We start from the raw sequence: 228,618 nt of genomic DNA on the forward strand, positions 1-228,618 counted from the left end.
TCTTGTCGGTACCGAGCACCGCCGCCGCCATGGCGCGGGGATCCTCGAGCCTGACGCAGCCATGGCTGTATGCGCGGGTATCGCGTCCGAACAGATCCTTGGCCGGTGTGTCGTGCATGTAGATTGCATGCTCGTTGGGGAACATGATCTTCAATTCGCCCAGCGCATTGGTCGAGCCGGGGGGCTGGCGGACATTGTAGGGCACGTTGGCGCCGACGCCGTACCAGTTGATCGAACTCGAGGCGACCTGCGTCCCGCCCTGCGTCGTCACCTCATAACCGATGCGATCGAGATAGCCGGGGTCCTGGCGCAGCTTCGGCAGCATCTCGTTGACGATGATCGACCGCGGAACGCCCCAATAGGGATTGAGTTCGACGGTCTGGATGACATCCTGGAAGAAATAGGTCTGGTTGGCCTTGGTGCCGACGACAGCGCGCATCTCCAGCGCTTCCTTGCCGTCTTCCACATAGCTGACCTTGAACGCCGGAGCGTTGATCAGAACATGGCGCTCGCCGAGATCGCGATTGAGCCACCGCAGCCGCTCCATCGAAAGCTGAACAGTCTCGATCTTGCGCGCATTGCTGATGCCGGTCAGTTTCACGATCGTGTTGCGGCCGATGATCCCATCGGCCATCAGGCCGGATTCTTCTTGGAAATCCTTGACGAGATCGACGAGCGCGGTGTCGTAGACGGGGCTGCCCTGGTAGTCGGCGAAGGAGAGCGAATGCGTGGTCTTCAACGCGTCAGAACCCTGCTCCCGGATGGCCGCGATGATCTTTGTCAGCTCAGGATTACTGCTGCCCGGCCGCACCAGTGTGCCTTCGGCAATCTCGACGCGGTCGACCTCGGCATCCTCGGCGATCAGCCGATCATATTCCGCCTGTAGGGCCTGGAATTTCGCATGTGTCGGGCTGCGACGCTCCAGATAGGTGGCGATATCGATGGTACGAGCAGCCACCGTAAGGGCCGCAACGAGATCGACCTCTTTCCGCTCGAAATCGTGGTAGCCCGAAATCCGGTTCGGCGCGATCCGCCCACGCGTTGCGTCGAGCATGTAGGATGCGACTGCGGCTGCCATGTCCATTTCGAACTGGAGCCGTGCCCTGTCGGGGTTCGGTACGGCGGCCTGATTTGTGGCAACCTGAGTTGGACCGACTTGAGTTGCAGCAGCGTTGCTTGGGGCGTCGGACGGCCATTCTACGAGATAGTCGGCCGGTGAAAGGCCGACACGGTCGGCCTTCGCAAAGACGGAGAGCGCCGCCTCGGCACGCGCATTCGGGCCATTCTCGTCTGTCCAGACGAAGCCGCCATTGTCGCCGTAAAACGCAGTCACAGCTTCGCCGACTTCGGCCAGCGCCCGCACCTGGATGTCGGACAAGTGGCGGCTCGCTTGAGCGAAGGCGTCGACGGTGTGCTGATCGCCGCTATCGGAGATCGAGCCGGTCACGACCGGATCGGCGAGCTTCGAAAAATCGATGCGAACCAGTTCGTCCGCCTTGTAGGTGTAATATTTGGGGCCGACCACGACGGGCTCGGGCTCGGCCTGGCGCTGGGATGCCTCCCATGCACGCAATTGATCGACGCTGGATGGCTGCGCGCCCTGCCCGGCATCAAGCGGCGAACCGCGACGTTCGGCGTTGCGCTGCACCGCGCCGGGGCCGCCCATGATGAAGTCGAGCAACGTCTGAGCGGACGCAGGGCCTTGAGGCACCGCAATCGTTCCGGCTGCGAGAAGCCACGCCATCGCCGCGACGGTCCCTGTCCTTTTGGAAAGCATACCAGCTCCGTTTTTTCGATGTCCTTTTGCCAACCCGAAACGGGACAGCATGAACTTGGGACCCTAAGCCCCTCATGGCAAACAAATGGTAACCAACGTGCACGATGACGGGTAGCAGCGATGCCTAATGTTCGCCGCCGCTAGGTTGATTTTTCCGGCGACAGTGACGGTTTTGCACAGTCTGCGGTGCACGATTTGCTGGCCCGGCGACTGATTGCATTGCGTATGGACGCGGGCTAAACGGGCTCCGGGCACTGCTAAGCCCATCCCTCCGTCAATTTCTCTGGATGACGAATCATGGCCGACGATCTCTTTCCGCTGGGCGCCGACGAAACGCCCTATCGCAAGCTCAGCGACCAGCACGTCTCCATAGAAACGTTCCGGGGCCAGGAAGTTTTGCTGGTCGAGCCGGAAGGATTGCGGCTCCTCTCGGAGCAAGCCTTCGCCGACATCAACCATCTGCTGCGGCCGAGCCATCTGGCACAGCTGGCCAAGATCCTCGACGACCCTGAAGCAACGGACAACGACCGCTTCGTTGCCTACGATCTCATGAAGAACGCCAACATCGCGGCCGGCGGCATTCTGCCGATGTGTCAGGACACGGGCACGGCGATCGTCATGGCCAAGAAGGGCCGTCGCGTCTGGACCGAAGGCGGCGATTATTCTGCCATCGCACGCGGCGTTCTCGATGCCTACGAGAAGAAGAACCTGCGGTACTCGCAGCTCGCTCCGCTGGGCATGTTCGAAGAAAAGAACACCAAGACCAACCTGCCCGCGCAAATCGATATCTACGAGGAAGGCGACGACGGCTACGAGTTCCTGTTCGTCGCAAAAGGTGGCGGCTCAGCCAACAAGACCTTTCTGTATCAGGGCACGCCCGCGCTTTTGACGCATGACCGGATGATCGAGTTCCTCAAGGAAAAGATCCTGACGCTCGGCACGGCCGCCTGCCCGCCCTACCACCTCGCGATCGTCATCGGCGGCACCTCGGCCGAAATGACGCTGAAGACGGTGAAGCTCGCCTCGACGCGCTATCTCGACGCACTCCCCACCTCGGGCTCGGAAAGCGGACATGCCTTCCGCGATATCGAAATGGAGCAGGAAATTCATAAGCTGACGCAAAGCCTCGGGGTCGGAGCGCAGTTCGGCGGAAAATATTTCTGCCACGATGTGCGCGTCATCCGCCTGCCCCGCCACGGCGCGTCCCTTCCGATCGGCCTCGGCGTCTCCTGCTCGGCAGACCGGCAGGCCAAGGGCAAGATCACGAAGGACGGCATCTTCATCGAAGCGCTCGAGGCCAATCCGGCACGCTTCATGCCCGATATCGACGAGGAGCGCCTGTCGGGCGATGTGGTCAGGATCGACCTGCATCAGCCGATGAGCGAGATTCTGGCCCAGCTCTCGGCCCATCCCGTCAAGACGCGGCTGTCGCTGAATGGCACGATTATCGTCGCACGCGATCTTGCCCATTCGAAGATCCGCGAGCGCCTGGAAGCCGGCGAACCCATGCCGGACTACATGAAGAACCACCCGATCTATTACGCCGGTCCGGCAAAGACCCCGGAAGGCTACGCCTCGGGATCGTTCGGTCCAACGACGGCCGGCCGCATGGATGCCTATGTCGACCAGTTCCAATCTTTTGGCGGATCCATGGTGATGCTGGCCAAGGGCAATCGCTCGCGCGCTGTCCGCGACGCCTGCGAGCGCCATGGCGGCTTCTATCTCGGCTCGATCGGCGGCCCGGCCGCCCGGCTGGCCCAGGACTGCATACGCAGCGTCGAGGTCGTGGAGTACGCCGAGCTCGGCATGGAAGCCGTGTGGAAAATCGAGGTCGAGGACTTCCCTGCCTTCATCGTCATCGACGACAAGGGCAACGACTTCTTCAAGGAGCTCAACCTCTCCTGATCCGCTTCGGTGCCCCGTCAGACGGAACGTTTTCCCACAAGTGTATGCTGCGCAGCTAAAGTGTTAATCAATCTCAAACCTTTCATACTTAGATTCTGCGGGATCGACACGGCATCTAAACTTGGGAAACGGGCATGAACCAGACAGCAAAGCGTCCCGCGCCCAGTGACATTGCGAGCCGCATCGCCGTATCGATGCGCCGGCTCAATATTCCCGGTCTGCCTCGCAATTACGAACTTGTCTACGAGGCTTTCTCCGGTGCGGACCCCGCGCTGACCCACGCCTTCGTCGCGCTAGGCACCAACCCGACCCAGGCCGATCTCGACGCACTCGGGCGGCAGTTCCTCGTGCACCACCACGGCCAGGGCATCGTCGCCGATGCGCAGGAGACGATCTCGCGCAACATCGAGGAATGCCTGCAGCTTCTGCGGCGCGAACAGTCCAAGCTCGAAAATTACGGTCGCACGCTTGGCCGCGCGAATGCCGAGATGGTCGACCCCGAATCCCTGCGTGTCGACATCATCCGCAACTTCATCACCATCCTGACGACGGCAACCGACAGCACGATCAGCGACTCGCGCACGGTCATCAACGGCATGGTCGGACATGCCAGCGAAATCACCCGTGTCCGTAGCGAGTTGGACGAATACAAGCGCATGGCCCACACGGACGTCATGACGCAGCTGTCCAATCGCCGGGCCTTCGACGACATGATGGCGCAGGTCTATAGCGACCAGAAGTCGGCGATGTATTTCGCCCTCGTGATTGCCGACATCGACAAGTTCAAGCGCATCAACGACACGTTCGGTCACCCCGTCGGCGACAAGGTCATCAAGCTGATTGGCAGCCTGTTCCGTGCCGCACTGCGCAAGGACGTCTTCATCGCCCGTACCGGCGGCGAGGAATTCGCCTTCATCCTCGCCGGCACGACGGCGGCCGAGACGATGAGCATCGCCAACCGCATCCGCATGACCGTGGAGCAGACCCCGTTCATTAACCAGCGCACCGGCACCGACTACGGCCCGGTCACCCTCTCGATGGGTGTCTGCATGGCTGCGGATGCCGAGAACGAGAGCGAACTCTATCGCAAGGCAGACGCCGCACTTTACGCGTCGAAGAACGCCGGTCGCAACCGCGTCACGATGCACGTTCCCGACGCCGAAGGCGAACTGTCCGACGCGCGCGCCATGTACCGAAAGATCTCCGCCTGATCCACGGCTCGAACCTGTCGGGCCTGCCTAATTGCGCCTGACCGGACGCACCGGATCGCGCGATAGCCCCTTGGTGTCGAGATCGGCCAGATAGTCGGCCCATCGTGTGTCCCGCTCGCGCCCCAATTCGCGCAGGAACGACCAGGAGAAAATGCCGGAATTGTGCATGTCGTCAAAGGTGATCCGGATCGCATAGTGACCGACCGGATCGATCGTCATGATGCCGACTTCGCGCTTTCCGTAGACCGTGATGGCCTGTCCGGGACCATGGCCCTGCACTTCCGCCGAAGGCGAGCAGACACGAAGCAATTCCGCCTCGAGCGTATAGGCCTCAGAATCACCGAAGCGCACGGTCAGCAACTTCCGATCCTTCGACACGCGCAATTCTTGCGGGGCGTCCTGGCCTTGCTCGGTGGCGCTCATCGTCTTCGTCCTTTCGTCCATATCGGCTTTCCCTTAGTGGGTTTCGCCGGCTAAAGCCAAGTTTCCATGAGCGGATAGGCAGAACCTTGGTCGCGCCTTGACGCGGCGCCTTATCGTCGCAACATAGGGCGCAGGGAGAAATGCATTGAACCACTTCGAAAATTCCACGGCAGGCACGCACCCGCTCACCGTAACTGAACCGCCGATGATCGATCCGTTCGGTCGCTCCATCACCTATCTCCGCGTTTCGGTGACGGATCGTTGCGACTTCCGCTGCACCTATTGCATGGCGGAGAACATGACGTTTCTCCCGAAGAAAGACCTGCTTTCGCTCGAGGAACTCGACCGCCTTTGCACGGTGTTCATCGAAAAGGGTGTGCGCAGGCTGCGGCTCACCGGCGGGGAGCCGCTGGTGCGCAAGAATATCATGCATCTCATCCGCGATCTCTCGAGACACCTGAAATCCGGCGCCCTTGAGGAACTGACCCTCACCACCAACGGCTCGCAGCTCTCGCGCTTTGCGGCAGAACTCGCTGAATGCGGTGTGCGCCGTATCAACGTGTCGCTCGACACGCTCGATCCCGACAAGTTTCGCCAGATCACCCGCTGGGGCGAGCTTTCGCGCGTTCTGGAGGGCATCGAAGCGGCCCAGGCCGCAGGCATTCACGTCAAGATCAACGCCGTTGCGCTCAAGGGCTTCAACGACGCCGAAATCCCCGAGATGATCCGCTGGTGCCACGCCAAGGGCATGGACATGACCGTCATCGAAACGATGCCCATGGGCGAGATCGACGAGGACCGGACCGACCACTATCTGCCGCTCTCGCTGCTTCGCGCCGACTTGGCTCGGCAGTTCACGATGATCGACATTTCCTACAAGACCGGCGGACCGGCCCGATACGTCGAAATCGCGGAAACAGGCGGACGCCTGGGCTTCATTACGCCGATGACCCACAATTTCTGCGAAAGCTGCAACCGCGTACGCTTGACCTGTACGGGAACGTTGTTCATGTGCCTCGGCCAGGAAGATGCCGCAGACCTTCGTGCCGCATTGCGGGCCTCCGAAGGCAATGCCCTCGTCTCCGATGCCATCGACGAAGCGATCGGCCGCAAGCCCAAGGGCCACGACTTCATCATCGACCGGCGCAACAATCGCCCGGCCGTTTCCCGCCATATGAGCGTCACGGGCGGCTAACGAAACCATCTCTGTTCTGGAGCGATCATGGCGCGAGTGGGAAAGGCGATGCGACGGCTGCTTCTCCTGCTTGCGGCGGTAATCTTCGTTCTATTCGTGCTATGGACGCTCGGGCCAAGGCCTGATGCCGACACCACCGTGAGCTTCGAGGGTGCGTCGCTCGACGCGGATCTGGACGCTTATCTGGAGCGCACGGAGGCCGTCTTCGGCGACATCCGGCCGAACCAGAGCAAGCAGATCGTTTGGGCCGATCCTATCGCGAAGCAACAGACATCGATTTCACTTGTCTACGTCCATGGCTTCTCGGCATCTCCGACGGAAGTGCGTCCGCTGCCGGATCTGGTGGCCCAGTCTCTCGGCGCCAACCTGTTCTTCACGCGATTGGCCGGCCATGGCCGAACCGGCGATGCCATGGCAGAGGCCACGGTGAATCAATGGGTGAACGATATCGCGGAAGCCATTGAGATTGGACGCCGTTTGGGCGACCGAGTCGTCCTGATGGGCACATCTACCGGCGCTACCCTTGTGACCTGGGCGATGACCCGGCGGGACCTATCCGACGACGTCTCGGCCGCCGTGATGATCTCGCCGAACTTTGGTCTCGCCGCATCCGGCTCCGGCATCCTGACGATGCCATGGGGTGGCTCGCTGGCGGAACTGCTGATCGGGAGCTCGCGCAGCTTCACGCCCAGAAATGCGGCGCATGAAGCGAACTGGACCACCACCTACCCGACGGCTGCACTCTTGCCGATGGCCGCGCTGGTGGATCTGGCGGCGCAAGCGCCCATCGAATCGATCGAGGTCCCCACGCTCTTCGTCTATTCCGAGGGAGATACCATCGTTCGTCCGGACAAGACGGCTGCGATCTCGGCCCGTTGGGGCGCCCCGACGCAGACCGTGCTGGTGACTGAGAGCGACGATCCGCAGGATCATCTCGTCGCCGGCGACATCATATCACCGTCGACTACCGAGCCGCTTGCGGCCTCGATCGTGGACTATCTGGCGACGCTGGAACTGACCCGCTCGCCGGGCCTTGCATCGCGCGAGAATATGTAGATCGACAGTCCGACGGCGAGCAGCAGCGCATAGAACCCGAAGAGCGTCGAATAGGCCGATGCCGGATCGCCGGCATCATAGGCGGATCCGAAAACCGGGCCTGTCGCAAACTGGATGAGCCCTGCGCCACCGATCGAGAAGAAGTTCATGAGCGTCACGCCACGGCCAGTCAGATGCGGCGGGAAGAACGCCCGCGCATGCGCCATCAACACGCCATAGCTCGTGCCGAACAGTCCGATAGCGACGAGCGCCGCAGCGGCGAACGCGAAGGGTGGCATGGGCACGAGGACTAGTGCGACGAGAATGGAGAAACTCGCCGCATTTCCGCCGAACGCGACCCATTTGCGCGTGCGCAGCAGCGTGTCGAGCGGACCGTAGGCGAAGCTGCCGATGACCATGGCGATCGCCATGGCAAGCGCCACATTGCCGATCAGCAGAGACCCGGCGCCATAGACCTGATCCAGATAGGGACCAGCCCACAAACCGCGGATCGTTGCAGCCGGCGCGTAGTTGACGGCGGTGAGCGGGATGATCGCCCACAACACCGGAATTTTCAGAAGGTCGATATAGCCCCTGAGACCGCTCGACTGGCCATCGGTTTCGATTTTGTCGGGATCGCGCACAAGCACGAAGATCGCGACCGCGACCATCAGGCTGATCGCTCCGAGCGCAGCCATCGATGTTCGCCAGCCGAAGAATTCTACCGCAGCAGCGAGTGGCGCCGCGCCCAGTACATTGCCGGCATTGCCGAACGCGATGAACCAGGAGGCGAAGACGGCGAAGCGCAGCGGTGAATAAAGACGCGCGAAGATGAACAGAGACGCCATGAGGAGCGGCGAACATCCGATTCCGATGAGCGCCATCGCCAGAATGATCATGCCCGGCGTCTGGGCCGTGGCGAAAATCATCGCGCCACCCGCGCCGCCAAGGGCCAGAAGCATCGACGCCGTCCGTCGCGGGCCATACCGGTCGAGCCATGTGCCGACCGCAAACTGCATGAGCGCGAAAGTGACGAACCAGATCCCCGAAGCCAGAGACAATTGTGCGTTGGTCATCCCGAGATCGGCCGAGAGCGTCGGTGTCAGTACTGCCAGGAACGACCGAAAGAACTGGGACAGGATGTAGGAGAGCGAAAGCGCAATCAGTCCGGCCATGGATCAGGCATCCGATGCAAGGGAAGGTGGCACGACGACCACGATTCACCAGTGCTCGCGGCTCCGGACTGTCTGTGTCACCAATTCGCCATCATGGCAACTTTTGGGCACTTGCCCAAAAGTTGATCAACCGATTTTCGGCCCCCCTGGTGCGGGCGGCGGGACTCGAACCCGCACGACCCAGGGTCTCGGGATTTTAAGTCCCGTGTGTCTACCATTCCACCACGCCCGCACGCGGGTCGATTCAATAGCTTGGCCGACTGCGCGACGAAAGTCCCCGACCGCGATTTCAGGCTGATCGCCGCGTTCTTCCCCTGTTTCGCTCGGATGACAGTGCCGAGTTGATGAAGATGCCCACGGTCTGGAAAACGCAATCTTAAGATGTGCCGATGCAATTGGCGGGTGAAATAGAAGGTACCCCGTCCATGAGCATGATGCTGAGACGGGTCGTGCGCATGATGCGCGACCGAAATGGCTCATTTGCCATCCAACTGGCGTTGTTCCTGCCGCTGCTTCTTGCGGTGGCATCGCTGGCTGTCGACTACACGCGGGCGCTGTCGTTCCGCAGCCATGCAGCGAACGCCGCCGATGCGGCGACGCTTGCGGCGGCTTCAAAGCTCGCACTCGGCGATTTCAGCGAAGACGACGCCCGCGAGCTCGCCGAAGTCTTCTTCTTGTCGCAGATAGGCCAGAGCGGTTCGGTGAAGGCAGCGGAGCTCGCCTCGCTTGATCCGCAGATCGTCGCTGAACTGGATGAAAGCCGCGGCGGACGAACGGCGGAGGTTCGCCTGTCTGTCGAAGGCTCGCTCGAAATGCTGTTTCCCATGTGGCTGATGCAGCGCGACAGCCTGACGTTCCAAACCGAAAGCATATCGGTGAGTTCCAGCGAGACCCATAGTGCCTTCTCGATGATGCTCGTACTCGACCAGTCGGGATCGATGATCGAATGCCGGATTGGCCAATTTTCGCTTCAGAATCAGTCATGGTGCGATGCCTTGGGCCAAACGACCCGCCTCACCTCGCTCCAACGCGCCGTCGCCAACCTCAGTCAGCAGCTGACGGTCGCCGATCCGGAGACGAACTACGTGCGCATGGGCGCCACCACATATGCGGAAAGCATGAAGGCTGAGCGCCTTCCGGTTTGGGGCACCGCCAGCACGTCACAGTTCGTCCAGACGATCAGGGCCGGCGGTAACACCGATTCCTCGGACGCGTTCGACGCTGCCTACAAGGCGGTTACGCGCGATCGGGAGCGCATCGAGCACAAGAACCGCAACGGTCAGGAGCAGCCGGCTCGGATCATCCTTTTCATGACCGACGGCGAAAACAACAGTTCGTCGGATACGCGCTACACCCTCAATCGCTGCGAAGATGCCAAGAAGGCGGACGTCATCATCTACTCCGTGGCGTTCGAAGCGACGCGTGGTGGCCAAAGCATGCTGAAGGACTGCGCTTCCAGTGCGGATCATTATTTCGAAGCTGCCAGTGCCGATCAGCTGATGGCGGCCTTTGAACGCATCGGCGCCGAAGCTGCCAATCTTTTGGTGCGGGTCGCTCGCTGACCTTCCCAGACGCAAATGGGGCCGCCCTACTCAGGACGACCCCATTGTCTTGCACGCTGAGATTGATCTCAGGCGAGCTTGGCCGCGATCTTGGCGACGTGTTCGCCCTGGTAGCGGGCACCCTCGAGTTCGATGGCCGAAGGCTGACGTGAACCGTCGCCCGCTGCGATCGTCGTGGCACCATAGGGCGAGCCGCCCTTGACTTCTTCCACGCCCATCTGGCCCTGGAACGCGTAGGGCAGGCCGACGATGACCATGCCGTGGTGCAACAGCACCGAGTGGAAGCTGGTCAGCGTCGTTTCCTGGCCGCCATGCTGGGTGGCCGACGAGGTGAAGGCCGAGCCAACCTTGCCGACGAGCTTGCCTTCAGCCCAGAGCGCACCGGTCTGGTCGATGAAGTTCTTCATCTGCGAGGCCATGTTGCCGTAACGCGTGGGCGTTCCGAAAATGATCGCGTCGTAATCAGCAAGCTCGTTTGGAGAAGCGATAGGCGCTTCCTGCTCCAGCTTGTAGTGCGAAGCCTTGGCGACATCTTCCGGCACAAGTTCCGGCACGCGCTTCACGGTCACTTCGGCGCCGCCCTTGCGTGCACCTTCCGCGACGGCATGCGCCATCTGCTCGATGTGTCCCCAGGTCGAGTAATAGAGTACGAGCACCTTGGCCATTGTGTCAGCTCCTTGTAGTGAGATTGAAAAGCCCGGCCACGGCCGGTTCGGATGGTCGGCGGCACGATAGTCAAACGATCGTTCAGCGGAAGCCATCAGGTCATCAACGGATTGTTCACAATTAGGTTCAATCGGCTGCGCGATCCAAAGCGTATCAAGCTATCCGTCCAGACAGCTTCACGAATACAAGCAGGGTAAACAGGCGACCATGAGCGAAAAGTCGAACGACGCCGCCGATAAGGACACGATCACCGCAGCCATGCTGGCCATCGGCGACGAACTCCTGTCCGGGCGCACGAAGGACCGCAACATCGGCCATCTCGCGGACATGATGACGGCTGCCGGGATCGACCTTGAGGAAGTGCGCATCGTCTCCGATGACCACGACGCGATCGTCGAGGCCGTGCAGGCTTTGTCGAAGCGCTATACCTATCTCTTCACCTCCGGCGGGATCGGCCCCACCCATGACGACATCACAGCCGATGCGATTGCCGATGCCGTCGGTCGCGAATGCACGCATGATCCTTCGGCAATGGCGCTTCTGGCCGACCATTATGCCGGCCGCGGTCTTGACTTCACCGAAGCCCGGCAGCGGATGGCGCGCATGCCCGTCGGCGCCACCCATATCGAAAACCCCGTTTCCAAGGCGCCGGGCTTCATCGTCGACAACATCCACGTCATGGCCGGCGTCCCATCGGTCTTCCAGGCGATGCTCGACAACGTCATGCCCAAATTGAAGACCGGCGCGAAGATCCACTCCTTGTCGGTCGCCTGCCCCTATGGCGAAGGCGATATCGGCGGCCCGCTCGCGGCGATCCAAAAGGCACACCCGGACGTGGTGATCGGCTCCTACCCCCGCTACGACGGCAAGCGCTTCTCGACCGAGATCGTCGCCCGCTCGCGCGATCTTCAAGCCGCGCAAGCCGCGCAGGATGCCATCGCTGCGATGATCGATGCCATAGCGCCGAACGACTGACCGCCCCCGCGCTTGCGCGAAACAGGCGTTCCCGCTATTGGCCTCGCTACCTCAAACGCCGGAGCCTTCCTTCATGTCGTTGCCAGACAAGGCCTTCCCCGTCTCCTGGGACCAGTTCCACCGCGATGCGCGTGCCCTCGCCTGGCGTCTGTCCGGCAACGGAACGCAGTGGAAAGCGATCGTCTGCATCACGCGCGGCGGCCTCGTGCCGGCTGCCATCATCGCACGCGAGCTCGGCATCCGCATGATCGAGACCGTCTGCGTCGCGTCTTATCACGACTATGCCAATCAGGGCGAAATGCAGGTTCTGAAGCGCATCAATGACGACATGTTGGAAAATGACGGCGAAGACATCCTCATCGTCGATGACCTGACGGATACGGGCAAGACCGCCGCCATCGTGCGCGCAATGCTGCCCAAGGCCCATTTCGCCACCGTCTATGCGAAGCCGAAAGGCCGCCCGCTGGTGGACAGCTTCGTCACCGAAGTAAGCCAGGACACCTGGATCTATTTCCCCTGGGATCTCGGCTTCTCCTATGTCGAGCCGATCGCCAAGGATCACAAGGGCTGACAAGGCGGCGGCCGATACTCGACCGCCAATACCTCAGGCAAAAGCCCGGTCGTCGCTGGGCGCCACGCCGAAATGGCGGCTGTATTCCCGGCTGAACTGCGACGCACTTTCGTAGCCGACCGCAAATGCGGCCCGGGTGACGGAATGCGATCCTCCGAACATCAGGCGCCTTGCCTCGATCAGTCTCAGCCGCTTTTGAAACTGCAGAGGCGTCGTGCGCGTCACCGCCTTGAAGTGCTCGTGAAAGGCCGACGTGCTCATGCCGGCCGTGCTCGCGAGTTCCTCCACCTTCAGCGGTTCGTCGTAGCGATCCTTGATCGTCGCAAGCACGTTCGCGATGCGGCTGACATGGCTGTCGGCACGGGCCAGCATACGAAGCACGCCCGCATGCCCGGCGCTCAGCACCCGGTAATGGATCTCCCGGATGACGAGCGGTGCCAAGATCAGCGCCTCGGGCTGGTCGACGAGTGCAAACAGCCGCGCCATGGCATCGACGAGCGCCGCATCCGGCACGCCCACCTGCAGCGTCTGGCAGTTTTCCGCCTCCTCCGATCCGTCGGACTTGGTCCTGAGCCCGGACTGGGCCGCGAGTTCGCGCATCATCGCCACGTCGAGCCCGACGGCGATCGCGAGATAGGGCCGATCCTCGCTGGCCAGAACCACCCGGCTCTCGGCCGGCAGGTCGAGACCAACGATGAGAGACTGACCTTCGGCGAAGCGCACACGCATGTCGCCGACGACCGACTCCTTCGCCCCCTGCAGCACGAAGCAGAGAAGCGGCTGGTAGACCATCGGCTCGATGTCGGTCGCCTGCCGGCTTCGCACGATGCTCAGACCCGGTATGGATGTCATGAGCGGCTGCTCGCCAGCGCCGTTTGAATCGGCATAGGCGATCACGGCCGGGCGGAGTTTCGCGATGTCGTTTTCTATCGTCATGCACGGAATATAAAGCTGCGGCGGGACGTTTGAAAATACGTGGCTTTGCGGTTCTGGAGGAATAGGCAAGAGGTTGCGACGATCGGTCAAGCCGGTCGACCGACCCGCGGTTAGAACGGGCTCTCACCAATTCGAAGGGAGTTCGTCATGACCAGCACGACCAAAATCGCCCTGATTACCGGCGGCAGCCGTGGCCTCGGCCGCAATACGGCGCTGCATCTCGCCAAGAAGGACGTCGACATCGTCGTCACCTACAATAACAGCCGCGAGGATGCCGATAGCGTCGTTGCCGAGGCGCAGCAGTCCGGTGTCCGCGCCGCAGCGCTCAAGCTCGATACGACGCGCACGGATACATTCGCCGCGTTCACCGATGAGCTGCGCTCGCTGCTGCGGCAGACATTCGATCGCGAAACGATCAGCTTTCTCGTCAACAATGCCGGCACCGGCATACACAAGCCGTTCGTCGAGACCACCGAAGAGGATTTCGATCACCTCGTCGCCATCCACCTCAAAGGCGTCTTCTTCCTGACCCAGCGTCTTCTTCCGATGATCGAGGATGGCGGTCGGATCGTGAACGTGTCGAGTGGATTGGCGCGGTTCACCCTGCCCGGCTATTCCGCCTACGCCACGATGAAGGGCGGCATCGAGGTGCTGACACGCTATCTCGCAAAGGAACTCGGCGAACGCAGGATTGTCGTCAACGCCATTGCGCCAGGCGCCATCGAGACCGACTTCAGCGGCGGTGTCGTGCGCGACAACGCCCATGTCAACGAGATGGTCGCGGCGACGACGGCCATGGGGCGGGTCGGCCTGCCCGACGATATCGGCGGCGCGCTGTCGAGCCTGCTCGTTGGAGAGTTCGGTTGGATGACCGGCCAGCGCATCGAGGTGTCGGGCGGTCAGAACATCTGAACGCGAACCGACGCGGTGACGACGAAAAGGCCGGGCAGAAGCCCGGCCTTTTCGCTTTTTTTTCAAGCGGATCGCTCACATGTCCGACAGGGCGCCAATCGACCAGAAGAAGGTCTCACCGGAAGAATCGTCCACGCCGTCATTGTCGGTGACGACGAAAGCTTCACCGTTTGCATCGACAGCAAAGCCTTCGACTTTGTCGACGATGTAGCCGTTATAGGCAGCAAGATCCGGGATGAAGTCGCGGACTTCTTCCTTGGTGACCACAGGCAGCTCGCCACCGAGTTCCGCGCCTTCGAGCTCGGCAACCGGCACGCGATAGAGTTTCTTCAGCGCAGCCGCGGCGCCGATCTGGTTGTCGCGCTCGATGATATACACATAGTCACCGTGAAGCGTGATTTCGGAAAGACCGACCCAGCCTTCGCCCTTTGCCTCGAGCGGATAATGAACGGCAGCCCATTCGCCGGACGCCGGGGTATAGGAAACGAGCTTCACCATGCCTTCCGGATCGTTGCCCCATTCGCGCTGGATGGCGATCCAGAGCGTCCCGTCGATCATCGTCACGCCTTCCGCGCCCGATGCCGTCGCGCCTTCGAGAAGCGCTTCAGGGAAGAGCACCTCTTCCTGGATCGCGCCTTCTGCATCGACGCGGTAGAGCGCATGCGGGATGCCGTCTTCGGCATCGCCTTCATTGGCCAGCCAGAACCCACCCTCGCCATCGGCAACGATGCCTTCGAGGTCCATGTTCTCGGCAGTCACGCCATCACGGGTTAAGGTGAACGCATTCGTGATCTGCGCCGGCTCAGCAGTGGCATCGATGACGAACATGCGCGGCTGGGCAGCGAAGACGGAATCGCTCACCGCATAAAGGCGCCCGGCTTCGGACGGATCGGCAGCGAGGCCCGAAAGCGCACCGAATGAAATCGGCAGGTCGTTCTCGTCGCGGGTGGAAACGATTGTCGGATACTGGGCAGGTCCCTCGCTACGCTCGAAGATCATGACATGGGCGCGCACGCCGCCGTCTTCGATGAGGTCGACTTCGTTGGCGACCGCGAAGAGGTTGCGCTCGGGGATCGCGATGATGCCTTCCGGCGAAATACCCGATGGCACGATCTGAAGAAGCTCGGGCTCCGCATCGGCGCCGTTGTCGCGATAGACGCCGACGACCGAACCGCGCTCCGACAGCGGCAGGATGAGCGTTTCGTCACCGAAGCGCGCGACTTCCATGCCTTCCGGCTCGATGCCCTTGGCGTCGGATCGGCCGTCGGGGTAATGGCCGATGAGAGCCACTTCATGCTCGAAGGCGCTGCCGCTCTCAAAAAGCACCTCACCCGCCTTGTTCATGATGGTGAAGCCGCGCGAACCGCCCTCGTAGTCGCCTTCATTGGCGATGGCGAGACGATCATTGTCCAGCCACTGGACGGCATCTGGCTCGCGCTTGACGGCTGTTGCCGAACCCGAGAAATCGAAGGCGCCGTCATCTTCCGTGTCGATGCCGGTCAGGTCCACAGAACCGGCGGAGAAATGCGCGGTCACGGTGCCGTCGGCAGCATTGATGATCGCAATGTGGTTGTTTTCCTGAAGCGTCACGGCCAGTTCGTTCGCTTCGTTGAAGTCGACGAATTCGGGCTCTGGATCCTCCGGTGCGATCTCGGCGATGCCGGTCAGGTCGACCGTGATCATCGCATCGCAATCCGGCACGCCATCGGTCAGCGGAAAAATCTTCACGTCGCCGGCGGGCATCTGCGGAATGACGCCGTCATTCAACTCCTCGTCGCGCTGGTTCTCGATGGCCACCGTAGCAAACGTGCCGTCGGGCGACACGGCCGTGGAATCGGGCTGACCGCCGAGGTCGCATTGCGCCTCGACTTCGCGGCTTTCGATATCGACTACGGCCAGGAAGCCCGAAGGCTGCGTCAGGTCTTCCGTCGTGTTGACGCCGACCAGGACCTTGGAGCCGGAAACGGAAACGGCCGTTGGCTCACCGCCGTCCATGGCGAGGAAACCGCCGGCAACCGGGGCTGCCGCGTCGGTGATGTCGATGAAGCCAATGCCGCCGGCCGGGCTATCGGAATAGATCAGCGTCATGCCGTCTCCGGTCGCCGTGATGATCTCGGCGGAAGACGGAGAGTTGACGTCGGCGCCTTCCGGCTTGTTGTCCACAACGGGGAAGGACGCGATGCGGTTGAAGTTGGCAGCGTCCTGCGCCCACGTGCCGGTCGTGGTCAACAGAGTGCCTGCAAGCAAGGTCATTGCAAAATGTCTGGTGGTCGTCATGAGCCCCTCCAATCGGACATCGCGCGTGTCTCGCGCAGAGCTTGCTCATGCAATGTGTCGATGACAGTGGAATGACAGTGCCGGCCATCGGCCAAAGCATGTCTCGGCGATTGTTCCCGTAGGAACGGCAGCGGCAAATAAAGTCGTTGATCCGGCCGCTAGGGGTGCCCGCCCCCGCATTCAGATGCTATGCGCCCCGCACTGTCATAAAACTGTCATGAACGGGCGAGCATGGCCAAGAGCGCACTCGACAAGGACCTGAACAAGGTCGTCAACCTGGAAACGGCAACCGGAAACCTCTCAAGGAGCCTGGCATTCCCCGGCATTGCCCTCGTCTTCCTGCTCGGCGCCACGGTCATCGCCGCGTTCTACGCCGTTGAAGGCCCGCTCAGTTATCTCGTCATCATCGGCTCGGTCATCGCCGGCTACATGGCGCTCAACATCGGCGCGAATGATGTCGCCAACAATATGGGTCCGGCGGTCGGTAGCCGAGCGCTGACCATGGCCGGTGCGATTGCCATCGCCGTCGTCTGCGAAAGCGCCGGCGCGCTGCTTGCGGGCGGTGATGTGGTTGAAACCATATCGAGCGAATTGCTGGTCCCGGGAGTCCATCTCGAAACCGTCGACTTCATCGTCGTGATGACGGCCGCCCTGCTCTCCTCCGCTCTCTGGATCAACCTCGCCACCTATCTCGGCGCCCCTGTCTCGACGACCCATTCCGTGGTCGGCGGCGTGATCGGCGCCGGCATTGCCGCTGCCGGCTTCGGCGTCGTCGCATGGCCGGTCTTGACCACGATCGTCGCGAGTTGGGTCATCTCTCCGGTGCTCGGCGGCGTCATGGCCGCCGGCGTGCTGGCTGTCGCCAACGCCACCATCCTGGAGCGGGAGGACAAAATCGCCGCGGTCCGCATCTGGGTCCCGGTCCTGATTTCCGGAATGGCTGGCGTTTTCGCCATGTACCTAACCATCAAGGGGCTGAGCCAGATCTGGGAGGCGAGCCCGCTGCAGGTACTGCTGCTTGGGGCCGTCTTCGGCGTCATCGGCTGGATGCTGGCACGCCCCTGGGTGATGCGCCGCTCGATCGGGCTCGAGAACCGATCCAAAAGCATCAACGGTCTCTTCCGTCTGCCATTGATCTTCGCTGCGGCACTTCTGTCCTTCGCCCATGGCGCCAACGATGTCGCCAACGCCGTCGGGCCATTGGCCGCGATCGTTGCGGCCGCAGGCAGCGGCTCGACAGATGTTGCCGCCGTCGCCCTGCCGCTCTGGGTGCTGGCGATCGGCGCAGTGGGCATCGCGCTCGGTCTTGCCCTGTTCGGCCCGCGGCTCATTCGCCTGGTCGGTGAAAAGATCACCAAGATGAACGAGATCCGCGCCTATTGCGTCGCCTTTGCCGCGGCGACGACTGTGCTGATCGCCTCCTGGCTCGGACTTCCCGTTTCATCGACGCATATCGCGATCGGCGCCGTCTTCGGAGTCGGCTTTCTGCGCGAGACCACGTCGAACCGCGGCGTGCGCAATCCGGGCGTCCAGCCCTATTCGCTGTTCCTAAACACCGATCGTCTCAACAAAACGCCGGAAGAAGCGCTCGCCAATTTTCAGAAGCGCGAACGCCGCCGCCTGGTGCGCCGACAGCATGGCCTGCAGATCGCCGCTGCCTGGGTCATCACCGTGCCGGCCGCAGGTCTTCTGTCCGCCCTGCTCTACTGGCTGATCGGCGCGCTCATCGGCGCTTGATCAGCGCGGCGAAGCGCGGCTGGCGACCAGCCTTTCGACCGCTTCGGCCATGGCGATGGCGCCGCGGTCGGAGAGCAGGCGCTTGGCTTCCTTCAGCATGACCCAGTGCCGGTAGCGCTGCCCGATCTCGGGCCACTCTTCGAGCTGCCGCTCCACCTTCAGCGGGAAAACCTCCACATTGAGGATCGTGCGACGCAGAAGTTGCTTCACCGTCCGGTAGCTGCCGACGGACTGCGGATGCACATAGCCTTCGACGCCTGCTTCTTCGAACGCCTCGCGCGCCGCCGTTTCCTGCGGCGTCAGCCCCTCGATCGGCGAGCCTTTCGGGAATATCCACCGGCCCGTGCGCCGCGAGGTGATGAGAAGGAAGGCGCAGCGTCCCTCGATCATCTGGTAGGGCACCGCCCCATACTGGATCTTCGACGCCCTGCGCGATGAGCCGACTGCAAGGCGATCGGCGAGCGTGAGTGAGGTCATGTGGGAAGATCCGTCATCAACAGGTTCAATTTGAACAGGGCATCATGCCGCGTGCGGCCTACCCCTAATTTTTTATGTCACTTTTAGCAATTGCAGCGTTTGGCAAGTCCAGAGTTTCAAGCGGTTCAGCTTTCCCCAGTTTCCACCCTTCCAGCGCACAACATCTGGTATTCACACCTCAGGGCCTACCCAGCTCTTGACCCATTCTGCGAGTCGCAGTCTATTGGTTATCACGCTGTGAACAACAGCCCGCCGGCATGAAGCAGCCGGCAACAAATCAAGACAGTAAGCGTTGGCGAGCCCAGTCGGACGATCCGTTGTGGATCCTTCCTCGGGTTGCTTTTCCATTGCGTATCGGGGGTTGCCGCAGGCGGCGGCAGGGGTAGCGGAAACGGTGGATTTACACTATATTTAGTGTTGCCAGCCACTATCAACACAACATACGGTCTGGGTCATTCGATTCCATCACAAGACCGGATTTCGAGGGCTGGCAGCGCCATGATGAGCGCAGCCGGATGATGACAAATTGCGCCCGCCACGAAGAATGTCGGCAGGCACACCACGACGAGGACGAGGGACTATGCGCATCGAGCGGCGGTTTACTGAAGCGGGACAATCGGCCTACGCGGCCATCGAGTTCCGCAAGGCCATCAGCGAGATCAAGAATCCGGACGGCTCCGTCGTCTTCCGGCTCGCTGACATCGACGTGCCTGCACAGTTCTCCCAGGTGGCATCGGACATCCTGGCGCAAAAATATTTCCGCAAGGCCGGTGTGCCCGCGCGCCTGAAGAAGGTCGAGGAGAACGACGTCCCGTCTTTCCTGTGGCGTTCGGTCGCCGACGAGGCTGCCCTGGCCGATCTGCCCGAGGACGAGCGCTACGGTTCCGAAACTGATGCGCGTCAGGTCTTCACGCGCCTTGCCGGCACCTGGACATACTGGGGCTGGAAAGGCGGCTATTTCAATTCCGAAGAAGACGCCTCCGCCTTCATGGACGAGCTTGCCTATATGCTCGCCACGCAGCGCGTCGCGCCGAACTCCCCGCAATGGTTCAACACAGGCCTTCACTGGGCCTACGGCATCGACGGTCCCGGCCAGGGCCATTACTATGTCGATCCCTTCACCAAGAAGCTCGTCCAGTCGCAGTCGGCCTATGAGCACCCGCAGCCGCATGCCTGCTTCATCCAGTCGGTCGAAGACGACCTCGTCAATGAAAGCGGCATCATGGACCTTTGGGTCCGCGAGGCGCGCCTCTTCAAGTACGGCTCGGGCACCGGCTCCAACTTCTCCTACCTGCGCGGCGAAGGCGAAAAGCTTTCCGGCGGCGGCAAGTCGTCGGGCCTGATGTCCTTCCTCAAGATCGGCGACCGGGCTGCGGGTGCCATCAAGTCGGGCGGCACCACGCGCCGCGCCGCCAAGATGGTCGTCGTCGACATCGATCACCCCGATATCGAAGCCTATATCGACTGGAAGGTGAAGGAAGAGCAGAAGGTCGCCGCTCTCGTCACCGGCTCCAAGATCGTCGCCAAGCACCTCAAGACCATCATGAAGGCCTGCCTCAACTGCGAGGCCGACAATGGCGAGTGCTTCGACCCCAAGCTGAACTCGGCGCTCAAGCGCGCCATCAAGGACGCCAAGCGTGACGCGGTTCCTGAAAACTACGTCAAGCGCGTCATCCAGTTCGCCAAGCAGGGCTACACCGATCTCGACTTCAAGACCTACGACACCGATTGGGATTCCGAGGCCTATCTGACGGTTTCGGGCCAGAACTCCAACAACTCCGTCTCCATCAAGGACGACTTCCTGCGCGCCGTCGAGAACGACGGCGACTGGAGCCTGACCGCCCGCAAGGACGGCCGCGTGATGAAGACGCTGAAGGCGCGCGATCTCTGGGAAAAGATCGGCGAAGCCGCCTGGGCGTCTGCCGATCCGGGCCTGCACTTCAACACGACCATGAACGATTGGCACACCTGCGTGGCGGCCGGCGCGATCCGCGCCTCCAACCCGTGCTCGGAATACATGTTCCTGGACGACACGGCCTGCAACCTCGCCTCGCTGAACCTGCTGCAGTTCAAGGACGCGAAGACCAAGAACATCGACATCGAAGCCTATGAGCACGCCGTGCGGCTCTGGACGATGGTGCTCGAAATCTCGGTCATGATGGCGCAGTTCCCGTCGCGCCAGATCGCCGAACTCTCCTACAAGTATCGCACGCTCGGCCTCGGCTACGCCAATATCGGCGGCCTGCTGATGACCTCGGGCATTCCTTACGACTCCAAGGAAGGCCGCGCGATCTGCGGTGCGCTGACCGCCATCATGACCGGCGTCGCCTATGCGACATCGGCCGAGATGGCCGGCGAGCTTGGCCCGTTCCCCGGCTACAAGCCCAACCGCGAGCACATGCTGCGCGTCATGCGCAACCATCGCCGTGCGGCCCGTGGCGAGAGCACCGGCTATGAGCAGCTGTCGGTCAACCCGGTCGCGCTCATCCACGACGATTGCCCGGACAAGACCCTGGTCGAACACGCCATCGCCGCCTGGGACAAGGCCGTCGCGCTCGGCGAGAAGAACGGCTACCGCAATGCCCAGTCGACCGTGATCGCGCCCACCGGCACGATCGGTCTCGTCATGGATTGCGACACCACCGGCATCGAGCCCGACTTTGCGCTGGTGAAGTTCAAGAAGCTCGCCGGCGGCGGCTACTTCAAGATCATCAACCGCGCCGTGCCGGAAGCGCTCCGCACGCTCGGCTACACCGAAAGCCAGATCGCCGAGATCGAGGCCTATGCGGTCGGCCACGGCAATCTCAACCAGGCGCCTGCCGTCAACCCCGGCTCGCTCAAAGCCAAGGGATTCTCCGACGAGCAGGTCGAAGCGCTGAACGTTGCGCTGAAGAGCGCCTTCGACATCAAGTTCGCCTTCAACCAGTGGACGCTTGGCGCTGATTTCCTGACGGAAACGCTCGGCGTGACGAGCGAGCAGATGAACGATTTCGAGTTCTCGCTGCTCGCCCATCTCGGTTACACCAAGAAGGAAATCGAAGCCGCGAACATCCATGTCTGCGGTGCCATGACGCTCGAAGGCGCGCCGTTCCTGAAAGACGAGCACCTGCCCGTCTTCGATTGCGCCAACCCCTGCGGCAAGATCGGCAAGCGCTATCTGTCGGTGGAAAGCCACATCCACATGATGGCAGCGGCCCAGCCCTTCATCTCGGGCGCCATCTCCAAGACGATCAACATGCCGAACGAGGCGACCGTCGAGGACTGCAAGAACGCCTACATGCTGTCCTGGAAGCTCGCGCTGAAGGCCAACGCGCTCTACCGCGACGGCTCGAAGCTCTCCCAGCCGCTCAACGCCTCGCTGATCGAGGACGATGCGGACGAGGACGCCGATGATGCCGTCGAGGCCCTGATCGCCCAGCCTGCCGCCGCGCAGGCCGTCACGATCACCGAAAAGGTCGTCGAGCGCGTCGTCGAGCGCCTCTACCGCGACCGCGACAAACTGCCGAACCGCCGCAAGGGCTACACCCAGAAAGCCGTCGTCGGCGGCCACAAGGTGTATCTGCGCACCGGCGAGTTCGACGATGGCCGCCTCGGCGAGATCTTCATCGACATGCACAAGGAAGGCGCCGCCTTCCGTGCGATGATGAACAACTTCGCCATCTCCATCTCGCTCGGCCTGCAGTATGGCGTGCCGCTCGAGGAATATGTGGAGGCCTTCACCTTCACCAAGTTCGAGCCGGCCGGCATGGTCCAGGGCAACGACGCGATCAAGAACGCGACGTCGATCCTCGACTACGTCTTCCGCGAACTCGCCGTCTCCTACCTGTCGCGCCACGATCTGGCCCATGTGGACACGTCCGATTTCGGCAACACCGCACTCGGCAGGGGCGTGAAGGAAGGCAAGGCACAGGCGATCTCGTCCGGCCTCACCCGCGGCCACAAGCTCACCATCGTGCAGCCGGAAACGCTGCGTCCAGCCGGTGAGCCGAAAGGCGAAGCCGCAGGCGCAGCCCCTGCCCGAGCGCTTGCACCGACGGCGTCGATCTCCAACGTCACGGCTTTCGCAGGCTCCAAGCAGCCGGCTCCGCTCGCCGTTGCCCGCTCGACCGTGACGATGGCCTCAGGCGGCAACGCAGCAACCGCCTTCAAGCGGGACTTCGAGGAAGCCCCGGACGATCTCAATGCCGGCGTCATCGACAACGATGCCGCAACCGAGCTCTTCTCCGACAAAGCCGCCGAAGAAGCCGCCCGCGCGAAGGCCGACGCCAAGAAGGTCGAAGCCGACCGCCGCGCTAAATCGCTGATGCAAGGCTACACGGGCAACTCCTGCCCCGAATGCCAGAACTTCACGATGGTGCGGAATGGCACCTGCGAGAAATGCGACACGTGTGGGGCCACGAGCGGCTGCAGCTGATTGGACACTGTGAGAAAGCCAGATCGGATACAAACGTTAGCCCGGCCGAAAGGTCGGGCTAACGTGCATCTGGGCGAGCCTCATCATAAAGATATGCGTATTTCTTTATTTGAAGATCAGAAACACCAAAGCCGACCCCTAGGGGCCGGCTCTGATTACCGCAATTCAACATGGTCGATTGCGGGGCGACGAGAATGGAAGCTCTCATCCTTTGGCGAGGTCACTCTGAGGGATTCTGTTTTCCGAGTCGAGATCGACATTGCGTCTATCCAAAGCGCCGAGCGCTGAAAGGAACAGCAATGCGAAAGAAACCCTTTATCTCCTGTCATAAGCTGGTTGAGTACTGTTATGCGTCCTCAACTAAGCGAAATACGATTATTGAGAACCTATTAAAACCCAAGGTTTATCTCTTCGACACGTGCTATCCGGCTATAGAAGCAGCGACGCTCGATATGCTCCAGAGCGACCCAAGAAGCGACCAGCGACTGCTTGAACTCGATGCGTCGCTGATGTTGCGTCGCCCGAGTACGGATCATGAAGAGGCCAGGATTTTAGGTGCGCATGATGCTATCGAGTTTGCGAGGTTAATGAAGTGGCCAGCGCTGTCCGATACTTCACTCGCTCGTTTGGATAGTACTATTCGTGAAGTAAGCATTGCCGGTCTTATGGTGAGAATGGGGGCTTACAGCGTCCTGACTCGTAGTCGGCACGGCCAAAGCGGTAATCAGATCGGTATCTTGAAGCCCTATATCGGCAAAACATTCAGCCTGTTTCACACAGGTGATACAAACCGAGCAGCACTCTACGCTGCTTTGCTACACCTGATTGCAGAACGGCATTTGAATCACTTAGGCACAGCAGCGCTGGATCTGTGCTGGGTCGGCGATATTTTTAGCCAACGCAGCCTTTCTGCGCCAAAAAGCTTCCTCCAAAGAAGAAAACTCTTGGAGGCGGCGGCTCTTGAAATAGTCGATAGATGGCCGTCCGTGGCCGCGCGCTTAAGCAAGAGTGCGAGAGAAGCTGCCTGAACTAAGTAGTAAAAAGTGGGTCTTGGGCTTTTGACCTAGGCCCACTTTGACCGGCTCATGCGGCAACTTATGTAAACATCTCGCAGGGGGAAGCCGTGGGTCGTCATGCCCATTCCCTTCCTCGCCGCCACCCCAACCTTGCCCTAAATCCCTGCCAAAGCGACATCCACCCCCCACCCAAAAAGGCCCCACATGAGCAAACGCATTGTCTTCACCGGCGGAAGCGGCAAGGCCGGGCGCCATGCGGTCGCCTATCTCAAGGCGCAGGGCCACGCGATCCTCAATCTCGATCTGAAGCCGATCGACATCGAGGGCGTCAACTCGCTGACAACCGATCTTACGGACAGCGGCCAGGTCTTCAATGCGCTTTCGATGCATTTCGGGTTTGAGGGCTTCGAGACCGGCAAGGGGCCGGCACCTGTCGATGCCGTCGTGCATTTCGCGGCCATTCCCCGGGTGCTGCTCCAGCCGGACAACGAGACGTTCAAGGCGAACGTCACCTCGACCTACAATGTCATCGAGGCGGCGACCAAGCTCGGCATTCGCAAGATCATTGTCGCGTCCAGCGAGACCACCTATGGCGTCTGCTTTGCAGAGGGCGACAAGGATTATAAGCGGTTTCCGCTCGAAGAAGACTACGACATCGACCCCATGGACAGCTACGGCCTATCCAAGCTGGTCAATGAAAAGACAGGAAAAGCCTTCGCCGAACGCACGGGCGCAGACATCTATGCCCTGCGCATCGGCAATGTGATCGAACCGGAAGACTACGCCCGCTTCCCGGCATTCCTCGCCAATCCGCCGTCGCGCAAGCGCAATGCCTGGAGCTACATCGACGCGCGCGATCTCGGCCAGATCGTCGATCTCTGTATCGGCAAGGATGGTCTCGGCTTCCAGGTGTTCAACGCCGTCAACGACGAGATCACAGCCAACGAACCGAGCGCGGAATTCCTCGCCAAATGGGCGCCGAACACGCCCATCACGCGGTCCATGGATGCATTCGAAGCGCCCATTTCAAACCGCAAAATCCGGGAGGTTCTCGGGTTCAAAGAACAGCACAACTGGCGTCAATATGTGCCTGGTGCCGAGCGCAAAACACAGTAAATCCGCTCCGAGATTACCGCAGATCGCAGATGGAAGCCGGGCTGCGGTTCCACCTGCGATCCATCGGGCCGAACGACGCGAAGGCCTGAACGGCCTTACGGCCGCATCACCACCTTCACGCAACCGTCCGTCTTGTCCCGGAACGCCTTGTACATGTCCGGGCCTTCTTCCAGCGATGCGTGGTGGGTGATGACGAAGCTCGGGTCGATCTCGCCGTCCACCACCTTCTGCAGGAGCGGCTCGAGATAGCGGTGCGTGTGGGTCTGGCCCATCTTGAAGGTCAACGCCTTGTTCATCGCCGCGCCGAAGGGCAGATGGTCGATCATTCCGACATACACACCGGGAACCGAGATCGTGCCGCCTTTGCGGCATGAATAGATCGCCTCACGCAGCACATGCGGCCGGTCAGTGCCGAGCATCAGCGCGGCCTTGGCCTTGTCCAGCATGGAATCGGCGCTGGCACCCGCGTCCGCTTCGGTCCCGACGCAATCGATGCATCGATCGGGTCCGCGCCCGCCGGTCATTTCCATCAGCGCGTCGTAGATATTCACATCCTTGAAGTCGAGCGTTTCGGCCCGTCCGTGGCTGCGCGCCATCTCCAGGCGTTCCGGCACCGTGTCGATCGCGATGACCCGCCCGGCGCCCAGCATCCACGCACTCTGGATGGCGAACTGGCCGACAGGGCCGCAGCCCCAGATGGCGACCGTGTCGCCCTCCTCGATCTCGGCATTCTCGGCGGCCATGTAGCCGGTCGGGAAAATGTCGGAGAGGAACAGCACCTGGTCGTCCGGCAGGCCGTCCGGCACCTTGATCGGTCCGACATCGGCATAGGGCACGCGCAGATATTCCGCCTGCCCGCCGGAGTAGCCGCCGAGCATGTGCGAGTAGCCGAAGAGACCTGAGGGCGAATGGCCCATGGCCTTGATCGCCATCTCTGCATTGCGGTTGGATCGATCACAGAGCGAGAACAGCTGCTTCTTGCAAAAATCACATTGCCCGCAGGCCATGTTGAAAGGCACGACGACCCGATCGCCCACCTGGAACTTCTTGACCGACCGGCCGACCTCGATCACCTCGCCCATGGTCTCGTGGCCCAGCACGTCGCCTGATTCCATGGTCGGCATGTAGCCGTCCATCAGGTGCAGGTCCGATCCACAGATCGCGCAGGACGTCACCTTGATGATGATGTCGCCATCGTCTTCGATCGTCGGATCGTCAACCGAATCGCAGCGAATGTCGCCCTTTCCGTGCCAGCACAGTGCCTTCATCTGAACGTCCCTTCCTATCCATTGCTGGGCTCCGAACAGGGCGATGCGGGCGATGTTCCATCCCCTCGACGGTCGGCGGGGATGCGGGATCGTCCATCCCCCGAAAGATCCCTGCGTTGCGGGGCTCTCCACGCATTTTCATTGAGCCGTTAATCCCCGGGCAAGCGCGGCGGGCGACACTCGCATCCTTCCATTGCTTGGCGAGGTGCGACATGGCGCGGCAAACATTCGGCAAAAGACGCAGGTCCGTGAAGCGATCGCTCGGAGGCCAGATTCTCGCCAGGCTCCGCCAGAGCATGCAGCTCGCCATTGTTGCGCTCGCCGTCGTCGGCGGCCATCATTTGCTGTCCAGCGAGACCGGCGAGCAGATCGTCGACACGGGCGAGCGTCTTGTCACCGAACTCGTGACGAAACCGGCCAGCGAGATCATCGAAGATGTCGCAGGCTTCAGTAGGTCTGGGCCAACGCCGCCGATGCCTATCCCTTCGGTCGACCGGCAGGCGACGACCGCGGCCATCGACAGGGACGGCGTTCGTCCCCCTGCCCCAATTGCAGCGCCGGTTCGCCTCGCCATGTGCGGTTCGGGCGCCCGCATCAATTGCGTGGTCGATGGCGACACGATCTGGCTTGCCGGCGAGAACATCCGCATCGCGGATATCGACACGCCGGAAATCTTCAGCCCGCAATGCGCCGCCGAGCGCGAACGTGGCGAGCGCGCCGCCCGGCGCCTGCACCAGCTCGTCAATGCCGGCCCGATCGAGTTGCGCAGAGGACTTCGCGACGAGGATCGCTACGGCCGCAAGCTGCGTACGCTGCATCGCGACGGCCGTTCGCTGGGCGATATCCTCGTCGCCGAAAGTCTAGCCCGCAAATGGGATGGCGCGCGGCGCGGCTGGTGCGCCTGACCAGCGCCTGAATCAAACCTGACTGCAGTTGCTCAAAGAAAAACCCCGCCCTTCGATGAAGGACGGGGTTCTTGATAGTCCGGATAACGGAAGCGGCGTGATTACGCGGCTTCTGCTTCCTTCTCTTCAGCTTCGACGCGGGCGCGGTCTGCTGCGCCCTTTGCGTTGACGTCGCGTTCTACGAACTCGATGACGGCGAGCGGTGCGTTGTCACCGGCGCGGAAGCCAGCCTTCATGATGCGCAGGTAGCCGCCGTGACGGTCTGCGTAACGCGAAGCGATCGCATCGAACAGCTTGCGCACCGCATCCTGGTCTCTGATCTGCGAGAGCGCCTGACGGCGCGCATGCAGGTCACCGCGCTTGCCGAGCGTAACGAGCTTCTCGACGATCGGGCGGATTTCCTTGGCCTTGGGCAGAGTGGTAACGATCTGCTCATGGACGATCAGGGACACGGCCATGTTGGCGAACATCGCCTTGCGGTGGCTTGCGGTCCGGTTGAGCTTGCGGCCTGCATTGCGATGGCGCATGAGCCTTCTCCTTCAGGGGCGGATGGCACATGGGCTCATCCGCAGTCTAGGGGTTAATACTGGTCTTCGTAGCGCTTGGCGAGATCGTCGATATTTTCCGGCGGCCAGGCGGGCACTTCCATGCCGAGATGCAAGCCCATGGAGGCCAGCACTTCCTTGATCTCGTTCAGCGACTTGCGGCCGAAGTTCGGCGTACGGAGCATCTCCGCCTCGGTCTTCTGGATGAGATCGCCGATATAGACGATGTTGTCGTTCTTCAGGCAGTTCGCCGAACGGACCGAAAGCTCCAATTCGTCGACCTTCTTGAGGAGCGCCGGGTTGAAGGCCAGTTCGGTGACTGCTTCTTCCTCGGTTTCCTTCTGCGGCTCGTCGAAATTGACGAAGACGCCAAGCTGGTCCTGAATGATGCGAGCGGCGAAAGCCACTGCGTCTTCACCCGTGACCGAACCGTCGGTTTCGATGGTCATGGTCAGCTTGTCGTAGTCGAGAACCTGGCCCTCACGGGTGTTTTCGACCTTGTACGAAACCTTCTTGACCGGCGAATAGAGGCTGTCGACCGGGATGAGGCCGATCGGCGCGTCTTCGGCGCGATTGCGGTCGGCAGGCACGTAGCCCTTGCCGTTCGCGACCGTGAACTCCATGCGGATCTCGGCGCCCTCGTCGAGGGTGCAGATGACATGCTCGGGGTTCAGGATTTCGACGTCGCCGACGGTCTGGATGTCACCAGCCTTTACGACACCTGGGCCCTGCTTGCGCACGACCATACGCTTGGTCTCGTCGCCATCCATCTTGATGGCGATTTCCTTGATGTTCAGGACGATGTCGGTGACATCTTCGCGAACGCCCGGGATCGAGGAGAATTCATGCAGCACGCCGTCGATCTGGACGGCCGTGACGGCAGCGCCGCGCAGCGACGACAGAAGCACGCGGCGAAGCGCGTTGCCGAGGGTGAGACCGAAGCCACGCTCGAGCGGCTCGGCGACCAGCGTCGCCTTGGTGCGGCCCGAGGAGGAGAACTCCACCTTGTTCGGCTTGATCAGTTCCTGCCAGTTTTTCTGGATCATGGTTTTTCCTTTCGCATCCCGCCACCATCCAATCGTGACGGGCAAGACGAAGAGCCGCAGAGGACCCGGGCCATCCCGGATCATGCGGCATCGAAGAAGAGATGCTTAGACGCGGCGCTTCTTGCGCGGGCGGCAGCCATTGTGCGGGATCGGCGTCACGTCGCGGATCGACGTGATCGTGAAACCGGCAGCCTGCAGCGCGCGCAGCGCCGACTCACGACCCGAACCAGGGCCGCAGACTTCGACTTCCAGCGAACGCATGCCGTGCTCCTGCGCCTTCTTGGCGCAATCTTCCGCAGCCATCTGGGCGGCGAACGGCGTCGACTTGCGCGAGCCCTTGAAGCCTTTCGCACCGGCGGACGACCAGGCAATCGCATTGCCCTGCGCGTCGGTGATGGTGATCATGGTGTTATTGAACGTCGAGTTCACGTGGGCGACGCCCGACGAGATATTCTTGCGTTCGCGACGGCGAACGCGTCCGGCTTCCTTGGCCATGGTATTCCTTTCAGTCGATCTCTACGCCGCCGTAATACCAGCGGCTCCACCTTGGGGACGGGTAACGATCCGGAAAGAGAGAGACGGCACGCCGCCTCCCCGACCCGGACGCAAAGCCCGAAACTTACTTCTTCTTGCCGGCAATCGCCTTAGCCGGACCCTTGCGGGTGCGGGCATTGGTGTGCGTGCGCTGGCCGCGGACCGGAAGGCCACGACGGTGACGCAGACCGCGGTAGCAACCGAGGTCCATGAGACGCTTGATGTTCATCGAGGTCTCGCGGCGCAGGTCACCTTCGACCTGGTAGTCGCGGTCGATCGCTTCGCGGATCGCGAGAACTTCAGCGTCAGAAAGCTGGTTCACGCGGCGCTCTGCCGGAATGTTGTTCTTGGACACGATCTCGGCAGCCAGCTTCGGGCCAATGCCGTGAATGTACTGAAGCGCGATGATCACGCGCTTGTTCGTCGGAATGTTTACGCCTGCAATGCGGGCCATACCCAATTCTCCATGTTGTCCGGAGTGCTCCGGTGCCGGGTAAACCAGCTGTAACGTTTATCCGCGTCCGGTGGAGGCCGGCCCATGCGGATCATGAACTTGTCTTCAAAAGGTCAAACGCTCGTCCATCCGGACGAGAGAATCCGACAATCGTGAAGGGATGCGGTGCCGTAGTCGAAAACCGCGCCGCCGTCAACAGCCCGGCCCGATTCTAGTTTGCAAGAACCGGACCGCGCGCAATGTGTTCTGGATCAGAGGTTAGCGATGATCGCGTCAATCTGCCCGGTCACGTCGTCCATCGGCGCCATGCCATCCAGGGACTTCAGCTTCCCCTTGCAATGGTAGTAGCCGATCAGCGGCGAAGTTTCCTTGTAGTAGGCTTGGAGGCGAGTCTGCACCGTTTCGGCCTTGTCGTCGGGTCGACGCTTGAACTCCGTCGAGCCACACTTGTCGCAGACGCCTTCAGCTTTCGGCTGATGGTTGGTGTCGTGGTAGCCCGCGCCGCATTTGGCGCAGGTGTAACGGCCCGCTATGCGGTCGACCAGCAGTTCGTCTTCGACCCGCATCTCGATCACGACCGAGAGTTCCAGCCCTTTTGCCGCCAGCATCTGCTCGACAGCGTCGGCTTGCACCAGGGTGCGCGGATAGCCGTCGAGGATGAAGCCCTTGCGGCAATCGTCCTGATCGATCCGGTCCGAGACGATCGCATTCACGATGTCGTCCGATACGAGCTTGCCCGCATCCATCACCGCTTTGGCACGCTTGCCGACGTCAGTCTGTGCGGTGACCGCTGCACGCAGCATGTCACCAGTGGAAAGTTGGGGAATGCCGTACTTCTCGACCAGCCGTTGAGCTTGTGTCCCCTTGCCCGCACCCGGCGGTCCTAGAAGTATTAATCTCATCTTTTGCGCTTGCCTCCCCGCAGCTTGGACTTCTTGATGAGCCCCTCATATTGCTGCGCGATGAGATGCCCCTGAACTTGCGCTACCGTGTCGAGCGTCACATTGACGACGATCAGCAGCGATGTACCCCCGAGATAGAACGGAACGCCCGTCCGCGCGATTAGAAATTCGGGTAAGAGACAGACGACCACAAGATAGATAGCACCGATGACCGTAATGCGCGTGAGCACGTAGTCGATGTAGTCGGCGGTGCGTTCACCGGGACGAATCCCCGGAATGAAGCCGCCGTGCTTCTTCAGGTTGTCGGCCGTGTCCTTCGGATTGAAGACGACAGCCGTGTAGAAGAAGGCGAAGAACACGATCATTGCGGCGTAGAGCAGCATGTAAAGCGGCTGGCCGTGGCCGAGCGTCGCCAAAATCGTCGTCGCCCAGGGCGGCATCGTCGTCGTGTCGGAGAAGCCCGCAACGGTCGCCGGCAGCAGAAGCAGCGACGATGCAAAGATCGGCGGGATGACGCCGGCCGTGTTGAGCTTCAGCGGCAGGTGCGACGTATCGCCCTGGAACATCCGGTTACCGACTTGGCGCTTCGGATACTGGATCAGAAGACGGCGCTGAGCACGCTCGACGAAGACGATGAGCGCGATGCAGGCGATGGCGATCAGGATGACTGCGATAATGATGCCCGTCGACAGGGCGCCCGTGCGGCCGAGTTCCAGCGTACCGGCGATCGCCGTCGGCATTGCGGCGACGATGCCCGCGAAAATGATCAGCGAAATGCCGTTGCCGATGCCACGTGCCGTGATCTGCTCACCGAGCCACATCAGGAACATCGTACCGCCGACCAGCGTGATGACGGTCGAAATGCGGAAGAACCAGCCCGGATCCACGACGATCCCGGCCCCGGATTCAAGGCCGACGGCGATGCCGTAGGCTTGCAGGGTGCCGAGCAACACGGTGCCGTAGCGCGTGTACTGGTTGATGACCTTGCGGCCCTGCTCGCCTTCCTTCTTCAGCTGTTCGAGCGACGGTACGACCGACGTCATGAGCTGCATGATGATGGAGGCGGAAATATACGGCATGATGCCGAGTGCGAAGATCGCCATGCGTTCGACAGCACCGCCGGCGAACATGTTGAACAGCCCGAGCACGCCGCCCGCCTGCTGCTGGAACGCCTGCGCAAAAGCGTCGGGATCCAGACCAGGCAGCGGAATGAACGTGCCGAGCCGATAGACGAGAAGCGCACCAAGCGTGAACCAGATGCGCTTCTTCAAATCCTCGGCCTTGGCAAAGGCTGCGAAATTGAGATTGGAGGCGAGTTGTTCGGCTGCAGATGCCATGCAAATCTCCGCATGGTCGGCTTCTTTGAAGACCGCGCCGTAGTGCCGGCTGCGGAAAGCACGACCGTTCCACTTGATCGAAAGACCCGTTCAAAGACGTTGCCGGTGCCTCGGGAAGGCTGGCGTTCAGAACCGTCAAGGTCTCCGAGCGTCCCATTTGCCGCATGGCGCGAGAGCGCTAGTGGCGGTCGTCATATGGGATGATGGCCGCCCGATTGTAAGAACCGGGCGGCCAATCAAATCACTTGGTGTCGGCGTCGTTTTCAGCAGCGGCGCTCAGGAGCTTCACCGAACCACCAGCCTTTTCGATCTTCTCGATCGCAGACTTGGAGGCACCGGCGACTTCGAGCGTCAGCTTGGCCTTGAGGTCGCCATCGGACAGGACGCGAACGCCGTCCTTGGAGCGACGGATGATGCCGGCAGCCTTCAGAGCGTCGACATCGACAGTCTTGCCGGCGTCGAGCTTCTTGGCATCGACTGCGGCCTGGATACGGCCGAGCGAGACGACATTAAAGTCTTTGGCGAAGATGTTCGTGAAGCCGCGCTTCGGCAGGCGACGATAGATCGGCATCTGGCCGCCTTCGAAGCCGTTGATGGCGACGCCCGAACGGGACTTCTGACCCTTGACACCACGGCCAGCGGTCTTGCCGCTGCCCGAGCCGATGCCGCGACCGACGCGCTTGCGCGGCTTGGTGGCGCCATCGACGTCATGCAATTCATTCAGTTTCATGATCTTCCTGCTCCCCGTCTCAGTTTTCTTCGACGACGCGAACGAGGTGAGAGACCGTCCGGATCATGCCACGTACCGACGGAGTGTCGACGAGCGTGCGGCGGCGGTGCATCTTGTTCAGGCCCAGGCCGATCAGCGTTGCACGCTGCTCTGCCGGACGGCGAATGGGGCTGCCGATCTGTTCGACGGTGATCGTCTTGCCCTGCTTGGTCTCAGCCATGATGATGGCTCCCTTCAAAGATGGCCGGACGCTTCCAGGAGCGTCGACGGCTCAACCCAACTTATTCCTCGACGGCAGCGGTGCTGCCCGAAGCTTCGGCGCGGCGCGCCTGAAGCGTCGCGAACTTGATGCCACGCTGTGCAGCGATGTCCTTGGGGTGCATCTGCTTCTTCAGCGCGTCGAAGGTGGCGCGAACCATGTTGTATGGGTTCGACGAACCGGTCGACTTGGCGACGACGTCGTGCATTCCGAGCGTTTCGAAAACGGCGCGCATCGGACCACCGGCGATGATGCCCGTACCCGGCTTTGCTGCACGCAGCAGAACCTTGCCGGCGCCGTGGCGACCATGAACGTCATGGTGCAGGGTACGGCCCGAACGCAGCGGTACGAAGATAAGATCGCGCTTGGCGCTTTCGGTTGCCTTGCGGATGGCTTCCGGCACTTCGCGCGCCTTGCCATGCCCGAAGCCTACACGGCCCTTCTGGTCGCCGACGACGACGAGGGCTGCGAAACCGAAGCGACGGCCGCCCTTGACGACCTTGGCGACGCGGTTGATGTGGACGAGCTTGTCGACGAATTCGCTATCGCGCTCTTCATCGCGACCGCGGTTTTCGCGGCGTGCTTCTCTTGCCATTGTCCTTGTCCTTATTTTTTTGCGGGTTCAATCGGCAGATTGAGTTAAGTTTAGAAGCTGAGACCGCCTTCGCGGGCAGCTTCGGCGAGAGCCTTGATGCGGCCGTGGTAAATGAACGAACCACGGTCGAACACGACTTCGGTGACGCCGGCCTTGGTGGCGCGCTCTGCGAGGAGCTTGCCCACAGCGGCAGCAGCCGCCGTATCCGCACCCGTTTTCAGCGAAGTACGCAAATCCGTGTCCAGCGTCGAAGCCGATGCGAGGGTGTGACCCTTCGAATCGTCGATCAGCTGGGCATAGATGTTCTTCGACGAACGGTGAACCGACAGCCGCGGGCGGCCGCTGGAAACCTTCTTCAGCTGACGGCGAACGCGTGAGGCACGACGCGTAAGGGTATCTTTCTTGGTAGCCATCTTGGCAGTTCCTTACTTCTTCTTGCCTTCCTTGCGGACGATGCGCTCTTCCGCGTACTTCACGCCCTTGCCCTTGTAGGGCTCCGGCGAGCGGAATTCACGGATCTCCGCGGCGACTTGACCGACGCGTTGCTTGTCGATGCCGCTGATGATGATTTCCGTCGGCTTCGGGCAGGCGATCGAGATGCCTTCGGGCGTCTGATAGATGACGTCATGGCTGTAGCCAAGCGCCAACTGCAGATTTTTGCCCTGCATGGTGGCGCGGTAACCGACGCCGTTGATCTCGAGCTTGCGCTCGTAGCCCTTGGAGACGCCCAGCATGATGTTTTCAACCATCGTGCGGGACATGCCCCACTTGGAACGGGCATTCTTGCTGTCGTCAGTCGGAGTGACGACGACGGCGCCGTCTTCCATCTTCACCAGCACTTCGTCGTTGGCAACGAAGCTCAGTTCGCCCTTGGGGCCTTTGGCCTTGACCGTCTGGCCATCCACCGAGGCAGTGACGCCCGAGGGAACCTGAACGGGTTTCTTACCGATACGAGACATTGTTCAACCTGTCTTTCTCGTGTGGGGAACCTGGCGGCGTCTTAGAAGACGCTGCACAGGACCTCGCCACCGACGTTCTGTTCGCGTGCCTGATGGTCCGCCATCACGCCCTTCGGGGTCGAAAGAATGGTGATGCCGAGGCCGTTGGCGACCTGCGGGATCGACTTGACCGACACGTAGACGCGACGGCCAGGCTTCGAGACGCGACCGATCTCGCGAATGACGGAACCGCCTTCGTGATACTTCAGCTCGATCGTGATTTCAGACTTGCCGTTGCCGAAGTCGGTCTCGGTATAGCCACGGATGTAGCCTTCCGACTCAAGGACGTCGAGCACGCGTGCGCGCAGCTTCGAAGCCGGCGTGGAAACGCTGGTCTTCTTGCGGCTAGCGCCGTTGCGGATACGGGTGAGCATATCGCCCAGGGGATCTGTCATGGCCATGTGCTCGTCTCCTTACCAGCTCGACTTCACAATGCCCGGCACCTTGCCGAGATTGCCGAGCTCGCGCAGCGCGATACGCGACATGCCGAGCTTGCGATAAAAGGCGCGCGGGCGACCCGAAACTTCGCACCGGTTACGAATGCGTGTCTTGGAACCGTTACGCGGCAGTTCGGCGAGCTTGAGGGTCGCACGGAAGCGGTCCTCGATCGGCAGTTCCTGGTTCTTCACGATCGCCTTGAGGGCCGCACGCTTCTTGGCGTCCCGGGCCACCAGCTGACGCCGGCGCTTGTTCTTTTCGACTGCGCTGACTTTCGCCATTTCGCTTATCCTTCTTTACGCTTGCCGTTACGGACTACTGGCGGAACGGGAAGTTGAACTCTTTGAGAAGAGCCCGTGCTTCGTCGTCGTTCTTTGCCGTCGTGCAAACGATGATATCCATGCCCCACATCTGATCGACCTTGTCGTAGTTGATCTCGGGGAACACGATGTGTTCCTTGATGCCCATGGCGAAGTTGCCACGGCCGTCAAAGCTCTTCGGGTTCAGGCCGCGAAAGTCGCGAACGCGCGGCAGGGCCACGGTCACGAGGCGGTCCAGAAACTCATACATGCGGGTACCGCGCAGCGTCACCTTGGCGCCGATCGGCATGCCTTCGCGGACCTTGAAGCCGGCGATGGACGTGCGGGCGCGGGTGATGACCGGCTTCTGGCCGGCAATCGCTGCGAGGTCGGCAGCGGCAACGGAAGGCTTCTTGGAATCGCCCGTCGCTTCGCCGACACCCATATTGATGACGATCTTGTCCATACGCGGGATCATCATGTCGTTCGCGTAGGAGAACTGCTCGCGCATCGCTTTGCGAATGCGCTCGTTGTAGTCGGTCTTGAGCCGCGGCTCGTACTTTGCCTCAGCCATTGATCGTATCTCCGGAACGCTTGGCGACACGAAGCTTCTTGTCGCCGTCAATCTTGAAACCAACACGGGTCGCCTTGCCGTCCTTCGGATCGGCAAGTGCCAGGTTCGACAGGTGGATGGAGGCTTCCTTGGTGATGATGCCTGCTTCCTGCGTCTGGGTCTGGCGCTGGTGGCGCTTCACCATGTTGATGCCGCGCACGATTGCGCGATCGTCTTTCGGCATCACCTGGAGGACTTCGCCGGTACGGCCCTTGTCCTTGCCGGTGATCACAACGACGCTGTCGCCTTTACGGATCTTTTGCATCGTGTCTCTCCTTACAGCACTTCTGGCGCCAGCGAGATGATCTTCATGTGGCTCTTCGCGCGCAGCTCGCGCGGTACGGGGCCGAAGATACGCGTGCCGATCGGCTCTTTCTTGTTGTCGATAAGAACTGCTGCGTTCTTGTCGAAGCGGATGACGGACCCGTCCGAACGACGGATATCCTTGGCCGTGCGAACCACGACCGCCTTCATGACATCGCCTTTCTTGACGCGCCCGCGCGGAATTGCTTCTTTTACCGAGACGACGATGATGTCGCCGATAGAAGCATACTTCCGCTTCGAGCCGCCCAGCACCTTGATGCACATGACACGACGAGCGCCGGAATTATCGGCGACGTCGAGGTTTGTTTGCATCTGAATCATGTCAGACCGCCTTTTCCTTCAATTGGCGAGGAGGCCACGCCACCCTCGCCTTCTGGCATTGTTATTATTCGTGCTGGCGCGCTTCTGACGCGCCGCGCGGCAATCGTCAAGCGGACGGTTTCTCGTCGCTGCTTGAAACGACCGTCCAGCGCTTGTCCTTGGAGATCGGCGCACACTCCTCGATGGAGACGAAATCGCCGGTCTTGAACTGGTTGGTCTCGTCATGCGCCTTGTACTTTTTGGACCGGCGAACGGTCTTCTGAAGCAAGGGATGCGCAAAACGACGCTCGACGAGGACCACGACGGTCTTCTCGTTCTTGTCGCTGACGACGGTGCCCTGCAGAATGCGTTTCGGCATTGTTCTTGGTCCTTTAGGCCTTGGCTTCTGCCGCCAGCTTCTGGCGGGCGATTGTCTTGATGCGTGCGATGTCGCGACGGATCTCGCGAACCCGCGAGGTCTTTTCAAGCTGGCCGGTAGCCCGCTGGAAGCGCAGGTTGAACTGCTCCTTTTTCAGCTTGGCAAGTTCGTCGTTCAACTGGTCGGCGCTCAGCGCACGGACGTCTGTCGATTTCATAGTCCGTCTCCTTAATCGGCGATGCGCTGTACGAAGCGCGTCTTGACCGACAGCTTGGCGGCGCCGAGACGCAGTGCCTCACGCGCGATTTCTTCCGAAACGCCGTCGATCTCGAACATGATACGGCCTGGCTTGACCTTGCAGGCCCAGTAGTCGACCGATCCCTTACCCTTACCCATGCGGACTTCCGTGGGCTTGGAGGTGACCGGAACGTCCGGGAATACCCGGATCCAGACGCGACCAGCACGCTTCATGTGACGGGTGATCGCGCGGCGGGCCGCTTCGATCTGACGCGCATTGACGCGGTCCGGCTCTTGCGCCTTCAGGCCGAAAGAACCGAAATTCAGGTCAGAGCCGCCCTTGGCCACGCCCTTGATGCGGCCCTTGAACTGCTTGCGGTACTTCGTACGCTTTGGCTGCAACATAGTCTTATTCTCCGAATTCTCGAACCGCGCTTATGATCACGCGTTCTCGCGGCGGCGCTGGCCACCCTGATTATCGCCTTCCAACGCGCGACGCTCCGAAGCCATCGGGTCATGCTCGAGGATCTCGCCCTTGAAGATCCAGACCTTGATGCCGCAGATGCCGTAAGCCGTGTGCGCCTCGGCCGTGCCGTAGTCGATGTCGGCACGCAGCGTGTGCAACGGCACGCGACCTTCGCGGTACCACTCGGTGCGCGCGATTTCCGCGCCGCCAAGACGACCGGCCGACGTGATGCGGATGCCTTCTGCGCCGAGACGCATGGCGGACTGAACGGCACGCTTCATGGCGCGACGGAATGCCACACGACGCTCGAGCTGCTGAGCGATCGACTGCGCAACCAGCGTGGCATCGGTCTCAGGCTTGCGCACTTCGACGATGTTGAGGTGCGTTTCCGAGTTGGTCATCAGCGACAGCCGCTTGCGCAGCTTCTCGATGTCCGCACCCTTCTTGCCGATGATCAGGCCAGGACGGGCAGCGTGGATCGTGACGCGGCACTTCTTGTGCGGACGCTCGATAACGACCTTGGAGATCGCAGCCTGCTTCAGCTCTTCCATGATGAACTTGCGGATGCGCAGGTCTTCATGAAGCAGCTTGGAATATTCGGCGTTGTCGGCGAACCAACGGCTGTCCCAGGTACGGTTGATGCCGAGGCGGAAGCCGATCGGATTGATTTTCTGACCCATGCTTAAGCAGCCTTCCCGGTTTCTTCGACTTCCCGCACCACGATGGTCAGGTGCGAGAACGGCTTCTCGATGCGGCTCGCGCGGCCACGGCCACGGGCATGGAAGCGCTTCATCGTGATCGACTTGCCAACATGCGCCTCTGCGACGATCAGCTGGTCGACGTCGAGGTCGTGGTTGTTTTCAGCGTTTGCAATTGCAGACTGAAGCGTCTTGCGGACGGTTTCAGCGATGCGCTTACGCGAAAACTCGAGATCGGCCAGAGCCCGCTCAACCTTCTTGCCGCGGATCATTGCCGCAACGAGATTGAGCTTCTGGGGACTGACGCGGATCGTGCGCGCAACTGCCTGCGCCTCGTTATCCTTGAGCCGGCGTTCGGCTTTGGCCTTGCCCATTGTTACTTCCTCTTCGCCTTCTTGTCCGCGCCGTGACCGTAATAGGTCCGCGTCGGAGCGAATTCGCCGAACTTGTGTCCGACCATGTCTTCCGAAACTGATACCGGAATGTGCTTTGCGCCATTATAGACGCCGAAGGTCAGACCGACGAACTGAGGCAGGATCGTAGAGCGACGGCTCCAGATCTTGACCACTTCATTGCGTCCGCCTTCGCGCACCTTCTCAGCCTTCTTGAGAAGATAGCCGTCAACAAACGGACCTTTCCAAACTGAACGAGCCAATTGAGACTTCCTCTCTTACTTCTTGCGCTGGTGACGCGAGCGCATGATGAACTTGTCGGTCGACTTGTTCGACCGCGTACGCTTGCCCTTGGTCGGCTTGCCCCAAGGCGAAACCGGGTGACGACCACCCGAGGTCCGGCCTTCACCACCACCATGCGGGTGGTCGACGGGATTCATGACGACGCCGCGGACATGCGGACGCTTGCCGCGCCAGCGGGTGCGACCAGCCTTGCCATCGTTGATGTTGCCGTGATCCGGGTTCGAAACCGCACCGACGGTGCCGAGGCACAGGCCCGACACGAGACGCTGCTCGCCAGAGTTCAGGCGAAGGATCGCCATGCCCTGGTCGCGGCCCACGAGCTGGACGTAGGTGCCTGCCGAACGGGCGATCTGGCCACCCTTCTCCGGCTTCATCTCCACGTTGTGGACGATGGTGCCGACCGGCATGTTCTGAAGCGGCATGGTGTTGCCGGGCTTCACATCGACAGCCTTGTTCGACGCGATGACCTTGTCGCCGACGGCCAGGCGCTGCGGAGCCAGGATGTAGCTCAGCTCGCCGTCATCGTACTTGATCAGCGCGATGAATGCCGTGCGGTTCGGATCGTATTCGAGACGCTCGACCGTTGCCGACACGTCGAACTTGCGACGCTTGAAATCGACCATGCGGTACGAACGCTTGTGACCACCACCCTGGTAGCGCGCAGTGATACGGCCGGCGTTGTTACGGCCGCCCTTCTGCGAAAGGCCTTCCGTCAGCGTCTTGACCGGCTTGCCCTTGTAGAGGGCGGAGCGATCCACGATGACGAGCTGGCGCGTGCTCGGCGTGATCGGATTGAAACTCTTCAATGCCATTTTCTTGTTCCCTTACGGTTCCGGTCGCCTAAGCGCCTCAGAGGCCCGTCGATACGTCGAGGGTCTGACCCTCGGCGAGCGTGACGATTGCCTTCTTGACGTCGCTCTGGCGTCCTTTGATTCCACGGAACCGCTTGACCTTGCCCTTGCGAAGCAGCGTGTTCACCGCCTTGACCTTGACGCCAAACAGCGCCTCGATCGCAGCCTTGATCTCCGGCTTGGTAGCCTTCTTTGCGACATTGAACACGACCTGGTTGTGATCCGAGGCCATCGTTGCCTTTTCGGTGATCGCCGGTGAAACGATCACGTCGTAGTGACGAAGATCAGTCATTTGAACCGCTCCTCAAGCGCTTCGACAGCCGACTTGGACAAGACGAGCTTGCCGCGACGAAGGATGTCGTAAACATTGATGCCCTGTACCGGCAGAATATCCACGTTCGGGATGTTCTTGGCCGCAAGGCGGAAATTGCTGTCCAGGTCGGCACCGCCGATCAGGAGTGCGTTCGTCAGGCCGAGCTTGCCGAAGGACTCCAGGAGACCCTTCGTCTTTGCTTCCTTCGCGACGAAATCGTCGATGACGATCAGGTCTTCCGAGCGAAGCTTGGCCGACAGCGCATGCTTCAGACCAAGAGCACGAACCTTCTTGGGCAGTTCATGGCCGTGGCTGCGCGTGACCGGACCGTGAGCCTTGCCGCCGCCGCGGAACTGCGGAGCGCGTGCCGAGTGGTGACGTGCGCGGCCGGTGCCCTTCTGGCGGTACATCTTGGCGCCGGTGCGGGAGACTTCCGAACGGCCGAGCGCCTTGTGGGTGCCGGACTGCTTCTTGGCGAGCTGCCAACGAACGACGCGCTGCAGGATGTCGGCGCGGGGCTCCAGGCCGAAAACGGCATCCGAGAGCGAAACCGTGCCGGCCGAGCTGCCGTCAAGAGTGGTGACGTTGAGATCCATTACTCGGCTCCCTCATTCGTAGCTTCGGCAGTCGCACCATTCGACGCCGAACGCAGTGCTGCCGGACGCGGAGCCGCTTCCGGGATCGGCGACTTGATGGCATCGCGAACGAGGATCCAGGCACCCTTGGAGCCGGGAACGGCGCCCTTGATGAGGATCAGGCCGCGGTCGACATCGGTCGAAACGACTTCGAGGTTCTGGGTCGTGACGCGCGTCTGGCCCATGTGACCAGCCATGCGCTTGCCCTTCCACACGCGGCCCGGATCCTGGTTGGAACCCGTGGAGCCGTGCGAACGGTGCGAGACCGAAACGCCGTGAGTTGCACGCAGACCGCCGAAGTTGTGGCGCTTCATGGCGCCGGCGAAGCCTTTACCGATCGTGGTACCGGTCACATCGACCAGCTGGCCGGCAACGAAGTGCTCGGCGGTCAACTCGGCGCCGATATCGATCAGATTGTCTTCACTGACGCGAAACTCGGCCAGCTTTGCCTTCGGCTCGACATTTGCAGCGGCGAAATGGCCGCGCAGTGCCTTCGTCGTGTTTTTGACCTTCTTGAGGCCGACGCCGAGCTGGACGGCTGCATAGCCGTTCTTCTCGACGGTCCGCTGAGCCACGACCTGACAATTGTCGAGCTTGAGGACTGTTACCGGGATGTGGTCGCCGGCGTCGTTGTAGACCCGGGTCATCCCTACCTTTTGTGCAATCACACCTGAACGCATCGGTTCATTCCTTTTAGAGGAGTCGTTCGTTCATCCGGCGCTCTAAGGCGCCTTGGATGGTCCAGACCGACTCTTAAAGCTTGATTTCGACGTCGACGCCGGCAGCCAGGTCGAGCTTCATCAGCGCATCGACCGTCTGGGGGGTCGGATCGACGATGTCGAGAAGACGCTTGTGGGTACGCATCTCGAATTGCTCGCGGCTCTTCTTGTCGATGTGCGGCGACCGGTTGACCGTGAACTTCTCGATCCGCGTCGGAAGCGGAACGGGACCACGGACATTGGCACCCGTGCGCTTGGCGGTCGAAACGATCTCACGCGTGGAGGCATCGAGAATCCGATGATCGAACGCCTTGAGGCGGATACGGATATTCTGGCCGTTCATTCGAATTCATCCTTGTTTGAAGTAGAGGCGCGCCGCCCGAAGCCGGCGCGCCAAAGGGTCAGACCAGTTCTTATTCCGTGATCGCGGCGACGATGCCGGCGCCGACGGTACGGCCGCCTTCGCGGATAGCGAAGCGCAGGCGCTCTTCCATCGCGATCGGCACGATCAGCTCGACGTCGACCGTCACGTTGTCGCCGGGCATCACCATTTCCGTGCCTTCCGGCAGCGTCACGATGCCCGTCACGTCCGTCGTGCGGAAGTAGAACTGCGGACGGTAGTTCGTGAAGAACGGCGTGTGGCGACCGCCCTCTTCCTTTGTCAGGATGTAGGCTTCGGCCTTGAACTTCTTGTGCGGCTTAACCGAACCCGGCTTGCACAGAACCTGACCACGCTCGACGCCTTCACGGTCGACACCGCGAAGCAGCGCGCCGATGTTGTCGCCGGCCTGGCCCTGATCGAGCAGCTTGCGGAACATTTCAACGCCCGTGCAGGTCGTCTTCTTGGTGTCGCGGATACCGACGATCTCGATTTCCTCGCCAACCTTGACGACGCCACGCTCGACGCGGCCGGTCACGACCGTGCCACGGCCCGAGATCGAGAACACGTCTTCGATCGGCATAAGGAACGGCATGTTGATCGGACGCTCAGGCGTCGGGATGTACTTGTCGACTTCGGCCAGCAGCGCGCGCACGGCATTCTCGCCGATTTCCTTGTTGCTGTCTTCGATGGCGGCAAGTGCCGAACCCTTGACGATCGGAATGTCGTCGCCCGGATAGTCGTACGAGGAGAGCAGCTCGCGCACTTCAAGCTCGACGAGCTCGAGAAGCTCTTCGTCATCGACCTGGTCGACCTTGTTCAGGAACACGACGATCGCCGGAACGCCGACCTGGCGGGCGAGCAGGATGTGCTCGCGCGTCTGCGGCATCGGGCCGTCGGCAGCCGAAACGACGAGGATCGCGCCGTCCATCTGGGCAGCACCGGTGATCATGTTCTTCACGTAGTCGGCGTGGCCGGGGCAATCGACGTGGGCGTAGTGACGGGCTTCCGTCTCGTATTCCACGTGTGCCGTCGAGATCGTGATCCCGCGAGCCTTTTCTTCCGGCGCGCCGTCGATCTGGTCATACGCCTTGTACTCGCCGAAGAACTTCGTGATCGCAGCCGTCAAAGACGTCTTGCCGTGGTCGACGTGACCGATCGTGCCGATGTTCACATGCGGCTTGTTACGTTCAAACTTGCCTTTAGCCATTGGAGGCTCTCCATTCTACTGTCGTCCCGCGGGACGGAATTAGTCTCTTGGGAAGTGCGCGACTTACGCGAACTTCGCCTGGATTTCCTGAGCGACGTTCGAAGGAACCGGCGCGTAGTGATCGAACAGCATCGTGTACTGTGCGCGGCCCTGGCTCATGGAGCGCAGGTTGTCGACGTACTTGAACATGTTCGCGAGCGGCACATGCGCGTTGATGACGATGGCAACGCCGCGCTGTTCCTGACCTTGGATCTGGCCACGACGCGAGTTCAGATCGCCGATCACGTCACCGACGTAATCTTCCGGCGTCACGACTTCGACCTTCATGATCGGCTCGAGCAGCTGGGCACCAGCCTTCTGCGCACCTTCGCGGAATGCACCGCGGGCTGCGATTTCGAAGGCGAGAACCGAGGAGTCGACGTCGTGGAAGGCGCCGTCGATGAGCGTTGCCTTTACCGAAAGCATCGGGAAACCGGCAAGCGGACCAGCCGACATGACGCTCTGGATGCCCTTCTGAACGCCCGGGATGTATTCCTTCGGAACGGCACCACCGACGATCTTGGATTCGAAGACGAAATCTTCCGAGTCCGGGTTCGGTTCGAACACCAGCTTGACGCGAGCAAACTGGCCCGTACCGCCCGACTGCTTCTTGTGCGTGTAATCGACTTCTGCGGTCTTCGTGATGGTTTCACGATAAGCGACCTGCGGAGCGCCGACGTTGGCTTCGACCTTGAACTCGCGCTTCATGCGGTCGACGATGATGTCGAGGTGAAGCTCGCCCATGCCGGCAATGATCGTCTGGCCGGACTCTTCGTCGGTCTTTACGCGGAAGGAAGGATCCTCGGCAGCCAGGCGGTTGAGCGCGAGGCCCATCTTTTCCTGGTCGGCCTTGGTCTTCGGCTCGATCGCGATCTGGATGACCGGATCCGGGAACTCCATGCGCTCCAGGACGACCGGAGCCAGCGGATCGCAAAGCGTGTCGCCGGTGGTCGTTTCCTTGAGGCCTGCGAGAGCGACGATGTCACCAGCATAGGCAACGTCGACGTCTTCACGCGAGTTGGAGTGCATCTGCAGCATGCGGCCGATGCGCTCGCGCTTTTCCTTGACCGTGTTCAAAAGCGACGTGCCCTTCTCGAGCTTGCCCGAGTAGAGACGGCAGAAGGTCAGCGAACCGACGAACGGATCGTTCATGATCTTGAAGGCGAGCAGAGCGACCGGCTCGTCGTCCGAGGCCTTGCGCTTCGTAGCTTCATCCGTCTTGACGTCGATGCCCTTGATGGCAGGAATGTCGATCGGGGACGGAAGGAAGTCGACGACGGCGTCGAGCAGCGGCTGAACACCCTTGTTCTTGAAGGCCGAGCCACAGAACATCGGGAAGAACTTCACGTCGATCGTGCCACGACGGATCAGCGCACGGATCTTATCGTTGTCGGGCATTTCGCCTTCGAGATAGGCTTCCATGGCAGCTTCGTCGATCTCGACGATCGTTTCGATCATCTTCTCGCGGAACTCTTCGGCACGCTCTTTGAGATCGTCCGGGATCTCGACGACGTCCCACTGGGCGCCGAGCGACTCGTCGCGCCATACCAGAGCGTTCATCTCGATCAGATCGACAACGCCCTTGAACTCGTTCTCGGCGCCGATAGGCAACTGAACGACGACCGGGATCGCGCCGAGACGCGACTTGACCATCTCAACCGAGCGGTAGAAGTCCGCGCCGATCTTGTCCATCTTGTTGCAGAAGATCATCCGCGGGACTTCGTACTTGTCGGCCTGGCGCCAGACAGTCTCGGTCTGCGGCTCTACACCGGCGTTGGCGTCGAGCAGAGCGATCGCACCGTCAAGAACGCGAAGCGAACGCTCGACTTCGATCGTGAAGTCGACGTGACCGGGGGTGTCGATGATGTTGAAGCGACGTGCCTTGCCGTCACGGCCTTTCCAGAACGTGGTGGTGGCAGCAGACGTGATCGTGATGCCACGCTCCTGCTCCTGCTCCATCCAGTCCATGGTTGCAGCACCGTCGTGGACTTCGCCGATCTTATGCGAACGACCCGTGTAGTACAGGACGCGCTCAGTCGTCGTCGTCTTACCGGCGTCGATGTGCGCCATGATGCCGAAATTGCGGTAGTCTTCGATTGCGTATTCGCGGGCCATTTGGGCAGCCTTTCAATGCGAAGGCACCGCTTTCGCGGCGCCACTTCCGATTTCAGTTACCAGCGATAGTGCGAGAACGCGCGGTTGGCGTCAGCCATCTTGTGCGTGTCTTCGCGCTTCTTGACAGCGCTGCCACGACCGTTCGCCGCGTCCATGAGTTCGCCCGAAAGGCGCTCGACCATGGTCGTTTCGTTACGGTTGCGGGCAGCTGCAATCAGCCAGCGGATAGCCAGGGCCTGACGACGCTCAGGACGAACATCGACCGGAACCTGGTAGGTAGCACCACCAACGCGGCGCGAACGGACTTCCACATGCGGCGCGACGTTGTCGAGTGCCTGATGGAAAATGCCGACTGGCTCCTGGCGGGTCTTCTGCTCGACCACGTCGAATGCGCCATAGACGATCGACTCGGCGGCAGACTTCTTGCCGTGGTACATGATGGCATTCATGAACTTCGTGATGACCAGATCGCCGAACTTCGGATCCGGGTTGATTTCACGCTTCTCTGCCTTATGACGTCGCGACATATTTCTCGTCTCTCACTGATTGCACGTGACCCTGGCGATGACTGCCTCGGGCCAGCGACAGAATGATCTTACTTCGGACGCTTCGCGCCATACTTCGAGCGGCGCTGCTTGCGGTTCTTGACGCCCTGCGTATCGAGAACGCCGCGAATGACGTGGTAGCGAACGCCTGGAAGGTCCTTCACGCGGCCGCCGCGGATCATGACCACGGAGTGCTCCTGAAGGTTGTGACCTTCGCCAGGAATGTAGCCGATGACTTCAAAGCCATTGGTCAGGCGGATCTTGGCGACCTTACGAAGGGCCGAGTTCGGCTTCTTCGGGGTCGTGGTGTAGACGCGGGTGCAAACGCCGCGCTTCTGCGGGTTCTGCTCCAGAGCCGGAACTTTGTTGCGCTTAACGGGCGCCTGACGCGGCTTGCGGATCAGCTGGTTTACGGTAGGCATTCAACCATCCCTTGAAAAATCTATCTCAAAGCCCGTTTCACGAGGCCCTCACGCCGCAGTATTCGAACATGCGCGAAACGAGCCGTCCCCGATTGCACGGTGGATGGCTCATCAAATGCAGAGGAAACGGTCGCCCGTCTCGTGCCAACAGCATTGTCGTCGTCTGCGGTATAAAGCCTTGTTTGAGGCGAATTCCAGGACGCGTCGTCCCGAAGATGCCAGCCTCACATCGGCTTTGGTGGCCGGGTGATACTGGCATAAGCCCATTCCGTCAAGGCCTGGCCTTAAGATTTGTCCCTGCCCGCCACCCACCTGACGGGATGCCGATCGACAGCGTAACAATCTTGCCGGAGCGCGCGTTTCGAGCGCGTATTCTTGCGTCGTTCCAAAACAACGGTCGAACGTCGAGCATGGAGCGCGTTGACCTTAGCGATTCCACGTCCCATGAAATCCGTCAACGACCGTCGCCAAGCAGGCGCTCTGACCAAAACGACTCGCATCAGGAATCACTTGGATGATCGACACCCCCGCCAATGAGAATGAACCGGAGACGCCGATGATCTTCATCATCGTCGGGCGCGCATGGCGTGACAAGGGTGGCGATCCCACCGAGCTGCATATCTTCCTGCAGGCTCCGGACGACGACAGTGCCGTGCGCGCGACACTCAACGCGCTGGCCGATGAAGGTTATGAAGAAGCCGATCTCGACCAGATCGGGATCTTGCACGAGGCGCCGGACGAAGAGCCACATGCCTCCGCCTATCAGGGCGCACTCGAAGGCGAAGTGGCGATCGTCACGCTGAAATAACGCTGCGCCTGGCCGCCGGCCGTCAACGACACGTCTTTCAAATGAAAAAGCCGCCCCGGTTTCCCGGGGCGGCTTTTGTCATTGATGTAAGCGCGGATTATTCCGCGGCGGTCGAAGCGGCCCGCTCGCGTGCCGTCATGTCGGCCAGCATCGGATCGGCCGTTTCGGCACCCGACGACTTGCGACGGGCATCGAGGATCAGGTCGTCGCGCGACGTAGCGATGCGACGGATCTGGCTCATCTGGCCGCCGGTACCGGCGGGGATGAGACGACCCACGATCACGTTCTCCTTCAGACCCTGCAGCGTGTCGGTCTTGCCGGCAACGGCTGCTTCGGTCAGCACCTTCGTCGTCTCCTGGAAGGAGGCGGCGGAGATGAAGGACGGCGTCTGGAGCGAGGCCTTGGTGATGCCGAGCAGAACGGCTTCGCCGCTGGCCGGCTTCTTGCCCTCTTCTTCCAGGCGCGCATTGACCTGATTGAGCTCGATCACGTCGACGATGTCGCCGGCGATGTAGCTCGAGTCACCCTGTTCGCTGATCTCGACCTTCTGCAGCATCTGGCGAACGATCACCTCGATGTGCTTGTCGTTGATCAAAACGCCCTGCAGTCGGTAAACTTCCTGGATCTCGTTGACGAGATAGGAAGCCAACGCCTCGACGCCCTTGATGGCAAGGATGTCGTGCGGAGCGGGATTGCCATCGAGAATGTAGTCGCCCTTCTCGATGAAATCTCCATCCTGCAAGTGGAAGGGCTTGCCCTTCGGGATCAGGTACTCGACCGGCTCGACACCGTCTTCCGCCGGCTCGATCTGGATGCGACGCTTGTTCTTGTAGTCGCGTCCAAAGCGGATCGTGCCGTCGATTTCGGCGATGATGGCGTGATCCTTCGGACGGCGTGCTTCGAAGAGTTCGGCCACACGCGGCAGACCGCCGGTAATGTCCTTCGTCTTCGCGCTTTCCATCGGAATACGCGCAAGCACGTCACCCTGGCTGACCTTGCGGCCCGGTTCGACCGAAAGGATCGCGTCCACCGAGAGCAGGAAGCGGGCATCGCCGCCACGCGAAAGCTTGGCGATCTCCCCGTTCTTGTCCTTGATGACGATCGAGGGCTTCAGATCCGAACCGCGAGGGGTCGAACGCCAGTCGATGACCATACGCTTGGTGATGCCTGTCGCTTCGTCGGTCGTTTCCGTGACGGATAGACCGTCGACCAGATCCTCGAACTGCACGGTACCGGCAACTTCCGTCATCATCGGACGGGTGTAAGGATCCCACTCGGCGAGACGCTGGCCACGACGAACGGCGTCGCCGTCGTCCACATGGAGCTTCGAGCCGTATGCGACGCGCTGCGAGGACCGCTCGTTGCCCTTTGGATCCAGGATCTGGATGGCCATGTTGCGGCCCATGGCGACGAGTTCGTTCTCCGAGTTGCGGAGCACGTTGCGGTTCTTGATCAGCACCTTGCCTTCGTAGGACGCTTCCAGGAACGACTGGTCCACCACAGTCGCCGTGCCACCCAAGTGGAACGTACGCATGGTGAGCTGAGTGCCCGGCTCGCCGATCGACTGTGCCGCGATGACGCCGACGGCCTCGCCCTGGTTGACGGGAGTACCGCGCGCCAGGTCACGTCCGTAGCAGACGCCGCAGATGCCGGTCTGAACTTCGCAGGTCAGAGCCGAACGAATGCGGATCGACTGGATGCTGGCCGCTTCGATTGCGATGACGTCGTTCTCATCGATCAACGTACCGGCCTTGACGATCAGATCGCCCGAAACCGGATGGTTGATGTCGTCGAGCGACGTACGACCGAGAACGCGCTGACCGAGCGATGCAACCACCTGGCCGGCATCGACGATCGCCGTCATGGTCAGGCCCTTGTCGGTGCCGCAATCCGTCTGGGTGACGATGCAGTCCTGTGCGACGTCCACGAGACGACGGGTCAGGTAACCCGAGTTCGCCGTCTTCAGAGCCGTATCAGCCAGACCCTTACGAGCGCCGTGCGTCGAGTTGAAGTACTCGTTCACGGTCAGGCCTTCTTTGAAGTTCGAGATGATCGGCGTTTCGATGATCTCGCCCGAAGGCTTGGCCATCAGGCCGCGCATGCCGCCCAGCTGACGCATCTGGTTCGGCGAACCACGCGCACCGGAGTGGCTCATCATGTAGATCGAGTTCATCGGCTTCTGCCGGCCCGTTGCCGGGTCGAACTCGACAGCCTTAATGCGGGCCATCATCTCGTCGGCGACCTTCTCGGTGGCCTTGCCCCAAGCGTCGACGACCTTGTTGTACTTCTCGCCCTGCGTGATCAGGCCATCATTGTACTGCTGCTCGTATTCCTTCACGAGCGTTTCAGTATCGCCGACGATCTTCGCCTTCGTGTCCGGAATGACCATGTCGTCCTTGCCGAACGAAATGCCGGCACGGCAGGCGTGGCCGAAGCCCAGCTGCATGATGCGGTCGCAGAAGATGACCGTCTCTTTCTGACCGCAGTGGCGGTAGACGGTGTCGATCATCTTGGAGATGTTCTTCTTGGTCATCTCCTGGTTGCAGGTGTCGAACGGCACGTTGACGTTCTTCGGCAGCAGTTCGCCGATGATCATGCGGCCAGGGGTCGTTTCATGGATCTGCGAGACCGGCTTGCCGTTCTCGTCGACCGTCTTGAAGCGGCCTTTGATCTTGGTGTGCAGCGTCACGACCTTGTTTTCAAGCGCGTGATGCAGCTCGCCCATGTCGGCGAACACCATGCCCTCGCCCGGCTCGTTCTCGTTCTTGATCGAGAGATAGTAGAGGCCGAGAACCATGTCCTGCGACGGCACGATGATCGGTGCGCCGGATGCAGGGTGCAGGATGTTGTTGGTCGACATCATCAGAACACGCGCTTCCAGCTGCGCTTCGAGCGACAGCGGAACGTGAACGGCCATCTGGTCGCCGTCGAAGTCGGCGTTGAACGCCGTGCAGACGAGCGGGTGAAGCTGGATGGCCTTGCCTTCGACGAGGATCGGCTCGAATGCCTGGATGCCGAGACGGTGCAGCGTCGGCGCACGGTTCAGGAGAACCGGGTGCTCGCGGATAACCTCGTCCAGGATATCCCAGACTTCCGGCTTTTCCTTTTCAACCAGCTTCTTGGCCTGCTTGACGGTCGAGGAGTAGCCCTTCGCGTCGAGGCGGGCATAGATGAACGGCTTGAACAGCTCGAGCGCCATTTTCTTCGGCAGGCCGCACTGGTGCAGCTTCAGCTCGGGACCCGTCACGATGACCGAACGGCCCGAATAGTCGACGCGCTTGCCGAGCAGGTTCTGGCGGAACCGGCCCTGCTTGCCCTTGAGCATGTCGCTGAGCGACTTCAGCGGGCGCTTGTTTGCACCCGTGATGACGCGGCCGCGACGGCCGTTGTCGAACAGCGCATCGACCGACTCCTGAAGCATGCGCTTCTCGTTGCGGATGATGATGCCCGGTGCGCGCAGCTCGATCAGACGCTTCAGACGGTTGTTACGGTTGATCACGCGACGGTAGAGATCGTTCAGGTCCGAAGTCGCGAAGCGGCCGCCATCCAGCGGAACCAACGGACGCAGGTCCGGCGGGATCACCGGGACCACCTTCATGATCATCCACTCCGGACGGTTGCCAGACTCCAGGAAGTTCTCGACGATCTTGAGGCGTTTCATCAGCTTCTTCGACTTCAGTTCCGAAGTCGTCGTTGCCAGTTCCTCGCGCAGGTCGCCGGCGATCTTCTCCAGCTCCATGCCGGCCAGAAGCTCATAGATGGCTTCGGCGCCGATCATGGCGGTGAAGGAATCCTCGCCGAATTCGTCGACCGCGATCATGTACTCTTCTTCGGAGAGCAGCTGGTGCTCCTGAAGCGAGGTCAGGCCCGGCTCGGTGACGATGTAGTTTTCGAAATAGAGGACGCGCTCGATATCCTTGAGTGTCATGTCGAGCAGCGTGCCGATGCGGCTCGGCAGCGACTTCAGGAACCAGATGTGGGCGACGGGCGCTGCGAGTTCGATGTGGCCCATGCGCTCGCGACGAACGCGCGAGAGCGTGACTTCCACGCCGCACTTTTCGCAGATGATGCCCTTGTACTTCATGCGCTTGTACTTTCCGCACAGGCACTCATAGTCCTTGATCGGACCGAAGATGCGCGCGCAGAAAAGACCGTCGCGCTCCGGCTTGAACGTGCGGTAGTTGATGGTTTCCGGCTTCTTGATCTCGCCGAACGACCAGGAGAGAATCTTCTCCGGGCTGGCGATGGAAATTCGAATGCTATCGAATACCTGCGCCGGGGCCTGGGGATTGAAAAGATTCATGACCTCATGGTTCATGCCTGTCTCCTTTGCGGGGCCCTGCCCCGTCATATGCGGTCCGTCGAGGCCGTCGCCCCTTCTCCGCTTAGAAAATCCTGGCCGGTAGAAGCTACCGGTTGAAACTGCGATGCACGCGCCGCGACCCTCAAAGGCGCTGCGCGTGCATGCTCCCCACTATGCGAGGAACGAATGCGCCACCTTGAAGGCAGCGCATTCCGTTTGTTCTTTACTCGGCCGCGTCAGGCAGCTGCTCCATGTCGGCGTTGTCGTCGATCTTGGTGTTCTCAAGTTCGACGTTCAGACCCAGCGAGCGCATTTCCTTCACGAGAACGTTGAAGCTCTCCGGAATGCCTGCCTCGAAGGTGTCGTCGCCACGCACGATCGCTTCGTAGACCTTGGTACGGCCAGCCACGTCATCCGACTTCACGGTCAGCATTTCCTGCAGCGTGTAGGCGGCACCATAGGCTTCGAGTGCCCAGACTTCCATCTCGCCGAAGCGCTGGCCACCGAACTGCGCCTTGCCGCCCAGCGGCTGCTGGGTAACGAGCGAGTACGGTCCGATCGAACGGGCGTGGATCTTGTCGTCCACCAGGTGGTTCAGCTTCAACATATAGATGTAGCCGACCGTGACCTGACGGTCGAACTGCTCGCCCGTACGTCCGTCGTAAAGCGTCGACTGGCCAGAGACGTTGAGCCCTGCCTTTTCGAGCATGATGTTGACGTCGGCTTCGTGCGCACCGTCGAACACCGGTGTGGCGATCGACACGCCGCGGCGGGTCTGCTCGGCCACCCGAACGATCGACTCGTCGTCGAAGTCCTTGATCGGCTCGCCCTTGACGCCGCCGCCGATGACATCGTCGACCGTCGCCCGGAGCTCGGCAATGTCGCCGGATTCCTTGTAGGCATCCAGCAGATTACCGATCTTCTTGCCGAGCGAGGCGCAAGCCCAGCCCAAATGGGTCTCGAGGATCTGACCGACGTTCATGCGCGAAGGCACGCCGAGCGGGTTCAGCACGATGTCGACATGCGTACCGTCTTCCAGGAACGGCATGTCCTCGACCGGCATGATGCGCGACACGACACCCTTGTTACCGTGACGGCCGGCCATCTTGTCGCCCGGCTGCATCTTGCTCTTCACGGCCACGAAGACCTTGACCATCTTCATGACGCCCGGAGGCATCTCGTCGCCGCGCTGGACCTTCTCGACCTTGTCCATGAAGCGCTGCTCAAGGCGCGACTTGGACTCGTCGTACTGGGCGCGAAGCTGCTCGATACCGCCCTGGACCTTTTCGTCCTCGACGGCGAACAGCCACCACTGCGAACGCGGATAGTCAGCCATGACAGCCGCGTCGAGCTTGGAGCCCTTCTTGAAGGTCTTCGGACCGGAAACAGCGACATGGCCCGAAAGCATGTCGGTCAGACGGCCGTAGACGTTCCGGTCGAGGATCGCCTGCTCGTCGTCGCGGTCCTTGGCCAGGCGTTCGATTTCCTCGCGCTCGATCGCCATGGCACGCTCGTCTTTTTCCACGCCGTGGCGGTTGAATACGCGAACTTCGACGACTGTGCCGTGCGCCCCCGGAGGCATGCGCATGGACGTGTCGCGGACGTCGGAAGCCTTTTCACCGAAGATGGCGCGCAGAAGCTTTTCTTCCGGCGTCATCGGGCTTTCGCCCTTCGGCGTGATCTTGCCGACGAGAATGTCGCCAGGATGCACTTCGGCGCCCACATAGACGATGCCGGCTTCGTCGAGGTTCTTCAGCGCTTCTTCCGAAACGTTCGGAATGTCACGCGTGATTTCTTCCGGTCCAAGCTTGGTGTCACGCGCCATCACTTCGAACTCGTCGATGTGGATGGAGGTGAACACATCTTCCGAAACGATGCGTTCGGAAAGCAGGATGGAGTCCTCGTAGTTGTAGCCGTTCCAAGGCATGAACGCGACGAGCACGTTGCGGCCGAGCGCGAGATCGCCGAGATCCGTCGAGGGACCGTCGGCGATGATGTCGCCCGATTCGATCCGGTCGCCCACGGTGACCAGCGGACGCTGGTTGACGCAGGTGTTCTGGTTCGAACGCTGGAACTTCTGCAGGCGGTAGATATCGACGCCGGACTTCGCGGCATCGGTCTCTTCCGTGGCGCGAATGACGATACGCGTCGCATCGACCTGATCCACGATGCCCGAACGGCGGGCAGCGATGGCGGCGCCGGAGTCACGGGCAACGACCGATTCCATGCCGGTGCCGACGAATGGAGCATCGGCCCGCAGGAGCGGTACGGCCTGACGCTGCATGTTCGAGCCCATGAGCGCGCGGTTCGCGTCGTCGTTCTCGAGGAACGGGATGAGCGCCGCCGCCACCGAAACAAGCTGCTTCGGCGAAACGTCCATGAGGTCGATGTTTTCGCGCGGCGCCATCATCACTTCGCCGGAGTGGCGGCAAATGACGAATTCGTCGACGAATTCACCGTCTTCGCTGAGCTCGGCGTTCGCCTGGGCCACGTAGTGCTTGGACTCTTCCATGGCCGACAGATAGACGACGTCGCGCGTCACCTTGCCATCCACGATCTTGCGGTACGGACTTTCGATGAAGCCGTACTTGTTGACGCGGGCAAACGAGGCGAGCGAGTTGATCAGACCGATGTTCGGGCCTTCCGGCGTTTCGATCGGGCAGATACGGCCGTAATGGGTCGGGTGAACGTCGCGGACTTCGAAGCCCGCACGCTCACGCGTCAGACCGCCCGGTCCAAGTGCCGAAAGACGGCGCTTGTGGGTGATTTCCGACAGCGGGTTCACCTGGTCCATGAACTGCGACAGCTGCGAGGATCCGAAGAACTCGCGAACCGCGGCAGCGGCAGGCTTGGCGTTGATCAGGTCCTGCGGCATGACGGTGTCGATCTCGATCGACGACATGCGCTCCTTGATCGCGCGCTCCATGCGCAGGAGGCCCAGACGATACTGGTTCTCCATGAGCTCCCCGACCGAACGAACACGGCGGTTGCCGAGGTTGTCGATGTCGTCGATCTCCCCTTTGCCGTCACGCAGCTCGACGAGCGTCTTCACGACGGCAAGGATATCGTCCTTGCGCAGCGTGCGAACGGTGTCGGCAGCATCGAGGTCGAGCCGCATGTTCATCTTGACGCGGCCAACGGCGGACAGGTCGTAGCGCTCGCTGTCGAAGAACAGCGAGTTGAACATGGCTTCCGCCGTTTCCATTGTGGGCGGCTCACCCGGACGCATGACGCGGTAGATGTCGAACAGCGAATCCTGGCGGTTCTCGTTCTTATCAGCCGAAAGCGTGTTGCGGATATAGGCACCGACATTGATGTGGTCGATGTCGAGGACCGGGATGGAGTCGAAGCCCGCTTCCAGGAGAACCGGCAGCGTCTTTTCGTCGATCTCGTCGCCGGCCTCGAGGAAGACCTCGCCCGTCGCCGGGTTGACCATGTCTTCGGCGAGATAGGCGCCATAGAGGTCGTCGTCGGTCGCCTTGATAGCCTTGACGCCCTTTTCCTGCATCTGCTTGAGCACACGCGGGGTGAGCTTGCGGCCGGCTTCGGCAACGACTTCGCCACTGTCGGCGTCGATCAGGTCCGTGATTGCCTTCGTGCCCTTGAGCGCGTTCGGCTGGAACGGGATGCGCCAGCCTTCGCCGTCACGGGCATAGTGCGACTTCGTGTAGAACGTCTCGAGGATTTCCTCGGAGTCCATGCCGAGCGCCATCAGGAGCGACGTCGCAGGGATCTTGCGGCGGCGGTCGATGCGCGCATGCACGATGTCCTTGGCATCGAACTCGATGTCGAGCCAGGAGCCGCGATACGGGATCACGCGGGCTGCAAAGAGCAGCTTGCCCGATGAGTGCGACTTGCCCTTGTCGTGATCGAAGAAGACGCCCGGCGAGCGGTGCATCTGCGAGACGATCACGCGCTCGGTGCCGTTGACGATGAACGTGCCGTTCATGGTCATCAGCGGCATGTCGCCCATGTAGACGGACTGTTCCTTGATGTCCTTGATGGACTTCGCGCCCGTATCCTCGTCGATATCGAACACGATGAGGCGCAGCGTCACCTTGAGCGGCGCTGCGTAGGTCAGATCGCGCTGACGGCACTCTTCGACGTCGAACTTCGGCGCTTCGAATTCGTACGATACGAATTCGAGCATCGAGGTGCCCGCAAAGTCCTGGATCGGGAAAACCGACTTGAAGACGGCCTGAAGGCCCTCTTCCGGGCGACCGCCTTCCGGCTCGTCGACCATGAGGAACTGATCGTAGGATGCCTTCTGAACCTCGATGAGGTTCGGCATCTCTGCGACTTCTGGAATCTTACCGAAGAACTTGCGTACGCGCCTACGACCGTTGAATGAAATGGTCTGAGCCATCGTCGCTCCTTGTCAAAAATCTTGCATCTGGGCCTGCATGTGACGGCATACCGCTGGCCAGTCGGCTCCGTCGGGCGCGCGCTCTCCATCCAGTCGAGAGCGAGGAACCCATTATCGAAAGACCGCTACGTCCGGTCTCCGGATAATCTGTTCCGAAAAACAGATGGACCCGCGCCGAATGGCGCGGATCCGTCAGACCACGAATGATCTTACTTGAGCTCGACTTTCGCGCCTGCGTCTTCGAGCTTCTTCTTGATGTCCTCGGCTTCGCCCTTGGAAATTGCTTCCTTGACGGCCTTCGGTGCAGCTTCGACGAGGTCCTTGGCTTCTTTGAGGCCAAGACCCGTGATTGCACGGACTTCCTTGATGACGTTGATCTTGTTTGCGCCGGCTTCGGCCAGGATCACGTCGAATTCAGTCTTCTCTTCAGCGGCTTCAGCCGGTGCACCGCCGCCAGCAGCAGCAACAGCAACAGGAGCAGCAGCCGAAACGCCCCACTTTTCCTCGAGCATCTTGGAAAGCTCAGCAGCTTCCAGGACGGTGAGGTTGGAGAGGTCGTCAACGATCTTGGAGAGATCAGCCATTGTCATAGTCCTTTTATTCGGTTCGAACTTTAAGAGTTAAACAGCGAAGTTCCGCCTTAAGCGGCTTCGTCCTTCTTGGCATAAGCGCCGAATACGCGTGCGAGCTGACCCGCAGGCGCGTTCACGACCTGAGCGATGCGCGTTGCCGGGGTCTGGATCATTCCAACCAGCTTTGCACGCAGCTCGTCGAGCGATGGGAGGGTCGCGAGCGACTTAACACCATCGGCATCGAGATTGGTCGAGCCCATCGCACCACCGAGAACAACGAGCTTGTCGTTACCCTTGGCGAAGTCGACGGCGACTTTCGGAGCGGCAATCGGATCATCGCTGTAGGCGATGAGCGTCTGGCCGGTGAAGAGATCTGCGATCCCTTCGGACTCCGTGCCCTGAAGAGCGATCTTGGCCAGGCGGTTCTTCGCGACCTTGACCGTTCCGCCGGCTGTGCGCATGCGCGACCGAAGGTCGTTCATTTGCGCAACCGTCAGACCGGAGTAGTGGGCCACAACAACCGAACCGGAAGCCTTGAAGACTTCGTTCAGCTCTGTGACGAATTCGCGTTTTTCCGCTCTATCCACTGTCTTTCTCCAGCAGACCGTATTGGCATTCGCGCCAACCACAGTCGGTTTGCCTTTGCCGCAAGGGGACCGTTCAAATGAAAGATCTCCAAGCGACGCTTGAGGATCCTGCCCCCTTCCACTCGCCGGGATCGGCGGGCGCAAGGCAATCGAGGTTCGAACCGCAAGAAACGGCATAAAGCCGCCAAATCCGGGTCTTACCCGTCTCATGCAGGCCGTGTGGGATTAAGGTTGCCCACCTGCAATCTCGGACAGGAATGCCGGGAACCGAAATCCCCGGCAACTTCCGGCCCGAAGGCCGAAAATCGTGTCATGCCGCCTGCCCCTTGAGGCAGGCCGCGAAAATCTGCGCGCTTTACGCGGCGGAAAGGGTCGACGGGTCGATCTTGACACCCGGGCCCATGGTCGAGGAAATCGCCACGCGCTTGACGTAGTTGCCCTTGGCGCCCGACGGCTTTGCCTTCATTACGGCATCGGCGAACGCGCGGATGTTCTCTTCGATTGCCTTGGCATCGAACGAGACCTTACCGACGCCAGCGTGAACGATGCCGGCCTTCTCGACGCGGAACTCGACGGCGCCGCCCTTGGAAGCCTTGACGGCTGCGGTGACGTCCGGCGTGACCGTGCCGACGCGCGGATTCGGCATCAGGCCGCGAGGGCCAAGCACCTTACCGAGACGGCCGACGAGACCCATCATGTCCGGCGTTGCGATGCAGCGGTCGAAGTCGATCTGACCGCCCTGCACTGCTTCGACGAGATCTTCCGCACCGACGATGTCTGCACCGGCTGCCTTGGCTTCGTCGGCCTTGTCGCCACGTGCGAACACGGCAACGCGAACCGTCCGGCCCGTGCCGTTCGGCAGGTTGACGACGCCACGGACCATCTGGTCGGCGTGGCGCGGGTCGACGCCGAGATTCATTGCGACTTCGATCGTCTCATCGAACTTCGTGGCGGAACGCTCGCGAACCATGCTGACGGCCTCGGAGAGGTCGTAGAGCTTGTTGCGATCGATGCCTTCACGGCTCTTTTCTACGCGCTTTGCAATCTTGGTCATGATCTTATTCCGTCACTTCCAGGCCCATGGAGCGGGCAGAGCCCTCGACCATGCGCATTGCGCCTTCGACGTCGGCAGCATTCAGGTCCTTCATCTTCGCTTCAGCGATGGTGCGGATCTGGTCGCGCGAAACCTTGCCGGCCGTTTCCTTGCCCGGAGTCTTCGAGCCGGACTTCAGCTTGGCTTCCTTCTTGAGGAAGTAGCTGACGGGCGGCTGCTTCATCTGGAAGTTGAACGACTTATCCTGGAAATAGGTGATGACGACCGGAATCGGCATACCCTTTTCCATTTCCTGCGTGGCGGCATTGAACGCCTTACAGAATTCCATGATGTTGATGCCACGCTGACCAAGTGCCGGACCGATCGGCGGCGACGGATTTGCCGACCCTGCGGATACCTGCAACTTGAGCTGGCCTGCAACTTTCTTAGCCATTACTCTCTGCCTTTTCCAATTATAGACCGGAAATCCGGCCTCAATGTGCCGGCGAACCGGCGGCTGCGGTTGCGTGGTGCGATCCGACCCCGGATTGGCTCATCCGGAAGATCTCCCACGCTGTTGACCAGCCCCCGAGGGACCGGCCCGACAATCAGGTCTTTTCGACCTGGCTGTATTCAAGCTCGACCGGCGTTGCGCGACCGAAGATCGATACTTCCACCTTCAGGCGCGAGCGCTCTTCGTCGACGTCCTGGACAATCCCGTTGAACGAGGCGAACGGCCCGTCCGATACGCGGATCTGCTCCCCGATCTCGAACGAAATGGACGGCTTCGGCCGCTCGACACCATCCTGAACCTGCGAAAGGATCCGCTCCGCTTCGGAGTCTGGGATCGGCACCGGCTTCGAATCGGAACCAAGGAACCCGGAGACCTTTGGCGTGTTCTTGATCAGGTGATAGGCTTCGTCGGTCAGATCAGCCCGGACGAGCACATAACCCGGAAAGAACTTGCGCTCGGCATCCACTTTGCGGCCGCGACGGACTTCGACGACCTTTTCGGTCGGAACGAGGATCTTTTCGAAGAGATGCGACAGGCCCTTCTGGCGCGCCTTCTCTTCGATCGACTCGGCGACCTTCTTCTCGAAATTCGAGTATGCGTGGACGATATACCAGCGCGCTGACATTCAAATTCTCCCGAAGGCAGCTACAGTTAGGCGCCGATGTTCAGAATAAGCCCGATGATCCAGCCCAGCGCCTGATCGGCGGCGAAAAAGAAGATCGAAGCCACAAACACCATGATGAGAACCATGATCGTCGAGATCAAAGTCTCGCGACGGCTCGGCCAGGTGACCTTGGCCGTCTCGGCGCGCACCTGCTGGATGAATGTGATCGGATTGGTTCTCGTAGCCATGAACTGCCCATACGATTACGGCACGCAAAGCGACAAGGCGGCTCCGCGCACCGTTGATCTAGAGGTTCTACATAAAGACCGATTCCCAAATTCACAAGAGGGAATCCGTCCGGCGCGTCAAAATAGCAAACCGGCCGGGCCGCCAGAGGCGCCGACCGACCAGCCAGAAATGGCAGGGGCAGCAGGGCTCGAACCTGCGACCTGCGGTTTTGGAGACCGCCGCTCTACCAACTGAGCTATACCCCTAAACGACCGCTCGTTCGAGCGCTTCGCCGTGCCGCTGATCTAACTTGGAGCGACCAGCACGGCAAGACGAAAATGCTTCGGCAGGTCGAATTGTCCCCGCCGAAGCTTGTTTTCACGCGTTATTCCGTGATCGCGGCGACGATGCCGGCGCCGACGGTACGGCCGCCTTCGCGGATAGCGAAGCGCAGGCGCTCTTCCATCGCGATCGGCACGATCAGCTCGACGTCGACCGTCACGTTGTCGCCGGGCATCACCATTTCCGTGCCTTCCGGCAGCGTCACGATGCCCGTCACGTCCGTCGTGCGGAAGTAGAACTGCGGACGGTAGTTCGTGAAGAACGGCGTGTGGCGACCGCCCTCTTCCTTTGTCAGGATGTAGGCTTCGGCCTTGAACTTCTTGTGCGGCTTAACCGAACCCGGCTTGCACAGAACCTGACCACGCTCGACGCCTTCACGGTCGACACCGCGAAGCAGCGCGCCGATGTTGTCGCCGGCCTGGCCCTGATCGAGCAGCTTGCGGAACATTTCAACGCCCGTGCAGGTCGTCTTCTTGGTGTCGCGGATACCGACGATCTCGATTTCCTCGCCAACCTTGACGACGCCACGCTCGACGCGGCCGGTCACGACCGTGCCACGGCCCGAGATCGAGAACACGTCTTCGATCGGCATAAGGAACGGCATGTTGATCGGACGCTCAGGCGTCGGGATGTACTTGTCGACTTCGGCCAGCAGCGCGCGCACGGCATTCTCGCCGATTTCCTTGTTGCTGTCTTCGATGGCGGCAAGTGCCGAACCCTTGACGATCGGAATGTCGTCGCCCGGATAGTCGTACGAGGAGAGCAGCTCGCGCACTTCAAGCTCGACGAGCTCGAGAAGCTCTTCGTCATCGACCTGGTCGACCTTGTTCAGGAACACGACGATCGCCGGAACGCCGACCTGGCGGGCGAGCAGGATGTGCTCGCGCGTCTGCGGCATCGGGCCGTCGGCAGCCGAAACGACGAGGATCGCGCCGTCCATCTGGGCAGCACCGGTGATCATGTTCTTCACGTAGTCGGCGTGGCCGGGGCAATCGACGTGGGCGTAGTGACGGGCTTCCGTCTCGTATTCCACGTGTGCAGTCGAGATCGTGATCCCGCGAGCCTTTTCTTCCGGCGCGCCGTCGATCTGGTCATACGCCTTGTACTCGCCGAAGAACTTCGTGATCGCAGCCGTCAAAGACGTCTTGCCGTGGTCGACGTGACCGATCGTGCCGATGTTCACATGCGGCTTGTTACGTTCAAACTTGCCTTTAGCCATGCGGCTTTCCTCAATTTATCGAGTTCGTTGGGATGGGCTGGTGCGCTATTAGGACGAAATTTCGCGAAGTTCAAGCGCGGAGGGATGACCCGACGAAAACNCATACGCCTTGTACTCGCCGAAGAACTTCGTGATCGCAGCCGTCAAAGACGTCTTGCCGTGGTCGACGTGACCGATCGTGCCGATGTTCACATGCGGCTTGTTACGTTCAAACTTGCCTTTAGCCATGCGGCTTTCCTCAATTTATCGAGTTCGTTGGGATGGGCTGGTGCGCTATTAGGACGAAATTTCGCGAAGTTCAAGCGCGGAGGGATGACCCGACGAAAACCGAGCGCGAAGCGCTCAGCCGCCTATCGCCAACAGGAGACGGCGCCGTGATGATGCTCGCCATGCGCCGCGGCAATCAACGCTTGGACCCTCAACGATCGCGCAGCCGAGCGCGCATCGCTGGCGTCGTCCACAAACCCCCATCGGGAGCAGTCCTGAGCATGGATGAGAAGCGCACGCACGGCACCGTCGGCGTCAATGCGAGCCGAATTCCAGACATGATCTAAGGAGGATGCAATGGTGTCGCGGGGGTGATCCATAGCCCGGACCATACCCCAAAATCAGCCCTCCGCAACCGCCGATTCGAGGCCAGGTGCGACTTCCGCTGCTTTACAACCATTCTCTAAAACATAGCCGAAATTGACCAAGAATAGATTGCACTCTGGAGCCGGTTAAACTCCAGAACCTCTTGATCAGCCACGTACACAATTAACCAATTGTTAAAGTTCGGATGGCGCGAAGTGAAAATCAATGCAATTTCATATGAAGCCATGAATTACGATGGCGCAAATGGAGAGGCACATGACTATCGACACTTATGCCAATGATGTTCCGCACATGGCTGCACTACTGCGTCATGTGCCAGATGTGACGGATGCCGACACTTCACCCGCCACCAAGAAGATCGACCCGGTTCATGTCGCCGGTCCGAGTATTGATCCGTCCGTTCGTCTGCCTGGCCGCATTGCCGGCGGCCTGAAGGGCGTCAGCGACGACCTGGAGCGGCATGCGCGCGAATGGCGCAATACCTACCGTCTCCTTGAGCAGCAGCGTCCGCAGTTGGAGGCCATCGAACTGGAGCGCGAACGCCTCCACGAGGCACTCGGCCGTCTCGCTCCCCGTGTCCATGACAACGGCCGCACACTGACCGGCGCGATGGATTCGGCCAAGCGCGGCGATTTCTCAGGCGATCTTGCGGGCCAGTTCACCCGAAGCCAGGTTGCGCTCGACGAACTCGAAGGCATCGCCGAAGCGTTGGCCGCCAATCTGCTTCAGATGCGTTCGACGTGGGAACAATACGCCCGCACGGTCATCCGCGCCCAGAAGCTCCGCGACGCGCTCAAGCACGATGCCCTCTAGGGCCGGTGAATGTTCTTGGCGGGCATCATACTGAAGCTATAGGCCGATGCATGGGATATGCGACGGCCAGAAATGGCATGCGCGGAGCAGAGTGCAGTAGGGGCAAATTGGAGCGGGTAGCGGGAATCGAACCCGCATATTCAGCTTGGAAGGCTGCTGCTCTACCATTGAGCTATACCCGCGGGCAGTCATCAGGCGAAGTGGTGGAGAGGGCTGGATTCGAACCAGCGTAGGCTAAGCCAACGGATTTACAGTCCGCCCCTTTTAACCGCTCAGGCACCTCTCCAAACTTCGCCGGCACCCCGCTTGGCAGGTGGCCGGTGGACCGACGATCGCCGCGCAAGGAAGCGCCGTCGAACCGGGGCGGGTTATGCCGGTCGGGCCGATAGCTGTCAACCGATCCCCGAGAAATTAATGCGACACGGGAAAGCGCGCTCGAACCTGCTTCGGGGAAAGGCTTTGCCACCACCGCGGCGCGGTCTATAAGCCGATCCATGACATCAAAGAAGACATCCGGCGCAGCCGGCGGAAGCGACGGCGGCCCCCGCGATGCGGGCTCGCCAAAAGACAGTCACTATGCGCGTCTGCGCCGAGCCTACCGCGATACGAAAGCGGATGATGGCAGCCAGAAGCGCGACGCGCCGCGCAAGCGCAAAGAAGGGTCGGGCCCGCCGCTCCCGCCCGACCGCGTCCATCTTTATGGCTTGCACACAGTTCGCGCGGCACTCGACAATCCTGCCCGCAAGATCCTGTCGATGCGGGTGACGCGCAACGCGCTCGCCCGGCTCGAAGTGGAAGACACCGCAGCTCTACCCTTCCCGGTCGAGATGGTCGCTCCCGGCGCCATCGACGATCTGCTGGGCGACGATGCGATCCACCAGGGCGTGGTCGTCGAAGCGAACGCGTTGCCTCTGAGACGCCTCGCCGATCTCAAGGACAGCCCGCTGTTGCTGGTTCTCGACCAGGTGACGGACCCGCACAATGTTGGAGCCATCATGCGCAGCGCCGTTGCCTTCGGGGCAGGCGCGGTCATCACCACCCAGCGTCACAGCCCGACCGAATCCGGCGTGATGGCCAAGTCTGCTTCCGGCGCGCTGGAACTGATCCCCTACATCCAGATCACCAATCTGGCTGAAGCGATCGGTGAACTGCAGGCGCTCGGCTTCCTGACACTCGGTCTCGATTCGGAAGCCGACGGTCCGCTGGAAGCCAAGCTCGCCGGCGAGCGGATCGCCCTCGTGCTCGGTGCGGAAGGCAAGGGATTGCGTCAGAAGACGCGCGATACGGTGGATGGACTGGTGCGTCTCGACATGCCGGGCGCCATCAAGTCTCTCAACGTTTCCAACGCTGCCGCTATCGCGCTCTATGCGGCGCACCGGCATCTGCAGGTATCCTGAAACGTTTCAACGTAAAGCGGACACCGGATCACCGATCAGAGCCACGGCGAACCGAAGCCGGAGCCTCAGAACTCGAAGATCTGCCGGAACACACCCGGCGCGATCGCCGAAATCGGGTTGACGGTCAGTTGCGGCGCGCTGACCTGCCCGTCCAAACGGAACGTGATCCCGATCAGGCCACGGTCGCGACCGTTGCCAAGCAGAGCGCCGAAGATGGGAATCTCGGCGAAAAGCCTATTAAGCCCGTAAGCCGGCATGAACGTGCCGGTGACGGCCATGTTGCCACCCGCATCCCTGACGATGCCCTGAAACGACAGACCGATCTCCTGGCCGCGCAGCACGCCGTTGCTGACGCCCACGGTGCCGTTACCGATCTCGATGTCGGTGTAGCCGCGCTCGAAGCGCATGGAATTGACGTCGACCGAGCTCTGGATCGCGTCACTGACATTGCCCGGTGCGCCGGAAGCCCGCGCAGTCACGAGTTCCTTCAGGTGATTCTCGTTGATCACGGCAAAATCGGCGATCCGCACATTGCCACGGAAGGGGCCGTCGCCGGACCGCTGCAGCGCGACCTCGATGCGGCCGGCGGATATGCGCCGGTAGAGATCGGCAAAGCGCGCAAGAGCGCCGGCATCGCCCGCCGTCAGATTGGCCTGCCCGATCCCGTCGGTCTCGGCAAAAGTTAGCACTGCCGCCTCGCCGCTTCCCGTCACGGCTTTCAGATCCACCCCGGTCGGGCGGCTGCCTCGGCCCGAATAGCGCACCGAAACGCCGGACAGCACTTCTCCGTCGAAACCGAGAACTTGAGCGACGTCGGCCGAGAAGGAGAACCGCTGCGCCGCGCCACCACCTGCCCCGCTTCCCCCTTCGGAGCCTGCCCGCAATTTGCGGATCAAAGGCCGTGCATCGAAGGAGCGCCCCCGGACATCGATGTCGAAGGCGCCGCCGCTGGCCCGAGCTATGGAGACATCGAAGTCGTCGCTCGTCGACAGACGCACATTGGAGAGGTCCAGCGTGGCCAACTGCCCTGCAGTCAGGCGTGCAGACCCCTTGGCCCCGATGCCGTCGCCCGTCAGCACGATGTCGTCGAGATCGAGCCCGTCTTCTCGGGCGCGCATCGTCATGCTCACCGACGCCTGAGTGCCTGGTTCCTTCTGCCATCCGATTGCGGGCGGGGTCAGTGTCGCGTTCGACAGGTCGATATCGACCTTGTCCTCGCCTGGTCCGGTCTGCTCCATGGTCAACGTGATCGGCCCAGCGAGAAGACCGGATAGGCCTGGCAAAAGCTCCGCCCGTTCACGGTCCCCGATCGTGCCGCTGATCCGTCGTGCCGCGGTGATGCCCGCCTCGGGATCGAGCGGACGCGTGACGGCGATGTCGAGCGGAGCCCCGTCGATCGTGGCCTTTCCCTCGAGCACTGCTTTTGCCGGGTCGACCGACAGGCTGCCGTTCACCGCCGACAGCATGCGCCCTTCCACGGGCTTCGCCACGGCCACGTCGGTCAGCGCCATCTGGACGTCATAGGTCGGCGCGGCCGGGTTCTGATCGCGGATCAGGCCGAAACGCGCTTGCACATGCGCCTCGATGGAACCGCTGAGATCCTCGGGCTGATAGCCGACCCGGTCGAGAACGGCGATCGGCCGGTAGGAGATCAACTCGGCCATGGCGTCCGCAGCACCGGCAAGTTGCAGGTCCATCTCGGCCATCAAGGGACGAAGATCGGTCCGCTCGATCCCGAATGTCCCGTTTTCGACTGCGACCGTCCTGCCCGACGGGAAATAGGCCGTTGCCGCCTCGATATCGACTTCGAGCGTTTTACCCCGAAACACCACGTTCGCCTTGGTATCGCGCAACGGGGGGATGTCGCCCGCAACATTCACGCGCGGCCCGTTGACCCGCATGGAGATCTGCAGCTGGTCCTCGTCGAGATCGAGTCTGCCCGGCTGCTCGGCCATGCGCCCTGCGGGAATATACAGCCGGATCTGGCCGTTGGAGCCGATGCCACCCACGACATTGTCGATCACCCACTGCCGCGGCCGGACCGCCACCCAGAAGGGCCAGAGCTGCTTCAGAGAAGCGGTATCCAGCCGATCGAACGCACCGGCGAGACTGATCGCCGGCGACGACGCGCCAAACTCGATGGCCGCAGACGCGACGACGGTCCCCGGCCCCGTATCGAGCGCGATTTCGTCGAAGACCAGCCGCCGGTCGGCGCCCAGAAACCGCGCGGAAATCTTGCCATCGACGGCAAGCGCGGCAAGCTCGGTATCCGTGGGGTCGAGCATGGCCTGGTCGACGACGATCTCCGCCGCAATCCCCGGAGCGGCGTTTTCGGCGAGACGAGACAGATCGATGAGCCCGCCACTGAACGGGATGACCGTGTCGGCGACCGTGAGGCGCGATGGCAGCACCTCGATCTTTCCCTGCTCGCGGAAATAACCGAGCCCAAGACGGCTGGTCTGCAGCGGCGAGACGATTCCGCCAAGCGTCAGGCTTCCCTCGCCCAGCGAGACCTGGGCCTTGAGCATCGGTTGATCGGGCCTCGGCGTGCGTCGTGCACTGAGCGAGATGTCGGTCTCGCTCTCGATGCCGAACCGCTGCCGCTGGCGCTCGACCGGTTCGTCTTCGCTACGGCTGGTGAACGCCGCGTTGCCCATTGTGTGCAAACCGGTCAGGCGAACGAGAAGCTGGTCGAGCGTATCCGTCCGCTCGTGGCGCAGCGCCTGTCCATCGATGGCGATGGTTTGCCCGCCGATCGTGAAGGCGCCATTCAGCGTCACGTTCTCCCGATCGGATAGCGCCAGTTGCAACTGTTCGATCCTCGGTGCATCGGCAGCACCGGTATTCGCAAGTTCGGCATTGGTGAGCAGGATCGATCGTGTGCGGCTACGCTGAAGCAGATGGAAGGCCCGGTCCAATGCGGCAAACGCACTTTCCGTCAGCGGCTCCAACGAATCGACCCGCAGCGCGCCCCAGTCGGTGGTCGGCCCGCCGGCGAGCATGGTCGCGTCGAGCACGACGCCGGAAATCTCCACCTCGACCACTTTGATTTCGCCGCGCAGAAGCGGCATCGGGTCAAGCAACAGCCGCACAGCCTCGACGGATGACAGCGCCTCGCCGAACGCGTCATTCTGCGTCCCGCTGGCTGCCGATTCACGAAGCGCCAAAGGGGATCGCTGCACTGACACCGAATCGGCCTCGATCGCGATACGCCCGTCTCGCCCGACACGCACAGAGGCGCGATCGACTTCCACGATGGTTTCGGGGCCTGCAATGGTGGCGAGCGCCGACTGAGCCCGGCCGGCAAACAGCGAATCGAAGGCGCCGAACTGTAGCCCGGCGAAAACAGCCATCAGAATGCCCGTCAGAACGCCGCTCACGAGCAGAGAAAGACGCATCACGCGTCTGGCCCGGCTGCGTTTCGCTTTTTTCTCCGCCTGATCCACGGGAACCGTGTTCGGTGATGGGTGCATGCGCTCTGTGTCGCCGATCCGCTCGTTCCTGTCAGCCCCGTTGAACCTAAACCATGCCAGTTCCCCACCGGCGCATTGCTGCAATGTGGCCGAAAACCCCGCGTCGGGGAAACGCTTTCGACGCCTGTCCCGGATCATCCGGGCCTAAGTGGCTGGACGACGGGCGCTTAGACCATATATCGCGTCCATCACGCCCCCTATCAGCATTGGAGAGCATCGATGAGCGAATTGTCCGAAGGCATGCAGGCCCCCGCATTCACATTACCGCGAGATGGCGGCGGCGACGTTTCGCTCTCTGAATTCGGCGGAAAAAAGGTCGTCCTGTATTTCTACCCGAAGGACGACACCAGCGGATGCACCACCGAGGCCATCGCCTTCACCGCCCTGAAGCAGGACTTTGCGGAAGCGGACACGGTCGTCATCGGCATGTCGCCCGACCCCGTGAAGAAGCATGACAAGTTTCGCGACAAGCACAGCCTCGACGTGATCCTTGCCGCCGACGAGGACAAGTCAACCCTCGAAGCCTACGGCGTCTGGCAGGAAAAGAGCATGTACGGCAAGAAATACATGGGCGTTGAGCGCACAACGCTTCTGATCGATCGCGACGGGAAGATCGTTAGAATCTGGCCGAAAGTGAAGGTACCTGGCCACGCCGAAGACGTTCTGGCTGCCGCCAAGGCCCTCTGAGAACGTGATTCAGAATGTCAGCCAAGCACCGCATGTTCCTGCGTCGGCAGGAGAATATGCGGCGAGATCGCTGCGGGATGGCACGGCACGTGCAATTGCGGCAGCCGACCTCGACGACAAGACGTGGCTGACGCAGGAGACGGCGCGACGCTGGCATGGGCGTCGCCTCTCGCTTCTGAGCCCGCTCGATCTCGGCGTACCCGTTCGACCGGGACGCCCGGATCGGCCGGAGCTGGTACCACCGACGAAGGTCAAGCGTCGCTCGCTGAACTCGGAGCGTGGTCGCATCGCGCTCCTGCATGCGATCGCCCACATCGAGCTCAACGCCATCGACCTCGCACTCGATATCGTGGCCCGCTTCGCCGGCGCCCGCATGCCCCGAAGCTTCTTCGACGGCTGGATGCGGGTCGCCTTCGAAGAAGCCAAGCATTTCAATCTAATACGTGATCGACTTCGTGCCCTCGGTGCGGATTATGGCGACCTGCCGGCTCATGATGGCCTTTGGCAGGCGGCGCATGACACCCGCAACGACCTGACTGCGAGGCTTGCCGTCGTTCCGCTCATCCTCGAAGCCCGGGGGCTCGACGTGACCCCGGCCCTTCAGGCCAAGATGCGCGAATCGGGCGATTTGGAAAGCGCTGCCATCCTCAACATCATCTACGAGGACGAGAAGACCCACGTCGCCGTCGGGGCCAAATGGTTCCGCTTCCTCTGCCAACGCCAGGGCCGTGACCCGACGGCGACCTTCCAGTCCCTGGTGCGCGCGAATTTTCGTGGACCGCTGAAACCGCCCTTCAACGATCTGGCACGGGCCGAAGCCGGGCTTTCGCCTTCGTTCTACCGGTCGCTTACCGCGACAAGCATGTCCTGAGACACCATCTGGCCAAACTGTGTGGCCGGAAAGGGGGTGTTAACCTTAACATTGTCTAATACCCGTCATTGGTCTGGCAGCGGCAAAGGCAGCACCGTGGCGCAATCGCATAAAGTTTCCGCGTTCGGTCGGCGCAAGATGGAGCACACGCTCATTCTCGCGAGCGGTGAACGCATTCGGCATATGACGATCCGTCCCTGGGTCGTGGGCCTTGCTGGCTGTGCGGCTGCGCTTCTGCTCGGCGGCTACTTCGTGGCGACCACCTACCTCATCCTGCGCGACGATCTCATCGGCGCCTCCGTCGCGCGGCAAGCCCGTATTCAGCACGTCTATGAAGACCGCATCGCTGCGCTCCGCGCGCAGGTCGATCGCGTAACCAGCCGTCAGATGCTGGATCAACGCATGATGGAAGACCAGGTCGAGAAGCTGATGGCACACCAGGCCGCGCTCTCATCACGCCACGGCCGGCTGGATGCCATCCTCGAACGCGCAGGCGATGCGGCTGCTCCTGAGATCGAAGCGCCGTTACCCATCCCGCGCCCGGATCGTCCCGCGCGCCGCGCGGACCTTCCTGCATCGGGCGACGCCCTCGACGCGATCGCCATGATCACCGACCGCACGACGACGGCAACCATCCCGCCGAGCAGCAAGGTAAGCGCCTACGCTCCGACCGGCCGCAATCAGGCAGATCGGTCTGATCAGCTTTTCCTCGAGCTGCGCTCCTCGCTCGACGACATCGAAACCGAGCAGATGCAGAAGGTGCGCGCTCTTGCGGCCAATGCCTCGGGCACCGCCGAAGCGATTGCAGGCATTCTGCGCGACACCGGGCTCGATGTTCCGCTGGACGATACCACGGCCATGGGTGGACCTTATCTGCCCCGGCGCGGCGGCGGCGCATTCGATGCGACGCTCGACGAACTGGACCTGGCCTTGAACCGTCTCGACACGATCCGGGACCACGCGGCACGCATGCCGCTTGGCAATCCGGCCGAAGGTCATGCGATCACCAGCCGTTACGGCACGCGGCGCGACCCCTTCTTCCGCCGGGCGGCGTTCCATGCCGGCATCGATTTCCGCGTCGCCAGCGGAGAATCCATCGAAGCGTCCGGCAGCGGTACGATCATCGGCGCAGGCCGGCGCGGCGGCTACGGCAAGATGGTGGAGATCGATCACGGCGAAGGCGTCGTGACGCGCTACGCTCACCTCTCCGAAATCCTCGTTTCGATCGGCCAGACCGTGGCGCGCGGGGAATTGATCGGGCGCGCGGGAAGCACTGGGCGTTCCACCGGCCCGCATCTCCACTATGAAGTCCGTTTCAAGGATGAGCCGGTCGATCCCGCGCGCTTCCTGCAGGCCGGAGCATCGCTGGAACCACTTCTCGCCGCCCGCTGACCATTCGTGCGCCCAAAGAGCGCACGAAGTGCCTGCAACGCCTGCCTTCCTTGACTTTCTGCCGTATAGGGCCTATGTGCCGGCTCATCCAGGCGTCATTGCCGCTTGAGCGCTTAGCGCTGCCAGGTGCGAACTCCATGTGTTTGCGCCACTGTCCGCACACATAGATGTCAGCCCCGATCCTAGAGATCAGAACGGAAACAAGTTCCCCCTTGACCACATTCTCCGAACTTGGCTTGAGCCAGAAAGTCCTCTCCGCGGTCACCGACGCGGGCTATAGCGAACCTACACCGATTCAGGAAGGGGCCATTCCACCGGCCCTGGAACGACGTGACGTGCTCGGCATCGCCCAGACAGGAACCGGCAAGACGGCCTCGTTCGTCCTGCCGATGCTGACGCTGCTGGAAAAGGGCCGCGCCCGCGCACGCATGCCGCGCACGCTCATTCTGGAACCGACGCGCGAACTGGCTGCGCAGGTTGCCGAGAATTTCGAGAAATACGGCAAGAACCACAAGCTCAACGTCGCGCTGCTGATCGGCGGCGTCTCCTTCGATGAGCAGGATCGTAAGCTGGAGCGTGGCGCAGACGTCCTCATCTGCACCCCCGGCCGCCTGCTCGACCATTGCGAACGCGGCAAGCTGCTCATGAGCGGAGTCGAAGTCCTCGTCATCGACGAAGCCGACCGCATGCTCGACATGGGCTTCATCCCGGACATCGAGCGCATTGTGAAGCTCATTCCCTTCACGCGCCAGACGCTGTTCTTCTCGGCAACCATGCCGCCTGAAATCCAGAAGCTCGCCGACAACTTCCTGCAGAACCCGGTCCGCGTCGAAGTCTCGACCCGTTCGTCCACGGCGACGACCGTCACGCAACGTCTCGTTGCCTGTGGCAGCAAGGATTTCGAAAAGCGGTCGGCATTGCGCGATCTGATCCGTGCCCAGGACGACCTCAAGAACGCGATCATCTTCTGCAACCGCAAGCGCGATGTGGCCGATCTCTTCCGCTCGCTCGCCCGCCACGAGTTCTCGGCCGGCGCTCTGCATGGCGACATGGATCAGCGGTCCCGCACGACGATGCTGCACAATTTCCGCGAAGGAAAGCTGCAGCTTCTGGTGGCTTCCGACGTCGCCGCGCGCGGTCTCGACATTCCGGATGTGAGCCACGTCTTCAATTTCGACGTGCCGATCCATGCCGAAGACTACGTCCACCGCATCGGTCGCACCGGTCGTGCCGGCAGGTCGGGCAAGGCCTTTACGCTCGTGACCAAGCGCGAGGCGAAGTACACGGACGCGATCGAAAAGCTGATCGATCAGAAGATCGAATGGCTCGATGGCGATATCTCCACCATCGTGCAGTCGCCTGACGAAGACGACCGCCGCGGTCGCGCCAAGCCGGCTGGCCGCAATGCAGCCCGCCAGGGCCGCAAATCGGATGGCCCACGCACCCGTCCCGCCCGCGAAGAAGCATTGATCGAGGCCGCAGCCGAACTGGCGGCAGCCGAGACACCCGCCGTCGAAGAAGCGACGGCCGCTCCGGTAGCCGAACGTCAACCGGCAGAACGCGCGCCTGTCGAACGCGCCGCCGCTGTCGACCGCACGCCTGTTGCTGAAGACACTGCACGTCCTCAGCGCCAGGACGCCGCCAACGACGATCGCCGCAATCGCGGTCGCGACAATGGTCGTGACGGCAATCGCGACAACGGCCGCGACAACAATCGGCGGCATCGTTCGCAGCGTGACGACGATTTCACGCCGGTCGGCTTCGGCGACGATATCCCCGCATTCATGACCATCGCCGCGCGCGCCTGATCGGCCGCGCTTCGATGCGGACGACCGCGATACTGGTCATCGCCGCCGGCTTGCTCGGCTCAGCCGGCGTAGCACTTGCTGCCGCGGCTTCGCACGGAGGCGACCCCCGCCTCCTTGCGAGCGCCGCCGCTCTTTCCCTTGCGCACGCCCCTGCTCTGTTGGGGCTCGCAGCACTTTCCGAAAAATCCCGGCTGTTCATACCCGCCGGCCTGCTGCTCGCCCTCGGCACGATGCTGTTTGCTGCCGACCTCACATTGCGCGCAACGGCAGGCAACGCACTCTTTCCGATGTCCGCGCCTATCGGCGGCTTCGCGATGATCGCCGGCTGGGTCGTCGTTGTGATCGCAGGCCTTGTCATGGCGACGCGCCGCGGCTGACAATCTGCCTTCAGCGGTTGCGTCTGCGCCCGTGTCGGTCTATCGACTGCCGTCAATTCGGGCATTCGTTGTCCGGATCGCCGGACCGGGCATCATGTTGCAGGCCGAGGAGGAGCGGCAGCGCATTGCCACCACCTTCCGTTGTCCTGCCATCACCCGGTCTCAAGCTCTCAACTTCTTGGTTCAGAGGCTGAACTATGTCGTTCCTAGCCGCGATCGTTAAGGCGATCGGCCGTTTCAACGGCCTTCTCGGTCAGATCCTTGCCTGGCTCTCGCTCGGCATCGTGCTTGTCTGCTTCACCGTCGTCGTCCAGCGCTATCTCTTTTCCACATCGCTGATCTGGATGCAGGATCTCTATATCTGGTTGAATGGCGCCATGTTCATGGGCATCGCCGGCTTCGCGCTGCTGCGTGACGACCACGTCCGCGTCGACATCTTCTATCGCCCGGCGACGATCGAACGGAAAGCGATGGTCGATCTCTTCGGTGTCGTCGTTTTCCTTCTGCCCTTCTGCTACATCGTCGTACTCTACAGCTGGTCCTACGTGATCCGATCGTGGAACCTCGGCGAAGGCTCCGCCAATTTCGGCGGAATGCCCGGGCTCTATGTACTCAAATCTTTCATCTTCGTCTTCGCCGGCGTCGTGGCGCTGCAGGGCCTTGCCATGGCCGGACGAAGCATCCTCGTTCTTGCCGGACAGGAAGAACTTTTGCCCGCAGATTTGCGGTATCGCCTTCCGGGCGAAGGGGAGTAATCGACAATGGATCCTGTACTGATCGGCGAGATCCTCGCCGGGCTGATGTTCTTCGGCATCATCGGCGTGTTAATGCTGGGCTTCCCGGTCGCCTTCACGCTGGCCGGCGTCTCGCTTCTCTTCGGCCTCGTCGGCATGTTCTTCGGCGTCTTCGATCCGTCCAATTTTGGCTCGCTCGCCAACCGCTATGTCGGCTTCATGACCAACGAGGTCCTCGTCGCCGTTCCGCTCTTCATCTTCATGGGCGTGATGCTCGAGCGATCGGGCATCGCCGAACAGCTGCTCCTCACCATGGGCAAGCTTTTCGGCAATCTGCGCGGCGGGCTCGGCATCTCGGTCATTCTCGTCGGCGCGCTGCTGGCGGCATCCACCGGCGTTGTCGGCGCAACGGTGGTCACCATGGGCCTCATTTCGCTGCCGGCCATGCTGCGCGCCGGCTATGACCCGAAACTCGCTTCCGGTGTCATCTGCGCGTCAGGCACGCTTGGTCAGATCATTCCGCCCTCGACCGTGCTGATCTTCATGGGCGACATGCTGTCCGGCATCAACGCCCAGGTTCAGATGGCAAAGGGCAACTTTGCCCCTGCGCCCGTTTCTGTCGGCGATCTCTTCGCCGGCGCCATCATCCCAGGCTTCCTGCTCGTCGGTCTCTATCTGCTGTGGATGGTCTTCAAGGCCATCACCGCGCCTGAAAGCTGCCCGGCGACGCCGGTGCCGGCCGACCAGAAGAAAGACCTCTGGAAGGAAGTCGTCACTGCGCTCGTGCCACCGCTCATGCTGATCATCGCCGTGCTCGGCTCGATCCTCGGCGGCATCGCTACGCCGACGGAAGCGGCCTCGGTTGGCGCCATCGGCGCAACGATCCTCGCCGCGCTGCGCTGGCGCCTGTCGTTCCAGGTGTTGCGCCAAGTCACGATCTCGACCGCCACCATCACCTCGATGGTGTTCATCATCCTGCTCGGCGCATCGGTATTCTCGATCGTCTTCCGCCTCATGGGCGGCGACAATCTGGTCCACGATATCCTGACCGCCCTGCCCGGTGGCGTCTATGGCGCGCTCATCGTCGTCATGCTGATGATGTTCGTCCTCGGCTTCATCCTGGACACGTTCGAGATCATCTTCATCATCGTGCCGATCACGGCGCCGGTGCTGCTCAATCTCGGTGTGGACCCCGTCTGGCTCGGCGTCCTGATCGGCGTCAACTTGCAGACCAGCTTCCTGACGCCACCCTTCGGCTTCGCGCTCTTCTATCTGCGCGGCGTGGCCCCCAACCGGGTCACCACGGGCATGATCTATCGCGGCGTCATCCCGTTCGTCGGGCTGCAGGTCGTGGCGATCGCGCTGCTGTTCATCTTCCCGGAACTGGCCACCTGGCTGCCGCGCTGGATCTACAGCTGATCCCGAAGCGGGCGTCTTTCGGTAGAACAAAAAAGCCCGGAGCAGAACGCTCCGGGCTTTTTTCGTTTTGATCAGATCAGCGAGAGAACGCTCAGATCTGGAAGTACTTCTCGCGTGCCTGAATGAAGAGCGAGTCGGTGCCCTGCGTCTTCTGGCGAACGATGTTCAGCGCCGAGATGAAGCTTTCGGCAGTCTTCTTCGTCAATTCGTCGCTCGAATCGCGCAGACCCGTAAGGATCTCGGTCGCCGCCTGTGCGCCGGCTTCCAGGATTTCATCCGGGAACTGACGGATCTGGACGCCGTGGTCGTTGACCAGCGTCTGAAGGGCGCGCGGGTCGTTGGCGGCGAAGTCGGCCGCAACCGCATCGTACTCGGCCTGGCAGCAATCACGGATGATCGCCTGCAGGTCTGCCGACAGTGCGGTGTACTTTGCCTTGTCGACGACGAGCTCGGTTGCCAGGCCCGGCTCGATGAAGCTCGGGAAGTAGTAGTTCTTGGCGATCTGGTAGAAGCCGAGCGCGAGGTCGTTGTAGGGACCGACGAATTCGGCCGCGTCGAGCGTGCCAGACTGCAGCGCCTGGAAAATCTCGCCCGCTGCCATATTGGTGACGGAAGCGCCGAGACGTTCCCAGACCTGGCCACCGAGGCCCGGCGTGCGGAAACGAAGGCCCTGCACGTCGGCGACGCCCGTCAGCTCGTTGCGGAACCAGCCGCCTGCCTGTGTACCAGTATCGCCCGACAGGAAGCCCTGAACGCCGTACTGGTCGTAGATTTCGTCCCAGATTTCCTGACCGCCGAGATAGCGAACCCAGCCGGTCAGTTCACGCGAGGTCATGCCGAAAGGCACGCCGGTAAAGAAGTTCAGAGCCTGGCTCTTGTTCTGCCAATAATAGGCGGCGCCGTGGCTCATCTCGGCCGAACCGTCGATGACAGCGTCGAGCGCCTGCAGCGGCGGTACAAGTTCGCCGGCGGAATAGAGCTGGATGGTCAGACGGCCGCCCGAGGCGGCAGTGATGCGGTCGGCCAGGCGCTGGGCACCAACGCCGAGACCGGGAAAGTTCTTCGGCCACGTCGTGACCATGCGCCAGGTCTGATTTTCCTGCGCGATAGCCGGCGCTGCAAGAACCGAGCTTGCAGCGACGCCGACGCCGGCAAATCCAGCTTTCGTGATGAATGAACGGCGATCCATTGGGTTTTCCTCCACTGTCTATACCCGAACAGGTCGTCGGGCGACGTGAAGTAAACCTTCTGGATTCCGCCCTACGCTGTCGGTCCACATCGCACAGCAGGGCGGGATAGTCTAGCAGAGCGACCACGAAGACCGTTCTCAATAGAGCTAGAGGTAAATGCTCTATGCCATTCAGGTAAGAAGAAGAATGATCAACACGACGACGATCACGAGGCCGAGACCGCCGGACGGGCCATAGCCCCAGTTGCGGCTATGCCCCCAGCGCGGCAATGCGCCGATGACAAGAAGCACCAGCACGATGAGAATGATGAGTTCCACGGCATTATCTCCTGTCGAGACGGCAACTTGCGGCTCCCAACGAACCGCAGGCCGAGGGTGTCCTAGACAAGCCCGAGAAGCGAAAGGATGAAGCCGATGACGACGATAAGGCCGACGATGTAAACGATGGTATGCATGAGCGTGCTGTCTCCGCTGTTCAGGTGTCGAACCAACGGAAACATGACGCTTTTGTTCCGGGAGCGCTCACAAATGCGTGAACGCGGGGGCGGTGCTACGCGTCGCCTCGAACGACGGCATCGCCGCGCTTGGCGAGCGCTTCGAGGTCGGCTGGCTTCAGCTCGACCGACTCACCGCAACCGCAGGCCGACGTCTGGTTGGGGTTGTTGAACACGAAGCCCGAACGCAGCTTGGTGGTTTCATAATCCATCTGGGTGCCGAGCAGGAACAGCACTGCCTCGGGCGCCACGTAGACGCGGGCACCGTCCGCTTCGATCAGATCGTCCTTGGCTGACGGCGCATCGACGAGCTCCACCGTGTATTCCATACCGGCGCAGCCACCCTTCTTGATCCCGACACGGATGCCTTCGACCGGTTGGTTGGCGTTGGCAACGATGGCCTTGACCCGCTCCGCAGCCGCATCGGTCATGGTCATGACAGCGAACTGACCCATTCGAAACTCCTGCCCTTCTGGGCGTTTGCGCATCAAAATCAGGTGCGCTTCGGTATCAACCTAATCACGGCCAGGGTCGGCCGCAAGACGGCAGGCGCCTACCGTCAGTACCAGCCGACGGCGACCTGAGCTTCTTCGCTCATGCGCGCAGGCGTCCAAGGTGGATCGAACGTCAGCTTCACGTCGACGCCCGACACACCTTCCACGGTTCCGACCGCATTCTCGACCCAGCCCGGCATTTCGCCGGCAACCGGACATCCAGGCGCGGTCAGCGTCATGTCGACCTTGACCATGCGGTCGTCCTCGATATCGATCTTGTAGATCAGGCCGAGCTCGTAGATGTCGGCCGGGATCTCCGGATCGTAGACGGTCTTCAGCGCCGCGATGATGTCGTCCGTCATGCGCGCGAGCTCTTCCTGCGGAATGGCCGAGGCCACTGGGGCGGCGCCGGTGACGGCTTCGGCGGCTCCAACCGTGGAAGTCTCGCTCGATTCGTCGGGCTTTGCGGTTGTCTCGGTCATCATGGCAGTTCCCATCATCGTTTCCGCGCTCAGGCGAAGAAGGCGCGCGCCTTTTCAAGCGCTTCCACAAGGACATCCACTTCCTTGCGCGTATTGTACATCCCAAAGGATGCCCTGCATGTGGAGGTCACGCCGAAACGCTTCAAGAGCGGCTGAGCGCAGTGGGTGCCGGCACGAACCGCTACACCCGAGCGATCGATCACCATCGACACGTCGTGGGCGTGGATGCCCTCGATCTCGAAGGAGAAGATTGCGCCTTTGCCCGGCGCATCGCCGATCACACGAAGCGCATTGACCGACTGGAGCTTCTCGCGGGCATAGGCCGTCAGATCCGCTTCATGGGCGGCGATGGCCTCGCGGCCGATGCTTTCCATGTAGTCGAGCGCGGCACCGAGGCCGATCGCCTGGACGATCGGCGGCGTTCCGGCCTCGAAACGATGCGGCGGATCGTTATAGGTCACGCCCTCTTCCGATACGTCGACGATCATCTCGCCGCCGCCCTGGAAGGGCCGCATCGTCTTCAGCATCTCGGTCTTGCCGTAGAGCACGCCGATGCCGGACGGACCGTACACCTTGTGCCCCGTGAAGACGTAGAAGTCGCAATCGATGTCGCGAACATCGACCGGCATGTGAACCGCCGCCTGGCTGCCGTCGACGAGCACGGGAATGCCGCGCTCGTGGGCGATCCGGCAGACGTCCTTGACCGGGATGACCGTGCCGAGCACGTTCGACATGTGGGTGATCGCCACGAGCTTCGTGCGATCCGTCAGGCTCGCCGCAAACGCATCGAGATCGAAAGACCCGTCGACACCGACCGGCACCCAGACCAGCTTTGCGCCCTGCCGCTCGCGGATGAAATGCCAAGGCACGATATTGGAGTGATGCTCCATGATCGTCAGGACGATCTCGTCGCCCTCGCCGATATGCGGCATGCCGTAACCGTAGGCGACGGTGTTGATCGCCTCCGTCGTCGACTTCGTGAAGACGATCTCGTCTTCGGATGCAGCATTGAGGAAGCGTTTCACCTTGCTGCGCGATGCCTCATAGGCATCGGTCGCCGCGTTCGACAGGAAATGCAGCCCGCGATGCACGTTCGCATACTCGTTCGAGTAAGCGTGCGTGATCGCATCGATCACCGCCTGCGGCTTCTGCGCCGATGCGCCATTGTCGAGATAGACCAGCGGCTTGCCATAGACTTCCCGCGAAAGGATAGGGAAGTCGCGGCGGATCGCTTCGACGTCATAGCCATTCCGTGCGGTGCGGGCGTCCATCAAACGTGCTTTTCCAACCAGGTTTCGATCACGCCATGCAGCGCGTCGGTCAGCGGCTCGTCGTCGAGCTCTTCGACGACCTCATTGACGAAGGCCTGCACCAGCATGCGCCGTGCAACGGCTTCCGGAATGCCACGCGACTTCAGATAGAAGAGATGAACCGCATCGATGTCGGCAACCGTGGCACCGTGGGCGCACTGAACGTCGTCGGCAAAGATCTCGAGTTCCGGCTTGGTGGAGAACTCGCCTTCGTCGGAAAGAAGCAGCGTATTGGAGGCCATCCGCGCATCGGTCTTCTGCGCATGCGGCGCCACGCGGATCTGCCCCTGGAACACGCCACGCGCGCGATCGAAGACGACGCTGCGGATGATTTCCGTCGACGTCGTGTTTGGCACGTCGTGGCCGAGCGTCATCGTCACGTCGGTGTGGCTGTCGCCGCCGAGCAGATTGACGCCGCGCAGCTTGAAGTCGGCGCCTTCGCCGGCCGTCACGACATGCACTTCCTGACGAATGAGCTTGCCACCTGCATTGACGATGCACAGCGTGAGCCGCGCATCCTCGCCGAGCGACACGTTGATCTGCCCGAGATGGCTGTCGGCGCGGCCCTGCCCCTGCACGATCACCCAGGTGACGATGGCCTCCCGATCGAGCGTGAGGTGCGTAACAGCGGAGACGAGCGCCGGAGCGTCGCCGGAATTCAGGTGGCGTTCGAACAGCGTCACGCTGGCATGGGCACCGACACGGACGTCGTGTCGCAGATGCGCCTGGCCACCATCATGGACCGCCTGCAGCTCGATCGGCGCCTCGATCTTCGCACCGTCCGCGACCGTGATCGCAAAGCCGGTGTCGGCGAAAGCAGCATTGAGACGCCCGACGGCATCGTCGTCGCCCCGTGCCGCAAGCGTCAGCGATCCGTCGGCAAGACGCGTCTGAAAATCGACCACGGCCACACCGGCGGGCAATACGGCACCTTGGCTGTTCGACGCCAGAACCGTGGCCCCTGCGATCATAGGGTCAACGGCATGCTGCGACAGCCCCGCACCTTGTGGCACGTCGCGCAGCAACGACCGGAAGTCCGTATAGTGCCAGCTTTCGACGCGACGCGTCGGCAGTCCACGGCTTAGCAATGCACCGAACAGCGCGCTGCGCTGCGAAAGAGCAACCTCGCCACCCGGCAGAGATTGCTTCACCGCATCGAAATGCGTCGACAGGGCCTGTTCGCCGGCCGTCAGCGGCGGCTTCGTTTGAATGTTCATCGGCTTGCGCTCCTTTGTTCCAGGTGCATCAAGCGGCCGCGCCGATGATGTCCGCGTAGCCGTTTTCTTCGAGTTCGAGCGCAATATCCTTGCCGCCCGACTTCACCACCTGCCCCTTGTAGAGGACGTGGACCGTATCCGGCACGATGTGCTCGAGAAGGCGCTGATAATGCGTGATGACGACAATGGCGCGATCCGGCGAGCGGAGCGCGTTCACGCCGTCGGCGACGATCTTGAGCGCATCGATGTCGAGACCGGAATCGGTCTCGTCCAGCACGCAGAGCTTCGGCTGAAGCAGCGCCATCTGCAGGATTTCGGCCCGCTTCTTCTCGCCACCCGAAAAACCGACATTGACCGGACGCTTGAGCATGCCGATGTCGATCTGAAGATCGGCGGCAGATGCCTTGACGAGGCGCAGAAAGTCCGGCGTCGACAGTTCGCCCTCGCCCCGAGCCTTGCGCTGCTCGTTGAGCGCCACCTTCAGGAACTGCATCGTCGCCACACCCGGAATTTCGACCGGATACTGGAAAGCAAGGAAAATGCCCGAAGCGGCACGCTCCGACACGTCCATTTCCAGAATGCTCTCGCCGTTGAAGAGAATGTCGCCCTCGGTGACTTCGTAGTCCGAGCGTCCTGCGAGGATGTAGGAAAGCGTCGACTTGCCCGACCCGTTCGGCCCCATGATCGCCGCCACTTCACCCGCCTTGACGGTCAGATTCAGCCCCCGGATGATTTCGGTTTCGGTATCCGCGATGCGGGCGTGGAGGTTCCTGATTTCAAGCATGGTCTTTGGACGTCCCTTGGTCTGTATTTCGGCTCGAAGAGGTGGCTGCGATCAGCCAACGCTTCCTTCGAGTGAGATGTTGATGAGCTTCTGGGCCTCGACGGCGAATTCCATCGGCAGTTCCTGGATGACTTCACGCACGAAGCCATTGACGATGAGCGCGACGGCTTCTTCTTCCGGGATGCCGCGCTGCATGCAGTAGAACAGCTGGTCCTCGGAGATCTTCGACGTCGTCGCCTCGTGCTCGAACTGCGCGGTGGCGTTCTTCGCCTCGATGTAAGGCACCGTATGCGCGCCGCACTTCTCGCCGATCAGCAGGGAGTCGCACTGCGTGAAATTGCGCGCGTTGGACGCCTTGCTGTGAGCCGAGACCTGGCCGCGGTAAGTGTTCGACGAATTGCCGGCCGAAATGCCCTTGGAGATGATGCGGCTCGACGTGTTCTTGCCGAGATGGATCATCTTGGTGCCGCTATCGACCTGCTGATAGCCGTTCGAAACGGCGATCGAATAGAACTCGCCGCGCGAATTGTCGCCCCGCAGGATGCAGGACGGATATTTCCAGGTGATCGCCGATCCGGTTTCGACCTGCGTCCACGAGATCTTAGAGTTCTTGCCGCGGCAATCGCCGCGCTTGGTCACGAAGTTGTAGATACCGCCCTTGCCGTTCTTGTCGCCCGGATACCAGTTCTGCACGGTCGAGTACTTGATCTCGGCATCGTCGAGAGCCACCAGTTCGACGACGGCAGCGTGGAGCTGGTTCTCGTCGCGCTGCGGCGCGGTGCAACCTTCCAGATAGGAAACGTAGGCACCTTCTTCGCAGATGATCAGCGTGCGTTCGAACTGACCGGTGTTCTTCTCGTTGATGCGGAAATAGGTCGAAAGCTCCATCGGGCAACGCACGCCCTTGGGCACGAACACGAACGATCCGTCGGTGAAGACCGCCGAGTTGAGCGTGGCGTAATAATTGTCCGTCGTCGGAACGACCGTGCCGAGATATTTACGCACCAGTTCCGGATGCTCGCGGACGGCCTCGGAGAACGACATGAAGAGCACGCCGGCCTTCTTCAGCTCTTCCTTGAAGGTCGTGACGACCGACACCGAATCGAACACGGCGTCCACGGCCACGCGGCGGTTCTCGACGCCGGCCAGGATTTCCTGTTCGCCGAGCGGGATGCCGAGCTTCTCGTAGGTGCGCAGAAGTTCCGGATCGACGTCGTCCAGGCTCTTCGGACCGGGCGTCTTCTTCGGCGCCGAGTAATAATAGATGTCGTTGAAGTCGATCTTCGGATAATCGACGCGAGCCCAGTTCGGCTCTTCGAGCGTCAGCCAGCGCTTGTAGGCGTCGAGGCGCCATTCAAGCATCCACTCCGGCTCTTCCTTCTTGGCGGAGATGAAGCGAATGATGTCTTCGCTCAGGCCCTTGGGAGCCTTGTCGCTTTCGATGATCGTCTCGAAACCGTATTTATATTGATCGACATCAATCTTTCGAACGCGTTCGATGGTTTCCTGCACTGCAGGCATCGCCATACTCCGTCTTTTTATCACCACCGCCGAAAGCGGCGGGTGGTTTCCCTGTCAGTTTGCGACGCTGGCTAACAGAAAGCCGGCGTCAGCGAAATCAGTTCTGGTGCAAGGCAGCCATGCTAGGCCGCAACCCTGCGCCGTCGTGCCGCAAGCCGCGAAAACGCGTCGATGCAGCGATCCACTTCGGCTTCCGTCGTTTGCCAGCCGGGGCTGATGCGGATCGCACCGGCCTCCGCGTCCAGCCCGAGCCCTTCGAGCACATGGCTTCGTCCGACCTTGCCCGACGAGCAGGCCGAACCGGCCGAAACCGAAAGCCCTTCCAAATCGAGCGCAATCTGCATTGTCTCGGCCTTCATGCCAGGCAGCGCCACATAGGTGGTGTTGCACAGCCGGTCGGCTCCTGCCGAAACGATCTCGGCGTCCGGAGCGACCTTCAGAAGAGCCGTCTCCAGCCGATCGCGCAAGCGACGCAGCCGATCGGCTTCCGATGTCAAAGCGTCCCCTGCTATATGGGCTGCGACACCAAAACCGACAATAGCACTCAGGTTTTCGGTGCCCGATCGATGACCCGATTCTTGACCGCCGCCGGCAACGAGTGGGACAGGCATCAATTGCTGGCCGACCGAGACCAGCGCACCGATCCCCTTGGGGCCACCCATCTTGTGCGCCGACAGCATGAGAAAATCCGCGCCAATCGCTGCAATGTCGATCGCCAGCCGCCCTGGCGCCTGCGCGGCATCGACGACGAGGATACCGCCCGCTGCGCGTGTGAGGGCCGAAATCTCGGCGATCGGCTGGATAACGCCCGTCTCGTTGTTGGCAAGCGCCACGGCCACCATCGGAAGCCCGAGAGATGTGTCGTGCGCCTCCAGAACCGCCTGAAGCGTCGCTAGATCTAGAACGCCATTTCTATCGACCGGCAGGCGCTCGACGGCTTCGACCGGAAAACGCCCGCCCGACAGCACGCAGAGATGCTCGATCGCGCAGACATAAAGCCGCCCGACCGCCAACCGCGACCGCCCCATGCGGAAATCCGGTGTCAGCACGTGGCTCGCCGCTTCGCTGGCGCCACTCGTGAAGATCACATTGGCCGGATCGGCGCCGACGAGCTTTGCAACCTTCGACCGCGCGTCTTCGATACGCTGGCGCGCCTTTCGCCCCTCGGCATGCACGGAAGACGGATTGCCGACGACCGAAAAGGCGTCGATCATCTCTTCGCGCACGCCATCGAGCAATGGCGCCGTCGCGTTGTAATCGAGATATGAGCGTTCGCCCGGCATATCGGTCCAGATCGATTTGTGCTGCGCAAGTTCAGTCGGTTCGGATCACATCTGAAACTGCTTCTTGAGAACCGCCGCCGCGTGAAAGCGGACCGGCCTCGCAGTTTCGAACCATTCTAAAGTGTTGTAGGCCGCAGGCCCTCGGGCGTCAAGGTTTGAGGTGTCAGACCACGCACCCAAACCGCATAACGCACGCGTTATGCCCGGCCATCGAGGCTTTGCGCATTTTTGTTGAAACGCGAAGGCCGCTTGCCTTAAGAGAGGCGACCGATCATTCGCGGTCCGACGACGGATCGCAAGGCGAGCGTCTGCGTTCACCATTGCCCTGCATCTGGATGCGCCAAACTTCCCGGCGCTGGTGGATGTGCTGATCCATCAAGGACAGTCGAGGGCACGCGCCGTATCGCGATGGAGTTACGATGCCTGAAGTCATCTTCAACGGCCCAGCCGGCCGTCTCGAAGGCCGCTATCAGCCGGCCAAGCAGAAGAACGCGCCGATCGCGATCGTGCTGCACCCCCACCCGCAGTTCGGCGGGACGATGAACAACCAGATCGTCTACCAGCTCTTCTATATGTTTCAGCAGCGCGGCTTCACGACTCTGCGCTTCAATTTTCGCGGCATCGGTCGCAGCCAGGGCGCTTTCGATCATGGCGCGGGCGAATTGTCGGATGCAGCCGGCGCGCTCGACTGGGTGCAGTCGCTCCATCCCGACTCAAAGAGCTGCTGGGTGGCCGGCTATTCCTTCGGTTCGTGGATCGGCATGCAGCTCCTGATGCGCCGCCCCGAAATAGAGGGCTTCATTTCGGTCGCCCCGCAGCCCAACACCTACGACTTCTCCTTCCTGGCGCCCTGCCCGTCGTCCGGCCTCATCATCCATGGCGACGCCGACCGCGTCGCGCCGGAAAAGGACGTTCAGGGACTCGTCGAGAAGCTGAAGACGCAGAAGGGTATTCTCATCACGCAGAAGACCATGCCCGGCGCCAACCATTTCTTCTCCGGCCAGGTCGATACGCTGATGGGCGAATGCTCCGATTATCTTGACGCCCGGCTTCGTGGCGAGCTGGTGCCTGAGCCCGCCGCCAAGCGCATCCGCTGATCGACGGGCGGGAACGGACGATGACCATCGATCTGAACGCCCGCCCCTTCGAAGCTGCAGACCTTCCAATCTACGCCGGCTGGTTCGACGACGAAGAACTGCGCCGCCGCATCGATCCGCCGGACGGATTCTGGCTCGAGCACGTCTCGCGCACCGACCGGGGCAATCGCTGTTATTGCCTGACGCTCGTTCAGGACGTCGACCTCATCGCCGTCGTGCAATACGATTTCGAGGATTACGACCGGGTTTCGCTCTTGATCAGCGTCCGTCCCGACAGCCGCGGCCGCGGCGTAGGGCGCGCGGCGCTGTTGCGCACCATTCCGGAATTGGCACCAGAGGTTCGCTACATCGACAGCTATATCGAGCCCGACAATCTGGCGTCGCTGGCGCTCATCCGGCGCCTTGGTTTCGAACCGATCGAAGCGGATATCATCGATGAAGGCTTCATGGGCTTTCGGCTGTGTGTGGATAGGCCGTAACGCCACCGGTCACCGGTGATCTGACCCGGGTCGTGCCGGGAAATGTGAGCGCGAGCCCCTTCAGCGAGCGCACGGCGAGATAGGCCCAAGCCTCCGCTTCCATGCCGTCCCCATCGAAGCCGACCTCTTCGGCGACCGAGACCTGCGCGCCGGATGCCCCCGCCATTCTGCGCAGGTCTTCAATGATCACCCGGTTCTTCCGTCCACCTCCGCAGATGATCCAGCGCTTGGGCGGCTTCGGAAAATGATCGGCCGCCTTGATGATCGCGGCAGCGCTCACATGGGCGAGCGTACGTGCACCGTCGGCCAGTTCCACTTCGTGATCGCCCGGCGGCGGAAAGTCGTTGCGGTCGAGCGACCGGCGGATATCCGCCGTGAAGAAGTCCGAGGCGAGATACCGCTCGGCAAGCGCCGCGACCACGCCGCCTTCGCTGGCGATCGCACCGCCCTGATCGAACGGTACGCCTGCATGGCGCTCCACCCATTGGTCGATCAACGTATTGCCGGGGCCGCTGTCGAACGCGACCAGTTCGTCGTTTTCGCCAACATAGGTGACGTTCGAGATGCCGCCAATATTGACGAAGACGACCGGTCGTTCATCCAGCGATGCCGCCAATGCCCGGTGATAGACGGGCACCAGCGGCGCACCTTCTCCCCCGTGCGCCATGTCGTTGGCGCGCATGTCGTAGACCACGTGCACACCGAGTTCGTCCGCCAGAAGCTGGCCGAGGCCGAGTTGTACCGTCAGCGCCTGCCCCGGGCGGTGCAGCACCGTTTGCCCGTGAAACCCGACCACGTCGATATCGGAAAGCCGCAGACCATTGTCCGTCACAAACCGCCGAACGGCCTCCGCATGGCGCATCGTCAGCTCGCGTTCGAGTTCACTGAGATCGCCCGGCCGGTCCTCGCGTTTGACGATGGACTTGGCGGTTTCCAGCGCGTCCGCCAGGCGCCGCCGAAATGCTGGCTCGTAGGAATAGCCTGCCGCCGGCCCACGCTCCACGAAGGTCGCGCCATCCGTCGAGAGGAGCGCGACGTCGATGCCATCGAGCGAAGTGCCGCTCATCAGGCCGATGGCAGTCAGCCGGCTCGCCGCCTCAAGCTTCGTCATCGAATAGGTTTTCCTGGCGATAGAGAGTTTCGAGGTGACGTGGCCACCGGTTCACCATATCGAAACGCGACAAAGCCAAAACTTAGAGTAATTGAGCGATTCACGGAAAGCGAAATGACTCGAAGGGGTGAACTCGACGCGAAAGCGTGCTAATCGCCCGCGCCATCGGCCCGCACGACAAGTCGGCCGTCCCTCCCAGTCCCGTGGAACAGCCTGTCATGTCGAAATTCAAATCCGATTTCCTCCGCACGCTCGACGAGCGCGGCTTCATTCACCAGATCTCGGATGAGACCGGCCTCGACCAGCTTTTCCAGACCGAAACCGTGTCTGCCTATATCGGCTTCGACCCGACGGCCTCCAGCCTGCATGTCGGCTCGCTCATCCAGATCATGATGCTGCACTGGATGCAGCAGACCGGCCACAAGCCGATCGCGCTGATGGGCGGCGGCACCGGGATGATCGGAGACCCCTCGTTCAAGGACGAGGCGCGCAAGCTCCAGACCGTCGAAGGCATCAAAGAGAACCTCGCCGGCATCCGCCGCGCCTTTGCGCCCTACCTGCAGTTCGGCGATGGCGCGACCGATGCGATGATGGTCAACAACGCCGACTGGCTGCTCGGCATCAACTATGTGGAATTCCTGCGCGATGTCGGCCGCCACTTCTCGGTCAACCGCATGCTGTCCTTCGACAGCGTGAAACTGCGCCTCGATCGCGAGCAGTCGCTGTCCTTCCTGGAATTCAACTACATGATCCTCCAGGCCTACGATTTCGTGGAGCTCAACAAGCGCCACGGCGTGCGCATGCAGATGGGCGGCTCCGACCAGTGGGGCAACATCGTCAACGGCATCGATCTCGGCCACCGCATGGGCACGCCGCAGCTTTACGCGCTGACCTCGCCGCTGCTCACGACCGCATCCGGTGCCAAGATGGGCAAGTCGCTCGGCGGCGCCATTTGGCTTAACGCCGACATGCTGAGCCCCTATGACTTCTGGCAGTACTGGCGCAACACGGAAGACGCCGACGTCGCCCGCTTCCTCAAGCTCTACACGACGATGTCGATGGACGAGATCGCGCGTCTCGCGAGCCTCGGCGGATCGGAGATCAACGAGGTCAAGAAGATCCTCGCGACTGAAGTGACGGCGATGCTGCACGGACGGGCGGCCGCCGACGAAGCGGCCGAAACCGCGCGCAAGACCTTCGAGGAAGGTGCGCTCGCCGACAATCTGCCTTCGATCGACATTCCGCTTCCCGAGCTGGAGAGCGGCATCGGCGTTCTGGCGCTCTACGTCCGCGCCGGCCTTGCCGCATCGAACGGAGAGGCTCGCCGCCACGTCCAGGGTGGCGCGGTGAAGATCAACGACGTGCCGGTCGCCGACGACAAGCACGTCATCGGTGCATCCGACCTCAACGACGATGGCGTGATCAAGCTTTCGCTCGGCCGCAAGAAACACATGCTCGTCCGCGCCGCCTGAGCGCTACGCAGAATGCAGAACGTCGCAGCCCACAGCCTCGTGCCGAGGGCTGCCACAGACACTGAAACGGCCATCCTCGGGACAAGCCCCGGATGGCCGTTTGATTCTGAAGATCAGCTACTTGCGAGCTTCAGCCCGGCGATGCCAAGTACGATGAGGCCGATGCTGGCGATCCGTGCCGGCGATGCTAATTCCCCGAAAAAGAGAATGCCGAACGTCGCCGTGCCGACGGCACCGAGCCCGGTCCAAACGGCATAGGCCGTCCCGAGCGGAAGATCGCGCATGGCGATGGACAACAGCCAGATGCTGATTGCCATCGCGCCGATCGTCATGACGACAGGCAGGGGCCGCGAAAAGCCATCAAGGCTCTTCAGCCCAACCGCCCAACCAATTTCGAAAAGTGCTGCAACAACAAGAGTAAGCCAGGCCATGCCCGCCTCCATCAAGGAAGGGGCCGTCCCCGTTTGTCTACATTGTGAGAGCTGGCGAAGCCGTCTTCGCACTCCCTATATCTGCCACTCAGTCCCTCAAATCAAGAGCGTTCGCCGAAAACTGCGCGGAATTGCTGGTCTTTGCGCCAACGCTGCCTGGGTATGCTGGAACCTCCCCGGCCCTGCCGTGTTCGACTGGCATCACTTCAGGAGTTCACAATGTCAAAAGACAGCAACCCTTTGAAGCATGACCGCGGAACGGCGCAACCGATCGGTACAGAACAACCGACGAATGCCGATCAGAACATGGCGACCGAGGCTGCAGAACACGAGGCCGAGATGCGCAAGGCGAAGAAGAGCGCCGACGCGGACGACGACAACCCAACCCCGTCGACGACACGAACACCGCCCGACTGAACGCGCCGTAAGCGCCACGACGACCACGTGAACCGAACTTTTCCGGATTTTGGAAAATGGTGAGCCCGCAGGGGGTCGAACCCTGGACCTACTGATTAAAAGTCAGTTGCTCTACCAGCTGAGCTACAGGCTCCCGCCGGGGCGCGGTGGCCCGGGGAATTGGCGCGGAACATAGGCAGGCGCCTGCCGGGGGTCAACCGCAAAAATGCAGTTCGCCGCGTCCAAAACGAAGACTTTTCGTCTCGCTCGGGACGCGGCGGAATTTGGTGCCGAACCTTAGAGGTTACGACCGACTGCACCGCCTGCGACGGCACCGCCAACACCGCCGACGATCGCGCCGCCGGTACCGGCAATCGCGTCACCGACCACGGCTCCGCCAACACCGCCGACGACGGCGCCGCCTACGGTCTTCTGGCCAGTCGTGCATCCGGCGGCGCCGAGAGTGGCGACGGCAACGACCGAAAGCGTGGCAATTTTCTTCAACATGGGGAAACTCTCCTATTCAAGCGATCGATAACGTAACCCGCTTCGCCGCATAGGGTTCCCGCCGTTCAACAACCATCGCGATCAACGTGCGTTGGCGAGCACGAAATTCAGCGTTTCGCGCCAGTCGATCATGCGGATCGGGATGCCGTGGCTGCCGGTGGCGAAGAGATGGAACCGCGTCGGGTAATCGCCGCTCGCGCGTAGCGAATCGAAGACGGCGCGCTGGTTGCGCCAATCGTAGACGCGATCGTTTTCACCATGTGCGAAGACGATCGGCAGACCCGCGCGCGCAGCAGCACTATCGGCCAGGGACCCATCCGGCATGCCACCCAACAGAACCAGCCCGCCAAGCTGCGAGGCGAGCGCGCCATCGCGCGCTGCTGCTACGCAAAGCGCGCTCCCCATCGAGCCGCATGCGAGCACGATCGGCGCTTGCGGCGAAACCTGCATCGCGTGCCCGAACAGCGCCCGGATAACACCCTGCCCGCCGGCCTCGAAATCGGGGAGGCTCGGCACGTAATAGGTGCCGCCATTGCGGGTTGCGAGGTTCTTCAGCCGGTTGAAATTGCCGCCGAAGCGCCAGTCGTCCGACCCGAGCCTGCGGTCGCCGTCGCGTCCGTGCACGAAGATGACGACAAAGCGTGCGCTTGCTTCCGCACCGAACTCGTTGACGGTGAGCGAACCCGCGCCTGTGGAGATGCTGCGCTCGCGCCCGGCGCGGTTGGCGCCGAGATCGACATAAGCGCGCTTGGCACGTCGCTCCGGAATGTCGTCACGGCCATTGATGTCGCGCATCTCGCGGTAGTCGTAACGCCGGAAAGCGCCGTCCGCACTCTCCTCGATCACGGCCGGGTAGGCGAACCGATCATCCTTGAACGGCGCTATCTCGGCCGCCGCGACAGGGATCGTCGAGAACAGCGCCACCAGACCGATGATCGCTCCCCGCCCCATGATCATCCACCACGCATTTGTCATGACCGGGCTCCTACCCTTCCTCATTCTGTCGATATCCACTATTCGTGGCGCCGCTGGCCAGCCTTTCATGTGGGCAACCGCGCGCGGCACCGTGAACACAAGTAGAACACGGCTCGCGTGCCAGAACGCCATCTGTCACACTGCGCAGGTGATTCGGCCACAATTCACGCCTTGGGACTGAAGCATAGCCATGGACGACAGCAACGATCTTTTCGCGACCATTCCGAGCGCCGGCCCCACGGCCGGTCCGGCAAAACGGCCGGCTGCCGCCGATCCGGTGCGCCGGGCGCCGAAAGCGGAAAAGCCCAGCGACAGCGACGGCGATTATTCGGCTGCCGACATCGAAGTGCTGGAAGGACTGGAGCCGGTGCGTCGCCGGCCCGGCATGTATATCGGCGGCACCGACGAAAAGGCGCTGCACCATCTCTTTGCCGAAGTCATCGACAACTCAATGGACGAGGCCGTGGCCGGCCACGCCAATTTCATCGATGTCGAGCTGTCGGCCGATGGCGTGCTGTCCGTCACCGACAACGGCCGCGGCATCCCGGTCGATCCCCATCCCAAGTTCAAGGATCGCTCGGCGCTCGAAGTGATCATGACGACGCTGCATGCGGGCGGCAAGTTCGACAGCAAGGTCTACGAGACCTCCGGCGGTCTGCACGGCGTCGGCATTTCCGTCGTCAACGCGCTGTCCGAGGAATTGACGGTCGAAGTCGCGCGCAATCGCAAGCTCTATCGTCAGCGCTTCTCGCGCGGCATGGCACTTGGGCCACTTGAGGAAGTCGGCGAAGTCCAGAACCGTCGCGGCACGCGGGTTTCGTTTCGACCCGACCATCAGATCTTCGGCCAGAACACGCGGTTCGATCCGGCCCGTCTCATGCGCATGGCGCGCTCCAAGGCCTATCTCTTCGGCGGCGTCGAAATCCGCTGGTCCTGCGCGCCCGAACTCGTTGCCGAAAAGCCCGACGTCCCGGAAAAGGCGGTCTTCCATTTCCCGGGCGGCTTGAAAGATTATCTGCAAGCTTCGCTCGGCCAGGATTTCAGCGTCACCAACGAGATTTTTGCCGGCAAGACGACCAAGACCGGCGGCCACGGCACCGTGGAATGGGCCGTCACCTGGTTCGGCGGCGATCCCTTCGTGCAATCCTATTGCAACACCATCCCGACGCCTGAAGGCGGCACCCACGAGGCCGGCCTGCGCATTGCGCTGACGCGCGGCCTCAAGGCCTATGCTGAGCTCACCGGCAACAAGCGCGCCTCGATCATCTCGACGGAAGACGTGATGATCTCTGGCGCGGCGATGCTGTCGGTCTTCGTGCGCGAACCCGAATTCGTCGGACAGACCAAGGACAAGCTCGCGACCGTCGAGGCGCAGCGCCTCGTCGAAAACGCCCTGCGCGATCCCTTCGACCACTACCTCGCCGATCAGCCAGCCGAAGCGGCGAAGCTGCTCGACTGGGTGCTCGACCGCGCCGATGAGCGCGTGCGCCGGCGCAAGGAAAAGGAAATCAACCGCAAGAGTGCGGTCAAGAAGCTGCGGCTGCCCGGCAAGCTCGCCGATTGCACGCAGACGGCGGCGCAAGGCGCCGAGCTCTTCATCGTCGAGGGCGATTCGGCCGGCGGTTCGGCAAAGCAGGCACGCAACCGGCAAACGCAGGCGATCCTTCCCTTGCGCGGCAAGATCCTAAACGTCGCCAGCGCCGGACGCGACAAGCTCACCGCAAACCAACAGATCGGCGACCTGATCCAGGCGCTCGGCTGCGGCACGCGAGCCAAGTATCGTGACGACGATCTGCGCTACGACCGCGTGATCATCATGACCGACGCCGATGTCGACGGCGCGCACATCGCGTCGCTGCTCATCACATTCTTCTATCAGGAGATGCGCGGCCTGGTGGACAACGGTCACCTCTATCTGGCCATCCCGCCGCTCTATCGCATGACGCAGGGATCGCGCACGCTTTATGCCCGCGACGACGCGCATCGGGTGGAACTGCTGGAAACGGAGTTCAAGGGCCGCGGCAAGGTCGAAATCGGCCGCTTCAAGGGCCTCGGCGAAATGCTGCCGGCGCAGTTGAAGGAAACCACCATGGATCCCGCGAAGCGGACGCTGCTGCGCGTCTCCATCGATGCCGAGGATCTGGAAGGCACCGCGATCGCGATCGACGACCTGATGGGAACCAAGCCGGAGGCACGCTTCCGCTTCATCCAGGAACGCGCGGCCTTCGCCGAAAATCTCGATATCTGATCAATCGCAGCAGATCGCTGCGTGATCTTTAGCTGATGCGTCTCAGGCGGCGCGAACGCTCGCCAGAGCTCGGGCATCGGCGCGAGCGCACTGGCGGCGATGCGCGAGATTGAGCTTCTCGACGAGCGTCAGAAGCTCCGCTACTTCAGGGTATTCGGCCGCATCGCGTTGGTGCAGTTCGATCAGTGTGCGGGCGAGATGCGATGGCGTCGCGATCCTGCCCTTGCTCGAAGCGTCGCGCCAGACGAGCGTCGCGGAGATGAAGACCGTCAGAAGACGCGCCGGCAAGCCGATGGCGCCATAGAGCGCCCGGATTGCCGGCACGCGCCCATCGATCACGATGGCGCGCACGCGGGCTTCGGGCTGTTCGGAAATCGCGACCACGGCTGCCACGAAAAAATCGAGCTTGCCGCTGGCAAGCGCGTGCATCAGCAAGGCGGGCGTCAGGCGACCCTCGCAGCGCAGATGCTCGGCGAGACCAGGCAAGGCAGCGGAATTCCCGTCACCGGCCAGCATCAGCGTCGCCTGCATCTGGGTTTCCGACACGACGCGCTCGGCCCGCCGTTCGCCGATCACGTTGCGGACGAGATCGAATTGCGAAAGCGCGGTCGCGACGGCCCCCATCAGCCGATGGCGGACATCGGCTGGAAGATCGTTACGCTCTACGAGCAAGGCTCGAATGGCCGTATCATCCGCAAACCGCTCGGCGATGCGGCGAAGCGAAAACGGCGCGATGGCGGCTGACCGGTTCTGGAGCAGATCGCAGATGGGCTCGACGCCGGCGACCTCTGCGATCGCGGCGGAGACGGAGCGCGACAGGCCAGTGCGCAGTGCCACGAGACGCTGAAGATCCTCGACGTCCTCACCGACCAGATCGACGAGATCGGCATCGCTGAGCAGCGGCGAAAAGGCGACGATGCGGCCCGCGACCTCAATCTGGTCCCGCGACAGCGCGTGGATGATCGCCCGCGGCGCCTCGGTCGAATGCGACATGATATCGGCGATCGCCAGCCGCACTTTCGGTGAAGGATCGTCGAGCAGATATGTCAGCGCCACTTCCGCTGCCTGGCGATCGTCGGCGGCAAGAGTGCGCTCCACGAAAGCCCGCGCCAGCGAACCCGCCGCCTTCGCCCGATCGGCAGCCGGCGCCGTTTCGGTCCAGCGGAGAAATGCGGCGATGATCATGTATGGCCCCAACCCAAAGACGATGCGATTCCCAGTGCCGACAAGGCTAGGCGTCAAAGGTTTACGTTTGGTTCACCATGTTTTTGCCTCACGCCCGGGCGGACATCGCTTTTCCCTCGCCGCCAAAGCGGTTAGGACGAGCGCGGTGCCTAAGCGCAGCACCTCGATCGACGCTGGGAGGAGAATATTAGATGCGGTCCTATCTTTTCGTGCCGGGTGATTCCGATCGAAAGCTGGAAAAAGCGCCCTACTCCGGCGCAGATTGCCTCCTGATCGATTTGGAAGACAGCGTGTCGCCCCGCCGCAAGATCGAGGCCCGCGCGATGACTGCCGCCTTTCTCGAAGGTGCCGATCGCCGCGAAGGCAAGCCCAAGCTGATCGTGCGCATCAACGCACTCGACAGCGGCTATGCCGAAGCGGACCTCGATGCCGTCGTCGGCGCCAAGCCCGACGGCATTCTCCTGCCCAAGGCCGAAGGCCCTGCGGCCATCCAGCATCTTTCAGCGCTCATCGCTGTTCGTGAAGCCGAGAACGACATTCCGGAAGGCCGGCTGCGCATCCATGCGCTGGCCGCGGAAACGGCGGCCGGCGTGCTCAATCTCAACGGCTACCGCGGCGCATCTGCGCGGCTCGAAGCTCTGTCCTGGGGCGGCGAGGATCTGGCGGCTGATCTCGGGGCCGCACGCAACCGCGGCGATGATGGCCACTATACCGACGTTTTCCGTCTCGCCCGCTCCATGACATTGCTTGCAGCCGCGGCTGCGCAGATCATGGCGATCGACACGGTCTTCACCGATTTTCGCGACATGGAGGGCCTGGAGCGCGAGTGCTTCGCCGCCGAGCGCGACGGTTTCGCAGGCAAGCTCGCCATCCATCCAGCTCAGGTCGACGTGATCAACCGCGTCTTCACGCCGAGCGAAGAGGCGGTTCATCTTGCAAGGCGCATCGTGGAGTTGTTCGAGGGCGCCGGCGAGGATGCGGGCGTCATGAGCCTCGAAGGTCAGATGATCGACCGGCCGCATCTGCGGCAGGCCGAACGCATTTTGAAGCGGGCCGCGGCGGCCGGTTTGAGGACGTGAAGCCTCTGCAAGATCAGGCGCGCTTGACTGCTTCCCATTGCGGGCGGAAAAGTTCGAACGTGTCCCCGCCGTCACAATAGTCCATGTAGCCGAGCCGTGCGAGCGGCGCGACGAGCGCCATGTCGAGACGGCCGTCCTTGATCGCCTCGTCGCGGATGCGGATGCCGACCACCTGCCCTAGCACCATCCAGTTTTCGGATGGCTCCCCGTCCAGGCCTTTCGGACGAAAAACGTCGGTCGTGCGGCATTCGAGAACCGCATAGGCCTCGTCCACATAGGGCGCGTCGACCAGCTCGCCGGTCTTCGACGTCAGCCCCGACAGCTCGAATTCGTTCACGCCATCCGGCGCATCCACCGAACTCATGTTCATCTGCTCGGTGAGCGCGCGGCCGACAAGGTTGGTCGTGAAGACGCCGGTGTCTTCCGCGTTGCGGGCGCTGTGCTTGTAGCCGGCAGAAGAGAACATCAGGAGCTTGGGGCGATCAGAGACCGCATTGAAGAAGGAGTAAGGCGCAAGGTTGAGAGCGCCATCCTTCGACTTCGTCCCGATCCAGCCGATCGGCCGGGGCGAGATGATGGCTTTGTACGGGTCATGGGCAAGCCCATGGCGATTGGTGTCGGTTGTGTAGAACATGAATCAATCCAGGAAAGTGGTCAGCGCATCCACGTCGGGACGCGGACGGTCGGGCGGCGTCATTTCGCTGCTGCCGATATGGAGGAAGCCGGCGATCTGCTCACCATCCTTGAGGCCGAAGAGCGGCCGGGTAGCCGCATCATAGGCATACCATTCGGTCAGCCAGTTTGCGGCAAAACCGAGTGCGTTGGCCGCCATGAAGAGGTTGAGGCAGACTGCGCCGGCCGAAAGCTGCTGCTCCCAAAGCGGGATCTTCGGATGATCACCGGCCGTGCTGATGACGGCGATGACGACCGGCGCGCGGGCAAGCCGTTCGCGCTCGATCTCGACTTCCTTCTCCGAAAGGTTGCCCCGTCGCTCGTTCGCAATGCGGGCGAGTTCGGCACCGATCCTGGTCCGCGATTCGCCCGCAACCACCAGAAACCGCCATGGCGCCAGCTTCCCGTGGTCGGGCACCCGTGTCGCGAGCCTCAGCATTTCGCCGATCTGGGAGGTGTCGGGACCAGGCTCGTTCATCTGCATTGCAGGCACCGAACGCCTTGTATTGAGATAGGATTTCAGATCCGGGCGCGCGTTGAGTGCATGCTCGTGCATTGAGTGAAACCTCTCGCAAAGTGGGGAAATATGAGCAGGCCTTGAAATTGCCTAAGCTTTTCGGTTCAAGTGGCGCCTGTCTAGAAGCTTGTCAACAGTGACGATGCCATTGATGCCGTATCACGCATGCTACCGCCGGGCCGTCATTCTGGCGTGCGCCGCTCTCGCCACGACCTCCTCCGCATCCGCGCAAAGCGCCTTTGGCGAGATTGATCCGGACATGCCGGCGATCGAACTTCCCGGCCTCAATCAATACGCCCCGACGGTGCCGGATGGCGTGATGGCGACCGATTTTCGTTCCGTGTCACTGGATGCGAGGCTCGTCGAAGGCGGTGAGACAATCAGCGATGGTCTCGTCTGGCGCGTGTTCGATTCGGTGCCGGGCCGTGACGGCAAGCTGCCGCTGATCGCCAGCTCCGAAGGCGGCAATGCCGAATTCGCGTTCCCGCCCGGCGACTATTTTCTGCACGTTGCGTTCGGCCGCGCTGCCGTCTCCAAACGCCTTACGGTGCCGGCAAGCGGTCCGGTGCCCCCACAGTCGCTGACGCTGAATGCCGGCGGTCTCGTGCTCAGCGCGCTTTCAGGCGAGGACATGCGCATTCCGCCCGAAGACCTGACCTTTTCGATCTATACCGCAACGCCTGATCTGGAGGGTGAGCGCGGGCTGATCGTCGCCGACGTACGGCCCGATACCGTGATCCGGTTGAATGCCGGCACCTATCACGTCGTGTCCGACTACGGCGCGCACAACGCCAGCATCCGCTCCGACATCCATATCGAAGCCGGCAAGCTCACCGAAGCCACCATCGAGCACCGTGCCGCCGAACTGACGCTGAAGCTTGTCTCCGAACCCGGCGGCGAAGCGATCGCCGATACCGCCTGGTCGATTCTCACCGCATCGGGCGATCCGATCGGCGAAAGCGTCGGTGCATTCTCCACGATCATTCTCGCAGAAGGCGACTACACCGCCATTGCCCGCAACAAGGAACGCGTCTTCCAGCGCGAGTTCAAGGTCGAAGCCGGCCGCAACACCGACGTCGAAGTGCTGATGGCAGAATAAAGGGGCCTCAAAGGGCCCCTCTATCATTTCCGGTATGTGATCTCACTCGCGTCAGACGGCGGACTGCTCGCGCTCCGCACGTCGCTTCAGGTCGGGCGGCGTTGCCTCGTCCTTCAGCACCGCAATCGCATCGGCAAGCGACATCGCCGTCTGATCCCGGCTTCCAAGCCGGCGGATGTTGACCGACCGATCTTCCGCTTCACGATTGCCGCACACCACGATCACCGGCACCTTGGTGACCGAATGCTCGCGGACCTTGTAGTTGATCTTCTCGTTGCGCGTATCGGTTTTGACGACGAGACCGGCCGCTTTCAACTCGCGGGCAACCTCTTCGGCATAGTCGTTCGCATCCGACGTGATGCTCGCCACAACCACCTGCATCGGCGCGATCCAGAGCGGCATGTGCCCTGCAAAGTTCTCGATGAGAATGCCGAGAAACCGCTCCATCGAGCCGCAGATCGCGCGGTGGATCATCACCGGCTGGCGCTTCTCGCTGTCGCGATCGATGTAGAACGCACCGAACCGCTCCGGCAGGTTGAAGTCGACCTGCGTCGTGCCGCACTGCCATTCCCGGCCGATCGCGTCTTTCAGCGTGTACTCGAACTTCGGTCCGTAGAACGCTCCCTCGCCCGGCAGGATATCCGTTTTGATCCGGCCGCCGGACTGCGCTTCGATCGTTTTCAGCACCTCGGCCATGACGCTTTCGGCACGGTCCCACAGCGCATCGTCGCCGACACGCTTTTCGGGACGGGTTGAAAGCTTCACCGTGATTTCGTCGAAGCCGAAATCGGCATAGGTCGAGAGAATGAGCGCGTTGATGCGCAGGCATTCGGATGCCAGCTGCTCGTCGGTGCAGAAGACATGCGCGTCATCCTGCGTGAAGCCGCGAACACGCATCAAGCCGTGCAGCGAGCCCGACGGCTCGTAGCGATGCACATTGCCGAATTCGGCAAGCTTCACCGGCAGTTCGCGGTAGGACTTTAGGCCGTGCTTGAATATCTGCACGTGGCCTGGGCAGTTCATCGGCTTCAATGCGAAGACGCGCTCGTCCTCGGTCTCGTCGCCGGCGACCGTCACCTTGAACATGTTGTCGCGGTACCAGCCCCAGTGGCCGGATGTTTCCCAGAGCGACTTGTCGAGCACCTGCGGGGCGTTGACCTCTTCATACCCTTCGAGGTCGAGGCGGCGGCGCATGTAGGAAACGAGCGACTGGAACATGCGCCAGCCCTTTGCGTGCCAGAACACGACGCCCGGACCCTCTTCCTGGAAATGGAAGAGATCCATTTCGCGTCCGAGCCGGCGGTGATCGCGCTTCTCGGCCTCTGCCAGCATGTGCAGATAAGCGTCGAGATCCTTCTGCTCCGCCCAGGCCGTGCCGTAGATGCGCGTCAGCATGGGGTTGTTGCTGTCGCCGCGCCAATAGGCGCCGGCCACCTTCATCAGCTTGAAGGCGCCGCCGATCTGCCCGGTCGACGCCATATGCGGGCCGCGGCAGAGATCGAACCACTCGCCCTGGGCGTAGATCTTGAGGTCCTGACCTTCGGGGATCGCGTCGACCAGCTCGACCTTGTAGGCCTCGCCCTTGTCGGTAAAGACCTGCTTGGCCTTTTCGCGCGACCAGATTTCCTTGGTGAACGCGTTGTTGCGCCCGATGATCTCGCGCATCTTCTTTTCGATGACGGGCAGATCGTCCGGCGTGAACGGCTCGGAGCGCGCAAAGTCGTAATAGAAGCCGTTCTCGATGACCGGGCCGATCGTCACTTGCGTGCCGGGCCAGAGCTCCTGCACCGCCTCGGCCATCACATGGGCCGCGTCATGGCGGATGAGTTCCAGAGCGCGCGGGTGCTCGCGCGTCACGATCTCGATGGCGCCGGTCTCCACCGGGTCGGACAGATCGCGCAAATCACCGTCGATGGTGATCGCCACAGCCTTCTTGGCCAGCGACTTGGAGATGGATTCAGCCACCTCGCGGCCGGTGGTGCCGGCATCGAAATTGCGGATCGAATTGTCGGGGAACGTCAGTGCAATGGCTTCGGCCATGTCGTCATCCTCTCATCCAGTCCCGCCAACGGTCGCGGGTGGTTGCCTGTCAAGCGCCGCTTTGGCGTTTCCAGGTGAAGCGGATACCGGTTCACCGTTCAGAAACGCCAACCAAATCAAGCGGCGCGCGGCCTCTTTAACGACTGGCATGAAGGACGTAAAGCCAGCAAACGCCAGCGCAGGCAGCGCTCGCCGCGAGAAATGGCTTTTAGGGGATGATGCAAACGAGGGCGTCAGCTCTTGTCGTCGGTCTCGGCGCCTGGACCGTTCTTCTTGATCGACTCGATTGCGTTCTTGGCGCTTGCCTTGGAGCTGTAACCTTCCGTCGAGAAGATCGTCTCGCCATTGTATTGGAACCGCGCACGGAACTCGCCTGCCTTGTCCTTGTAGATCTCGAACTTATGCGCCATGCCCACCCTCCCTTGGAGACCAGAAACTCAAGCGGTGAACATGATGCCAGCCAATTTAGAAGCTGGCAATTCAGCACTTGCTCAATCAGCCTTTGGCGGTGGCACGGGGTCGAAGCCCCTGCTCCCAAAAGGTCCGCAGCTTGCAAGACGCTTCAACGCAAGCCAGCTGCCCTTAAACAGGCCATGGCGCGCCACTGCCTCGTAGGCATATTCCGAGCAGGTCGGTAGATGGCGACACGAATTTCCGACGAAGCCGGAAAGGGTCAGTTGATAAAGCCGGATCAGGCCGGTTCCAAGAAGGCGCGCCGGTGTGCGCGGCCAAGGGCCTTCATAATTGCGCGAGCGCCCCTGAGGGACCGCCTTATGCTCCTCGCTCTGACACATCAGGCTGCAGCTTCGTCTGCCCGCTTCGCCTCGATCTGGCCAAGGGCGTCAACGACCGCGTCGAACGTCAAAAGCGTCGATGCGTGACGCGCCTTGTAGTCGCGGACAGGCTCCAGATACTTAAGATCCGCAAAACGCCCGGAAGGTGCAGGACCATTGTCCTTCAGCATCGCGCGCAACTCCGTCTGGCCGGCTCGCAATTCGTCTGCGGTGGCGCCGATGACATTGCGCGCCATGACGGACGACGATGCCTGTCCGAGCGCGCACGCCTTCACGTCATGGGCGAAATCGGTCACGATTCCGTCATCCATTTTCAGCCATACGGTGACCTTGGACCCGCAAAGCTTCGAATGCGCCATCGCGGTGGCGTCCGCGTCTTCGAGACGACCGAGGCGGGGAATGTTTCCAGCAAGTTCCAGGATCTTGCTGTTATAGACGTCGTCGATCATCGCTCTACCTATTACGCGTGCCCCGGTTGTGGCAGGCCCCATATTTCGGGGCATCGCCACTTTCTCTCACCGGGTTCGAACCTATATCGTATTTTGTGGCGCTTTTGACGGCTTTCAACGGCAAGAGGCGGCACAATTTGGAAAACCGTGCTGAAGGATTATTCCGAAAGCCCCGGAACCTGCCTGCAGGACCCCGTGTTCGGTACTCGGACATTTCGGGCGCCGGCGATGGTCCGATAATAAAAAGGCACCGTAGAAGGTGAAAAAGCGGGAGTTCAAAATGGACGCAGTTGTAAAATCCTTCCCCGGAAAAGATCAGGATGTAAAAGACGCCCGTCCCTCTCAGGCTGAAGTCGAGGCGGCAGTCCGCACTTTGCTTCTTTGGGTAGGAGACGATCCGGAACGGGAAGGACTTGTCGATACGCCGAAGCGTGTCGCCAAGGCCTACAAGGATTTGTTCGGCGGCTATGACGAAGACCCTGAAGATGTTCTTGGCCGTACCTTCGAGGAGGTCGCCGGCTACGACGATATGGTCCTCATCCGCGACATTCCGTTCTTCTCGCATTGCGAGCACCACATGGTGCCAATCATCGGCAAGGCGCATGTCGCCTATCTGCCCGATGGCAAGGTGCTCGGCCTGTCGAAGATCGCCCGCGTGATCGACATTTTCGCACGTCGCCTGCAGACCCAGGAAGCCATGACTGCACAGGTATCGACCGCGATCGACGAAACGCTGCGCCCCCTCGGCGTCGCCGTCATGATCGAGGCCGAGCACATGTGCATGGCCATGCGCGGCATTCGCAAGCAGGGCTCGACAACCCTGACGACCACCTTTACCGGTCAGTTCAAGACCGACCCGCACCAGCAGGCCCGGTTTATGACCATGCTGCGGAGCAACGAGGGTCGCTGACCTCCGGGGCTCCGGCTTCCGGAGCTTTCCAATGACGACTGCATTTGCAGCACCCGCCGGCAAGGCCGAGCTCGAAGAAGGCTCGGCTTTGACACCCCGTTTCTCAGCGGATGGACTTGTGACCGCCGTCGTGACCGACAGTCGCGACGGCGTTTTGCTGATGGTCGCGCACATGAACGCTGAAACTTTGGCGCTTACCCTCGAGACGGGCATAGCGCACTATTACAGCCGCTCCCGCCGCGCGATCTGGAAGAAGGGCGAAAGCTCGGGCAATCTTCAGCGCGTCACCGAGATCCGCGTCGACTGCGACCAGGACGCCATCTGGCTCATGGTCGATGTCGATGGCCACGGTGCTACCTGCCACACGGGGCGTCGCTCATGCTTCTATCGAAAGGTGGAAACGGACGCCGACGGCAACCAGCGCTTGGTCACCGATGCCGCAGCGCCACTTTTTGATCCGACGATGGTCTATGAGAAATAGACGGCATTCGCGCTATTTTCACCAAACCGAAACCATGTTCGCGGGATGATGTAACCGGGACGGAGCGTGTCGGGGAGTGAGACGCATGATGAACTGGTCGGGCAGACGAAGTGGTGGCGAAATCGTCCATGATGCGCCTGACCGGGATTTCTCAGATCCTCAACTGACGACAGCACCCCCATTGATCCCACCCCAGATACCCGCACCCGATCAGAAACGCGCGCCGATCGCCCTTGCGCTGGGCGGTGGTGCGGCGCGCGGCTGGGCCCATATCGGCGTGCTTCGGGCGCTCGACGAGGCCGGCATCGAGATCGGCATGATCGCGGGCACCTCGATCGGCGCGCTGGTCGGTGGCTGCTATCTCGCCGGCAAGCTCGATGAGCTCGAAGCCTTTGCACGCAGCCTGACCATGCGGCGCATTGCGGGGCTGCTGGATTTCACGATACGCGGCGGCGGCCTCTTCGGCGGCATGCGGCTCAACAACCGCATGAACGAGCATCTCGAAGGCATCAACATCCAGGATCTCGACCGGCCTTTCGTTGCCATCGCCACCGAGGTAACGACAGGCCACGAAGTCTGGATCACGCGCGGCTCGCTCGTCACGGCCATCCGTGCGTCTTACGCGCTGCCCGGGATCTTCGAGCCGGTGAAATGCAATGGCCGCACGCTGGTCGATGGCGCGCTCGTCAATCCGGTGCCGGTGTCTATCTGCCGCGCCTACGAGGAGCCCTTGGTCGTCGCGGTCAACCTGCACTACGATCTTTACGGTCGCTCCGCAGTCATCAAGCACAGCGCCTCGGCGCCCTCGCCCGACGAAGTGACCCTCAGCCGCCGCCAGACCGAAAGCCGCACGACGTTCACGGACCGCGCCGAGCGCCGTTTCGGCATGACCGGCGTCATGGTGGAAGCCTACAACATCATCCAGGATCGCATCTCGCGCGCGCGCCTTGCCGGCGATCCGCCGGACCTCTCCATCCTGCCGAAGCTGTCAGATATCGGCCTGTCGGAATTCCATCGCGCCGACGAGGCGATCGCGCGCGGCTACGAGGATGCCCGGGCGCATATTCGCGAGATCGATCGACTCCAGCGCGTGCTCGTGCGCTAGCGAGACGCTTCGACGACAGCTTTCGTAGGCGCCAGCGGCGCTTCAAGCCCGAGCTCGCGCGCCACCATTTGCACCATCCGGAGCAACAACCGCCGGCTATCTTCCACCGAGAAGGCGTCGACCTCGAACAGTTGCAGACATCGCAGACCCTCGATCGTGAGATAGGCGAGATGGGCAAGGTCCGGATCGTCCGACTCCGCCTTAAGGCGCGCCACGAGTTCCCGTTGATAAAGCCGCATCGGCTCGATGAAGCTCGGGTCTTCGGCGATTGCCGCCAGAACGCCGCTCGCCGGCTTTTGCTTGGTGCCACATTCCTCGAGAAAGGTGTCGACGACGGCAAGAGAGAGCGCGTTCGGTTTGCCGCGGTGACGCATCTGGGCAGTTTCGAGCGCTTGGCGATGCTGGGAGATGTGCATCTCGACCAGCGCCTCCATCAACTTCGCCTTCGTCGGGAAGTTGTAGAGAAGCCCCCCTTTCGATAGCCCTGCCCGATGGGCTACGGCGTCCAGCGAAAGATTGCCGGGACCGACGTCGCGGGCAAGTTCGTTGGCGGCTTCCAAAATGCGTTGTCTTGAATTCCGGGTGATGATGCGCATCTCCAAAAGATATCGTGCAGAGGCTGCCTATCACGGCTTGACAATACCGTCCAGCCGGTACAGTTAAGCACAACATAAGACATAGTGCGGTGCAGCATTCATTTTGCGCGCCGCTTTTTCCGTGAATTTCAGCGACCCCGCCCCGGAGCATTTCGAGCCATGATAAAAAGATTCCTGATCGCCTTCGTCTTGCTCGCGGTGGTCTGCGGCGGCTTGGTCTATTTCAACATCTTCCGCAATCAGGCGATCGAAGACTTCTTCGCCACGATGCAGCAGCCTGCTTTGCCTGTGCAGACTGTCACGGCTGAGCCGGCCATCTGGCAGCCCGGCATCGAGGCGATCGGCACGGTCAGCGCGGTTCGCGGCGTCGACCTTGCCGTCGAAGCCGGCGGTGTGGTGCGCGAAGTGAACTTCACGTCCAACGATGCGATCGAGGAAGGCGCTCTGCTCGTGCAGATCGACGATCAGATCGAACAGTCGAACCTGATCGCTGCACGCGCAAACCTGACCTTGGCCGAGCAGACACTCGCCCGCGCCCAGCAGCTGCGCACGCGTGGCGTCAGCGCCGAGTCGAGCCTTGAGGAAGCGGAAGCGAACTCCCAGGCCGCACAGTCCGAGATCGCCTCGCTGAACGCGACCCTCAGCCAGAAAGCGCTGGAAGCACCCTTCTCGGGCACGATCGGCATTCCGCAGGTGGAAGCTGGGCAATACGTCACGACCGGCACCGTCGTTGCTACTTTGCAGGACCTGTCGCGCATGCGGGTGGACTTCTCGGTTCCCGAGCAGCAACGCAGTCAGCTGGAGATCGGCCAGACCATTCGCGTCGGCACCGAGAACGGAACGTTCGACTATAACGGCACGATCGTCGGCATCGAGCCGCGCATCAATCCGGCTACACGCCTGGTCTCGATACGCGCCGAAGTCGACAACGCCGAAGAAGCCCTCAATCCCGGCCAGTTCGCGCGCGTCCGTGTCGAACTTCCCGAAGAGCCCGATGTCATTGCCTTGCCACAGACCGCGATCATCTCCAGTCTCTATGGCGACTACGTTTATGTCGTCCGCCCTGCCTCTGAAGAGCAGCAGGCGGCAGCTGAACAAGCCGCAGAGCAGGCGGAAGAAATGCCGGAAGCCGCACCTGCCGCTGCGCCGGCCGAAGATGCTGGCGAGGCCATGGAGGCGCGCCAGATCTTCGTGACCACCGGCCGCCGCAACGGCAATCTCGTCGAGGTGGCCGAAGGACTGTCGGCCGGCGACATCGTCGTTTCTGCCGGTCAGAACCGCCTCTCCAACGGCGCCCTCGTCACGATCGACGAGAGCGAAAGCCCCTTGAACAGCAGCAACCCGCAGACAGCCGAGCAGGTGGCGCAATGAATATCTCCAACACCTTCATTCAGCGCCCGGTTCTTTCCACAGTCCTCGGCGCGCTGATCCTCCTGCTCGGATTTCAGGGGCTCTTCAGCCTTTCGGTGCGCCAGTACCCGGAAGTCGAGGAAACCGTAGTTACCATCAACACGGTCTATCCCGGCGCCAATGCCGACCTGATCCAGGGCTTCATCACCGCCCCGATCGCGGCTGCCGTGTCGACAACGGAAAACATCGATTACGTCACCTCCCAGAGCCGCCCCTCCAGCAGCACCGTCACCGTGCAGATGGAACTCGGCGCCGATCCAGACATCGCGCTCACCGAAGTCATGTCGAAGGTCCAGCAGGTGCGCGGCCAGCTGCCGTCGCAATCCGAAGACCCGATCATCACCAAGGGCACCGGCCAGCAATTCGCGATCATGTATCTGGCGGTTCAAAACCCCAACATGAGCGCCGAACAGCTCACCGAATATCTGGAGCGCGTGGTCCGCCCCCGGATGTCGACCATCGAGGGCGTAGCCGAAATCCAGATTCTCGGAGCGGCCAACTACGCCATGCGCGTCTGGATCGATCCGATCCGGCTCGCGGCGCGCGGGGTGACTGCATCGGAAGTCACGCAGGCCATCAATGCCTCCAACTTCCTGTCGGCGCCCGGCCGTACCGAAAACGAATACGTCGCCCAGGCGATCACGCTGCAGTCGACCCTCCAGACGCCGGAAGCCTTCGGGCAACTGCCGATCACCTCCGACGGTGACAATGTCGTGCGCCTTGCCGACGTCGCGGAGGTGGAGCTTGCTGCCGAAAGCGACGACACCATCGTCAACTTCAATGGTGAGCCCGGCATCTTTATCGGCGTCTTCCCGACGCCGTCGGCAAACCCGCTCGATACGGCCGATGCCGTCATCGGCGAGCTTCCGGCCATCGCCGACACCCTGCCTGACGGCATGACCGTGGAGATGGTCTACAACGCCACCGAAACCATCAGTGCCTCGATTGAGGAAGTGTTCGTCACCATCGCGGAAGCCGTGGTGATCGTTATCGTCGTCATCTTGCTCTTCCTCGGGTCGTTCCGCTCGACGCTCATGCCGATCGTCACCATCCCGCTGTCCCTCATCGGGGTTTGCTTCTTCCTGATGGCACTCGGCTACTCGATCAACCTTCTGTCGCTGCTCGCCATGGTGCTCGCCATCGGCCTCGTGGTCGACGACGCCATCATCGTTGTCGAGAACATCCATCGCCACATCGAAGAAGGCATGGATCCGATGGAGGCCTCCAAGAAGAGCATGGAGGAGATCTCGCTCGCCATCGTTGCCATGACGATCACGCTTGCGGCGGTGTTCGCACCGATCGGCTTCACCGGCGGCCTCACCGGTTCTCTTTTCCGAGAATTTGCGTTCACGCTTGCCGGCGCGGTCATCATCTCGGGCCTCGTGGCGTTGACCATTACGCCGATGATGAGCGCCCGCGTTCTCAAGGCCGGCAATCACAGCCGTTTCCAGAAAGCCGTCGACCGCACATTCGAGCGGCTCGCGAACTGGTATGAGCGCATGGTGTCGGGCTCGCTCAACTACCGTCCCGTGACGATGATGATCGCGCTCAGCCTCATGGCGCTGACCGGCTATCTCTTCTTGCAGACGTCGAGCGAACTGGCTCCGGAAGAAGACGAAGGTGCACTCTTCTCGCTGGTTACGGCGCCACGCTACGCCACGAGCGAGTACACCAGCGCTTTTGTCGATCAGCTCGCCGACAATACGAGCGACATCGAGGAAGTGCGCGCGCAGTTCTCGATCGTCGGCATGGGTGGCCAGACCAATTCGGCCTTCGCCGTTTGGGCGTTGGACGACTGGGGCGATCGCGAACGCTCCCAGGCGGAGATCCAGCAGGATATCCAGGGCCGCATCGCGCCCGTCAACGGCGTCGAAGCCCTCGTCTTCGCACCGCCGTCCCTCCCCGGTGCGGGCGGTGGCCTTCCGATCTCCATGGTCATCCAGTCGACCGGCGAATCGAGTCAGGTCTTCGAGGTCGCCGAACAAATCCGCCAGGAGGCCCAGGCCTCCGGTCAGTTCATCGTGGTGCAGAACTCGCTGTCCTATGACAGCCCGCAGATCACCATGACGATCGACCGCGATCGTGCGGCAGCGCTCAACGTGCCCATCAGCGACATCGGCAACACATTGAATGTCCTTGTCGGCGGTGGCGCGGTCGCGCAGTTCGACCGTGATTCCAACAGCTACGACATCATCACCCAGGTGCCGGAGGAGTATCGCAACAATCCTCAGGCGCTGACGGATTTCTTCATCCGCTCGACGACGGGTACGATGATCCCGCTATCGTCGGTCGTCAGCGTCGAGACCGGCGCCGCGCCTGCATCGATCGAACAGTTCAATCAGTTGAACGCCGCGACGATATCGGCCCTGCCCCTCCCTGGCGTGACGACCGGCGACGGACTGCAGACGATCGTCGACATCGCGCAGCCCATCTTGCCGGACAGTTTCTTCCTGGAATATTCCGGCCAGTCGCGCCTCGAAATCGAGCAAGGCAACACGATCCTGATCGCCTTCGCGCTCGCAATCGTGGTGATCTACCTCGTGCTCGCGGCGCAGTTCGAAAGCTTCCGAGATCCGTTCATCATCATGATGTCGGTGCCGCTCTCGATCTTCGGCGCGATCCTGCCGCTCAATCTCGGACTTGGGACGATCAACATCTACACCCAGGTCGGGTTGATCACGCTGATCGGCATCATCACCAAGCATGGCATTTTGTTGGTGGAGTTCGCCAATCAGCGCCGTGAGGAAGGCTTCACCATCCGCGAGGCGATCGTGGAGTCGGCCAAGGTCCGCCTGCGCCCGATCCTGATGACGACGGCCGCGCTCGCGCTCGCCGTGGTTCCGTTGATCATTGCAGCCGGTGCAGGCGCCGCAGCGCGCCAGGCCATGGGCATCGTGATCTTCTCGGGCCTATGCATCGGAACGCTGTTCACGCTCTTCGTCGTGCCGATGTTCTACACGTACATCGCGAAGCCGGAATCGGCCATGAAGCGCCACGCCGATAAGGACGTGCCTTCCGGCCACTCCCCTTCACCGGCCCCGGCCGAGTGAAGAACGGGCGCTGAAGCGTTTCCAGGTGAAGTGGATACCGTTTCGCCGTTCGGAAACGCGACAGGATATTCGAGCCCGTTCGGTCTGACCTCCCGAGCAAGACCAAAAAGAAACCCGCCGGATCGCTCCGGCGGGTTTCTTGCATTTCAGAGCAGTGAGAAAAACGCTTACTGCGGCAGCTGGTCGTCGATGCCTTCGACGTAGAAGTTCATGCTGGACAATGCGCCATCATCGGCGACAGCGCCTTCAGCGAGCCACTCGGTGCCGTCCTGCTTGTTGATCGGGCCTGTGAACGGGTGGAACTCGCCCGAGCTGATGGACTCTTCGGTGGCTTCCGCCTGCGCCTTCACGTCGTCCGGCATGTTGGCATAGTCAGCCATCACGACGTGACCTTCGGCGAGACCATCCCAGGTCGCCTGCTGCTCCCAGGTGCCGTCGAGAACGGCTTCGATCCGCTCGACATAGTACGGGCCCCAATCGTCGATGATCGAGGTCAGCTGCGTCTCGGGGCCGAATTCGATCATGTCCGAAGCCTGGCCGAACGCGAAGATGCCGCGCTCCGCTGCAACCTGCATCGGGCCGGTGGAGTCAGTGTGCTGCGTCAGGATGTCGACGCCCTGGTCGATCAGAGCGCGGGCCGCGTCGGCTTCACGGCCTGGATCGAACCAGGTGTTGACCCAGACGACCTTCAGCTCGAAATCGGGATTGACCGACTGCGCGCCGAGCATGAACGAGTTGATGCCCTGCACGACTTCCGGGATCGGGAACGAGCCGATGTAGCCGGCCGAACCGGTTTCCGACATCTCGGCCGCGATCTGACCGATGATGTAGCGCCCCTGGTAGAAGCGCGAATCGTACGTCGCGACATTCGGATGGTCGCGCTTGTAGCCGGTCGCATGCTCGAACTTGATGTCCGGGTAGCGCTCGGCGACGGCGTTGGTGGCGTCCATGTAACCGAAGGACGTCGTGAAGATGATGTTGCAGCCCGACCGTGCAAAGCGCTCGATGGCGCGCTCGGCATCGGCACCTTCCGGCACGCTTTCGAGGAACGCCGTTTCCAGGCGGTCGCCGAAATGCTCTTCCGCAAAGAGACGGCCCTGGTCGTGCTGGTAGGACCAGCCGAAGTCACCGACGGGGCCGACATAGATGAAGCAGGCCTTGACCTGGTCCATCTGCGCGGCGGCAGGGCCGGCGAGCATGATCGCGCTGGCCGAAGCGGCGAGAGCGAGAAGAGTACGTTTCATGGTTTTTGCCCTTGTTTGTTTGGAGGTTGAACTGAAATCCCGATCCGTCCTTCTTTCTGGCATCGCTCGGTCCTCCCTACCGTTCTGGAACGAAGGGCTGGGCAAGCGAGGCGGGACGGTTGATGAGCGTCAGGCGGCGATCCATCGAAATCAAAACGAGAACGACGATCGTCGCGAGATAGGGAAGCATCGACACGAACTGCGAGGGAATGCCGACGCCGAGCGCCTGGGCATGCAGTCCGCCGATGGAAACGGCGCCGAAGAGATAGGCACCGGCAAGAAGTCGAAGCGGCCGCCAGGAAGCGAAGACAACGAGCGCCAGCGCGATCCAGCCGCGCCCGGCCGACATGTTCTCCACCCATTGCGGCGTATAGACGAGCGACAGATGCGCCCCGGCAAGACCGGAGCAGACACCCCCGAACAGCACCGCTAGATAGCGCACGCGGATGACCGATACGCCGAGCGCATGGGCCGAGCCGTGGTTGTCGCCGATCGCGCGCAGCCGCAAGCCGGCGCGCGTCCTGAACAGGAACCAGGCGACACCGATGACCAAGCCGATCGAGGCGTAGAAAAGCAGATCCTGCCCGAACAGGATCCGGCCGATCACGGGAATGTCGGTCAGAACCGGAATATCGAGAACCGGAAGGCGAACGCCCGGAAGTCCTATGAAGCTTTCGCCGATCATCCCGGACAGCCCAAGTCCGAGGATCGTCAACGCCAGGCCGGTGGCCACCTGATTGGCGACGAGGGTCAGCGTCAGGAAACCGAAGAGCAGCGAGAACGCCCCGCCGGCGATCATGCCGCAGACGACGCCGACCAGCGCGGACCCGGAGATCTGCGCGCCGGCAAAGGCGCAGACCGCGCCCATGATCATCATGCCTTCGACACCGAGATTGAGGACGCCGGAGCGCTCGACGACCAGCTCGCCGATGGCAGCGAGCACCAGCGGCGTTGCGGCCGTCATCACCGAAATCAGAACGGCTTCGAAGAAACCCATCAGCGTGCCTCCACCGGTGCCGGTGTCTGGTGCGGTGCCGCCACGCTCGTCACCTTGGCGGTAGAGCGCAGGCGGATGCGGTAGTGGATCAGCGTGTCGCAAGCGAGCACAAAGAACAGAAGTGCGCCCTGGAAGAGCCGCGCGACCTTGTCCGAGACCCCGATCGAGATCTGCGCCGCCTCGCCACCGAGATAGGTGAGCGCGAGAACGAGACCCGCGGCAACGATGCCGAGCGGGTTCAAGCGACCGAGAAAGGCGACGATGATCGCCGTGAAGCCGTAGCCCGGCGAAATCACCGGCCGCAGCTGCCCTATAGCGCCAGAGACTTCCGCAATGCCCGCAAGCCCTGCCATGGCACCGGAAAAGAGGAAGGCGAAGAACACCATCTTGGTCGCCGAAAAGCCGGCAAATCGCCCTGCCCGAGCCGACTGGCCCAGCACCGAAATCTCGAAGCCCTTGAGCGTGCTGCGCATCATGAACCAGGTCGCAAGTGCCGCGACGATGGCGAAGATGAGGCCCCAATGCGCACGCCCGCCATCGAGGATTTCCGGCAGGATCGCTGAGGCATTGAAATTCCGCGTCTCGGGAAAGTTGAAGCCTTCAGGGTTGCGCCACGGCCCGCGCACCAGCCAGTCGAGAAAGAGCTGCGCCACGTAGACCAGCATCAGACTCGTCAGGATTTCATTGGTGTTGAACTTGGCTTTGAGAAGCGCCGGGATCGCAGCGTAGAGCGCACCGCCGATCGCACCCGAGATCATCATCAGCGGCAGCACGAGCGGGGATTCCCAGCCATGGAACATCACCGGAATGACTGAGCCGGCGATGGCGCCCATCACGAACTGGCCTTCGGCGCCGATATTCCAGTTGTTGGAGCGAAAACAGACCGAAAGCCCGACCGCGATCAGAATGAGCGGCGTCGCCTTGATGGCCAGCTCATGCAGCGACCAGCCGACAAGCAGCGGATCGATGAAGAAATAGAACATCGCCTCGGCCGGGTTCTTGCCGAGCGCCAGAAACAGGATCGCCCCGACGATCAGCGTCAGGACGAGCGCGATGAAAGGCGAGAGGATCGAAAAGAGCTTGGATCGCTCTGGACGCTTTTCCAGTTCAATGCGCATGGGCAGCCTCCGGCACCGTATTGCCCTCGGGGTCGGCCTCAGGCGCCGCTCCTCCCATCAGCAACCCGATCCGCTCGCGCGTCAATGTCCGGGCCGGCTCGGACGCGCTCAGCCGTCCGTGATGGATGACGGCGATCGAATGCGCGATCTCGAAAACCTCGTCGAGGTCCTGGCTGATGACCACCACCGCGGCACCGGATTTGGCCAGATCGACGATCGCCTGGCGGATGCGGCTTGCGGCGCCGGCATCCACGCCCCAGGTCGGCTGATTGACGACCAGCACCGAGAGATCGCGGTCGAGCTCCCGCCCCATGATGAATTTCTGCAGATTGCCGCCCGAAAGCGCGGAAGCATGCGGATCGACGCCGGATTTGCGCACATCCATCGCCTTGATCACCCGCTCGGTCGCGGCCCAGACGGCATCCCGCTTCAACAGGCCGAGTCCGCCGCCGAGAAAGGTCTTCGCATCCGAGGCATGGCGCGCCAGCACCATGTTGTCCGAAAGCTTCATCTGCGAGACGGCGCCGTGTCCATGGCGCTCTTCCGGCACGAAGCCGCAACCAAGCAGGCGCCGCTCCGTGATGCCCTTGCGGCCGACATCCTGACCGACGAGCCGCACGGAATCGGCGCGGTTGGTCGTCACCTCGCCCGACAGCGCATCGAACAGCTCGCTTTGGCCGTTACCCGCAACGCCTGCGATGGCAACAACTTCGCCGCTTTTCACGGTGAGATCGATGTCCCTCAGTGACACCGCGAACGGCGTGCGCGCCGGAAGGCTGAGCTGCCTCGTTTCGACCAGAACCCGGCCATCGCCCGCATTCGATCCGATCGTGACATCGGCCACATCGCCGCCGACCATCATCCGTGCAAGCGAGGCGACCGTCTCCTGGCGGGGATCGCAGGCGCCGACGACCTTGCCGTGGCGCAGAACGGTCGCGCGGTCGCAGATGCGCCGCACCTCTTCCAGCCGGTGGCTGATATAGAGGATCGAGCGGCCTTCGCTGCGCAGCTGCTCCAGCGTCTCGAAGAGCCGGTCGGCCTCCTGCGGCGTCAGCACCGATGTCGGCTCGTCCAAGATGATCAGCTGCGGGTCCTGCAGAAGGGTGCGCACGATCTCGATACGTTGCCGCTCGCCCACCGAAAGATCGGCGACCAGCGCGTTGGGATCGAGCGGCAGGCCGTAGCCCTCCGACAACGCCCGTGCCTGCTCGGCGATCTCGCCGATCGGCACGCTGTCATCCAGAGATAGCGCGATGTTTTCGGCGACCGTAAGGGCCTCGAACAGCGAGAAGTGCTGGAACACCATGCCGATGCCGAGATGGCGCGCCTGGAAGGGGCTGCCGATCGACACAGGCTCGCCCTTCCAGACGATCTGGCCTGCATCCGGCGCAAGCACGCCGAACAGCATCTTGACGAGCGTCGACTTGCCCGCGCCGTTCTCGCCGAGAAGCGCATGGATTTCGCCGGGCGCGATCTCGAGACTGATGGCGTCGCAGGCCTTGAGCGTGCCGAAAATCTTCGTCAGGCCGGCAAGCGCCAGCAATGGCGCTGAAGATCGATTATCGCTTGCCTGCACGCTTATGATCCTGACAGCACCACGATGGCCTCACTAGGCCACCGATTGTGCAATGAACGCAACTGCACAATGCTTCACCATTCCACCGGCGATTTCAAGGGATCAGCAGCGTCGTACCCGTTGTTTTCCGTGCTTCGAGATCACGATGTGCCTGCGCGGCATCGGCCAGCTTGTAGCGCTGGTTCACGTCGATCTTCACCTTGCCGCTGGCAACCATGTCGAACAATGCCTTTGCAGATGCCTCGAGGTCGGGGCGCATTGCGTTGTAAGTGAACAGCGTCGGTCGCGTCATGTAGAGCGAACCCTTTCGCGACAGGAGCCCGACGTCGAACCCTTCGATCGGCCCGGACGACTGGCCGAAGCTGACGAAGAGGCCACGCGGTCTCAGGCAGTCCAGCGAATTCGGGAACGTGTCCTTGCCGACGGAATCATAGACGACGTCGCAGCCGCGTCCACCGGTGATCTCCTTCACACGGGCGACGAAATCCTCGCTCGAATAGTCGATCACGTGGTCGTAACCGGCAGCGCGCGCGAGCTCGGCTTTCGCCGGCGAACTGACGGTGCCGATGATGGTGGCACCGATCGACCGTGCCCATTGGCCGGCAATAAGGCCGACGCCGCCGGCTGCCGCGTGGAAGAGGATCGTTTCGCCGGCCTTCAGTTCGTGCGTCCGGCAGAACAGATATTCGACCGTCATGCCCTTCAGCATCATGGCGGCGGCCGTCTCCAGATCGATCGTGTCCGGCACCTTCACCAATTTGTCGGCCGCAATGAGCCTCTCCTCGGCATAAGCGCCAACGGTGCTGACATAGGCGACGCGATCGCCGGCCTTCAAGTGGTCCACGCCTTCACCCAGCGCCAAGACTTCACCGGCGCCCTCGCCGCCGGGAATCACGGGCAGGCCGTTCGGAGCCGGATACAGGCCGGTGCGGAAATAGACGTCGATGAAATTAAGCCCGATGGCGGTTTGGCGGATCAGCGCCTCGCCCTTGCCGGGCGTGCCGACCGTCACGTCGTCATAAACCAGGGCATCCGGCCCGCCATGCGCATGAACCACAATCGCCTTGGTCATTCTATTCTCCTCGTAAGCTGTCGGGATTGCTCAGGCAGTGCGTGCGCCGAGCTTGGGAAACCATTGCATGATCCCGCCAATCACCGAGAGGTAGAGCGCGCTGAGGCTCACCGCCCATTGCAGCCAAAGCGGGCTGTCGAAATGCAGGAGCAGGGCCCAACCGGACAGGACGCACCAAATCAGGAAGATCGGAAGGTTGAGCGCCCGCAATCGGATGACGCGCACGGGATGCAGGAAATAGATCGGCAAAAAGGTCAGGATCACCGCAACGAAGACGACGATCATCGCCGTCCATTCGCTCGCCTCGATGGCGAAAAGCGTGAACACCAGCATGTTCCAGACGACCGGAAAGCCGGAGAAGAAGTTCTCGGACGTCTTCATGCCCATATTGGCGTAGTAGATCGCGCTCGAAATCACGATCAGCGCGGCGCAGACGAAGGACATGATCTCGCCGATCATCCCGCTCTGATAGAGCGCAAAAGCCGGTATCAGCACATAGGTGACGTAATCGATCACGTTGTCGAGCTGTTCGCCAGACCAGCCCGGCAACACTTCCTTGACGTTCAGCCGGCGCGCGATCGGTCCATCGATCCCATCGACGAGCAAGGCGAAGCCGAGCCACCAGAACATGTCGACGAAGCGCAGTTCCGCCGCTGCAACGACTGCAAGGAATGCCAGATAGGCACCGGATGCCGTGAGGATATGCACCGAAAAGGCGCGAATCTCGGCATAAGGCAGCCGTCGATAGCTATAGAGTTTGGTGCCGATGCGGCGCAGAAGTGTCATGCGATGAGGCTATCCAAGCAAGAGCGGACAGGCAACGCCGACGATCACCGACGCGTGAAGACAATTGCGGCAAGCGTGCGTTTATGGCTAGAACCCGTTGACAACATACACAATTATGTTGCCGCTGCGGCTTTTGATCCTTGCCCATTGCGGCCGGGACCAACGACCCCATTTCAACGGGAAAGCTGATGCATCGGGAAGCTGGAGCGTGATGCCATGACGAAGACATTCGATGCGGTCGTGATCGGTGGAGGCCTCGCCGGCTGCGCCGCGGCTCTTTTGCTTGCCCATGGCGGCCGCTCGGTCGGCTTCGTCGCACCGAAATCACCCGTCAAGGATGGGCGCACCACCGCTCTGCTCATGCCGTCGATCGCGCTTCTGGAAGAGCTCGGCGTCTGGCCGCGCCTCGATGGCAAAACCGCGCCGCTGCGCACCATGAGGATCGCCGATGCGAGCCGCAGGCTGCTGCGCGCGCCGACCGTCTCCTTCAATTCCTCAGAGATCGACGAGGACTCCTTCGGTCATAACGTCGCGAATGCCGATCTTCTCGCCGCGCTTGACGAACGGATCGCCGAAACGCCGGCCATCACCCGCTTCGACCAGCCGGCACGATCCGTCGCGCCGGAAGCCGCAGCACCCGTGGTCACGCTTGCCGATGGCACGGAGGTCGAGGGCCGGCTGATCATCGCCGCCGATGGCCGCAATTCCGTGGCGCGCGAAGCTGCCGGCATCAAGACCCGCATCTGGTCCTATCCCCAGTCGGCGATCGTGCTCACCTTTGCCCATCGCCTGCCCCACCGCGATGTCTCGACCGAGTTTCACACCGAGGAAGGTCCGTTCACGCAGGTGCCGCTCCCCGGCGACCGCTCGAGTCTCGTCTGGGTCGTCAAACCCGACCACGCCGAGCGTATCCTCGCCCTCTCGCCGGATGCGCTGAACCGCGAGATCGAGGATCGGCTGCAGTCGATCCTGGGGGCCGTCACGGTCGAGAGCCAGCTTCAGCGTTTCCCGCTTTCCGGCATGGTCGCGGAAAGCTTCGGCCGCGGCGCCATCGCACTCGTCGGCGAAGCCGCCCACCTCTTCCCGCCGATCGGCGCGCAGGGCCTCAATCTCGGAATGCGTGACGTGTCGGAACTTCGCAATCTTCCGGCCTATCTGGAGGATCGGGCGAGCGTCGAGGCCGCGATTACAAAGTTCGACCGCGCTCGCCGGCCCGATATCGTCAGCCGCACCCAGGCGGTCGATCTTCTCAACCGATCGCTGCTCAATGGTTTCCTGCCCGTGCAGTTCGCTCGCGCGGCGGGCCTCACGCTGCTTGCCGGCACCGGTCCCGTAAGGCAGTTGGCGCTGAAGGAAGGCATGAAGCCCGGCAGCGCGCTCACCGGTTTTGGTGGTCGCTTAAGGGAACAGATCCGGCGGAAGCGCGCCGGAAGTGATCGCGAGCAGCAGCGCTGACACGGTCACGACCGACCCGGCCGTGGTGATCAGCACGGTCGCCGACGCCCGTTCGATCCACACCCCGTATTGCTGCGCCAGCACGAAGACATTCGTCGCCGTCGGCAACGCCGCCATCAGCACGGCCGTGAACACCCAGATCGCAGGAAAATCGCCAGCTACCGATAGCGCGACATACATGGCGATCGGATGCACGATCAGTTTCACCGGCACGATGTAGCCCAGCTCCACCGGCCGTTGCTTCAGCGGCCGCAGCGCCAGCGTCACGCCCATGACGAACAGCGCCGAGGGCGCCGCTGCCTGCGAGAGATACTCGACGAGGCGCGAGACTGAGCCCGGCAGCGCCAAGCCTGAAGCGGCGACTGCAATTCCAAGGACCATGGATATTATGAACGGGTGGAAGGCGATCCGCTTCGCGATCGTGAGAACCAGCTGCACCGGCCGCCGGTCCCGGCCTCGTCCTGCAGCCATCAGCATCGGCGTGACCGAAAAGTGAAGGATGTTCTCGAAGCAGACGATGAGCGCCACAGGCACCGCGGCGCGTTCGCCGAAGGCGAGGATCGCCAGCGCCGGCCCCATATAGCCAATATTGCCATAGGCGCCCGCCAGACCCTGGATGGTCGCATCCTCGATCGGTGCCCCACGCAGCCGCCGGCTCACGAAGAACACGGCCAAAAAGATCGTGAAGGTGACGGCTATGTTGACTGCGATGAAATCGAACCGGGCAAGGTCCTCGATCGGCGTGTCGGCCAGAAGCCGAAAGAAGAGCGCCGGCAACGCGACATAGATGATGAAGACGTTGAACCAGCCAAGCGCCTCCTCCGGCAGGCGCACGATGCGCGCCGCGATATAGCCGATCAGGATCATGCCAAAGAAGGGCAGGACGAGTGCGAAGACTTCGGCCATGGAGGGGGATCGCCACGTGACAGGAAATATCTGACTAGGCGGCGGTGCACGCGTGCGTCAAGTCGCACCACTTGCCATCGCCCTGCCTGCCGCCCATTTAAGCTGTCAGAAATGGACGTGAAAACGATGCAGGAACGACAGGCGAAATTTCATATCGGCCAGATCGTGCGACACCGGGTCTACCCGTTTCGCGGCGTGATCTTCGATGTGGACCCGACATTTTCCAATACCGAGGAGTGGTGGAACGCCATTCCGGCAGAAGTGCGTCCCCGAAAGGACCAGCCCTTCTACCACCTCTTCGCCGAGAACGCCGAAACATCATATATCGCTTATGTTTCGGAACAAAACCTCGTGCCAGATGACAGCGCCCAGCCAGTGCGCCACCCGCAGGTCCAGGAAGTGTTCGAAGGCCCCAAGGACGGCACCTATCGTCCACGCGGCCCGATCGGGCACTGAAATTCATCATTGCCGAATCGAAAGGCCCGGGTCGCAGATGCGGCCCGGGCCTTTCGTATTTGAATCGCTGAAAACCGCGCCGATCAGTTCGACTTGGCGGCTTCCTGGGCTTCCTCGAGGCGCTGGCGTGCTTCGGCTGCCTTGCGCTGCATTTCTTCCTGGAGGACGCGCTGGCGCTCTTCCAGTTCCGACTGCGCCATGGCTTCGCCATCGAACGCCTGGGTAAAGCCCGACAGCGAGATGCTGATCGGGTTCGGCGCGCGCTGGAAGTTGACGGACGTGAAGACGACTTCACCGCCACGCTTGAACTCGGCGACCATGGCTTCGCTCAGCGGCACTTCGGCCACGCACTTGTCGGGCATGCAAACGGCGAAATCGAGCTTCGTGGCCTGGCCACCATCGATCTGCATGTTGATACCCGGCTGGACGAGGCGTGCCGAAGGCACCGAAACCTGCATCACGCGCTGGTTGACCTGGCCCTCGACCGAGATCAGGCCGACTGCCGTCAAAAGCTGGCCGTTGCCGGCAGCGACGATGTGCTGGACGACGCAGACGTCGTTCTCAGCCTGCTGCGTGCAGGCCTTGTACCAGCCCTGCGGCGCCTGCCCGGCTGCCTGTTCCTGTGCCATGGCCGGCGAAGCCATCACGGCGAAACCCATGGCCGCAGCAAAGACGGCGCTGCCGGCGGCGGCCGACTTGGTGCTGATCGCGTTAATGACGCTCATTGGCTTCATCGTCTCCTCAATCGTCTCTTCAAGAGTGTGTTCGATCTGGCCCCGCGACGACGAATCCCGTCTCGCACGCCCCCCGGATATTGCCCGTCCTGTTGGCCAAATACGGCATTACAATGGCTTGCAGGCCTACCCCAACGACGCGGCAACGCCTCGATACACCCGATCGCCGAGAATATCCACTAGAACCCGTTTGGGGAATTCGAATGGACGAACTTCGAGCCGGCGAATGTAATCGTTCCCATACGCGCCGAGCCAGCCCGCCATGCGACAGCCACCACGTTCGTGTTAGGCTTTCGCGAATCATCTCAGTCTCGATACGCCGCCGGAGTTTCATTCATGGGTCGCTTTTCTCCGACCGTGGCGCTCGCCATTGCCGCCGCCTTCCTGCCGGCACTTCTGTCGCCCGCCTTCGCCGAGCCGGTCCACGCCATCGCCATGCATGGCGAACCGGCCCTCGGCCCGGATTTCGAGCACCTGCCCTATGTCGATCCCGATGCCCCCAAGGGCGGACGCATCGCCTACGGCGTGGTCGGCACGTTCGACAGCCTCAATCCCTTCATCCTGCAATCCATGCGCACCACCGCTCGTGGCGTCATCGACCAGGAATACGGCAACCTCGTCTACGAATCGCTGATGTTTCGAAGCCGCGACGAGCCGTTCACGCTCTACGGCCTGATCGCCGAGACCGCCGAATGGGATGAAGAACGCAGCTTCATCGAGTTCCAGATCCATCCGGAGGCGCGCTTTTCCGATGGCGAGCCGGTCAAGCCGGAAGACGTGATATTCTCCTTCGAACTGCTGACCGAGAAGGGCCGGCCGCCCTATTCCACCCGGCTGAACTTCGTCGAAAAGCTCGAGAAGGTCGGAGAGCGCGGTGTGCGCTTCACCTTTGGGGAGGATGCGAGCCGCGAATTGCCACTGCTGATCGCGATGAGCCCGATCCTGCCGAAGCATGCGATCGATCCCGAAACATTCGATCGATCCTCCCTGAAGCCCCCAATCGGCTCCGGACCTTACCTCATCTCCGAGGTCGAACCGGGCCAGAGCATCACCTTCGAACGCGACCCGGAATACTGGGCCCGTGACCTGCCGGTCAAACGCGGCCAGGACAATTTCGACACCGTGACGGTGGAGTATTTCCTTTCGGCAAGCTCCCAGTTCGAGGCGTTCAAGCGCGGCCTCTTCGACGTGTTTCCCGAGGGCAGCCCCACCGCCTGGGCACGGTCCTACAACATTCCCGCCGTCGAGGACGGCCGCATCGTCAAGGATGAGTTCCGCCCGCAACTTCCGTCCGGCATGCTGGGCTTCGTCTTCAACACGCGTCGCGACATCTTCGCCGACCGGCAGGTGCGCCAGGCGCTGGCCATGCTGTTCGATTTCGAATGGGCGAACCGCACGCTCTTCGACGGTGCCTACACGCGCACGCAAAGCTACTGGCAGGGTTCTGACTTCTCGAGCCTCGAAACGCCTGCCAATGCGATCGAGAAAGAGTTGCTCGCACCGTTCCCCGATGCGGTGATGCCGGAGATCATGGATGGCAGCTTCCGCATGCCGCAGACCAGCGGCGCCGGCCGCGACCGCGAAAGCCAGCGCGCCGCCTACGATCTGCTGCGCGAGGCCGGCTACCGCATCGAAGGCGGACGCATGGTCGACGAAAACGGACGTCAGCTTGCCTTCGAAGTGATGACGCAGAACGAAGGCCAGGAAAAACTCGCACTCGCCTATCAGCGCACCCTCACCTCGCTCGGCATCGCCATGCGCATCCGCACCGTCGACGACGCGCAGTACCAGCAGCGAAGCCTCGCCTACGACTACGACATGATCGTCAAGTCCTACCCCTCGACCCTGTCTCCAGGCGCCGAGCAGAACTGGCGCTGGCACTCGAGCTCGCGCGATCCGCAAGGCACCTTCAACTTCGCAGGTGCCGCCGATCCCGCGATCGACGCGATGATCGACGCCATGCTCAACGCCCGCAGCGACGACGAATTCACCGCCGCGGTCCGCGCCTTCGATCGCGTGCTGCTGTCGGGCTGGTACATGGTGCCGCTCTACCATGTCGAAGAACAATGGGTTGCGCGCTGGGCCCATATCGAACGGCCAGAAACGACACCCATATATGGCTATACGCTTCCCACCTGGTGGGATGGCCGCGTGGCCGGCGAATAGGCGCCACACGCAACAAGTGCTTTGAAAGAGAGGATCACACCATGAAAACAATCCGCATCGATGTGATCTCCGACGTCATGTGTCCCTGGTGCTATATCGGCAAGCGCCGTCTGGAAGGCGCAGTCGAGGCGCTCGATGGCGATGTCGCCGTCGAGATCAACTGGCGCCCCTACCAGCTCGATCCGACATTGCCCAAGGAAGGCAAGGACCGGGCGCGCTATCTCGAAGAGAAGTTCGGCGGCCCCGAGCGCGCCGCGGCCATTTACGAGCGCGTGCGCGAAGCAGGCCGCGAGGAAGCGATTCCCTTCGACTTCGAGGCAATTCCGGTGTCGGCCAACACGCTCGATGCGCATCGCCTGATCCGCTGGGCCGGCGAACACGGTCGCGTCGCGCAGGATCGCGTCGTCGAAAGCCTGTTCCGGAAGTATTTCACCGAAGGAGCAGACATCGGCGACGATCAAACCTTGCTCGATTGCGCCGAGGAAGCAGGCCTCGATCGCGCCGTCGTTGCAACCAAGCTCGCCGGCGATCTCGATCGCGCCACCGTTTCCGCCGAGATCGAAAACGCCGGCCGCATGGGCGTCCAAGGCGTACCCTGCTTCATCCTGAACAACAAATACGCCGTCAGCGGCGCCCAGCCCGCCGCGACGCTTGCCGACGCCATCCGCCAGGTCGCCGCCGAGGCCGCTGCAGCCTAGCGCTTTTTACCGACGACACGACGAATACAGAAAAGGCCGCTCGACGGTAGGTCGGAGCGGCCTTTTCGTATGACGGTAGATCGACGGCCCGTATCTGGACCATAACGCTCAGGCGTTGACGGCGACTTTGCGTGCCTGGTCGTCGCGGCCGCCCTTGAGCAGTTCGGCAACGAGGAAGGCGAGTTCCAGCGCCTGGTCGGCGTTGAGCCGCGGATCACAGTGCGTGTGGTAGCGGTCCGAGAGATCGTCGGCCGAAACCGCACGCGCGCCTCCGGTGCACTCGGTCACGTTCTTGCCGGTCATCTCGATGTGGATGCCGCCTGGATGCGAGCCTTCGGCCCGGTGGATCTGGAAGAAGCTCTCGACCTCCGACAGGATCCGCTCGAACGGCCGCGTCTTGTAGCTGTTCAGCGTGATCGTGTTGCCGTGCATCGGATCGCAGGACCAGACGACCTTCTTGCCTTCGCGCTCGACGGCGCGGATCAGCTTCGGCAGGTGCTCGGCGACCTTGTCGTGACCGAAGCGTGCGATCAGCGTCAGCCGCCCGGCTTCGTTGCCCGGATTGAGGATGTCGATCAGCTTGAGCAGGTCATCCGGCTGCAGGCTCGGACCGCATTTCAGGCCGATCGGGTTCTTGATGCCGCGGCAGAACTCGATATGGGCGTGGTCCGCCTGGCGCGTGCGGTCGCCGATCCAGATCATGTGACCGGAGGTGGCATACCAGTCGCCCGAGGTGGAATCGACGCGCGTCATCGCCTCTTCATAGCCAAGCAGCAGCGCTTCGTGGCTCGTGAAGAAATCGGTTTCGTTGAGCGACCGGTTGCTCTCGGAATCGATTCCGATCGCCTTCATGAAATCCATCGTCTCGGAAATGCGGTCGGCGAGCTTGCGGTAGCGCTCCGCCTGCGGGCTGTCCTTGACGAAGCCGAGCATCCACTGGTGGACGTTGTCGAGATTGGCATAGCCGCCCTGTGCGAAGGCGCGCAGCAGGTTCAGCGTGGCCGCCGACTGCCGGTACGCCATGATCTGGCGCTCCGGGCTCGGAATGCGCGACGCTTCGTCGAACTCGATGCCGTTGATGATGTCACCGCGGTAGGAAGGCAGGGTTACGCCGTCCTTGGTCTCGTTGTCGGACGAGCGCGGCTTGGCGAACTGGCCGGCAATGCGACCGACCTTGACCACCGGCTGCTGCGCTCCGAACGTCAGGACGACGGCCATCTGCAGGAACACGCGGAAGAAGTCGCGGATGTTGTCCGCGCCATGCTCGGCGAAGCTTTCGGCGCAATCGCCGCCCTGGAGCAAGAAGCCCTCGCCCTCGGCCACTCGGGCAAGCGACGTTTTCAGCTTGCGGGCCTCACCGGCAAAAACGAGCGGCGGAAAGCTGGCCAGACGCGCTTCTGCGGTCTTCAGCGCCTCCATATCCGGATAGGAGGGGACCTGCTGGATCGGCTTGTCGCGCCAGCTTGTGGGGTTCCATGTCTGTGCCATAACGCTCACCTGTAGGCTCTTCCCTGACGACGGACATGCCCTGCCCGCCGTTCGAAGCCGGGCTTATAAACCCAAAGCGTCCCGCAAGCAAAGACCGCGCAACGAATAGACGTCAAGCGACGTAGCGGGCGCCATTTTCTTGCAAGAGACGATCGAAGAGCGTTCGGTCTTCGGCCGAAAGACTGACGGCACGGGGATAGATCGGCCAATCCCGGTCGGCGAGGATCGGCGTGTCGAAATGCGCCGTTCCGAGAATGAAATGTTGCAGCCCTTCGAGCCCGTGCTCGCGCAGGAAGCCCTTCAGCACCGCATCCAGGTAAGATTGCAGGATCGGACATTCGTCCGCGCTCTCCTCCGGCGGATCGGCTTCGTAGATGTAGACCGGGCACCCGTCAGGTACCCTCTCCCCGAGAACACTCAACGCTCCGAGCGGCACGTGCCGGCGCTGATAGTCGTTCTCGCGCAGATCGACCGCCGCGAGATTGTCCACATGGTCGAACACCAGGAGCCCGTCGATCTCGTTGCCTCGCGCGGGCCGCACTGTCAGCAGCGACGCATGCACGGCGCGATCGGCCGCAAGCCCGGCGTCGGGCCGGGGCTGCCATTCCCGCCGCCAGCCCGAAACGCGCGCGGGCAGCGCGCCGACGATATGCGTGCGCAGCGTCTCGCGATTGACGAGAGACCCGTAGCCGAAATAGGCGACCAGCGCGCCCTCCGCGGCCAGACGCGAAAGCGTCCCGTCGTCGGCCGGACAATCCTGCATGTTGCCCCGCTCCTGTTCGAAGTTTGCGGGGCGCTCATGCCATGCCAAGGACTGCAGCTCAACCCGAGCCGCCGGATCCGAGGCCTCTATCGGACGAGCCGCACCGTCTCTGGCCCGACCAGTTCCTCGACGGGACATTCGATGATCACGCGGATATCGTCATAGTCGCGGTCGCTGCCGCCATTTTCGGGGGGCCGGTCCTCGAAACCGTAATAGCGGAACTTGCCGGGCGCGCAGGCCTTGGTGGAAACCTGCGGATTGCGGTTCTTACCCTCGGGTATGATCCCACCCTTGCTGCGCGGCGTGCATTCCGCCAGCGTGTTGCACAACACCGTCTCGACCAGGCGCAGACCATCCAGGTCGTAGCTCTCGACGCCGCCGTCGATGACGGTGTCGGTGTAATAGGTGTATTTCGCGCGACGCGATTTTTCGGGATTTTCCTTGTAGTATTTCGCTTCGCGCACATTCCAGAGCTTCAGACTCAGCGCTTCGCCCGCCGCACATTTCGGCATCGTATAAGTATATTTGCCGCCATTGTTGTCGGCGATCTGCGTCATCTGCGATCGGCCCGGCGCGGTATCGCCGCTCCCTCCAGAGGACGAACCGCCCGTTCCGCCATTGCCGCCGCCGGCGTTGCTGTTCACGGCTGCCGCCTTGCGCGCATCGAAGCAGTAGACCGAAATTCGGTTGTAGTCCCAGGCTTCCGGATCAAGCTGTGTCACCTTGGATGCCTGGTAGCGGTAGGCCGCGCCCTTGTAGCGCGCGGTACTCGTGACGCCGATGTTGAGCGGCCCGTTGTTCAGCACGCTCCCGATCGATGTCCGCATGTCGAGCGTCGCCGTGACCTGAAAATCGCTGAGCGAGACCCACTCACCGGAAAGGTTGATATTTGCAAGATCGCCATTGAAGGAAAAGGCGTTCGTCAGGTTCGCCTTGAAGCCATTGAGCAAAGCCGTGTCAGCGGTGTTGACGCCGCCGGCGGCGATGGCGAGCGCGATCTTGTCGACCTCGTTCTTCATCTGAACGTGCACGTTCGATGCTTTGGTGTAGTCCACCGCAAGGCCCGCCGCGCCGGCCATCGGCACAAGCAGAAGGCCGAAGAGAATGCCGAACTGACCAGATTTGTCTTTGACGAAATCCCGCGCTGCCATCACGCACCCCCAGCTTCATGCCGAAGCGGCGAGCATAACGACCCGGATTTTACGATGATCTTGACGCAATCGGACGTATTTTAGATTGTCCAAAAATAGGACATTAAAATATTCAGAACTGACGAAGCGAGATCTAGACCCGCTCGCCGCCCTTGATCCGATAGGTCGGGTTGTACATCGTGACCAGTTCCTCCGCTGCCGTCGGGTGCACGGCCATGGTGCGATCGAAATCGTCCTTGGTCGCACCGGTCTTCAGCGCGATACCGAGAAGCTGGGCCATTTCACCCGCTTCCGGCCCGAGAATGTGGACGCCCAGCACCTTCCGGTCGAGCGCATTGACCACGATTTTCATGATCGTCCGCTCATCCCGCCCGGCGAGCACGTGCTTCATCGGCCTGAATTCAGCGCGATAGATTTCCAGTTCTTCGAAATCCTTGCTCGCATCCTCTTCCGACAGCCCGATCGTGCCGATCTCGGGTTGGGAGAAAACCGCCGTTGCGATCAGTTGATGATCCGGCTTCGTCGGATTGTTCTTAAAGGCGGTTTCCACGAAGCACATGGCCTCATGAATGGCGACCGGCGTCAGCTGCACGCGGTCGGTCACATCGCCGACGGCGTAGATATTCTCGACATTGGTGCGGGAATAGTCGTCGACGGTGACCGCACCCTTGTGATCGACTGCGACGCCAGCCGCCTCGAGCCCGAGATGCTCGGTATTCGGGTCGCGCCCGAGCGCCAGCATCACCTGGTCGGCCTTGAGCACTTCGCCGTTTTTCGTGTGTGCCAGAAGGCGGCCGTCATCGCTCTTTTCGATCTTCGCGAAAACGTCCTGGCAAAGGATGCGAATGCCCTTCTTTTCCATGGCCTCGTGAAGACCCCGGCGCATGTCGCCATCGAAGCGGCCGAGGATTTCCTTGCCGCGGTAGATAACCGTCGTTTCGACGCCGAGCCCGTGGAAGATGTTGGCGAACTCCACAGCGATATAGCCGCCCCCGGCGATCACGATCGCTTTCGGCAGCGTCTCCAGGTGGAACGCCTCGTTCGAGGTGATGCAGAGTTCGTACCCCGGCAGGGACGCGTGCGGATTGGCAAATCCACCGACGGCGATCAGGATCTTGTCCGCCGTGACGCGCTCGCCCGTCGCCTTGAGCTCGATCGTATGGGCATCCACGAGCACGGCGCGGCTATCGAAGAGCGTCACATTCGCATTGGTCAGACCCTTGCGGTAAAGTCCTTCCAGGCGTTCGATTTCGCGGTCCTTGTTGGCGATCAGCGTCGGCCAGTCGAACGACGATTCCCCGACGGTCCAGCCGTATCCCGCGGCATCTTCGAACGCTTCGGAGAAGTGAGACGCGTAGACGAACAGCTTCTTCGGCACGCAGCCGCGGATCACGCAGGTGCCGCCATAGCGGTATTCCTCCGCGATGGCGACCTTGCGACCGAGCGCGCCTGTCACCCGCGCTGCCCGAACACCACCCGAGCCACCACCGATGACGAAAAGGTCGTAGTCGTACTCAGCCATGGGATCGATCCTGCGCGTGGTCTTGACGACGCCGCGTGTCCGACGCCGAGACGGTTCTGGTGAAATGAAAGCCCGGCGCTTGGCCGGGCTTCGAACGTCTTATCTAGGGCTGCTTGTGACTATTGTGCAGGGGGGGCAGCCGGATCGGCCACCGTGCCCGTTTCGGGATCGATGCCGGCATCTTCCGCCGTCGGTGCCTGGTCGCCGAGACGCTGCTCGAGCGCGGCGTCGGCCTCCACGGCGAGATCGCGCGAGATGCCGGTCGCCCAGATTTCAGCGGAACGCATCAGTTCCTGCGTGACGGTGATGCCGTTTTCCAGAAGTTTGAGGCCGGCCGACGACGTGTAGAACTCCGTGATCGCGTTCAGCTCTTCTTCCGTGAAGTTGCGCGCATAGATCTCGGCAGCCTCGCGCTCCAGGTCGCCGCGGCGCGATGCGAGGGAGACAGCCACGTCGTCGATCGTGGAGGAGATTTCCGATTCGAAGTTCGGCGTGCTCTGGATGAGCGCCGACTTCAGCTGTTCGGCCGTACCCGGCAGGATCTGGTCGAACTGGTCGGTGGCGCCGAGCGCGGCGATGGCAGCACGTGCGGCGGCCCTGTGGCTGTCGCTCAACTGTTCCTGGGAAAGCGCCGGACCGCCCGCCAGGGTCAAGGCGATGAGAGCGGCGGCACCTGCACCGCGAAAGAGACCGTTCGAGATTGCCATGTGAGGATCAGCTCCTGTGTTCCTGCTCAGCCGTCAGCGTTTCAACGCCGTTTTCGCCGGCGATAATCGCCACCGAGGCCAGATTTATGAAAAGACCGTGCTCGACAACCCCGGGGATGGCATGCAGCGCGGCGGACAGCGCTTCTGGATCGGGAATACGGCCAAATGATGCGTCGAGAATGTGGTGGCCGCCGTCGGTTTCATAGGCGCCGTCATTGCCGGGACGGATCGTGAGGCCTCCGGACAGGTCGAGCTTGGCAGCCGCCTTTTCCACCGCGATCTGGGTCGAAGCCATGCCGAACGGGTTGATCTCGATCGGCAGCGCATAGGCGCCGAGCGCGTCGACCAGTTTCGATGCGTCGGCGATGACGATCATGCGCTTCGATGCAGCCGCGACGATCTTCTCGCGCAGCAACGCCCCGCCGCCACCCTTAATCAGGCGCAGCGCATGGTCGACTTCGTCGGCGCCGTCGATCGTCAGGTCGAGCTCCGGTTCCTCATCGAGCGAGAAGAGCGGCACGCCGAGATCCATGCAAATCCGTGCCGTGCGCTCCGATGTCGGCACGCCTTTTATTGAAAGCCCGGCATCGACCTTCTCGGCCAGAAGCCGCACGAATTCCTCCGCCGTCGATCCGGTGCCGATGCCGAGACGCATGCCGTCTTCCACATAGCCGAGCGCCGCGCGTGCGGCTTCGATCTTTCTGTCGCGGGGATCCATGCGCGTCTTTCGCCTCTGCCTCTTTGAACGGACCGACTACGGCCACTGAGATGCGTGGCGCCGCTGTTACCATGATGAGCCGGATCAAGCCAAGGCTTGAACCGAGCACCAACGCCGGATACCCAAGGCGCCGAACCGAGATCGCCGACGGCGATCCAAGCACCGAAGGACTTGCTGGCGCAAATGGGCGATCAGAACCCGATCATCTATGTGGACGCCGATGCGTGCCCGGTGAAGCCCGAGATCCTCAAGGTCGCCGAGCGCCACGGGGTCAAGACGGTGTTCGTCGCCAATTCCGGCTTGCGGCCTTCGCGCGACCCGATGATCGTCAACGTCATAGTTTCGGCAAGCTTCGATGCGGCCGACGACTGGATCGCGGAGACCGTCAGGCCCGGAGATATCGTGGTGACCGCGGACGTGCCGCTTGCCGGGCGCTGCGTGGAAGCCGGCGCCCATGTCACGGGCCCGACGGGACGCATCTTCGACCATACGACGATCGGCATGGCCACGGCGATGCGCGATCTCGGCCAGCACCTGCGCGAATCGGGTGCGATCAAGGGCTACAATCCGTCATTCTCCCAGCGCGACCGTTCCGCCTTTCTGGAAACGCTCGACCGGCTCCTTCGTCGGGCTATGTCCGATCGGTCGAGATGATATGGTCGCGCCAGCCGCCAACAGCATTCGAGGTAACAGCCCATGAAAACCGTTTCGCAGACCAAGGCCCATGGCGGCATCCAGGGCGTCTATTCCCACGCCTCCACTGCGACCAAGTGCGAAATGACCTTTGCCGTCTTCGTGCCGCCGCTGGCTGATGGCGCAAAGGCTCCGGTGCTCTGGTACCTGTCCGGCCTCACCTGCACCCACCAAAACGTCATGGACAAGGGCGAGTATCGCCGGCTTGCCGCCGAACTCGGCCTCATCATCGTGTGCCCGGACACGAGCCCGCGCGGCGACGATGTGGCCGACGAGCCCGACAACTGGCAGTTCGGCAAGGGTGCAGGCTTTTACGTCGATGCGACCGAGGCGCCCTATTCCGCGCATTACCGGATGTACAGCTACATACTGGACGAGTTGACGGCCCTCATCGCCGCCGAATTCCCCGCAGCCGACATGGACCGTCAGGGAGTCTTCGGCCACTCCATGGGCGGACACGGCGCGCTGGTCATGGCGCTGCGCAATGCAGACCGCTTCAAATCATGCTCGGCCTTCGCGCCGATCGTGCAGCCGAGCACGGCCGACTGGTCGAAAGGCGCGTTGGAGAAATATCTCGGCGCCGATCAGGCTGCCTGGCGCAGCTACGATGCCACGGCCCTCATCGAAGACGGCCAGCGCTTCGGCGAGTTTCTGGTCGACCAGGGCGATGCGGATGGATTTCTGCAAGATGGCCTCCGCCCCTGGCTCCTGGAAGCCGCCTGCAAGGCCGCGAACATCCCACTGCAGCTTCGCATGCAGCCGGGCTACGACCACTCTTATGCCTTCATCTCCACCTTCATGGACGATCATCTGCGCTGGCATCGTGCACGGCTCTAGTCTGTCGGCCCAAAGCATATGCTTGAACAAGGCCTGCTAAACTCTTCGCGCTGAACACAATTGCGTACAGCGCCGCAAATAGGCCGCACACGTAATAATTAGCATCACGCGATATATTCAAATAATCGGCAATAATCGGTAGCGATTTCCACCGTCGTCAACCGAATTAGACAGGCATAGCATCCCACTGTCACACCTTCGGGAGGATGTGACATACCAAGGGGTAGCATATGTCGGAGGGGCATAGCCGCCGTGGATCTGTCGCCCAGGAGGCTGGCTCCACAACGGATGCAATTGTAGGACATGTCGATTGCGGATCGGAGCAGACAACTGCCGACCGGACATTCCTCAGATCAGTGATCGAAAATCAGGTCGTACCGCGCCTTCTCATTGCCGAAAGCGCAGCCCTGCGTCAGCCGCATGAGACCGCGACCGACATGTCGAGGCCCTCGGCCCGCGACGTCAACGAATTGCTGCATATCGTGGTCGAGGCCGACACGGCCGCCTGCGTCGAGTATCTGCAAAGCCGCCGCATCAAGGGCATGCAGCTCGAAACGGTCTATCTCGGCCTGCTCGCGCCGGTGGCACACCGTCTCGGCCTCATGTGGGAGCGCGATGAACTGAGCTTCATCGATGTGACGGTGGGGCTGGCCCGTCTGCAGTCGCTTGTCCATGAGCTGACGAGCGAGAGTTGCTACGGCGCCCTCAACCAGGATGCCTCCCGCCGCATCGTGCTCGCCGCCGCGCGCAACGAACAGCACGCTTTCGGGCTGCTGATCGTCGCCGAATTCCTGCGCCTTGCGGGCTGGGAGGTCGATGGCGGTCCGGATGTCGAAAGCGGCGCGCCGCTCGTACGCATGGTCGGCCAGGAATGGTACGCGGTCGTCGGCCTGTCCGTCGGTTTCGAGGAGCATGTGGACGCGACCCGCGCCGATATCGGCAAGGTTCGTGCGCGCTCGCGCAACGGCCGGGTGGGCATTCTCGCCGGCGGCGCCGCCTTCTCGCGAGATCCGGCCCAGGCCGAACGCATGGGTGCCGATGCACTCGCCCGCGACGGCCGTGAAGCCGTCGTGAAGGCAGAGGCGCTACGCGCCGCTTACGCCTGACCGTTTCGCTGAATCTGGCGTCTAAAAGCCGCGCCGGCTGACCTGGGCGAGGCTGCTCAGCATGTCCGCACCGAGCGCCGAGCCTGCATCACCCGAAAAGAGCGTCAGCGCCGGATCGGCGAAATTCGAATTCTCCATGTCGTAGAGCGCGCTGAACTGCGTGATGAACTTGTCCAGTTCACGCGGATCCGACAGCGTCGCGATATCCAGACGGTCCTCGATCATGCGCGCCTGCGCGTCGATGTCTGACTGCGCGATCTCCTCGGGCAGACCAAGCGCTATGCGCACCACCTGCTGCAGCGCCGGATCGGCCAAGATGTCGAAGGCATTGTTGATCTCGCCCGCCATGCGCTTGAAGTAGAGCGCGAGCCGCACGCCCTCGTTCTCCAGCCCCGCCTCTTCTTCCAGCGTCTGGCGCAGGTAGAACTCCTCGGTCTGGATGATATCCGCCACGGACTGCACGTTGCCCGCCACTTCGCGCGCGATCGTCCCGTCCGGATTGAAGTTGAAGCTCGCCGCAAGCAACCGCAGGCTCCGGTCCGGTTGCGTGTTGACGAAGCTTTCCGGGTCCTCGACATCGCTGAGCAGCACGTCGCGCAGCGTGCGCGCGTCGATCAACTCCGGATCGTAGCCCTGGCTCTGCAGCAGAATCGAAACCACGCGCTCGTCGGCCAAAAGCTCGTCGATCGATCCGACCTGCGCGATCTGCTCGCGATAATACCGGATCTCCTCCGCCGCCTCGTCGCTGGTAAGCCCCAGCGTTTCGGCGCGCTCCATATAGTCGGTGGTGAAAGCATTGAACTGCGATTCCGATTGCGCGCGACGCGCCGTCGTCGGCAGCCCGTCAGCGCCGAAGTTGAAGGCCGAGGCTATTTCGCGGAAACGCGCATTGCGGGGCTGGTTGGCGAAGCTGTTCGGATCGGTCAGATCGCTGGTCAGCGCGCGCTTAACCGCGTCCCTGGATTCCGTCACCGGATCAAGGCCATAGGCCTGCATCATGTAATTGTAGAGTGAAGGGTCGCGCATCAGCGCATCGAGCGTTCCCACTGTCTCCATGGCCGCGCGGAACACGCTTTCGCGGGTATCGTCGCGCCGCTCGCCGGCATTGTCGTAATTGGCTAGAAAGGTCCGGTTGAGCGACGTCGTCTGCTCGGCCGTCTGCGCCGGCCCGGTCGCCTGGCCGTCTGTACCGAAGTTAAAGAGCCCGGCCATCGCGCGCAGCGCACCGTTCTGCGTCGTGTTGGCGAAACTCGTCGGATCGGAGAGATCGCTCGTCAGCGCCGCACGGATATCGGCGCGCCGCGTCAGCGAAGCCGGCTGGTCGTAAGACGTCCAGAGATAATCGACGAGACGCGGATCGGCGAGCAGATCGTCCACGCTGGCAACGGTCGCGATCTTCTCGTTGAAATAGTCGGTCATCAGTTCCGCCGCGAGCGGCACGATCCGGTCGGGCACGTCGAACAGATAGTCCTCGGTGATCTTGCGCACCTGCTCGGCATCCTGCGCCGGAACGCCTGCCGCAAGCGACCCGTCCGCCTGGAAATTGAACGCCTGTGCCAGCGACAGATAATCCGAATTCTCAGGCCGGTTCACAAAACTTGTCGGATCATCCAGATCGCTCGTCAGCACGTCGCGCAAAAACGACGCCGAATAGTACTGCGTGTCGATCACATTGGCCTGAAGCGCCACCTCGACCAGCCGCTGGTCTGCGAGGAACTCGTCGACATTGGTGATCTGGCCGATGCGCGCCTTGTAGTTCTCGAACTCCGCCGCATAGACACGCCCGGCATTTTGCACGCTCACATCGTAGAGCCCGATCAGATCCTCGGTCTGCTGGTCGGACTGGATGTCCGGCTTGACCTGCGCCGCCGCATTGCCGGCAAAGGAAAACGCCTGGGCAAAGGTGCGATAGCGCTCGTCCTCCAGCTTGTTGGCAAAGCTATCCTCATCGGAGAGATCGCTTTCCAGTACCTGCTGCATGAAGGCGCGCGCATAGGTCATCTCCTCCAGCCCGTAGGCCTTCATCGCGTAAGAGTAGACCCGGTAATCGTCGAGAAACTCCTCAACCGAGGAAATCTTGCCGATCGTCTCGCGATAATACTGCGCCTCGCGCGCCACCACCGCATCATCCGAAACCCGCCCGATGCTGCGCGACATGTCACGGTCGATGAGGTTGTAACTGAGATAGGTCGACAGCATGGAGCGACTCCGCCATGAAAATTGGCCGAAGTGTCAGGGACTGGGCTTGCGTGGGGCTGGTGGAGGTGGCCGGATGAACGCCGTTCTTGTTGGCATCTTGCATGACACCGCAGCGGCAGGTTTCGACCCCAGGTCAGTCATTCAAGCCGGACTGCGGAGCGCCCAAAACCTGCCATTCGTTGGGGTTTGCAGACCGGCTGAGCGCGACTGAACGCCATAGCTCTGCATTGGCATAAGCCATCTAGAGGCTGACTATAGGAAGCGTGCGTGCGACCTCTGAACGACGCCGGCGCTACTGCGGAAATCCGTAAGATCGGTCGCAGTGTGGCCGGGGCAGGATGACAGCCGCTTCAGGACACTGGCGCTTACCGTCCTCGAAGGTCCGCGAACAGTTTTATGGTTTCACGGTTGAAAGCGGTCATGTCGTCGGGGCTACGGCTCGTGACGAGGCCTTGGTCAACGACGACCTCTTCGTCGACCCAATTGGCGCCGGCGTTCTTGAGATCGGTCGCGAGCGACGGCCATGAGGTCATGCGGCGGCCGCTCGCTGCGCCGGTTTCGATGATTGTCCACGGCCCATGGCAGATCGAGGCAACAGGCTTTTTGGCGTCGAAGAACGCTTTGGCGAACGCCACGGCTTTGGCGTCCGCACGCAGCGTGTCCGGGTTGATGACGCCGCCGGGCAGGAGTAGCGCGTCGTAGTCCTGGGGATTGGCGGAAGCGAGTGGTACATCAACCGGGTAGCTGTTGCTCCAGTCAGTGAAGTCCCAGGCACGGACATTTTGCGGCTTGGGCGAGATGAGGCTGGTCTTGGCGCCTGCCTCGTCGAGTGCCTTGCGAGGCTCGGTCATTTCGACTTCCTCGAAACCGTCGGTGACGAGTATCGCCACGTTCAAACCCTTTAGCGTGTCGCTTGCCATAGGTAGGCTCCTTCGAATCTGAGCTTGGCCCGGTCGGGCCTTCCGCGGCCCGGACGCTCGCGCCGCGGAAGGCGCGGCGCCGGGTCTGCCGTGTGGCGGAACGGAGCGCCTGGGGGGCCAGGCGCCGGTGCCTCAGGCGGCGAGTTTCGTCGCGTTGTGCGGATCGATCACGAACTTCTTGGACGAGCCCTGGTCGAAAATCCGGTACGCATCAGCAGCCCCTTCGAGGGGGATGACCTCGACGTTGACGAGCTTTCCGAGGTACGGCATCCGATCCCAAAGAATGGCCATCATCAAATCACGGTTGTAGTGCATGATCGGTGCTTGTCCGGCGGAGATGTGAGGCGATTTGATCCAAGCCTTGCCGAAGTCGATGCGATACCTCCCGGCCTTGGCATCCGCGTCGATAGCTTCGGAGTCTCCCGCCGTATAAATGCCGGGCGCGCCGACGGCGCCGTTGGCGCGAACGATTTCGATCATCGAGTTGAGCACGGCGGCTGGATCCTCTCCGGCGCCGGGTCCGTTCCCATGCGCTTCGAAGCCGACGGCATCGACGCCGCAATCCACCTCCCGGTGGCCGAGGATGGCCTCGATCTGGTCGGCGAGTGGCGTGTCAGAAGACACATCAACCGTCTCGTATCCGGCGCTCTTGACCAGAGCGAGCCGCTCGCTGTTGGTATCGCCCACGATGATGCAGGAGGCGCCGAGGAGATGGGCGGAGGCGGCGGCGCACCGACCGACCGGCCCTGCACCTGCGATATAGACGGTCGCACCGGGTTTGACGCCTGCCTGGATGCAGCCGTGGAAGCCGGTCGGCAGAATGTCGGAGAGCAAGGTCAGATCCTTGATCTTGGCCATCGCCTGATCCTTGTCGGGGAAGCGAAGCAGGTTCCAGTCGGCGAAAGGAACCATGAGATAGTCGGACTGTCCGCCTTGCCAGCCGCCGAGATTGAACCCGTAAGCGCCGCAATCGAGCTCATCGTTGACGTTCATGCAGGTGTCGGTATGGCCCTCCTTGCAATTGCGGCACCGCCCGCACGAGACGTTGAACGGGACCGAGCAGAGGTCGCCTTTTTTGATGAAATGCACGTCGGGGCCCGTCTCGATCACTTCCCCGGTCATCTCATGGCCGAGCACCATGCCCGACGGAGCGGGAAACCGGCCGCGGTAGATATGCTGGTCGCTGCCGCAGATGTTGGTGGTGACGATCTGTAGAATCGCCCCATGAGGCGTCTTGTTGCCTTTGGGATCGACGAGTTTGGGATAGTCGTAGGTTCGCAACTCAACTTTTTTCGGTCCCACATAGGTGATGACCCGATTGCCTGATGTCACGGCTCTAGCTCCCATCGTTGGTTTCTGGTTGCACGGCGATAAGTTCATCGATCCCCTTGGCGAGGTGCCTCAAGGCAGCTTCGCCGCAAGCATTTCGAGTTCTTCGATTATGAGGGACGAAGCGAAAGCTCGGGCGCCTTCTCCATCAGGGCCGCCGCCAGGAGACCGGAGAGGTACACTTGCCGTCCTGCTTCGTCGGAAAAACGCGTCGAAGATCCCGAATGTCGAAGGGCCGATGCGGACACTGAACCATGCGACCGTTCCCGGCTCGTTTTGAAAGATTGGCAGGCCGTTCCGCAGAAACGCCTCGACCTCCGCTTTCTTTCCAGGCTTGGCTTCCACGGTGACGAGAGTGCAAACTTGACCATATGCTCGCTCCTTCCGGACGGTCCCGGCGAAGCGGTCTTGTTGCCAAATCCGCCATTATGGTCGGCTTATTCAGCCGCGAGCCTGGGCTCGATGACATATCGACAGGGGATCGAAGTCCCAGGGTGTCGCTTCACGCGCATCAAGCCTCACGCGAGAGTGTGCCGAACTGACGATCGTCAATTTGCATACTCCCTTCGACATTCTTCGATGCGGCGAGGAGCGCCGGCTCGGGCCTCTCGCCGCCGGAAAGCGGGCGATCTGTCAGACAACGGTCGTATCGGGTCGCAACCCGTCGCCAGTCCTTCCATCATCCGGACGAAGGCGCCCATCTCCACCCCAACGCTTCCAACGGTTGTAGAGCGTCTTCGCAGGCCCACAGTCTTGGGGGGCGTCCCGCCATCGAAGGTTGTTGCGGTTGACGAAGAAGATCCCGCTTAAAACTCTGCGATCATCGACCCGTGGACTGCCGTGGCTCTCGGGTAAAAACGGACGAAGCCGCTCCATCTACTCGTCCATCAGCCAGTACAGATCGCTCATACCCAGCTCCCCCAGGGGAGCGTGAACTAAAACGTTCATGGACCCACCGCCTCCTCGCCTTCTCCTGCCGCCAGACGCCGGATCCCAAACCGACCGACGTGAGCCGCCTCGTCGCCGGGATGGAGGACCTGATCCGAAGGACGGTCGGCCCGGCGATCACCGTCGAGACCGTGGCGACCGGCGGCCTGTGGTCGACGTTTGTCGACCCGCCGCAGCTCGAGAACGCGCTCCTGAACCTTAGCTACCGACTGGACTCAAGGTTGCGCACGGCGTTTCTCGTATAAACCTCGTTCGTGGGAAAGCTCTCAAATTCCAACGAACGGCAGCTTCCTACCGTTCCGCCGGATAAGCGGACCGGAGGCATTCCACCCCAAAGCAGCCAGTCACAATCTTAGCGCCCCTCATAACGGAATATTGTCGTGCTTCTTCCACGGATTGCTCAAACTCTTGTTCCTGAGCATCCTCAGCCCCCGCGCGATCCGCTTGCGGGTTGAGTGCGGCATGATCACCTCGTCGATATAGCCGCGCTCGGCGGCGACGAAGGGTGAGAGGAAGCGGTCTTCGTACATCTTCGTATGAGCGGCGATCTTGTCAGGGTCGGCCATGTCCTTGCGGAAGATGATCTCGACGGCGCCCTTGGCGCCCATCACGGCGATCTGGGCGGTCGGCCAGGCATAGTTGATGTCGCCGCGCAGGTGCTTGGAGGCCATCACGTCGTAGGCGCCGCCATAGGCCTTGCGGGTGATGACGGTCACCTTCGGTACCGTCGCCTCGCCATAGGCGAAGAGCAGCTTGGCGCCGTGCTTGATCAGCCCGCCATATTCCTGCGCCGTACCCGGCAAGAAGCCCGGCACGTCGACGAAGGTGACGATCGGGATGTTGAAGCAGTCGCAAAAGCGCACGAACCGCGCGGCCTTCCGGGAGGCGTCGCTGTCGAGCACGCCGGCCAGCACCATCGGCTGGTTGGCGACGAAGCCGACGGTCCGGCCTTCCACGCGGCCGAACCCGCAGACGATGTTCTTGGCAAACGCCGCCTGGATCTCGAAAAAATCGCCTTCGTCGATCACTTTGACGATCAATTCTTTGATGTCGTAGGGCTTGTTGGCATTGTCCGGGATCAGCGTGTCGAGCGACGCGTCCATCTCGTCGACGCTCTGGTAATTGTCGATCTCCGGCACGTCGGATGTGTTGGATTGCGGCAGGAGGTCGATCAGCCGGCGCATCTGCAGCAGCGCTTCGACATCGTTGTCGAAGGCGCCGTCGGCGATGGAGGATTTCGTCGTGTGGATCGAGGCGCCGCCGAGCTGTTCGGCGCTCACCGTCTCGTTCGTCACGGTCTTCACCACGTCCGGCCCGGTCACGAACATGTAGGACGTGTCGCGCACCATGAAGATGAAGTCGGTCATCGCCGGCGAATAGACGTCGCCGCCCGCGCATGGCCCCATGATCACCGAAATCTGCGGGATGACGCCCGAGGCGAGCACGTTGCGCTGGAAGATTTCCGCATAGCCGCCAAGTGCCGCCACGCCTTCCTGAATGCGCGCGCCGCCGGCATCGTAAAGCCCGATGATCGGCGCCCGGTTCTTCAGCGCCATGTCCTGAAGCTTGATCACCTTTTCCGCATGCGCCTCGGAAAGAGACCCGCCGAACACCGTGAAATCCTTGGCGAAAATGAAGACCGTACGGCCGTTCACCGTGCCCCAGCCGGTGACGACGCCGTCGCCGGAGATCTTGCTGTCCTGCATGCCGAAATCGGTGGAGCGATGTTCGACGAACATGTCGAACTCCTCGAACGAGCCTTCGTCGAGGAAGCATTCGATGCGCTCGCGCGCCGTCAGCTTGCCCTTGGCGTGCTGGGCCGCGATCCGCGCCTCGCCGCCGCCGAGCTTGGCTTTCGCCCGCCGCTCCTCAAGCTCCACCAGCACGTGTTTCAAGCCCGTTCCTCCCGCAGATCTTCAGTGTCGGTCTTCAAAGTCGTGGTCTTCGATGGTCGGGCGGCAGAATGCCTCAACCGTCCCGTCTGGCAAGCAGGACGAAAGCAGCGGCATCGAAATCGCGCCGACGGCTTTCCCTGCGCTTGGCCGCTTCGTAATCCTCGCCCCACAGCTCGGCATTCCAGTTCTCGTCGAGATGCGCCTTTTCCCACGCCTCGTCGGGCGCAAGCGCGCCTTTGGCCAGCGCCATGGCGATCAGCGCCGAGCCCGTTAGGCTCGTCGCCAGATGCAGTGCCGCAAGATCGAGCGGCACGGTAAAGCCCTTGAGCGCCGCGCCGAAGGCGGCCAGCGTCTCGCGCGGCTGCGCCACATGCATCACGCCTTCGGCAAGCACGAAGCGCGCCGCAAGCTCCGCCTGCGCCCAGTCCAGCACCGGGTCCCATTCCTCGCTCTGGCGTTCCACCAGCCGCTCCGGCCCGCCCGCGCGATAGCAGATGAGGTCGGTGCCGGCGAAACGCAGCACATCCTCGGCCACGGCCTGCGTGTCCTGCGCAATTCCGTCGATTGCGGTATTGGCAAGCCGCGTCAGCGGCATCGTCGCGGGGTCGATCGTCTCTGCCTGCGCGTCCCATTCGGCCGCCGTCTTCTCGGCGGTCACGGCGCTCGGCAGCGTCAGCAACAGCCGTGCCGGCGTGCGCACCGGTCGCCCGTCGAGCGTCACGAGGAAGCCGCCCTCGTCATGCTCGGCGAACCCGGCCTGCTTGTAGAAGCGCTTCGGCAGCGGCTTCAGCATCTGCTTCTGCGCGCGCCGCACCGGATCCGGGTCGCTCAACTGCCCGTCGGCAAGCTCCGCGAAGATGTCGCGTATCGACGGATCGTTCGTGTGGTCGTCGTCTCCAGCCATCGTCGTCAGTCCGTTGCGCCTTCTGCCTCGTCGAAGCCGATGAGGTTGAAGCTCTGCACCATGTGCGGCGGCAGTTCCGCCGTCACGTCGATCGATCCACCCGCGGGGTTTGGAATGATGATCCGCCGCGCGTGCAGATGCAGCCGGTTCTGCATGCCGCCCGGCAGCGTCCAGTTGTCATCCGCATCGAAATATTTCGGATCGCCGAGGATCGGGTGGCCGATGTGGTTGGCGTGGACGCGCAGCTGGTGCGTGCGGCCCGTATAGGGCTCCATCTCCAGCCAGGCGAGGTTCTGCGCCGCCTGCTCGATGATCCGGTAATAGGTCACCGCATGGTCGGCATCGGGCTCGCCGTGCTTAGCCACGCGCATCCGGTCGCCGTCCGCCGTCGCTTCCTTCACCAGCCAGGTCGAAATCTTGTCTTCGCGCTTCTTCGGCACGCCGCGCACCAGCGCCCAATAGGTCTTCTTGGTCGTGCGCTCCCGAAACGCCGCCGTCAGCGCCTGCGCCGCGCCGCGCGTGCGGGCGACGACCAGCACGCCGGAGGTCTCGCGGTCGAGCCGGTGGACGAGGCGCGGCTTCTCGCCTTTCTTGTTGCGCCACACTTCCAGCATGCCGTCCACATGGCGCGACAGGCCGGAACCGCCCTGCACCGCAAGCCCGGCCGGTTTGTTGAACACGTAGACCTTGGGGTCCTCGTAGATCAGCATCTGGCTCAAAAGCTCGTGGTCGGGCGCCGAACGCACGGCGCGCGGCGAAATCGGCCCGGTCTTCTTCTCGTCCACGCCGAGCGGCGGCACGCGCACCATCTGGCCAGGCTGCACCCGCGTGTCGGATTTCACCCGGCCACCATCGACGCGGATCTGGCCGGAGCGCAGAAGCTTTTGCAGTTGCCCGAAGCCGAGGCCAGGATAATGCTGCTTGAACCAGCGGTCGAGCCGCATGCCCGCTTCGTCGCCGTCCACCTTGCGTTGCTCGACGCTTGCCATATCGTTCACAATCCCGTTCAGAAAACCGTCCGCGCCAGCCAGAGCCCGCCGATGATCGCGGCAAGCGAGAGCAAGACACTCAATCCCACATAGGCGACGGCAACACCCGGGGCGCCACGCTCCCAGAGAACGATCGTGTCCAGCGAGAAGGCGGAAAAGGTCGTGTAGCCGCCGAGCACGCCCGTGGCAAGGAAGAGCCGCAATTCCGCCGATGCGCCGAAGCGCCGCGCCACCACCTCCACCAGCACGCCCATCAGGAACGAGCCGATGACGTTGACCGCCAGCGTGCCGAAAGGAAAGTTCGGACCGAGCAGCCTGAGCGCGGCAAGATTGGTAAGATGGCGAAGCGCGGCGCCAAGCCCTCCACCGAGCGCAACGAGAAGCGTGTGAACCATCAAGCCGTCCAGCTTTCGACACTGTCTGCGCGCAAGACGCGCGTCGCGGCGACACTAAAGCGATTTGTCGGCCGTTGGAAACCACTCGTAACGCTCGACCGCACCGATCTTGCGATGAGCCTTCGCGATGATCGGTCGAAGGCTCGGCGTCCTGTCTGTCTCGTTTCGGAAAGGCCCTTCATGCGTCTCTTCTTCCCGACCGCACTCATTGCCGGCGCCCTCGCCTTCAGCCCCGCTTTGGCCGAAGACCTCACAGCCATCAGCACGACCGCCATGTCGATCACCGGCGACATCACCCTCGACGACAGCGAGATCGTGTTCTCCGACGGCCAGTCGCTTGCATTCGACGAATTGGTCCAGGACGTCTTCGTCGTCGATGGCGAGGAAGTGTCTGCCTCGGTCTACAGCGTCGCCGAGCCTCAGACGCTCGAACTTCTGAACGGCAATACGCTTTGCGGCGACGGGTTCGTCACCTATGTCGCGACATGGGCGGGCATGGATGACCTGACGATCGTCGCCATGTTCGACACGCAGGACGTGCCGGGCTCCGATGCCGAGATGTGCGCGTCTTTCACCTACGAATAGAATGCGGGCATAGCCGCAGCCTCTCAGAGGCTGCGGCTATGCCCGTTCTCGTCCACGACGAAACTCAGCTTGAACTGCACCCCGTCCGGCGGAAATGTCAGCGCCGCCTGCCCGCCGAGTTCCGGCCCTGCGCTGCGGCGAATGAGCGTCGTACCGAAACCCGCCGCTTCCGGCTCAACCACCGGCGGCCCGCCGCTTTCCTTCCACGTCATCTCGACCCGGCGTTCGCCATGGCGGTCGAGCGGGGCGGTCCAGGTCACGTCGACTCGGCCACTCGGCGTGGACAGCGCGCCGTATTTCGCGGCGTTCGTTCCGAGTTCGTGGATGATCAGGCCAAGCACCAGCGCCGAATTCGGCTGCAGATCCACCCTGCCTCCATCCATGACGATCTGGCGTGCATGCTTGCGCTGATAAGGCGCCAGAATGCGCTCGAGGACGTCGCGAAGCCCCGTGCTCGTCCAGTTCGCCTCGAAAAGAAGCGCATGGGCATCCGACATGGCGTGGATCCGGCCGAGCAACCGCTCTTCCAGGTCCTGCTTGGACACGCTGTGGCGCGCCGTGTTGCGGATAATGGAGGCGACGACGGCCAGCGTGTTCTTGACGCGGTGGCTGAGTTCGTGAACCAGAAGGTCCTGCTGCTGGCGGGCGCGGCGCTGCTCTTCGCGCAGCCGCGCTTCGGCCAATGCGCGCTTCACGGCGGGTGCCAGCCGGATCAGGCGCTGTTTCAGCACGTAGTCGGTCGCGCCCTTGCGGAAGGATTCGATCGCGATCTCTTCACCAAGCACGCCAGATACGAAGATGAACGGCGTCGCGGGCGCCATCTCCATCGCCATCTCGAGCGCCGCAAGGCCGTCGAAACCGGGCAGTGAATAGTCGCAGAGGATCACGTCGACAGCGTTGGACCGCAGCGCTTCCTCGAAGTCGCTGCGCCCGACGGTCCGGAGGATTTCCACCGAGTCGCCGAGATCGTCCAGATGCTCCTGGATCAGGTCCGCATCGAAATCGCTATCTTCGAGCAGAACGATCCGGGTGACGCGCGGATCGGCGCGTATGGGCTGCACGCTCATTTCCATTCGAGATCACGCAGCGGAGCAGGTTCGTTGAGCAGCGCCCAGAACACGCCGAGATTGCTGATGGCTTCCATGAAAAGGCCGAATTCCACCGGCTTGACCACGAAGGCATTCACGCCGAGCTCGTAGCTCGCGATCAGGTCCTGTTCTTCACGCGACGAGGTAAGCATGACCACCGGCACGCGCTGCAGAAGCTGATGCGACTTGATCTTTTCCAGCACTTCGAGCCCATCGATCTTCGGCAATTTGAGATCGAGCAGAACGACGGTGGGCTCGCCTTCGTTCCGGCCTTCGAACCGGCCCCGCCGAAAGAGATAGTCGAGCGCTTCTTCGCCATCACGGGCGACGACGATTTCGTTGACGATGTTGCATCGTTTCAGTGCTTCAAGCGTCAGTTCAAGGTCTTTGGGATTGTCTTCGACGAGCAGAATGGGACGATAATCAGTCATCAGTCCTTACCTTAAGAGGGAGGCTGAAACCGAACGTGGCACCCTCGCCCACGCTCCCTTCCGCCCAGACACGACCATTGTGGCGATCGATGATGCGTCGAACCAATGCAAGGCCAATTCCCGTCCCTTGGAAGTCCTCGGATCGCTGCAGGCGCTGGAACACGCCGAACAGCTTGCCAAGGTAAGCCATGTCAAAGCCGACACCATTGTCGGAAATCTGATAGCAAATCTCGTCGCCATCGCGCCACCCACGAATTGCAACCCGTGACACTTCTTCGCGCGCAGTATATTTGACAGCATTGTCGATGAGGTTTTGCCAAACCTGACGGATCAGCGTCGGGTCACCCTCGGCGGTAGGCAATGGTTCCACGTTCCATTCGATGGATCGGCGTTCCAACAGGCGCGTGGTCGACAGGCGCGCCTCCGCCACGATCTTGTCCATGTCGACGCTCTTCAGTGTCAGCTGCGTTCGCCCGAGATGCGAGAAGTTCAAAAGGTCGTCGACGAGACGCCCTGCGGCAACCGCTGATTCGGCGATGCTGTCGAGGTAATGGCGAGACTTGTCGTCAAGATCGTTGGACCGACCTTTCAGCAGTTCGGAATAGCCGACGATATGGCGAAACGGCGCGCGCAGATCGTGGGAGACAGAATAGGAAAATGCCTCCAGCTCCTTGTTCGAGCGCTGGAGACTTTCCGAAAGATCGGCAAGCGCCTCCGCCTTGCGCAAAACGATGCCGACGATGGCAGAGCGCAGATCGCGGGCGGCATCGAGTTCGGCTTCACGCCACGGTTCCGACTTCAGCCGCACCTGGTTCCGCCACGCCTGGAACGATTGGCGCGGGTGAATCCGCCCGGCCTCACGCACCACATCGTGGGGATCGCCGCCCCATGTCACCGTTTTCACGACTTCCGGGCGAAACCAGATCAGCCAGTGCGGATAGAGTTCGGAAATGCGCACGGCCAACAATCCACTGGCCCGTTCGGCGAAACGGTCGGCTCCCGGAATATGCGAGGCGAGCGAATCCGTATGGAATTCGCTGACTTCCTTCGCTTCGAGAAATGCGATGATCGCGTCGATCGCTTCCCGGTCGGGCGCTGCGCCGAACGATGCGACCTCGTCTTCCATGGCGAACGCCGCACCGGTCGCACCGCCATGGGCAAGCAACTGGTCTTCCGCCTCGGCAAACGCTGTGCGCAGATCGGTTTCGCGCGCCATGATTGCCAGCATCTGGCGCTGCAGGCCGCCGAGCGTCACGCGGAGACTGGCATCATCGAGACGAGCCTGCGCAGAAATGCGCGCCGAGAACGACTGCACGGCGAAATCGGCCGCTGCACGCACATTGGCATAGACGTCATGCGCGTCGCGGCTGTGGCAAGCCACCAATCCCCACAACTCCCCGTCCACGAGGATCGATACCGACATCGATGCGCCGGTGCCCATGTTGCGCATGTATTCCAGATGGATCGGCGACACGCTTCGCAGCGTGGCAAGGCTGAGATCGAGCGGTTCGCGGCGAATCGGATCGAACGCCGGTTCAAGGGGCACCGGCGCATAGATCGCAGTGGGTATGAGCCGCAGACGGTTCGCCCGATAGAGGTCGCGCGCTTGCGGCGGAATGTCCTTGCTCGGAAAGCGCAGGCCCAGATAATTCGGCAAGGCACCATTGTTGGCCTCGCCGATCACATGGCCGTTCCACTCCGGGTCGAACCGGTAGACCAGCGCCCGGTCGAACCCCGTGATGTCCTGTACGAACGCCGCCGTCTGGCGCGCCGACGCCTGCAGATCGTCCATCGCGCTGTCGAGCAGCGTCTGCGAGAAGGCCTGCAGCCGCACGAACAGCGCCTCGATGGCCAGTTCTTCATTCTCGCCACGCGCTTCGAACTCGACGATCAGGCGGCCCTGCGCATTGCTGTGCATCATCACGGTCAGTGTCCGGCCGCCGATTTCAAAGGGCTGCTGGAACCGATCGTCTTCCGAACGCGCCGACCAGTCGGCGATCGCCTCGCGCAGACGCTGAAGCGTGTCGGGCAATTCGCGCTGCACCACGATATCGTCGCCGAGAAATGCACTCGCATTAACACTTGCCTGAGTCACGACAAGCGTTTCCGCATCCATCACGATCATGGCGCCGTGAGGCTGGATGCTTCCCGGAATGCGGATGGGTTCGCTCGCGCAGATTTCGAGATCGCCATCATCGCTCATGGCTTCTGCCTCGCGAACCAGCCTTCGAGACGTTGGAAGGTCGCATCTGCAGAGGCCAGAACTTTCGGCTTCATCCGCTGCGGCAGCGCATCGAGCGCTGCTTGCGTCTCGCGCCAGAGCGCCTCGCCATCCTCGCTTTGCAGAGAACTCAGCCCTTCAGGCGGATACCAGTCGTTGCCGCACGCCCATTGATCGATGTAGCGCCCGCCCGCCCGAGATCCCTCCAGCACATAGAGTATGCCGTAGCCCTCTTCGGTCGATGGGGTTGGCATGACGATATCGTAGGCAACCGGCTCCTCATCGCCGCCAAGGCGCATCAGATCGGTCCGCATGAGATCGGCTCTCTGCCGCGCCGCCAGAAAGGCTTGATCGATCCCACAGGCAAGCAGCCAGCGCTCATGCGCGGACTGGAAGCCATGCATCTTCTCGAAAAACCTCACGAGGCTTCGGCGATCGATGGACCGGGCGTTTAGGCCGGCGGCACGTTCTGTCTGCTTGTGCGCGCGGGCCGTATGGTGCCGAAGCTGTCGCGAAAGGCTTTCCGGCGCCACCTCACCGGCCGAAGAAGTGGCAGTGGCTGAAAGAGTTGCCAGCAGCGTCATCTGAGCAGTCACCGCCGTGTTTTGAGAGCATTGCGACCAGACCGGCATCAATGCACGGCGGAACTTTCAGGTGACATGATGGAGCACCTGACGGCTATCGATACAGGGTTTCATCCGACCGACGCAACCCGACCGCATTACATTCGAGACAGCTTAATTGAAGCGCCGACCCTGCCGAAATTGCCGTCTTAAATATCATCGAGCCTGACGTTCCCGCCGTTTCGAAGCCCAGAAATCCAGCCGCTTGCGGATCTCGCGTTCGAACCCGCGCTCCGGCGGATCGTAGAAGCGCGTTCCGCTCAATGCGTCCGGCAGATAGGTTTGTCCGGAAAAGGCGTCCGGCGCATCGTGGTCGTATTCATAGCCGCTGCCGTAGCCTTCTTCCTTCATGAGCTTCGTCGGCGCGTTCAGAATGTGCTTTGGCGGCAGCAGCGACCCGTGTTCCTTGGCAGCCCGCATCGCCGCCTTGAACGCCACATAGACGCCGTTGGATTTCGGCGCCGTGGCGATGTAGACGCAGGCTTCCGCCAGCGCCAGCTCGCCTTCCGGCGACCCCAGATAATCGTAGGCGTCCTTCGCCGCATTGGCGACGACCAGCGCCTGCGGGTCGGCAAGCCCCACATCCTCCGATGCCATGCGCAGGAGCCGTCGACCGATATAGAGCGGGTCTTCGCCCGCATCGAACATCCGCGCCAGATAGTAGAGCGCTGCATCCGGGTCCGATCCCCGCACCGATTTGTGCAGGGCGGAGATCAGATTGTAGTGCCCGTCCTGACCCTTGTCGTAGACCGGCGCCCGCCGCTGCACGATCTGCTGCAGCGTCTCCGCGTCGACTTCCTCGCCGGGGCTCGCTGCGCGCCACACCTCTTCTGCAAGCGTCAGGATCGCGCGTCCGTCGCCGTCCGCCATGCGCAGCATGATCGCGCGCGCCTCCGCCGTCACCGGCAAGGCGCGGCCCTCCGCCTCCTCTGCACGCGTCAGAAGCTGGGAAAGGCTGTCGGCATCATGGGAGCGAAAGGAAAGAACCCGGGCACGCGACAAAAGAGCGGCGTTGAGTTCGAAAGACGGGTTCTCCGTCGTCGCCCCGATCAGCACCACCGTTCCGTCTTCCATGACCGGCAGAAAGCTGTCCTGCTGCGCCCTGTTGAAGCGGTGGATTTCGTCGACGAAGAGCAGCGTCTGCCGGCCAGACATGCGCCGGGCACGGGCCGTCTCGAACACCTTTTTCAGGTCCGCGACGCCCGAGAAGATCGCCGAGATCTGCTCGAAGGCGAGTTCCGTCTCGCCGGCAAGCAGACGAGCGACGGTGGTCTTGCCGGTGCCGGGCGGCCCCCAGAAGATCATGGACCCCAGCGAACCGGAGCGGATCATGCGGGTGAGCGCGCCATCGGGCCCTGTGAGATGCGACTGGCCGGTCACCTCGCCCAGCGATTTCGGCCGCAACCGATCCGCCAGCGGCCTCGGCGTGCCGCCGGTCGGATCGAGGCCATGGGTGAAGAGGTCGGACATGCGGATGTCTCTACAGCGTTTCCAGGTGAAGTGGGTACCGGTTCACCTGGAAACGCGACAAATCAAAAACTAGCGGATGAACTGGCGCATCAGATTGCCGCCGCGGTCGATATCGAAGCGCCAGAGCCCCGCTCCGGCCTCCAGGATCTGCGCCAGCTGGTCGGGGCTGGTGATGTCGTTGCCGTTGACGGCGACCACGATGTCGCCGGGCCGCAGACCGTAGCGGGCGGCCGGCGAGCTGCCGTCCACATCGAGCACGACGACGCCGCCTTCAGGGCGCGAACGCAACCGCAGCCGCTGCGACACAGCGGGCGTGATGACAGCCACCACGGCGCCTGCCAGCGGGTTGCTGCCGGAGATCAGCAATTCGCTGGTTTCCGGCGGCGCCTCCAGCGCAACCTCGATCGTCTTCGTCTCGCCGCGCGACAGCACTTCCATCTGGGCCGTGCCGCCGATGCCGGCCGTCGCCAGCCGGTAACCCACCGCGTCCGGGTGCTCCACCGCCCGGCCATTGACGGCCGTCACGATGTCGCCGGGCAGAAGCCCCGCTGCAGCCGCAGGGCTGTCGTCCTGCACGTCGTTGACCAGCGCGCCGGAGATGCGGGGCGCACCGAGCGCTTCGGCGATATCGGCCGTCACCGGTTCGAAGGTCGCTCCGATGAAGGGCCGGACGAACGTGTCGTTGCCGGTCTCGGCCGCAGCCGCGACCGCGCGCACCATGTTCGCGGGGATGGCGAAGCCGATGCCGTTCGACCCGCCCGAGCGCGAGAAGATCGCCGTATTGATGCCGATGAGATTGCCTTCCATGTCGATCAGCGCGCCGCCGGAATTGCCCGGATTGATCGCCGCATCCGTCTGGATGAAGAAGCCGAAATCGGAAATGCCGACCTGGTTGCGCGCCAGCGCCGAGACGATGCCGCTCGTCACCGTCTGTCCGACGCCGAACGGGTTGCCGATGGCGAGCACCAGATCGCCGACCTCGACCGCATCGGAATCGCCGAGCGGCAACGTCTCGAACTCGACTTCCGCATCGATCTTCAGAATGGCCAGGTCGATCGTCTCGTCCCTCAGGATGATCTCGCTCGCATATTCACGCCCGTCGGAAAACGCGATGCGGACCTGGTCCGCGCCATCGATCACATGGTTGTTGGTGATCACGACGCCGGATGGATCGATGATCACGCCGGAGCCGAGCGACGACTGTCGCTGCGAGCGATGCGGCATCTGCTGGCCGAAGAAGCGCTCGAAGAACGGATCGCCTTCAAACGGCGAACGCTGCCGCACTTCCCGCTCCGCATAGACGTTGACGACGGCCGGTGCCGTCTGGCGCACGAGCGGAGCAAAGGAAAGCTGCATCTCTTCGCGGCTTTCCGGCAGGCGCGTCGTCTCCTGTTCCGGCGCATTCTCACGAGCCGCGTCGCCGCGTGGCGCACCGCCGAGCAGATTGTCCAGCAGCCCCTCGAGAGGGCGCCCGGTACCGCTATCACTTTGCCCCTCCTGGGCGTTCTGGGCCATGACCGGGCTCAAGCCGACCATCACGGCCAAGCTCAGAACGGAGAACAGTCGGACCAGCTTCTGCATCGTTGCAAATCTCCAGGAGGAATCGTTCGATTGATAGGTGGCATGGATGGCTGAAACAAGGAAAGCAGTCTCTCCGCGCATCAGATCGTCGCGAGCCACGTGCCACTAAAGGCGCGCGTGAAAATGTGATCGACCCGGAATGGCTTCCGTATGCCCCGCCGCCGAGTTCGGTGATATGATCGTGGCCGTGAATTAGCGTCTTCTTCGATGGAGGATCCTATGAAGCATGAAAACCCCGATATCATGGAACTGGAAGCCAGGCCGCTTGCGCACAAAGCGCCGAGCATGAATCGGCGTGCGCGCGTCGCCCGCTGGGCAGCCTGCCTCGAAGCCCATGAAGGTCCGCTCGCAGCACTCCGGCAAATCGAGTTCATGGCACCCGAACTGCGCCGGGCCTACCGCGACCCGGTCTCGCCGCTCACCGTTGCCTTCAAAGACCCGGTGCTGCGGCAGGAGGGACTGGCCGGCGATACGCTCGGCGACGTCATGGACTTCTTCGACATGACGCACGAGGACACGCACCGCCTGCTCTGCGACTGCCACTATCACGGTACGATGACGGGCCCCGGCCTCGCCGGCAGGCTGCGCCAATATGCCGGCAAACGCGAGGCGGGCTCGCTTTGGCAACGCGCGCAAAGCGTGCTGTCCGGTCGGGCCTGACGCGAAGCGTCACGAACGTTGCAGCGGAGATTGCGGCGGCAGCGCGATAGCTGCCTCCGCACCTGAAGCGTTTCCAGGTCAAGTGGATACCGGTTGACCGTTCCGAAACGCGCCAAATCAAAATCTGAGTGCAATTGAGCGATTCAAAGAAAAGCGAAATTGCTCTCTGGCTGCGCTCAGACCAGTTCGACGTCGATGACGCCCGGTGCGGCCTTCATCGCGGAGGCGATCTGCGGCGACAACCGGTAGCGATCCGGCAGCTCGACCTCGATCTGCCGCTTGCCACCGTCCTTGATGACAACGAAGGAGACGAGGCCTTCGCCCTTGGCATTGAGATGCGCGGCGATGGATTTCATCGGGCCGCTGTCGCGCACATAGACGCGCAGCGCCTTCTGCATCTGAACCGAACGTTCCTCCAGTGACTGCACGGTCTGGATCCGCAGGCCGATGCCCTCCGGCCGCTCGTCCGCGCCCACCGTAATCACCAGCGACTGCCCGGGCTCGAGCAGATCTCGATAGAGCGCAAGCGCCTCTGAGAAGAGAACCGCTTCGAACTGACCGGACGAGTCCGAAAACGTCACGATGCCCATGCGATTGCCGGTGCGCGTCTTGCGCTCCTGCCTGCCCGTCACCGTGCCGGCCAGCCGTCCCGCCGTCGCTCCGCTTTTCACCGCGATGGCGAAATCCTGGTAGGTCTGGACACGCAGGCGCTTGAGGATGTCGTTGTAATTGTCGAGCGGATGCGCCGACAGATAGAAGCCGAGCGCCACATACTCCCGGTGCAGTTTGTCTGACGCGAGCCAGGCATCCACTTCCGGAAAATGAATGCGCTCCGGACCCGTGGCGGCGCCAGCGCCGAACATGTCGTGCTGGCCCGACGTCCGCTCTTCCGCCGCGCGCTGGGCAAATCCAACCATGCGATCGATCCCCGCCACCAGCCGCGCCCGGTCGGTGCCGAAACAATCGAGCGCGCCCGCCGCGATCAGTTGCTCCAGCGTGCGCCGGTTCACAACCTTCGGATCGATGCGCAGGCAGAAATCCTCGATAGAGGCGAAGGGCCGGTCGCCACGGACGGTAACGATGTGCTCGACCGCCCCCTCGCCCACGCCCTTGATGGCTGCGAGCGAATAATAGATGCGGTTTTCGCCCGTCTCGAACAGCCGGTAAGAGGTCTGCACGGATGGCGGCACGATCTCGATGCCGAGCCGGCGCGCATCCTGGCGGAAGTCGTTGATCTTGTCGGTGTTGGCCATGTCGTAGGTCATCGACGCGGCCAGGAACTCGACCGGGTAATGCGCCTTCAAATAGGCCGTCTGGTAGGACACGATGCCATAGGCGGCAGCGTGCGATTTGTTGAAGCCGTAATTGGCAAACTTGGCGAGCAGGTCGAAGATCATGTTCGACTGCGGCTTGGACACGCCGCGCTCGACCGCACCGGAGACGAAACGCTCGCGCTGCTGGTCCATCTCCTCCTTGATCTTCTTGCCCATGGCACGGCGCAGAAGGTCGGCTTCGCCAAGCGAATAACCGGCCAGAACCTGGGCGATCTGCATCACCTGCTCCTGGTAGACGATGACGCCCTGCGTCTCTTCCAGGATGTAGTCGATCTTTGGATGGATTGACGCGAGTTCCTCTTCCCCGTGCTTGCGGGCGTTATAGACCGGGATGTTCTCCATCGGACCCGGCCGATAGAGCGCAACGAGCGCGATGATGTCCTCGATGCGGTCCGGCCGCATGCCGATCAGCGCCTTGCGCATGCCGGCCGATTCCACCTGGAAAACGCCGACGGTCTCGCCACGCGACATCATCTCGTAGGTCGGCTTGTCGTCGAGCGGCAGCGCGGCGAGATCGAGCTGTATGCCACGTTTGGCGACGAAATCCACCGCCGTCTTCAAAACCGTCAGCGTCTTCAGGCCCAGGAAGTCGAACTTCACGAGGCCCGCCTGCTCCACCCATTTCATGTTGAACTGGGTGACACCCATGTCGGAGCGCGGATCGCGATACATCGGCACGAGCTTCGACAGCGGCCGATCGCCGATCACGATGCCGGCGGCATGCGTGGAGGCGTGGCGGTAGAGCCCCTCGAGCTTCTGCGCGATGGCGAGCAGCTTGGCGACCACGGGTTCGGCATCGGCCGCTTCCTGCAGGCGCGGCTCCTCCTCGATGGCCTTGCCGAGCGGTGTCGGATTGGCCGGGTTGTTCGGCACGAGCTTGCAGATCTTGTCGACCTGGCCATAGGGCATTTCGAGCACGCGACCGACGTCGCGCAGTGCCGCACGCGCCTGCAGAGAACCGAAGGTGATGATCTGTCCCACCTGCTCGCGGCCGTATTTCTCCTGAACGTAGCGGATCACCTCCTCGCGTCGCTCCTGGCAGAAGTCGATGTCGAAGTCGGGCATCGAAACACGGGCCGGATTGAGGAAGCGCTCGAACAGCAGCGAGAAGCGCAGCGGATCGACGTCCGTGATCGTCAGCGCATAGGCGACGAGCGAACCGGCGCCCGAACCGCGGCCCGGCCCGACGGGGATCCCGTGCGCCTTCGCCCATTTGATGAAGTCGGCAACAATGAGGAAGTAGCCCGGGAACTTCATGTTCTCGATGATGTCGAGTTCGACCTTCAGCCGGTCGTGGTAGTCCGCCTCGCTGTAACCCGCACTGATGCCGAGCTTGGCGATCCGCTCGGCAAGCCCGAGCTCCGCCTGGCGCCGCAATTCCGAACTCTCGGCCAGATTGTCGGCCTCGGGATTGTCCGTCGCCCCGGTAAAGCGCGGCAGGATCGGCTTGACGGTGCCGAGCAGGAAGGAGCACCGGACCGCGATCTCGATCGTGTTGTCCAGCGCTTCCGGCAGGTCCGAGAAAAGCGCCGCCATCTCGGCCTGGCTTTTAAGGCAGTGATCCTCCGTCAGCCGGAACCGGTTGTCGTCCGAAACCATGGCGTTGTGCGCCACCGCCATCAGGGCATCATGCGCCTCGTAATCCGCCGGCTTCAGGAAGAACGCCTCGTTCGTCGCAACCAGCGGAAGATCGTGCTCATAGGCGAGCCCGATCATCCGGGCTTCGCGGGCGCGATCGTAATTGCGTGGCCGCTGCAGCTCCACATAGAGCCGGTCGCCGAAAATCTCCTTCAGCGCCCCAAGCCGCGCCACGGTCCTCGGGCCATCGCCTTCACTGAGCGCCCGCTCCACCGGACCGCCGGGACCGCCGGTCAGCGCAATCAGGCCATCGGCATCGTCCTGCAGCCAGGAAAGCTTCAGATGCGGCCGCTCCGAACCCGTCCCGTCGAGATAGGCGCGGCTGACGAGATCGACGAGACGCGCATAGCCACCCTCGCTCGATGCCAGAAGCACGATGGCCGGACGCCGGGCGAGCTGTTCGCGCGGATTTCGCCGCTCGACGGTCGCCTCGTCCTCCATCTCGAGGTCCATCTGGCAACCGATGATCGGCTGAACACCCGATTCCTGCGCCTTCACCGAGAATTCAAGCGCGCCGAAGAGATTGTTCGTGTCGGTGACCGCGATGGCAGGCTGGTTGTCGGATACGGCCTGGCCGATGATCTTCTTGAGCGGCAACGCGCCCTCAAGCAGAGAGTAGGACGAATGCACCCTGAGATGGATGAACTTCAGCTCGCCCGAAGGCCCGTGCTCCGCCATACCGCCACACCCGCTCGATCAGAAAATTTCGAGGCGCGTTCGTGCACATGGGTCAGCCATGCGTCTGAACAGAATCGCCTTCCCGATAGTCGGCATGCGGTCGAGGCCTGTCCACCCACGGAGGGCGGAAACCGCCATCCGAGAAACTTGTCCCCACCATCCACAGGCATCAGCGGCCTAGAGAGGGTCGGCAGCGGGGTTCGCTGATCACATCGCCATGAGGACGACGGAGAAACCGGCAATGAAGACAGACATGGAGGCTAGCGCGGCAACATCACGAAGCATGATCATCTGGATATCTCCTTTTCCTTATCTGATCTCACTATGTTCTGTTTTTGTTCTCTTGTAAACCGCGTTCCTTCAAACCGCTCGGCCGATGCCGCCGATAGTGAACAAAAAGTGAATATCGGTGTTTTGGAAACTATCGCCGCGGTGGGCGCCGCCGCTTCGCGCGTTCCGAGCGCTCAGCCGCCTCGATCGCAAGGCCGAGCCATTCAACCCGGGCATCGAGGTCGTCGAGCGCATCTTCCGGCACCGACCAATAGGGCATGGCGACGGATTTTCGGCCCGGACGTCCCGCATAGACCCATTGCGTGGCGCCCGCTTCCGCAAACCGAGGCGCGCTGTCGGCATCGGCTTTCAGCAACAGGTCGCCGTTCACCTCAAGCGCGATAATGCGGCCATCGGCATAGATGCCCTTGCCGCCGAACATCGATCGAACCCGCACCGGGCCGATCGGCGCGAAGAATTCCTCGATATCGACCTGATCCATGATCGTGCCTCGCTTGAAGTGTCGCATGCGGCTTTTATCTTCCACGCGATGGCGAAGATGCGCAAGAAATCCGACCTGCCGGAAAAGCCCTGCCAGGCCTGCGGCCGGCCCATGGTCTGGCGCAAGAGCTGGGCAAAGACCTGGGACGAGGTTCGCTACTGTTCCGAACGCTGCCGGCGCAACCGGCCAACGGACGCCAAGCTGGCCCTCAGGCCTTGAGCATGCCACCGGCGGCGGCGACCGCTTCCGGCGTATCGACATCAAGCTGCGCCGCCTGCCCGATATCGACATCGATGATCTGAAGTCCGCTCGTCTCCACGATCTGGCGCGCACCCACATCGCCTTCGAGCGCCAGAACGGCATCGAAGGTCGAGCGTGGAAGTATGACGGGGTTTCCCCGCTTTTCGCCGCTCGCCGCCCGCACGATCGCTTCGCCGCCGGCGTGCTGAAAAGCATCGACGAGCGTGCCGATTTCGCCGGGGCCTATCCCCGGCATGTCTGCCAAAAGGATGACGGCGCCATCTACCTCGCCGCCGAGCGCAGCGATCCCGGCCTTCAGCGAGGACGCCATGCCGCTCGCGAATGCCGTGTTGTTGAGCGTTGTCAGATCGAGGCCGGCGAGTGCCGCCTCCACCTCGCCGGCGCGGTGGCCGGTCACGGCGATCAGCGGCGTCAGGCCGGCATCGAGTCCCGCCCGCGCCGTGCGCCGCACGAGCGCTTCGCCGTCGAATTCCGCCAGAAGCTTGTGCGCCCCGTCGATGCCCATGCGGCTTGCCTTGCCGGCCGCAAGCAGAACGCCACCGACCGTCGGCAGCGACGCCTCGGGCCGTGGGATCCGCGGCTGCGGCCTGCTCGCGATCTCCGTCAGCAGACCCCCGACGCCCATCCCGGCGATATTCGCACGCGTCACGGTCTCGCCCGCGAGAATGCGCGCCAGAACCCAGTCGAAACCGTTTTCCTTGGGGCTGCGCGCGCAGCCCGGCGCACCGATCACCGGCTTGCCCGCAATCTCACCCAGGACCAACAGATTGCCGGGATCGACCGGCATGCCGACAGCCTCGACGACACCTCCGGCCTGCCGGATCGCCTCGGGGATCACATCGTGAGGATCCGCGACGGCCGAAGCACCGAACACGATGAGAATATCGGCAGCGTCCACCGTCTCGCGGAGAGCAGCGGCGACTGCGCCGATTTCATGCGGTACGCGTTTTTCACCAAGAAGCGTGCTGCCGGATGGCCTCAGTCGCGCTTCGAGCAAGCCCCGCGTCTTGTCCATCACGCTTGGCTTCACGCTCGGCAGCGTGGTTGCGATGAGACTCACCTTGGCAGCGCGGAACGGCGTCACCCCGATCAATCCGGCATGGGCGATCGCCATCGTCGCTTCGGCGAGCGCCGGCCCGGCAACGGCAAGCGGAATGATCTTGATCGTCGCGACCATGTCGCCGGCATTCACCGGGCTGCGGTCCTTCAGACAAGCGAAGGTGATGGCCGGATCGACCCGGTTCAGCGCATCGACGGCCGGCGCCTCGACCCGGAAGAGCCCGGCAGCCGCGGCAAAGATGTTGACGCGTCCCGTCGTCGCCTCGCCGATGGTCACATTGTCGGCGTGAAGCGCTGCTCCGAGCCGTGCCGCAGCCGCGTCCTCCGGTTCGTCGCCGGCATCGAGCGTCACCGCAAAGACCGTTGAAACGCCGGCTGCTTCGAGGTCTGCAATATCCTGCGCCGTCAGCCGGTGGCCCTTGCGCAGCCGCACCTCACCCTGCTTCACCGAATGGGCGAGAAGCGCATCTTCGGCCTCGTCGATGGGCAGTTCAGCAAAACGCATGGCTCATCCGCCCGTTGATCCGGAAGGCCCCACGATTGGCCGCCGGCGCAGGCTTTCGATAATCTCGCCGAGGATTGCCACGGCGATCTCGCCGGGGCTCGCCGCACCGATGTCGAGCCCGATCGGCGCCTTGATGCGGGCAGCCACATCCTCGCTCACACCCGCCTCGTCCAGACGCTCCAGACGTTTGCCGTGCGTTTTCCGGCTCCCGAGCGCACCCACATAGAAGCAGCCGGCTTCGAGCGCCGCCTGGATCGGATAATCGTCGATCTTCGGATCGTGCGTGACGGCGACGAGCGCCGTATACCGATCGAGCGGCGCATCCTTCAGCGCGTCCTCAGGCCAATCGGCAAAGAGCGCTGTGCCTCCGAAACGCTCCGGCGTCGCGAAGGCCGTGCGCGGATCGATGATCGTCAGATCGTAGCCGGCGATCGCAGCCATGGGCGCCAGCGCCTGGCTGATGTGGACTGCGCCGATCACCACGATGCGCGGCGGCGGTACATGCACGTTGAGGAAGTAGCTCGTGCCGTCCACCTCCTCGATGCGCGACGTTCCGCGCCGGAATGCGGCTTCCACGATCGATTCCAGTGGCCCTTCGATCGTCTCGCCTTCGCGAACGAGCCGGTCGTCGGAACCGTCCAGTGCCGTCAGACGGATCACGGCGCGGCGCGCCTGCCGTTCCGCGTTCAAATCCTGCAGAAGTGTCTGTTCCACAGCCGTTCAGCCCAATTTCTCGACATAAACGCGAATGCGTCCGCCGCAGGAAAGACCGACGCGCCATGCGGTCTCGTCGGCAACGCCGAATTCCAGCATGCGCGGCGCGCCCGCGGAAATCACGTCCAGAGCTTCGGAGACGACCGCACCCTCGACGCAACCGCCGGACACCGATCCTTCGAAGTTGCCTTCGCCATCGATCACCAGATGGCTTCCCACCGGGCGTGGCGCGGAGCCCCATGTTTCGACAACCGTCGCTACGGCAACCGAACGCCCCTCTTTCGCCCAGCCCTCGGCGATCACCAGCGGATCGTCGGCGAGCACGGCGGACGGCACTGCAGCTAGTTCTATGGATTGCGTCGTCATCGTCACATCTCCTCGTTCAGGCCGCGGCGGATCGCCTTGCGGTCATGAAGCGCCTCGGGTCGGCATCGCGGCTTTTTCCGGCACCAAGCGCTGCCACCAGCCCGGTGATCGCATCCAGATTATGCACCGCGCGGAATTCGTCCACATGCGGCAGCATCGCCTGCACGCCGCGGGCGCGCGGTTCGAACCCGTCGAAGCGCAGAAGCGGATTAAGCCAGATCAACCGCCGGCAGGATCGGTGAAGCCTGTCCATCTCGCGGGAAAGATCTTCGGTGCCGTCGCGCTCCAGCCCGTCGGTGATGATCAGCACCACCGCACCCTGGCCGAGCACGCGCCGGCCCCACAGCCGGTTGAATTCGGCAAGCGTCGTCGCGATCCGCGTCCCGCCCTGCCAGTCCTTCACGGCGTCCGCGCATTCCGCCAGCGCCTCGTCGGGGTCCTTGTGGCGCATCTGCCGCGTCACATTCGTCAGCCGCGTGCCGAAGAGAAAGGTGTGGACCCGCCGGCGGCGCTCCGTCAGCACGTGAAGGAAATGCAGGAATATCCTTGTGTACTGGCTCATCGATCCAGAAATATCGGCGAGAACCACGAGCGGCGGATGCACCTCGCGCCGCGCCCGGTAGGCCGGCAGGATCAGTTCGCCGCCGCTGCGCAACGCGCCCCGCATGGTGGCGCGCGGATCGATCCGCCCCGGCCGGTGCGTCGGCCGGAACCGCCGCGTCACCACCCGGTCGTCGGGCAGCACGAGGTCGCCGAGCGCCTTCTTGGCGCGCGCGATTTCCGGCGCTGTCATCTGCGCGAAATCGGTCTTGCGCAACACCTCGTTGCCGGACGAGGAGAAGCGCGCATCCACCTCGATTTCGGGTTTTTCTTCCGGTGGGCGGGCCTTCTCGTGCCCCTCGAACAATGCCTGCGAAACGCGGGTTTCGCCGGCCTTGAGTTTCTGGCGCTCGCGCGTGTCGGGGGCGACCGGGGAGAACATCGCGATCATCTTCTCGACGAGGTCGCGCGACCGCCAATAGAGCCGGAAGGCCTCGTCGAAGATCACATGATCCTCGTGCCGGTTGACCAGCACCGAATGCAGCACCCAGTAGAAATCGTCGCGATCGCCGACGCCGGCCGTCTTCACCGCCTCGATCGCATCGGTCACCGCCGCCGGCCCGACGCGCATGCCGGCCTTGCGCAACGTGCGCGCGAAGAAGACGATATTGTCCGCAAGCCGACCGTCGAAGGCGCCCGTCGTGTCCGGCTTCATGGTCTCGTTGTCGGTGACCATCGCGCTCACTCCGCTGCGGCCAGGCCCGCCTTTACCTCGTCGAGGATCTTGCGGCCTTCGCCCGTTCCGATCCGCGCGATGTCTTCCTGGTATTTCAAAAGCGTGCCGAGCGTATCGGACACGGTCTGCGGGTCGAGTGCCATGCGGTCGAGCTCGGTCAGCGCGCTCGCCCAATCGATCGTCTCGGCCACACCCGGGTTCTTGAAGAGATCGATAGTGCGCAGCTTCTGCACATAGGCCACCACCTGACGCGACAGATCCGCATTGCAGTTCGGCACCTTCCGCCGCACGATCTCGAGCTCGCGCTCGGCATTGGGGTAATCGACCCAATGATAGAGACACCGGCGTTTCAGTGCGTCGTGGATTTCGCGCGTCCGGTTCGTCGTGATGATCACGATCGGCGGCTCATCCGCCTTGATCGTGCCGATCTCCGGGATCGTCACCTGATAGTCGGAAAGCACTTCGAGCAGAAACGCCTCGAACGCCTCGTCGGTCCGGTCGAGCTCGTCGATGAGGAACACCGGCGCGCGGCCATCCTTGGCTTCCAGCGCTTGCAGCACGGGACGCCGGATCAGGAACTTGTCGGAGAAGATGCCCTTCTCGATCGCACTGCGGTCGGTGCCGCCCGTCGCTTCCGCCATGCGGATCTCGAGCATTTGCGCCGGATAGTTCCACTCGTAGACCGCCGACGCGACATCGAGGCCTTCGTAGCACTGCAGCCGGATCAACGGCCGATCGAGGCCCTTGGCCAGCACCTTGGCGATTTCCGTCTTGCCGACGCCCGCCTCGCCTTCCAGGAACAGCGGTCGCTTCATCTTCAGCGCCAGGAACACCACCGTCGCCAGATCGCGCCCGGCCACGTAGTCGTTGGCGTTGAGAAGCGTCAGCGTGTCGTCGATTGATGCGGGAATGGCGATTGCGTCAGACATGGCGTCTCCAAGGGTCCTCAGAGGTCCCGGTAGTTCCGGTCGAGATAGATGAGAGCCGGTCGGTGTTCGCCGAGCCTCAAGCCGACAACCTGCCCGAACACCACCATATGCGTCGACATGGGCTTTAGTTCGAGCACGCGACAGTCGAAAACCGCGCGCGCATCGGCAAGCGTCGGCGCACCGGTCGTGATCGTGTCCCACGCGCCAACCGAAAACCGTTCCTCGTCCGTCATATCCGCGAAGCCGGAAAAGGCATTGGCGACCGGCACATGATCGATCGCCAGCGTGTTGATCGCGAAAGAGCCGGCATTGAAAAACGTCTCGTTGCGCGGGTTCGTGCGGTTGATGCAGACCAGCACCGTGGGCGGCGCATCGGAAACCGAGCAGCACGCCGTTGCCGTCATGCCCCGTCTGATGCCGTCGAGTTCCGCCGTCACCACATGCACATGCCCGGCGAACCGGCTCATGGCTTCGCGATAGTCTTCGGGCGTGATCGACTGCTTGTGAAGCACCAGGAACCTCAAGAAACGTTTATGGCAGGCGCGCAAGGACCCGTCGGGCGCCCGCTCTTTTTACATAGGCGGTGAATGACGCAATTACAGGACCGCTCTTGCGCATTTGACCGCGCCGACGTCAATCCGCGCATCGAACACTCAAGCTCAGGCCAAAGCGTCCCCGTTCGGCTTTTGATGTTGGAACGACGGCCCCTTGCGTCTACACATCAGGCTGGAATCTTGAAGGGACGAACCTCGTGGTGAAAGCCGAGTTCAGCAGTTTTGGTCCGGCACTGGCGCTTGCCGCCGCCGCCTGGTCTCTGCCTGCCACCGCAAGCGCCCAGGAACTGCGTCTCGGGCTGATCGCGCCGACGGATGGCACGCTCGCGATCATCGGCGAACAGGCAGGCATCGCGCTCGATGCCTTTGCCACGTCCCACACCGATCTGTCGGTCACCATCATCGATGCGGTCGAGCCGTGCAGCGACGCGAATGCGGCAGGCGCGGCCGAGCTCATGGTCGATTCCGATGTCGATGCCGTCATCGGCCTCTTCTGTGCCGAGACGGTCAACCAGGTCATGCCTATCCTCGCCGATGCCGACATTCCGGCGATCAGTGTCAGCCTGCGTGCCGGCATCGTCATGGAAGATGCGCTCGCCGGCCGGTGGCCGCTCTTCCGCATCGCGCCTTCCGCCGAAGCAGAAGCGACGGCGATCGCGCAGACCATTGCCGCGCGCTGGTCCGACGAGCCTTTCGCCCTCATCGAGGACGGCACGATCTACGGCCGCGATCTTGCGGAAACCGTGCGGCTCGAACTGGAGCAAGGAGGAATCACGCCGAGCTTCATCGACAATTTTCGCCCTGCCGAGGAGCTGCAGTTCGGCCTCGTCCGGCGGCTCGCCGCTGCCGGCGTCAGCCATGTCTTCGTCGGTGGCGATCGTGCCGACGTCGCCATCATGGCGCGCGATGCCGCTCAGGCTGGCTTGAACCTCACCTTCATGGGCGGCGATGCGCTGCAGGCTGCCGATGGCGAAGCCCCGCTCCCCGACGGCGTGCTGGCGATGGTCGCCGAACGCCCGGCAACCGACGAAGAAGCGGCCGGCGCGATCGCGGCGATCGAAACCCTGCTGCGCGAACGCGACGATCTCGACCGCCGCGCCGACGACGCCTACCTGCTGCCCATCTATGCCGCCGCCGAAATCGCTGCCTCCGCCAAGGCTTTGGCATCGAGCGCGGGATCGGACCTGGCTGAGACACTGCGCACGGAAACCTTCTCGACAGCGATCGGACCGGTCGAGTTCGGCTCCGACCAGTCCGACGAGGCTCCCTACGTGCTGCGCATCTCGCAAGACGGCCGCCTCGTCCCTGCCGAAGACGCGGCACCCATTCGATGAGGGGGACGGTGATGCGGCCCGGCCCGAGCAATCTCATCACGGATGTCGGCGGCCTTGTCGTTGGTAACGCCGAAGACGACCACCTTAAATCGGGCGTGACGGCGCTTTTGTGCGACGAGCCGACGGTCGCAGCCGTTCAGGTGCTCGGCGGAGCGCCGGGCACGCGCGAGACCGACCTGCTTGAGCCGCACAATACGGTCGAGACGGTGGACGCGCTCGTTCTTTCAGGCGGGTCCGGTTTCGGCCTGGATGCAGCGTCGGGTGTTCAGGCTTGGCTGCGTGAACGCGGGCGCGGCTTTCCCGTCGGTCAGCACCGCATCCCGATCGTCCCTTCCGCCATACTGTTCGACCTCATGAACGGCGGCGACAAGAGCTGGGGGCGATACCCGCCCTATCGCGAACTGGGCTACGCAGCCGCCCAAACCGCAGCCGCCGAATTCCGTCTCGGTGCGTCGGGTGCGGGAACGGGCGCCCTCACTGCTGGATTGAAGGGGGGTGTTGGCTCGGCATCGACCGTCCTCGCCACTGGCCACACCGTCGGCGCGCTGGTCGCCGTTAATGCGATCGGCTCCGTGACCTTCGGCGAGGAAGGTCATTTCTGGGCTGCCCCCTTCGAAAAGAACGGAGAGTTCGGCGGTCGGGGCTATCCGGGCGTCATGCCGATTGAACCAGACCGGATCGCGCTCAAGATGCGCGACCGGGCACGCCCAGGTGGCAACACGACGATTGCCGTCATCGCCACGAACGCGACGCTCACGAAAGCACAAGCCAAGCGCCTGGCGATTTCCGCCCATGACGGCTTCGCCCGTGCCATCTGGCCAGCTCATACGGCCATGGACGGCGACCTGGTGTTTGCGCTCGCAACCGGCCAAATGGGTGCGCCGGCTGTGGACGACTTCATCGACCTTTGCGCCGCCGCATCATCCACCATGGCCCGCGCCATCGCGCGCGGCGTCTACGCCGCTTCGCCTGCTGAAGGCGACGTCTTGCCCACATGGCGCCAGAAATTCGGGGATGCGCCGCGTTGAGCGCGCCCGCGCGCGTTGTGCCGTCCGGCCACAGGTGTTAACGCCAGCGCGCGCCGCCAAAATCCCGGAGACCTCACAAATGTCCGCCCAGCGCCCGATCCGCATCGCTCCCTCGATCCTCGCGTCCGACTATGCCCGCCTCGGCGAAGAAGTCCGCGATGTGGTCCAGGCCGGCGCCGACTGGATCCATCTGGACGTGATGGATGGCCATTTCGTCCCGAACATTTCTTATGGCCCCGATGTCATCAAGGCGCTGCGGCCCCACACCGATGCGGTCTTCGACTGCCATCTGATGATCGCGCCGACCGACCCCTATCTCGAAGCCTTCGCGAAAGCCGGCTGCGACATCATCACCGTCCATGCCGAGGCCGGTCCGCATCTGCACCGCTCGCTGCAGGCGATCCGCGCGCTCGGCAAGAAGGCCGGCGTCGCGCTCAACCCCGGAACGCCAGAGCATGTCGTCGAATACGTGCTCGACATGGTCGATCTCATACTGGTCATGAGCGTCAATCCGGGCTTCGGCGGCCAGAAATTCATTCCGGGCGTCGTCGAGAAGTGCCGCAAGCTCAATGCCATGATCGGCGACCGACCGATCGATCTCGAGATCGATGGCGGCATCACGCCCGAGACCGCACCGCTCGCCGCGAGCGCCGGCGTCAACGCGCTCGTCGCCGGTTCGGCCGTCTTCAAGGGTGATGGCGTCGAGGGCTACCGCGCCAATATCGACGCCATCCGCCAAGCCGCCGAAGGCGCGCGTTGACGACCTCACAGCCGTTTGAGCTTGCCGGCCGCCTCTGCTAGAGGCCCATCAGCTTTTTCTTTCACACCGTTTTCTTCTTTGTCCAAAGACAGGCCCGCCAATGATCCCGCGCTACTCCCGCCCCGACATGGTCGCCATCTGGTCGCCGGAACAGAAGTTCCGCATCTGGTTCGAGATCGAGGCCCATGCCTGTGACGCGCTCGCCGAACTGGGCGTCATCCCGAAGGAAGCCGCCGCAACGATCTGGGACAAAGGTGGCAAGGCCGAGTTCGACGTCGCCCGCATCGATGAAATCGAGGCCGTCACGAAGCACGACGTCATCGCCTTTCTGACGCATCTTGCGGAATTCATCGGGCCGGATTCGCGTTTCGTGCACCAGGGCATGACGTCGTCGGACGTTCTGGACACCACGCTCAACATCCAGCTCGTGCGTGCTGCCGACCTGCTTCTGGCGGACATGGACCGCGTTCTGGCAGCGCTGAAGAAGCGTGCCTTCGAGCACAAGGACACCGTCCGCATCGGCCGCAGCCATGGCATCCATGCCGAGCCGACCACCATGGGCCTGACCTTCGCGCGCTTTTATGCCGAGATGGCGCGCGGCCGCGACCGGCTCGTCGCTGCCCGTGCAGAGATCGCCACCGGCGCAATTTCGGGCGCCGTCGGCACTTTCGCCAATATTGACCCATCGGTCGAAGAACATGTCTGCGCCAAGCTCGGCCTGAAACCCGAACCGATTTCGACGCAGATCATCCCGCGCGACCGCCACGCTATGTTCTTCGCGACGCTCGGCGTCATCGCCTCGTCGATCGAAAACGTCGCCATCGAGATCCGGCACATGCAGCGCACCGAAGTGCTGGAAGCGGAAGAATTCTTCTCGCCCGGCCAGAAGGGCTCGTCGGCCATGCCGCACAAGCGTAATCCTGTGCTTACGGAGAATCTCACCGGTCTCGCCCGTCTCGTACGCATGTCGGTCACGCCTGCGCTCGAAAACGTGGCGCTCTGGCACGAGCGTGACATCAGCCATTCGAGCGTCGAGCGTGCCATTGGGCCGGACACCACGATCACGCTGGACTTCGCACTGAACCGCCTCGCCGGCGTCGTCGAGAAGCTGGTGATCTATCCGGACAACATGTTGAAGAACATGAACAAGTTCCGAGGACTGATCCACTCGCAGCGCGTTCTGCTGGCGCTGACGCAGGCCGGCGTCAGCCGCGAGGATTCCTACCGCCTCGTCCAGCGCAATGCGATGAAGGTCTGGGAGGAAGGCAAGGACTTCCTGACGGAACTCCTCGCCGATGGCGAAGTGACGGCTGCCCTTTCGGAAGACCAGATCCGCGAGAAGTTCGATCTCGGCTATCACACCAAGCATGTGGACACGATCTTCGCCCGTGTCTTCGGCGAGGCCTGAGCGGCCCCGCCATCCGGCCTGCGCTTAATCGATGATCTGGAACACGACGAGGGCTGCGATGAAGAGCCCCGTCATGAACAGAAACGGCCGGCGGTCGAACCAGTCGCGTACCGTTGCGTCCGCGCCTGCCATGGAGCCGGAAACGCCGTCGGTTACGCGCTTGGCCGTCGATTCGCGGTGAAGCGTTTCGGCTTTCGCCCGCCCGCCAAGCTCGACACCGTCGACCGGTTCGGCAGTGCGCCCGGCAGCGGCTTGAGCGTCAGCCCGCTGCGCCGTCGACGTTTCGAGCGCGAGGGAAAGCCGCTCCAGTTGCGACTCGATCCGGTCCATGCGCTGTGCCAGCGCCTCTCTGCCATCGGCGGCATTCGGAGGCGTGACGGTTGCGGGCGACTGACCGGCAGTCTCGGAAAATTCGTTCGTCATGGTCTGATCCTTTCGTATCTCAACTGAAACGAGGGATTAGGTCAAACCGGCCAAACTGCCCTTGAATGGGCTCATTCAATTCCCATTCAAGGAACTGCAGAAGTCGAGCAACGCAGTTGACATGGCTTCGCCGCAAACGCACATGAGCCCACCATGAAAGCAGCAGAAACCGACATCCTCATCGTCCCTGGCTACACCAATTCCGGCCCGGACCACTGGCAGACCCGCTGGCAGACGAAGCTCTCCACCGCACGTCGTGTCGAACAGGAATCCTGGTCGAAGCCCGACCGAGCCGAATGGACTACGAGCATGGCGGAGGCCGTGAACGCCGCGACCCGCCCCGTCATCATCGTCGCCCATTCATTGGGCGTGGCAACAGCCGTCCAAGCCATCGCGGACTATCGGCGACCGGTCGCCGGCGCGTTTCTCGTCGCACCGCCCGACGTGGCGAACGAGGCAATCCGCCCCAAACACCTGATGACCTTCGGCCCCTACTCGCGCGACCCCCTGCCGTTCCCGTCGATCGTGGTGGCCAGCCGGAACGATCCGTTCTGCAGCTATGACGTCGCCGAGGATATCGCAGGCGCATGGGGATCGCTGCTCGTCGATGGCGGCGAGATCGGCCACATCAATGCCGAATCAGGCCACGGGCCCTGGCCCGAGGGGCTTCTGGTCTTTGCGAAATTCCTGCAAAAGCTGAGCCCGCCGGCCAACTAGAGCGTTTCAAGGTGAAGCGGGCACCGGTTCACCGTCTGGAAACGCGACAAAGCAAAAACTTAGAGTCATTGAGCTATTCGAAGAAAAGCGAAATTACTCTGACCGACAAGTTCGCCAGGATCGCCTTTTCTCAGCCGTTTCGTGCCTGGTCGAGCATCGTGCTCATGCCAAGCGAGAGATACGCCCCGTCGTGAATGACGGAGAGCAGATTGAAGCCCATCTTGACGTAGGATTGGGTGCGCGGCGCATCGAAGACGAAGACGCCTGCGTGCTTGCCGGCAGCCTTCGCCCGGCGCGCCACATCGGCGATCGCCTTGGTCATTTCTTCATGGTGCGGATCGACCGCTGCGCCGCTCGTCCATGAGATGGAGAAATCCGAAGGCCCGACGAATACCCCGTCGATCCCCGGGCAAGCGAGAATGTCGTCGAGCGCCGCAAGCGCCGCCCGCGTCTCGATCATGGCAAAGGCAACCGTCTTTTCGTTCGCCGAGCTGAGATAATCCTGGCCCTTCTGAATGCCGCGCATCGACAGCGCGCGTGCCGGCCCCCAGGAGCGCTGCCCGACCGGCGGATATTTGGCATGCGCGGCAAACCTCCGTGCGTCCTCCACCGAATTGATCATCGGCGCGATGATCGCCTCCGCGCCGAAATCGAGCGCCCGGCTGACCATGTCGTTGCGCCCGACCGGAATGCGCACGATCGCACCCTTGTCGGAGGCTGCGATCGCCAATAGCCCGTCGTGCACGCTTTCTTCGGTGTGCGCGCCATGCTGCATGTCGAGCGTCACCGCGTCGAAGTCGGCTCGGGCCAGAAGCTCCACCACCCCGGTCGAGGCCAGTGTCGACCACGCCGTCAGAATGGTTTCTCCGGCATTCAATTTATCTGCAAGCTTCACGATAGCCCTCCTCTAGGCGGAGACGTCAGTTGCTTTGAACCTGCTGGATGGCCTCGGCCATCAGCTCGATCATCTTGCTGCGCAGTAGCTCGTCGGAGACTTTCGCACCCGCCGCATCGAGATCGCCACGCACCTTGCGGAAGACATCCTCGTCGCCGGCTTCCTGGAAATCCGATTTGACGACGTCCTTTGCATACTCGGCAGCGTCATCGCCCGTCTTGCCGATCAGGTCGGCTGCCCAAAGTCCCAGCAGCTTGTTGCGCCGCGCTTCGGCTTTGAAGCGCAGGTCGGCGTCATGGGCGAATTTGTTTTCGAATCCCTTTTGGCGGTCGTCCATGCTGGCAGCCATGCGTCGTCTCCGTTTTCAGTTCGTCATTAAGTGCCAGTCCGGCACCGCTCGGGGCGGACTATGGTCGGATTCCATGTCGTTGAAAAGGCAGCCCACGACGAAGTCGCAGGCAGGCGGTGCCACGTCTGGGACGAAAAGGTCGGGCATGGCTGGAACGGAACAATTGTGTCCGCACGCCATATCGGATAAGCACTCGCACGACATAACGACCATCATCCGGGCAGGACCTGGCTGCGCTGACCGAGCCGCTTGAACCCCCTCGCCCGCCACTCAAGAGTAAAAGATCATCATGAACCGTCGCCGCCGCATCTACGAAGGCAAGGCCAAGATCCTTTATGAAGGACCGGAGCCTGGCACTCTGATCCAGTTCTTCAAGGACGACGCGACCGCGTTCAACAAGAAGAAACACGATGTCATCGACGGCAAGGGCGTCCTCAACAACAGGATTTCCGAGTACGTCTTCACGCATCTGAACCGGATCGGCATCCCGACGCACTTCATCAAGCGGCTCAATATGCGCGAGCAGCTGATCAAGGAAGTCGAGATCATTCCGCTGGAGATCGTGGTGCGCAACGTCGCGGCCGGTTCGCTGGCCAAGCGCCTCGGCATCGAGGAAGGCACCGTCCTGCCGCGCTCGATCATCGAGTTCTACTACAAGGCCGATGCGCTCGACGACCCGATGGTCTCCGAAGAGCACATCACCGCCTTCGGCTGGGCAAGCCCGCAGGAGATCGACGACATCATGGCGCTCGCCATCCGCGTCAACGATTTCCTCACCGGCCTCTTCCTCGGCGTCGGCATCCAGCTTGTCGATTTCAAGATCGAATGCGGCCGCCTGTTCGAAGGCGACATGATGCGCATCATCGTCGCCGACGAGATCTCGCCCGACAGCTGCCGTCTGTGGGATATCCAGACCAACGAGAAGATGGACAAGGACCGTTTCCGCCGTGATCTCGGCGGTCTCGTCGAAGCCTACCAGGAAGTCGCTCGCCGCCTCGGCATCATGAACGAAAACGAACCGGTCCGCGGCACTGGCCCCGTCCTGGTCAAGTAGCATCTGAGGAAAGACGAGTGATCAAGGCACGTGTAACCGTGACGCTGAAGAACGGCGTTCTCGACCCGCAGGGAAAAGCGATCGAGGGCGCTCTCGGCGCACTCGGCTTCTCCGGCGTCGGCCATGTCCGCCAGGGCAAGGTTTTCGACCTGGAATTGCAGACGGACGACCGCGCAAAAGCCGAAGCCGACCTCAGGGCCATGTGCGACAAGCTTCTGGCCAACACGGTGATCGAGGATTATTCTATCCACATCGCCTGATGGTTGTGCCCTATCCGGTATGTCAGAGCCGTGTCGGCGGCAGCCGTTTGGTGTTCTACAGCCAGTCGTGCTGTGTGGCGACAATGAGGTGCGCACCTATTCCGATAGAGTCGCCACGACCCAAGCGATCCTCAAAGACCAGATCGCCGAATTTACTTGAAGAGTAAAAGCCTATGTCCGATGCTGTGTCACAGGAAGAGATCGTGAGACCTGCGGTCGGATACCGCGCGATCATCGCTGGACACTCCCATGTCAACGCAATGGTTGGCTGGCGGCACGAACTGGCACCGACCCTGAGAATCGTCGATGCAACGAGCCACCTGGAAGCCTTGGATGGTCCTTGGCCGAGGCTCGAAGACTACTGGAGTGCGCTCGTTCAGCATGCCGGAAACGCGCGTATCGCCATCGTCTGGGGCGGTAATGAACATAATGCGCGCTACTTTTTTCGCGACGCATATGATTTCGATTTTTCATCGAAACACGTCACCAAGATTCTGAACAACATTCAGATCATCGCGCGAAGCACAATCCGGAAACGCTTTTATGAAGGTGGCTTGTCGGATCTTGCAGAACTGCTCGATCAATTGAACAGAGCGCGGCCGCAACGCGTGATCATCGTCGGAACACCACCGCCGAAAAAGGACAATGACCGGCTGCGCACGATGTTCGAAGCCGAGCCGCATTTTCTTGCCTATGCTGAAGCAAAAAAGATCGACCCGGCCGATATCCGCATCACCGAGCCACATATCCGTCTCAAGCTATGGTATCTGCTGCAGGACATATTGGCCGACGAAGCCAAAAGGATCGGCGGCCATTTCCTCCCGGTCCTCAAGGAAACACAGGACGAGGACGGCTATCTGCGGGATGAGTTCTGGGCAAGTGATGTTACCCACGCGAACCCTGCCTACGGCAAGCTGATGCTGGACTATGTCGTTAAGGAGTTGGAGAAGCCATGACCCGCAATCATCCTTACCAACAGCTTCCGCCAACGTCCTTTTGGTCACGATCAGTGGCAAGGAACTATGCGCCCGCCGATCTTTATCGCGGCAAAACCCCTCTCTTGAAGCCGGATGACCGTATCATCTCGGCGGGAAGCTGCTTTGCGGCAAACATCGTTCCGTTTCTCGAGCGCGCCGGCTTCCAGTATCTGCGCACCGAATCGATGGACACCGATGGCGACCGCTTCGGCTATAGCCGCTATTCGGCCTCTTACGGAAATATCTATACCAGCCGCCAATTGCTGCAGCTTCTTCAACGAGCAACCGGCGAATTTGCACCGAGGGAAGATCGGTGGATCGAAGATGATGGCGTCTACGACCCGTTCAGGCCTGGACTTCCAAACTGCGCCGAAGATGAAGACGAGTTCGAGATCCTAACGCGGGCTCATTTGGACAGGGTGCGGGAGACATTCAGCCAATCAAGCGTCCTACTCTTCACGCTCGGCCTCACGGAGGCCTGGGCATCGGAAGATGATGGCGCCGTTTTTCCTGCCTGCCCCGGCACGATTGCTGGGACTTTCAGCGCCGAGAGACATCGTTTCGCGAATTTCAATGCACACGAGGTCGCGACCGATCTCAAAGCCGCGATTGCCACTGCCCGACAGATCAATCCGGACCTTCGCGTGATCCTGACAGTGTCACCAGTTCCTCTGGTAGCGACTGCGACGGACAGCCACGTCTTCACGGCAACGACCTACTCGAAGTCGGTCTTGCGTGTTGCCGCGGATGACGTTGAATCGACGGTGCCAGGCGTAAGCTATTTCCCAGCCTACGAAATCGTTATGGGTCCGGAATCGAACCAGCATTTCGAAAACGACTTGCGGAACGTGAATGCGAAAGGCGTCGCTGCTGTCGTGGGGGCTCTTTTCGCCCACTGCGAGCTTCCCGAGGCATCAGAACGCCTGGAGGAAGTGTCCTGGCAAAAGCTGTTGTCAGAAGAACTGACGCGCCGGGAGTGCGAAGAGACGATGTCGGACAAGTGATCAGCCGCTTCCACCGCCAAGCGGAAGCGTTCGACCCGCGAGCGGTTCACACAGCCCTTCTAAGGCTGTGTATGGATACGTGTCGGCAGGCCTGACAGATCGTGGTAGCTCAGCACGCCCTCAGCGAAATTGTGACACACGAGCGCCTTGCGTGACCTGTTCGGATTGGCGCGCGCGGAGCCGCCGTGGATCAGATTGGCATGCCAGAAGAGCGTGTCGCCTTTCTTGGGCAGGAACTGCCTTCGTTCAAAACCATGCGTCGCGCATAGTTCGGCGATCGCTGGCTCATAGAGTTTGCTGTAAACCGCGTAGCCTTCTGTCCGAAACTGAGCAGGCTCAATGCCCGCTTCCCGGCTGAGCAGATACGGCAGGCGGTGGCTCTTCGGATAATATTCCAAAGGCCCGCTATCGTCCTCTATGTCTTCGAAAGCTGTCCAGCTCGCCACCATGAAACCCACTGGGTACGTGGTCATGTGGATCGAGTCGGAATGTGCTCGCTGGCCGCTGCCGGCGTGCCCCATGATTGTCTGGAATGGCACGGTCTTCCGCCCAAGAAGAAGGTCAGTCCAGCGCATCAGCTTCGGGTGATGCTGCAGGACTTTCAGTGCCGATACCTGCAAGGCCGGATCGAGCTTTCGGTCGTAAAGCTGTCCATCGGGGCTCACAACGTCGATTGGACCCAATTCGCCCGCAAGAAGTGCCCTCTCATAAGCTTCGAAGGCCGTATCCAGTTCTTCCGCAGCGAATAACTTCTCAACGATCAGATATCCGTTTTCGACCCAGTAGAGGCACGCCTCCGCTTCTTCTTCGGTGATCCGGTCGGCGGCTCTGCGGCGCTCGATCTCTTCGACGGCATCGGGCGCATCCAGCCAATTCATCGTGTTCGATTGGGGAAGTGCATCGCCCCGAAATTCCTTGAGCGTGCGGAAATCCAGATCCTTGGCCAGTTCCGGAACTGGCGTCGGATATTTCCAGTCACGCCGACGGGAGAAGAGATTCGACAAGCGTGCAAACATGAGGTGCCTTTCGACGTGACAGCAAAGGACGATGAAGCGGTCTTTTCAATGGCGCAGAATAGCGGCAAAGCCTGGAACAGTGTGATGCTGGAAATACACGATCGGTATGCAACCTGAAAGCGTTCTTTCATTTTGAACACACTGGCTAAAAGCCTTCGGCGGGCGCTGATCGAAGTGTGAACTTCAGTGCAATCGATGAATCGCTTCTTCGAACGGGCAGACCATGAAACCGGCCTCAAAGCGCCGTGCGCACATCCCACAGTTCCGGGAAAAACGAGCGATCGAGCGCTGTCTTGAGGTAGCCGACGCCGGATGAGCCGCCGGTGCCCGACTTGAAGCCGATGATGCGTTGAACGGTCTTCATATGGCGAAAGCGCCATTGCTGGAACTTGTCCTCTACGTCGACCAGCTTCTCCGCCAGTTCGTAGAGCTCGAAATGGCGCTCCGTGTTTCGATAGACCGTCAGCCAGGTTTCACGCAGCGCTTCGCTATAGGCGTGGTTGCGCGAAAAGTCGCGGGTGAGAAGTGCGTCCGGCACCGGCAGACCCTGTCGCGCCAGCAGCGCGATCGCCTCGTCGTAAAGGCTTGGCGCCTGAAAAGCCGCCTGCAGGCGGGCATAGTGCTCGGCGTGGTGGCGGTGCGGCACCAGCATCTTCTCGTCCTTGACGCCGAGCTTCATCTCCATCATCCGGTACTGGTGAGACTGGAAGCCGGAGGACTGTCCGAGTGCTGCGCGAAACGTCAGGTAGTCGGATGGCGTCATGGTCGAAAGCACGTCCCAGGCCGAAACCAGCTGCTCCTGAATGCGCGCCACGCGGGCGAGCGCTTTGAAGGCGACGCCCGGCCGGTCCTGCCGGATCGCGGCCATCGCGAAATCCAGTTCGTGCAGGATCAGCGATATCCACAATTCCTGCACGTGATGGATGACGATGAACAGCGGCTCGTCGGGCTCGCTGGTCAGCGGTTTTTGCGCCGAAAGCAGCGTATCGAGCTGCAGATAGTCGCCATAGGACATGCGATCGGTGAAATCGAGGTCGATGCCCGCTTCGACGCGGCTGTCCTGGTCGTTCGTCATGCCATGCTCCGAAATGCCGCATTCAGGCATATTCGCCACAAGAAACCGCCGCAATACCCTCGCCTTCACGGCTCCCATGTTCTAGAAGCGGTGCGAAGTCCTTCCACCGATCCGGACGCTCCCATGAAGTCAGCCGTCATCATCCTGCCGGGCCTCAACCGCGACCGCGACATGATCGCGGCGCTGACCAAGATATCGGGCACGCCGCCCGTCACGGTCTGGCAGACTGAAACCACCATTCCCGCCGATGTCGATCTGATCGTCATTCCAGGCGGCTTCTCCTATGGCGATTACCTGCGCTGTGGAGCGATCGCCGCGCGCATGCCCGTCATGCAGGCCATTCGCGATGCGGCAGCCCGCGGCACGCGCGTCATCGGCGTGTGCAACGGGTTCCAGATCCTGCTGGAAGCGGGCCTTCTGCCTGGCGCTCTGATGCGCAACGCCTCGCTCAAATTCGTCTGCCGCGAAGTGAAGCTCGAGGTCGTGAACACGAAGACGGCGTTCACCAGCCTTTACACCAAGGGCCAGATCATCCGTTGCCCGGTCGCCCATCACGACGGCAACTTCTTTGCCGACCCGGACACTTTGGCGCGCATCGAGGGTCAAGGCCAGGTTGTCTTCCGTTATGCCGAAGGCACCAACCCGAACGGCTCGCTGAACGACATCGCCGGCCTCATCAACGAACAGGGCAACGTTCTGGGATTGATGCCGCACCCGGAAAATCTGATCGAGGCCGCCCATGGCGGCGCCGATGGTCGCCCGCTTTTCGAAGCCGCCCTGGGTGCCGTCGCGGCATGATGTCCGCCTCGCGCCTCGCCCTGATCGCAGCGCTCGCCCTGCTCGCCGGCTGCCAGTCGGAACCTTCCGCCGAGGTGCCGGCGCAAGCCGCTGCGTCGGAGAAAAGCGCTGCGCTGCGCAACATGGAGCAGGTGGCGATCGCCGCGCACCGATGCTGGTTCGCCAGCAGCGATCCGGTCTTTGCCGGCTACAGCTTTGCCAACGAACTGAACTCGTTCTCCGGCCAGCCCCGCTTCCTCTTGGTTCCCAGCGGCGATTTCGGCGGAAGGCCACTTCTGGTCGTACAAGCCTCCGGCGCCGCTGGAACCGTGACGAGTTTCGGCCCGCTGCTGGATGGCACTGCCGGTCCCCGCATCCGTGGCGACATCGCGCGCTTCACCAGCGGCGACGCCTCCTGCGGGACATCCGCCTGATCGCCGCCCCGATCACCTCGCTTAACCGACGCCGACAGATCCGAGATGCCCATGCTGCCTGAAAAGATCGCCATCACCCCGGAATTGATCGAAGCCCACGGGCTCAAGCCGGACGAGTATCAGCGCATTCTCGACCTGATAGGGCGCGAGCCGACCTTCACAGAGCTGGGCATCTTCTCGGCCATGTGGAACGAGCACTGTTCCTACAAATCCTCCAAGCGCTGGCTGCGAACGCTTCCGACCACGGGCCCGCAGGTCATACAGGGTCCGGGCGAAAACGCCGGCGTCGTCGACATCGGCGATGGCGACTGCGTGGTCTTCAAGATGGAGAGCCACAACCACCCCTCCTACATCGAACCCTACCAGGGCGCAGCAACGGGCGTCGGCGGCATCCTGCGTGACGTCTTCACCATGGGCGCGCGGCCGATCGCGGCGATGAACGCGCTGCGCTTCGGCGCACCGGATCATCCGAAGACCCGCCACCTCGTCTCCGGCGTCGTCGCCGGCGTCGGCGGCTACGGCAATTCCTTCGGCGTGCCGACCGTCGGCGGCGAAGTCGAATTCGATGCCCGCTACAACGGCAACTGCCTCGTCAACGCCTTTGCCGCCGGCCTCGCAAAGACCGATGCGATCTTCTATTCCAAGGCCGAAGGCGTCGGCCTGCCCGTCGTCTATCTCGGTGCCAAGACAGGCCGCGACGGCGTCGGCGGCGCCACCATGGCCTCTGCCGAATTCGACGAGAAGATCGAGGAGAAGCGCCCGACCGTGCAGGTCGGCGATCCCTTTACCGAGAAGTGCCTGCTCGAAGCCTGCATGGAATTGATGGCATCGGGTGCCGTCATCGCCATCCAGGACATGGGCGCGGCGGGCCTCACCTGCTCGGCCGTCGAGATGGGCGCCAAGGGCGACCTCGGCATCGAACTCGATCTCGACAAGGTTCCCGTGCGCGAAGAGGCGATGAGCGCCTATGAGATGATGCTCTCGGAAAGCCAGGAGCGCATGCTCATGGTGCTGCGACCGGAAAAGGAAGCGGAAGCCGAGGCGATCTTCACCAAATGGGGTCTGGATTTCGCCATCGTCGGCAAAACGACGGACGATCTGCGGTTCCGCATCCTGCACCAGGGCGTCGAAGTCGCGAACCTGCCGATCAAGGAGCTGGGCGACGAGGCGCCGGAATATGATCGCCCGTGGCGCGAACCCGGCGTCTATTCGCCGCTGCCGGCAAGCCAGATCGAAGAGCCAGCCGATTACGGCCAGGCGATCCTCGATCTCGTCGGTTCGCCCAACAATGCTTCGCGCCGCTGGGTCTACGAGCAATATGACACGCTGATCCAGGGCAATTCGCTGCAGCTTCCCGGTGGCGATGCCGGCGTGGTCCGCGTCGAGGGTCATGCGACCAAGGCGCTCGCCTTTTCGTCAGACGTGACGCCGCGCTATTGCGAGGCGGATGCCTTCGAAGGCGGCAAGCAGGCCGTGGCGGAATGCTGGCGCAATCTCACCGCTGTCGGCGCCGAGCCGCTTGCTGCCACCGACAACCTCAATTTCGGCAATCCCGAGCGCCCGGAAATCATGGGCCAGCTCGTCAAGGCCATCGAGGGCATCGGCGAAGCCTGCCGCGTGCTCGGCTTCCCGATCGTCTCGGGCAACGTCTCACTCTACAACGAGACCAATGGCGAGGCGATCCTGCCCACGCCCACGATCGCCGGCGTCGGCATCCTGCCCGATTGGCAGCAGATGGCTCGCATTGGTGGAGCGAAAGCAGGTGACGCGGTGATCCTGCTTGGCGGCGATGGCACCCATCTCGGCCAGTCGGTCTATCTGCGCGACGTCCTAGGCCAGGCCGATGGTCCGCCGCCGCCGGTCGATCTGTCGCTCGAAAAGCGCAACGGCGATTTCGTGCGCTCGGCGATCCGCAATGGCCAGGTGACCAGCTGCCACGACATTTCGAGCGGCGGCCTGGCAATGACGCTGGCGGAAATGGCGTTGGCGTCGGGCCACGGCATGGATTTGTCGCTGGAAAGTGCGGCGCAATCTTCCGGCCAGCCGCTTCATGCGCTGCTGTTCGGTGAGGATCAGGCCCGCTACGTCGTGACCATTGCGTCCGATCTCGCCAATTTCGTCTGCATGAATGCCGAAGGCGCCGGCATCCCGTTCCGCCGCCTGGGCACGGTCGCCGGCAATGCGCTGAAAGTGGATGACCGCTTCGCCATTCCGCTTGCGCAATTGCGCGACGCCCATGAAACGTGGTTCCCTCACTATATGGAGAACCAGATGGCGGCCGCAGTGGCCTGACCCGCGACCTATCCTGGCTGACGTCCAACAAGGAGACCCTCACCCATGCCGATGAGTGCCGGTGACATCGAAAAAATGATCAAGGAAGGCATTCCGGACGCGCGCGTGACGATTCGCGATCTCGCCGGCGACGGCGATCACTATGCCGCTGAGGTCGTCTCGGAGAGCTTTCGCGGCAAGAACCGCGTGCAGCAGCATCAGATGGTCTACAATGCCCTGAAGGGCAATATGGGCGGCGTCCTTCACGCGCTCGCGCTGCAGACAAGCGCCCCGGACTGACGGGGTGTCCGCCCGGCTGTGCCGACCGGCCGCCTGAGCGCAAACTCGACAAGCCCCGCCCGATCTCCTATCTAGAAACAACCGACACCAATCCGTTGCCGGCACCTCGACCGGCAGACGAAGGACATTCTCATGAGCGCGATCAACGATTTCATCGACAATGAAGTGAAGAACAACGACGTCGTCCTCTTCATGAAGGGCACGCCCCAGTTCCCGCAATGCGGTTTCTCAGGCCAGGTCGTGCAGATTCTCGACTATGTCGGCGTCGACTACAAAGGCATCAATGTGCTGGCCGATGCCGATCTGCGCCAGGGCATCAAGGATTACTCCAACTGGCCGACGATCCCGCAGCTCTACGTGAAGGGCGAATTCGTCGGCGGCTGCGACATCATCCGCGAAATGTTCCAGAACCAGGAATTGCAGTCGCACCTCGCCGATCTGGGCATCGCGGTTCGCAGCAACGCCTGAGCCTGCCTCAGACCTGAAAACATGCCGAGAGCCGCGCCCGTCGCGGCTCTCCCATCACCAGGATTGAACCTTCCATCGCGATCGTTCATCCATTCCCGGAACATTTCCGGTTGCGTTGACGCCGATCCCGGCTAGTCTCTTCGCGCTCGCAGCATTTTTCTGCACCTTTTGCCCGTCCGTGCCGCTTTGCGTACGCCTCGGGCCTTCTGCCAGTCGGCATCCGAGGGTTCCATGGACGACCAACCGCTTCGATCGGCAGCCGATGCCGCATCGCAAGATGCCGTCGCTTCGACACCGGCTCCCGCTGGACCACCGCCGCCCCTGTCGCGGATGGAATTCATCGCGATGGTCGCATCGCTAATGGCGCTCAATGCGCTGTCGATCGACATCATGCTGCCGAGCCTCCAGCAGATCGGCGAATCGCTTGGCGTCGCCGATGCCAATCAGCGCCAGCTCGTGCTCTCCGCCTATGTTGTCGGTTTCGGCGGCGCTCAGCTCTTCTTCGGGCCGATTGCCGACCGGTTCGGGCGCCGCAAGCCGCTTATGATCGGCATCGTCATCTACGCCATCTGCGCGGGTCTCGCGGCCCTTTCGACGAGCTTCGGAATGCTGCTCCTGTTGCGCATGGCCCAGGGTATCGGCGCCGCAGCCACCCGTGTGATCGCCGTGACGCTGGTCCGAGACGTCTTCGGCGGCCGTCAGATGGCCGAGATCATGTCGATCGTCATGATGGTGTTCATGGTCGTGCCGGTGTTGGCGCCGGGCTTCGGCCAATTGATCATGCTCTTCGGCGAGTGGCACCTGATCTTCGTCTTCATCGCGCTCGTCGCGCTTGCAGTCCTCGCCTGGGTCGCCATCCGGCTGCCCGAAACGCTGAAGCCGGCCGATCGCCGCGAATTGCGCTTCGGCAAGCTCGTCGAAGCGTTCCGCATCGTGCTCTCCAACCGCATGTCGGTCTGCTATGCCTTCGCAACGGCGGCGGTCTTCGGCGCGATGTTCGGTTTCCTCAATTCCGCGCAGCAGATCTTCGTCGAAATCTACGGGCTTGGCGTGTGGTTCCCGGCCGTCTTCGCGCTTGTCGCGGCCTTCATGGCGCTGTCCTCCTTCATCAACTCCCGCCTCGTCGGTCGCTTCGGCATGCGTACCTTGTCCCATGGCGCGCTCGTCGGCTTCATCGCGGTCTGCTTCGTCTGGCTGCTCGCCTCGCTCGTCGGCACCTTGCCGCTCTGGCTCTTCCTCGTCTTCTTCATCGCGGCCATGTTCCAGTTCGGCTGGATCGGCGCGAACTTCAACGCGCTCGCCATGGAGCCGCTCGGCCACGTGGCCGGCACCGCGTCCTCGGTTCTCGGTTTTCTCCAGACCGCAGGCGGCGGCCTCATCGGCGCGCTCATCGGCCAGCTCTATAACGGCACCGCGCTGCCGCTGGTCGCCGGCTTCTGTGCGGTGTCCTTCATTGCATTCATCCTCGTGCTGGTCGCCGAACGCGGCCGCCTTTTCTCAAGATTATGATCCGGATCGTCCCATGAACGAGAATTCCCCCATCGGCCGCACGGCCGCGAGCCCGGCCCCCGCTCCGCTCAACGGATCGGACCGGGCCGGCGTCGGCTTTTACGAATTCATCGGGCTCGCCGCCGCCCTCACCTCCATCATCGCGCTGTCGATCGACATCATGCTGCCGGCACTTCCCGCGATCGGCGAGGCGCTGGGCGTCGCCGATGAAAACGATCGCCAGGCGGTCATTACCGTCTTCGCGCTCGGCTTCGGTCTCGCACAGATCCTCTTCGGCCCGCTGTCGGATCGCTTCGGCCGCAGGCCCGTCCTGCTGCCCGGCATCGCGGTCTACGCGGCTGCCTCGCTCGCCGTCCTCTTTGTCGATGATTTCAACACGCTGCTGGTGCTCCGCCTTATTCAAGGCATCGGGGCCGCGTCGGTGCGCATCATCGTCACGGCCATCGTGCGCGACTGCTATGGCGGCCGCGACATGGCGCGCGTCATGTCCTACGTCTTCACGGTCTTCATGATCGTGCCGATCCTGGCACCCGCGGTCGGACAGGCGATCCTGCTCGTTGCCGAGTGGCAGGCGATCTTCGCCTTCCTCGGCGCGGCCGCCTTCCTCTTTGCCGGGTGGACGAGCTTCCGCCTCAAGGAGACGCTTCCGGTCACCGAGCGCATCGAGCTGTCGTTCTCAGGCCTCGTCTATGCCTTCGGCGAGGTGTTCCGCTCGCGTCTCGCCGTCGGCTACACGCTCGGCTCGCTGCTGCTCTTCGGCGCGCTCTTCTCGTTCATCGTCTCGATCCAGCAGGTCTATGATTCGATCTACGGCATGGGCGAATGGTTCGCCCTCGGCTTCGCGCTCAGCGCCGTCGGCATGGCGATCACGTCGATCCTCAACGGCCGCTACGTCCAGCGCTTCGGCATGCGGCTCATCTCGCACGGCGCCCTGATCGCCATGATGAGCTTCGGCGCGATCCTGCTCGTGCTCAGCCTGTTCGGCACGCCGAACTTCTACGTGGCGAACATCCTGCTCGCTTGCTGCATGTTGTCCTTCGGGTTGGTGGCGAACAATTTCAATTCCATCGCCATGGAGCCGCTCGGCCACATCGCCGGCACCGCGTCCTCGGTCATCGGCGTCATCTCGTTCACCGGCGGCGCTGTGCTGGGCGGCATGATCGGTCAGGCGTTCAACGGCACGCTCATCCCGCTCTCGCTAGCCTTTGCCGGCTTCGGCGGCATCGCACTGGTGATCGTGCTCATCACCGAGCGTGGAAAGCTCTTCGTCAGGCCGGTGGATTGATCGCGCCGAAATCGAAGAGCTTCGGGTCGAGCAGATGCGAAGGCCGGGCATTGGCCAGCGCCTTCAGCATCGTGTCCTTGCGGCCCGGCATGCGCCGCTCGATGTCGCTCAGCATCGCCTTCATCGCGTTGCGCTGAAGCCCGTCCTGCGATCCGCAGAGGTCGCAGGGAATGATCGGGAATTCCATGGCGCTGGCGAATTTCGCCAGCTCGTCCTCGGCGCAATAGGCGAGCGGGCGCAACACCAGAAGGTCGCCCTCGTCGTTCAGGAGCTTGGGCGGCATCGCGGCCAGCTTGCCGCCATGGAAGAGGTTGAGGAAGAACGTCTCGAGGATGTCGTCACGGTGATGCCCGAGCACCAGCGCCTCGCACCCCTCCTCACGCGCGATCCGGTAGAGGTTGCCGCGCCTCAGGCGAGAGCAGAGCGCGCAATAGGTGGCGCCTTCCGGCACCTTTTCCTTCACCACCGAATAGGTGTCCCGGTATTCGATCCGGTGCGCGATGCCGTTCCGGGTGAGAAACTCCGGCAGCACATGCTTGGGAAAGTTCGGCTGCCCCTGGTCGAGATTGCACGCAAGCAGTTCGACAGGCAAAAGCCCGCGCCACTGCAGCTCGCTCAAGACGGCGAGCAGCGCATAGGAATCCTTGCCGCCCGAAAGTGCGATCAGCCAGCGCGGACGGGTCGCCCCCGTTTCCGGGCGCAGCATCTGAAAATCCTCGATCGCCTGGCGCGCCTGCCGCAACAGCCGCTTGCGCAGCTTGTTGAACGTCACCGAGGAAGGCGCATTCGCCATGATCGGCGGATAGTCGCCGGCAATGGACTCGACCGCACTCACCGCTTGGCGCCGCGTTCGGCGGTCTGGCTACGGCGCGGAAAGAAGGCAAAGACGGCACACATCAGAAACAGCGGTATGCCGAGTTCGATCACTTCCTCGATGCCTGTGGAAACGAGCGCGGAGTTCGCGCCCATCTCGATCCCAGCCGTTTCGAGCTTGCGCGGCAAGCCATCGAGCGTCTTCGACGCGACGATCGAGAGCCCGGCAGCCATCACCGCGATTGCAGTCGGGTTGAGCGCGCGAACACCCGCCACGAACTGTCGCCAGTGGCGCAAGCCCATCACCACGCCCGCACCGATGACCGTTGCGATGGCCGCGATCGCCGCGATCTTTTCGATCAGCGGCACGTCGGCCGAAACATAGAAACTGGTTTTTGTGATGCTCATCGTCGTCATCATGTTGTGGAAGTCGAGTTCGCGCATGCATAGCGCCAACAGGATCACGACGAAATAGAAATGCGCTTTGACGAAGCGTTTGCTTCCTTCGCGCATGAGACAGATGGCGGCGACGAGGTAGCCCGCCGCCGAAAGGGTTTCAACGACGCCGCCCTCGCCCGTCAGCGATGTGATGAAGCCGGCCGAGCCGATGAGCACGGCAGCAACCAATGCGGCGATGGCGAGCGTTGTGGCAATCAGATGCCGGAATGCGATCTCGTTCGAACCGGAGATCAGTGAAGCGTTTGGCAATGCGCCCACAATCTTCCCCGATCGTTCAAAGCCGCGGGCTTCGACGACCGTCTTAGAAGTGTCATTTTGCCGACCGCCCCTGACGAATCGACGTCGAGCGTCGACATTAGCACGGCGTGCGCCTTTGGCGCCTTAGCCAAAGACATACTCTTGAAAAGCAAAAAGGCCGCGTGCAAGCACGCGGCCTTTTGAAGAAACGTAAGCGGAACGCTTAGCGCGAATAGAACTCGACGACGAGGTTCGGTTCCATCTGCACGGCGTAAGGAACGTCGGCGAGAACCGGAACGCGTACCAGAGTCGCGACCATCTTGTTGTGATCGGCTTCGATGTAGTCCGGAACGTCACGCTCGGCGAGTTGCGTCGCTTCGAGAACGATGACGAGCTGCTTGGACTTCTCGCGTACTTCGATCACGTCGCCCGGCTTGCAGCGGTAGGACGGGATGTTGGTGCGAACGCCGTTGACCGAAACGTGGCCGTGGTTGACGAACTGGCGTGCCGCGAAAACCGTCGGCACGAACTTCGCGCGGTAGACGATGGCGTCGAGACGCGATTCCAGAAGACCGATCAGGTTCTCCGGGGTATCGCCCTTGCGGCGGTTGGCCTCTTCGTAAATCTTGCGGAACTGCTTCTCGCGGATGTCGCCGTAGTAGCCCTTGAGCTTCTGCTTGGCGCGCAACTGGACGCCGAAATCCGAAAGCTTGCCCTTGCGGCGCTGGCCGTGCTGGCCGGGGCCGTATTCGCGGCGGTTCACCGGGGACTTCGGACGACCCCAGATGTTTTCGCCCATGCGGCGATCGATCTTGTACTTGGACGATTCGCGCTTGCTCATCGCATTTCCTTTCAAAACAAAACGATGACGTCGCATCTTCATGCAACGCCAGAAGGAAACGCGCCCTCCTCTGCCATCGGGCAAAGCCCTTCGGCTGACAGGACCGACACCTCGAAAGGCGTGATCCACGGGACACGTCAAATGAAACGCCCGACGTGGCCGCCGGGCGTTGTGGGGGTGATTATGGGAAGAGACCGCGTTTGTCAACGCGGCCGAGGCATCACTTCACGCGAGCGATGATCCAGATGGCATGCACGATGCCCGGAATGTAGCCAAGCAGCGTCAGGATGATGTTGATCCAGAAATGCTTGCCGAGACCGACCTGCATGAACACGCCGAGCGGCGGCAGGATGATGGCGATGATGATGCGGATCAGGTCCATAAGAAACTCCTTATTCATTTTTCCGATAACGGCACCGGACGCCCCAGGTTCCGGATCAGACGGAAAAATTGTGCGCTGCAAAATCATCGGGAACGCGCAGACCGAAGCCATGCATCAGCCGCCTTATCGCCGGATCGGGCTTCGCCGAGGTGAAAAGAGCAATATCCGGGCTGGCCTCCTCGCGTGATTCGTCCTCGAATGCGCGTGCCCCATCCGCGCTTGTGCGGTCCCCGTTCAGCACGCTCACGGCCCGCCGCGCGATCGCCTCCGACGGATCGAGCCAGTCGACCGGCCAGGGCGCGGTCTTGCGCATGCGGTTGACGAGGAACGGATAGTGCGTGCAGGCAAGCACCACGATGTCGGTGCGCTTTCCGTCGCGCTCCACGAAGCACGGCGCGATCTCCGCGCGCACCGCCTCCTCGTCCACGAAACCCTCGCGCATGTAGGTTTCGGCAAGCCCGGCCAGTTCCGTGCTGCCGACGAGGCGCACATGGCATTTCGTCGCCCAGTCGCTGATCAGGTCGCGCGTATATTGCCGCTTCACGGTCCCCGGCGTCGCCAGTACGGATACGAGGCCTGACCGGGTACGCTCCGCCGCAGGCTTGATGGCCGGCACCGTGCCCACGAAAGCGAGGTCCGGATAAGCCGCCCGCAGATCTCCGAGCGCCAGCGTCGAAGCCGTGTTGCAGGCGATCACCGCGATCGACGGCCGGTGCGCCGCGATCAGCCGTTCAAACAGCGCCACCATACGCGTCCGCAGGGCATCCTCTTCCCATGCCCCATAGGGAAACGCCGCATCGTCCGCCACATAGACAAGCCGTCGGCCGGGCAGCAGCACCCGCAATTCGCGCAGCACGGTCAGCCCGCCGATGCCCGAATCGAAAACGAGGACAGGCCCGCCATCACTCATGCTGGCCTCACCCATGGTCCGGGCTTTCATCAGGCCGATCGGCAGGCTGCGACACGAGATCGTCCGGCGCGCCGCTGCCACGCGGGCGCTTGCGCGAATAGCGGTCGAGCGAATTGATCACCCCGCGCAGCACATGGATCTCCTGCGAAAAGAGGCCCCGGCGCGCCAGAAGCGTGCGCAGATTGTCGACCATCTTCGGCTTCTTGTCCTCGGGCCTGAAATAGCCGCGCGCATCCAGCGCCTCTTCCAGATGATCGAACAGGCCGAAGGTCTCTTCCTTTGTCGCCGGCGTCATGTCGTTGTGGGTGAACGCGGTCTCCGTGACGTCCGAAAGGCCCGAATTCATCCATTCATAGGACATGAGCAACACGGCTTGCGCGATGTTCAGCGAAGCGAAAGCGGGATTGACCGGAAACGTGACGATCTCGTCGGCCAGCGCCACCTCGTGGTTCTTGAGGCCCCAGCGCTCGCGTCCGAACAGGATGCCGGTCGCCTGTCCTTCGCGAAACTTCGACCGGAGCGTGGCCCCGGCTTCGACCGGTCCTCGTACCGGCTTGAAGCCGTCGCGCTCGCGCGCCGTCGTCGCATAGACGAAATTGAGGTCGGTGATCGCTTCCGCGAGCGTGTCGAACACCTGCGTCGCATCGATCACGTGGTCGGCCTTGGACGCTGCCTGGCGCGCCTTCTCGCTCGGCCAACCGTCGCGCGGATTGACGAGCCTCAGGTCCGACAGGCCGAAATTCGCCATGGCGCGCGCCACCATGCCGATGTTCTCGCCAAGCTGCGGCTCCACCAGCACGATCGCCGGGCCTTCCGCGATCAGCGCGCGCTTTCTATCGGTTCCGGCCATTTGGGCTCCCTCGCGGCATTCAGCGCTGCGCCCAAGAGCCACAGCGTTTGTCCGCTGCGCTCATACACCGTGTGCTGCGTGCCGGCCAAGCCTTGGCGCTCAAAGGCTTCGCTTCTCCTTTGCCATCGGCAATCGCGATGCTATAGGACGCGCCAGTTGTTCTGGATGCGGCGGCATGCCGTCCGTCCATGGCTTTTTTGGAGAGAGAGAGGCTTTTCCTGCATGAGTAAGATCAAGGTCGCAAACCCGGTCGTTGAACTCGACGGCGACGAGATGACCCGCATCATCTGGCAGTTCATCAAGGACAAGCTGATCCATCCATATCTGGACATCGATCTGGAATATTACGATCTCAGCATGGAAAACCGCGACGCCACCGACGACCAGGTGACGATCGACGCGGCCCACGCGATCAAGAAGCACGGCGTCGGCGTCAAGTGCGCCACGATCACGGCCGATGAAGGCCGCGTCGAAGAGTTCGGCCTGAAGAAGATGTGGCGCTCGCCCAACGGCACGATCCGCAACATCCTCGGCGGCGTCATTTTCCGCGAGCCGATCATCTGCAAGAACGTCCCGCGCCTCGTTCCGGGCTGGACCAAGCCGGTCATCGTCGGCCGCCACGCTTATGGCGACCAGTACCGCGCGACCGACTTCAAGTTCCCCGGCAAGGGCAAGCTCTACATGAAGTTCGTCGGCGAAGACGGCAAGGAGCAGGAATACGAGATCTTCGACGCGCCGAGCGCAGGCATCGCCATGGGCATGTACAACCTCGACGATTCGATCCGCGATTTCGCCCGCGCTTCGCTGAACTACGGCCTGCAGCGCAAGGTGCCGGTCTACCTGTCGACCAAGAACACCATCCTCAAGGTCTATGACGGCCGCTTCAAGGACATCTTCCAGGAAGTCTACGAGGCCGAGTTCGAGGCGAAGTTCAAGGAAGCAAAGATCTGGTACGAACACCGCCTGATCGACGACATGGTCGCTGCCAACCTGAAGTGGTCGGGCGGTTATGTGTGGGCCTGCAAGAACTATGACGGCGACGTCCAGTCGGACACGGTCGCGCAGGGCTTCGGCTCGCTCGGCCTGATGACCTCGGTTCTGCTCACCCCGGATGGCAACACGGTCGAAGCCGAAGCCGCACACGGCACGGTCACGCGCCACTACCGCCAGCACCAGAAGGGCGAGGAGACCTCCACCAACTCCATCGCCTCCATCTTCGCCTGGACCCGTGGTCTCGCGCACCGCGCCAAGCTCGACGACAATGCCGATCTCGCCCGCTTTGCCGACACGCTGGAAAAGGTCTGCATCGAGACCGTCGAAAGCGGCCACATGACCAAGGACCTCGCACTCCTGATCGGTCCCGATCAGCCTTGGCTCTCCACGACCGGCTTCCTCGACAAGATCGACGAGAACCTCCAGAAGGCCATGGCCGCCTGAGGCTTCGTCTTCTTGGGTTAAGTCTTCCAAACCCCGCGGTTCGCGCCGCGGGGTTTTTCTTTGGTGGGCATCCAATCCCGCTCAATATTTGGAACGAAGAGAGCGCGGCGCCTTTATTGCGACATACACGGGCCCGCGCGAGCGCTCGACAGTCAACAGGGGGAACGCCACCGCATGACCGACCACTCCACCGATCCGCTGAACGACCCGTCCCGGCTGCGCACCATTCTCGGCAATGTGGTAGAACGTGTGCGCGAGGCCGCGCCCTCCATGCACGAAAAGGCCGTCGAGACGGCCCGTGAGAGGGACAAGGCGCCGCCCCGCAAGGGCGATTTCGACAAGTTCGGCATCGCCGTCTTCACCCGCCATGGAGAGCTTGTCTCGGCCGGCAATGCAGGCACCGGTTTTCCCATCCAGTCCATCTCCAAGGTCTTTGCGTTGGAAGTGGCTCTGGAGGCGCTGGGCGAGAAGCTATGGAAGCGGATCGGCCGAGAACCCTCCGGCGATCCTTTCAATTCCATCATCGATCTGGAGCGCGACAAGGGTAAGCCGCGCAATCCCTTCATCAATGCCGGCGCGCTGGTCGTTTGCGACGCCCTCGTCGGCATCGGCGGCAAGTCGGGCCCGAACCGTCACGTGGTCGATTTCATCAAAGGCATGATCGACGACGAATCGCTGTCGCTCGACCCGGACGTGATGGCGAGCGACCGCACAGGCGGCGATCTGAACCGCTCGCTCATGTACATGGCCAAGCACCATGAAAACCTCGATCACGAGGTGGCGGACGTGATGGACGCCTATGTCCACCAATGCGCGATCACGCTCGATTGCCGCGGCCTGGCGAAAGCCGGTCGATTCCTGATGCATGATGATCCGGACGACGGCGACGACAGCATCCAGCAAGCACGCCGCGCCCGTCGCATTCTCGCAATCATGATGCTGTGCGGCCAATATGATGGCTCCGGCGATTTCGCGTTTCGCGTCGGCCTGCCGGCCAAGTCCGGCGTCGGCGGCGGCATTCTCGCAATTGCCCCTCATCGCGCGTCGATCGCGGTCTGGTCGCCCGCCCTCGACCCCATGGGCAACAGCTGGCTCGGCACGCTCGGCCTGGAGCTTCTGATCGAGCGCACCGATTGGTCCATCTTCGGCGCCGTCCGCAGTTCCGACTAACGGTCGGAACGATTGTCATTAAAGCCTGTTAAATCAAAGTCAGCAGCGTTGGGGACCTAAATCATGCCGAGATGGAAGATCTCGATTGCGGTTGCGGCCGTGGTCGTCCTTCTCCTGTTCATACTGGTGCCGAGCGTCGCGCTGGTTCTCTTTTCTGGTCTTCTCATGGCCGCCTTCCTGAATGGCGGCGGCGGGCTCGTGGAACGCGTCACCAACGTTCCGCGAACCTGGTCGATCGGCATTTTTACGCTCTTGCTGCTGCTCGCCATCGTGGGGGTCTTCACGGTGGCGGCCACATCGATCGCCGCTCAGTTCAACGAGCTCGCCAGCCAGATCCCAGGCGCAATCGAAAATCTGCGCGGTCGGCTCGAAGAATATGAATGGGCGAGCAGCGCACTCGACCGCGCCAATCCGGCCGGGCTGATCTCGGGTGAAGGGGGCCGCGCGGCATCGAGCGCCGTGACATCGACCTTCGGTGCGCTCGGGAACTTCGTCATCATCGTCTTCATCGGCATCTATGTGGCCATCGCGCCACGGCTCTATCGCGACGGCGTCCTGCAACTCTTCGCGCCTTCGCTGCGGCCCCGCGCCTCCCACCTACTGGGAAAGAGCGCCTCGACGCTGAAGAACTGGCTTGCCGCACAACTGATTTCCATGACCGTGGTTGGTGTTCTCACCGGTATCGGGCTTCTGCTGATCGGCATGCCGCTCGCCTTCATTCTCGGCATCATCGCCGGTCTGCTCGCCTTCATCCCCAACATCGGTCCGGTCTTGGCAGTCGCGCCCGCGCTGTTGCTCGCCTTCGGCGAAGGCCCGTCCATGCTGCTCTGGGTCGCAGCCGTCTATCTCGCGGTACAGACGCTGGAAAGTTACGTGATCACGCCGCTCGTGCAGCAGGAGCGCGTTGATCTGGCACCCGCGCTGGTCATCGCCGCGCAGTTGCTGTTCGGTGTGCTTTTCGGCCTTCTCGGCCTGGCGCTCGCCATGCCGCTGGTCGCCGTCGGGCGCATGCTCACCAAGGAGCTCTACGTTCACGATTTCCTGGAGCGCGAAGCACCGCGCGAGACGCAGTTGCAATCGGCGGAAGACGAGCGGCGCAACTAGGCTGTTGCGGGGCAATCTCGCCCCCAACAGACCGACCTCGATATCGAATGACAGTCATTCTTGACCGACGGGAGAACTCAGCCGGTCAAGGCAGCTGAGCTGGCCGTCAGGCCGCCAGCGCTTCTGCAACGGCCTCGATGGCCGCTTCCGCGCGCGTGCCGTCAGGTCCGCCCGCCTGCGCCATGTCAGGCCGGCCGCCACCGCCCTGACCGCCAAGCGATGCAGAAGCGACGCGTACGAGATCGACGGCACTGCGCGTGCCGGTCAGATCGTCGGTCACAGCCACGACGACGCTCGCCTTTCCGTCATCGCTGACGCCGACGAAACAGACGACGCCCGAGCCGAGCGCCTTCTTGCCGTCATCCGCCAGGCCCTTCAGTGCCTTCGGCTCGACACCCGTGACCACGCGGCCGAGATATTTGACGCCGGCGATGTCGCGCGCCTCGCCACCGCTCGAACCGCCGCCCGGACCGGCCAGCGCCAGCTTGCGCTTGGCGTCCGCTAATTCGCGCTCGAGCCGCCTGCGCTCGTCCATCAGCGCTTCGACCCGCTCGACGACATCTGCCGGCTGAACCTTGAGGCTCGCCGCGATACGACGCACGCGCTCGTCCTGCTCGGCGAGATAGGCCCGTGCCGCCTCGCCGGTCAGCGCCTCGAGCCGCCGCACGCCGGCACTCACGCCCGCCTCACCCACAACCCGTACAAGGCCGATGTCGCCGGTTGCAGTCACATGGGTGCCGCCGCACAGCTCCACCGAATACGGCTTGCCGGCCTTGGCGCCCTCGATGCCGGTGCCCATCGACACGACACGCACCTCGTCACCGTATTTCTCACCGAAAAGCGCCATCGCGCCTTCCGCGATGGCATCCTCGACGCCCATCAGCCGCGTCGAGACAGGCGCGTTCTGCACGATGATGGCGTTCGCCATCTCTTCCACGCGCGCGATCTCCTCGACGCTCATGGGCTTCGGATGCGAAATGTCGAAGCGCAGCCGTTCCGGCGCCACGAGCGAGCCCTTCTGCGCGACGTGGGTACCCAGCACTTCGCGCAGCGCTTCGTGCAGCAGGTGTGTCGCCGAGTGGTTCTGCCGGAGCCGCGAGCGGCGCTTGTGGTCGACCGTCAGGACGATGTCCTGGCCACGCGAAACGCTGCCTTCGCGAACCGTCCCGATATGAACGAACAGGCCCTCGCCCTTCTTCTGCGTGTCAGTCACGTCGATGGTGAAACCTTCACCCGCGATCTTTCCCGTGTCGCCCATCTGGCCGCCGGACTCGCCGTAGAACGGCGTCTGGTTCGCCACGAGTTCGACGCTCTCGCCAGCGGATGCCGTTTCGATTTCCTGGCCGTCGCGCACAAGGGCAGCCACGATCCCTTCGGCCTGCTCGGTGTCGTAACCGAGAAAATCGGTGGCGCCGAAACGGTCACGCAGTTCGAACCAGACGCGTTCCGTCGCCGCATCGCCCGACCCGGACCACGCCGCGCGGGCTTCCGCCTTCTGGCGCGCCATCGCCGCGGTGAAGCCGTCGGTATCGACGCCGACGCCACGCAGCCGAAGCGCATCTTCCGTCAAATCCAGCGGGAAGCCGTAGGTGTCGTAAAGCTTGAACGCCGTCTCGCCATCCAGCCGGTCGCCCGAATTCAGCTCTGACGTCGCATCGTCCAGCAGCGTCAGGCCGCGGTCGAGCGTGCGGCGGAAGCGCGTTTCTTCGAGCTTCAGCGTCTCGGAAATCAGACCCTCCGCCCGTGCCAGTTCCGGATAGGCCCGGCCCATCTCGGAGACAAGCGTCGGCAGAAGCTTGTACATCAACGGATCTTGCGCGCCGAGAAGCCGCGCATGGCGCATTGCGCGGCGCATGATCCGGCGCAGCACGTAGCCGCGGCCTTCGTTCGACGGCAGCACGCCATCGGCGATCAGGAATGCGGACGAGCGCAGGTGATCGGCGATGACGCGATGGCTGGCGCGCTTGTCGCCCTCCGCCTTCACGCCCGTCGCCTCGACAGAAGCGGCGATCAGCGCACGGAAAAGATCGATGTCGTAATTGTCGTGCTTGCCCTGCAGCAGCGCGGCGACGCGCTCCAAGCCCATGCCCGTGTCGATCGAAGGCCGGGGCAATTCGATACGCTCGCCGCCGGCGAGCTGCTCGAACTGCATGAAGACGAGATTCCAGATCTCGATGAAGCGGTCGCCATCCTCGTTCGGCGATCCCGGTGGCCCGCCGGGGATGTGATCGCCATGATCGTAGAAGATTTCCGAGCACGGCCCGCAGGGACCGGTATCGCCCATCGCCCAGAAGTTGTCGCTCGTCGCAATGCGGATGATGCGGCTGTCCGGCAGGCCGGCGATCTTCTTCCACAGCGCGAAAGCGTCGTCATCCGTGTGGTAGACCGTCACCAGGAGCCGGTTCGCATCAATCCCGAAATCCTTGGTGATCAGGTTCCAGGCAAGCGTGATCGCCTGCTCCTTGAAATAGTCGCCGAAGGAAAAATTGCCGAGCATCTCGAAGAAGGTGTGATGGCGCGCCGTATAGCCGACATTGTCGAGGTCGTTGTGCTTGCCGCCGGCGCGCACGCATTTCTGCGCAGACGCTGCCGTCGAATACGGCCGCTGTTCCAGACCCGTGAAGACGTTCTTGAACTGGACCATCCCGGCATTGGTGAACATCAACGTCGGGTCGTTGCGCGGCACAAGCGGAGACGAGCTGACGACCTCGTGGCCATTGGCCTTGAAGAAGTCCAGAAATGCGCTGCGGATGTCGTTTACGCCGCTCATGAAACGCCCTTTTTCTTCTGTTCGACCAGCCCCCGATAGGGCCGCCAGCCTTTGTGTGTCCGGCTTTTATCGTTCGTCACAAACCCTGTCCAGCATCGCAAACGCCGCGCTTTGCGACTGCCTGAAACGAAGACGGCGGACCCGGATGGGGCCCGCCGCAATCGATCGATGCGAAACTGTTGAGGGAATGGCGGCCTCGTCAGCCGGCCGCGGCGTCGTCCGCGTCGTTGTCCGGCAGACCGTCATCGAAGAAATTCTCGGCGATCAGGCCGGCATTCTGGCGAATCGCCGTCTCGATCTCGCGGGCCGTATCCGGGTTGTCCTTGAGGAACTGGCGGGCATTGTCGCGCCCCTGCCCCAGACGCTGGCTGTTGTAGGAGAACCAGGAGCCCGACTTGTCGACGATGCCGGCCTTGACGCCGAGATCGACCAGTTCGCCGGTCTTGGAGATGCCTTCGCCATACATGATGTCGAATTCGATCACCTTCAGCGGCGGCGCCATCTTGTTCTTCACGACCTTGACGCGGGTCTGGTTGCCGACAGTCTCTTCGCGGTCCTTGACCGAGCCGATACGGCGGATGTCGAGGCGCACCGACGCATAGAACTTCAGCGCGTTGCCGCCCGTCGTCGTTTCCGGCGAGCCGAACATGACGCCGATCTTCATGCGGATCTGGTTGATGAAGATGACCATGCAGTTCGACCGCGAGATCGAAGCCGTCAGCTTGCGCAGCGCCTGGCTCATCAGACGCGCCTGAAGACCCGGCAGGCTGTCGCCCATCTCGCCTTCGATTTCAGCGCGCGGCGTCAGCGCCGCGACCGAATCGATGATCAGCACGTCGATGGCACCGGAGCGCACCAGCGTGTCGGTGATTTCGAGGGCCTGCTCGCCATTGTCGGGCTGCGAGATCAGGAGATTCTCAAGATCAACGCCAAGTTTGCGGGCATAGACCGGATCGAGCGCGTGCTCGGCATCGATGAAGCCGCAGATGCCACCGCGCTTCTGCGCTTCTGCAACGCAGTGCAGCGCCAACGTCGTCTTGCCCGAGCTTTCCGGTCCGTAAATCTCGATAATACGGCCCTTCGGCAGTCCGCCGACGCCGAGTGCGATATCGAGACCGAGCGAGCCGGTCGGAATGGTTTCGATCTCGACCACCTGCTCGTTCGAACCGAGCTTCATGATCGAGCCCTTGCCGAACGCGCGCTCGATCTGCGAGAGCGCCGCGTCGAGAGCCTTGCTTTTGTCCACCGAATTGTCCTCTACGAGCCGCAGCGAGTTCTGTGCCATATGATCCACCTTTAGGTTATTCGAGCCGGACAGGCAAACATGCCATCTGTTCTCGTTTGTACCTATTTTGTTCTCATTTGGCAAGTGCCTTCTAAATCTCTGGCCCGCCGTTGTTTTTCCACGTTTATTCCCGGATTGTTCCGCGCATGATCAGCATTACCCGCAAATCGGGAAAGAAGCCAGGATCACCTATCCTGTGGAAGGTTTGCCGTTGAGGCGATTCCTTGTCATCGGTGGGGCGCATCTCGATCGGCGCGGGCAGGTGAAGGGCCCGCTGCATCTCCACGCCAGCAATCCCGGGCAATGGGCGGAGATGGCCGGCGGCGGCGCGTTCAACGCCGCCCGCAATCTCGCGCGGCTTGGTCATGCGGTCCGTCTGGTGGCGCCGCGCGGCGGCGATCCAGCCGGCGAAACGGTGGCACGGGCGGCGGCCGATGCTGGCGTCGAGGATACGCCGATCACGTTCCTCGATCGGGCGACGCCCACCTATTCGGCCATTCTCGATTCGCACGGCGATCTCGTCGTCGCGCTTGCCGACATGGCGCTTTACGATGCCTTTTCGCCCCGCCAATGCGATCGCCGCACCCTGCGCGATGCCATAGCAGATGCCGATGCGGTGTTGGTCGACGCCAACCTCCCGGAAGCGACCATCGCGCGCCTGGCGCGGCGGTGCGACGAGGCAGGCCGGCCCTTGTCCGCCATCGCCATTTCGCCGGCCAAGATCGTGCGGCTGGAACCCGTGCTAGCCTCCCTCTCCAGCCTGTTCATGAACCGGCGCGAGGCCGAAGCGCTCGTCGGTCCGCTGGCAGACGACTGGCGGGCGCAGGCAGAGCAGCTGCGCGCCGCAGGCATCGAACGCGGCATTGTCACGGCCGGCGCCGGCGCGGCCCTCGCCTTCGATCGACATGAGACGTTCCTGCTGCCCGCGATCGAGGGCTGCAGCATCGTCGATGTCACCGGCGCCGGAGACGCGCTCGCTGCCGCCACCCTTGCCTTCCTGCAGAACGGACTGCCCTTCACCGATGCCTGCAGGCACGGCGTCGCCGCCGCCTCACTTGCCGTCGAAAGCGCCGAGCCGGCACCGCCCGGGCTGACGCTGAATGCCGTGCGGGCGCGCCTTGCCCTTGTGCCCCCGATCGATCCATTGCATCTGAAGCGCTAGCCGGGCGCGAGCCGCCACGACGTTATCCCGATGCAGACACAAGCCGTGAGAAGACGAAGATGAGCCTGAAAGACGAAACCGGTCTTATCGCCTATGCCCCGGATGTTGCCGAGGCGCGGGCGTCCGGCAAGCCCATCGTGGCACTGGAATCGACCATCATCACCCACGGCATGCCCTTTCCGGGCAACCTCGACATGGCCCGGGCGGTCGAGGCCATCGTGCGCGAGGAAGGCGCAACGCCCGCCACGATCGCCGTCATCGATGGTGTCCTGAATGTCGGCCTGTCGGACGAAACGCTCGCCGCCCTCGCCTTGCGCAAGGATGCGATGAAGCTGTCGCGCGCCGATCTCGCCTTCGCCCTGGCTGAAGGCCGCACAGGCGCCACGACGGTTGCCGCCACCATGATCGCCGCCGCCCATGCCGGCATCGGCGTCTTTGCCACAGGCGGCATTGGCGGCGTCCATCGCGGCGCCGAAACGAGCTTCGATATCTCCGCCGATCTCGACGAGCTTGCCCGCACCGGCGTCATCGTCGTCTCCGCCGGCGCCAAGGCCATCCTCGATGTGCCGAAAACGCTCGAAGTGCTGGAAACCCGCGGCGTGCCCGTGGTCACCTTCGGATCGGATGAGTTTCCCGCATTCTGGTCGCGCCAATCCGGCCTGACATCGCCGCTGCGCCTCGACACTCCGGATGCGATCGCCCGTTTTCAGAAGGTCCGCACCGCCATGGGCATCACCGGTGGCATGCTGATCGCCAATCCCGTGCCGGCCGAGGACGAAATCGCCCGCGAAATCATGGAAGCCCACATCCGCGAAGCCATGGCCCGCGCCGAAAAAGCCGGCGTCAGCGGCAAGGCCGTGACGCCGTACCTGCTGTCCGAACTCGTCGACATCACCGGCGGAAAGAGCCTTGAAACCAACATCGCGCTGGTCAAGGCGAATGTCCGTCTCGCCACGCGCATCGCCGTCGCCCTGGCGGCCTGATCGGACCCGTCGAGCGGCCATGCGGAAACAGGCGACCCGCGCGCGGATCGCCTGCCAAACGCGGGGCTGAACGGCCGGGTCAGCGGTCGAAGGTTTCCATCGACAGCATCGCGTCGCAGACCGCGCCGTCATGGGTTCCGACCCAAACGTCGAGCCAGCCGTCCGACGGACGCGTCAGGCTGACCTTCGCATCCAGATTGCCGTTGTCGTCGTCGTCATAGTACCAACCCGCAGACGCGGTGTTTACCAGCAGCACGCTGTCGCAATCGCTCTCCACCGATACGGTCAGGATATATTTCCCCATTCCGCTCAGGTTGAAGGTGAAGTCCGGCGCTTCCGTCACATAGCCGCGGCCGCGATCGGTCTGCGGCGTGACGTTGCCGCACTTCTCGATGTTGATGTTTCCGCCTGCGCGCACATTGTACTGGTGCACGGTGTAAAGATCGGCCCCGGAAAGCTCGTACGTATCGCCGGACTTTGCAAAGTCCGGACACGCCAAAGCGCTCCCGCCGGAAAGAACGAGAAACGCGAAAACCCAATAGATCCTGTTCATGATGAAAGTCCCCCAGAAGACTTTTCAAGATACCGCCGAACTGGCCGAAAAACCATAGATTTCAGGTGGCTGGGGGCCACTCATCCACGTCTATGGTGAACGCCGGCCCGGCATGTAGACCGGGCCGGGAATCATGATGTGGGTGTTCAACCCTGGATCGGGACGATGCGGATCTCGACGCGGCGGTTCGCGGCGCGACCTGCTTCGGTCGAATTGTCGGCAACCGGCTGGTTGAAGCCGAATCCCTGCGCCTGGAAGCGGCGCGGATCGAGGCCCTGGGACGTCAGATAGCCGAGAACCGACTGGGCGCGCCGCTGCGACAGATCGAGGTTGTAGCTCGCCGAACCGACATTGTCCGTGTGGCCGAGCACGTCGACGAGTGTCCGGTCGAATTCGCGCAGAACCAGCACGACCGAATTCAGCGTGTTGTAGAAGTCCGGACGGACGCTCGCTTCGTTGGTGCCGAAGGTGATGTTGGACGGCATGTTCAAGATGATGTTGTCGCCATTGCGGGTCACCGAAACGCCGGTGCCCTGCAGCTGTGCGCGCAGGCGCGCTTCCTGATTGTCCATGTAGCCGCCGATCGCCCCACCGGCCAATGCCCCGATGCCGGCGCCGAGAAGAGCGTTGCGGCGGTCGTCGCCACCAGCCAGAAGGCCGAGACCGGCACCGGCAGCAGCACCAAGCATGGCGCCGCCGGCCGTGTTGGACAGCTGCTGCTGGCCGGTAAATGGGTCGCTCGTGCAACCGGCAAGCAGCGCAGTTGCCAGGCCGGCGGAAACAATCCGCAGCCTGAATGCTGATCTGGTCATGATGGGTCCTCTCCAGGAATGTCTCGAATGGTGATCGTTAGAACCGAACGGGGGATTCGCGTCAACACGAAGGCCGTTTGCCTTGGAAGCCTGCAAACATGGCGCCATTCAGGCTGCACGGATGAAGCACCGATCTGAATCGGAAATGCCGACGCTGCCGTAGATTTCATCCAGGCCATGCTCGTTCACATGGAAGCGCGCCTCGGTTCGAATGAAGATCCAGCCGTCGTCATCGCCGGCCGCATGTCCCGGCTTGATCCTGAGGTTGGAAGAGAAGCCGTGGCGGTCGCGGGTCGCGCGGTCGATCATGTCGAACAGCGGCTCGCGGTCCTCGAGATGGTAGCTGTTCATGCCGCGGGCGAAATTGACCGGCCCTGCGGCTATCTCGAAACCGTAGATGTCGAAGACCGTTGGCGACCAGTAGAGCAGACCGGATGTCAGCTCCGCTTTCCAGACCCCCGACACGGGTAGGCTGCACAGGACCTCGACCACCGCAGAGCCGGGCGAACAATCGTTGCGACCGACAAACGCGGTCAACAGCGCCAGCGCGTCATCCGGTGCCGTCACCGCACGGCCGGAAAACTCCGGATCATGCATGATATGCTCGTTCATGGTTCTGCTGCCCCTACCATACCGCAGGCGCAGTATTGCGCGCTCCGCGGCAGGAATTGCATCAAACGCTACTTGGCAAACGGACGATCGGGCAAGAATTCCAGTATCGATATGCACACGCAAATGTCGAAAGATGCACTAAAGTAGAAACTGCTAACCGACAAGCCTTGGCGGCCTTCAGGCCAAGCGCGTTATGGGACCTATGGTCCTAGGAATTCAGCGTTTCGCTGACTGTGATCGCCAGCTGCTTCAGCGAAAACGGCTTCGGCAGGAAGCCGAATTTCGCGTCGGCAGGCAGGTTTTTCGCAAAGGCCTCCTCCGCATAACCGGAAACGAACACGAATTTCAGGTCCGGGTAGTCCTTGCGCAATTCGCGCAGCAGCGTCGGCCCGTCCATTTCCGGCATCACCACGTCCGACACCACGATGTCGACCGCCCCGTCGAGTTCCTCCATGATTTCCAGCGCCTCGACGCCGGATGCAGCCTCGTGCACCGTGTAGCCTCGCGTTTCCAGCATGCGCTTGCCGCCGCGGCGCACGGCTTCCTCGTCTTCGACGAGCAGCACGACGGCGCTGCCGGTCAGGTCCACCCGATCGGCATTCGGTGCCTGCGGCGCGGCTACTGGAACCACTGCTAGAGCAGCCTCGCCTTCTGCCGCTGCCTCGACCGGCACCTCGATGTGGCGCGGCAGGAAGATCTGGAACGTGGTGCCCTTGCCCACTTCCGAAATGGGATAGATGTAGCCGCCCGATTGCTTGACGATGCCGTAGACCATCGACAGGCCGAGACCGGTGCCCTTGCCCACGTCCTTGGTGGTGAAGAACGGCTCGAAGATCTTGTCGATGATCTCGGGCGAAATGCCTGTGCCCTCGTCTGCCACTTCGATCAGCACGCAATCCTGCGCTTCCAGCCCGCGATAGTTGAGCTTGCCCACCTCGCTTGCCGAGATGTTGCGCGTGCGGATCGTCACGGTGCCGCCCTTCGGCATGGCGTCTCGCGCATTGACCGCCAGGTTGATCAGCACCTGCTCGAACTGCCCGAGATCGGTCAGCACCGGCCAGAGATCGCGGCCATACTCGATGGCGAGCTTCACATTGGTTCCGGTGAGCCGGTCGATCAGCATGCGCAGATCCCCGATCACGTCGGTCATCGACAGCACGCTTGGCCGCATCGTCTGCTTGCGCGAGAAGGCAAGCAGCTGGCGCACGAGTACAGCTGCGCGATTGGCGTTGCGCTTGATTTCCATCAAATCGGCGAAACTTGCGTCCGATGGCCGAAGCGACAGCAGCAGATGGTCGGCCGAAAGCAGGATGGCGGTCAGCACATTGTTGAAATCGTGCGCGATGCCGCCGGCGAGCGTGCCGACCGCATTCATCTTCTGCGTCTGCGCCATCTGCTCTTCGAGCGCTTTCTGCTCGGTCGTTTCCACCACGTAGATGATCGCCGCTTCCTCGCGCGATTCCGCATGATCGATGACGGCATTCACATAGAGCCGGAAATGGCGCGCCACATCGTTCGGATGGCGCGTGTCGACGGCGGCGATGTCGCTCTGGCCGTCGCGGGCCTGCTCCAGCCCCGCCTTGAAAGATGTGACGTCGTTGTCGTGGATCACCGTCTCGAAGCGCGCGCCGTTTTCGAGATCGTCGCGGGTGACGAGGCCGGAGAACATCTTGAGGAACGGCGCATTGGTGCGCAGGATCCGCCCGTCGCCGTCGACGGAGGCGATCGCCATCGGCGTGTTGTTGAAGAACCGCGTGAAGCGCATCTCCGCCGTCGCGGCGGAATGATCGCTGCCTTCGGTGCCGCTGCGCGCGAGAACGATCGTCCGGCTTTCACCGGGCGCGCCGTCACGGGTAGCCGATACCCGGTGTACGAGACGCACCGGAACGCTCTGGCCGTTGGTCTTGCGCAGATCGAGGTCGAGCGTCGCTGTCTTGTTGCGGCCAGGCTCCGCCTGCACCGAATCGATCAGCGCCATACCCTCGCCGGCGATCATCTCGGCGATCGTCAGCGACCCCGGCCGGAACTTCGTCAGGTCGATCGACAGCCAGTCGGCAAGCGTCGCGTTGATGTAGACGATGTCGCCCTTCCGCCCTGCCGAGAAGAAGCCGGCCGGCGCATGGTCGAGATAGTCGATCGCGTGTTGCAGGTCCTTGAAGAAGCGCTCCTGCTCTTCCCGCTCCGCAGTGATGTCGCAAAGCTGCCAGGCAAAGAGCTTCTCGCTTTGATTTTCCTCGAGCAGAAGCGGCCTGCCGCTCAGCCGATACCAGCGCGCGCCGACGACGCCGGATGCCGGGTTCAGCGCCCGCGTCAGGCGAAATTCTTCCTGTCCGTGGCGGCCCTCGCGCAGCACGTTGGTCAGCCGGTAGACCGCTTCGGACGATTCCTTGCTGCGCGACAGGAGGGCTTCGACCGACTGGACGTCGGCTGCCTTCTTGGCACCCGTCAACTGGCCATAGGCCGCGTTGGCATAGACCGCCCGGCCCTTGCGGTCGGTGATCAGCGTGCCTTCCGCCTGCCCGTCGACGAAGCTGCGTGCCAGCGGATCGGAGCTTCGGTGCGGCATCACCTGGATGAAGCCGATCATCGAGGACACGATGAAGAATATCCCCAGCAGCGAGAGGAAGCCGAGCAGCCCCAGCACAATCGAAGGGCTCAGCGCATCGCGCAGGAACACGAAGGCGATGGCCGCCGCGATCAGGACACCCGCCAGCAGGAACAGCCGCATCAGCGTTCTGGGACTGGCGGCCCGGTCCACGATCGGGCTCGGATAGGGTTCGCCCCCACTCTTATTGGCCATTCCAGTCCTCATGATCGGGCAGTGTCAGATTTGGCCGCAAGGCCTCGGTCGTCTCGGTCGAAGCGTGCGGTGCGTCAGCCAATCGACGTGTATCGGATCGGACCATATCCATCCCCCTGTCGAAAGTCATGAAACCCCGCATGATTCGCGCGCGATTGTCGGGGGAATATCGCGAAATATCCATGATCGAGGCTTACGGCCGTCGATGACCAACTGCTAAAGATAAATGGCGACACGGTTCAGGGACAGGGCATCGCGGCTTCGACCGATGCCATGGGAGCCACAGGCGCCGTCGGTAAACGGAGTGCTGAGACTATGGATGGACTGTTTTCCGGAATGCTCGACGAGCGCGGCAGCGCGCTGGTGACGGCGATATTGGCCGTTTCGATCGCACTCCTCGCCCTCGTCGTCGTCTTCTGGATCTACCGCATGCGCAGCGGCCGACCGGTCACGGGACTTGGTGGCCGGACCCGCCGGGAAAACCGTCTCTCGGTCGTCGAGAGCGCCATGGTCGACACCAAGCGGCGCATCGTCCTCATCCGGCGTGACGATGTCGAGCACCTGATCCTGATCGGCGGCCCGGCCGACGTGGTCGTCGAAAGCGGTATCGGCGGTAAAACTCGAGCACCTTCGATCGAAACCGATTGGGGACCGTCCGAAACTGCCGATGTGCAGAAGGCTGGGCGCACGGCCGAACAACCGGCACGCTCTGCGCCAGAAATAGCCGCCGCCGCGACCGCACCGGTCGCGCCCGTCGCAGCAGAAGCTCCCCGACAATTCCCTGCGGACCGCTTCGCTACGCAACCCGCACCCGTAGCGGCAGAGCCGCAGGTCGATGGCGTCAAGGCCGGCAATCCCTTCGATGAGGCCGAGTTCTCCGCCGTGCTCGCCGCCGAGATGGAACGCAACCGCCCCGTCAAGGTCACGCCCTTCGTGACGCTCGACCGGGATGCGGCCGAGCGTGCCAAGGCGTCGATCCCGTCCATCGAGCCACCTCAGGAGATGACCCCACAACAGAAAAAGGCCACCTCCCTGCAAGAGGAGATGGCCCGTCTTCTCGGTGAGATGAAGCCCCAGCGGCGCTGAGGTTCAAACCGTCTCGCGCAAGACTCAGCTTTTCAGGAACGCGATCAGGTCTTCGGTCAGTTCATCGCCATGGGTGGCGAACAGGCCGTGCGGCGCATCTTCATATTCCTTCAGCTCCGCATTGCGGATGCCTTTGACGGCCTCGCGGGCCGATGCATCGATCGGCACCGTTTCGTCGGCCGTGCCGTGGATGATCAGCGTCGGCACCTCGAATGCCTGCAGGTCTGGCCGGAAATCGGTCGTCGCGAATGCTTCCGCGCAGGCAAGCGTCGGGCGAAGTCCGGATTGCATGCACAGACCCCAAGCCCAATGCAGGCGTTCATCGCTGACATCGTTTTCCTCGGCACCGAAGAAGTCTTCGAGGAAATCCGCGAAGAACTCCGCACGGTCCGCCTTCATGCCGGCCGTCATTTCGTCGAAGACCGATTGCGGCACACCGTTCGGATTGTCGTCGGTCTGGAGCATGTAGGGAACCACGGAGGCGATCAGCCCCGCCTGCTTCACGCCCTTGCCGCCATGACGCGACATGTAGCGGGCCACCTCGCCGCCGCCCATCGAAAAGCCGATGATCGCCGCGTCGTCCGCACCGGTGGCCGCCATGACGTCGGCAAGATCGTCCGAAAGCGTGTCGTAGTCATAGCCCGTCCAGGGCTGCTCGGAACGCCCGAAGCCGCGGCGGTCGTAGGATATCGCGCGGAACCCCGCCTCAGCGAGCGCGAAAGCCTGATCGTCCCAGCTGTCAGCCGAGAGCGGCCAGCCATGCATCAGGATGACCGGACGGCCTTCGCCCCAGTCCTTGACGTAGAGTTGCGTATTGTCGCGGGTTTTGATCATCGGCATAAGCGCCTCCTTTGTTCAGGAGACGAATGCGCAGCTGTGCGTCACAGTTCCACGAACCGTGGAGCACTAAAGTGTGAGAGACGAGTCCAAGTCTCGCCTCAAAGCCGCAGGCGCAACAAGCGCCGGTCGGCCCCTACCTATTCGTCGCGATAGACCTTCTCGCGCCGCTCGTGGCGCTCCTGGGCCTCGATCGACAGTGTCGCGATCGGCCGTGCGTCCAGCCGCTTCAAGCTGATCGGCTCGCCAGTCTCTTCACAATATCCGTAGGTGCCTTCGTCGATGCGCTGCATCGCCGCGTCGATCTTCGAGATCAGCTTGCGCTGGCGATCGCGTGCACGCAGCTCTATCGCCCGATCCGTTTCCGAAGAGGCGCGATCGGCAATGTCGGCGTGGTTGGCATTTTCCTCGGCAAGATTGTCGAGTGTCTCTCGCGCTTCGCGGAGAATGTCGTTTCGCCAGGCAACGAGTTTGGCCCGAAAATAGGCCCGCTGCTTGACGTTCATGAATTCCTCGTCCTCGGAGGGAACATAGGAAGAAAGGTCGATCTTCTCACCCACCACGAATCTCCCCGAACCGTTGGCTGGGCCGCTGTATAGCCACTGCGAAATCTGCTCGCAAGCGCAAAAGATTTGCCGTTTTTCACATTAGCGTGCGATTCGCCTTCACTTAAATGCCTCAATTCACATCGTTATTTTCGCTTTCGCTCATAAAGCTCAACGCATTTACCCCGCATCCCGGCCACACGGCGGCCGATCCTCGCTTGCGTCTTTGCCCGAGTTCCCCCTATTTCAGCAGGATGATCGCGACCCCCATGCTTCGAATTTATCTGCTGCGCCACGCGCGCGCCGTTTGGGCCGAGCCTGGCACGCGGGATTTCGATCGCGCGCTGGATGCCCGCGGCCGAGAGGATGCGCGCGCGCTCGGCATCGAAATGGCGGCCAAGGATCTCCGCCCCGACCGCGTCATCTGCTCGTCGGCCAAGCGCTGCCGCGAGACCTGGGACCTCGTCGCCGAGGCGCTGCCCATCTCCGATGTCACCTTCACCGAGGCGCTCTATGTCGAGGATCAGGCTGCCTATCTCGACATCATCCGGGATATCGAAGGCACCGGTTCGGTCATGCTCGTGGGCCACAACCCAATGATGGAAGACACGGCCACCGCACTTCTCGAAGATGATGGCCGGAAGGCCAGCGCCGAACTCCGGCGTGGCTTTCCCACCTGCGGCCTTGCCATCATCGATCTGACCGAAGTGTCACCGGACCTGCCCGCCCGCAAGGCAAGCCTGCATGCCTTTCTAAAGCCCGTCGAGGCCTGACATCAGTCGATCGCCACAACGCTGCCTTTTATCGACGGGTCGCCACGCCTATATCGCGCAGGTTCCTATGTGATGTGAGAGGCCTTGCCTGTGGCGCGTTCGCTGACGACTTTTTCCGATGAGGCGCGCATTGCCTTCGACAACATCGCCGACCGTGCCGCAGGCCTGATCCATCCGTCGATCCGTTTCGGCGTCACGGGCCTTTCGCGGGCCGGCAAGACGGTGTTCATCACCGCACTGGTTCACAATCTCCTGCATGGCGGTCGCCTGCCGCTCTTCAACGCCCACCACACCGGCCGCATCGCGCGCACCTATCTCGAGCCGCAGCCCGACGACGACGTGCCGCGCTTCCAGTACGAGGATCACGTCCGCGCGCTCATCGAGGACCGGCTCTGGCCGGATTCGACGCGCGCCATCTCCCAGCTTCGCCTGACGGTCGAATACGAGTCCGCAAGCGGCTGGAATCGCATGCTGTCTGCCGGAAAGCTGTCGATCGACATCGTCGACTATCCCGGCGAATGGCTGCTCGATCTGCCTTTGCTGGCCCAGGACTTCCGCGAATTCAGCGCCAATGCCGTCGAGCTCGCCCGCTCGCGCGCCCGCGCCGACCTCGCCGAACAATGGCTTGCCCGCGCCACGGCCATCGACCCGAAAGCGACCGCCGACGAAACCACCGCCCGCGAGCTTGCGCAGCTCTTCGCCACTTACCTGAAGGCCTGCAAGTCCGACGCCCGAGCGCTGTCCACCCTGCCGCCCGGCCGTTTCATCATGCCGGGCGACCTCGAAGGTTCGCCGGCGCTCACCTTCTCGCCCTTGCCAGATCTGCCACCCACCGGCAGCGCGCCGAAAGGCTCGGTCTGGGCAATGATGGAGCGCCGCTTCGAGAGCTACAAGCAGGTCGTGGTGAAGCCGTTCTTCCGCGAGCACTTCGCCCGCCTCGACAAGCAGATCGTGCTCGTCGACGCATTGCAGGCGATGAATGCCGGCCCTGACGCGGTGCGCGATCTCGAACGCGCGCTCGGCGATATCCTGTCGTGCTTCCGGACCGGTCGCAATTCGCTGCTGACCTCTCTCTTCACGCGCCGCATCGGCCGCGTGCTGATCGGCGCGACCAAGGCAGACCATCTCCACCACGAAAGCCACGACCGGCTGGAGGCCGTCGTCCGCCGGCTCGTCGATCGCGCCGCCGAGCGGATCCACTATTCCGGTGCCGGAATCGACGTAATGGCGCTCGCCGCCGTTCGCGCAACCCGAGAAGCCAGCATCGACGAGGGCGGCGAAACGCTGCCCGTCATCGTCGGAACGCCGATCCGGGGCGAAAAGATCGCCGGCCAGACCTTCGACGGCGAAACGAAAACCGCTGTGTTTCCGGGGGACTTGCCGGAGAAACCGGATTCGATCTTTGAAGCGCTTGACCAAAAACCGCATGGCGAGCCGGTGACCGACATCAATTTCGTCCGCTTCCGCCCGCCGCAGCTGGAAAGAACCGCGGAAGGCATCACCTTGTCCCTGCCCCACATCCGGCTCGACCGTGCCCTTGAGTTCCTGTTCGGGGATGACCTCGCATGAGCGACGACGACCGCCGCATGCCACCGCGCCGCCCCGCGGTCTTCACCGTCGGCAACGAACCCGCTGCCGCGCCACCCAAGGCTGAAATCCGCGCCAAGCCGGCGCCGGAGCGTCCCCGCGCGCCCGTTGCGCGCCCCGCCGAGAAGATCGTGATCGACGAAATCGATCCGTTCATCGCACCGGACCCTATCGATCCGGAAAGCATTGCCGAGGCCAACGCGCTCACGCCGCCTCCGGCTATTTCCCGCAAACCCGGCTTCTCGTTCGGCAAGCTCGCGGCGGGAGCCTTCGGTATCCTCATCTCGCTGGCCGTCGGCATCTGGACAGACAGCCTCATCCGCGATCTCTTCGCCCGTTCCGACTGGCTCGGCTGGGCGGCGATGGGAACGGTTGCTGTCTTCGTCTTCGCCATGCTGGTCGTCGTCGGCCGCGAAGTTCTGGCCCTCATGCGTCTGTCCGCCGTTCAATCTCTCAAGCAGTCGGCAGTCGAAGCGCTGACCGAACGAAAGCCCGCCAAGGCCCGCTCCGTCGTCACGCAACTGGTCACCCTCACAGTCGACAAGCCCGAGACGGCACGCGGCCGTGCCGCCATCGCCGATATGGAAGGCGAGATCGTCGATGGTCCGCAGCTTCTCGCTTTTGCGGAAGCCGAGCTCCTGGCGCCGCTCGACGTCCAGGCCCGCCGCCTCATCCTCAATGCCTCCAAGCGCGTCTCCATCGTCACGGCCGTTTCGCCGCGCGCCATCGTCGACCTCGCCTATGTGCTCTATGAAAGCTCCCGCCTCGTGCGGGCCATGGCGACGCTCTATGGCGGCCGCCCCGGCGCGCTCGGCCTGATGCGGCTCTTCCGTGATGTGATCGCCCATCTCGCGGTCACGAGCTCGATCGCGGTCGGCGACAGCCTCGTGCAGCAGCTCGTGGGCCACGGCGTCGCCTCGCGGCTCTCCAGCCGGCTCGGCGAAGGCGTGATCAACGGACTGATGACGGCCCGCATCGGAATTGCCGCCATGGATCTCTGCCGCCCGCTGCCGTTTCGGGCGGTCAAGCGGCCCGGCATCGGCGATTTCGTGCAGGACCTGACCCGCATCGCATCCCGCGAAGAATCGCGCGTCGCCAGTGCCGCGGAAACCACCCGTTAACCATTCTCGGCGATCTTCAACGCAAGCTGATTTCGCGTCACGAGTAAGGGTCGTCCCATGGGCATGAAGCACCGTATCGCAGCCGCCATCGTCTCGGCTGCAGCATTTGTCGCTCCCGCCCAGGCGGCCGATCAGGCGTTCTTTAGCAATGTCGCCGGCGTGTGGAACGGTCCCGGCGAGATCGTTGCCGGCAAGTACCAGGGCACCAAGTTCAACTGCAGCCTGATGGGCAATCCCGTCGCCGATGCCGAAGCCGGCATCGCGCTCGATGGATCATGCCGCGTCGGTGTGTTCAGCCAGAAAATGTCGGCCGTGATCCGCAAGGTTTCAGGCGACTATGAAGGCAGCTTCCTCGATGGCGCAGCAGGCGAAGGCCTCGACATCACGGCAGGTCGCATCGATGGCGACCGCGTGCTCATGGCGATCGAGCGCAAGCAGCTCGAAGGCGCGATGGTCGCCCGCATGATGGATGCGAACACCATGAACGTCACCGTCTCCGTCAAGGTCGGCGACAGCATGGTCCCCGTCATCGGCATGACGCTCGCACGCGACCTCGACAACATGGCCGTCGGATCCGTTCAGTAGGGTCAGAGCGTTTCCAGGTGAAGTGGATACCGGTTCACCGTCCGGAAGCGCAACAAATCAAGAACCTGGAGTAGTTGAGCGATTCGAAGAAGAGCGAAACTGCTCTAGCTCCGCCACCAATCGGGCTCGCCGATCCGCTCGATCCCCGTCGCATCGATCGCCGCTGCCCAATCCTCGATCGTCTTGCCGTCGACCACGATATGCGGCGCGATTTCGCCGAGCGGAAGTAGCACGAAACCGCGATCCGTCATCCTTGGATGCGGGACGACCAGTGCGTCGGTCCGGATGGTCTGGTCGCCATAGGTCAGAACGTCGATGTCGATCGGCCGCGGCCCCCACCGCGTCGCGCCGGACCGGTCGCGCTTCAGCGCCTTTTCGACATCGAGACACGCAGCGAGCAGTTCGTCTGCCGGCAACTGCGTCTTCACGAGAGCGGCGCAATTCAGAAAATCCGGCTGGTCCGTCAGCCCCCAGGGCGGGGTTCGGTAGAGCGAGGAGACCGCGGCCACATCCGTGTCGTTCCGCGCGTCGAGCATGGCGAGAACCGCCCGCATCGCCGCAGCAACATCGCCGATATTGCCGCCGAGACCGAGCGCCGCCGTAACCGGCCCCTCAAGCACGCGCGACATGCTCGACCGTCACCTCGACATGATCCAGCACGCCGGGCACCGGCGCGTTCGGCTTGCGAACCGTGATCCGCGCAACCGTGATCTGCTCGAACCGCTCGCACAGCGCCCGCGCGACATCCATCGCCAGCGCCTCGATCAGGAAACGCCGCTTGCCGGTGATGATCGCTTCGATGACCTGGAATGCGACGCCGTAATCCACCGTGTCGGCAATGGCGTCGTCGCTCAGAGCGCTTGGCGAATCGACGATCAGTTCGGCATCCACGAAGAAGCGCTGTCCGAGAAACTCTTCTGCATCGTGCACGCCGTGGCGCGCGAAAAAGGCGCAGTTCTTCAGGTGAATTCGGTAGGTCATGAAACGTCGCTTCCGGTTTCCTGAGCCAGCCTGTCGCACATCGCTTCGGTGACCGAAAGAGCATCCCGACTTTTCGCGACGTCGTGGACGCGGAAGATGCGTGCGCCGGCCGCCCGCAGCAGCGCCGTAGTCGCCGCCGTCGCCACGTCCCGCTCGCCGGCTTCCCTGCCCGTCGCAGCACCGAGAAAGCGCTTGCGTGATGTCCCGACGAGAAACGGACGCCCGAACGCATGCAGCGCGCCAAACCGCGCCATCAGCGCAAAATTGTCGTCATTGTCCTTGGCAAAGCCGAAGCCCGGGTCGAGCACGATCTGACGCGCGTCGACACCCGCCGCCTCGGCCAATTCGAGCGAGCGACCGAGAAAGACCATCTGGTCCTCGATCACGTCCGGCAGCTTTTCACGCCCACGCCCCGTGTGCATGACGACGAGTCCCGCGCCGGTCTCGCGCGCCAGCTCCGCCATCCCCGGTTCGCCCTGCAGCCCGGAAATGTCGTTGATGATGTGCGCCCCGGCTTCAAGCGCCAGCCGTGCGGTCTCCACCCGGTAGCTGTCGACGGAGATCAGCATCGCCTCATTGTCGGCGAACCGCTCCGCAAGCGCGGTGATCACCGGCAACACGCGGGCCTGCTCGGTCTCAGCATCGACGGGTTCGGCGCCGGGGCGGGTGGATTCCCCGCCGACATCGATGATCGTCGCGCCCGCATCCGCCATCGCCTGCGCTTCGGCAAGTGCAGCGGCGACGTCGGAAAATCGGCCGCCGTCGGAAAAGGAGTCCGACGTCACGTTGAGCACGCCCATCAGCACGCCGCGCCGGCTGAGATCGATCTCACGGCCATGACCGACGCGCCAGGTCCAGCGATCGGGGCGTTCAGCGGGCTGGTCTTGCATAGATGCATCTCTCCGGCAAATTCAAGCGGTTGTGACCGTGTGCCTGTTGCATCGCCCGGACGCATGACGCAAGCTGTTTGGATGCGCTTGTCGGACCGGGGCTCGTCCCTCGCCTCAGGCTGATGGAATGATCTGGATCAGCACGCCGTCCGCTAGAAACGGCAAGATGATCCCGCGCAATCGAGGCTGGCAATTCTTGTATCATCGTTTTGCACGTTCCGCGGCAATCGCGGGTATTGTCGTCGTTGCTGCCGTGTCGGCGCCATTTCTCATGGGCCCCGCCGAGGCCGAGACCGTGATTACGAAGTCGTTCTCCTATTTCCCCGTTCGCGGTCGCACCGCGGCTGATCTCGACGAAGCGCTGTCGCAAAGCGGCCCACTGCTACAGGGAACCGGCATCCGCCATCCCGGCGCGACCGAAATGCGCTTCGGAGGGACTGTGACCTATGCCGATCAGGGCACGCGCTGCACTGTCGATTCCGCCCGCATCACGCTCGATACCAAGATCATCCTGCCGCGCTGGACCCAGCGCCGCCGCGCCGAAGCAGACCTCGCGCTCATCTGGGATACGCTTTCCGGCGACATCAAGCGCCACGAAGAGCGCCATGCCGAGATCGCGCGGCAATACGCCCGCAGGCTGGAAGGCGAGGTGAAGGACCTGCGCGCGCAGCCGAACTGCGAAGCCATGGAAACCGAAGTCGCTCGCATCACCGAAAGCGTGCTTGCCGAGCATGATGCCGATCAAGCCCGCTTCGACCGCATCGAGGCGATCAACTTCGAGCGCCGCATGGTGCGCCTCCTGCAATACCGGCTCGAGCAGATCAAGGCGCAGGAATAGCGCCTCCAGCACTTCCCATCATCTGACAAAGTGGAATCGGCAAGTGTCGCAAAAGACGCACACTGTGCGTGTTGTCGCGATCAGAGCGGTGTCGCAGCGTCTGAGAATTCGATTGAAGAAATTCTTTGAAAGCGTTGATCATCCGCAGGTAATTCAGATGATCTTGTGACCGGTGTTGCAATTTTTCCCCAGAATTCGCTGAAATTCACACATACGAATTCTTGCAGTGGCGACTCAGTCGCGTATCGCTTACCATCTCATTACTGGTTCCGATAGCACGACATGTACTTTCCGGTTTGAAGTCCTTCTGTGGCCTCCCTGGCGCATTCGGTTTGACGGGCGTTCCTTCCACCCGGTTTACGATGCGCACAACTGCACCCCGCTGCGGCACGCACATGCATGGCAGCGGGGTCTTTTTTGTGCGCGAATAGAGCGTTTTCACGTAAAGTGGTCACCGGTCCACCGTCCGGAAACGCGACAAACCACTTAACTGAGAGCGACTGAGCGTGCTCGGCGTTACTTGACGCCGAGCTTCTTCTGCAGGCTCGTCGAGGACGTGGTGTACTGGAACACCACCTTCGCATCCGGATGGGCGATCTTCTTCGCCGCATGCGCCATCAGCGCCGCTTCGTGGAAGCCGGAGAGGATCAGCTTCAGCTTGCCGGGATACCAGTTGATGTCGCCGATGGCGAAGATGCCGGGCTCAGACGTCTCGAACTTCTCCGTATCGACCTTGATCAGGTTCTCATGCAGGTTGAGGCCCCAGTTGGCGATCGGGCCGAGCTTCATCGTCAAGCCGAAGAATGGCAACAGCCGGCTCGCAGTCACCTCGACGTCGCCGTTCGGCCCCTTGATCGTCGCGGACTGGATCTGGCCGCCCTCGCCGGTCAGGCCGGTCACCTGACCGATCTCGAAGGCAAGCTCGCCGCGTTCCTGCAGCGCGAACATCTTGTTGACGCTGTCGGGCGCCGCGCGGAACTCGGGACGGCGGTGCACCAGCGTTACGGATTTGGCGATCGGCTTCAGGTTCAGCGTCCAGTCCAGAGCGGAATCGCCGCCGCCGACGATCAGGATGTCGTGGTCGCGGAATTCCTCCATGCGGCGCACGGAATAGAAGACACTCTTGTCCTCGAAGGCTTCGATGCCGGGGATCGGCGGACGCTTGGGCTGGAACGAGCCACCGCCGGCCGCGATGACCACGATTTTGGCATGGAAGATCTCGTTCTCGTCGGTCTCCACTTCAAAGCGTCCGTCATCGAGCTTTTTCAGCGCCGTGACCATGCGGTTGAAATGGAATTCGGGATGGAACGGGGCGATCTGCTCCATCAACCGTTCGGTCAGGCCTGCGCCCGAAATTTCAGGCCATGCCGGAATGTCGTAGATCGGCTTTTCCGGGTAAAGCTCTGCGCACTGGCCGCCGGGACGATCCAGGATGTCGATCAAATGGCATCGAAGATCATAAAGTCCGAGTTCGAACACGGCGAAGAGCCCGACCGGCCCTGCCCCGACGATGACGACATCCGTCTCGATCACATTCCGCATCGATCGTGCTTTCCTGCTGGCCGGTCCCGGCAGACGTCAATGCCGCCGCTCCGCGCCGATTGTTGCTGGTTTTGGGTTGCGCCCACGGGCGAGCGCTGCCTTTCCAAGGGAATTATGGCTGTCGTTTATCCGCATCGCCGGCCCGGATCAAAGGTGATCCGTCCTAGTCTTCGGCCCAAAAGCGGAAAATCTGTGCGCAGGCTTCAGCGTTGAGCCTGCCTTCAGATCCGGTCAGGCCTGTCGCTCGGGCACGTGAACGACCAGTCCGTCGAGTTTGTCGGACACCCGGATCTGGCAGGACAGGCGCGAGTTCGGCCGTACATCATAGGCGAAATCGAGCATGTCTTCTTCCATTGCTTCCGGTTCGCCCACGGCAGCCTTCCAGGCGTCGTCCACATAGACGTGACAGGTCGCGCAGGCGCAGGCGCCGCCGCACTCCGCCTCGATGCCGGGCACCGAGTTGCGGATGGCGTTTTCCATGACGGTGGAGCCGTTTTCGGCTTCCAGTTCATGGCGCGTGCCGTCGAAGGCGACGAAAGTGATGGTGGTCATTCAATGGATCTCCGCTGGCAGGTCCGGCGCTCTCAAGGTCCTCGGGAAAAGACCGGCGATCCGATCTCCACGCGCAAAACCCCGACGGCTGGCAATATGCTCAAGCCGCCGAGTTAAAGAGTGGAACGGGAAAGTCAAGGAATGCCAGGTCGCCTGCGCATATATGGCGCGCGGGAAACCAGTTCCGGGAACGTCCTAGCGCGAAAGACGCAGCAGGAAATTCTCGACCGCGACGACGGCCTCGCAAAGCGCTTCCACGCGCTCGGCATCGTCCGGCATCTCTTCCAGCCGTGCGGCATGGTCGGCGACGGCAAACGCGCCGATCCCGCGCGCAGATCCCTTCAGCGTGTGCGCGATGCCGATGCGAACCTGCCCCTTGCTGGCATGGATGCTGCGGACGCAATCGCGTGCCTGGCGCATGAACAGACGAAGCACTTCCGCCTCGAGGTCCTTCTGCCCCATCGTCTGCCGGGCGAGATGATCGAAGTCGATGGGACGCTCGGCGGAGGTCATTCGGCATTCCGTTTCGGGACGATTGAAGGCGATTGCGTAAGCGGGCATGGGACAACTGTCTCTGAGGTCTGTTTCGATGATGAGCATAAACCCGGGCAACACGCCGGCAATTTAACGCAAGCGGGGCAATACCGAGAAAACTTCACGGCATGGTTAACGCCCGGTAAATAAGAAAAATTTGCGGCATTCCGCGGCCGAAATGTTAAAAAACTCCGTCTTACTTCATGACGCTCGTGTGGACGGAAATGCGACACGAATTGTTAATGTATCGGCTTTGTGCCACTACGATACGGATGGACTGCCCATGCGCAGGCCGCTTTTTACACCTTGGCGACGTGACGTCGCCTGTTTCACCGTGGGGGCTGGGACATAAGGTGTAGGCGGGCGAGTAGATGTGCATGACGCGCAATTCGCTACGGGCGATGATCGCCGGTGGTTGTGAGTAACGAGGCGTGACGGACATGGCGAAGAAGACGGCAGCCAACGAATCGATCGATGACAAGGCGTTCCAGGCCCTCGAGGACGCGCTGACCATCGATTTCAACGATGACGACGAGCGCGCGCTCTTGGACGAAATGTCTTTCGAAGAGCTGGAGACACAGGTCTCGCAGGCCGCGCGCGAGCTTGCCGAAGCCGACCGGGAAGCCGAACGCACCGCCGCCCAGCGCCCTGCCCGTGCCACATCCAATCCTGTCGGCGACGCCAAGATTTCGGCCGCTGCCGGAATCACTGCCGCCAACGCGCCGGCCACCATGCGGCGCGCCGCAGCGCCCCAGCCCCAGCCGCAACGCCCGGCAGACGATCGCGCGGCCCAAACTCAGGCTCAACCTGCCGCTCACGCACCTGCCAATGACGACGGCCGCCGTCCAACCGCCTTCATTCTGCGCAATCTCGACAGCCAGAAGTCGCGCGCCTATCTGCGCACCGCATTGATCATGTCGGCCCTGTGGCTCGTCGGCGCCATTGCCGTCGCCCACCTCCTCTTCTCGCCGGACATCTGGCAGATCCGCTCCGTCGCCGACCTGATGGCGATGCCGCCGGCGGTCATCCTTCTGATCGCGACATTCCTGCCGATCATGATGTTCTTCGCCTTCGCGGCGATGATGGCGCGCGCCCAGGAACTGCGTAGCGCCGCCCGCTCCATGGCCGAGATCGCGCTGCGTCTCTCCGAGCCGGAGACCGTCGCGTCCGATCGCATCATTTCCGTCGGCCAGGCGGTCCGCCGCGAAGTGTCCGCCATGAACGAAGGCATCGAGCGGACGATCGCCCGTGCCTCCGAGCTCGAAACGCTGGTGCATTCCGAAGTGAACGCGCTCGAGCGCAGCTATACCGACAACGAGATGCGCATCCGCTCGCTGGTGCATGAACTCGGCACCGAGCGCGACGCCATCGTGAGCCATGCCGAGCGCGTCCGCGCCTCCATCTCCGGCGCCCACGAGCAATTGAAGGACGAACTGTCGACCGCCGGCGACGAAATCTCCGCGCGCATCGCCACCTCCGGCGAAGGCGTTGCCCGCCTTCTCGAAACCCGCGTCACGGCCATCACGACCGGTGCGGACGAGGCCTCTCGCGCCCTCGACACGATGCTGACCGGCCGCACCGAGAAGATGCTGGAGACGCTCACGCGCTCCACCGATACGCTCGGCAAGGAATTCGACAGCCGCATGGACATGCTCGACCACCAGCTGGTCGTGCGTGGCGAAGCGCTGCTCTCGCAGTTCGAAACCCGCGCCTCGTCGCTCGACACCAACACCGAGCGTCTCAACCAGGCCCTCAACGAGCGCGCCAAGCAGCTCAACGACACGCTGATCGCCCGCACTCGCGACATTTCCGAAAGCCTCCGCGTCGGCGAAGCTGCGGTCAATCGCGGCCTGGACGACGTCATCGCCGCTCTCAATGCGACGCTGGACGAAAAGGGCGCGAATTTCCGCCAGTCGCTGAAGTCGAGTGTCGAGGACGCCATCGTCGATCTCGACCTGCGTTCCGGCTTCTTCGAGGACAAGCTGCAGGCGACCGTCGGCTTCCTCAACACCGCCTTCGACGACCGCGTCTCGGAATTCACCAACGCCTTCGATCAGCGGTCCGGCACCCTCGATGCCAAGCTCTCCGAGGGCCTTGCCCGCATCAACCAGACCGTCAGCGGCAGCAGCGAAGCGATCGACGGCATCCTGTCCTCGTCGCTGGAGCGCATCGGTGCATCTCTCGGCGAACGCTCCGAGCAGTTGTCCGGCATGCTGTCGGGCGCCCATGAGCGCATGACCGGCGCCCTTGCCTCGCAAAGCGCCGGCATCGCCAGTGCGCTGTCCGAGCAGAACGACCGCCTCTCCACCAATCTGTCGGAAGGAAACGCGCGCCTTGCTGCCACCCTTTCCGAAGCCGCTTCGTCCATCGACGCCACCTTCGGCCAGCGCAGCGAAGCCCTCACCGGCACCGTCAACGCGCTGCACGATCGTCTCGCCGGCACGCTCGAAGTCCAGGGCGCAGCTCTGGAGCGCACGCTCAGCGAACGCGGCGAAGGCCTAGCCGCCCGCATCGAAGCCATCGATGCCCGCGTTGCCGAAACGCTCGACGGCCGCGGCGAAGCGCTCGAGCGCACCCTGGCCGAACGCACCGACACGCTCGCCATCCGCCTCGGAGGCTTCAACGATCGCATCGGTGAAACGCTGGAGCAGAACGCCGCCCTCATGGAGCGCACGCTCGGCGAACGCGGCGACCAGCTCGCCTCGCGCATCGAAGGCGTCAACGACCGCCTGGGCGACACGCTGCGCCATGAAGGCGATGCCATCGAGCGCACGTTGTCCGAGCGCGCCGATACGCTCGCCTCGCGTATCGAAGGCGCCAACGAGCGTTTGGCCGGCACCTTCGAATTGCACGGCCCGGCGATCGAGCGCACCTTCAGCGAACAGAGCGAAGCCCTTGCCGCGTCGCTCGCCGCACAAAGCGCCGCCATCCACTTCACCATGAGCGAGCGCCAGGAGGCCATGGAGCGCCTTCTGGACGAGCGCAGCGAAGCACTCGACCGTTCGCTCGCCTCGCGCGCCGAAGCCATCACCGGCCGCGTCTCGGAAGGCTCCATGCGCATCGAACTCGCGCTTGAGGAAGGCGCAAGCCTCATCGACCGTGCGCTCACCCAGAGCAACGACCGCTTCGCTGACACGCTCGAAAGACGCGCCGGCGGCCTGTCGACCATCGTCGACGGCGGTGCAGAGCGCATCGAAGCCAGCCTCTCCGGTACGGAAGAGCGCCTGTCCGCCCGTCTTGCCGAAAGCGAAACCCGCATCGGCGGTGCGCTCGAAGGCCGTGTCGGCGCCATCGAGGACACGATCATCGCCGGTGCCGACCGCATCGATCTCGCCATGCGCTCCGCCGGCGACAATTTCGACCTGCGCCTCGACGAGACGGCAAGCCACATCGCCCAGACCCTGCATCGGGGTACGTCGGCCATCGACACCGCGCTGACAGGCGGTGCCGAGCGCATCGAAGCGGCCTTCGGCGATCGCGCCGCTGAGATCGGCTCCGTCATCGAAACCGGCGCGGAACGCGTCGAGGTCAGCCTGCGCGACGCCACGAGCGGCTTCAACGAGCGCCTGGAGCGCACCGAGACCGGCATCCGCACCGTGCTCGACAGCCGCGCCGAGCGCATGGAAGCAGCCTTCGGAGACCGCGCTTCCGAAATCGGCGCCACTATCGAATCCGGCGCAGAACGCGTCGAGACCAGTCTGCGCGACGCCACGAGCGGCTTCAACGAACGCCTCGATCGCACCGAGACCGGCATCCGCACCGTACTCGACAGCCGCGCCGAGCGCATCGAAACCGCATTCGGCGACCGCGCATCCGAGATCGGCGCGACCATCGAAAGCGGTGCGACTCGCGTTGAGACCAGCCTGCGCGATGCGACGACCGGCTTCAACGACCGCCTGGAGCGCACCGAAAACGACATCCGCACCGTGCTCGACAGCCGTGCCGAGCGCATCGAAACCGCATTCGGCGACCGCGCATCGGAAATCGGCGCGACCATCGAAAGCGGCGCCACACGCGTCGAAACGAGCCTGCTCGATGCCACGACGGGCTTCAACGAGCGCCTCGACCGCACGTCCGACGACATCCGCACCGCGCTTGCCGCGCGCGCCGATGCGATCGACACGGCGCTTGCCGGCGGTCTCGGCACCATCGACGCCGCCCTCGGCGCCCGCGCCGGCGAACTCGAAGCCACCATCACCTCGGGCGCAGATCGCCTGCGCTCCGCCATCGAAGAGGCCAGCACGCCGATTTCCAGCGGCTTCGCAGACAGCGCCCGCCACTTGGAAGAAACCCTGTCGCGCCATTCCGAAGCCTTCGAGATCAAGGCCGGCGGAGCAGCCGAGCGTCTTGCCGAAACCCTGGACAGCCGCGGCGCCCATATCGAGGAACGGTTCTCGACCATGGACGCGGCGCTCGGCATGGGCCTCGACAACGTCGCCCGCACCATCGAAGCGAAGGCCGGCAGCCTGGCAAGCCGCCTGCGCGATGCCGTTGCCCAGGCGACCGGCGACCTCGATGCGGAAGCCAACCGCGCCGGCGAGACCCTGTCGGGCGTCTCCGGCGCCTTCGCAGAGCGTCTCGGCCGCGAGAGCGAGGAATTCGCCCGCCAGCTCGACGAGCGCCTCAATGTCCGCACCACGGAGATCGCCGACCGCGTCGAGGAGATGACGACGCTCATCGACCGCTCGCGCGCGCTCTTCGGCGAAAAGGCCGATGCGATCTCCGACACGATGCGCACCACCGGCTCGCTGCTCACCCGGCAGTCGGAAGACCTGACCGCCCGCCTCACCACACAGGCGGAAGCGCTGACGGCGAAGCTTTCCGAGCAGAGCGATCTGATCGGGGGCAAGCTCGACGAGACCGAAAAGGCACTCACCGCCCGCAACGAAACGATCCGCCAGACACTCGACGAGCGCACCCGCGAGCTCAATTCCATGCTGGCGAGCCGTTCGGCGGAACTTTCGCGCCTCATCGACGAGCAGGCCCGGCCGCTGTTCGACCGTCTTGCAAGCTCCACCAGCGGTGCGGCAGATGAGATCGCCCGCTCCGGCGCCGAATTCGCAGCCCGTGTCGACGAAGCGACCCGCGAGGGCCGCGATCGCCTACGCACCGAAAACGACGCGCTCATTCAGGCGCTGTCGGCCCGCACCACCGAAACGCTCGCCGCCGTCGCCTCCGCCGAAGACAGCCTGCGCGGCAACGTCCTGTCGCTGGTCGACCGTCTCTCCGAAAGCAACGCCGCCATCGCCGATGTCGTGGCGCGCGCCGCCGACAATCTCGGTTCGGTCGATATCCGCCTGACCCAGACGACCGAAAGCTTCGTCGGCTCTGCCGACAAGGCCGCATCGCTCGTCGCCAGCTCCACGCGCCTGCTCGAAAACAATGTCGAGAAGCTCGACGGCATCTCGTCGCGCACACTCTCGCAGGTTGGTCAGATCGCGCATCGCTTCGACGAGCATTCCCGCGTGCTCTCCTCTGCCTCCGATCTTTTGGGCGCCGCCCAGTCGAACCTCGCCAGCACGCTCGAAGAGCGCCGCGAAGCGCTGGAGCGCCTGTCGGTCGGCCTCGTGTCCCGCTCCGAGCAGATCGAAGGCACGATGCGCTCGCTCGAAGCCATCGTCGAAAAGGCCTTCTCCCGCGCCGACAGCCTCGCAACCGGCACGGCTGCCAAGCTGAAGTCCGGTCTCGGCGGCTCCATCGAAGAAGTCGCGCGCCTGCTGCAGGAAACGGAAGGCCGTTCCGCCACGACCGCAGAGCTCGTCCGCAAGGCGACGCGCGAAGCCGTCGAGGAAGCCGTCGCCCGCTTTGCCGGTGCCACCGACGAAATCCGCCGCGCCTCGTCCGAGATCCGCAAGGAGCTCGGCGCCACTCGCGAGGAACTGAAGCGCGGCGCCTTCGACCTGCCGGAGGAGACCCGCAGCAACGCCGCCGCCATGCGCCGCGCCGTCGCCGAGCAGATCCAGGCATTGAAGGACCTCTCGCACATCGTCGAGCGGTCGGATCGTGCGCTCGACGTATCGAGCCGCAACGACACGACCCAGACGCTCGCTCAGCCCCGCGCGCAAGCCGCCGCTCAGCCTGCACCGCAGCCCGCGGCTCAGCGTCCCGCCGCACCGGCCGCCACGCCTGCACCGACCCCGGCGCCCGCGCCGTCGGCGTTCCAGGCCGCGCCGCGTCCGCAGATTCCAGGTGCCGCAACACCGCTGCGCCCGAGCCTTGCCGGTGATGCCGGTGCGACGAGCTCGACCAGCCGTCAGGGCGGATGGGTGAGCGATCTCCTGCGTGGCGCTTCGCTCGACGAGACCGATGCACCCGCACCGCAGCAGACCGCCCGCCCGCAGGCAGCGGCGCCCGCACCGCAGGCCCCAGCTCGGGATGGCCGCAACCCGCGCCATGTGGTGGAATCGCTGAACTCGCTCTCCGTCGACATCGCCCGCGCGATCGACCACGAAGCCTCGGTTGAACTGTGGCGCCGCTACCAGCGCGGCGAACGCGACGTTTTCACCCGCAAGCTCTACACGCTGAAGGGCCAGCAGACCTTCGACAACATCCGCGACAAATATGCCCGCGAGCCGGAATTCCGCACGGCCGTCGATCGCTACGTCACCGATTTCGAAAAGCTGCTCGCCGACGTCTCGCGCAACGACCGCGACAACATGATGACTCAGACCTATCTGACCTCCGACACCGGCAAGGTCTACACCATGCTCGCCCACGCCGCCGGCCGCTTCAAGTAAGCGCTGGTAGCCGAGAGGCCAAAACGAACAAAACCGCCGCGACCCGAAAGGCTCGCGGCGGTTTCTTCATGTCAGTTGTTCAGTCGGTATGCTGCCGGCCGCGATGTGCCGACGGGTGCCATCGCTGCGCTGGGCGCATCCTATGGCGACAGACCGCACTGGTTCAGCCCGGCGGCAGCTTCGCTCTGGTCACGCCGAGAGAGACTGGCAGCGCTCAAGCATCCACGAACAGTAATTGCCGCTCCTCGCGGTCATGCTCACGCCGTGCATCGGCGACACCAGCAATATCCTGAATGCCGCATCGACCCCGATCACCCACAACAAAAAACCCCGCCGGCATCACCAGCGGGGTTCTCGAACTTCGTCTGATCGTGGGTTCGATCAGATCCGCTGCATCGTCCAGGAGATGATCTCGGGCACGATGGAGTTGAACGCCGCGTCGAGCGAGCGGACATAGGTCTCGTTGCCCGTTCCGGCGACCGGCGCGGTGCCGGTGAAGACGCGCTGGGCGACGACCGTGCCGTCCCGGTCGTTGATGAGCCGTATCGAGAGCTCCACGGCCGCACGCGGCGAGCCATAGGCCAGCACCTCGAAGCTGCGGATGTTGGTCAAAAGCTGGAAGTCGATCGCAAGCCCGTCACCCGAGCGGCCAACGCCGCCGAGCTGACCGGTGTTCTCGAAGGCTTCGACGAGCTTCGACTCGACGATACGCGGCAGGCGATCGTTCCACTGCGAGTTGGTGAGGTACTGCACCTCCGAATCCGAAACGCGCACCACGATCTGCTCGCTGTCGAGCAGCTTCAGCGCGCTCGGCTCCTGGATAAGCAGCTGGCGCCGCGCGGCCGCCGGCACGGATGGCGCGGCAGGTGGCGAGGTCAGTGCGAACGTGTCGTTCGGGGTCGAAAAACCGGGAAGGCCGGCGCAGCCCGAAAGCGCTGCTGCAACGGCGACGATCGATAGAAAACGCTTCAGCAAACGAAAAATCCTTTCATCAAAAGGCAGTCGGCGCCGCACTCGGCGGCTGCCGGAAAAAGGGAGTGGCCCTCGGTAACGCACCGCGTTCAAAGGGCCTGTCTTGCTGTCCGTTTCGCATCAGCGGCGCACCCGGCCGTCGAACTGCTGCACGTCTTCGCCGCCAAAGATCAGGCGCTGAGGATTGCGCTCGATGGAGGAGATGCTGCGCTCGATCCGGTTGATAGAACGGCGCGTCTCGACGATGAGCGATTCGACATCGCGCAGGCCGCTGTTGGAGAAGCGCTCCAGGTTCTCCGCGATCGGCCCCACGCGTCCGTTGATGTTGTCGGCGACCTGGCGGAACGACGTGATCGCAGCCTCCGCTTCGGCCAGCAGGTTGGAGGCATCGCCCTCGCCCAGGAACCCATCGACCTTGGCAAGCACACCGTCGACGCGCACCGAAGCCGCGTTCAGGCGGTCCGCCATCTGCGTGACGTCGGAGATGAAAGCGTCGATGTCGTCCTCGCGCTCGGCGAAGTTGCCCGTCAGGCGGCGCGTGTCGTCGGCTGCCTGGCGCACGCTGTCGCTCGCGGACGCAATGTCGGTCAGCGCCTGGTTCACCTGCGTGGAATCGATCGCCGAAGCGAGTTCCGAGAACGACTGGACGGCCTGCTGCACGTCGGCGAGCAGATTGGCGACGTCGCCTTCCCCAAGCGCCGTGTCCACTTTGGCCACCACGCTGTCGACTCGGGTCGAGGCGGCGTTCAGGCGGTCGGCCATTTCCGTCACGTCGCTGATGAAGCGGTCGACATCTTCGCCGCGGGCGTTGAAGCGCTCGGTGATCTGCGCCGTGTTCTCGATCGCCGCACGTGCGTCGGCACTCGCAGCCGAGATGTTCTCGACAAGCGTGCCAACCTGCTCTGCATCGACGCTGGCGATGATCTGATCGACATTTCCGATGATCTGGTCCACCCGTGCGATCGAGGCGCCGGCGGTCGTGGCGAAAGTCTCGAATGTCGCGGCCGTATCGCGGAAGCTTGCGACCACTTCCGTTACGTCGCCTGAAGCGACGGAGAGATTGGCGGTGACGGTGTCGACATTGGTGAGGATCGAATCGATCTTCTGCCCGTCGATCGAGGTCATCAACTGCTCGGCCGCCGCCATGGTCGTGTCGAGCCGGCCGGAAAGACCGTCGAATGTCTGTGACAGCGCACCGACGCTCTGCAGGAACTGGTCGATATTGTCGGCATTGTCCGTCAGCGCACGCGAGAAGGTTTCGGTGTTGCGCAGCGTGTTGGTCAGCGGCCCCCGTGCATCCACGACGAAGCCCTCGATTTCTTCCACAACGTCATTGGCGCGCGTCAGAATCTGATCGGCCGTCGACAGAAGGTTCGTCACGCTCGACGGATCTGCCGTCAGCTGTGCCGGCACGCCGCTGTCGATGGCTTCGAGCAGGATGCTCTGCTGGCCAGGCGTCTGACCGGCGCTGAGCTCGATATAGGCCGCACCCGTCAGGCCCTGGATTTCCAGAATGGCTTCCGTGGCCTCGGTCACCGGCGCATCGGCGCGCACGTCGGTCCGCGCCACGACGAAGCTTGCATCGTTCTCGTCGATCGTCAGTCCGCGCACGGAACCGACAGAAATGCCGTTGAACCGCACCGGCGATCCTACGCTCAGGCCGTTGGCCGAGCCTGGGATGCGCACGTTCAGCGGCGCCGTTTCGCTCTGGTTGCCGTAATTCGTCATCCAATAGACGAATCCGAAGGAGGCGACGAGCACGAGGACCGTGAACAGGCCGACAATGGCGTAGTTGGCTCTTGTTTCCATACTGCTTCTATCCGTTCATCGTTCCGGCTTCAGCGCCGGCTCGGTTCGGCTGTCCGTCGTCGCGGACGATCGAACGCGCCCGCTTGCCGTGGAAATAGGACTGGATCCATTCGTCGTCGAAGGCCAGCATCTCTTCGATCGTGCCTTGCGCCTTGACCTTCTTGTCCCCCAGCACCGCGATACGGTCGCAGACGGAAAACAGGCTGTCGAGGTCGTGGGTCACCATATAAACGGTCAGACCCAGTGTATCGCGCAGGCGCGCGATCAGTTCGTCGAATTCCGCCGCGCCGATCGGGTCCAGGCCCGAGGTCGGCTCGTCGAGAAAGACCAGGTCGGGATCAAGGGCCAAAGCCCGCGCCAACGCCGCGCGCTTGATCATGCCGCCCGAAAGCTCCGAGGGGTATCTGTCCGCCGCCTGCGGCGCGAGGCCCACCATCTCGATCTTGAGCATGGTGAGTTCGTCCATCAGCGATTGCGGCAGATCGAGATATTCCCGCATCGGCACCTGGATGTTCTCCCGCACCGTAAGCGACGAGAACAGCGCACCCTGCTGGAAGAGGACGCCGAGCCGCATGTCGAGCGCCATGCGCTCCGCATCGGAAACGGTCTCGTAGTCGTGCCCGAGGATCCAGATCTTGCCACTCTGGCGCGGCAGGAGCCGCAGCACGGCGCGCATGAGCACCGACTTGCCCGTGCCCGAAGGCCCGATGAAACCGAGGATCTCACCGCGATAGATGTCGAGGTCGAGATCCTGCAGCACGGTGTTGCTGCCGAAGGAGACATTGACCCCGCGCACGGAAAGAACCGTGTTGCGGTCGGCCCCGCTGGCACCCGTCGCCTTCATGTCTGTCTGGTCGGACATCGGCGCTCCTCAGAAATCGATCGCGGCGTAGAAGATGGCGAACAGGCCGTCGACCAGGATGACGACGAAGATCGCCTTTACCACCGCCGCCGTTACGTGGCGGCCGAGCGATTCGGCGCTGCCGCCGACCTTCATGCCTTCCACCGAGGCGACGATGCCGATGATCAGCGCCATGAAGGGCGCCTTGATCATGCCGGCAATCAGCGTCGAGACGTCGGCCGCTTCCTGCAGGCGGGCCAGGAACGTGTCGGGCGTGATCCCCGAGTAGCTCCAGGCAACGACGCCAGCGCCGAAAAGGGCCGAGAAATTGGCGATGACCGTCAGAAGCGGCAGCGCGATCGTCAGCGCCACGAGGCGCGGGAAAATCAGCACGCCGATCGGGTTGAGGCCCATCACCTTCAGCGCGTCGACCTCTTCGCGCATCTTCATCGAGCCGATCTCGGCCGTGATGGCGCTGCCCGAACGGCCGGCGATCATGATCGCAGTCAAAAGCACGCCGATCTCGCGAAGCTGCAGGATGCCGACAAGGTCGACGACGAAGAGTTCGGCGCCGAAATAGCGCAGCTGGAACGCACCCTGCTGCGCGATGATCGCGCCGATCAGAAACGACATCAGCGCGATGATCGGAACGGCGCGCACGCCCATATGGTCGATCTGCGAGACGATCGCGGCCGGTGATACGGGGGCGTTCTTCTCCAGCTTCTCCTGCGCACCGCGCACGGCCGAGCCGAGAATGAACAGAGCCGCGACGATGTCGTCGAACACGGCATAGACGATCTTGCCGGTCGGCGTGAACAGACGCTCGAAAAGCGGCACCGCCTCTTTCGGCGTGCGCCCGTCATGCAATTCTTCCGGCACGGCGACGAGAAGCGCCTTTTCCGTCTCGTCTGCGCCTTCCACCGAAAACCCGATACGCTTGGCACGCATCTGAGCCTGCAGGCGGCGCACGAGCCAGGCACCAGCCGTGTCGATCTGCGTGACGGCGCTCATGTCGACGATGACGGCGCGCGCGTCGGTCTTCTCGTGAAACTCGGTTAAGGCAGCGTTTACCTCTTTCACCCCATGGTGGCGCCAGTCGTCGGACATCGCCAGCCGCACGGTACCGTCTGCCTCGTCACGAATGTCGAGGCGCGCCCTGCCCATGATGCTGGTATCCGCGCCGCGCACAGAATTGCGCGCAGCTGCGTGATCCGCATGTTCGGGACTGACGACTGCATCTACCATTCGCGAAGCCTTATCCGCTCAGTTCTTCACTGTCACGCGCACATGACACCGGGTCACAAGCGTTTGAACAGTCGTTGTGTCTTTTTTGAAACCGGCGTTGCCCGCCTGCATCTGCAAGAGCTTATGGACGCTGCATTGACCGGCCCGCGAGGTGGCACGCAATGCCCATTAGCGCAAGAAACGCCATTGCCACGAATGCGGTTCCACCGAATCGGTCGAACAGATAGCCGGACACCACCATCGACGTTGCCATGGTGGAGCCGCTGACCATAAAAAACAGGCCTTGCGCGCCCGCTTCCTTCTCTTCGCCCACATACATCACGATCAGCCGCTGCATGCCGAGAAACACCACCGAAAAGCTGCCGGCGTGCAGCAGCTGCATGGCGAAATACCAGCCTGCACCGAGATCGATGGGAAAAACCGCCCAGCGCAGAGCGGCGACCAGCCCGCCCGCGACGATGAGACGGGTCACGTCGATATGGCCGATCAGGCGACGCGACATCTGGAAGAGCGCGACTTCGGCAATCACGCCCGTTGCCCAGAGCGCGCCGATCACCGTGCCCGAATAGCCGAGCTGGCCCCAGTAGATGGCCGAAAAGCCGTAGAGCATCGCGTGGCTGGCATGGATCGTCGCCCCGCCGATCAGCATCACCACGAAGGGCCGGTTGGCAAGCAATCCCGCCTGCCCGCCGCCCGCAAGCGCCGAAGGCCGGCGCGGACGCCCGACCCGCGGCACCAGCAGGCTCGCGCCGAACGTCGTGATCTGGCCGAGAATCAGCAACGGCAACACCGCGCCCGCCCCTTGCCGCGCGATCACGTAGCCGCCGATGACATTGGCGACAACGAAGGCGAGCGAGCCCCAGAGGCGGACCCGCGCGTAGTCCGTCCGGTAGCGTCGCACACCCGTGATGGTGATGGAATCGATGATCACCACATGCGGCGCAACCACGATCGCCTGCGCCAGCACCACCACGAGCAGCATCCAGAACCCGTCGACGACGAACAGCAGCGCCGTCACAACGATCGACAGGAATGCGGTGAGGATCAGCACATGCGCCCGGTCGGCTGCGCGGTCTGCGTAAGCGGCGATCAGCGGCGTCGTGAGAATGCGCACGAACATCGGCAGCGACAGCAAAAGCCCGATCTGCCAATCCTCGAGCGACAGCGATTTCAGCCAGACGGGGAAATACGGCAACATGATCCCGAAGGCGAGAAAGGTGCCGAAGAACCCCGCTCCGGCGCGCAGGGCAAAAGCAGGCGGCGCTGTCTCGATCGCCCCGGAACTGCCCCTATCGTCGCCTTGCATCGCCCGCCCTTCGCCCGCAAGCGCCGGCGAAATGCCCAGCCACCGCATGAGATGGCGCGACCGTTACACGAGTCCAGCGGGCTGAGCCAAGCGCCAAACATCGCCAAGCACCTTCGTCGTTTCCTTCGATCCGGCGATCTGCTTCATTGCCTGCGACAGGCGGGGGACGATGTCTTGCTGAGCGACGACGACAAGGTTCAGATCATGAAGTTCCGCGCCATGCTGAAGGTGGCGATCCGCGATCAATCCGACCCGGCCATCCTCGCGAAGCTGCGCCTCGCTTTGTCGAGCATAGAGAAGGCCAGCCGCAATGAAGCTGCCTTTGAGGACGAAACCGAAGCCTTCATGCTCTTCTTCAGCGGCAAGCTGCGCTAAGCCTTCGCTCAGGCCGCCTCCACCTCCCGCAATTTGACCTGGGCAACCGGCGGCGCGAGCAAGGGCGGCGTGGTCGTCGGCGTGGTTTCGGCGCGCAGCACCCGCCACGTCAGAAGCGTCATCTCGCCGTCGAGCGTCTCGCCGATCGCAGTACAGCTCTCCACCCAGTCGCCGCTGTTGATATAGGTGATCCCGTCCATGTCCTCGATCGCAGCATGGTGGATGTGACCGCAGATCACCCCGTCGACCTCGTGCCGGCGCGCTTCTTCTGCCACCACCTTCTGAAATTCGCCGATGAAGTTCACCGCCTGCTTCACCCGGTGCTTCGCCCAGGCAGAAAACGACCAGTAGGGCATGCCGATCCGGCGCCGCAGCATATTCAGGACGATGTTGATGCCAAGCGCGGCGTCATAGGCCCAGTCGCCAAGATAGGCGAGGAAGCGCGCATGGCGCACCACCACGTCGAACTCGTCCCCATGCAGCACGAGATAGCGCTTGCCGTCGGCCGCCTCGTGGATCGTGTTGGTCTTCACCTCGATCCCGCCGAAATGGATGCCAGGAAAATCGCGCAGGAACTCGTCGTGATTGCCGGGAATGTAGATGATGCGGGTGCCCTTGCGCGCCTTGCGCAGAAGCTTCTGCACCACGTCGTTGGCATCCTGCGGCCAGTACCAGCTGCGCTTCAGCCGCCAGCCATCGACGATATCGCCGATGAGCACGATCGTCTCGGCCTCGTGATGCCTGAGGAAATCGAGCAGATGGTCCGCCTTGGCCGACTTCGAACCAAGATGCACATCGGAGATGAAGAGCGTTCGAAAGCGGCGCACGGCGGCTTCATTCGTGTCCTGTGACATGTCGCATCCTCTGGCTTCATGCGCCCGGATAATCAGAGTCCTGTTTCAGTTGGATGACATCGGCCCGAAATCGCGGAAACATCATCGTGTGACTGGACAGCGGGGACACGAATCCGCAAGACACTCCGGACCATCGCGCGGGCGGGCGAAGCGGCGCGCCCCGCGCCATCTTATTCGGCAGGCAGGACGACAGGGCGCTATGACTTCGAAGGATCTGAACGGACCCAAGACGGAACGCAACACGCCGGCTTCCGGCGATCTCGACGAAAACGCGCTGTTCTATCACCGCTATCCGCGCCCCGGTAAGCTCGAGATCCAGGCGACCAAGCCGCTTGGCAACCAGCGCGACCTGGCGCTTGCCTATTCGCCGGGCGTGGCCGCACCCTGCCTCGCCATCCGCGACAATCCTGATCGCGCCGCCGACTATACGAGCCGCGCGAACCTCGTCGCGGTTGTCTCTAACGGCTCCGCCGTGCTCGGCCTCGGCGCCATCGGCCCGCTCGCTTCCAAGCCGGTCATGGAAGGCAAGGCCGTCCTCTTCAAGAAATTCGCCGGCATCGACGTCTTCGACATCGAGATCGACGCCCAGGAAGTCGACCGCATGGTCACGGTCATTTCCGCGCTCGAGCCCACCTTCGGCGGCATCAATCTGGAAGACATCAAGGCGCCGGAGTGCTTCGAGGTCGAGCGCCAGCTGCGCGACAAGATGGACATTCCGGTCTTCCACGACGACCAGCACGGCACGGCGATCATCGTCGCAGCCGCGATCCTCAACGGCCTGGAACTCGCCGGCAAGTCGATCGAGAACGTCAAGATCGTCACCGCGGGTGCCGGTGCCGCCGCACTGGCCTGTCTCAACCTTCTAGTCGCGCTCGGCGCCAGGCGCGAGAACATCTGGGTCCACGATCTCGAAGGCCTCGTCTATGAGGGCCGCACCGCGCTCATGGATGAATGGAAGGCCGTCTACGCCCAGCCCTCCGACAAGCGCAAGCTCGTCGAATCCATCAGCGGCGCCGATGTCTTCCTCGGTCTGTCCGCAGCCGGCGTCCTGAATGCCGAGATGCTGGCCGACATGGCCGAGAAGCCGCTCATCCTGGCTCTGGCCAATCCCACGCCGGAAATCATGCCCGACCAGGCGCGCGCCGCCCAGCCAGATGCGATGATCTGCACGGGCCGGTCGGATTTTCCCAACCAGGTCAACAACGTCCTCTGCTTTCCCTACATCTTCCGCGGCGCACTCGATTGCGGCGCCCGCACGATCAACGAGGAAATGAAGCTCGCCGCCGTGCGCGCCATCGCCGGCCTGGCCCGCGAGGAGCCGTCCGACGTCGCAGCCCGCGCCTATTCGGGCGACACGCCGGTCTTCGGGCCGGACTATCTCATCCCCTCGCCCTTCGATCCGCGCCTTATCCTTCGCATCGCGCCGGCCGTCGCCAAGGCCGCCGCCGAAACCGGTGTCGCCCGCCGGCCCATCGCCGATTTCGAAGCCTATATGGATGAGCTGAACCGCTTCGTCTTCCGCTCCGGCCTCATCATGAAGCCGGTCTTCTCGGCGGCCAAGGTCGCGGAAAAGAAGCGCGTTATCTTTGCCGAAGGCGAAGATGAACGCGTGCTGCGCGCCATCCAGGTGCTTGTCGAAGACGGTCTCGCCAAGCCGATCCTCATCGGCCGCCCGGCGATCATCGACGTCCGCCTGCGCCGCTACGGCCTGCGCGTGCGCGCCGGCATCGATTTCGAGCTGATCAACCCGGAAGACGATCCGCGCTACCGCGACTATGTGGACGAGTATTTCGCGCTTGTCGGCCGCAAGGGTGTCACGCCCGAAGCCGCCCGCACCACGGTGCGCACCAACGCCACCGTGATTGCGGCGCTCGCACTTCGCCGTGGCGAGGCCGATGCACTCATCTGCGGTCTCGAAGGCCGCTATGCCCGCCATCTGCGCGATATCAGCCAGATCATCGGCAAGCGTGAAGGCGTCATCGACTATTCCGCGCTCAGCCTGCTGATCTCGCAGCGCGGCGCCACCTTCTTCACCGATACCTACGTCTCCTACGATCCGAGCGCGGAGGAGCTGGCCGAAACGACCATCATGGCGGCCAACGAAATCCGCCGTTTCGGCATCGAGCCGCGCGCCGCTCTCGTGTCGCATTCCAATTTCGGTTCGCGCGATTCAGCCAGTGCCGAGAAGATGCGCCGCGCCACCGAGCTGGTTCGCAAGCTCGATCCCGAACTTGAGGCCGATGGCGAGATGCATGGTGATTCGGCGATTTCCGCCATCCTGCGTCAGCGCGTCATGCCGAGCAGCAGCCTCACCGGCGAAGCCAACCTCCTGGTCTTCCCGAACCTCGATGCCGCCAACATCACGCTCGGCGTCGTCAAGACGATGACCGACGCGCTGCATGTCGGCCCGATCCTGCTCGGCACTGCCCAGCCGGCCCACATTCTCACGCCGTCCGTCACCTCGCGCGGCGTGGTCAACATGGCCACGCTCGCTGTCGTGGAAGCATCGCAGCCGCAATAGGCCCGTCGCTGATCCAGCCGGCGTCTTGCGCCGGCTGGATTGTGATCTTTATGCGACGAAACAAAATCCGCCCTGCCGCATTAAGGCTAAAACGCGATGTCGCTTGGCGTCCATCGCAGCAGCCGCTAAATTCGGCGGATCAAAACAGGCGGATAGACAATGAGACCGATCGCAACGGGCGTTGCGGCGCTGCTGGCCGGTGCCACCCTGACCTTCTCCACGACAGCGTTCGCTGAAGGGTCGGATATCTGTGCGGCTCTGCACCACGATCTGGCGCTCTCGACCGGCCAGGTGACCAACCCGGCCGTGGACGTGTATCTGGCACAGGCCAAGCAAGCGCTCGGCGAGATCGCAGTCGATCTGCATCACGCCGGCTGCGGCAATTCGGTGATCGTCTATCGCGGTGGCGAAGGCAACGTATGCGGTCCGCTTGAAGCAGAAGCGGCATCGATGGAAGCGGAAATCGCCTTCCTGCAGGAAGAGCGCGATGCGATGCGCCAGTCCGTCATCTATTCCGATCCGGCCTCCATCCGCGCCGAGCTCGCCGCCTATGGCTGCCCAGTCGAGCCGGTTCGCGAGGCCGCGCGTTACAGCCAGTTCCGAACCGCCTCAGCCGATCAGTCGAGCATCACGGAAATCGTGCCTGCAGCGCCGCCTGCACCGTCATCGAACCAGCTGCAGTCGACATTGACGATCCCGGCGCCAGAAGCCCCCGCGCCGATCGTGGCCGAACCGATCATCCCGGCGGAAGACCGTGAACTGGTCGATTTGGACGAGCGGCTGCAGGAGCGCAATGTCAGGGTCGTCGGGCCGCAATTCCTTCCGGACCAATCAAAGGCAATAGATCTGACATCTCCGGTCCCGACGTTCTTCCCGTGATCGCGATGCGCAGCGGCATGAAGAGCTGCCGCCCCTTGCGCCCGGTCGCCGCCTTGAGCTGATCGGTCCACAGCTTCCAGGTCGTCCCGTCCCACGGGCCGGCCGGCGCGCTGTCGAAAGCCTGCCGCGCGAAATCCAGATCCTCGCCGGCGAGTTCCGCATCCCCGTCCCTAGTCGGCCCTTCGGTCACGATGGTCCACCATGCGCCGGCGTCCGACACGAAGTCGAGATTGCCGCGGATCACCTGCCAGAACGCCTCCGCCTTGTCGCCGACGACACCGAGCTCGGCCAATCGCTCCTGCACATCGGCAAATTCCAGCTGATGCACCAGCGTTCGGTTCAGCGCCGTCAATTCTTCAGGATCGAACTTCGCCGCCGACTTCGATGCATTGGCCGGGTCGAACTGCTCCTGCAGCGCATCCATCGAGGGCACGGCTGAAACGCTTTCCGATGATCCGATCAGGATCGCCAGCGAAGCGGCCGACATCGGCTCGAAGCCGCGTTCTCTGAGCGAGCCGAGCGACAGCGCGCCGGTGCGCTTCGACAGCCCCTCGCCGGAGACCGTCGTCAGGAGATTGTGGTGGCCGAATTCCGGCGCCTCTTCGCCCAGCGCATGGAAGAGCGCGATCTGCGCGCCCGTATTCGTCACATGATCGTCGCCGCGGATCACATGGCTGATCCCCATCTCGATGTCGTCTACGACCGACGGTAGCGTATAGAGATAGGTGCCGTCTTCGCGCACCAGCACAGGGTCCGACATGGACGCGAGGTCGACCGTCTGGTGGCCGCGCACCACGTCTTCCCAGTGGATCTCGGTGCGGCGCGTCTCGAACGGGTCGCTCTCGAAATTCGGCAGCAGGAAGCGCCAGTGCGGCGTGCGTCCTTCAGCCTCGAGCGCCGCACGCTCCTCGTCGGAAAGCTTCAGCGCGTCGCGGCCGTAGACCGGCGGCAACCGCCGCGTCAGGCGCAGCTTGCGCTTGCGCTCCAGCTCGTCCGCCGTCTCGTAGCAGGCATAGAGCAGGCCCGCCTCTTTCAGCTTGGCCACCGCCGCGTCGTAGATCGGAAAGCGCTTCGATTGATAGTCGATCCGGTCCGGCGTGATCCCCAGCCACTCCAGATCGCGCACGATCGCCTCGGCATATTCCGGCTTGGAACGTGCCTGGTCCGTATCGTCGAAGCGAAGGATGAACTCGCCGCCATGCTGCTTGGCATAAAGCCAGTTATAAAGCGCGGTCCGCGCATTGCCGATATGGATATATCCGGTCGGCGAAGGCGCGAAACGAACGGCGACGGGCATGCGTTCGAATGTCTTCATGGGAAGTTCGGTTAAAGCGTTTCCCGGTGAAGTGGAAGCCGGTTCACCGTTTGGAAACGCGACAATCAAGAAAAATAGAGCGGTGGAGGGTCTCGAAGAATGCGAAACGGCTCTATTCGAGATCGCCCTACTCCGCAAGGCTGGCCGCCCCGGCGCGATGCTGTGCTTCGGCACTGAACGCACGAAAAAAGCGGGGTCGCCCCCGCTTGCGTCATTCCCGTCTATGAACGCATGCCGCCCAGAGCAAAAAAGCCAGCGCGGCAGGTCGAGATCACGCACCGTGCTGCCAGTACATCCGTGGTCAGCAACGGCGCGTCAATCTCAGTCATCCGCTGTAGGCCACGAAGGCCAAATCAGCGGACATGTCAGGCTAAGGTGCAAATGGTTAACGAAACGTTAACACTGAGCCCTACCCGAGAATTCCTTAGCGTCGAGCGCCTGTCGTGCGCGGCAGCAGGCCTTCGCGCTGTGCCTGCTTGCGGGCCGCCTTGCGAACACGACGGATCGCCTGTGCCTTTTCGCGGGCGCGGCGCTCGGATGGCTTCTCGTAAGCCTGGCGCTGCTTCATCTCGCGGAAAAGTCCTTCACGCTGCAGCTTTTTCTTCAGCGCACGCATGGCCTGTTCGACGTTGTTGTCTCTGACGAGTACTTGCAATGGTGCTCCAATCCCGATCCCGCCGTCGCGGAAACCGGCTATCTTGGAAGTCCTGGAGAGCCCAGGGCATTCCCGTTGAGTTCTTGGCCCGACGAGGCGTTGCTTAACGCCGACCTGCCGCTTTGACAGGGCCCGGAGTGTCCGGGCGGCGCCGACGAGGGAAACGAGTGTCGCTTCGAGGGTCGGACGTCCGTAGGAGGCCAGATGAGGTTGACCGAACAATAATCGGCCATCGTCCCGCAAAAATCGGGCGCGTCATTGGTCTCCATATACGGTCGCCGGCTCAGCAATTCAATGGCGCAGGGGCACTCGACATCATCCGACGCGTGCCCTCCACCGGCGACGCTACCTTCGAACCGACAATCCTATGCTTTTCGTTGGGAGGCACATTGCATTCGTGTCTTTTGAGCATAGATTGCGCCGCATGCAGCCCATCATCGCCGTTTCACGCCTTTCAAAACGATACGATTCCGGTTTCCAAGCCCTGAAGGGCATCGATCTCGAGATTGATCGAGGCGAGATTTTCGCGCTTCTCGGCCCGAACGGCGC

Annotated in this window: 215 protein-coding genes, 5 tRNA genes and 3 pseudogenes (2 of these 223 running past the window's edge); 78 read left to right on the forward strand and 145 right to left on the reverse strand. The window is 62.5% G+C overall.

The window, feature by feature from the left end; genetic code table 11:
• Positions 1-1,777 carry the 5' portion of a L,D-transpeptidase family protein gene (locus GC125_RS12005; RefSeq protein WP_151985875.1) on the reverse strand. It extends 200 nt beyond the left edge of the window, so 1,777 of the gene's 1,977 nt are visible here — the first part of the coding sequence; it begins with the start codon at positions 1,775-1,777; the stop codon falls past the left edge of the window.
• Positions 1,778-2,074: 297 nt separating this feature from the next.
• Between GC125_RS12005 and GC125_RS12010 the strand changes: the two genes are divergently transcribed.
• Positions 2,075-3,682, forward strand: a complete 1,608-nt coding sequence (locus tag GC125_RS12010; RefSeq protein ID WP_151985876.1) for a fumarate hydratase — start codon at positions 2,075-2,077, stop codon at positions 3,680-3,682.
• A gap of 134 nt (positions 3,683-3,816) precedes the next feature.
• The gene (locus GC125_RS12015; protein ID WP_151985877.1) at positions 3,817-4,893 is read left to right on the forward strand and encodes a GGDEF domain-containing protein; all 1,077 of its coding nucleotides are present in this window, start codon (positions 3,817-3,819) and stop codon (positions 4,891-4,893) included.
• Between the two features lie 27 nt (positions 4,894-4,920).
• On the opposite strand, the gene GC125_RS12020 is transcribed toward GC125_RS12015, so the two are convergent.
• Positions 4,921-5,337 carry a gamma-butyrobetaine hydroxylase family protein gene (locus tag GC125_RS12020; RefSeq protein WP_286165489.1) on the reverse strand — a complete coding sequence of 139 codons (417 nt, stop codon included), beginning with the start codon at positions 5,335-5,337 and terminating at the stop codon, positions 4,921-4,923.
• Positions 5,338-5,521: 184 nt separating this feature from the next.
• Between GC125_RS12020 and moaA the strand changes: the two genes are divergently transcribed.
• On the forward strand, positions 5,522-6,511 hold the full coding sequence (gene moaA, locus GC125_RS12025) for a GTP 3',8-cyclase MoaA (RefSeq protein ID WP_151987846.1): 990 nt from the start codon (positions 5,522-5,524) through the stop codon (positions 6,509-6,511).
• A 27-nt stretch (positions 6,512-6,538) separates the two neighbouring features.
• Positions 6,539-7,567: an alpha/beta hydrolase gene (locus GC125_RS12030; protein WP_286165490.1), complete on the forward strand. Its 1,029-nt coding sequence runs from the start codon at positions 6,539-6,541 to the stop codon at positions 7,565-7,567.
• Here GC125_RS12030 and GC125_RS12035 read toward each other — a convergent pair.
• Both GC125_RS12035 and GC125_RS12040 read right to left on the reverse strand, forming a co-directional pair.
• Positions 7,507-8,721 (reverse strand): MFS transporter, encoded by a 1,215-nt coding sequence (locus tag GC125_RS12035; protein WP_151985878.1) that lies wholly within the window; start codon positions 8,719-8,721, stop codon positions 7,507-7,509. The two genes, GC125_RS12030 and GC125_RS12035, sit on opposite strands and share 61 nt — an antisense overlap.
• 147 nt (positions 8,722-8,868) lie before the next feature.
• Positions 8,869-8,953, reverse strand: a tRNA-Leu gene (locus GC125_RS12040).
• Positions 8,954-9,146: 193 nt separating this feature from the next.
• Here GC125_RS12040 and GC125_RS12045 point away from each other — a divergent pair.
• Entirely contained in the window at positions 9,147-10,283 is a 1,137-nt protein-coding gene (locus GC125_RS12045) for a vWA domain-containing protein (RefSeq protein WP_199864560.1), read from the forward strand.
• Positions 10,284-10,351: 68 nt separating this feature from the next.
• Here GC125_RS12045 and wrbA read toward each other — a convergent pair whose 3' ends face one another.
• Positions 10,352-10,948: an NAD(P)H:quinone oxidoreductase gene (gene wrbA, locus GC125_RS12050; RefSeq protein ID WP_151985880.1), complete on the reverse strand. Its 597-nt coding sequence runs from the start codon at positions 10,946-10,948 to the stop codon at positions 10,352-10,354.
• Positions 10,949-11,156: 208 nt separating this feature from the next.
• On the opposite strand from wrbA, the gene GC125_RS12055 reads away from it, so the two are divergent.
• The gene (locus tag GC125_RS12055) at positions 11,157-11,924 is read left to right on the forward strand and encodes a competence/damage-inducible protein A (protein ID WP_151985881.1); all 768 of its coding nucleotides are present in this window, start codon (positions 11,157-11,159) and stop codon (positions 11,922-11,924) included.
• A 73-nt stretch (positions 11,925-11,997) separates the two neighbouring features.
• Positions 11,998-12,495, forward strand: a complete 498-nt coding sequence (gene gpt / locus GC125_RS12060) for a xanthine phosphoribosyltransferase (RefSeq protein ID WP_151985882.1) — start codon at positions 11,998-12,000, stop codon at positions 12,493-12,495.
• A gap of 33 nt (positions 12,496-12,528) precedes the next feature.
• Here the strand turns inward: gpt and GC125_RS12065 are convergent, their stop codons facing one another.
• Positions 12,529-13,431, reverse strand: coding sequence for an AraC family transcriptional regulator (locus GC125_RS12065; RefSeq protein WP_151985883.1), 903 nt, complete (start codon positions 13,429-13,431; stop codon positions 12,529-12,531).
• Positions 13,432-13,578: 147 nt separating this feature from the next.
• Here GC125_RS12065 and GC125_RS12070 point away from each other — a divergent pair, with 147 nt between their 5' ends.
• Entirely contained in the window at positions 13,579-14,343 is a 765-nt protein-coding gene (locus tag GC125_RS12070; RefSeq protein WP_151985884.1) for an SDR family NAD(P)-dependent oxidoreductase, read from the forward strand.
• Positions 14,344-14,418: 75 nt separating this feature from the next.
• Here GC125_RS12070 and GC125_RS12075 read toward each other — a convergent pair whose 3' ends face one another.
• A complete protein-coding gene (locus GC125_RS12075; protein ID WP_286165491.1) occupies positions 14,419-16,620 on the reverse strand; it encodes an esterase-like activity of phytase family protein in 2,202 nt (733 codons plus the stop codon).
• Between the two features lie 231 nt (positions 16,621-16,851).
• On the opposite strand from GC125_RS12075, the gene GC125_RS12080 reads away from it, so the two are divergent.
• A complete protein-coding gene (locus GC125_RS12080; RefSeq protein WP_151985885.1) occupies positions 16,852-18,357 on the forward strand; it encodes an inorganic phosphate transporter in 1,506 nt (501 codons plus the stop codon).
• Here the strand turns inward: GC125_RS12080 and GC125_RS12085 are convergent, their stop codons facing one another.
• On the reverse strand, positions 18,358-18,834 hold the full coding sequence (locus GC125_RS12085) for an NUDIX hydrolase (RefSeq protein WP_151985886.1): 477 nt from the start codon (positions 18,832-18,834) through the stop codon (positions 18,358-18,360).
• A gap of 580 nt (positions 18,835-19,414) precedes the next feature.
• Between GC125_RS12085 and GC125_RS12090 the strand changes: the two genes are divergently transcribed.
• From GC125_RS12090 to GC125_RS12100, 3 genes are all read left to right on the forward strand, one after another.
• Entirely contained in the window at positions 19,415-23,248 is a 3,834-nt protein-coding gene (locus GC125_RS12090) for a vitamin B12-dependent ribonucleotide reductase (protein ID WP_151985887.1), read from the forward strand.
• 299 nt (positions 23,249-23,547) lie between these two features.
• Complete coding sequence (locus GC125_RS12095; RefSeq protein ID WP_151985888.1) at positions 23,548-24,276, forward strand: hypothetical protein; 729 nt, start codon at positions 23,548-23,550, stop codon at positions 24,274-24,276.
• 192 nt (positions 24,277-24,468) lie between these two features.
• Positions 24,469-25,380 (forward strand): NAD-dependent epimerase/dehydratase family protein, encoded by a 912-nt coding sequence (locus tag GC125_RS12100; RefSeq protein ID WP_151985889.1) that lies wholly within the window; start codon positions 24,469-24,471, stop codon positions 25,378-25,380.
• A gap of 95 nt (positions 25,381-25,475) precedes the next feature.
• On the opposite strand, the gene GC125_RS12105 is transcribed toward GC125_RS12100, so the two are convergent.
• Positions 25,476-26,648, reverse strand: a complete 1,173-nt coding sequence (locus GC125_RS12105; protein ID WP_151985890.1) for a zinc-dependent alcohol dehydrogenase — start codon at positions 26,646-26,648, stop codon at positions 25,476-25,478.
• A gap of 248 nt (positions 26,649-26,896) precedes the next feature.
• On the opposite strand from GC125_RS12105, the gene GC125_RS20420 reads away from it, so the two are divergent.
• Positions 26,897-27,553 carry a thermonuclease family protein gene (locus tag GC125_RS20420; RefSeq protein ID WP_502706055.1) on the forward strand — a complete coding sequence of 219 codons (657 nt, stop codon included), beginning with the start codon at positions 26,897-26,899 and terminating at the stop codon, positions 27,551-27,553.
• A 101-nt stretch (positions 27,554-27,654) separates the two neighbouring features.
• Here GC125_RS20420 and rplQ read toward each other — a convergent pair whose 3' ends face one another.
• The 31 genes from rplQ to rpsL all read right to left on the reverse strand — a co-directional run bounded on the left by rplQ (position 27,655) and on the right by rpsL (position 46,630).
• Positions 27,655-28,080, reverse strand: coding sequence for a 50S ribosomal protein L17 (gene rplQ / locus GC125_RS12115; RefSeq protein WP_151985891.1), 426 nt, complete (start codon positions 28,078-28,080; stop codon positions 27,655-27,657).
• Positions 28,081-28,133: 53 nt separating this feature from the next.
• Positions 28,134-29,144 carry a DNA-directed RNA polymerase subunit alpha gene (locus GC125_RS12120; RefSeq protein WP_126010270.1) on the reverse strand — a complete coding sequence of 337 codons (1,011 nt, stop codon included), beginning with the start codon at positions 29,142-29,144 and terminating at the stop codon, positions 28,134-28,136.
• 105 nt (positions 29,145-29,249) lie between these two features.
• The gene (gene rpsK / locus GC125_RS12125; protein ID WP_151985892.1) at positions 29,250-29,639 is read right to left on the reverse strand and encodes a 30S ribosomal protein S11; all 390 of its coding nucleotides are present in this window, start codon (positions 29,637-29,639) and stop codon (positions 29,250-29,252) included.
• 124 nt (positions 29,640-29,763) lie between these two features.
• Complete coding sequence (gene rpsM / locus GC125_RS12130) at positions 29,764-30,132, reverse strand: 30S ribosomal protein S13 (protein ID WP_126010268.1); 369 nt, start codon at positions 30,130-30,132, stop codon at positions 29,764-29,766.
• A gap of 251 nt (positions 30,133-30,383) precedes the next feature.
• On the reverse strand, positions 30,384-31,034 hold the full coding sequence (locus tag GC125_RS12135) for an adenylate kinase (protein ID WP_151985893.1): 651 nt from the start codon (positions 31,032-31,034) through the stop codon (positions 30,384-30,386).
• Positions 31,031-32,371 (reverse strand): preprotein translocase subunit SecY, encoded by a 1,341-nt coding sequence (gene secY / locus GC125_RS12140; protein ID WP_151985894.1) that lies wholly within the window; start codon positions 32,369-32,371, stop codon positions 31,031-31,033. Before secY ends, GC125_RS12135 begins: the two co-directional genes overlap by 4 nt.
• Before the next feature lie 241 nt (positions 32,372-32,612).
• On the reverse strand, positions 32,613-33,101 hold the full coding sequence (rplO, locus tag GC125_RS12145; RefSeq protein ID WP_151985895.1) for a 50S ribosomal protein L15: 489 nt from the start codon (positions 33,099-33,101) through the stop codon (positions 32,613-32,615).
• Positions 33,102-33,120: 19 nt separating this feature from the next.
• A complete protein-coding gene (gene rpmD, locus GC125_RS12150) occupies positions 33,121-33,321 on the reverse strand; it encodes a 50S ribosomal protein L30 (protein ID WP_151985896.1) in 201 nt (66 codons plus the stop codon).
• A 61-nt stretch (positions 33,322-33,382) separates the two neighbouring features.
• Complete coding sequence (gene rpsE / locus GC125_RS12155; RefSeq protein WP_126010263.1) at positions 33,383-33,955, reverse strand: 30S ribosomal protein S5; 573 nt, start codon at positions 33,953-33,955, stop codon at positions 33,383-33,385.
• A gap of 50 nt (positions 33,956-34,005) precedes the next feature.
• Entirely contained in the window at positions 34,006-34,368 is a 363-nt protein-coding gene (gene rplR, locus GC125_RS12160; protein WP_151985897.1) for a 50S ribosomal protein L18, read from the reverse strand.
• A 12-nt stretch (positions 34,369-34,380) separates the two neighbouring features.
• The gene (rplF, locus tag GC125_RS12165) at positions 34,381-34,914 is read right to left on the reverse strand and encodes a 50S ribosomal protein L6 (RefSeq protein ID WP_151985898.1); all 534 of its coding nucleotides are present in this window, start codon (positions 34,912-34,914) and stop codon (positions 34,381-34,383) included.
• A gap of 41 nt (positions 34,915-34,955) precedes the next feature.
• Positions 34,956-35,354 carry a 30S ribosomal protein S8 gene (rpsH, locus tag GC125_RS12170; protein WP_151985899.1) on the reverse strand — a complete coding sequence of 133 codons (399 nt, stop codon included), beginning with the start codon at positions 35,352-35,354 and terminating at the stop codon, positions 34,956-34,958.
• 12 nt (positions 35,355-35,366) lie between these two features.
• Positions 35,367-35,672, reverse strand: a complete 306-nt coding sequence (rpsN, locus tag GC125_RS12175; protein ID WP_126010259.1) for a 30S ribosomal protein S14 — start codon at positions 35,670-35,672, stop codon at positions 35,367-35,369.
• 34 nt (positions 35,673-35,706) lie between these two features.
• Positions 35,707-36,264, reverse strand: coding sequence for a 50S ribosomal protein L5 (rplE, locus tag GC125_RS12180; RefSeq protein ID WP_151985900.1), 558 nt, complete (start codon positions 36,262-36,264; stop codon positions 35,707-35,709).
• A complete protein-coding gene (gene rplX, locus GC125_RS12185; RefSeq protein WP_151985901.1) occupies positions 36,257-36,568 on the reverse strand; it encodes a 50S ribosomal protein L24 in 312 nt (103 codons plus the stop codon). Before rplX ends, rplE begins: the two co-directional genes overlap by 8 nt.
• Positions 36,569-36,579: 11 nt before the next feature.
• Positions 36,580-36,948, reverse strand: a complete 369-nt coding sequence (gene rplN / locus GC125_RS12190; protein ID WP_126010256.1) for a 50S ribosomal protein L14 — start codon at positions 36,946-36,948, stop codon at positions 36,580-36,582.
• Between the two features lie 106 nt (positions 36,949-37,054).
• On the reverse strand, positions 37,055-37,306 hold the full coding sequence (gene rpsQ, locus GC125_RS12195) for a 30S ribosomal protein S17 (protein ID WP_151985902.1): 252 nt from the start codon (positions 37,304-37,306) through the stop codon (positions 37,055-37,057).
• A 13-nt stretch (positions 37,307-37,319) separates the two neighbouring features.
• Entirely contained in the window at positions 37,320-37,523 is a 204-nt protein-coding gene (gene rpmC, locus GC125_RS12200) for a 50S ribosomal protein L29 (RefSeq protein ID WP_126010254.1), read from the reverse strand.
• An 11-nt stretch (positions 37,524-37,534) separates the two neighbouring features.
• The gene (gene rplP, locus GC125_RS12205; protein ID WP_126010253.1) at positions 37,535-37,948 is read right to left on the reverse strand and encodes a 50S ribosomal protein L16; all 414 of its coding nucleotides are present in this window, start codon (positions 37,946-37,948) and stop codon (positions 37,535-37,537) included.
• A gap of 36 nt (positions 37,949-37,984) precedes the next feature.
• A complete protein-coding gene (gene rpsC / locus GC125_RS12210; RefSeq protein WP_151985903.1) occupies positions 37,985-38,689 on the reverse strand; it encodes a 30S ribosomal protein S3 in 705 nt (234 codons plus the stop codon).
• A gap of 2 nt (positions 38,690-38,691) precedes the next feature.
• The gene (rplV, locus tag GC125_RS12215; protein WP_126010251.1) at positions 38,692-39,081 is read right to left on the reverse strand and encodes a 50S ribosomal protein L22; all 390 of its coding nucleotides are present in this window, start codon (positions 39,079-39,081) and stop codon (positions 38,692-38,694) included.
• 2 nt (positions 39,082-39,083) lie between these two features.
• Positions 39,084-39,362 carry a 30S ribosomal protein S19 gene (rpsS, locus tag GC125_RS12220; protein ID WP_151985904.1) on the reverse strand — a complete coding sequence of 93 codons (279 nt, stop codon included), beginning with the start codon at positions 39,360-39,362 and terminating at the stop codon, positions 39,084-39,086.
• 15 nt (positions 39,363-39,377) lie between these two features.
• Positions 39,378-40,214, reverse strand: coding sequence for a 50S ribosomal protein L2 (gene rplB, locus GC125_RS12225; protein WP_151985905.1), 837 nt, complete (start codon positions 40,212-40,214; stop codon positions 39,378-39,380).
• 37 nt (positions 40,215-40,251) lie between these two features.
• Entirely contained in the window at positions 40,252-40,545 is a 294-nt protein-coding gene (locus GC125_RS12230) for a 50S ribosomal protein L23 (RefSeq protein WP_151985906.1), read from the reverse strand.
• Entirely contained in the window at positions 40,542-41,162 is a 621-nt protein-coding gene (gene rplD / locus GC125_RS12235) for a 50S ribosomal protein L4 (protein WP_151985907.1), read from the reverse strand. Before rplD ends, GC125_RS12230 begins: the two co-directional genes overlap by 4 nt.
• Entirely contained in the window at positions 41,162-41,881 is a 720-nt protein-coding gene (gene rplC / locus GC125_RS12240; protein ID WP_126010246.1) for a 50S ribosomal protein L3, read from the reverse strand. The genes rplD and rplC overlap by 1 nt, the downstream gene beginning before the upstream one ends.
• 73 nt (positions 41,882-41,954) lie before the next feature.
• Complete coding sequence (rpsJ, locus tag GC125_RS12245; RefSeq protein WP_099868158.1) at positions 41,955-42,263, reverse strand: 30S ribosomal protein S10; 309 nt, start codon at positions 42,261-42,263, stop codon at positions 41,955-41,957.
• A 70-nt stretch (positions 42,264-42,333) separates the two neighbouring features.
• Complete coding sequence (tuf, locus tag GC125_RS12250; protein ID WP_151985908.1) at positions 42,334-43,509, reverse strand: elongation factor Tu; 1,176 nt, start codon at positions 43,507-43,509, stop codon at positions 42,334-42,336.
• 63 nt (positions 43,510-43,572) lie between these two features.
• Positions 43,573-45,663: an elongation factor G gene (gene fusA, locus GC125_RS12255; protein WP_151985909.1), complete on the reverse strand. Its 2,091-nt coding sequence runs from the start codon at positions 45,661-45,663 to the stop codon at positions 43,573-43,575.
• A 56-nt stretch (positions 45,664-45,719) separates the two neighbouring features.
• On the reverse strand, positions 45,720-46,190 hold the full coding sequence (gene rpsG, locus GC125_RS12260; RefSeq protein ID WP_151985910.1) for a 30S ribosomal protein S7: 471 nt from the start codon (positions 46,188-46,190) through the stop codon (positions 45,720-45,722).
• Between the two features lie 68 nt (positions 46,191-46,258).
• Positions 46,259-46,630 (reverse strand): 30S ribosomal protein S12, encoded by a 372-nt coding sequence (gene rpsL, locus GC125_RS12265; RefSeq protein ID WP_047030256.1) that lies wholly within the window; start codon positions 46,628-46,630, stop codon positions 46,259-46,261.
• Between the two features lie 514 nt (positions 46,631-47,144).
• On the opposite strand from rpsL, the gene GC125_RS12270 reads away from it, so the two are divergent.
• Positions 47,145-47,438, forward strand: a complete 294-nt coding sequence (locus GC125_RS12270; protein ID WP_151985911.1) for a transcriptional regulator — start codon at positions 47,145-47,147, stop codon at positions 47,436-47,438.
• A gap of 97 nt (positions 47,439-47,535) precedes the next feature.
• Here the strand turns inward: GC125_RS12270 and rpoC are convergent, their stop codons facing one another.
• From rpoC to GC125_RS12325, 11 genes and pseudogenes are all read right to left on the reverse strand, one after another.
• Positions 47,536-51,756 (reverse strand): DNA-directed RNA polymerase subunit beta', encoded by a 4,221-nt coding sequence (rpoC, locus tag GC125_RS12275; protein WP_151985912.1) that lies wholly within the window; start codon positions 51,754-51,756, stop codon positions 47,536-47,538.
• A gap of 208 nt (positions 51,757-51,964) precedes the next feature.
• Entirely contained in the window at positions 51,965-56,107 is a 4,143-nt protein-coding gene (rpoB, locus tag GC125_RS12280; RefSeq protein WP_151985913.1) for a DNA-directed RNA polymerase subunit beta, read from the reverse strand.
• A 209-nt stretch (positions 56,108-56,316) separates the two neighbouring features.
• On the reverse strand, positions 56,317-56,691 hold the full coding sequence (gene rplL, locus GC125_RS12285; RefSeq protein WP_151985914.1) for a 50S ribosomal protein L7/L12: 375 nt from the start codon (positions 56,689-56,691) through the stop codon (positions 56,317-56,319).
• 56 nt (positions 56,692-56,747) lie between these two features.
• Complete coding sequence (rplJ, locus tag GC125_RS12290) at positions 56,748-57,308, reverse strand: 50S ribosomal protein L10 (RefSeq protein ID WP_502706056.1); 561 nt, start codon at positions 57,306-57,308, stop codon at positions 56,748-56,750.
• Positions 57,309-57,621: 313 nt separating this feature from the next.
• Positions 57,622-58,320, reverse strand: a complete 699-nt coding sequence (rplA, locus tag GC125_RS12295; protein ID WP_151985916.1) for a 50S ribosomal protein L1 — start codon at positions 58,318-58,320, stop codon at positions 57,622-57,624.
• A gap of 4 nt (positions 58,321-58,324) precedes the next feature.
• The gene (rplK, locus tag GC125_RS12300) at positions 58,325-58,753 is read right to left on the reverse strand and encodes a 50S ribosomal protein L11 (protein ID WP_151985917.1); all 429 of its coding nucleotides are present in this window, start codon (positions 58,751-58,753) and stop codon (positions 58,325-58,327) included.
• A 154-nt stretch (positions 58,754-58,907) separates the two neighbouring features.
• A complete protein-coding gene (gene nusG, locus GC125_RS12305) occupies positions 58,908-59,438 on the reverse strand; it encodes a transcription termination/antitermination protein NusG (RefSeq protein WP_126010236.1) in 531 nt (176 codons plus the stop codon).
• Positions 59,439-59,464: 26 nt separating this feature from the next.
• Positions 59,465-59,665: a preprotein translocase subunit SecE gene (gene secE / locus GC125_RS12310; RefSeq protein WP_151985918.1), complete on the reverse strand. Its 201-nt coding sequence runs from the start codon at positions 59,663-59,665 to the stop codon at positions 59,465-59,467.
• Positions 59,666-59,835: 170 nt separating this feature from the next.
• Positions 59,836-59,911: transfer RNA gene (locus tag GC125_RS12315), tRNA-Trp, on the reverse strand.
• Between the two features lie 119 nt (positions 59,912-60,030).
• Positions 60,031-61,206: an elongation factor Tu gene (gene tuf / locus GC125_RS12320; RefSeq protein ID WP_151985908.1), complete on the reverse strand. Its 1,176-nt coding sequence runs from the start codon at positions 61,204-61,206 to the stop codon at positions 60,031-60,033.
• Between the two features lie 101 nt (positions 61,207-61,307).
• Positions 61,308-61,434: pseudogene (locus GC125_RS12325) on the reverse strand (GTP-binding protein); the annotation flags it as partial.
• Between the two features lie 621 nt (positions 61,435-62,055).
• Between GC125_RS12325 and GC125_RS12330 the strand changes: the two are divergent.
• Entirely contained in the window at positions 62,056-62,613 is a 558-nt protein-coding gene (locus GC125_RS12330; RefSeq protein WP_151985919.1) for a hypothetical protein, read from the forward strand.
• A gap of 108 nt (positions 62,614-62,721) precedes the next feature.
• On the opposite strand, the gene GC125_RS12335 is transcribed toward GC125_RS12330, so the two are convergent.
• Together GC125_RS12335 and GC125_RS12340 are read right to left on the reverse strand one after the other, a co-directional pair.
• A tRNA-Gly gene (locus tag GC125_RS12335) sits at positions 62,722-62,795 on the reverse strand.
• Positions 62,796-62,814: 19 nt separating this feature from the next.
• Positions 62,815-62,899: transfer RNA gene (locus GC125_RS12340), tRNA-Tyr, on the reverse strand.
• 208 nt (positions 62,900-63,107) lie between these two features.
• Here GC125_RS12340 and rlmB point away from each other — a divergent pair.
• On the forward strand, positions 63,108-64,010 hold the full coding sequence (rlmB, locus tag GC125_RS12345) for a 23S rRNA (guanosine(2251)-2'-O)-methyltransferase RlmB (RefSeq protein WP_151985920.1): 903 nt from the start codon (positions 63,108-63,110) through the stop codon (positions 64,008-64,010).
• A 65-nt stretch (positions 64,011-64,075) separates the two neighbouring features.
• Here rlmB and GC125_RS12350 read toward each other — a convergent pair whose 3' ends face one another.
• Complete coding sequence (locus tag GC125_RS12350; protein ID WP_199864562.1) at positions 64,076-67,408, reverse strand: YhdP family protein; 3,333 nt, start codon at positions 67,406-67,408, stop codon at positions 64,076-64,078.
• A gap of 294 nt (positions 67,409-67,702) precedes the next feature.
• On the opposite strand from GC125_RS12350, the gene GC125_RS12355 reads away from it, so the two are divergent.
• From GC125_RS12355 to GC125_RS12385, 7 genes are all read left to right on the forward strand, one after another.
• Entirely contained in the window at positions 67,703-68,170 is a 468-nt protein-coding gene (locus GC125_RS12355) for a peroxiredoxin (protein WP_151985922.1), read from the forward strand.
• Between the two features lie 7 nt (positions 68,171-68,177).
• On the forward strand, positions 68,178-69,041 hold the full coding sequence (locus tag GC125_RS12360) for a ferritin-like domain-containing protein (RefSeq protein ID WP_151987854.1): 864 nt from the start codon (positions 68,178-68,180) through the stop codon (positions 69,039-69,041).
• 96 nt (positions 69,042-69,137) lie between these two features.
• On the forward strand, positions 69,138-70,433 hold the full coding sequence (locus tag GC125_RS12365) for a M23 family metallopeptidase (protein WP_502706057.1): 1,296 nt from the start codon (positions 69,138-69,140) through the stop codon (positions 70,431-70,433).
• Positions 70,434-70,645: 212 nt separating this feature from the next.
• Positions 70,646-72,241, forward strand: coding sequence for a DEAD/DEAH box helicase (locus GC125_RS12370; RefSeq protein ID WP_151985923.1), 1,596 nt, complete (start codon positions 70,646-70,648; stop codon positions 72,239-72,241).
• Between the two features lie 14 nt (positions 72,242-72,255).
• The gene (locus tag GC125_RS12375) at positions 72,256-72,618 is read left to right on the forward strand and encodes a DUF423 domain-containing protein (RefSeq protein ID WP_151985924.1); all 363 of its coding nucleotides are present in this window, start codon (positions 72,256-72,258) and stop codon (positions 72,616-72,618) included.
• A gap of 197 nt (positions 72,619-72,815) precedes the next feature.
• On the forward strand, positions 72,816-73,373 hold the full coding sequence (locus tag GC125_RS12380) for a TRAP transporter small permease subunit (RefSeq protein WP_151985925.1): 558 nt from the start codon (positions 72,816-72,818) through the stop codon (positions 73,371-73,373).
• Between the two features lie 6 nt (positions 73,374-73,379).
• Positions 73,380-74,771, forward strand: coding sequence for a TRAP transporter large permease (locus tag GC125_RS12385; RefSeq protein WP_151985926.1), 1,392 nt, complete (start codon positions 73,380-73,382; stop codon positions 74,769-74,771).
• Positions 74,772-74,862: 91 nt separating this feature from the next.
• On the opposite strand, the gene GC125_RS12390 is transcribed toward GC125_RS12385, so the two are convergent.
• The 9 genes from GC125_RS12390 to GC125_RS12430 form a co-directional block, all read right to left on the reverse strand.
• Positions 74,863-75,960, reverse strand: coding sequence for a TRAP transporter substrate-binding protein (locus GC125_RS12390; protein ID WP_151985927.1), 1,098 nt, complete (start codon positions 75,958-75,960; stop codon positions 74,863-74,865).
• 171 nt (positions 75,961-76,131) lie between these two features.
• A complete protein-coding gene (locus tag GC125_RS12395; RefSeq protein ID WP_151985928.1) occupies positions 76,132-76,278 on the reverse strand; it encodes a DUF3309 family protein in 147 nt (48 codons plus the stop codon).
• 232 nt (positions 76,279-76,510) lie between these two features.
• Positions 76,511-76,909, reverse strand: coding sequence for a Fe-S cluster assembly scaffold SufA (gene sufA / locus GC125_RS12400; RefSeq protein WP_151985929.1), 399 nt, complete (start codon positions 76,907-76,909; stop codon positions 76,511-76,513).
• 104 nt (positions 76,910-77,013) lie between these two features.
• The gene (locus tag GC125_RS12405) at positions 77,014-77,430 is read right to left on the reverse strand and encodes an SUF system Fe-S cluster assembly protein (protein WP_286165644.1); all 417 of its coding nucleotides are present in this window, start codon (positions 77,428-77,430) and stop codon (positions 77,014-77,016) included.
• Between the two features lie 29 nt (positions 77,431-77,459).
• On the reverse strand, positions 77,460-78,701 hold the full coding sequence (locus tag GC125_RS12410) for a cysteine desulfurase (RefSeq protein ID WP_151985930.1): 1,242 nt from the start codon (positions 78,699-78,701) through the stop codon (positions 77,460-77,462).
• Complete coding sequence (gene sufD / locus GC125_RS12415; protein ID WP_151985931.1) at positions 78,701-79,957, reverse strand: Fe-S cluster assembly protein SufD; 1,257 nt, start codon at positions 79,955-79,957, stop codon at positions 78,701-78,703. Before sufD ends, GC125_RS12410 begins: the two co-directional genes overlap by 1 nt.
• A gap of 28 nt (positions 79,958-79,985) precedes the next feature.
• Complete coding sequence (gene sufC / locus GC125_RS12420; RefSeq protein ID WP_151985932.1) at positions 79,986-80,741, reverse strand: Fe-S cluster assembly ATPase SufC; 756 nt, start codon at positions 80,739-80,741, stop codon at positions 79,986-79,988.
• A 51-nt stretch (positions 80,742-80,792) separates the two neighbouring features.
• Complete coding sequence (gene sufB, locus GC125_RS12425) at positions 80,793-82,262, reverse strand: Fe-S cluster assembly protein SufB (RefSeq protein WP_151985933.1); 1,470 nt, start codon at positions 82,260-82,262, stop codon at positions 80,793-80,795.
• A 122-nt stretch (positions 82,263-82,384) separates the two neighbouring features.
• Positions 82,385-83,545 (reverse strand): cysteine desulfurase family protein, encoded by a 1,161-nt coding sequence (locus tag GC125_RS12430; protein ID WP_151985934.1) that lies wholly within the window; start codon positions 83,543-83,545, stop codon positions 82,385-82,387.
• Between the two features lie 419 nt (positions 83,546-83,964).
• On the opposite strand from GC125_RS12430, the gene GC125_RS12435 reads away from it, so the two are divergent.
• Together GC125_RS12435 and GC125_RS12440 are read left to right on the forward strand one after the other, a co-directional pair.
• Complete coding sequence (locus tag GC125_RS12435; protein ID WP_151985935.1) at positions 83,965-84,642, forward strand: alpha/beta hydrolase; 678 nt, start codon at positions 83,965-83,967, stop codon at positions 84,640-84,642.
• A 20-nt stretch (positions 84,643-84,662) separates the two neighbouring features.
• A complete protein-coding gene (locus GC125_RS12440; protein ID WP_151985936.1) occupies positions 84,663-85,121 on the forward strand; it encodes a GNAT family N-acetyltransferase in 459 nt (152 codons plus the stop codon).
• On the opposite strand, the gene GC125_RS12445 is transcribed toward GC125_RS12440, so the two are convergent.
• Complete coding sequence (locus GC125_RS12445) at positions 85,087-86,232, reverse strand: anhydro-N-acetylmuramic acid kinase (RefSeq protein WP_151985937.1); 1,146 nt, start codon at positions 86,230-86,232, stop codon at positions 85,087-85,089. The two genes, GC125_RS12440 and GC125_RS12445, sit on opposite strands and share 35 nt — an antisense overlap.
• 218 nt (positions 86,233-86,450) lie before the next feature.
• Here GC125_RS12445 and tyrS point away from each other — a divergent pair, with 218 nt between their 5' ends.
• Positions 86,451-87,704: a tyrosine--tRNA ligase gene (gene tyrS / locus GC125_RS12450; protein WP_151985938.1), complete on the forward strand. Its 1,254-nt coding sequence runs from the start codon at positions 86,451-86,453 to the stop codon at positions 87,702-87,704.
• Between the two features lie 113 nt (positions 87,705-87,817).
• On the opposite strand, the gene sugE is transcribed toward tyrS, so the two are convergent.
• A complete protein-coding gene (gene sugE, locus GC125_RS12455) occupies positions 87,818-88,135 on the reverse strand; it encodes a quaternary ammonium compound efflux SMR transporter SugE (RefSeq protein WP_151985939.1) in 318 nt (105 codons plus the stop codon).
• A gap of 219 nt (positions 88,136-88,354) precedes the next feature.
• Here sugE and GC125_RS12460 point away from each other — a divergent pair, with 219 nt between their 5' ends.
• Positions 88,355-88,552 (forward strand): hypothetical protein, encoded by a 198-nt coding sequence (locus GC125_RS12460; RefSeq protein ID WP_151985940.1) that lies wholly within the window; start codon positions 88,355-88,357, stop codon positions 88,550-88,552.
• A 57-nt stretch (positions 88,553-88,609) separates the two neighbouring features.
• Here GC125_RS12460 and GC125_RS12465 read toward each other — a convergent pair.
• From GC125_RS12465 to GC125_RS12475, 3 genes are all read right to left on the reverse strand, one after another.
• Positions 88,610-88,685, reverse strand: a tRNA-Lys gene (locus GC125_RS12465).
• A gap of 143 nt (positions 88,686-88,828) precedes the next feature.
• Entirely contained in the window at positions 88,829-89,038 is a 210-nt protein-coding gene (locus GC125_RS12470; protein ID WP_151985941.1) for a YMGG-like glycine zipper-containing protein, read from the reverse strand.
• Between the two features lie 81 nt (positions 89,039-89,119).
• Positions 89,120-90,013 (reverse strand): hypothetical protein, encoded by an 894-nt coding sequence (locus GC125_RS12475; RefSeq protein WP_286165493.1) that lies wholly within the window; start codon positions 90,011-90,013, stop codon positions 89,120-89,122.
• Positions 90,014-90,203: 190 nt separating this feature from the next.
• Between GC125_RS12475 and parE the strand changes: the two genes are divergently transcribed.
• The gene (gene parE, locus GC125_RS12480; RefSeq protein ID WP_151985942.1) at positions 90,204-92,261 is read left to right on the forward strand and encodes a DNA topoisomerase IV subunit B; all 2,058 of its coding nucleotides are present in this window, start codon (positions 90,204-90,206) and stop codon (positions 92,259-92,261) included.
• 42 nt (positions 92,262-92,303) lie between these two features.
• On the opposite strand, the gene GC125_RS12485 is transcribed toward parE, so the two are convergent.
• The gene (locus GC125_RS12485; protein ID WP_151985943.1) at positions 92,304-93,446 is read right to left on the reverse strand and encodes a DUF2336 domain-containing protein; all 1,143 of its coding nucleotides are present in this window, start codon (positions 93,444-93,446) and stop codon (positions 92,304-92,306) included.
• A gap of 191 nt (positions 93,447-93,637) precedes the next feature.
• Between GC125_RS12485 and GC125_RS12490 the strand changes: the two genes are divergently transcribed.
• Positions 93,638-94,525, forward strand: coding sequence for an HpcH/HpaI aldolase/citrate lyase family protein (locus tag GC125_RS12490; protein ID WP_151985944.1), 888 nt, complete (start codon positions 93,638-93,640; stop codon positions 94,523-94,525).
• A 13-nt stretch (positions 94,526-94,538) separates the two neighbouring features.
• On the opposite strand, the gene GC125_RS12495 is transcribed toward GC125_RS12490, so the two are convergent.
• Positions 94,539-95,159: a flavin reductase family protein gene (locus tag GC125_RS12495; RefSeq protein ID WP_151985945.1), complete on the reverse strand. Its 621-nt coding sequence runs from the start codon at positions 95,157-95,159 to the stop codon at positions 94,539-94,541.
• Between the two features lie 3 nt (positions 95,160-95,162).
• On the reverse strand, positions 95,163-95,753 hold the full coding sequence (locus tag GC125_RS12500) for a nitroreductase family protein (protein ID WP_151985946.1): 591 nt from the start codon (positions 95,751-95,753) through the stop codon (positions 95,163-95,165).
• A gap of 112 nt (positions 95,754-95,865) precedes the next feature.
• Here GC125_RS12500 and GC125_RS12505 point away from each other — a divergent pair, with 112 nt between their 5' ends.
• The gene (locus GC125_RS12505) at positions 95,866-96,813 is read left to right on the forward strand and encodes an RgsD C-terminal domain-containing protein (protein WP_151985947.1); all 948 of its coding nucleotides are present in this window, start codon (positions 95,866-95,868) and stop codon (positions 96,811-96,813) included.
• 51 nt (positions 96,814-96,864) lie between these two features.
• Here GC125_RS12505 and thrS read toward each other — a convergent pair whose 3' ends face one another.
• The 4 genes from thrS to GC125_RS12525 form a co-directional block, all read right to left on the reverse strand.
• On the reverse strand, positions 96,865-98,853 hold the full coding sequence (thrS, locus tag GC125_RS12510; protein ID WP_151985948.1) for a threonine--tRNA ligase: 1,989 nt from the start codon (positions 98,851-98,853) through the stop codon (positions 96,865-96,867).
• A 233-nt stretch (positions 98,854-99,086) separates the two neighbouring features.
• Positions 99,087-99,263, reverse strand: coding sequence for a YegP family protein (locus tag GC125_RS12515; protein WP_151985949.1), 177 nt, complete (start codon positions 99,261-99,263; stop codon positions 99,087-99,089).
• An 81-nt stretch (positions 99,264-99,344) separates the two neighbouring features.
• A complete protein-coding gene (gene yidD, locus GC125_RS12520; protein ID WP_151985950.1) occupies positions 99,345-99,647 on the reverse strand; it encodes a membrane protein insertion efficiency factor YidD in 303 nt (100 codons plus the stop codon).
• The gene (locus GC125_RS12525) at positions 99,647-100,096 is read right to left on the reverse strand and encodes an iron-sulfur cluster assembly scaffold protein (RefSeq protein ID WP_151985951.1); all 450 of its coding nucleotides are present in this window, start codon (positions 100,094-100,096) and stop codon (positions 99,647-99,649) included. The genes yidD and GC125_RS12525 overlap by 1 nt, the downstream gene beginning before the upstream one ends.
• 280 nt (positions 100,097-100,376) lie before the next feature.
• Here GC125_RS12525 and folE point away from each other — a divergent pair, with 280 nt between their 5' ends.
• The 3 genes from folE to GC125_RS12540 all read left to right on the forward strand — a co-directional run bounded on the left by folE (position 100,377) and on the right by GC125_RS12540 (position 102,592).
• Complete coding sequence (folE, locus tag GC125_RS12530) at positions 100,377-101,006, forward strand: GTP cyclohydrolase I FolE (RefSeq protein WP_151985952.1); 630 nt, start codon at positions 100,377-100,379, stop codon at positions 101,004-101,006.
• Positions 101,007-101,037: 31 nt separating this feature from the next.
• Complete coding sequence (gene hisI / locus GC125_RS12535; protein WP_151985953.1) at positions 101,038-101,487, forward strand: phosphoribosyl-AMP cyclohydrolase; 450 nt, start codon at positions 101,038-101,040, stop codon at positions 101,485-101,487.
• A gap of 85 nt (positions 101,488-101,572) precedes the next feature.
• The gene (locus tag GC125_RS12540) at positions 101,573-102,592 is read left to right on the forward strand and encodes a patatin-like phospholipase family protein (protein WP_151985954.1); all 1,020 of its coding nucleotides are present in this window, start codon (positions 101,573-101,575) and stop codon (positions 102,590-102,592) included.
• Here the strand turns inward: GC125_RS12540 and GC125_RS12545 are convergent.
• Positions 102,589-103,188, reverse strand: a complete 600-nt coding sequence (locus GC125_RS12545) for a TetR/AcrR family transcriptional regulator (RefSeq protein WP_151985955.1) — start codon at positions 103,186-103,188, stop codon at positions 102,589-102,591. The two genes, GC125_RS12540 and GC125_RS12545, sit on opposite strands and share 4 nt — an antisense overlap.
• A 159-nt stretch (positions 103,189-103,347) precedes the next feature.
• Between GC125_RS12545 and GC125_RS12550 the strand changes: the two genes are divergently transcribed.
• The gene (locus GC125_RS12550; protein WP_151985956.1) at positions 103,348-104,559 is read left to right on the forward strand and encodes an efflux RND transporter periplasmic adaptor subunit; all 1,212 of its coding nucleotides are present in this window, start codon (positions 103,348-103,350) and stop codon (positions 104,557-104,559) included.
• Complete coding sequence (locus GC125_RS12555) at positions 104,556-107,648, forward strand: efflux RND transporter permease subunit (protein ID WP_151985957.1); 3,093 nt, start codon at positions 104,556-104,558, stop codon at positions 107,646-107,648. Before GC125_RS12550 ends, GC125_RS12555 begins: the two co-directional genes overlap by 4 nt.
• 167 nt (positions 107,649-107,815) lie before the next feature.
• On the opposite strand, the gene GC125_RS12560 is transcribed toward GC125_RS12555, so the two are convergent.
• From GC125_RS12560 to pcsA, 6 genes are all read right to left on the reverse strand, one after another.
• A complete protein-coding gene (locus tag GC125_RS12560) occupies positions 107,816-108,892 on the reverse strand; it encodes a BMP family ABC transporter substrate-binding protein (RefSeq protein WP_151985958.1) in 1,077 nt (358 codons plus the stop codon).
• A 76-nt stretch (positions 108,893-108,968) separates the two neighbouring features.
• Positions 108,969-109,889 carry an ABC transporter permease gene (locus GC125_RS12565; RefSeq protein ID WP_151985959.1) on the reverse strand — a complete coding sequence of 307 codons (921 nt, stop codon included), beginning with the start codon at positions 109,887-109,889 and terminating at the stop codon, positions 108,969-108,971.
• Positions 109,889-111,007 carry an ABC transporter permease gene (locus GC125_RS12570; RefSeq protein ID WP_151985960.1) on the reverse strand — a complete coding sequence of 373 codons (1,119 nt, stop codon included), beginning with the start codon at positions 111,005-111,007 and terminating at the stop codon, positions 109,889-109,891. The genes GC125_RS12565 and GC125_RS12570 overlap by 1 nt, the downstream gene beginning before the upstream one ends.
• The gene (locus GC125_RS12575; RefSeq protein WP_151985961.1) at positions 110,997-112,583 is read right to left on the reverse strand and encodes an ABC transporter ATP-binding protein; all 1,587 of its coding nucleotides are present in this window, start codon (positions 112,581-112,583) and stop codon (positions 110,997-110,999) included. The genes GC125_RS12570 and GC125_RS12575 overlap by 11 nt, the downstream gene beginning before the upstream one ends.
• 94 nt (positions 112,584-112,677) lie before the next feature.
• A complete protein-coding gene (locus GC125_RS12580; protein WP_151985962.1) occupies positions 112,678-113,655 on the reverse strand; it encodes a quinone oxidoreductase family protein in 978 nt (325 codons plus the stop codon).
• Between the two features lie 30 nt (positions 113,656-113,685).
• On the reverse strand, positions 113,686-114,441 hold the full coding sequence (gene pcsA, locus GC125_RS12585) for a phosphatidylcholine synthase (RefSeq protein WP_151985963.1): 756 nt from the start codon (positions 114,439-114,441) through the stop codon (positions 113,686-113,688).
• Between the two features lie 216 nt (positions 114,442-114,657).
• On the opposite strand from pcsA, the gene GC125_RS12590 reads away from it, so the two are divergent.
• Positions 114,658-115,896 (forward strand): UbiH/UbiF family hydroxylase, encoded by a 1,239-nt coding sequence (locus GC125_RS12590; protein ID WP_151985964.1) that lies wholly within the window; start codon positions 114,658-114,660, stop codon positions 115,894-115,896.
• Here GC125_RS12590 and GC125_RS12595 read toward each other — a convergent pair.
• On the reverse strand, positions 115,840-116,802 hold the full coding sequence (locus GC125_RS12595; protein ID WP_151985965.1) for an AEC family transporter: 963 nt from the start codon (positions 116,800-116,802) through the stop codon (positions 115,840-115,842). The two genes, GC125_RS12590 and GC125_RS12595, sit on opposite strands and share 57 nt — an antisense overlap.
• 111 nt (positions 116,803-116,913) lie before the next feature.
• Between GC125_RS12595 and hspQ the strand changes: the two genes are divergently transcribed.
• On the forward strand, positions 116,914-117,258 hold the full coding sequence (gene hspQ / locus GC125_RS12600; protein ID WP_151985966.1) for a heat shock protein HspQ: 345 nt from the start codon (positions 116,914-116,916) through the stop codon (positions 117,256-117,258).
• A gap of 83 nt (positions 117,259-117,341) precedes the next feature.
• Here the strand turns inward: hspQ and GC125_RS12605 are convergent, their stop codons facing one another.
• Positions 117,342-117,983: an invasion associated locus B family protein gene (locus tag GC125_RS12605; protein WP_151985967.1), complete on the reverse strand. Its 642-nt coding sequence runs from the start codon at positions 117,981-117,983 to the stop codon at positions 117,342-117,344.
• Between the two features lie 345 nt (positions 117,984-118,328).
• Here GC125_RS12605 and GC125_RS12610 point away from each other — a divergent pair, with 345 nt between their 5' ends.
• A complete protein-coding gene (locus tag GC125_RS12610) occupies positions 118,329-120,158 on the forward strand; it encodes an extracellular solute-binding protein (RefSeq protein WP_151985968.1) in 1,830 nt (609 codons plus the stop codon).
• A 41-nt stretch (positions 120,159-120,199) separates the two neighbouring features.
• Complete coding sequence (locus GC125_RS12615) at positions 120,200-120,856, forward strand: DsbA family oxidoreductase (RefSeq protein ID WP_151985969.1); 657 nt, start codon at positions 120,200-120,202, stop codon at positions 120,854-120,856.
• Between the two features lie 108 nt (positions 120,857-120,964).
• Here the strand turns inward: GC125_RS12615 and GC125_RS12620 are convergent, their stop codons facing one another.
• The 6 genes from GC125_RS12620 to rpiA form a co-directional block, all read right to left on the reverse strand.
• Positions 120,965-122,344, reverse strand: coding sequence for a class II 3-deoxy-7-phosphoheptulonate synthase (locus GC125_RS12620; protein ID WP_151985970.1), 1,380 nt, complete (start codon positions 122,342-122,344; stop codon positions 120,965-120,967).
• Positions 122,345-122,456: 112 nt separating this feature from the next.
• Positions 122,457-123,107, reverse strand: a complete 651-nt coding sequence (locus GC125_RS12625) for a gamma-glutamylcyclotransferase family protein (protein ID WP_151985971.1) — start codon at positions 123,105-123,107, stop codon at positions 122,457-122,459.
• Positions 123,108-123,193: 86 nt separating this feature from the next.
• Positions 123,194-124,258, reverse strand: coding sequence for a TadE/TadG family type IV pilus assembly protein (locus tag GC125_RS12630; protein WP_151985972.1), 1,065 nt, complete (start codon positions 124,256-124,258; stop codon positions 123,194-123,196).
• Positions 124,259-124,391: 133 nt separating this feature from the next.
• On the reverse strand, positions 124,392-125,780 hold the full coding sequence (gene gor, locus GC125_RS12635; RefSeq protein WP_151985973.1) for a glutathione-disulfide reductase: 1,389 nt from the start codon (positions 125,778-125,780) through the stop codon (positions 124,392-124,394).
• Positions 125,781-125,899: 119 nt separating this feature from the next.
• On the reverse strand, positions 125,900-126,487 hold the full coding sequence (locus tag GC125_RS12640; protein ID WP_151985974.1) for a DUF2059 domain-containing protein: 588 nt from the start codon (positions 126,485-126,487) through the stop codon (positions 125,900-125,902).
• A 7-nt stretch (positions 126,488-126,494) separates the two neighbouring features.
• A complete protein-coding gene (gene rpiA, locus GC125_RS12645; protein ID WP_151985975.1) occupies positions 126,495-127,205 on the reverse strand; it encodes a ribose-5-phosphate isomerase RpiA in 711 nt (236 codons plus the stop codon).
• A 183-nt stretch (positions 127,206-127,388) separates the two neighbouring features.
• Between rpiA and GC125_RS12650 the strand changes: the two genes are divergently transcribed.
• The 3 genes from GC125_RS12650 to GC125_RS12660 all read left to right on the forward strand — a co-directional run bounded on the left by GC125_RS12650 (position 127,389) and on the right by GC125_RS12660 (position 129,841).
• A complete protein-coding gene (locus GC125_RS12650) occupies positions 127,389-127,859 on the forward strand; it encodes a YaiI/YqxD family protein (protein ID WP_151987862.1) in 471 nt (156 codons plus the stop codon).
• Between the two features lie 42 nt (positions 127,860-127,901).
• Positions 127,902-128,735, forward strand: coding sequence for an S-formylglutathione hydrolase (gene fghA / locus GC125_RS12655; RefSeq protein ID WP_151985976.1), 834 nt, complete (start codon positions 127,902-127,904; stop codon positions 128,733-128,735).
• Positions 128,736-129,091: 356 nt separating this feature from the next.
• On the forward strand, positions 129,092-129,841 hold the full coding sequence (locus tag GC125_RS12660) for a cobalamin B12-binding domain-containing protein (protein WP_199864563.1): 750 nt from the start codon (positions 129,092-129,094) through the stop codon (positions 129,839-129,841).
• Positions 129,842-129,862: 21 nt separating this feature from the next.
• Here GC125_RS12660 and GC125_RS12665 read toward each other — a convergent pair whose 3' ends face one another.
• The 4 genes and pseudogenes from GC125_RS12665 to GC125_RS12685 all read right to left on the reverse strand — a co-directional run.
• Entirely contained in the window at positions 129,863-132,040 is a 2,178-nt protein-coding gene (locus tag GC125_RS12665; RefSeq protein ID WP_151985978.1) for a DUF1217 domain-containing protein, read from the reverse strand.
• A 365-nt stretch (positions 132,041-132,405) separates the two neighbouring features.
• Positions 132,406-132,960, reverse strand: a complete 555-nt coding sequence (locus tag GC125_RS12670) for a type 1 glutamine amidotransferase domain-containing protein (protein ID WP_151985979.1) — start codon at positions 132,958-132,960, stop codon at positions 132,406-132,408.
• A 132-nt stretch (positions 132,961-133,092) separates the two neighbouring features.
• On the reverse strand, positions 133,093-134,292 hold the full coding sequence (locus GC125_RS12675) for an alcohol dehydrogenase catalytic domain-containing protein (protein WP_151985980.1): 1,200 nt from the start codon (positions 134,290-134,292) through the stop codon (positions 133,093-133,095).
• A 662-nt stretch (positions 134,293-134,954) separates the two neighbouring features.
• Positions 134,955-135,165, reverse strand: a pseudogene (locus GC125_RS12685) (transposase); the annotation flags it as partial.
• Positions 135,166-135,236: 71 nt separating this feature from the next.
• Between GC125_RS12685 and GC125_RS20250 the strand changes: the two are divergent.
• Positions 135,237-135,437: pseudogene (locus GC125_RS20250) on the forward strand (hypothetical protein); the annotation flags it as partial.
• Between the two features lie 162 nt (positions 135,438-135,599).
• Here GC125_RS20250 and GC125_RS12695 read toward each other — a convergent pair.
• The 4 genes from GC125_RS12695 to crcB all read right to left on the reverse strand — a co-directional run bounded on the left by GC125_RS12695 (position 135,600) and on the right by crcB (position 139,420).
• Positions 135,600-137,132 carry an acyl-CoA carboxylase subunit beta gene (locus GC125_RS12695; RefSeq protein WP_151985981.1) on the reverse strand — a complete coding sequence of 511 codons (1,533 nt, stop codon included), beginning with the start codon at positions 137,130-137,132 and terminating at the stop codon, positions 135,600-135,602.
• A 73-nt stretch (positions 137,133-137,205) separates the two neighbouring features.
• Entirely contained in the window at positions 137,206-138,000 is a 795-nt protein-coding gene (locus GC125_RS12700) for an ATP12 family chaperone protein (protein ID WP_151987864.1), read from the reverse strand.
• Between the two features lie 41 nt (positions 138,001-138,041).
• Entirely contained in the window at positions 138,042-139,025 is a 984-nt protein-coding gene (locus GC125_RS12705; RefSeq protein WP_151985982.1) for an RluA family pseudouridine synthase, read from the reverse strand.
• Positions 139,026-139,042: 17 nt separating this feature from the next.
• Positions 139,043-139,420, reverse strand: a complete 378-nt coding sequence (crcB, locus tag GC125_RS12710) for a fluoride efflux transporter CrcB (protein ID WP_151985983.1) — start codon at positions 139,418-139,420, stop codon at positions 139,043-139,045.
• On the opposite strand from crcB, the gene GC125_RS20255 reads away from it, so the two are divergent.
• Positions 139,412-140,005: a hypothetical protein gene (locus GC125_RS20255; protein WP_286165496.1), complete on the forward strand. Its 594-nt coding sequence runs from the start codon at positions 139,412-139,414 to the stop codon at positions 140,003-140,005. The two genes, crcB and GC125_RS20255, sit on opposite strands and share 9 nt — an antisense overlap.
• A gap of 23 nt (positions 140,006-140,028) precedes the next feature.
• Here the strand turns inward: GC125_RS20255 and GC125_RS12720 are convergent, their stop codons facing one another.
• The 6 genes from GC125_RS12720 to GC125_RS12745 all read right to left on the reverse strand — a co-directional run bounded on the left by GC125_RS12720 (position 140,029) and on the right by GC125_RS12745 (position 147,194).
• Positions 140,029-141,072, reverse strand: a complete 1,044-nt coding sequence (locus GC125_RS12720; RefSeq protein ID WP_151985984.1) for a sensor histidine kinase — start codon at positions 141,070-141,072, stop codon at positions 140,029-140,031.
• Positions 141,069-141,524, reverse strand: a complete 456-nt coding sequence (locus tag GC125_RS12725; protein ID WP_151985985.1) for a response regulator — start codon at positions 141,522-141,524, stop codon at positions 141,069-141,071. Before GC125_RS12725 ends, GC125_RS12720 begins: the two co-directional genes overlap by 4 nt.
• A complete protein-coding gene (locus tag GC125_RS12730; RefSeq protein ID WP_151985986.1) occupies positions 141,517-143,727 on the reverse strand; it encodes an ATP-binding protein in 2,211 nt (736 codons plus the stop codon). The genes GC125_RS12725 and GC125_RS12730 overlap by 8 nt, the downstream gene beginning before the upstream one ends.
• Positions 143,724-144,329 carry a biliverdin-producing heme oxygenase gene (locus tag GC125_RS12735; protein WP_151985987.1) on the reverse strand — a complete coding sequence of 202 codons (606 nt, stop codon included), beginning with the start codon at positions 144,327-144,329 and terminating at the stop codon, positions 143,724-143,726. The genes GC125_RS12730 and GC125_RS12735 overlap by 4 nt, the downstream gene beginning before the upstream one ends.
• A gap of 195 nt (positions 144,330-144,524) precedes the next feature.
• Positions 144,525-145,838 carry a replication-associated recombination protein A gene (locus tag GC125_RS12740; protein WP_151985988.1) on the reverse strand — a complete coding sequence of 438 codons (1,314 nt, stop codon included), beginning with the start codon at positions 145,836-145,838 and terminating at the stop codon, positions 144,525-144,527.
• A 69-nt stretch (positions 145,839-145,907) separates the two neighbouring features.
• Positions 145,908-147,194, reverse strand: coding sequence for a DegQ family serine endoprotease (locus GC125_RS12745; RefSeq protein ID WP_286165647.1), 1,287 nt, complete (start codon positions 147,192-147,194; stop codon positions 145,908-145,910).
• Between the two features lie 444 nt (positions 147,195-147,638).
• Between GC125_RS12745 and GC125_RS12750 the strand changes: the two genes are divergently transcribed.
• Positions 147,639-148,079 carry a hypothetical protein gene (locus tag GC125_RS12750; protein ID WP_151985990.1) on the forward strand — a complete coding sequence of 147 codons (441 nt, stop codon included), beginning with the start codon at positions 147,639-147,641 and terminating at the stop codon, positions 148,077-148,079.
• Positions 148,080-148,255: 176 nt separating this feature from the next.
• Here the strand turns inward: GC125_RS12750 and dnaE are convergent, their stop codons facing one another.
• Together dnaE and GC125_RS12760 are read right to left on the reverse strand one after the other, a co-directional pair.
• Positions 148,256-151,729 (reverse strand): DNA polymerase III subunit alpha, encoded by a 3,474-nt coding sequence (gene dnaE / locus GC125_RS12755; RefSeq protein WP_151985991.1) that lies wholly within the window; start codon positions 151,727-151,729, stop codon positions 148,256-148,258.
• 421 nt (positions 151,730-152,150) lie between these two features.
• Positions 152,151-152,501: a TfoX/Sxy family protein gene (locus GC125_RS12760; protein WP_151987868.1), complete on the reverse strand. Its 351-nt coding sequence runs from the start codon at positions 152,499-152,501 to the stop codon at positions 152,151-152,153.
• A 57-nt stretch (positions 152,502-152,558) separates the two neighbouring features.
• Here GC125_RS12760 and GC125_RS12765 point away from each other — a divergent pair, with 57 nt between their 5' ends.
• Positions 152,559-152,720: a DUF2256 domain-containing protein gene (locus tag GC125_RS12765; RefSeq protein ID WP_502706058.1), complete on the forward strand. Its 162-nt coding sequence runs from the start codon at positions 152,559-152,561 to the stop codon at positions 152,718-152,720.
• On the opposite strand, the gene GC125_RS12770 is transcribed toward GC125_RS12765, so the two are convergent.
• The 6 genes from GC125_RS12770 to GC125_RS12795 are packed head-to-tail and all read right to left on the reverse strand — an operon-like array spanning position 152,710 to position 158,123.
• On the reverse strand, positions 152,710-154,326 hold the full coding sequence (locus tag GC125_RS12770; RefSeq protein ID WP_151985993.1) for an NTP transferase domain-containing protein: 1,617 nt from the start codon (positions 154,324-154,326) through the stop codon (positions 152,710-152,712). The genes GC125_RS12765 and GC125_RS12770 overlap by 11 nt on opposite strands.
• A 3-nt stretch (positions 154,327-154,329) precedes the next feature.
• Positions 154,330-155,040, reverse strand: coding sequence for an XdhC family protein (locus GC125_RS12775; protein ID WP_151985994.1), 711 nt, complete (start codon positions 155,038-155,040; stop codon positions 154,330-154,332).
• 6 nt (positions 155,041-155,046) lie between these two features.
• Complete coding sequence (locus GC125_RS12780) at positions 155,047-155,406, reverse strand: XdhC family protein (protein ID WP_151985995.1); 360 nt, start codon at positions 155,404-155,406, stop codon at positions 155,047-155,049.
• 16 nt (positions 155,407-155,422) lie between these two features.
• Positions 155,423-156,682, reverse strand: coding sequence for a vWA domain-containing protein (locus tag GC125_RS12785; protein ID WP_286165498.1), 1,260 nt, complete (start codon positions 156,680-156,682; stop codon positions 155,423-155,425).
• A gap of 5 nt (positions 156,683-156,687) precedes the next feature.
• A complete protein-coding gene (locus GC125_RS12790) occupies positions 156,688-157,611 on the reverse strand; it encodes an AAA family ATPase (RefSeq protein WP_151985996.1) in 924 nt (307 codons plus the stop codon).
• Positions 157,612-157,628: 17 nt separating this feature from the next.
• Positions 157,629-158,123 carry a flavin reductase gene (locus GC125_RS12795; RefSeq protein WP_151985997.1) on the reverse strand — a complete coding sequence of 165 codons (495 nt, stop codon included), beginning with the start codon at positions 158,121-158,123 and terminating at the stop codon, positions 157,629-157,631.
• Between the two features lie 242 nt (positions 158,124-158,365).
• Between GC125_RS12795 and GC125_RS12800 the strand changes: the two genes are divergently transcribed.
• The 4 genes from GC125_RS12800 (at position 158,366) to purB (ending at position 162,695) form a co-directional block, all read left to right on the forward strand.
• On the forward strand, positions 158,366-159,499 hold the full coding sequence (locus GC125_RS12800; protein ID WP_210251656.1) for an ABC transporter substrate-binding protein: 1,134 nt from the start codon (positions 158,366-158,368) through the stop codon (positions 159,497-159,499).
• Positions 159,500-159,507: 8 nt separating this feature from the next.
• A complete protein-coding gene (locus GC125_RS12805) occupies positions 159,508-160,527 on the forward strand; it encodes a P1 family peptidase (protein ID WP_151985999.1) in 1,020 nt (339 codons plus the stop codon).
• 79 nt (positions 160,528-160,606) lie between these two features.
• Positions 160,607-161,287, forward strand: coding sequence for a ribulose-phosphate 3-epimerase (rpe, locus tag GC125_RS12810; RefSeq protein ID WP_151986000.1), 681 nt, complete (start codon positions 160,607-160,609; stop codon positions 161,285-161,287).
• A gap of 100 nt (positions 161,288-161,387) precedes the next feature.
• Positions 161,388-162,695 (forward strand): adenylosuccinate lyase, encoded by a 1,308-nt coding sequence (purB, locus tag GC125_RS12815; protein ID WP_151986001.1) that lies wholly within the window; start codon positions 161,388-161,390, stop codon positions 162,693-162,695.
• A gap of 24 nt (positions 162,696-162,719) precedes the next feature.
• Here purB and GC125_RS12820 read toward each other — a convergent pair whose 3' ends face one another.
• Positions 162,720-163,118, reverse strand: coding sequence for a hypothetical protein (locus tag GC125_RS12820; protein WP_151986002.1), 399 nt, complete (start codon positions 163,116-163,118; stop codon positions 162,720-162,722).
• A 153-nt stretch (positions 163,119-163,271) separates the two neighbouring features.
• Between GC125_RS12820 and GC125_RS12825 the strand changes: the two genes are divergently transcribed.
• The gene (locus GC125_RS12825) at positions 163,272-163,835 is read left to right on the forward strand and encodes an RBBP9/YdeN family alpha/beta hydrolase (protein WP_151986003.1); all 564 of its coding nucleotides are present in this window, start codon (positions 163,272-163,274) and stop codon (positions 163,833-163,835) included.
• Between the two features lie 130 nt (positions 163,836-163,965).
• Here GC125_RS12825 and GC125_RS12830 read toward each other — a convergent pair whose 3' ends face one another.
• Positions 163,966-164,730: an HpcH/HpaI aldolase family protein gene (locus GC125_RS12830; protein WP_151986004.1), complete on the reverse strand. Its 765-nt coding sequence runs from the start codon at positions 164,728-164,730 to the stop codon at positions 163,966-163,968.
• Positions 164,731-164,755: 25 nt separating this feature from the next.
• Positions 164,756-165,079, reverse strand: a complete 324-nt coding sequence (locus tag GC125_RS12835; RefSeq protein WP_151986005.1) for a DUF1476 domain-containing protein — start codon at positions 165,077-165,079, stop codon at positions 164,756-164,758.
• 289 nt (positions 165,080-165,368) lie between these two features.
• On the opposite strand from GC125_RS12835, the gene purC reads away from it, so the two are divergent.
• The 4 genes from purC (at position 165,369) to GC125_RS12855 (ending at position 168,374) form a co-directional block, all read left to right on the forward strand.
• Positions 165,369-166,133: a phosphoribosylaminoimidazolesuccinocarboxamide synthase gene (purC, locus tag GC125_RS12840; protein ID WP_126010082.1), complete on the forward strand. Its 765-nt coding sequence runs from the start codon at positions 165,369-165,371 to the stop codon at positions 166,131-166,133.
• Positions 166,134-166,150: 17 nt separating this feature from the next.
• Positions 166,151-166,393: a phosphoribosylformylglycinamidine synthase subunit PurS gene (gene purS / locus GC125_RS12845; RefSeq protein WP_151986006.1), complete on the forward strand. Its 243-nt coding sequence runs from the start codon at positions 166,151-166,153 to the stop codon at positions 166,391-166,393.
• A gap of 173 nt (positions 166,394-166,566) precedes the next feature.
• Positions 166,567-167,349 (forward strand): hypothetical protein, encoded by a 783-nt coding sequence (locus GC125_RS12850; protein WP_151986007.1) that lies wholly within the window; start codon positions 166,567-166,569, stop codon positions 167,347-167,349.
• A gap of 53 nt (positions 167,350-167,402) precedes the next feature.
• Positions 167,403-168,374 (forward strand): GSCFA domain-containing protein, encoded by a 972-nt coding sequence (locus GC125_RS12855; RefSeq protein WP_199864566.1) that lies wholly within the window; start codon positions 167,403-167,405, stop codon positions 168,372-168,374.
• 59 nt (positions 168,375-168,433) lie between these two features.
• Here the strand turns inward: GC125_RS12855 and GC125_RS12860 are convergent, their stop codons facing one another.
• Positions 168,434-169,390: a phytanoyl-CoA dioxygenase family protein gene (locus tag GC125_RS12860; protein WP_151986009.1), complete on the reverse strand. Its 957-nt coding sequence runs from the start codon at positions 169,388-169,390 to the stop codon at positions 168,434-168,436.
• 235 nt (positions 169,391-169,625) lie between these two features.
• Positions 169,626-170,465, reverse strand: coding sequence for a tryptophan 2,3-dioxygenase (gene kynA, locus GC125_RS12865; protein ID WP_151986010.1), 840 nt, complete (start codon positions 170,463-170,465; stop codon positions 169,626-169,628).
• 123 nt (positions 170,466-170,588) lie between these two features.
• Between kynA and purQ the strand changes: the two genes are divergently transcribed.
• The 7 genes from purQ to GC125_RS12900 all read left to right on the forward strand — a co-directional run bounded on the left by purQ (position 170,589) and on the right by GC125_RS12900 (position 177,509).
• Positions 170,589-171,263 carry a phosphoribosylformylglycinamidine synthase subunit PurQ gene (gene purQ / locus GC125_RS12870; RefSeq protein ID WP_151986011.1) on the forward strand — a complete coding sequence of 225 codons (675 nt, stop codon included), beginning with the start codon at positions 170,589-170,591 and terminating at the stop codon, positions 171,261-171,263.
• Entirely contained in the window at positions 171,260-171,676 is a 417-nt protein-coding gene (locus GC125_RS12875; protein ID WP_151986012.1) for a hypothetical protein, read from the forward strand. Before purQ ends, GC125_RS12875 begins: the two co-directional genes overlap by 4 nt.
• Before the next feature lie 51 nt (positions 171,677-171,727).
• Entirely contained in the window at positions 171,728-173,968 is a 2,241-nt protein-coding gene (purL, locus tag GC125_RS12880) for a phosphoribosylformylglycinamidine synthase subunit PurL (RefSeq protein WP_151987872.1), read from the forward strand.
• 45 nt (positions 173,969-174,013) lie between these two features.
• Positions 174,014-174,247 (forward strand): BolA/IbaG family iron-sulfur metabolism protein, encoded by a 234-nt coding sequence (locus tag GC125_RS12885; RefSeq protein WP_126010077.1) that lies wholly within the window; start codon positions 174,014-174,016, stop codon positions 174,245-174,247.
• Between the two features lie 132 nt (positions 174,248-174,379).
• Positions 174,380-174,715 (forward strand): Grx4 family monothiol glutaredoxin, encoded by a 336-nt coding sequence (gene grxD, locus GC125_RS12890; RefSeq protein WP_151986013.1) that lies wholly within the window; start codon positions 174,380-174,382, stop codon positions 174,713-174,715.
• Positions 174,716-175,036: 321 nt separating this feature from the next.
• Positions 175,037-176,224 (forward strand): multidrug effflux MFS transporter, encoded by a 1,188-nt coding sequence (locus tag GC125_RS12895; RefSeq protein WP_151987874.1) that lies wholly within the window; start codon positions 175,037-175,039, stop codon positions 176,222-176,224.
• Between the two features lie 13 nt (positions 176,225-176,237).
• Positions 176,238-177,509: a multidrug effflux MFS transporter gene (locus tag GC125_RS12900; RefSeq protein WP_151986014.1), complete on the forward strand. Its 1,272-nt coding sequence runs from the start codon at positions 176,238-176,240 to the stop codon at positions 177,507-177,509.
• On the opposite strand, the gene ttcA is transcribed toward GC125_RS12900, so the two are convergent.
• The 6 genes from ttcA to GC125_RS12930 form a co-directional block, all read right to left on the reverse strand.
• On the reverse strand, positions 177,493-178,302 hold the full coding sequence (gene ttcA / locus GC125_RS12905) for a tRNA 2-thiocytidine(32) synthetase TtcA (protein WP_151987876.1): 810 nt from the start codon (positions 178,300-178,302) through the stop codon (positions 177,493-177,495). The two genes, GC125_RS12900 and ttcA, sit on opposite strands and share 17 nt — an antisense overlap.
• Before the next feature lie 38 nt (positions 178,303-178,340).
• Complete coding sequence (locus tag GC125_RS12910) at positions 178,341-179,030, reverse strand: hypothetical protein (RefSeq protein WP_151986015.1); 690 nt, start codon at positions 179,028-179,030, stop codon at positions 178,341-178,343.
• A gap of 211 nt (positions 179,031-179,241) precedes the next feature.
• Positions 179,242-179,859: a 30S ribosomal protein S4 gene (gene rpsD, locus GC125_RS12915; RefSeq protein ID WP_151986016.1), complete on the reverse strand. Its 618-nt coding sequence runs from the start codon at positions 179,857-179,859 to the stop codon at positions 179,242-179,244.
• A 220-nt stretch (positions 179,860-180,079) separates the two neighbouring features.
• Entirely contained in the window at positions 180,080-180,241 is a 162-nt protein-coding gene (locus tag GC125_RS12920) for a YqaE/Pmp3 family membrane protein (RefSeq protein ID WP_151986017.1), read from the reverse strand.
• A 55-nt stretch (positions 180,242-180,296) separates the two neighbouring features.
• Positions 180,297-181,166, reverse strand: coding sequence for a glutamate racemase (gene murI, locus GC125_RS12925; RefSeq protein ID WP_502706059.1), 870 nt, complete (start codon positions 181,164-181,166; stop codon positions 180,297-180,299).
• Positions 181,159-182,001, reverse strand: a complete 843-nt coding sequence (locus GC125_RS12930; RefSeq protein ID WP_151986018.1) for an RNA methyltransferase — start codon at positions 181,999-182,001, stop codon at positions 181,159-181,161. The genes murI and GC125_RS12930 overlap by 8 nt, the downstream gene beginning before the upstream one ends.
• Positions 182,002-182,223: 222 nt before the next feature.
• Between GC125_RS12930 and GC125_RS12935 the strand changes: the two genes are divergently transcribed.
• The 3 genes from GC125_RS12935 (at position 182,224) to GC125_RS12945 (ending at position 185,712) form a co-directional block, all read left to right on the forward strand.
• A complete protein-coding gene (locus GC125_RS12935; protein WP_151986019.1) occupies positions 182,224-183,438 on the forward strand; it encodes an NADP-dependent isocitrate dehydrogenase in 1,215 nt (404 codons plus the stop codon).
• 174 nt (positions 183,439-183,612) lie between these two features.
• On the forward strand, positions 183,613-184,608 hold the full coding sequence (gene glsA, locus GC125_RS12940) for a glutaminase A (protein WP_151986020.1): 996 nt from the start codon (positions 183,613-183,615) through the stop codon (positions 184,606-184,608).
• A 63-nt stretch (positions 184,609-184,671) separates the two neighbouring features.
• The gene (locus GC125_RS12945) at positions 184,672-185,712 is read left to right on the forward strand and encodes an AI-2E family transporter (protein WP_151986021.1); all 1,041 of its coding nucleotides are present in this window, start codon (positions 184,672-184,674) and stop codon (positions 185,710-185,712) included.
• Positions 185,713-185,818: 106 nt separating this feature from the next.
• On the opposite strand, the gene alaS is transcribed toward GC125_RS12945, so the two are convergent.
• Both alaS and recA read right to left on the reverse strand, forming a co-directional pair.
• Positions 185,819-188,482 (reverse strand): alanine--tRNA ligase, encoded by a 2,664-nt coding sequence (alaS, locus tag GC125_RS12950; protein WP_151986022.1) that lies wholly within the window; start codon positions 188,480-188,482, stop codon positions 185,819-185,821.
• Positions 188,483-188,681: 199 nt separating this feature from the next.
• Positions 188,682-189,767, reverse strand: coding sequence for a recombinase RecA (gene recA / locus GC125_RS12955; RefSeq protein WP_151986023.1), 1,086 nt, complete (start codon positions 189,765-189,767; stop codon positions 188,682-188,684).
• Between the two features lie 211 nt (positions 189,768-189,978).
• Here recA and GC125_RS12960 point away from each other — a divergent pair, with 211 nt between their 5' ends.
• Positions 189,979-190,929 (forward strand): carbohydrate kinase family protein, encoded by a 951-nt coding sequence (locus GC125_RS12960; RefSeq protein ID WP_151986024.1) that lies wholly within the window; start codon positions 189,979-189,981, stop codon positions 190,927-190,929.
• A gap of 59 nt (positions 190,930-190,988) precedes the next feature.
• On the forward strand, positions 190,989-191,912 hold the full coding sequence (locus GC125_RS12965) for a pseudouridine-5'-phosphate glycosidase (protein ID WP_151986025.1): 924 nt from the start codon (positions 190,989-190,991) through the stop codon (positions 191,910-191,912).
• Between the two features lie 79 nt (positions 191,913-191,991).
• Here GC125_RS12965 and GC125_RS12970 read toward each other — a convergent pair whose 3' ends face one another.
• The 4 genes from GC125_RS12970 to cckA form a co-directional block, all read right to left on the reverse strand.
• On the reverse strand, positions 191,992-192,465 hold the full coding sequence (locus GC125_RS12970) for a hypothetical protein (RefSeq protein WP_151986026.1): 474 nt from the start codon (positions 192,463-192,465) through the stop codon (positions 191,992-191,994).
• Between the two features lie 146 nt (positions 192,466-192,611).
• Positions 192,612-193,277, reverse strand: coding sequence for a YiaD family glycine zipper/OmpA-like lipoprotein (locus GC125_RS12975; protein ID WP_151986027.1), 666 nt, complete (start codon positions 193,275-193,277; stop codon positions 192,612-192,614).
• A 108-nt stretch (positions 193,278-193,385) separates the two neighbouring features.
• Complete coding sequence (locus GC125_RS12980) at positions 193,386-193,889, reverse strand: PAS domain-containing protein (protein ID WP_151986028.1); 504 nt, start codon at positions 193,887-193,889, stop codon at positions 193,386-193,388.
• 208 nt (positions 193,890-194,097) lie between these two features.
• Complete coding sequence (cckA, locus tag GC125_RS12985) at positions 194,098-196,689, reverse strand: cell cycle histidine kinase CckA (protein WP_151986029.1); 2,592 nt, start codon at positions 196,687-196,689, stop codon at positions 194,098-194,100.
• 315 nt (positions 196,690-197,004) lie between these two features.
• On the opposite strand from cckA, the gene GC125_RS12990 reads away from it, so the two are divergent.
• Complete coding sequence (locus GC125_RS12990; protein ID WP_199864567.1) at positions 197,005-197,775, forward strand: flagellar biosynthetic protein FliO; 771 nt, start codon at positions 197,005-197,007, stop codon at positions 197,773-197,775.
• 24 nt (positions 197,776-197,799) lie between these two features.
• Here the strand turns inward: GC125_RS12990 and GC125_RS12995 are convergent, their stop codons facing one another.
• Positions 197,800-198,615, reverse strand: coding sequence for an alpha/beta fold hydrolase (locus GC125_RS12995; RefSeq protein WP_151986031.1), 816 nt, complete (start codon positions 198,613-198,615; stop codon positions 197,800-197,802).
• Between the two features lie 137 nt (positions 198,616-198,752).
• Complete coding sequence (dksA, locus tag GC125_RS13000; RefSeq protein WP_151986032.1) at positions 198,753-199,172, reverse strand: RNA polymerase-binding protein DksA; 420 nt, start codon at positions 199,170-199,172, stop codon at positions 198,753-198,755.
• A gap of 254 nt (positions 199,173-199,426) precedes the next feature.
• Between dksA and GC125_RS13005 the strand changes: the two genes are divergently transcribed.
• From GC125_RS13005 to GC125_RS13020, 4 genes are all read left to right on the forward strand, one after another.
• Positions 199,427-199,930 (forward strand): SixA phosphatase family protein, encoded by a 504-nt coding sequence (locus GC125_RS13005; RefSeq protein ID WP_286165502.1) that lies wholly within the window; start codon positions 199,427-199,429, stop codon positions 199,928-199,930.
• A gap of 90 nt (positions 199,931-200,020) precedes the next feature.
• A complete protein-coding gene (locus tag GC125_RS13010; RefSeq protein ID WP_151986034.1) occupies positions 200,021-201,499 on the forward strand; it encodes a YcjX family GTP-binding protein in 1,479 nt (492 codons plus the stop codon).
• Positions 201,496-202,638 (forward strand): YcjF family protein, encoded by a 1,143-nt coding sequence (locus GC125_RS13015; RefSeq protein ID WP_286165503.1) that lies wholly within the window; start codon positions 201,496-201,498, stop codon positions 202,636-202,638. Before GC125_RS13010 ends, GC125_RS13015 begins: the two co-directional genes overlap by 4 nt.
• Positions 202,639-202,695: 57 nt before the next feature.
• The gene (locus GC125_RS13020; RefSeq protein ID WP_151986035.1) at positions 202,696-203,223 is read left to right on the forward strand and encodes a hypothetical protein; all 528 of its coding nucleotides are present in this window, start codon (positions 202,696-202,698) and stop codon (positions 203,221-203,223) included.
• A 104-nt stretch (positions 203,224-203,327) separates the two neighbouring features.
• On the opposite strand, the gene folK is transcribed toward GC125_RS13020, so the two are convergent.
• The 3 genes from folK to folP are packed head-to-tail and all read right to left on the reverse strand — an operon-like array spanning position 203,328 to position 205,094.
• Positions 203,328-203,852 carry a 2-amino-4-hydroxy-6-hydroxymethyldihydropteridine diphosphokinase gene (folK, locus tag GC125_RS13025; protein ID WP_151986036.1) on the reverse strand — a complete coding sequence of 175 codons (525 nt, stop codon included), beginning with the start codon at positions 203,850-203,852 and terminating at the stop codon, positions 203,328-203,330.
• A complete protein-coding gene (gene folB, locus GC125_RS13030; RefSeq protein ID WP_151986037.1) occupies positions 203,836-204,204 on the reverse strand; it encodes a dihydroneopterin aldolase in 369 nt (122 codons plus the stop codon). Before folB ends, folK begins: the two co-directional genes overlap by 17 nt.
• Complete coding sequence (folP, locus tag GC125_RS13035; protein WP_151986038.1) at positions 204,201-205,094, reverse strand: dihydropteroate synthase; 894 nt, start codon at positions 205,092-205,094, stop codon at positions 204,201-204,203. The genes folB and folP overlap by 4 nt, the downstream gene beginning before the upstream one ends.
• Before the next feature lie 271 nt (positions 205,095-205,365).
• Between folP and GC125_RS13040 the strand changes: the two genes are divergently transcribed.
• Entirely contained in the window at positions 205,366-205,932 is a 567-nt protein-coding gene (locus GC125_RS13040) for a DUF922 domain-containing Zn-dependent protease (RefSeq protein ID WP_151987882.1), read from the forward strand.
• 516 nt (positions 205,933-206,448) lie between these two features.
• Here the strand turns inward: GC125_RS13040 and GC125_RS13045 are convergent.
• From GC125_RS13045 to GC125_RS13055, 3 genes are all read right to left on the reverse strand, one after another.
• Complete coding sequence (locus tag GC125_RS13045; protein WP_151986039.1) at positions 206,449-207,474, reverse strand: NAD(P)/FAD-dependent oxidoreductase; 1,026 nt, start codon at positions 207,472-207,474, stop codon at positions 206,449-206,451.
• A 231-nt stretch (positions 207,475-207,705) separates the two neighbouring features.
• Positions 207,706-208,026, reverse strand: coding sequence for a 2Fe-2S iron-sulfur cluster-binding protein (locus GC125_RS13050; RefSeq protein ID WP_126010046.1), 321 nt, complete (start codon positions 208,024-208,026; stop codon positions 207,706-207,708).
• A 195-nt stretch (positions 208,027-208,221) separates the two neighbouring features.
• Entirely contained in the window at positions 208,222-208,539 is a 318-nt protein-coding gene (locus GC125_RS13055) for an Hpt domain-containing protein (protein ID WP_286165504.1), read from the reverse strand.
• 461 nt (positions 208,540-209,000) lie between these two features.
• Here GC125_RS13055 and GC125_RS13060 point away from each other — a divergent pair, with 461 nt between their 5' ends.
• Entirely contained in the window at positions 209,001-215,297 is a 6,297-nt protein-coding gene (locus tag GC125_RS13060; protein ID WP_151986041.1) for an apolipoprotein A-IV repeat region-like domain-containing protein, read from the forward strand.
• A 381-nt stretch (positions 215,298-215,678) separates the two neighbouring features.
• Here the strand turns inward: GC125_RS13060 and GC125_RS13065 are convergent, their stop codons facing one another.
• From GC125_RS13065 to GC125_RS13085, 5 genes are all read right to left on the reverse strand, one after another.
• A complete protein-coding gene (locus GC125_RS13065) occupies positions 215,679-216,272 on the reverse strand; it encodes an ABC-type transport auxiliary lipoprotein family protein (protein WP_286165505.1) in 594 nt (197 codons plus the stop codon).
• A 117-nt stretch (positions 216,273-216,389) separates the two neighbouring features.
• Positions 216,390-218,078 carry an MlaD family protein gene (locus tag GC125_RS13070; RefSeq protein WP_151986042.1) on the reverse strand — a complete coding sequence of 563 codons (1,689 nt, stop codon included), beginning with the start codon at positions 218,076-218,078 and terminating at the stop codon, positions 216,390-216,392.
• A gap of 7 nt (positions 218,079-218,085) precedes the next feature.
• Positions 218,086-218,940: an ABC transporter ATP-binding protein gene (locus GC125_RS13075; RefSeq protein WP_151986043.1), complete on the reverse strand. Its 855-nt coding sequence runs from the start codon at positions 218,938-218,940 to the stop codon at positions 218,086-218,088.
• 9 nt (positions 218,941-218,949) lie between these two features.
• Entirely contained in the window at positions 218,950-220,083 is a 1,134-nt protein-coding gene (locus GC125_RS13080; RefSeq protein WP_151987886.1) for an ABC transporter permease, read from the reverse strand.
• A 202-nt stretch (positions 220,084-220,285) separates the two neighbouring features.
• On the reverse strand, positions 220,286-221,518 hold the full coding sequence (locus tag GC125_RS13085) for an MFS transporter (RefSeq protein ID WP_151986044.1): 1,233 nt from the start codon (positions 221,516-221,518) through the stop codon (positions 220,286-220,288).
• A gap of 126 nt (positions 221,519-221,644) precedes the next feature.
• Between GC125_RS13085 and GC125_RS13090 the strand changes: the two genes are divergently transcribed.
• Positions 221,645-221,845 (forward strand): hypothetical protein, encoded by a 201-nt coding sequence (locus tag GC125_RS13090; RefSeq protein WP_151986045.1) that lies wholly within the window; start codon positions 221,645-221,647, stop codon positions 221,843-221,845.
• Between the two features lie 8 nt (positions 221,846-221,853).
• Here the strand turns inward: GC125_RS13090 and GC125_RS13095 are convergent, their stop codons facing one another.
• The gene (locus GC125_RS13095) at positions 221,854-222,699 is read right to left on the reverse strand and encodes a UDP-2,3-diacylglucosamine diphosphatase (protein WP_151986046.1); all 846 of its coding nucleotides are present in this window, start codon (positions 222,697-222,699) and stop codon (positions 221,854-221,856) included.
• A gap of 199 nt (positions 222,700-222,898) precedes the next feature.
• Here GC125_RS13095 and GC125_RS13100 point away from each other — a divergent pair, with 199 nt between their 5' ends.
• Positions 222,899-225,220 (forward strand): NADP-dependent malic enzyme, encoded by a 2,322-nt coding sequence (locus GC125_RS13100; RefSeq protein ID WP_151986047.1) that lies wholly within the window; start codon positions 222,899-222,901, stop codon positions 225,218-225,220.
• 159 nt (positions 225,221-225,379) lie between these two features.
• On the forward strand, positions 225,380-226,099 hold the full coding sequence (locus GC125_RS13105) for a hypothetical protein (RefSeq protein ID WP_151986048.1): 720 nt from the start codon (positions 225,380-225,382) through the stop codon (positions 226,097-226,099).
• On the opposite strand, the gene gltX is transcribed toward GC125_RS13105, so the two are convergent.
• Both gltX and rpsU read right to left on the reverse strand, forming a co-directional pair.
• A complete protein-coding gene (gene gltX / locus GC125_RS13110) occupies positions 226,017-227,396 on the reverse strand; it encodes a glutamate--tRNA ligase (RefSeq protein ID WP_151987888.1) in 1,380 nt (459 codons plus the stop codon). The genes GC125_RS13105 and gltX overlap by 83 nt on opposite strands.
• A gap of 442 nt (positions 227,397-227,838) precedes the next feature.
• Positions 227,839-228,069 carry a 30S ribosomal protein S21 gene (gene rpsU, locus GC125_RS13115; protein ID WP_151986049.1) on the reverse strand — a complete coding sequence of 77 codons (231 nt, stop codon included), beginning with the start codon at positions 228,067-228,069 and terminating at the stop codon, positions 227,839-227,841.
• A gap of 424 nt (positions 228,070-228,493) precedes the next feature.
• Between rpsU and GC125_RS13120 the strand changes: the two genes are divergently transcribed.
• Positions 228,494-228,618: the 5' portion of an ABC transporter ATP-binding protein gene (locus GC125_RS13120; RefSeq protein ID WP_151986050.1), read on the forward strand. Its footprint extends 802 nt past the window's final position; only the first 125 of its 927 coding nucleotides appear in the window; its start codon is at positions 228,494-228,496; its stop codon lies beyond the right edge, outside the window.

This window comes from Rhizobium sp. EC-SD404 (assembly GCF_902498825.1).
Lineage (GTDB): Bacteria > Pseudomonadota > Alphaproteobacteria > Rhizobiales > Rhizobiaceae > Georhizobium.

Excerpts from the sequence above, each read along its gene's own strand:
- GC125_RS12570 (WP_151985960.1), bottom strand. The coding sequence starts at position 111,007 with ATGCGCATTGAACTGGAAAAGCGTCCAGAGCGATCCAAGCTCTTTTCG.
- gltX (WP_151987888.1), bottom strand. The coding sequence starts at position 227,396 with ATGCCCGTCGCCGTTCGTTTCGCGCCTTCGCCGACCGGATATATCCAT.
- GC125_RS12405 (WP_286165644.1), bottom strand. The coding sequence starts at position 77,430 with ATGACCGAGACAACCGCAAAGCCCGACGAATCGAGCGAGACTTCCACG.
- GC125_RS12375 (WP_151985924.1), top strand. The coding sequence starts at position 72,256 with ATGCGGACGACCGCGATACTGGTCATCGCCGCCGGCTTGCTCGGCTCA.
- GC125_RS12505 (WP_151985947.1), top strand. The coding sequence starts at position 95,866 with ATGCCGTATCACGCATGCTACCGCCGGGCCGTCATTCTGGCGTGCGCC.
- GC125_RS12380 (WP_151985925.1), top strand. The coding sequence starts at position 72,816 with ATGTCGTTCCTAGCCGCGATCGTTAAGGCGATCGGCCGTTTCAACGGC.
- GC125_RS12630 (WP_151985972.1), bottom strand. The coding sequence starts at position 124,258 with ATGGCAGCGCGGGATTTCGTCAAAGACAAATCTGGTCAGTTCGGCATT.
- grxD (WP_151986013.1), top strand. The coding sequence starts at position 174,380 with ATGAGCGCGATCAACGATTTCATCGACAATGAAGTGAAGAACAACGAC.
- GC125_RS12355 (WP_151985922.1), top strand. The coding sequence starts at position 67,703 with ATGAGCGAATTGTCCGAAGGCATGCAGGCCCCCGCATTCACATTACCG.
- GC125_RS12560 (WP_151985958.1), bottom strand. The coding sequence starts at position 108,892 with ATGAAACGTACTCTTCTCGCTCTCGCCGCTTCGGCCAGCGCGATCATG.
- GC125_RS12605 (WP_151985967.1), bottom strand. The coding sequence starts at position 117,983 with ATGAGCGTCATTAACGCGATCAGCACCAAGTCGGCCGCCGCCGGCAGC.
- GC125_RS12650 (WP_151987862.1), top strand. The coding sequence starts at position 127,389 with ATGGGCGATCAGAACCCGATCATCTATGTGGACGCCGATGCGTGCCCG.
- GC125_RS12075 (WP_286165491.1), bottom strand. The coding sequence starts at position 16,620 with ATGACGACCACCAGACATTTTGCAATGACCTTGCTTGCAGGCACTCTG.
- rplX (WP_151985901.1), bottom strand. The coding sequence starts at position 36,568 with ATGCAAAAGATCCGTAAAGGCGACAGCGTCGTTGTGATCACCGGCAAG.
- rplK (WP_151985917.1), bottom strand. The coding sequence starts at position 58,753 with ATGGCTAAGAAAGTTGCAGGCCAGCTCAAGTTGCAGGTATCCGCAGGG.
- GC125_RS12750 (WP_151985990.1), top strand. The coding sequence starts at position 147,639 with ATGAAGCATGAAAACCCCGATATCATGGAACTGGAAGCCAGGCCGCTT.
- GC125_RS12885 (WP_126010077.1), top strand. The coding sequence starts at position 174,014 with ATGCCGATGAGTGCCGGTGACATCGAAAAAATGATCAAGGAAGGCATT.
- GC125_RS13005 (WP_286165502.1), top strand. The coding sequence starts at position 199,427 with ATGCTTCGAATTTATCTGCTGCGCCACGCGCGCGCCGTTTGGGCCGAG.
- rplO (WP_151985895.1), bottom strand. The coding sequence starts at position 33,101 with ATGAAACTGAATGAATTGCATGACGTCGATGGCGCCACCAAGCCGCGC.
- GC125_RS13085 (WP_151986044.1), bottom strand. The coding sequence starts at position 221,518 with ATGCGGTGGCTGGGCATTTCGCCGGCGCTTGCGGGCGAAGGGCGGGCG.
- GC125_RS12230 (WP_151985906.1), bottom strand. The coding sequence starts at position 40,545 with ATGACTGATCTTCGTCACTACGACGTGATCGTTTCACCGGCGATCACC.
- GC125_RS12460 (WP_151985940.1), top strand. The coding sequence starts at position 88,355 with ATGTCAAAAGACAGCAACCCTTTGAAGCATGACCGCGGAACGGCGCAA.
- GC125_RS13015 (WP_286165503.1), top strand. The coding sequence starts at position 201,496 with ATGAGCGACGACGACCGCCGCATGCCACCGCGCCGCCCCGCGGTCTTC.
- GC125_RS12120 (WP_126010270.1), bottom strand. The coding sequence starts at position 29,144 with ATGATCCAGAAAAACTGGCAGGAACTGATCAAGCCGAACAAGGTGGAG.
- yidD (WP_151985950.1), bottom strand. The coding sequence starts at position 99,647 with ATGTGTCAGAGCGAGGAGCATAAGGCGGTCCCTCAGGGGCGCTCGCGC.
- folE (WP_151985952.1), top strand. The coding sequence starts at position 100,377 with ATGGACGCAGTTGTAAAATCCTTCCCCGGAAAAGATCAGGATGTAAAA.
- rplP (WP_126010253.1), bottom strand. The coding sequence starts at position 37,948 with ATGTTGCAGCCAAAGCGTACGAAGTACCGCAAGCAGTTCAAGGGCCGC.
- GC125_RS12485 (WP_151985943.1), bottom strand. The coding sequence starts at position 93,446 with ATGATCATCGCCGCATTTCTCCGCTGGACCGAAACGGCGCCGGCTGCC.
- rpoC (WP_151985912.1), bottom strand. The coding sequence starts at position 51,756 with ATGAACCATGAGGTCATGAATCTTTTCAATCCCCAGGCCCCGGCGCAG.
- GC125_RS12930 (WP_151986018.1), bottom strand. The coding sequence starts at position 182,001 with ATGGCCGGAACCGATAGAAAGCGCGCGCTGATCGCGGAAGGCCCGGCG.
- rplV (WP_126010251.1), bottom strand. The coding sequence starts at position 39,081 with ATGGGCAAGGCCAAAGCCGAACGCCGGCTCAAGGATAACGAGGCGCAG.
- GC125_RS12610 (WP_151985968.1), top strand. The coding sequence starts at position 118,329 with ATGGGTCGCTTTTCTCCGACCGTGGCGCTCGCCATTGCCGCCGCCTTC.
- GC125_RS12495 (WP_151985945.1), bottom strand. The coding sequence starts at position 95,159 with ATGTTCTACACAACCGACACCAATCGCCATGGGCTTGCCCATGACCCG.
- GC125_RS12590 (WP_151985964.1), top strand. The coding sequence starts at position 114,658 with ATGACGAAGACATTCGATGCGGTCGTGATCGGTGGAGGCCTCGCCGGC.
- pcsA (WP_151985963.1), bottom strand. The coding sequence starts at position 114,441 with ATGACACTTCTGCGCCGCATCGGCACCAAACTCTATAGCTATCGACGG.
- rplB (WP_151985905.1), bottom strand. The coding sequence starts at position 40,214 with ATGGCATTGAAGAGTTTCAATCCGATCACGCCGAGCACGCGCCAGCTC.
- GC125_RS12015 (WP_151985877.1), top strand. The coding sequence starts at position 3,817 with ATGAACCAGACAGCAAAGCGTCCCGCGCCCAGTGACATTGCGAGCCGC.
- GC125_RS12945 (WP_151986021.1), top strand. The coding sequence starts at position 184,672 with ATGCCGAGATGGAAGATCTCGATTGCGGTTGCGGCCGTGGTCGTCCTT.
- crcB (WP_151985983.1), bottom strand. The coding sequence starts at position 139,420 with ATGGTTCACACGCTTCTCGTTGCGCTCGGTGGAGGGCTTGGCGCCGCG.
- rpsL (WP_047030256.1), bottom strand. The coding sequence starts at position 46,630 with ATGCCTACCGTAAACCAGCTGATCCGCAAGCCGCGTCAGGCGCCCGTT.
- rplF (WP_151985898.1), bottom strand. The coding sequence starts at position 34,914 with ATGTCTCGTATCGGTAAGAAACCCGTTCAGGTTCCCTCGGGCGTCACT.
- GC125_RS12430 (WP_151985934.1), bottom strand. The coding sequence starts at position 83,545 with ATGCCGGGCGAACGCTCATATCTCGATTACAACGCGACGGCGCCATTG.
- GC125_RS12095 (WP_151985888.1), top strand. The coding sequence starts at position 23,548 with ATGCGAAAGAAACCCTTTATCTCCTGTCATAAGCTGGTTGAGTACTGT.
- gpt (WP_151985882.1), top strand. The coding sequence starts at position 11,998 with ATGTCGTTGCCAGACAAGGCCTTCCCCGTCTCCTGGGACCAGTTCCAC.
- GC125_RS12760 (WP_151987868.1), bottom strand. The coding sequence starts at position 152,501 with ATGGATCAGGTCGATATCGAGGAATTCTTCGCGCCGATCGGCCCGGTG.
- GC125_RS12385 (WP_151985926.1), top strand. The coding sequence starts at position 73,380 with ATGGATCCTGTACTGATCGGCGAGATCCTCGCCGGGCTGATGTTCTTC.
- GC125_RS13095 (WP_151986046.1), bottom strand. The coding sequence starts at position 222,699 with ATGTCACAGGACACGAATGAAGCCGCCGTGCGCCGCTTTCGAACGCTC.
- GC125_RS13105 (WP_151986048.1), top strand. The coding sequence starts at position 225,380 with ATGAGACCGATCGCAACGGGCGTTGCGGCGCTGCTGGCCGGTGCCACC.
- purQ (WP_151986011.1), top strand. The coding sequence starts at position 170,589 with ATGAAGTCAGCCGTCATCATCCTGCCGGGCCTCAACCGCGACCGCGAC.
- sufB (WP_151985933.1), bottom strand. The coding sequence starts at position 82,262 with ATGCCTGCAGTGCAGGAAACCATCGAACGCGTTCGAAAGATTGATGTC.
- tuf (WP_151985908.1), bottom strand. The coding sequence starts at position 61,206 with ATGGCTAAAGGCAAGTTTGAACGTAACAAGCCGCATGTGAACATCGGC.
- GC125_RS12035 (WP_151985878.1), bottom strand. The coding sequence starts at position 8,721 with ATGGCCGGACTGATTGCGCTTTCGCTCTCCTACATCCTGTCCCAGTTC.
- GC125_RS12055 (WP_151985881.1), top strand. The coding sequence starts at position 11,157 with ATGAGCGAAAAGTCGAACGACGCCGCCGATAAGGACACGATCACCGCA.
- folB (WP_151986037.1), bottom strand. The coding sequence starts at position 204,204 with ATGACCTACCGAATTCACCTGAAGAACTGCGCCTTTTTCGCGCGCCAC.
- GC125_RS12020 (WP_286165489.1), bottom strand. The coding sequence starts at position 5,337 with ATGGACGAAAGGACGAAGACGATGAGCGCCACCGAGCAAGGCCAGGAC.
- GC125_RS12475 (WP_286165493.1), bottom strand. The coding sequence starts at position 90,013 with ATGACAAATGCGTGGTGGATGATCATGGGGCGGGGAGCGATCATCGGT.
- GC125_RS12525 (WP_151985951.1), bottom strand. The coding sequence starts at position 100,096 with ATGATCGACGACGTCTATAACAGCAAGATCCTGGAACTTGCTGGAAAC.
- recA (WP_151986023.1), bottom strand. The coding sequence starts at position 189,767 with ATGGCACAGAACTCGCTGCGGCTCGTAGAGGACAATTCGGTGGACAAA.
- GC125_RS12490 (WP_151985944.1), top strand. The coding sequence starts at position 93,638 with ATGCGGTCCTATCTTTTCGTGCCGGGTGATTCCGATCGAAAGCTGGAA.
- GC125_RS12080 (WP_151985885.1), top strand. The coding sequence starts at position 16,852 with ATGGCCAAGAGCGCACTCGACAAGGACCTGAACAAGGTCGTCAACCTG.
- rplR (WP_151985897.1), bottom strand. The coding sequence starts at position 34,368 with ATGGCTACCAAGAAAGATACCCTTACGCGTCGTGCCTCACGCGTTCGC.
- GC125_RS12070 (WP_151985884.1), top strand. The coding sequence starts at position 13,579 with ATGACCAGCACGACCAAAATCGCCCTGATTACCGGCGGCAGCCGTGGC.
- rpsD (WP_151986016.1), bottom strand. The coding sequence starts at position 179,859 with ATGAGCAAGCGCGAATCGTCCAAGTACAAGATCGATCGCCGCATGGGC.
- nusG (WP_126010236.1), bottom strand. The coding sequence starts at position 59,438 with ATGTCAGCGCGCTGGTATATCGTCCACGCATACTCGAATTTCGAGAAG.
- GC125_RS12065 (WP_151985883.1), bottom strand. The coding sequence starts at position 13,431 with ATGACGATAGAAAACGACATCGCGAAACTCCGCCCGGCCGTGATCGCC.
- rpsN (WP_126010259.1), bottom strand. The coding sequence starts at position 35,672 with ATGGCGAAAGTCAGCGCAGTCGAAAAGAACAAGCGCCGGCGTCAGCTG.
- GC125_RS12565 (WP_151985959.1), bottom strand. The coding sequence starts at position 109,889 with ATGGGTTTCTTCGAAGCCGTTCTGATTTCGGTGATGACGGCCGCAACG.
- GC125_RS12470 (WP_151985941.1), bottom strand. The coding sequence starts at position 89,038 with ATGTTGAAGAAAATTGCCACGCTTTCGGTCGTTGCCGTCGCCACTCTC.
- secE (WP_151985918.1), bottom strand. The coding sequence starts at position 59,665 with ATGGCTACGAGAACCAATCCGATCACATTCATCCAGCAGGTGCGCGCC.
- GC125_RS13045 (WP_151986039.1), bottom strand. The coding sequence starts at position 207,474 with ATGCGGAATGTGATCGAGACGGATGTCGTCATCGTCGGGGCAGGGCCG.
- GC125_RS12390 (WP_151985927.1), bottom strand. The coding sequence starts at position 75,960 with ATGGATCGCCGTTCATTCATCACGAAAGCTGGATTTGCCGGCGTCGGC.
- GC125_RS12100 (WP_151985889.1), top strand. The coding sequence starts at position 24,469 with ATGAGCAAACGCATTGTCTTCACCGGCGGAAGCGGCAAGGCCGGGCGC.
- purB (WP_151986001.1), top strand. The coding sequence starts at position 161,388 with ATGATCCCGCGCTACTCCCGCCCCGACATGGTCGCCATCTGGTCGCCG.
- GC125_RS12440 (WP_151985936.1), top strand. The coding sequence starts at position 84,663 with ATGACCATCGATCTGAACGCCCGCCCCTTCGAAGCTGCAGACCTTCCA.
- rpsM (WP_126010268.1), bottom strand. The coding sequence starts at position 30,132 with ATGGCCCGCATTGCAGGCGTAAACATTCCGACGAACAAGCGCGTGATC.
- gor (WP_151985973.1), bottom strand. The coding sequence starts at position 125,780 with ATGGCTGAGTACGACTACGACCTTTTCGTCATCGGTGGTGGCTCGGGT.
- rpiA (WP_151985975.1), bottom strand. The coding sequence starts at position 127,205 with ATGGATCCCCGCGACAGAAAGATCGAAGCCGCACGCGCGGCGCTCGGC.
- GC125_RS12030 (WP_286165490.1), top strand. The coding sequence starts at position 6,539 with ATGGCGCGAGTGGGAAAGGCGATGCGACGGCTGCTTCTCCTGCTTGCG.
- GC125_RS13055 (WP_286165504.1), bottom strand. The coding sequence starts at position 208,539 with ATGACCTCCGCCGAGCGTCCCATCGACTTCGATCATCTCGCCCGGCAG.
- GC125_RS12010 (WP_151985876.1), top strand. The coding sequence starts at position 2,075 with ATGGCCGACGATCTCTTTCCGCTGGGCGCCGACGAAACGCCCTATCGC.
- GC125_RS12900 (WP_151986014.1), top strand. The coding sequence starts at position 176,238 with ATGAACGAGAATTCCCCCATCGGCCGCACGGCCGCGAGCCCGGCCCCC.
- GC125_RS12730 (WP_151985986.1), bottom strand. The coding sequence starts at position 143,727 with ATGAGCGATGATGGCGATCTCGAAATCTGCGCGAGCGAACCCATCCGC.
- GC125_RS12995 (WP_151986031.1), bottom strand. The coding sequence starts at position 198,615 with ATGCCGATGATCAAAACCCGCGACAATACGCAACTCTACGTCAAGGAC.
- GC125_RS12085 (WP_151985886.1), bottom strand. The coding sequence starts at position 18,834 with ATGACCTCACTCACGCTCGCCGATCGCCTTGCAGTCGGCTCATCGCGC.
- rplD (WP_151985907.1), bottom strand. The coding sequence starts at position 41,162 with ATGGATCTCAACGTCACCACTCTTGACGGCAGCTCGGCCGGCACGGTT.
- tuf (WP_151985908.1), bottom strand. The coding sequence starts at position 43,509 with ATGGCTAAAGGCAAGTTTGAACGTAACAAGCCGCATGTGAACATCGGC.
- GC125_RS13060 (WP_151986041.1), top strand. The coding sequence starts at position 209,001 with ATGGCGAAGAAGACGGCAGCCAACGAATCGATCGATGACAAGGCGTTC.
- GC125_RS12850 (WP_151986007.1), top strand. The coding sequence starts at position 166,567 with ATGTCCGATGCTGTGTCACAGGAAGAGATCGTGAGACCTGCGGTCGGA.
- cckA (WP_151986029.1), bottom strand. The coding sequence starts at position 196,689 with ATGGCCAATAAGAGTGGGGGCGAACCCTATCCGAGCCCGATCGTGGAC.
- GC125_RS12090 (WP_151985887.1), top strand. The coding sequence starts at position 19,415 with ATGCGCATCGAGCGGCGGTTTACTGAAGCGGGACAATCGGCCTACGCG.
- GC125_RS12550 (WP_151985956.1), top strand. The coding sequence starts at position 103,348 with ATGATAAAAAGATTCCTGATCGCCTTCGTCTTGCTCGCGGTGGTCTGC.
- GC125_RS12500 (WP_151985946.1), bottom strand. The coding sequence starts at position 95,753 with ATGCACGAGCATGCACTCAACGCGCGCCCGGATCTGAAATCCTATCTC.
- rplL (WP_151985914.1), bottom strand. The coding sequence starts at position 56,691 with ATGGCTGATCTCTCCAAGATCGTTGACGACCTCTCCAACCTCACCGTC.
- GC125_RS12725 (WP_151985985.1), bottom strand. The coding sequence starts at position 141,524 with ATGACTGATTATCGTCCCATTCTGCTCGTCGAAGACAATCCCAAAGAC.
- rpsJ (WP_099868158.1), bottom strand. The coding sequence starts at position 42,263 with ATGAACGGCCAGAATATCCGTATCCGCCTCAAGGCGTTCGATCATCGG.
- rplE (WP_151985900.1), bottom strand. The coding sequence starts at position 36,264 with ATGGCTGAGGCAAAGTACGAGCCGCGGCTCAAGACCGACTACAACGAG.
- GC125_RS12350 (WP_199864562.1), bottom strand. The coding sequence starts at position 67,408 with ATGCGTCTTTCTCTGCTCGTGAGCGGCGTTCTGACGGGCATTCTGATG.
- GC125_RS12595 (WP_151985965.1), bottom strand. The coding sequence starts at position 116,802 with ATGGCCGAAGTCTTCGCACTCGTCCTGCCCTTCTTTGGCATGATCCTG.
- GC125_RS12445 (WP_151985937.1), bottom strand. The coding sequence starts at position 86,232 with ATGACGAAGCTTGAGGCGGCGAGCCGGCTGACTGCCATCGGCCTGATG.
- rpmC (WP_126010254.1), bottom strand. The coding sequence starts at position 37,523 with ATGAAATCGACAGACGTCCGTGCGCTGAGCGCCGACCAGTTGAACGAC.
- GC125_RS13040 (WP_151987882.1), top strand. The coding sequence starts at position 205,366 with ATGGGCCCCGCCGAGGCCGAGACCGTGATTACGAAGTCGTTCTCCTAT.
- folK (WP_151986036.1), bottom strand. The coding sequence starts at position 203,852 with ATGTCGCGCGTGCTTGAGGGGCCGGTTACGGCGGCGCTCGGTCTCGGC.
- rplC (WP_126010246.1), bottom strand. The coding sequence starts at position 41,881 with ATGCGTTCAGGTGTGATTGCACAAAAGGTAGGGATGACCCGGGTCTAC.
- GC125_RS13050 (WP_126010046.1), bottom strand. The coding sequence starts at position 208,026 with ATGACCACCATCACTTTCGTCGCCTTCGACGGCACGCGCCATGAACTG.
- GC125_RS12780 (WP_151985995.1), bottom strand. The coding sequence starts at position 155,406 with ATGACGACGCAATCCATAGAACTAGCTGCAGTGCCGTCCGCCGTGCTC.
- GC125_RS12765 (WP_502706058.1), top strand. The coding sequence starts at position 152,559 with ATGCGCAAGAAATCCGACCTGCCGGAAAAGCCCTGCCAGGCCTGCGGC.
- GC125_RS12045 (WP_199864560.1), top strand. The coding sequence starts at position 9,147 with ATGAGCATGATGCTGAGACGGGTCGTGCGCATGATGCGCGACCGAAAT.
- thrS (WP_151985948.1), bottom strand. The coding sequence starts at position 98,853 with ATGGCCGAAGCCATTGCACTGACGTTCCCCGACAATTCGATCCGCAAT.
- rpsQ (WP_151985902.1), bottom strand. The coding sequence starts at position 37,306 with ATGCCGAAACGCATTCTGCAGGGCACCGTCGTCAGCGACAAGAACGAG.
- ttcA (WP_151987876.1), bottom strand. The coding sequence starts at position 178,302 with ATGGCGAATGCGCCTTCCTCGGTGACGTTCAACAAGCTGCGCAAGCGG.
- dnaE (WP_151985991.1), bottom strand. The coding sequence starts at position 151,729 with ATGGCGGAGCACGGGCCTTCGGGCGAGCTGAAGTTCATCCATCTCAGG.
- rpsC (WP_151985903.1), bottom strand. The coding sequence starts at position 38,689 with ATGGGTCAGAAAATCAATCCGATCGGCTTCCGCCTCGGCATCAACCGT.
- GC125_RS12545 (WP_151985955.1), bottom strand. The coding sequence starts at position 103,188 with ATGCGCATCATCACCCGGAATTCAAGACAACGCATTTTGGAAGCCGCC.
- GC125_RS12540 (WP_151985954.1), top strand. The coding sequence starts at position 101,573 with ATGATGAACTGGTCGGGCAGACGAAGTGGTGGCGAAATCGTCCATGAT.
- GC125_RS12615 (WP_151985969.1), top strand. The coding sequence starts at position 120,200 with ATGAAAACAATCCGCATCGATGTGATCTCCGACGTCATGTGTCCCTGG.
- fghA (WP_151985976.1), top strand. The coding sequence starts at position 127,902 with ATGAAAACCGTTTCGCAGACCAAGGCCCATGGCGGCATCCAGGGCGTC.
- murI (WP_502706059.1), bottom strand. The coding sequence starts at position 181,166 with ATGGGTGAGGCCAGCATGAGTGATGGCGGGCCTGTCCTCGTTTTCGAT.
- GC125_RS12105 (WP_151985890.1), bottom strand. The coding sequence starts at position 26,648 with ATGAAGGCACTGTGCTGGCACGGAAAGGGCGACATTCGCTGCGATTCG.
- GC125_RS12790 (WP_151985996.1), bottom strand. The coding sequence starts at position 157,611 with ATGTCTGACGCAATCGCCATTCCCGCATCAATCGACGACACGCTGACG.
- GC125_RS12875 (WP_151986012.1), top strand. The coding sequence starts at position 171,260 with ATGATGTCCGCCTCGCGCCTCGCCCTGATCGCAGCGCTCGCCCTGCTC.
- parE (WP_151985942.1), top strand. The coding sequence starts at position 90,204 with ATGGACGACAGCAACGATCTTTTCGCGACCATTCCGAGCGCCGGCCCC.
- folP (WP_151986038.1), bottom strand. The coding sequence starts at position 205,094 with ATGCAAGACCAGCCCGCTGAACGCCCCGATCGCTGGACCTGGCGCGTC.
- GC125_RS12970 (WP_151986026.1), bottom strand. The coding sequence starts at position 192,465 with ATGAACAGGATCTATTGGGTTTTCGCGTTTCTCGTTCTTTCCGGCGGG.
- sufA (WP_151985929.1), bottom strand. The coding sequence starts at position 76,909 with ATGGGTCAGTTCGCTGTCATGACCATGACCGATGCGGCTGCGGAGCGG.
- GC125_RS12640 (WP_151985974.1), bottom strand. The coding sequence starts at position 126,487 with ATGGCAATCTCGAACGGTCTCTTTCGCGGTGCAGGTGCCGCCGCTCTC.
- GC125_RS12620 (WP_151985970.1), bottom strand. The coding sequence starts at position 122,344 with ATGGCACAGACATGGAACCCCACAAGCTGGCGCGACAAGCCGATCCAG.
- GC125_RS13020 (WP_151986035.1), top strand. The coding sequence starts at position 202,696 with ATGGGCATGAAGCACCGTATCGCAGCCGCCATCGTCTCGGCTGCAGCA.
- GC125_RS12820 (WP_151986002.1), bottom strand. The coding sequence starts at position 163,118 with ATGACGAACGAATTTTCCGAGACTGCCGGTCAGTCGCCCGCAACCGTC.
- moaA (WP_151987846.1), top strand. The coding sequence starts at position 5,522 with ATGATCGATCCGTTCGGTCGCTCCATCACCTATCTCCGCGTTTCGGTG.
- rpsH (WP_151985899.1), bottom strand. The coding sequence starts at position 35,354 with ATGGCCATGACAGATCCCCTGGGCGATATGCTCACCCGTATCCGCAAC.
- rpmD (WP_151985896.1), bottom strand. The coding sequence starts at position 33,321 with ATGGCTGAGACCAAGCAGGGCAAGACGATCACCGTCGAACAGATCGGC.
- sufC (WP_151985932.1), bottom strand. The coding sequence starts at position 80,741 with ATGCTTGAAATCAGGAACCTCCACGCCCGCATCGCGGATACCGAAACC.
- GC125_RS12555 (WP_151985957.1), top strand. The coding sequence starts at position 104,556 with ATGAATATCTCCAACACCTTCATTCAGCGCCCGGTTCTTTCCACAGTC.
- GC125_RS13100 (WP_151986047.1), top strand. The coding sequence starts at position 222,899 with ATGACTTCGAAGGATCTGAACGGACCCAAGACGGAACGCAACACGCCG.
- GC125_RS12770 (WP_151985993.1), bottom strand. The coding sequence starts at position 154,326 with ATGCGTTTTGCTGAACTGCCCATCGACGAGGCCGAAGATGCGCTTCTC.
- rplQ (WP_151985891.1), bottom strand. The coding sequence starts at position 28,080 with ATGCGCCATCGCAATGCAGGCCGCAAGCTCAACCGGACCGCAAGCCAC.
- GC125_RS12825 (WP_151986003.1), top strand. The coding sequence starts at position 163,272 with ATGAAAGCAGCAGAAACCGACATCCTCATCGTCCCTGGCTACACCAAT.
- GC125_RS12990 (WP_199864567.1), top strand. The coding sequence starts at position 197,005 with ATGGATGGACTGTTTTCCGGAATGCTCGACGAGCGCGGCAGCGCGCTG.
- hisI (WP_151985953.1), top strand. The coding sequence starts at position 101,038 with ATGACGACTGCATTTGCAGCACCCGCCGGCAAGGCCGAGCTCGAAGAA.
- rlmB (WP_151985920.1), top strand. The coding sequence starts at position 63,108 with ATGACATCAAAGAAGACATCCGGCGCAGCCGGCGGAAGCGACGGCGGC.
- purC (WP_126010082.1), top strand. The coding sequence starts at position 165,369 with ATGAACCGTCGCCGCCGCATCTACGAAGGCAAGGCCAAGATCCTTTAT.
- hspQ (WP_151985966.1), top strand. The coding sequence starts at position 116,914 with ATGGACGTGAAAACGATGCAGGAACGACAGGCGAAATTTCATATCGGC.
- fusA (WP_151985909.1), bottom strand. The coding sequence starts at position 45,663 with ATGGCCCGCGAATACGCAATCGAAGACTACCGCAATTTCGGCATCATG.
- GC125_RS12860 (WP_151986009.1), bottom strand. The coding sequence starts at position 169,390 with ATGTTTGCACGCTTGTCGAATCTCTTCTCCCGTCGGCGTGACTGGAAA.
- GC125_RS12435 (WP_151985935.1), top strand. The coding sequence starts at position 83,965 with ATGCCTGAAGTCATCTTCAACGGCCCAGCCGGCCGTCTCGAAGGCCGC.
- GC125_RS12935 (WP_151986019.1), top strand. The coding sequence starts at position 182,224 with ATGAGTAAGATCAAGGTCGCAAACCCGGTCGTTGAACTCGACGGCGAC.
- rplA (WP_151985916.1), bottom strand. The coding sequence starts at position 58,320 with ATGACCAAGATTGCAAAGCGCGTAGAAAAGAGCCGTGAAGGCATCGAT.
- GC125_RS12740 (WP_151985988.1), bottom strand. The coding sequence starts at position 145,838 with ATGTCCGACCTCTTCACCCATGGCCTCGATCCGACCGGCGGCACGCCG.
- rpe (WP_151986000.1), top strand. The coding sequence starts at position 160,607 with ATGTCCGCCCAGCGCCCGATCCGCATCGCTCCCTCGATCCTCGCGTCC.
- rpsG (WP_151985910.1), bottom strand. The coding sequence starts at position 46,190 with ATGTCGCGACGTCATAAGGCAGAGAAGCGTGAAATCAACCCGGATCCG.
- GC125_RS13080 (WP_151987886.1), bottom strand. The coding sequence starts at position 220,083 with ATGGGCAGGGCGCGCCTCGACATTCGTGACGAGGCAGACGGTACCGTG.
- GC125_RS12330 (WP_151985919.1), top strand. The coding sequence starts at position 62,056 with ATGACTATCGACACTTATGCCAATGATGTTCCGCACATGGCTGCACTA.
- sufD (WP_151985931.1), bottom strand. The coding sequence starts at position 79,957 with ATGAACATTCAAACGAAGCCGCCGCTGACGGCCGGCGAACAGGCCCTG.
- rpsE (WP_126010263.1), bottom strand. The coding sequence starts at position 33,955 with ATGGCAAGAGAAGCACGCCGCGAAAACCGCGGTCGCGATGAAGAGCGC.
- kynA (WP_151986010.1), bottom strand. The coding sequence starts at position 170,465 with ATGACGAACGACCAGGACAGCCGCGTCGAAGCGGGCATCGACCTCGAT.
- GC125_RS12920 (WP_151986017.1), bottom strand. The coding sequence starts at position 180,241 with ATGGACCTGATCCGCATCATCATCGCCATCATCCTGCCGCCGCTCGGC.
- secY (WP_151985894.1), bottom strand. The coding sequence starts at position 32,371 with ATGGCATCTGCAGCCGAACAACTCGCCTCCAATCTCAATTTCGCAGCC.
- GC125_RS13070 (WP_151986042.1), bottom strand. The coding sequence starts at position 218,078 with ATGGAAACAAGAGCCAACTACGCCATTGTCGGCCTGTTCACGGTCCTC.
- wrbA (WP_151985880.1), bottom strand. The coding sequence starts at position 10,948 with ATGGCCAAGGTGCTCGTACTCTATTACTCGACCTGGGGACACATCGAG.
- GC125_RS12515 (WP_151985949.1), bottom strand. The coding sequence starts at position 99,263 with ATGGCGCATAAGTTCGAGATCTACAAGGACAAGGCAGGCGAGTTCCGT.
- glsA (WP_151986020.1), top strand. The coding sequence starts at position 183,613 with ATGACCGACCACTCCACCGATCCGCTGAACGACCCGTCCCGGCTGCGC.
- GC125_RS12745 (WP_286165647.1), bottom strand. The coding sequence starts at position 147,194 with ATGCAGCTTTCCTTTGCTCCGCTCGTGCGCCAGACGGCACCGGCCGTC.
- purL (WP_151987872.1), top strand. The coding sequence starts at position 171,728 with ATGCTGCCTGAAAAGATCGCCATCACCCCGGAATTGATCGAAGCCCAC.
- GC125_RS12665 (WP_151985978.1), bottom strand. The coding sequence starts at position 132,040 with ATGCTGTCGACCTATCTCAGTTACAACCTCATCGACCGTGACATGTCG.
- GC125_RS12975 (WP_151986027.1), bottom strand. The coding sequence starts at position 193,277 with ATGACCAGATCAGCATTCAGGCTGCGGATTGTTTCCGCCGGCCTGGCA.
- tyrS (WP_151985938.1), top strand. The coding sequence starts at position 86,451 with ATGTCGAAATTCAAATCCGATTTCCTCCGCACGCTCGACGAGCGCGGC.
- GC125_RS12835 (WP_151986005.1), bottom strand. The coding sequence starts at position 165,079 with ATGGCTGCCAGCATGGACGACCGCCAAAAGGGATTCGAAAACAAATTC.
- GC125_RS12625 (WP_151985971.1), bottom strand. The coding sequence starts at position 123,107 with ATGCAGGATTGTCCGGCCGACGACGGGACGCTTTCGCGTCTGGCCGCG.
- GC125_RS12965 (WP_151986025.1), top strand. The coding sequence starts at position 190,989 with ATGAGCCTGAAAGACGAAACCGGTCTTATCGCCTATGCCCCGGATGTT.
- GC125_RS12980 (WP_151986028.1), bottom strand. The coding sequence starts at position 193,889 with ATGAACGAGCATATCATGCATGATCCGGAGTTTTCCGGCCGTGCGGTG.
- GC125_RS12670 (WP_151985979.1), bottom strand. The coding sequence starts at position 132,960 with ATGGCAAGCGACACGCTAAAGGGTTTGAACGTGGCGATACTCGTCACC.
- GC125_RS12720 (WP_151985984.1), bottom strand. The coding sequence starts at position 141,072 with ATGAGCGTGCAGCCCATACGCGCCGATCCGCGCGTCACCCGGATCGTT.
- rpoB (WP_151985913.1), bottom strand. The coding sequence starts at position 56,107 with ATGGCTCAGACCATTTCATTCAACGGTCGTAGGCGCGTACGCAAGTTC.
- alaS (WP_151986022.1), bottom strand. The coding sequence starts at position 188,482 with ATGAGCGGCGTAAACGACATCCGCAGCGCATTTCTGGACTTCTTCAAG.
- GC125_RS12270 (WP_151985911.1), top strand. The coding sequence starts at position 47,145 with ATGATCGACACCCCCGCCAATGAGAATGAACCGGAGACGCCGATGATC.
- GC125_RS12580 (WP_151985962.1), bottom strand. The coding sequence starts at position 113,655 with ATGACCAAGGCGATTGTGGTTCATGCGCATGGCGGGCCGGATGCCCTG.
- GC125_RS12135 (WP_151985893.1), bottom strand. The coding sequence starts at position 31,034 with ATGAGATTAATACTTCTAGGACCGCCGGGTGCGGGCAAGGGGACACAA.
- GC125_RS13075 (WP_151986043.1), bottom strand. The coding sequence starts at position 218,940 with ATGTCCGACCAGACAGACATGAAGGCGACGGGTGCCAGCGGGGCCGAC.
- rpsK (WP_151985892.1), bottom strand. The coding sequence starts at position 29,639 with ATGGCCAAGGAAGCCGGACGCGTTCGCCGTCGCGAACGCAAGAATATC.
- GC125_RS12410 (WP_151985930.1), bottom strand. The coding sequence starts at position 78,701 with ATGGACGCCCGCACCGCACGGAATGGCTATGACGTCGAAGCGATCCGC.
- GC125_RS12785 (WP_286165498.1), bottom strand. The coding sequence starts at position 156,682 with ATGGTCACCGACAACGAGACCATGAAGCCGGACACGACGGGCGCCTTC.
- rplN (WP_126010256.1), bottom strand. The coding sequence starts at position 36,948 with ATGATTCAGATGCAAACAAACCTCGACGTCGCCGATAATTCCGGCGCT.
- GC125_RS12735 (WP_151985987.1), bottom strand. The coding sequence starts at position 144,329 with ATGACGCTGCTGGCAACTCTTTCAGCCACTGCCACTTCTTCGGCCGGT.
- GC125_RS12705 (WP_151985982.1), bottom strand. The coding sequence starts at position 139,025 with ATGGCAAGCGTCGAGCAACGCAAGGTGGACGGCGACGAAGCGGGCATG.
- sugE (WP_151985939.1), bottom strand. The coding sequence starts at position 88,135 with ATGGCCTGGCTTACTCTTGTTGTTGCAGCACTTTTCGAAATTGGTTGG.